Annotated in this window: 202 protein-coding genes, 6 pseudogenes and 1 riboswitch (2 of these 209 running past the window's edge); of the genes and pseudogenes, 94 read left to right on the forward strand and 114 right to left on the reverse strand. The window is 70.9% G+C overall.

Going from position 1 to position 228,857, the window contains the following annotated elements:
• Window positions 1-2,252, reverse strand: partial view of a transglycosylase domain-containing protein gene (locus OHS81_RS12350; RefSeq protein ID WP_328384834.1) — the 5' portion only. 28 nt of this gene lie to the left of the window's left edge; the window shows 2,252 of its 2,280 coding nt (coding positions 1-2,252); it begins with the start codon at window positions 2,250-2,252; the stop codon falls past the left edge of the window.
• A gap of 308 nt (window positions 2,253-2,560) precedes the next feature.
• On the opposite strand from OHS81_RS12350, the gene OHS81_RS12355 reads away from it, so the two are divergent.
• From OHS81_RS12355 to OHS81_RS12405, 11 genes and pseudogenes are all read left to right on the forward strand, one after another.
• Window positions 2,561-3,532 carry an SPFH domain-containing protein gene (locus OHS81_RS12355; RefSeq protein WP_328384835.1) on the forward strand — a complete coding sequence of 324 codons (972 nt, stop codon included), beginning with the start codon at window positions 2,561-2,563 and terminating at the stop codon, window positions 3,530-3,532.
• Window positions 3,533-3,596: 64 nt separating this feature from the next.
• Complete coding sequence (locus tag OHS81_RS12360) at window positions 3,597-3,863, forward strand: hypothetical protein (RefSeq protein WP_328384836.1); 267 nt, start codon at window positions 3,597-3,599, stop codon at window positions 3,861-3,863.
• Between the two features lie 87 nt (window positions 3,864-3,950).
• Window positions 3,951-4,118 (forward strand): annotated as a pseudogene (locus OHS81_RS12365) (IS5/IS1182 family transposase); the annotation flags it as partial.
• Entirely contained in the window at window positions 4,117-4,347 is a 231-nt protein-coding gene (locus tag OHS81_RS12370) for an aromatic-ring hydroxylase C-terminal domain-containing protein (protein ID WP_328384837.1), read from the forward strand. The pseudogene OHS81_RS12365 and the gene OHS81_RS12370, both read left to right, overlap by 2 nt.
• 108 nt (window positions 4,348-4,455) lie before the next feature.
• Window positions 4,456-5,955 carry an IPT/TIG domain-containing protein gene (locus OHS81_RS12375; protein WP_328384838.1) on the forward strand — a complete coding sequence of 500 codons (1,500 nt, stop codon included), beginning with the start codon at window positions 4,456-4,458 and terminating at the stop codon, window positions 5,953-5,955.
• Window positions 5,956-6,267: 312 nt separating this feature from the next.
• Window positions 6,268-6,792, forward strand: coding sequence for a PadR family transcriptional regulator (locus OHS81_RS12380; RefSeq protein WP_328384839.1), 525 nt, complete (start codon window positions 6,268-6,270; stop codon window positions 6,790-6,792).
• Complete coding sequence (locus tag OHS81_RS12385) at window positions 6,789-7,478, forward strand: ABC transporter ATP-binding protein (protein ID WP_328384840.1); 690 nt, start codon at window positions 6,789-6,791, stop codon at window positions 7,476-7,478. Before OHS81_RS12380 ends, OHS81_RS12385 begins: the two co-directional genes overlap by 4 nt.
• Entirely contained in the window at window positions 7,475-9,946 is a 2,472-nt protein-coding gene (locus OHS81_RS12390; RefSeq protein WP_328384841.1) for an FtsX-like permease family protein, read from the forward strand. The genes OHS81_RS12385 and OHS81_RS12390 overlap by 4 nt, the downstream gene beginning before the upstream one ends.
• Window positions 9,943-12,351, forward strand: a complete 2,409-nt coding sequence (locus OHS81_RS12395; RefSeq protein WP_328384842.1) for an FtsX-like permease family protein — start codon at window positions 9,943-9,945, stop codon at window positions 12,349-12,351. Before OHS81_RS12390 ends, OHS81_RS12395 begins: the two co-directional genes overlap by 4 nt.
• Before the next feature lie 58 nt (window positions 12,352-12,409).
• Window positions 12,410-13,009 carry a dihydrofolate reductase family protein gene (locus OHS81_RS12400; RefSeq protein ID WP_328384843.1) on the forward strand — a complete coding sequence of 200 codons (600 nt, stop codon included), beginning with the start codon at window positions 12,410-12,412 and terminating at the stop codon, window positions 13,007-13,009.
• Between the two features lie 157 nt (window positions 13,010-13,166).
• Window positions 13,167-13,765 (forward strand): annotated as a pseudogene (locus tag OHS81_RS12405) (Uma2 family endonuclease).
• Between the two features lie 3 nt (window positions 13,766-13,768).
• Here OHS81_RS12405 and OHS81_RS12410 read toward each other — a convergent pair.
• Window positions 13,769-14,728: a LysR substrate-binding domain-containing protein gene (locus tag OHS81_RS12410; RefSeq protein WP_328384844.1), complete on the reverse strand. Its 960-nt coding sequence runs from the start codon at window positions 14,726-14,728 to the stop codon at window positions 13,769-13,771.
• Between the two features lie 132 nt (window positions 14,729-14,860).
• Here OHS81_RS12410 and OHS81_RS12415 point away from each other — a divergent pair, with 132 nt between their 5' ends.
• Together OHS81_RS12415 and OHS81_RS12420 are read left to right on the forward strand one after the other, a co-directional pair.
• Window positions 14,861-15,415 (forward strand): peroxiredoxin, encoded by a 555-nt coding sequence (locus OHS81_RS12415; protein WP_006603399.1) that lies wholly within the window; start codon window positions 14,861-14,863, stop codon window positions 15,413-15,415.
• 32 nt (window positions 15,416-15,447) lie between these two features.
• Window positions 15,448-15,981 (forward strand): alkyl hydroperoxide reductase, encoded by a 534-nt coding sequence (locus OHS81_RS12420; RefSeq protein WP_088799700.1) that lies wholly within the window; start codon window positions 15,448-15,450, stop codon window positions 15,979-15,981.
• Between the two features lie 136 nt (window positions 15,982-16,117).
• Here OHS81_RS12420 and OHS81_RS12425 read toward each other — a convergent pair whose 3' ends face one another.
• From OHS81_RS12425 to OHS81_RS12440, 4 genes are all read right to left on the reverse strand, one after another.
• Window positions 16,118-17,656: an AI-2E family transporter gene (locus tag OHS81_RS12425; protein ID WP_328384845.1), complete on the reverse strand. Its 1,539-nt coding sequence runs from the start codon at window positions 17,654-17,656 to the stop codon at window positions 16,118-16,120.
• 127 nt (window positions 17,657-17,783) lie between these two features.
• Window positions 17,784-18,488, reverse strand: a complete 705-nt coding sequence (locus OHS81_RS12430; protein WP_328384846.1) for a transglycosylase SLT domain-containing protein — start codon at window positions 18,486-18,488, stop codon at window positions 17,784-17,786.
• A gap of 406 nt (window positions 18,489-18,894) precedes the next feature.
• Entirely contained in the window at window positions 18,895-20,217 is a 1,323-nt protein-coding gene (locus OHS81_RS12435) for a PhoH family protein (protein WP_328384847.1), read from the reverse strand.
• Between the two features lie 590 nt (window positions 20,218-20,807).
• On the reverse strand, window positions 20,808-21,587 hold the full coding sequence (locus tag OHS81_RS12440; RefSeq protein WP_328391097.1) for an isoprenyl transferase: 780 nt from the start codon (window positions 21,585-21,587) through the stop codon (window positions 20,808-20,810).
• 140 nt (window positions 21,588-21,727) lie between these two features.
• On the opposite strand from OHS81_RS12440, the gene mgrA reads away from it, so the two are divergent.
• On the forward strand, window positions 21,728-22,759 hold the full coding sequence (gene mgrA, locus OHS81_RS12445; RefSeq protein WP_328384848.1) for an L-glyceraldehyde 3-phosphate reductase: 1,032 nt from the start codon (window positions 21,728-21,730) through the stop codon (window positions 22,757-22,759).
• 311 nt (window positions 22,760-23,070) lie between these two features.
• Here mgrA and OHS81_RS12450 read toward each other — a convergent pair whose 3' ends face one another.
• Window positions 23,071-23,799, reverse strand: a complete 729-nt coding sequence (locus tag OHS81_RS12450; protein ID WP_443058844.1) for a prepilin peptidase — start codon at window positions 23,797-23,799, stop codon at window positions 23,071-23,073.
• Window positions 23,800-23,914: 115 nt separating this feature from the next.
• On the opposite strand from OHS81_RS12450, the gene OHS81_RS12455 reads away from it, so the two are divergent.
• Window positions 23,915-24,268 (forward strand): DUF192 domain-containing protein, encoded by a 354-nt coding sequence (locus tag OHS81_RS12455; RefSeq protein ID WP_328384850.1) that lies wholly within the window; start codon window positions 23,915-23,917, stop codon window positions 24,266-24,268.
• 49 nt (window positions 24,269-24,317) lie between these two features.
• Here the strand turns inward: OHS81_RS12455 and OHS81_RS12460 are convergent, their stop codons facing one another.
• From OHS81_RS12460 to OHS81_RS12520, 13 genes are all read right to left on the reverse strand, one after another.
• Window positions 24,318-24,953: an OmpA family protein gene (locus tag OHS81_RS12460; RefSeq protein WP_328391099.1), complete on the reverse strand. Its 636-nt coding sequence runs from the start codon at window positions 24,951-24,953 to the stop codon at window positions 24,318-24,320.
• A 55-nt stretch (window positions 24,954-25,008) separates the two neighbouring features.
• Window positions 25,009-25,593 carry a hypothetical protein gene (locus tag OHS81_RS12465; protein WP_328384851.1) on the reverse strand — a complete coding sequence of 195 codons (585 nt, stop codon included), beginning with the start codon at window positions 25,591-25,593 and terminating at the stop codon, window positions 25,009-25,011.
• Window positions 25,594-25,718: 125 nt separating this feature from the next.
• Entirely contained in the window at window positions 25,719-26,450 is a 732-nt protein-coding gene (locus OHS81_RS12470) for a pilus assembly protein TadG-related protein (RefSeq protein WP_328384852.1), read from the reverse strand.
• A gap of 23 nt (window positions 26,451-26,473) precedes the next feature.
• A complete protein-coding gene (locus OHS81_RS12475; protein WP_018089307.1) occupies window positions 26,474-26,638 on the reverse strand; it encodes a membrane protein in 165 nt (54 codons plus the stop codon).
• Window positions 26,639-27,255: 617 nt separating this feature from the next.
• A complete protein-coding gene (locus OHS81_RS12480; protein ID WP_129294416.1) occupies window positions 27,256-28,149 on the reverse strand; it encodes a DUF5936 domain-containing protein in 894 nt (297 codons plus the stop codon).
• 95 nt (window positions 28,150-28,244) lie between these two features.
• Window positions 28,245-29,192 (reverse strand): type II secretion system F family protein, encoded by a 948-nt coding sequence (locus OHS81_RS12485; RefSeq protein ID WP_328384853.1) that lies wholly within the window; start codon window positions 29,190-29,192, stop codon window positions 28,245-28,247.
• Entirely contained in the window at window positions 29,189-30,529 is a 1,341-nt protein-coding gene (locus OHS81_RS12490; protein WP_088799691.1) for a CpaF family protein, read from the reverse strand. The genes OHS81_RS12485 and OHS81_RS12490 overlap by 4 nt, the downstream gene beginning before the upstream one ends.
• Window positions 30,526-31,110: a TadE/TadG family type IV pilus assembly protein gene (locus OHS81_RS12495; protein WP_443058692.1), complete on the reverse strand. Its 585-nt coding sequence runs from the start codon at window positions 31,108-31,110 to the stop codon at window positions 30,526-30,528. Before OHS81_RS12495 ends, OHS81_RS12490 begins: the two co-directional genes overlap by 4 nt.
• The gene (locus tag OHS81_RS12500; RefSeq protein ID WP_328384854.1) at window positions 31,107-31,490 is read right to left on the reverse strand and encodes a TadE/TadG family type IV pilus assembly protein; all 384 of its coding nucleotides are present in this window, start codon (window positions 31,488-31,490) and stop codon (window positions 31,107-31,109) included. The genes OHS81_RS12495 and OHS81_RS12500 overlap by 4 nt, the downstream gene beginning before the upstream one ends.
• A gap of 3 nt (window positions 31,491-31,493) precedes the next feature.
• Window positions 31,494-32,957, reverse strand: a complete 1,464-nt coding sequence (locus OHS81_RS12505) for an AAA family ATPase (protein ID WP_328384855.1) — start codon at window positions 32,955-32,957, stop codon at window positions 31,494-31,496.
• Window positions 32,958-32,970: 13 nt separating this feature from the next.
• On the reverse strand, window positions 32,971-33,693 hold the full coding sequence (cpaB, locus tag OHS81_RS12510; protein WP_328384856.1) for a Flp pilus assembly protein CpaB: 723 nt from the start codon (window positions 33,691-33,693) through the stop codon (window positions 32,971-32,973).
• 239 nt (window positions 33,694-33,932) lie between these two features.
• The gene (locus tag OHS81_RS12515; protein WP_328384857.1) at window positions 33,933-35,603 is read right to left on the reverse strand and encodes a hypothetical protein; all 1,671 of its coding nucleotides are present in this window, start codon (window positions 35,601-35,603) and stop codon (window positions 33,933-33,935) included.
• 283 nt (window positions 35,604-35,886) lie between these two features.
• On the reverse strand, window positions 35,887-36,822 hold the full coding sequence (locus OHS81_RS12520) for a S1 family peptidase (protein ID WP_328384858.1): 936 nt from the start codon (window positions 36,820-36,822) through the stop codon (window positions 35,887-35,889).
• A 246-nt stretch (window positions 36,823-37,068) separates the two neighbouring features.
• On the opposite strand from OHS81_RS12520, the gene OHS81_RS12525 reads away from it, so the two are divergent.
• Window positions 37,069-38,424, forward strand: coding sequence for a M14 family metallopeptidase (locus OHS81_RS12525; RefSeq protein WP_328384859.1), 1,356 nt, complete (start codon window positions 37,069-37,071; stop codon window positions 38,422-38,424).
• An 82-nt stretch (window positions 38,425-38,506) separates the two neighbouring features.
• On the opposite strand, the gene OHS81_RS12530 is transcribed toward OHS81_RS12525, so the two are convergent.
• From OHS81_RS12530 to OHS81_RS12555, 6 genes are all read right to left on the reverse strand, one after another.
• Window positions 38,507-38,698, reverse strand: a complete 192-nt coding sequence (locus OHS81_RS12530; RefSeq protein WP_328384860.1) for a hypothetical protein — start codon at window positions 38,696-38,698, stop codon at window positions 38,507-38,509.
• A 10-nt stretch (window positions 38,699-38,708) separates the two neighbouring features.
• The gene (locus OHS81_RS12535; protein WP_328384861.1) at window positions 38,709-39,557 is read right to left on the reverse strand and encodes a helix-turn-helix domain-containing protein; all 849 of its coding nucleotides are present in this window, start codon (window positions 39,555-39,557) and stop codon (window positions 38,709-38,711) included.
• A gap of 866 nt (window positions 39,558-40,423) precedes the next feature.
• Window positions 40,424-41,899, reverse strand: a complete 1,476-nt coding sequence (locus tag OHS81_RS12540; protein WP_328384862.1) for a GntP family permease — start codon at window positions 41,897-41,899, stop codon at window positions 40,424-40,426.
• A gap of 179 nt (window positions 41,900-42,078) precedes the next feature.
• On the reverse strand, window positions 42,079-42,489 hold the full coding sequence (locus OHS81_RS12545) for a RidA family protein (RefSeq protein WP_129294426.1): 411 nt from the start codon (window positions 42,487-42,489) through the stop codon (window positions 42,079-42,081).
• 119 nt (window positions 42,490-42,608) lie between these two features.
• On the reverse strand, window positions 42,609-43,361 hold the full coding sequence (locus OHS81_RS12550; protein ID WP_328384863.1) for an IclR family transcriptional regulator: 753 nt from the start codon (window positions 43,359-43,361) through the stop codon (window positions 42,609-42,611).
• 76 nt (window positions 43,362-43,437) lie between these two features.
• Window positions 43,438-44,577, reverse strand: coding sequence for a sugar kinase (locus OHS81_RS12555; RefSeq protein ID WP_443058845.1), 1,140 nt, complete (start codon window positions 44,575-44,577; stop codon window positions 43,438-43,440).
• Between the two features lie 401 nt (window positions 44,578-44,978).
• Here OHS81_RS12555 and OHS81_RS12560 point away from each other — a divergent pair, with 401 nt between their 5' ends.
• Window positions 44,979-46,268, forward strand: a complete 1,290-nt coding sequence (locus tag OHS81_RS12560; RefSeq protein WP_328384864.1) for an amino acid deaminase — start codon at window positions 44,979-44,981, stop codon at window positions 46,266-46,268.
• Between the two features lie 297 nt (window positions 46,269-46,565).
• Window positions 46,566-48,200, forward strand: coding sequence for an N-acyl-D-amino-acid deacylase family protein (locus tag OHS81_RS12565; protein WP_328384865.1), 1,635 nt, complete (start codon window positions 46,566-46,568; stop codon window positions 48,198-48,200).
• A 132-nt stretch (window positions 48,201-48,332) separates the two neighbouring features.
• Here OHS81_RS12565 and OHS81_RS12570 read toward each other — a convergent pair whose 3' ends face one another.
• The gene (locus tag OHS81_RS12570; RefSeq protein ID WP_328384866.1) at window positions 48,333-49,778 is read right to left on the reverse strand and encodes a glyceraldehyde-3-phosphate dehydrogenase; all 1,446 of its coding nucleotides are present in this window, start codon (window positions 49,776-49,778) and stop codon (window positions 48,333-48,335) included.
• Window positions 49,779-50,202: 424 nt separating this feature from the next.
• Window positions 50,203-50,595, reverse strand: coding sequence for a nuclear transport factor 2 family protein (locus tag OHS81_RS12575; protein WP_328384867.1), 393 nt, complete (start codon window positions 50,593-50,595; stop codon window positions 50,203-50,205).
• Window positions 50,596-50,748: 153 nt separating this feature from the next.
• Between OHS81_RS12575 and OHS81_RS12580 the strand changes: the two genes are divergently transcribed.
• The 3 genes from OHS81_RS12580 to OHS81_RS12590 all read left to right on the forward strand — a co-directional run bounded on the left by OHS81_RS12580 (window position 50,749) and on the right by OHS81_RS12590 (window position 53,182).
• Window positions 50,749-51,201, forward strand: coding sequence for a MarR family winged helix-turn-helix transcriptional regulator (locus tag OHS81_RS12580; RefSeq protein ID WP_328391105.1), 453 nt, complete (start codon window positions 50,749-50,751; stop codon window positions 51,199-51,201).
• Window positions 51,202-51,410: 209 nt separating this feature from the next.
• Entirely contained in the window at window positions 51,411-52,622 is a 1,212-nt protein-coding gene (locus OHS81_RS12585; RefSeq protein ID WP_328384868.1) for a pyridoxal phosphate-dependent aminotransferase, read from the forward strand.
• Between the two features lie 104 nt (window positions 52,623-52,726).
• Complete coding sequence (locus OHS81_RS12590; protein WP_328384869.1) at window positions 52,727-53,182, forward strand: SCO4983 family protein; 456 nt, start codon at window positions 52,727-52,729, stop codon at window positions 53,180-53,182.
• A 243-nt stretch (window positions 53,183-53,425) separates the two neighbouring features.
• On the opposite strand, the gene OHS81_RS12595 is transcribed toward OHS81_RS12590, so the two are convergent.
• Window positions 53,426-55,270, reverse strand: a complete 1,845-nt coding sequence (locus OHS81_RS12595) for a phosphoenolpyruvate carboxykinase (GTP) (protein WP_328384870.1) — start codon at window positions 55,268-55,270, stop codon at window positions 53,426-53,428.
• Window positions 55,271-55,508: 238 nt separating this feature from the next.
• On the opposite strand from OHS81_RS12595, the gene trhA reads away from it, so the two are divergent.
• Both trhA and OHS81_RS12605 read left to right on the forward strand, forming a co-directional pair.
• Entirely contained in the window at window positions 55,509-56,225 is a 717-nt protein-coding gene (trhA, locus tag OHS81_RS12600) for a PAQR family membrane homeostasis protein TrhA (RefSeq protein ID WP_328384871.1), read from the forward strand.
• A gap of 270 nt (window positions 56,226-56,495) precedes the next feature.
• Window positions 56,496-57,128, forward strand: a complete 633-nt coding sequence (locus OHS81_RS12605) for a TetR/AcrR family transcriptional regulator (RefSeq protein ID WP_328384872.1) — start codon at window positions 56,496-56,498, stop codon at window positions 57,126-57,128.
• On the opposite strand, the gene OHS81_RS12610 is transcribed toward OHS81_RS12605, so the two are convergent.
• From OHS81_RS12610 to OHS81_RS12625, 4 genes are all read right to left on the reverse strand, one after another.
• Complete coding sequence (locus OHS81_RS12610) at window positions 57,118-57,702, reverse strand: MerR family transcriptional regulator (protein WP_328384873.1); 585 nt, start codon at window positions 57,700-57,702, stop codon at window positions 57,118-57,120. The two genes, OHS81_RS12605 and OHS81_RS12610, sit on opposite strands and share 11 nt — an antisense overlap.
• A gap of 95 nt (window positions 57,703-57,797) precedes the next feature.
• The gene (locus tag OHS81_RS12615; protein WP_328384874.1) at window positions 57,798-59,159 is read right to left on the reverse strand and encodes an amidase; all 1,362 of its coding nucleotides are present in this window, start codon (window positions 59,157-59,159) and stop codon (window positions 57,798-57,800) included.
• Window positions 59,160-59,233: 74 nt separating this feature from the next.
• Entirely contained in the window at window positions 59,234-60,241 is a 1,008-nt protein-coding gene (locus OHS81_RS12620; RefSeq protein ID WP_328384875.1) for an NADP-dependent oxidoreductase, read from the reverse strand.
• Window positions 60,242-60,310: 69 nt separating this feature from the next.
• Window positions 60,311-62,353: a thioredoxin domain-containing protein gene (locus OHS81_RS12625; RefSeq protein ID WP_328384876.1), complete on the reverse strand. Its 2,043-nt coding sequence runs from the start codon at window positions 62,351-62,353 to the stop codon at window positions 60,311-60,313.
• Window positions 62,354-62,508: 155 nt separating this feature from the next.
• Here OHS81_RS12625 and OHS81_RS12630 point away from each other — a divergent pair, with 155 nt between their 5' ends.
• The gene (locus tag OHS81_RS12630) at window positions 62,509-65,787 is read left to right on the forward strand and encodes a tetratricopeptide repeat protein (RefSeq protein ID WP_328391107.1); all 3,279 of its coding nucleotides are present in this window, start codon (window positions 62,509-62,511) and stop codon (window positions 65,785-65,787) included.
• A gap of 148 nt (window positions 65,788-65,935) precedes the next feature.
• Here OHS81_RS12630 and OHS81_RS12635 read toward each other — a convergent pair whose 3' ends face one another.
• On the reverse strand, window positions 65,936-66,187 hold the full coding sequence (locus OHS81_RS12635) for a hypothetical protein (protein WP_088799665.1): 252 nt from the start codon (window positions 66,185-66,187) through the stop codon (window positions 65,936-65,938).
• A 4-nt stretch (window positions 66,188-66,191) separates the two neighbouring features.
• Window positions 66,192-67,064, reverse strand: a complete 873-nt coding sequence (mca, locus tag OHS81_RS12640; RefSeq protein ID WP_328384877.1) for a mycothiol conjugate amidase Mca — start codon at window positions 67,062-67,064, stop codon at window positions 66,192-66,194.
• Window positions 67,065-67,194: 130 nt separating this feature from the next.
• Between mca and OHS81_RS12645 the strand changes: the two genes are divergently transcribed.
• Together OHS81_RS12645 and greA are read left to right on the forward strand one after the other, a co-directional pair.
• The gene (locus OHS81_RS12645; protein ID WP_328384878.1) at window positions 67,195-67,605 is read left to right on the forward strand and encodes a DUF4307 domain-containing protein; all 411 of its coding nucleotides are present in this window, start codon (window positions 67,195-67,197) and stop codon (window positions 67,603-67,605) included.
• A 356-nt stretch (window positions 67,606-67,961) separates the two neighbouring features.
• Complete coding sequence (greA, locus tag OHS81_RS12650; protein WP_328384879.1) at window positions 67,962-68,459, forward strand: transcription elongation factor GreA; 498 nt, start codon at window positions 67,962-67,964, stop codon at window positions 68,457-68,459.
• Window positions 68,460-68,631: 172 nt separating this feature from the next.
• Here greA and OHS81_RS12655 read toward each other — a convergent pair whose 3' ends face one another.
• The 3 genes from OHS81_RS12655 to ilvA all read right to left on the reverse strand — a co-directional run bounded on the left by OHS81_RS12655 (window position 68,632) and on the right by ilvA (window position 72,272).
• Window positions 68,632-69,501 (reverse strand): ABC transporter permease, encoded by an 870-nt coding sequence (locus OHS81_RS12655; protein WP_328391109.1) that lies wholly within the window; start codon window positions 69,499-69,501, stop codon window positions 68,632-68,634.
• Window positions 69,502-69,506: 5 nt separating this feature from the next.
• Window positions 69,507-70,613, reverse strand: coding sequence for an ATP-binding cassette domain-containing protein (locus OHS81_RS12660; protein WP_328384880.1), 1,107 nt, complete (start codon window positions 70,611-70,613; stop codon window positions 69,507-69,509).
• 378 nt (window positions 70,614-70,991) lie between these two features.
• Window positions 70,992-72,272, reverse strand: coding sequence for a threonine ammonia-lyase (ilvA, locus tag OHS81_RS12665; RefSeq protein WP_328384881.1), 1,281 nt, complete (start codon window positions 72,270-72,272; stop codon window positions 70,992-70,994).
• A gap of 206 nt (window positions 72,273-72,478) precedes the next feature.
• Between ilvA and OHS81_RS12670 the strand changes: the two genes are divergently transcribed.
• Together OHS81_RS12670 and OHS81_RS12680 are read left to right on the forward strand one after the other, a co-directional pair.
• A complete protein-coding gene (locus OHS81_RS12670; protein ID WP_328384882.1) occupies window positions 72,479-72,979 on the forward strand; it encodes a MarR family winged helix-turn-helix transcriptional regulator in 501 nt (166 codons plus the stop codon).
• 341 nt (window positions 72,980-73,320) lie between these two features.
• A complete protein-coding gene (locus tag OHS81_RS12680; protein WP_328384883.1) occupies window positions 73,321-73,446 on the forward strand; it encodes a hypothetical protein in 126 nt (41 codons plus the stop codon).
• A gap of 43 nt (window positions 73,447-73,489) precedes the next feature.
• On the opposite strand, the gene OHS81_RS12685 is transcribed toward OHS81_RS12680, so the two are convergent.
• Complete coding sequence (locus OHS81_RS12685) at window positions 73,490-74,650, reverse strand: cystathionine gamma-synthase (RefSeq protein ID WP_328384884.1); 1,161 nt, start codon at window positions 74,648-74,650, stop codon at window positions 73,490-73,492.
• A gap of 352 nt (window positions 74,651-75,002) precedes the next feature.
• Here OHS81_RS12685 and OHS81_RS12690 point away from each other — a divergent pair, with 352 nt between their 5' ends.
• The 5 genes from OHS81_RS12690 (at window position 75,003) to OHS81_RS12710 (ending at window position 78,952) form a co-directional block, all read left to right on the forward strand.
• Window positions 75,003-76,163: a hypothetical protein gene (locus tag OHS81_RS12690; RefSeq protein WP_328384885.1), complete on the forward strand. Its 1,161-nt coding sequence runs from the start codon at window positions 75,003-75,005 to the stop codon at window positions 76,161-76,163.
• Window positions 76,164-76,370: 207 nt separating this feature from the next.
• Window positions 76,371-77,225 carry a YwqG family protein gene (locus tag OHS81_RS12695; protein WP_328384886.1) on the forward strand — a complete coding sequence of 285 codons (855 nt, stop codon included), beginning with the start codon at window positions 76,371-76,373 and terminating at the stop codon, window positions 77,223-77,225.
• Between the two features lie 293 nt (window positions 77,226-77,518).
• Complete coding sequence (gene msrA / locus OHS81_RS12700; RefSeq protein ID WP_328384887.1) at window positions 77,519-78,235, forward strand: peptide-methionine (S)-S-oxide reductase MsrA; 717 nt, start codon at window positions 77,519-77,521, stop codon at window positions 78,233-78,235.
• 130 nt (window positions 78,236-78,365) lie between these two features.
• Window positions 78,366-78,719, forward strand: a complete 354-nt coding sequence (locus tag OHS81_RS12705; RefSeq protein WP_328391111.1) for a DUF6247 family protein — start codon at window positions 78,366-78,368, stop codon at window positions 78,717-78,719.
• Complete coding sequence (locus tag OHS81_RS12710) at window positions 78,716-78,952, forward strand: hypothetical protein (RefSeq protein ID WP_328384888.1); 237 nt, start codon at window positions 78,716-78,718, stop codon at window positions 78,950-78,952. The genes OHS81_RS12705 and OHS81_RS12710 overlap by 4 nt, the downstream gene beginning before the upstream one ends.
• A gap of 52 nt (window positions 78,953-79,004) precedes the next feature.
• Here OHS81_RS12710 and OHS81_RS12715 read toward each other — a convergent pair.
• Window positions 79,005-79,289, reverse strand: a pseudogene (locus tag OHS81_RS12715) (NUDIX hydrolase); the annotation flags it as partial.
• Between the two features lie 224 nt (window positions 79,290-79,513).
• Here OHS81_RS12715 and mgt point away from each other — a divergent pair.
• The 5 genes from mgt (at window position 79,514) to OHS81_RS12740 (ending at window position 84,400) form a co-directional block, all read left to right on the forward strand.
• Window positions 79,514-80,725 (forward strand): macrolide-inactivating glycosyltransferase, encoded by a 1,212-nt coding sequence (mgt, locus tag OHS81_RS12720; protein ID WP_328384889.1) that lies wholly within the window; start codon window positions 79,514-79,516, stop codon window positions 80,723-80,725.
• Window positions 80,726-80,862: 137 nt separating this feature from the next.
• Window positions 80,863-81,705 carry a hypothetical protein gene (locus OHS81_RS12725; RefSeq protein WP_328384890.1) on the forward strand — a complete coding sequence of 281 codons (843 nt, stop codon included), beginning with the start codon at window positions 80,863-80,865 and terminating at the stop codon, window positions 81,703-81,705.
• Complete coding sequence (locus OHS81_RS12730) at window positions 81,702-82,130, forward strand: winged helix-turn-helix domain-containing protein (protein WP_328384891.1); 429 nt, start codon at window positions 81,702-81,704, stop codon at window positions 82,128-82,130. Before OHS81_RS12725 ends, OHS81_RS12730 begins: the two co-directional genes overlap by 4 nt.
• Before the next feature lie 249 nt (window positions 82,131-82,379).
• A complete protein-coding gene (locus OHS81_RS12735) occupies window positions 82,380-83,417 on the forward strand; it encodes an alpha/beta fold hydrolase (protein WP_328384892.1) in 1,038 nt (345 codons plus the stop codon).
• A gap of 80 nt (window positions 83,418-83,497) precedes the next feature.
• Window positions 83,498-84,400: a phosphorothioated DNA-binding restriction endonuclease gene (locus OHS81_RS12740; protein WP_328384893.1), complete on the forward strand. Its 903-nt coding sequence runs from the start codon at window positions 83,498-83,500 to the stop codon at window positions 84,398-84,400.
• Between the two features lie 73 nt (window positions 84,401-84,473).
• Here the strand turns inward: OHS81_RS12740 and OHS81_RS12745 are convergent, their stop codons facing one another.
• Together OHS81_RS12745 and OHS81_RS12750 are read right to left on the reverse strand one after the other, a co-directional pair.
• Entirely contained in the window at window positions 84,474-86,420 is a 1,947-nt protein-coding gene (locus OHS81_RS12745; RefSeq protein WP_328384894.1) for a sulfatase, read from the reverse strand.
• Window positions 86,421-86,682: 262 nt separating this feature from the next.
• Window positions 86,683-87,234: a hypothetical protein gene (locus tag OHS81_RS12750; protein WP_328384895.1), complete on the reverse strand. Its 552-nt coding sequence runs from the start codon at window positions 87,232-87,234 to the stop codon at window positions 86,683-86,685.
• 383 nt (window positions 87,235-87,617) lie between these two features.
• Here OHS81_RS12750 and OHS81_RS12755 point away from each other — a divergent pair, with 383 nt between their 5' ends.
• Window positions 87,618-89,090 carry a sensor histidine kinase gene (locus tag OHS81_RS12755; protein ID WP_328384896.1) on the forward strand — a complete coding sequence of 491 codons (1,473 nt, stop codon included), beginning with the start codon at window positions 87,618-87,620 and terminating at the stop codon, window positions 89,088-89,090.
• On the forward strand, window positions 89,080-89,718 hold the full coding sequence (locus tag OHS81_RS12760; protein WP_443058693.1) for a response regulator: 639 nt from the start codon (window positions 89,080-89,082) through the stop codon (window positions 89,716-89,718). Before OHS81_RS12755 ends, OHS81_RS12760 begins: the two co-directional genes overlap by 11 nt.
• Before the next feature lie 62 nt (window positions 89,719-89,780).
• Here OHS81_RS12760 and OHS81_RS12765 read toward each other — a convergent pair whose 3' ends face one another.
• From OHS81_RS12765 to OHS81_RS12775, 3 genes are all read right to left on the reverse strand, one after another.
• Window positions 89,781-91,064: a DUF2786 domain-containing protein gene (locus tag OHS81_RS12765; protein ID WP_443058846.1), complete on the reverse strand. Its 1,284-nt coding sequence runs from the start codon at window positions 91,062-91,064 to the stop codon at window positions 89,781-89,783.
• A gap of 426 nt (window positions 91,065-91,490) precedes the next feature.
• A complete protein-coding gene (locus OHS81_RS12770) occupies window positions 91,491-92,759 on the reverse strand; it encodes a L,D-transpeptidase (RefSeq protein WP_328384899.1) in 1,269 nt (422 codons plus the stop codon).
• Between the two features lie 462 nt (window positions 92,760-93,221).
• Complete coding sequence (locus OHS81_RS12775) at window positions 93,222-93,560, reverse strand: hypothetical protein (protein ID WP_328384900.1); 339 nt, start codon at window positions 93,558-93,560, stop codon at window positions 93,222-93,224.
• A gap of 109 nt (window positions 93,561-93,669) precedes the next feature.
• Here OHS81_RS12775 and OHS81_RS12780 point away from each other — a divergent pair, with 109 nt between their 5' ends.
• Window positions 93,670-94,104 (forward strand): hypothetical protein, encoded by a 435-nt coding sequence (locus OHS81_RS12780; RefSeq protein ID WP_328384901.1) that lies wholly within the window; start codon window positions 93,670-93,672, stop codon window positions 94,102-94,104.
• Between the two features lie 172 nt (window positions 94,105-94,276).
• On the opposite strand, the gene hutH is transcribed toward OHS81_RS12780, so the two are convergent.
• The 5 genes from hutH to OHS81_RS12805 form a co-directional block, all read right to left on the reverse strand.
• A complete protein-coding gene (gene hutH / locus OHS81_RS12785) occupies window positions 94,277-95,821 on the reverse strand; it encodes a histidine ammonia-lyase (RefSeq protein ID WP_328384902.1) in 1,545 nt (514 codons plus the stop codon).
• A gap of 107 nt (window positions 95,822-95,928) precedes the next feature.
• Complete coding sequence (locus OHS81_RS12790) at window positions 95,929-97,065, reverse strand: GGDEF domain-containing protein (protein WP_328391113.1); 1,137 nt, start codon at window positions 97,063-97,065, stop codon at window positions 95,929-95,931.
• A 271-nt stretch (window positions 97,066-97,336) separates the two neighbouring features.
• Window positions 97,337-98,149, reverse strand: a complete 813-nt coding sequence (locus OHS81_RS12795; protein ID WP_328384903.1) for an enoyl-CoA hydratase/isomerase family protein — start codon at window positions 98,147-98,149, stop codon at window positions 97,337-97,339.
• A gap of 168 nt (window positions 98,150-98,317) precedes the next feature.
• Window positions 98,318-99,523 carry an adenylate/guanylate cyclase domain-containing protein gene (locus OHS81_RS12800; protein ID WP_328384904.1) on the reverse strand — a complete coding sequence of 402 codons (1,206 nt, stop codon included), beginning with the start codon at window positions 99,521-99,523 and terminating at the stop codon, window positions 98,318-98,320.
• 502 nt (window positions 99,524-100,025) lie between these two features.
• Window positions 100,026-100,928 (reverse strand): biotin--[acetyl-CoA-carboxylase] ligase, encoded by a 903-nt coding sequence (locus OHS81_RS12805; RefSeq protein WP_328384905.1) that lies wholly within the window; start codon window positions 100,926-100,928, stop codon window positions 100,026-100,028.
• A 131-nt stretch (window positions 100,929-101,059) separates the two neighbouring features.
• Between OHS81_RS12805 and OHS81_RS12810 the strand changes: the two genes are divergently transcribed.
• The 6 genes from OHS81_RS12810 to OHS81_RS12835 all read left to right on the forward strand — a co-directional run bounded on the left by OHS81_RS12810 (window position 101,060) and on the right by OHS81_RS12835 (window position 106,224).
• A complete protein-coding gene (locus OHS81_RS12810) occupies window positions 101,060-102,649 on the forward strand; it encodes an acyl-CoA carboxylase subunit beta (protein WP_328384906.1) in 1,590 nt (529 codons plus the stop codon).
• A 37-nt stretch (window positions 102,650-102,686) separates the two neighbouring features.
• On the forward strand, window positions 102,687-102,899 hold the full coding sequence (locus OHS81_RS12815) for an acyl-CoA carboxylase epsilon subunit (protein WP_129294468.1): 213 nt from the start codon (window positions 102,687-102,689) through the stop codon (window positions 102,897-102,899).
• 128 nt (window positions 102,900-103,027) lie between these two features.
• Complete coding sequence (gene mmpB, locus OHS81_RS12820) at window positions 103,028-103,156, forward strand: morphogenic membrane protein MmpB (RefSeq protein ID WP_328384907.1); 129 nt, start codon at window positions 103,028-103,030, stop codon at window positions 103,154-103,156.
• A 139-nt stretch (window positions 103,157-103,295) separates the two neighbouring features.
• A complete protein-coding gene (locus tag OHS81_RS12825) occupies window positions 103,296-104,780 on the forward strand; it encodes a peptidoglycan D,D-transpeptidase FtsI family protein (RefSeq protein WP_328384908.1) in 1,485 nt (494 codons plus the stop codon).
• Window positions 104,781-104,863: 83 nt separating this feature from the next.
• On the forward strand, window positions 104,864-105,478 hold the full coding sequence (locus OHS81_RS12830; RefSeq protein ID WP_328384909.1) for a nucleoside triphosphate pyrophosphatase: 615 nt from the start codon (window positions 104,864-104,866) through the stop codon (window positions 105,476-105,478).
• Window positions 105,479-105,657: 179 nt separating this feature from the next.
• Window positions 105,658-106,224 (forward strand): DJ-1/PfpI family protein, encoded by a 567-nt coding sequence (locus OHS81_RS12835; protein ID WP_328384910.1) that lies wholly within the window; start codon window positions 105,658-105,660, stop codon window positions 106,222-106,224.
• 106 nt (window positions 106,225-106,330) lie between these two features.
• Here OHS81_RS12835 and OHS81_RS12840 read toward each other — a convergent pair whose 3' ends face one another.
• The 4 genes from OHS81_RS12840 to OHS81_RS12855 all read right to left on the reverse strand — a co-directional run bounded on the left by OHS81_RS12840 (window position 106,331) and on the right by OHS81_RS12855 (window position 112,383).
• Window positions 106,331-108,430: a protein kinase domain-containing protein gene (locus OHS81_RS12840; RefSeq protein ID WP_328384911.1), complete on the reverse strand. Its 2,100-nt coding sequence runs from the start codon at window positions 108,428-108,430 to the stop codon at window positions 106,331-106,333.
• A gap of 81 nt (window positions 108,431-108,511) precedes the next feature.
• On the reverse strand, window positions 108,512-110,752 hold the full coding sequence (locus OHS81_RS12845; RefSeq protein ID WP_328384912.1) for a protein kinase domain-containing protein: 2,241 nt from the start codon (window positions 110,750-110,752) through the stop codon (window positions 108,512-108,514).
• Window positions 110,753-110,760: 8 nt separating this feature from the next.
• Entirely contained in the window at window positions 110,761-111,762 is a 1,002-nt protein-coding gene (locus OHS81_RS12850) for a serine/threonine protein kinase (RefSeq protein ID WP_328384913.1), read from the reverse strand.
• 129 nt (window positions 111,763-111,891) lie between these two features.
• A complete protein-coding gene (locus OHS81_RS12855) occupies window positions 111,892-112,383 on the reverse strand; it encodes a hypothetical protein (protein ID WP_328384914.1) in 492 nt (163 codons plus the stop codon).
• A 516-nt stretch (window positions 112,384-112,899) separates the two neighbouring features.
• On the opposite strand from OHS81_RS12855, the gene OHS81_RS12860 reads away from it, so the two are divergent.
• Window positions 112,900-114,669, forward strand: coding sequence for an acetyl/propionyl/methylcrotonyl-CoA carboxylase subunit alpha (locus OHS81_RS12860; RefSeq protein WP_328384915.1), 1,770 nt, complete (start codon window positions 112,900-112,902; stop codon window positions 114,667-114,669).
• 74 nt (window positions 114,670-114,743) lie between these two features.
• Here OHS81_RS12860 and OHS81_RS12865 read toward each other — a convergent pair whose 3' ends face one another.
• Entirely contained in the window at window positions 114,744-115,928 is a 1,185-nt protein-coding gene (locus OHS81_RS12865) for an alpha/beta hydrolase (protein WP_328384916.1), read from the reverse strand.
• A 433-nt stretch (window positions 115,929-116,361) separates the two neighbouring features.
• Between OHS81_RS12865 and OHS81_RS12870 the strand changes: the two genes are divergently transcribed.
• A complete protein-coding gene (locus OHS81_RS12870) occupies window positions 116,362-116,922 on the forward strand; it encodes a TetR/AcrR family transcriptional regulator (RefSeq protein ID WP_328391115.1) in 561 nt (186 codons plus the stop codon).
• Window positions 116,923-116,985: 63 nt separating this feature from the next.
• Here the strand turns inward: OHS81_RS12870 and OHS81_RS12875 are convergent, their stop codons facing one another.
• On the reverse strand, window positions 116,986-117,972 hold the full coding sequence (locus OHS81_RS12875) for a DeoR/GlpR family DNA-binding transcription regulator (protein ID WP_328384917.1): 987 nt from the start codon (window positions 117,970-117,972) through the stop codon (window positions 116,986-116,988).
• A gap of 311 nt (window positions 117,973-118,283) precedes the next feature.
• Window positions 118,284-119,729, reverse strand: coding sequence for an NAD(P)H-quinone dehydrogenase (locus OHS81_RS12880; RefSeq protein ID WP_328384918.1), 1,446 nt, complete (start codon window positions 119,727-119,729; stop codon window positions 118,284-118,286).
• 150 nt (window positions 119,730-119,879) lie between these two features.
• Here OHS81_RS12880 and OHS81_RS12885 point away from each other — a divergent pair, with 150 nt between their 5' ends.
• From OHS81_RS12885 to OHS81_RS12895, 3 genes are all read left to right on the forward strand, one after another.
• On the forward strand, window positions 119,880-120,317 hold the full coding sequence (locus tag OHS81_RS12885; RefSeq protein WP_328384919.1) for a gamma-glutamylcyclotransferase: 438 nt from the start codon (window positions 119,880-119,882) through the stop codon (window positions 120,315-120,317).
• Between the two features lie 192 nt (window positions 120,318-120,509).
• On the forward strand, window positions 120,510-121,331 hold the full coding sequence (locus OHS81_RS12890; protein WP_328384920.1) for a purine-nucleoside phosphorylase: 822 nt from the start codon (window positions 120,510-120,512) through the stop codon (window positions 121,329-121,331).
• 290 nt (window positions 121,332-121,621) lie between these two features.
• The gene (locus OHS81_RS12895; RefSeq protein WP_328384921.1) at window positions 121,622-123,316 is read left to right on the forward strand and encodes a phospho-sugar mutase; all 1,695 of its coding nucleotides are present in this window, start codon (window positions 121,622-121,624) and stop codon (window positions 123,314-123,316) included.
• Window positions 123,317-123,451: 135 nt separating this feature from the next.
• Here OHS81_RS12895 and OHS81_RS12900 read toward each other — a convergent pair whose 3' ends face one another.
• Complete coding sequence (locus tag OHS81_RS12900) at window positions 123,452-124,087, reverse strand: PH domain-containing protein (protein WP_328384922.1); 636 nt, start codon at window positions 124,085-124,087, stop codon at window positions 123,452-123,454.
• Window positions 124,088-124,332: 245 nt separating this feature from the next.
• Here OHS81_RS12900 and deoC point away from each other — a divergent pair, with 245 nt between their 5' ends.
• The 4 genes from deoC (at window position 124,333) to OHS81_RS12920 (ending at window position 128,088) form a co-directional block, all read left to right on the forward strand.
• On the forward strand, window positions 124,333-125,328 hold the full coding sequence (deoC, locus tag OHS81_RS12905; RefSeq protein WP_328391117.1) for a deoxyribose-phosphate aldolase: 996 nt from the start codon (window positions 124,333-124,335) through the stop codon (window positions 125,326-125,328).
• Window positions 125,329-125,335: 7 nt separating this feature from the next.
• The gene (locus tag OHS81_RS12910) at window positions 125,336-126,787 is read left to right on the forward strand and encodes an aldehyde dehydrogenase family protein (RefSeq protein ID WP_328384923.1); all 1,452 of its coding nucleotides are present in this window, start codon (window positions 125,336-125,338) and stop codon (window positions 126,785-126,787) included.
• Window positions 126,787-127,653: an aldehyde dehydrogenase family protein gene (locus OHS81_RS12915; protein ID WP_328384924.1), complete on the forward strand. Its 867-nt coding sequence runs from the start codon at window positions 126,787-126,789 to the stop codon at window positions 127,651-127,653. Before OHS81_RS12910 ends, OHS81_RS12915 begins: the two co-directional genes overlap by 1 nt.
• A gap of 132 nt (window positions 127,654-127,785) precedes the next feature.
• Window positions 127,786-128,088 (forward strand): hypothetical protein, encoded by a 303-nt coding sequence (locus OHS81_RS12920; RefSeq protein WP_328384925.1) that lies wholly within the window; start codon window positions 127,786-127,788, stop codon window positions 128,086-128,088.
• Between the two features lie 78 nt (window positions 128,089-128,166).
• Here the strand turns inward: OHS81_RS12920 and OHS81_RS12925 are convergent, their stop codons facing one another.
• A complete protein-coding gene (locus OHS81_RS12925) occupies window positions 128,167-128,565 on the reverse strand; it encodes a hypothetical protein (RefSeq protein WP_328384926.1) in 399 nt (132 codons plus the stop codon).
• A gap of 156 nt (window positions 128,566-128,721) precedes the next feature.
• Between OHS81_RS12925 and OHS81_RS12930 the strand changes: the two genes are divergently transcribed.
• The gene (locus OHS81_RS12930) at window positions 128,722-129,396 is read left to right on the forward strand and encodes a uridine kinase family protein (RefSeq protein WP_443058694.1); all 675 of its coding nucleotides are present in this window, start codon (window positions 128,722-128,724) and stop codon (window positions 129,394-129,396) included.
• A gap of 251 nt (window positions 129,397-129,647) precedes the next feature.
• Here OHS81_RS12930 and OHS81_RS12935 read toward each other — a convergent pair whose 3' ends face one another.
• Window positions 129,648-130,451, reverse strand: a complete 804-nt coding sequence (locus OHS81_RS12935; protein WP_328384927.1) for a SigE family RNA polymerase sigma factor — start codon at window positions 130,449-130,451, stop codon at window positions 129,648-129,650.
• Window positions 130,452-130,693: 242 nt separating this feature from the next.
• Here OHS81_RS12935 and afsQ1 point away from each other — a divergent pair, with 242 nt between their 5' ends.
• The 5 genes from afsQ1 to OHS81_RS12960 all read left to right on the forward strand — a co-directional run bounded on the left by afsQ1 (window position 130,694) and on the right by OHS81_RS12960 (window position 134,760).
• Complete coding sequence (gene afsQ1 / locus OHS81_RS12940) at window positions 130,694-131,371, forward strand: two-component system response regulator AfsQ1 (RefSeq protein WP_048830120.1); 678 nt, start codon at window positions 130,694-130,696, stop codon at window positions 131,369-131,371.
• Window positions 131,368-133,185 (forward strand): HAMP domain-containing sensor histidine kinase, encoded by a 1,818-nt coding sequence (locus OHS81_RS12945; protein WP_328384928.1) that lies wholly within the window; start codon window positions 131,368-131,370, stop codon window positions 133,183-133,185. The genes afsQ1 and OHS81_RS12945 overlap by 4 nt, the downstream gene beginning before the upstream one ends.
• Window positions 133,182-133,844, forward strand: a complete 663-nt coding sequence (locus tag OHS81_RS12950) for a hypothetical protein (protein ID WP_328384929.1) — start codon at window positions 133,182-133,184, stop codon at window positions 133,842-133,844. The genes OHS81_RS12945 and OHS81_RS12950 overlap by 4 nt, the downstream gene beginning before the upstream one ends.
• 106 nt (window positions 133,845-133,950) lie before the next feature.
• A complete protein-coding gene (locus OHS81_RS12955) occupies window positions 133,951-134,505 on the forward strand; it encodes a VanZ family protein (RefSeq protein ID WP_328384930.1) in 555 nt (184 codons plus the stop codon).
• 45 nt (window positions 134,506-134,550) lie between these two features.
• Entirely contained in the window at window positions 134,551-134,760 is a 210-nt protein-coding gene (locus OHS81_RS12960) for a PspC domain-containing protein (RefSeq protein ID WP_030087060.1), read from the forward strand.
• A gap of 210 nt (window positions 134,761-134,970) precedes the next feature.
• On the opposite strand, the gene OHS81_RS12965 is transcribed toward OHS81_RS12960, so the two are convergent.
• Together OHS81_RS12965 and OHS81_RS12970 are read right to left on the reverse strand one after the other, a co-directional pair.
• A complete protein-coding gene (locus tag OHS81_RS12965) occupies window positions 134,971-135,240 on the reverse strand; it encodes a hypothetical protein (RefSeq protein ID WP_328384931.1) in 270 nt (89 codons plus the stop codon).
• A gap of 142 nt (window positions 135,241-135,382) precedes the next feature.
• Entirely contained in the window at window positions 135,383-136,543 is a 1,161-nt protein-coding gene (locus tag OHS81_RS12970) for an adenosine deaminase (RefSeq protein ID WP_328384932.1), read from the reverse strand.
• Between the two features lie 103 nt (window positions 136,544-136,646).
• Between OHS81_RS12970 and OHS81_RS12975 the strand changes: the two genes are divergently transcribed.
• On the forward strand, window positions 136,647-137,465 hold the full coding sequence (locus OHS81_RS12975; protein ID WP_328384933.1) for an alpha/beta hydrolase: 819 nt from the start codon (window positions 136,647-136,649) through the stop codon (window positions 137,463-137,465).
• A 133-nt stretch (window positions 137,466-137,598) separates the two neighbouring features.
• Here the strand turns inward: OHS81_RS12975 and OHS81_RS12980 are convergent, their stop codons facing one another.
• Window positions 137,599-138,615, reverse strand: coding sequence for a LysR family transcriptional regulator (locus OHS81_RS12980; protein WP_328384934.1), 1,017 nt, complete (start codon window positions 138,613-138,615; stop codon window positions 137,599-137,601).
• Between the two features lie 62 nt (window positions 138,616-138,677).
• Between OHS81_RS12980 and OHS81_RS12985 the strand changes: the two genes are divergently transcribed.
• Window positions 138,678-139,994 (forward strand): MFS transporter, encoded by a 1,317-nt coding sequence (locus OHS81_RS12985; protein ID WP_328384935.1) that lies wholly within the window; start codon window positions 138,678-138,680, stop codon window positions 139,992-139,994.
• A gap of 69 nt (window positions 139,995-140,063) precedes the next feature.
• Here OHS81_RS12985 and OHS81_RS12990 read toward each other — a convergent pair.
• Window positions 140,064-140,273: pseudogene (locus OHS81_RS12990) on the reverse strand (Uma2 family endonuclease); the annotation flags it as partial.
• A 9-nt stretch (window positions 140,274-140,282) separates the two neighbouring features.
• Complete coding sequence (locus tag OHS81_RS12995; RefSeq protein ID WP_328384936.1) at window positions 140,283-140,459, reverse strand: hypothetical protein; 177 nt, start codon at window positions 140,457-140,459, stop codon at window positions 140,283-140,285.
• A 65-nt stretch (window positions 140,460-140,524) separates the two neighbouring features.
• Here OHS81_RS12995 and OHS81_RS13000 point away from each other — a divergent pair, with 65 nt between their 5' ends.
• A complete protein-coding gene (locus tag OHS81_RS13000) occupies window positions 140,525-141,091 on the forward strand; it encodes a TetR/AcrR family transcriptional regulator (RefSeq protein ID WP_328384937.1) in 567 nt (188 codons plus the stop codon).
• A 238-nt stretch (window positions 141,092-141,329) separates the two neighbouring features.
• Here the strand turns inward: OHS81_RS13000 and OHS81_RS13005 are convergent, their stop codons facing one another.
• The 5 genes from OHS81_RS13005 to OHS81_RS13025 form a co-directional block, all read right to left on the reverse strand.
• Window positions 141,330-142,607 (reverse strand): thymidine phosphorylase, encoded by a 1,278-nt coding sequence (locus OHS81_RS13005; RefSeq protein ID WP_328384938.1) that lies wholly within the window; start codon window positions 142,605-142,607, stop codon window positions 141,330-141,332.
• Window positions 142,608-142,748: 141 nt separating this feature from the next.
• A complete protein-coding gene (locus OHS81_RS13010) occupies window positions 142,749-143,924 on the reverse strand; it encodes a methyltransferase domain-containing protein (RefSeq protein WP_328384939.1) in 1,176 nt (391 codons plus the stop codon).
• On the reverse strand, window positions 143,921-144,889 hold the full coding sequence (gene tgmB / locus OHS81_RS13015) for an ATP-grasp ribosomal peptide maturase (RefSeq protein ID WP_328384940.1): 969 nt from the start codon (window positions 144,887-144,889) through the stop codon (window positions 143,921-143,923). Before tgmB ends, OHS81_RS13010 begins: the two co-directional genes overlap by 4 nt.
• The gene (gene tgmA / locus OHS81_RS13020) at window positions 144,889-145,224 is read right to left on the reverse strand and encodes a putative ATP-grasp-modified RiPP (protein WP_328384941.1); all 336 of its coding nucleotides are present in this window, start codon (window positions 145,222-145,224) and stop codon (window positions 144,889-144,891) included. Before tgmA ends, tgmB begins: the two co-directional genes overlap by 1 nt.
• A 166-nt stretch (window positions 145,225-145,390) precedes the next feature.
• Window positions 145,391-145,753 carry a hypothetical protein gene (locus OHS81_RS13025; protein ID WP_328384943.1) on the reverse strand — a complete coding sequence of 121 codons (363 nt, stop codon included), beginning with the start codon at window positions 145,751-145,753 and terminating at the stop codon, window positions 145,391-145,393.
• Window positions 145,754-146,087: 334 nt separating this feature from the next.
• Here OHS81_RS13025 and OHS81_RS13030 point away from each other — a divergent pair, with 334 nt between their 5' ends.
• The gene (locus OHS81_RS13030; RefSeq protein WP_328384944.1) at window positions 146,088-146,849 is read left to right on the forward strand and encodes a DUF5919 domain-containing protein; all 762 of its coding nucleotides are present in this window, start codon (window positions 146,088-146,090) and stop codon (window positions 146,847-146,849) included.
• Entirely contained in the window at window positions 146,836-147,303 is a 468-nt protein-coding gene (locus OHS81_RS13035; protein ID WP_328384945.1) for an NUDIX hydrolase, read from the forward strand. The genes OHS81_RS13030 and OHS81_RS13035 overlap by 14 nt, the downstream gene beginning before the upstream one ends.
• 87 nt (window positions 147,304-147,390) lie before the next feature.
• Here OHS81_RS13035 and OHS81_RS13040 read toward each other — a convergent pair.
• From OHS81_RS13040 to OHS81_RS13090, 11 genes and pseudogenes are all read right to left on the reverse strand, one after another.
• Window positions 147,391-147,501, reverse strand: a pseudogene (locus tag OHS81_RS13040) (divalent-cation tolerance protein CutA); the annotation flags it as partial.
• 109 nt (window positions 147,502-147,610) lie between these two features.
• Window positions 147,611-148,030 carry a cytidine deaminase gene (locus tag OHS81_RS13045; RefSeq protein WP_328384946.1) on the reverse strand — a complete coding sequence of 140 codons (420 nt, stop codon included), beginning with the start codon at window positions 148,028-148,030 and terminating at the stop codon, window positions 147,611-147,613.
• The gene (locus tag OHS81_RS13050; protein ID WP_328384947.1) at window positions 148,027-149,307 is read right to left on the reverse strand and encodes an ABC transporter permease; all 1,281 of its coding nucleotides are present in this window, start codon (window positions 149,305-149,307) and stop codon (window positions 148,027-148,029) included. The genes OHS81_RS13045 and OHS81_RS13050 overlap by 4 nt, the downstream gene beginning before the upstream one ends.
• Window positions 149,304-150,446, reverse strand: a complete 1,143-nt coding sequence (locus tag OHS81_RS13055) for an ABC transporter permease (RefSeq protein WP_328391121.1) — start codon at window positions 150,444-150,446, stop codon at window positions 149,304-149,306. The genes OHS81_RS13050 and OHS81_RS13055 overlap by 4 nt, the downstream gene beginning before the upstream one ends.
• 47 nt (window positions 150,447-150,493) lie before the next feature.
• Complete coding sequence (locus OHS81_RS13060; RefSeq protein WP_328384948.1) at window positions 150,494-152,065, reverse strand: ABC transporter ATP-binding protein; 1,572 nt, start codon at window positions 152,063-152,065, stop codon at window positions 150,494-150,496.
• Window positions 152,066-152,317: 252 nt separating this feature from the next.
• The gene (locus OHS81_RS13065) at window positions 152,318-153,349 is read right to left on the reverse strand and encodes a BMP family lipoprotein (RefSeq protein ID WP_129294524.1); all 1,032 of its coding nucleotides are present in this window, start codon (window positions 153,347-153,349) and stop codon (window positions 152,318-152,320) included.
• A gap of 267 nt (window positions 153,350-153,616) precedes the next feature.
• Window positions 153,617-154,888: an amidohydrolase gene (locus OHS81_RS13070; RefSeq protein WP_328384949.1), complete on the reverse strand. Its 1,272-nt coding sequence runs from the start codon at window positions 154,886-154,888 to the stop codon at window positions 153,617-153,619.
• A gap of 139 nt (window positions 154,889-155,027) precedes the next feature.
• Window positions 155,028-156,140 (reverse strand): hypothetical protein, encoded by a 1,113-nt coding sequence (locus OHS81_RS13075; protein ID WP_328384950.1) that lies wholly within the window; start codon window positions 156,138-156,140, stop codon window positions 155,028-155,030.
• 129 nt (window positions 156,141-156,269) lie between these two features.
• Window positions 156,270-157,199 (reverse strand): N-acetylneuraminate synthase family protein, encoded by a 930-nt coding sequence (locus OHS81_RS13080; RefSeq protein ID WP_328384951.1) that lies wholly within the window; start codon window positions 157,197-157,199, stop codon window positions 156,270-156,272.
• Window positions 157,200-157,296: 97 nt separating this feature from the next.
• The gene (locus OHS81_RS13085) at window positions 157,297-158,520 is read right to left on the reverse strand and encodes an acylneuraminate cytidylyltransferase (RefSeq protein ID WP_328384952.1); all 1,224 of its coding nucleotides are present in this window, start codon (window positions 158,518-158,520) and stop codon (window positions 157,297-157,299) included.
• A 56-nt stretch (window positions 158,521-158,576) separates the two neighbouring features.
• Window positions 158,577-159,911 (reverse strand): DUF6716 putative glycosyltransferase, encoded by a 1,335-nt coding sequence (locus OHS81_RS13090; protein WP_328384953.1) that lies wholly within the window; start codon window positions 159,909-159,911, stop codon window positions 158,577-158,579.
• 187 nt (window positions 159,912-160,098) lie between these two features.
• On the opposite strand from OHS81_RS13090, the gene OHS81_RS13095 reads away from it, so the two are divergent.
• From OHS81_RS13095 to OHS81_RS13105, 3 genes are read left to right on the forward strand one after another with little or no spacing between them, the layout of a single operon-like run.
• Entirely contained in the window at window positions 160,099-161,076 is a 978-nt protein-coding gene (locus OHS81_RS13095; RefSeq protein WP_328384954.1) for a glycosyltransferase family 2 protein, read from the forward strand.
• Window positions 161,076-162,431, forward strand: coding sequence for a polysialyltransferase family glycosyltransferase (locus OHS81_RS13100; protein WP_328384955.1), 1,356 nt, complete (start codon window positions 161,076-161,078; stop codon window positions 162,429-162,431). Before OHS81_RS13095 ends, OHS81_RS13100 begins: the two co-directional genes overlap by 1 nt.
• Window positions 162,428-163,582, forward strand: a complete 1,155-nt coding sequence (locus OHS81_RS13105) for an acyltransferase family protein (RefSeq protein WP_328384956.1) — start codon at window positions 162,428-162,430, stop codon at window positions 163,580-163,582. Before OHS81_RS13100 ends, OHS81_RS13105 begins: the two co-directional genes overlap by 4 nt.
• Window positions 163,583-163,669: 87 nt before the next feature.
• On the opposite strand, the gene OHS81_RS13110 is transcribed toward OHS81_RS13105, so the two are convergent.
• On the reverse strand, window positions 163,670-164,350 hold the full coding sequence (locus tag OHS81_RS13110) for a TetR/AcrR family transcriptional regulator C-terminal domain-containing protein (protein WP_328384957.1): 681 nt from the start codon (window positions 164,348-164,350) through the stop codon (window positions 163,670-163,672).
• 38 nt (window positions 164,351-164,388) lie between these two features.
• On the opposite strand from OHS81_RS13110, the gene OHS81_RS13115 reads away from it, so the two are divergent.
• Window positions 164,389-165,960 (forward strand): FAD-dependent oxidoreductase, encoded by a 1,572-nt coding sequence (locus tag OHS81_RS13115; RefSeq protein ID WP_328384958.1) that lies wholly within the window; start codon window positions 164,389-164,391, stop codon window positions 165,958-165,960.
• A 34-nt stretch (window positions 165,961-165,994) separates the two neighbouring features.
• On the opposite strand, the gene OHS81_RS13120 is transcribed toward OHS81_RS13115, so the two are convergent.
• The gene (locus OHS81_RS13120; protein ID WP_328384959.1) at window positions 165,995-166,597 is read right to left on the reverse strand and encodes a TetR/AcrR family transcriptional regulator; all 603 of its coding nucleotides are present in this window, start codon (window positions 166,595-166,597) and stop codon (window positions 165,995-165,997) included.
• 69 nt (window positions 166,598-166,666) lie between these two features.
• Between OHS81_RS13120 and OHS81_RS13125 the strand changes: the two genes are divergently transcribed.
• Window positions 166,667-167,656 (forward strand): DMT family transporter, encoded by a 990-nt coding sequence (locus OHS81_RS13125; RefSeq protein ID WP_328384960.1) that lies wholly within the window; start codon window positions 166,667-166,669, stop codon window positions 167,654-167,656.
• A 206-nt stretch (window positions 167,657-167,862) separates the two neighbouring features.
• Window positions 167,863-169,215, forward strand: a complete 1,353-nt coding sequence (locus OHS81_RS13130) for an IS4 family transposase (RefSeq protein WP_328384961.1) — start codon at window positions 167,863-167,865, stop codon at window positions 169,213-169,215.
• 36 nt (window positions 169,216-169,251) lie between these two features.
• Here the strand turns inward: OHS81_RS13130 and OHS81_RS13135 are convergent, their stop codons facing one another.
• Both OHS81_RS13135 and OHS81_RS13140 read right to left on the reverse strand, forming a co-directional pair.
• Window positions 169,252-170,649, reverse strand: a complete 1,398-nt coding sequence (locus OHS81_RS13135; protein WP_328384962.1) for a GntT/GntP/DsdX family permease — start codon at window positions 170,647-170,649, stop codon at window positions 169,252-169,254.
• 104 nt (window positions 170,650-170,753) lie between these two features.
• Window positions 170,754-171,272, reverse strand: coding sequence for a gluconokinase (locus OHS81_RS13140; RefSeq protein ID WP_328384963.1), 519 nt, complete (start codon window positions 171,270-171,272; stop codon window positions 170,754-170,756).
• Window positions 171,273-171,404: 132 nt separating this feature from the next.
• Between OHS81_RS13140 and OHS81_RS13145 the strand changes: the two genes are divergently transcribed.
• Window positions 171,405-172,106: a FadR/GntR family transcriptional regulator gene (locus OHS81_RS13145; protein WP_328384964.1), complete on the forward strand. Its 702-nt coding sequence runs from the start codon at window positions 171,405-171,407 to the stop codon at window positions 172,104-172,106.
• 134 nt (window positions 172,107-172,240) lie between these two features.
• Here OHS81_RS13145 and OHS81_RS13150 read toward each other — a convergent pair whose 3' ends face one another.
• A complete protein-coding gene (locus OHS81_RS13150) occupies window positions 172,241-172,453 on the reverse strand; it encodes a hypothetical protein (protein WP_129294538.1) in 213 nt (70 codons plus the stop codon).
• A 132-nt stretch (window positions 172,454-172,585) separates the two neighbouring features.
• The gene (locus tag OHS81_RS13155) at window positions 172,586-174,184 is read right to left on the reverse strand and encodes an acyl-CoA mutase large subunit family protein (RefSeq protein ID WP_328384965.1); all 1,599 of its coding nucleotides are present in this window, start codon (window positions 174,182-174,184) and stop codon (window positions 172,586-172,588) included.
• A gap of 137 nt (window positions 174,185-174,321) precedes the next feature.
• On the opposite strand from OHS81_RS13155, the gene OHS81_RS13160 reads away from it, so the two are divergent.
• Window positions 174,322-175,197 carry a L,D-transpeptidase family protein gene (locus tag OHS81_RS13160; protein WP_328384966.1) on the forward strand — a complete coding sequence of 292 codons (876 nt, stop codon included), beginning with the start codon at window positions 174,322-174,324 and terminating at the stop codon, window positions 175,195-175,197.
• Between the two features lie 279 nt (window positions 175,198-175,476).
• On the opposite strand, the gene OHS81_RS13165 is transcribed toward OHS81_RS13160, so the two are convergent.
• The 3 genes from OHS81_RS13165 to OHS81_RS13175 form a co-directional block, all read right to left on the reverse strand.
• A complete protein-coding gene (locus tag OHS81_RS13165) occupies window positions 175,477-176,532 on the reverse strand; it encodes a hypothetical protein (protein WP_328384967.1) in 1,056 nt (351 codons plus the stop codon).
• On the reverse strand, window positions 176,532-177,371 hold the full coding sequence (locus OHS81_RS13170; protein ID WP_328384968.1) for an RNA polymerase sigma factor: 840 nt from the start codon (window positions 177,369-177,371) through the stop codon (window positions 176,532-176,534). The genes OHS81_RS13165 and OHS81_RS13170 overlap by 1 nt, the downstream gene beginning before the upstream one ends.
• A gap of 818 nt (window positions 177,372-178,189) precedes the next feature.
• Window positions 178,190-179,902, reverse strand: coding sequence for a beta-N-acetylhexosaminidase (locus OHS81_RS13175; RefSeq protein WP_328384969.1), 1,713 nt, complete (start codon window positions 179,900-179,902; stop codon window positions 178,190-178,192).
• Window positions 179,903-180,283: 381 nt separating this feature from the next.
• On the opposite strand from OHS81_RS13175, the gene OHS81_RS13180 reads away from it, so the two are divergent.
• From OHS81_RS13180 to OHS81_RS13200, 5 genes are all read left to right on the forward strand, one after another.
• Window positions 180,284-180,832 (forward strand): 2-oxo-4-hydroxy-4-carboxy-5-ureidoimidazoline decarboxylase, encoded by a 549-nt coding sequence (locus OHS81_RS13180; protein ID WP_443058695.1) that lies wholly within the window; start codon window positions 180,284-180,286, stop codon window positions 180,830-180,832.
• A gap of 205 nt (window positions 180,833-181,037) precedes the next feature.
• A complete protein-coding gene (gene sdhC, locus OHS81_RS13185) occupies window positions 181,038-181,418 on the forward strand; it encodes a succinate dehydrogenase, cytochrome b556 subunit (protein ID WP_030066793.1) in 381 nt (126 codons plus the stop codon).
• A 6-nt stretch (window positions 181,419-181,424) separates the two neighbouring features.
• A complete protein-coding gene (locus OHS81_RS13190) occupies window positions 181,425-181,898 on the forward strand; it encodes a succinate dehydrogenase hydrophobic membrane anchor subunit (RefSeq protein WP_088799575.1) in 474 nt (157 codons plus the stop codon).
• Between the two features lie 20 nt (window positions 181,899-181,918).
• Window positions 181,919-183,673: a succinate dehydrogenase flavoprotein subunit gene (gene sdhA, locus OHS81_RS13195; protein WP_328384970.1), complete on the forward strand. Its 1,755-nt coding sequence runs from the start codon at window positions 181,919-181,921 to the stop codon at window positions 183,671-183,673.
• Window positions 183,673-184,446, forward strand: a complete 774-nt coding sequence (locus OHS81_RS13200) for a succinate dehydrogenase iron-sulfur subunit (protein WP_328384971.1) — start codon at window positions 183,673-183,675, stop codon at window positions 184,444-184,446. The genes sdhA and OHS81_RS13200 overlap by 1 nt, the downstream gene beginning before the upstream one ends.
• Before the next feature lie 76 nt (window positions 184,447-184,522).
• Here the strand turns inward: OHS81_RS13200 and OHS81_RS13205 are convergent, their stop codons facing one another.
• From OHS81_RS13205 to OHS81_RS13240, 8 genes are all read right to left on the reverse strand, one after another.
• Complete coding sequence (locus tag OHS81_RS13205) at window positions 184,523-185,347, reverse strand: hypothetical protein (protein WP_328384972.1); 825 nt, start codon at window positions 185,345-185,347, stop codon at window positions 184,523-184,525.
• 161 nt (window positions 185,348-185,508) lie between these two features.
• A complete protein-coding gene (locus OHS81_RS13210) occupies window positions 185,509-186,015 on the reverse strand; it encodes an FBP domain-containing protein (protein ID WP_328384973.1) in 507 nt (168 codons plus the stop codon).
• 247 nt (window positions 186,016-186,262) lie between these two features.
• The gene (locus OHS81_RS13215) at window positions 186,263-187,444 is read right to left on the reverse strand and encodes a S8 family peptidase (protein ID WP_328384974.1); all 1,182 of its coding nucleotides are present in this window, start codon (window positions 187,442-187,444) and stop codon (window positions 186,263-186,265) included.
• A gap of 134 nt (window positions 187,445-187,578) precedes the next feature.
• Window positions 187,579-188,769 carry a S8 family serine peptidase gene (locus OHS81_RS13220; protein WP_328384975.1) on the reverse strand — a complete coding sequence of 397 codons (1,191 nt, stop codon included), beginning with the start codon at window positions 188,767-188,769 and terminating at the stop codon, window positions 187,579-187,581.
• Window positions 188,770-188,885: 116 nt separating this feature from the next.
• The gene (locus OHS81_RS13225; RefSeq protein ID WP_328384976.1) at window positions 188,886-190,412 is read right to left on the reverse strand and encodes a WXG100 family type VII secretion target; all 1,527 of its coding nucleotides are present in this window, start codon (window positions 190,410-190,412) and stop codon (window positions 188,886-188,888) included.
• Window positions 190,413-190,456: 44 nt separating this feature from the next.
• A complete protein-coding gene (locus OHS81_RS13230) occupies window positions 190,457-190,774 on the reverse strand; it encodes a hypothetical protein (protein WP_328384977.1) in 318 nt (105 codons plus the stop codon).
• Between the two features lie 197 nt (window positions 190,775-190,971).
• Window positions 190,972-192,414, reverse strand: coding sequence for a metallophosphoesterase (locus tag OHS81_RS13235; RefSeq protein ID WP_328384978.1), 1,443 nt, complete (start codon window positions 192,412-192,414; stop codon window positions 190,972-190,974).
• A gap of 22 nt (window positions 192,415-192,436) precedes the next feature.
• Window positions 192,437-192,727, reverse strand: coding sequence for an SCO4848 family membrane protein (locus OHS81_RS13240; protein ID WP_328384979.1), 291 nt, complete (start codon window positions 192,725-192,727; stop codon window positions 192,437-192,439).
• Window positions 192,728-192,737: 10 nt separating this feature from the next.
• Between OHS81_RS13240 and OHS81_RS13245 the strand changes: the two genes are divergently transcribed.
• A complete protein-coding gene (locus OHS81_RS13245) occupies window positions 192,738-194,192 on the forward strand; it encodes a D-alanyl-D-alanine carboxypeptidase family protein (RefSeq protein WP_328384980.1) in 1,455 nt (484 codons plus the stop codon).
• Between the two features lie 42 nt (window positions 194,193-194,234).
• Here the strand turns inward: OHS81_RS13245 and OHS81_RS13250 are convergent, their stop codons facing one another.
• The 3 genes from OHS81_RS13250 to trpS form a co-directional block, all read right to left on the reverse strand.
• A complete protein-coding gene (locus OHS81_RS13250) occupies window positions 194,235-195,224 on the reverse strand; it encodes a YihY/virulence factor BrkB family protein (RefSeq protein ID WP_328384981.1) in 990 nt (329 codons plus the stop codon).
• 217 nt (window positions 195,225-195,441) lie between these two features.
• Window positions 195,442-196,026, reverse strand: coding sequence for a 2'-5' RNA ligase family protein (locus OHS81_RS13255; RefSeq protein WP_328384982.1), 585 nt, complete (start codon window positions 196,024-196,026; stop codon window positions 195,442-195,444).
• Window positions 196,027-196,230: 204 nt separating this feature from the next.
• Window positions 196,231-197,241: a tryptophan--tRNA ligase gene (gene trpS, locus OHS81_RS13260; RefSeq protein ID WP_328391125.1), complete on the reverse strand. Its 1,011-nt coding sequence runs from the start codon at window positions 197,239-197,241 to the stop codon at window positions 196,231-196,233.
• Between the two features lie 320 nt (window positions 197,242-197,561).
• Between trpS and OHS81_RS13265 the strand changes: the two genes are divergently transcribed.
• Window positions 197,562-198,908 carry a cytochrome P450 family protein gene (locus OHS81_RS13265; RefSeq protein ID WP_328384983.1) on the forward strand — a complete coding sequence of 449 codons (1,347 nt, stop codon included), beginning with the start codon at window positions 197,562-197,564 and terminating at the stop codon, window positions 198,906-198,908.
• A 60-nt stretch (window positions 198,909-198,968) separates the two neighbouring features.
• Here OHS81_RS13265 and glyA read toward each other — a convergent pair whose 3' ends face one another.
• The gene (gene glyA / locus OHS81_RS13270) at window positions 198,969-200,270 is read right to left on the reverse strand and encodes a serine hydroxymethyltransferase (protein ID WP_328391127.1); all 1,302 of its coding nucleotides are present in this window, start codon (window positions 200,268-200,270) and stop codon (window positions 198,969-198,971) included.
• Between the two features lie 56 nt (window positions 200,271-200,326).
• Window positions 200,327-200,418: riboswitch (ZMP/ZTP riboswitch) on the reverse strand.
• Window positions 200,419-200,617: 199 nt separating this feature from the next.
• Here glyA and rocD point away from each other — a divergent pair.
• A complete protein-coding gene (gene rocD / locus OHS81_RS13275; protein WP_328384984.1) occupies window positions 200,618-201,823 on the forward strand; it encodes an ornithine--oxo-acid transaminase in 1,206 nt (401 codons plus the stop codon).
• 40 nt (window positions 201,824-201,863) lie between these two features.
• Here the strand turns inward: rocD and OHS81_RS13280 are convergent, their stop codons facing one another.
• Window positions 201,864-203,204, reverse strand: coding sequence for a tetratricopeptide repeat protein (locus tag OHS81_RS13280; RefSeq protein WP_328384985.1), 1,341 nt, complete (start codon window positions 203,202-203,204; stop codon window positions 201,864-201,866).
• 162 nt (window positions 203,205-203,366) lie between these two features.
• Here OHS81_RS13280 and OHS81_RS13285 point away from each other — a divergent pair, with 162 nt between their 5' ends.
• The 4 genes and pseudogenes from OHS81_RS13285 (at window position 203,367) to OHS81_RS13300 (ending at window position 205,384) form a co-directional block, all read left to right on the forward strand.
• Window positions 203,367-203,711: a hypothetical protein gene (locus tag OHS81_RS13285; protein ID WP_328384986.1), complete on the forward strand. Its 345-nt coding sequence runs from the start codon at window positions 203,367-203,369 to the stop codon at window positions 203,709-203,711.
• Between the two features lie 85 nt (window positions 203,712-203,796).
• The gene (locus tag OHS81_RS13290) at window positions 203,797-204,027 is read left to right on the forward strand and encodes a hypothetical protein (protein WP_328391128.1); all 231 of its coding nucleotides are present in this window, start codon (window positions 203,797-203,799) and stop codon (window positions 204,025-204,027) included.
• Entirely contained in the window at window positions 204,002-204,514 is a 513-nt protein-coding gene (locus OHS81_RS13295; RefSeq protein WP_328384987.1) for a DUF6879 family protein, read from the forward strand. The genes OHS81_RS13290 and OHS81_RS13295 overlap by 26 nt, the downstream gene beginning before the upstream one ends.
• A 25-nt stretch (window positions 204,515-204,539) precedes the next feature.
• Window positions 204,540-205,384, forward strand: a pseudogene (locus OHS81_RS13300) (helix-turn-helix domain-containing protein).
• 1,166 nt (window positions 205,385-206,550) lie between these two features.
• Here the strand turns inward: OHS81_RS13300 and OHS81_RS13305 are convergent.
• The 4 genes from OHS81_RS13305 to OHS81_RS13320 form a co-directional block, all read right to left on the reverse strand.
• Complete coding sequence (locus tag OHS81_RS13305; protein WP_328384988.1) at window positions 206,551-207,069, reverse strand: Scr1 family TA system antitoxin-like transcriptional regulator; 519 nt, start codon at window positions 207,067-207,069, stop codon at window positions 206,551-206,553.
• A gap of 24 nt (window positions 207,070-207,093) precedes the next feature.
• A complete protein-coding gene (locus OHS81_RS13310) occupies window positions 207,094-207,621 on the reverse strand; it encodes a DUF6879 family protein (RefSeq protein WP_328384989.1) in 528 nt (175 codons plus the stop codon).
• Window positions 207,599-207,826, reverse strand: coding sequence for a hypothetical protein (locus OHS81_RS13315; protein WP_328384990.1), 228 nt, complete (start codon window positions 207,824-207,826; stop codon window positions 207,599-207,601). The genes OHS81_RS13310 and OHS81_RS13315 overlap by 23 nt, the downstream gene beginning before the upstream one ends.
• 398 nt (window positions 207,827-208,224) lie before the next feature.
• Entirely contained in the window at window positions 208,225-208,908 is a 684-nt protein-coding gene (locus tag OHS81_RS13320) for a PadR family transcriptional regulator (RefSeq protein WP_328384991.1), read from the reverse strand.
• A gap of 108 nt (window positions 208,909-209,016) precedes the next feature.
• Here OHS81_RS13320 and OHS81_RS13325 point away from each other — a divergent pair, with 108 nt between their 5' ends.
• The gene (locus OHS81_RS13325; protein ID WP_328384992.1) at window positions 209,017-210,357 is read left to right on the forward strand and encodes an FAD-dependent oxidoreductase; all 1,341 of its coding nucleotides are present in this window, start codon (window positions 209,017-209,019) and stop codon (window positions 210,355-210,357) included.
• A gap of 135 nt (window positions 210,358-210,492) precedes the next feature.
• Here the strand turns inward: OHS81_RS13325 and OHS81_RS13330 are convergent, their stop codons facing one another.
• The 3 genes from OHS81_RS13330 to OHS81_RS13340 form a co-directional block, all read right to left on the reverse strand.
• Window positions 210,493-211,683 carry a glutathionylspermidine synthase family protein gene (locus OHS81_RS13330; protein ID WP_328384993.1) on the reverse strand — a complete coding sequence of 397 codons (1,191 nt, stop codon included), beginning with the start codon at window positions 211,681-211,683 and terminating at the stop codon, window positions 210,493-210,495.
• 17 nt (window positions 211,684-211,700) lie between these two features.
• Window positions 211,701-212,120, reverse strand: coding sequence for a hypothetical protein (locus OHS81_RS13335; protein ID WP_328384994.1), 420 nt, complete (start codon window positions 212,118-212,120; stop codon window positions 211,701-211,703).
• A 248-nt stretch (window positions 212,121-212,368) separates the two neighbouring features.
• Entirely contained in the window at window positions 212,369-218,824 is a 6,456-nt protein-coding gene (locus OHS81_RS13340; RefSeq protein WP_328384995.1) for an Ig-like domain-containing protein, read from the reverse strand.
• A gap of 515 nt (window positions 218,825-219,339) precedes the next feature.
• Between OHS81_RS13340 and OHS81_RS13345 the strand changes: the two genes are divergently transcribed.
• Window positions 219,340-219,879, forward strand: coding sequence for a GNAT family N-acetyltransferase (locus OHS81_RS13345; RefSeq protein ID WP_328384996.1), 540 nt, complete (start codon window positions 219,340-219,342; stop codon window positions 219,877-219,879).
• Between the two features lie 69 nt (window positions 219,880-219,948).
• Here the strand turns inward: OHS81_RS13345 and pdxR (OHS81_RS13350) are convergent, their stop codons facing one another.
• Window positions 219,949-221,373 carry a MocR-like pyridoxine biosynthesis transcription factor PdxR gene (gene pdxR, locus OHS81_RS13350; protein ID WP_328384997.1) on the reverse strand — a complete coding sequence of 475 codons (1,425 nt, stop codon included), beginning with the start codon at window positions 221,371-221,373 and terminating at the stop codon, window positions 219,949-219,951.
• 47 nt (window positions 221,374-221,420) lie between these two features.
• Here pdxR (OHS81_RS13350) and OHS81_RS13355 point away from each other — a divergent pair, with 47 nt between their 5' ends.
• Window positions 221,421-221,954, forward strand: coding sequence for a carboxymuconolactone decarboxylase family protein (locus tag OHS81_RS13355; RefSeq protein ID WP_328384998.1), 534 nt, complete (start codon window positions 221,421-221,423; stop codon window positions 221,952-221,954).
• A 197-nt stretch (window positions 221,955-222,151) separates the two neighbouring features.
• A complete protein-coding gene (locus OHS81_RS13360) occupies window positions 222,152-222,883 on the forward strand; it encodes an isocitrate lyase/PEP mutase family protein (protein WP_328384999.1) in 732 nt (243 codons plus the stop codon).
• Between the two features lie 151 nt (window positions 222,884-223,034).
• Here OHS81_RS13360 and OHS81_RS13365 read toward each other — a convergent pair whose 3' ends face one another.
• Window positions 223,035-223,583: a carboxymuconolactone decarboxylase family protein gene (locus tag OHS81_RS13365; protein ID WP_328385000.1), complete on the reverse strand. Its 549-nt coding sequence runs from the start codon at window positions 223,581-223,583 to the stop codon at window positions 223,035-223,037.
• Between the two features lie 46 nt (window positions 223,584-223,629).
• Between OHS81_RS13365 and pdxR (OHS81_RS13370) the strand changes: the two genes are divergently transcribed.
• The gene (pdxR, locus tag OHS81_RS13370) at window positions 223,630-225,177 is read left to right on the forward strand and encodes a MocR-like pyridoxine biosynthesis transcription factor PdxR (protein WP_328385001.1); all 1,548 of its coding nucleotides are present in this window, start codon (window positions 223,630-223,632) and stop codon (window positions 225,175-225,177) included.
• Window positions 225,113-225,628, forward strand: a complete 516-nt coding sequence (locus tag OHS81_RS13375; RefSeq protein ID WP_328385002.1) for a putative immunity protein — start codon at window positions 225,113-225,115, stop codon at window positions 225,626-225,628. Before pdxR (OHS81_RS13370) ends, OHS81_RS13375 begins: the two co-directional genes overlap by 65 nt.
• A 128-nt stretch (window positions 225,629-225,756) precedes the next feature.
• Here OHS81_RS13375 and OHS81_RS13380 read toward each other — a convergent pair whose 3' ends face one another.
• The gene (locus tag OHS81_RS13380) at window positions 225,757-226,917 is read right to left on the reverse strand and encodes a trypsin-like serine peptidase (protein WP_328385003.1); all 1,161 of its coding nucleotides are present in this window, start codon (window positions 226,915-226,917) and stop codon (window positions 225,757-225,759) included.
• A gap of 243 nt (window positions 226,918-227,160) precedes the next feature.
• Between OHS81_RS13380 and OHS81_RS13385 the strand changes: the two genes are divergently transcribed.
• Window positions 227,161-228,408 (forward strand): MFS transporter, encoded by a 1,248-nt coding sequence (locus OHS81_RS13385; RefSeq protein WP_328385004.1) that lies wholly within the window; start codon window positions 227,161-227,163, stop codon window positions 228,406-228,408.
• On the opposite strand, the gene OHS81_RS13390 is transcribed toward OHS81_RS13385, so the two are convergent.
• Window positions 228,409-228,857: the 3' portion of an SRPBCC family protein gene (locus OHS81_RS13390; RefSeq protein WP_328385005.1), read on the reverse strand. 280 nt of this gene lie beyond the right edge of the window; the window shows 449 of its 729 coding nt (coding positions 281-729); the start codon falls outside the window, past its right edge; its stop codon occupies window positions 228,409-228,411.

The raw sequence follows: 228,857 nt of genomic DNA on the forward strand, positions 1-228,857 counted from the left end.
TGGTTGCCGCCGGTCTCGGTCCCGGTGCCGCCGGCGGGGTTGCCGTCGCCGCCGGCACCGCCGCCGCCGCCGTCCGCCCCGCCGTCCGGCGAGCCGGAGCCGGAGGGGACGGGCGGGCTCGGCCGCCCGCTGTGGGACGGCGAGGGAGGCCCGCTCGGCTTCGACGGGGTCGGCGAGGGCGAATCGCTCGGCGTCTTGGACGGGCTCGGGCTGGACGACGGCGTGTGGCTCGGCGTCGGGGTGGGGGTCGGGGGTACCCCGGCACCGAGGTCCGTCTCCAGGTCGAAGTCCGCGCCGGTGTTGCCGTTCAGCGCCGCCTGGGTGTAGTCCGCCCACACCCGGGCCGGGTAGCCGCCGCCGTTGACCCGGCCGTCGCCACCCGCGTTCTTGAGGGTGACCTGCCGGCCGCCGTTGGGCGACTCGCCGAACATGCCGACGGCGGTGACCAGCTTGGGCGTGTAGCCCACGAACCACGCCGACTTGTCGTCGTCGGAGGTGCCGGTCTTGCCCGCCGCCTTGTAGGCGGTGTTCTTCACGGCATCCGAGGCGGTGCCGTCGTTGACCACACCCGTCAGGACGGAGGTGACGGTGTCGGCGGTCTGGCGGCTGAGCACCTGCTCGCCGATCGGGTTCTTCAGCGGCACCTTGGTGTCGACGCCGTTGACGCTGTGCGAGGCCCGGGTGACCAGCGTCGGGGTGACCTTCTTGCCGTGGTTGTCGAGGGTGGCGTAGGCCCCGGCCATCTGGAGCGGGCTGGCGCCCATGGTGCCCAGGGTCATGGCGGGCTTGACGTCCATCCTGTCGTCCATGCCGAGGCTGACCGCGGTCTCCTTGACCTTCTCCAGGCCGGCGTCCGCACCCATCTGCGCGAAGACCGCGTTGACGGAGTTGTTGGTCGCCGTCTGGACGCTGATCTTCCCGTACGGCTGCTCGTCCTCGTTGGGCGGCGCGAAGGGGATGGTGCCGCCGACGACCGGACGGCGGTTACGGCCGTCGTAGATCGTGTTCGGGTTGATCGGGACACCGTCCTGGGTGACCGCGTTGTTCTCCATCGCGGAGGCCAGGATCAGCGGCTTGAAGGTGGAGGCGGCCTGGTAGTCGGTGCGGGTGGCGTTGTTCCGGTAGTGCTTGGGCGGGCCCTCGCCGCCGTACATCGCCACGATGTGGCCCGTCTTGGGGTCCACCGAGGTGGCACCGAGCTGGGCGTCCGCGTCGACCTTGCGCTTCTTGGGGTCGAGGTCGGCGAGCAGCTTGCGCTTGACGGACGCCTCCAGCGCCTTCTGCTTGTTCTTGTCGATGCCGAGGGTGACCGTCCAGCCGCCGGCCGCGAACTGCTTCTCGTCGACGCCCTGGGCGAAGAGCTCCTGCTTGGCCTGCTCGACGAGGTAGTTGGTCTGGCCGCTCACGCCGCTCAGCGGCTTGGGCTCCTTCGGCACCTGGAACCTCTGCTTGCGGCGGTCCTCCGCGGAGAGCCACTTCATCTCGACCATGTTGTCGAGGGTGTAGGCCCAGCGCTCCTGGACCCGCTTCCTGCCGGCCTCGGTCGCCAGGGACCAGTCGTACTGGCTCGGCGCCTGGAGCAGCGAGGCCAGGTAGGCGCCCTGCGAGACGGTGAGCTTCTCGACGTCCACGCCGTAGTAGGCCTGCGCGGCGGCCTGGATGCCGTAAGCGCCGCGGCCGTAGTAGCTGGTGTTGATGTAGCCGGCGAGGATGTTGTCCTTGGAGTACTTGTTGTCCACCTTGAGCGAGATGACGATCTCCTGGAGCTTGCGGGAAACCGTCTGCTCCTGGCTCAGGTAGTAGTTCTTGACGTACTGCTGGGTGATCGTCGAACCACCCTGCTTGCCGCGGCCCATCACCGTGTTGAAGATGCCACGCATGGTGCCCATCAGGTCGACACCGGAGTCGTGGAAGAAGTTCTTGTTCTCCGCGGCGACGAAGGTGCGCTGCACGTCCTTGGGTATCCGGCTGAGCGGGACGTTCTCCCGGTTGCGCAGCCCCGTACGCGCCATGACCTTGCCATTGGCGTACTTGTAGACGTTGCTCTGCAGCTTGGCGTCGTTGTTGCCCTTGGGTATGTCCACATACAGGTACAGGCCGATGAAGCCGAGGATGCCCAGCAGGCACACCCCGAGGAAGGCTCCTAGGAGCTTCTTCCAGGTGAAGAAGCGGCGTATGCCGGACTTCTTGTCCTTCGTTCTGGCCCGGCGGGCGCTTCCCTGTCGCGCCCGTCTCGCGTCCGCTCGGCCCATCGCTTCAGCAACTCCAGTCGTTCCGCCCCCAGCTAACTCAGCTGTTGAAGCTAACACCGCATCTGTCAACAAATACTCATCGATCAAGGCTTTTCCCGACGTGACAAACAGCACCCGGCACAGGGGAACCAAGAGGTGTGTTTTGTGCGTCGCCCAGGCCTCACCTGGGGTCTTGCCGCCGGAGGATCCTCCCACGATCACTGGACAGCCCGCACAGCACAGCATTAAAGTGATAGCACTTTGCTAGACCAGTGACATCATCCATTGCGGCGGACATCACGTGCCGCATGGGGAGAAACGGGGATTCCATGTCCGATCAGACACCTGCCGACCGCACCACCGGGCCCGGCGCCGACCTCCCTGCCGACGCTCCCGAGATGCCCCGCCCGCAGGTCCGCGAGGTCCCGGCGCACAGCATTCCGGGCGGCCTCGCCCTGCTGCTGACCGTGCTCGGCGTGGCGCTGGGCATCGCCATGATCATCGTTGGCGGGATTCTCGGCGACGGGGGCGACAAGGCGGTGGGAGCGCCGATGATCATCGTCGGCGTAGCCCTGCTGCTCGGCTCGTTCTTCTGCATGACCGGGGTGAAGATGGTCGCCCCCGGCGAGGCCCGGGTCATCCAGCTCTTCGGACGGTACGTCGGCACCATCCGCACGGACGGTCTGCGCTGGGTCAACCCGCTCACCACCGCGCAGAAGATCTCCACCCGGGTGCGCAACCACGAGACCGCGGTCCTCAAGGTCAACGACGCCTACGGCAACCCGATCGAGCTGGCCTCGATCGTGGTCTGGCAGGTCGAGGACACCGCCCAGGCGCTCTTCGAGGTCGACGACTTCCTGGAGTTCGTCGCCACCCAGACCGAGGCGGCCGTCCGGCACATCGCCATCGAGTACCCCTATGACGCACACGACGAGGACGCCCTGTCGCTGCGCGGCAACGCCGAGGAGATCACCGAGAAGCTCGCCCTGGAGCTGACCGCGCGGGTCCAGGCCGCCGGTGTACGGATCATCGAGTCCCGCTTCAGCCACCTCGCGTACGCTCCCGAGATCGCCTCCGCGATGCTCCAGCGGCAGCAGGCCGGTGCGGTGGTCGCGGCCCGCCAGCAGATCGTCGAGGGCGCGGTCGGCATGGTCGAGCAGGCGCTGGACCGGATCAGCGAACAGGGCATCGTCGAGCTGGACGAGGAGCGGAAGGCGGCCATGGTCAGCAATCTGATGGTGGTGCTGTGCGGCGACCGGGCCGCCCAGCCGGTCCTGAACACGGGTTCCCTCTACCAGTGAGCGGGCGAACCATGAAGGGGTGCTCGCCGGGCGAAGGCGAGGCCGGACGAGGCGAGGCTTCGGCATGAGCACCGACACCCCCGAGGGGCCCGGCGCCGGGAGCGGGCGGGGCCCCGCGCGACGGCCGCAGCAGCGCAAGCAGGTACTGCTGCGGCTGGACCCCTCGGTCCATGACGCGCTGGCGCGCTGGGCCGGCGACGAGCTGCGCAGCGCCAATGCCCAGATCGAGTTCCTGCTGCGCAAGGCGCTGTCGGAGGCGGGGCGGCTGCCCCGCGGGGCGGGGGACATTCCGCGGCGCGGGCGGCCGCCGAAGGAACGCAAGGACGAATAAGAGGTTGCGCGGATGGGCGCGGTGGGGGACGTCGGCAACAGTACGGGCACAGGTCCCGGTGATCATGGAGTTGCGACGCTCCGTGATCAACTGCTGCGCTTCGGCTGTTCTTACGAGGCGATCGCCGACACAACCTGCTCGGCCACCACGATCCGCAGCCGCCGCGACGCGTGGATACGACAGGGCGTCATCACCCGGCTCAAGCAGCTCGCGCTCGACGCCTACGGCCGGATGGCGGGACCGCCTGTCGACCGTGGCGGCCGCCCCTGCCGACCGCGGCGATCCGTCGGCCGCGTTCATCCGCCCCGACGGCATCGTCGCCTGGGCCGCCGCCCCGGGCCTGCCCGCGGACACCGCAGCTCCGGCGACCGCGCTGCGCACCTGGCTCGGCGAACCGCACCCGCGTATGACGAACGGCCAACAAGGTGAACCTGGTCAACCCGAAGGCAGGAAGAGCACCGGACAACGCAGAGGGGAGGTCTGATGGTGCGCGATCCGATCTGACGGCCGGTTCGGCACAGGTCTGCCCTGATGCTGCCGAAAGGCCGTCCCGCCTCCGCACCGGCACAACATCCGAGGAGCAGGAACGACGATGGCACCCGATCCGACAATCGCCCAGGTGACCATGACCCTGGCTGCCCTTGCAGCCACCGGGGCCACCCCGCGTCCCTCCGGGGAAACCCTGGAGCAGCAGACCGAACGAATCATCACCGGCATCGACACGCAACTGAGCGATCCCGGCCTTGCGACGCAGGGCGCGTGGGAGCTGGTGTGGCTCGCCCTGAGCGAGGCCAACGCCAATATGGCCTACCTCGCACGGAGCACCAACGGCTCGAACGAGTTCGTCGTGGTCGCCCGCGGAACGGACGCCGATCTGACCGACATCCTCGAGGACCTCGATGTCGGCACGGTCGTCCCGTTCCCCGAAAGCGGATCGCCCAAGCCCGTCGCCGTTTCCAAGGGGGCGATGGATGCGTTCCAACGGGTTGTCAACGCCCGCTCGATCGCCTCCCCCTCCCCGAATGCCACGCTCAATCAGGCGCTCTCCGTCGCGCTCAAGGCGGCGCCCTCCTCGCCGCAGCCGACCGTCTACCTGACCGGTCACAGCCTGGGCGGTTGCATCGCCACCATGCTTGCGCCGTACCTGCAGGCACACACCTGGACGAATCAGCCGAAGTTCGCGGTGATCACCTATGCCGCTCCCACCGCCGGCCTGCAGAGCTTCGTCGACTACTTCAACTCCGTGCCGTGGGTCATCGACGAGCGCCAGAACAACGCCTACGACCTGGTACCGCACGCGTGGGCCGATCTCGACACCACCGCCGGCTGGTACCCGAGCCCGGGACCGCAGGCGACCGAAGAAGTGAAGCTGCTCGTCGGGGCGATCGCCAAGCGCACCAAGGGCAACGTCTACGTCCAGCCCGGCACGCTCCGCCCGATGAACACCAGATACACCAGCCTCGCCAAGAACCTGGTCAACAAGACCACCCAGGACTTCCTCGGCCAGGTCGCCTTCCAGCACGCCAACTCCACGTACCTGGACCTGGTGGGGGCGCCTGCCGTCCCATCCGGGCCGGTGGTGACCGCCGTGACCCCCACCTTCGGCGCACCAGGCGCCACGGTGACCATCAACGGCTCCGGTTTCAGTCGGGACAGCATGGTCGACTTCGGCCACTTCGCCTGCACCGAGCGCGACATCGACCCCTCCGGCATGAGGATCACCGCTCAGGTCCCCACCGGAACCGGCGTCGTCCACGTCCGCGTCACCAACACCCTCGGCACCTCCCCGGCCGTCGCGATGGGGCAGTTCGCCTATGGCGGACCCGCACCTGTAGTGGTCAGTGCGGTCAGCCCGACCAGCGGAAAGGTCGGCACCCCGGTCACCATCAGCGGCTCGGGCTTCGCCGATGGCGCCACCGTGCACTTCAAGGACAAGGCATCCGATTCGGTCACGTTCGTCTCCACCGGCCAGATCACCGCAACCGCGCCCGGTCAGCTCGACGACCACCAGACGGTGAACATCACCGTGACGGTCGGCAAGGCCACCTCTCCCACCAGCCCGGCCGACGAGTTCACCTACACCGGACGGTAGTCCGCACACCCCGTTCCCGGGGTGGCCCTTCGAGCAGCCCCGGGCCTTTGCCGCCGACCGGTCGGACCGTGACCGGGCGAGGGATCGCCGCAGGACCGTTCGCCCTGCGGCGAGCAGGCCTGGGAGCTGTGCGGCACGGCCGGGCAGCTGCCGGGCGACCAGGTGTCCGAACCCCCCGGAGAGACCGGGGCCGGGATGAGTCGAGGCGCCGATGTGCCAGAGTCCGGGTACCGCGGACCTGGGGTCAGCCGCGCATCCCGCTGTACAGCACGCGTATACACCAGCGGTACACCCACGGGTAAAGTGGTCCGCATGTCAATCGGTCATACGCTGCTGGGCCTCCTGGAGTCCGGCCCCCGCCATGGCTACGACCTCAAGCGGGCCTTCGACGAACACTTCGGCCAGGACCGCCCGCTGCACTACGGGCAGGTCTACTCCACGATGTCCCGGCTGCTGAAGAACGGCCTGGTCGAGGTGGACGCCGTGGAGGCCGGCGCGGGCCCGGAGCGCAAGCGGTATGCGATCACGGACGCCGGGGTCACCGATGTCGCCCAGTGGCTGACCCGCCCGGAGAAGCCCGAGCCGTACCTCCAGTCGACGCTCTACACCAAGGTCGTGCTGGCCCTGATGACCGGTCGCAACGCCGCCGAGCTGCTGGACTCCCAGCGCGCCGAGCATCTGCGGCTGATGCGCGGACTGACCGAGCGCAAGCGCACCGGCGACCTCGCCGACCAGCTGATCTGCGACCACGCGCTGTTCCATCTCGAAGCCGATCTGCGCTGGCTGGAGCTGACCGCCGCCCGGCTCGACAAGCTGGCCGAAGCGGTCCGTGCATGACACCGGAGGGATCGCTGCTCGCGGCGGAGGGGCTGTGCAAGACCTACGGGGCGACACCGGCGCTGGACGGCGTGGAGTTCTCCATCCACCCGGGTGAAGTCGTTGCCGTCATGGGCCCGTCGGGCTCCGGCAAATCGACCCTGCTGCACTGCCTCGGCGGGATCATCAGCCCGGACTCCGGCACCGTCCGCTACGGCCCGCACACCTTGAACGCGCTGACCGACGCCCGGCGCAGCGCCCTGCGCCGTACCGACTTCGGTTTCGTCTTCCAGTTCGGCCAGCTGGTACCGGAGTTGACCGCGCTGGAGAATGTCGCGCTGCCCCTGCGGCTGAACGGCACCAAGCGCAAGGAGGCCGAACGGCAGGCCCGCGAGTGGCTGGAGCGGCTGGAGGTCGAGAAGGTGCACGGCCAACGGCCCGGCGAGATATCCGGCGGCCAGGGCCAGCGGATCGCGGTCGCCCGCGCCCTCGCCACCCGCCCGCGGGTCATCTTCGCGGACGAGCCCACCGGCGCCCTGGACTCGCTCAACGGCGAACGCGTCCTGACCCTGCTGACCGACGCCGCCCGGGAGACTCACGCCGCGGTCGTCCTGGTCACCCACGAGGCCCGGGTCGCCGCCTACTCCGACCGGGAGATCGTGGTCCGGGACGGCAAAGTGAAGGACATGCTGGCGGGCTTGATATGAGCCTGCTGCGCTCGTCCACCGGCGCCGGCAGCGACGGCGGCGGCGGCAGCGGCGGCAGCGGCAGCGGCAGCGGCCGGGGTGACGGCCGCCTACCCGAACCGCCCGCCCCCCGGGGCCCGTCCGCCGCCCCCCGCACCGGCCCCGCGACCTGGGCCCGTGACCTCGCGATGGGGATGCGGTTCGCGGCCGGCGGCGGCCGTGAGGGCTGGATCCGTGCGGCGCTGACCGGGCTCGGCGTCGGCCTGGGCGTGGCCGTCCTGCTGCTGTGCTCGTCCGTACCGCCCCTGCTGGATGCCTGGCACGGCCGGGAGAAGGCCCGCGAGAACCTGGGCCAGGTACACGCTCCCCCGCGCTCCGACCGCACCGTGCTCTACACCTCGGCCGACACCACCTTCCGCGGTGCGCCGATCCGCGGCCGCCTGCTGCGCCCGGACGGCGCGCATCCGACCGTACCGCCCGGCATCGGCCATCTCCCCGGCCCCGGACGGATGCTGGTCTCCCCGGCGCTCAAGGAGCTGCTGGACTCCCCCGAAGGCGCGCTGCTGCGCGACCGGCTGCCCTACGACGTGGCCGGCGTGATCGGCGACGAGGGGCTGCTCGGCCCGCGCGAGCTCACCTATGTCGCACAGAGCGCCACGCTCACCGCGCCCGACGGCTACCGCATCGACCACTTCGGCAAGAACTGGAGCCCGCCGCCGATGCGGGCGCCCGTCGTGGTCCTCGTGGTCATGACGTGTGTGACGCTGATGCTGCCGGTGCTGGCCTTCCTCGCCACGTCCATACGGTTCGGCAACGAGCGACGGGAGCGGCGGCTGGCCGCGCTCCGGCTGGTCGGCGCCGATGTCCGTACGACCCGCCGGATCTCCTCCGGTGAGGCGCTGTTCGGTGCGCTGCTGGGGCTGGCGGGCGGCGGCGCCCTGTTCCTGGCCGGCCGGCAGTGCGCCTCGGTGATCACGCTGTGGGGCGTCAATGTCTTCCCCTCGGACGTGGCGCCCGCCCCGCTCGCCGCCGTACTGATCGCCGTACTCGTACCGGCGGCGGCGGTCGTGGTGACGCTGTTCGCCCAGCGCGGCATCATCGTCGAGCCGCTGGGCATCGTCCGCAACCGCCCCGCGCTGCGCCGCCGGCTGTGGTGGCGGGTCGCGCTGCCTGCCGTGGGCGTCGCGCTGCTGGTGCCGCTGGCCCGGGCGCAGTCGTGGCGCGACACCCCGTTCGACGCCCTCCTTCTCGCGACCGGCGCGATGCTGCTGCTGCTCGGCGTCACCGTCCTGCTGCCCTGGCTGGTGGACGCGGTGGTCGGCCGGCTGCACGGCGGCCCGGTCGCCTGGCAACTCGCGGTCCGCCGCCTGCAGTTGAGCAGCGGCTCGGCCACCCGCGCGGTCAGCGGCATCACCCTCGCGGTGGCCGGTGCCATCGCGATCCATATGCTCATGACGGGTATGCAGGCCGGCTACGCCCAGGCGTACGCGGAGTCCGGCAAGCTCCCGCGGATCAGCCTGTGGGCCGACGCCGAGGGCTGGCCGCAGACCCAGCGGGCGCTCGGCGCGCTGCGCGCCACGCCCGGGGTGACGGCGGTCCGCGGCACGGTCGACGCGAACATCACCCGGCTGCCGGCCGCCGGGCGTCCCGCGTCCGGTGCACCGCTCTCGACGCTCGCCGTCGGCAGCTGCCCCGAGCTGCGCAAACTGGCCCGCCTGGGCTCCTGCCGGGACGGCGAGGTGTTCCTCACCGATATCACGGGCCGGGACGCCGCGCTCGCGCCCGGGGCGACGGTCAACCTCCGATCCCCGTTCGCCGACGAAGGTCCGCGGCCCCCGCGTCCCTGGACGGTCCCCGGAGCGGCCCGCGAGGTCCGGCTCCTCGACCGCGCACGCGGCCCCGACCACTTCTCGTACGACCTGCTGGCCACCCCGTCCGCCCTCGACACCGGCCGGCTCGACCACCCCATCGCGGAGTTCAAGGTCGACTTCGATCGCGGCACCCCGGACGCCGTGGAGTACATCCGCAACACCGTGGCCCGTGTCGATCCGATGATGAACGAGTACTCCGCCGTCGACAATCCGCATGACGCGCAGTACACCGGCGTCCGCAACAGCCTGTTCGCCGGTGCCGTCCTCACCCTGCTGCTGATCGGCTCGGGCCTGGTCATCTCCACCGTCGAACAGCTCCACGAGCGCCGCCGGCTGCTGTCCACCCTCGATGCGTACGGCACCCGCCGCGCCACCCTGGGCTGGTCGGTGCTGTGGCAGACCGCCCTCCCCGTGCTGCTCGGACTGGGCCTGGCGCTGGGCTGCGGGCTGGCGCTGGGGACGCTGCTGCTGACGATGATCGACAACCCGGTGACGGTCGACTGGCCGGTGGTGGCGGGCATCACCGCGGCCGGCGGCGGCATGATCTTCTTGGTGACGCTGCTGAGCCTGCCGCCGCTGTGGCGGATGATGCGGCCCGACGGGCTGCGGACGGAGTGAGCGCGGGACTGCCCGGTGCCTCCCGTCCGGGCCGGGGCGCGACGCTCCGCCGCTGGGGCACCGACCTCGCCATGGGCGCCCGGTTCGCCGTCACCGGTGGCCGCGAGGCCTGGATCCGTACGGCGCTGACCGCGCTCGGCGCCGGCCTGGGCGTCGCCGTCCTGCTGCTGGCGACCGCCGTCCCGAACGTGCTGGACGCCGCCACGGCGCGGCAGCGGGCCCGTACTGTCGTGCCCGCCGCGGTCGGGGCCGAAGCCTCGGACCGGACGCTGCTGACCGCCCCGGTGGGCGGTGCCTACCGTGATCTGCCGGTGCGCGGCCGGATCCTGACGGCCGAGGGGCCCCGCGCCCCCGTACCGCCGGGCCTGTCCCGGCTGCCGGGGCCCGGCGAAATGGCCGTCTCCCCCGCGCTGTCGGACCTGCTGTCCGCCCCCGGGGGCACACTGCTCAAGGAGCGCTTCCCCCATCTGCGGATCACCGCCACCATCGGCGATGCGGGGCTCCTGTTCCCCGGTGAACTCCTCTTCTACCAGGGCAGCGACGCTCTGCGGCGGCCCGGCGACGGCATCGAGCGGATCACCGCGTTCGGTGACCGCGGGGACCCGTTCCGGGCCGCCCCCCTGATGGTGCTGATCATCCTCGTGAGCTGTGTCGCGCTGCTGGCTCCCGTCGCCGTCTTCATCGCGACCGCGGTGCGGTTCGGCGGGGAGCGCCGCGACCGGCGGCTCGCCGCGCTGCGGCTGGTCGGCGCCGACCGGGCCACCACCGCGCGGATCGCCGCCGGCGAGGCGCTGGCCGGGGCGCTGTTCGGCCTGCTCACCGGCGCCGCACTCTTCCTGGCCGGCCGGATCCCGCTCACCGGCATCTCCTTCTCCGGCATCGGGTGTTTCCCGTCCGACGTGTTGCCGGATGCCGTACTCGCCGGATGCGTCGCGGTGGCCGTCCCGCTCTGTTCGGTCGGCGTCACGCTGACCGCCATGCGGCGGGTCGCCATCGAGCCGCTGGGCGTCACCCGCACGGCTCCGCCGCGCCGCCGCCAGCTGTGGTGGCGGCTGCTGCTGCCGGCCGCCGGAGCGGCGCTGCTGCTGCCGCAGGCGATCGGCGGGCTGGGCCGCGGCGACCTCGCCGACGCCCAGGTAGTCCTCGGAGTCGCGCTGGTCCTGCTGGGCGTGGCGGCCCTGCTGCCGTGGCTGGTGGAAAGCTCGGTGGCCCTCCTGGACGGCGCGGGCCTCGGCGGCCAGTCCTGGCACCTTGCGGTACGCCGCCTGCAGTTGAGCAGTTCCACGGCGAGCCGTTCGGTCAGCGGGATCACCGTCGCGGTGGCCGGTGCCCTCGCCGTACAGCTGCTGCTGACCGGCTCCCAGAGCCTCGACGAACAGCGCCGCGGCCCCGCGTGGACCGAGGCCGACGCGCACGGCGGCACGGTGCCCGCCGCCCGTGCCCCGCAGCTGTACGCCCGGCTGCGCGCGGCCACGGGCGTCCGCACGGCGCACGGCATGGTCTCCGGCTACGCGGACTCCGCCCGCCACCAGCGGGCCTTGGCGCACACCGCTCCCGGCGCGGGCGACGACCCCGAGCCGTACCAGGTGACCGTCGGCGACTGCGCCGCCCTGCGCCAACTGGCCCGCCTCGGCGCCTGTTCCGAGGGGGACGCCTTCCTCGTCGAGGGCGCCGACGGCAGCTCTTCCCTGCCGCGCCCGGGCGCGCGGCTGGCACTCGACCCGGTCGGCAGCCGCAGCGACCACCGGGCGCCCGCCCTCTGGTCGGTCCCGCGCACCGCCCGCCCCGCCACCGCCGTGCCCCGGGGCCTCCCGCCCCGCTTCAGCGGCTCCCGGCTGCTCGCCACCCCCGCCGCCCTGCCCCCGGCGCTGCTGCGCCACCCCCAGGTCACCGTCCTGCTGCGGCTCGACCCGCACACTCCTGACGCCATCGAACACGTCCGCAACACGGCCGCCGCGCTCTCGCCGCGGATCGATGTCAGCACCTCCGAGGACGGCAGCACCAGCGGCACCGTCACCGCCTTCCGCCACGCCCTGACCGCCTGCGCCGCCGCCGTACTGCTGCTGATCGGCTGCGGCCTGCTGATCAGCGCCCTGGAACAACTCCGCGACCGCGCACGGGCATTGTCCGCCCTGGACGCCCTCGGCACCCCGCGCGCCGTGCTGGGCCGGTCGGTCCTGTGGCAGACGGCCGTCCCGGTGGTCCTCGGCCTGGCGCCGGCGCTCGGCTGCGGACTGGCCCTCGGCCGGCTGCTCCTCCACATGGCGGGCCGCCCCTGGCAGGCCGACTGGTGGGCCATCCTCACCCTCACCGGCACCGCGGCGGCCGTCGTCCTCGGCGTCACCGCGCTCTCCCTGCCGCTGCTGTGGCGCCTGATGCGCCCGGATGGGCTGCGTACGGAATGAATCTGCGAGATCATTCCGCACGCAGCAGCGCCCGCCAACTGCCCCAGGGGGACCCTTTATGCGCCGGCTCGTCTATTGCATCGCCTCCACCCTCGACGGCTTCCTCGCCGGCCCGGACGGTGCGGACCCCACCGGCCCGGACGGCTTCTGGCCGGTCGCCGACGACTACCTCAAGCATCTGGCCGCCGAACTCCCCGAGATCCTGCCCGTCCAGGCCCGGTCGGCCCTCGGCATCACCGACGAGGGCACCCGCTTCGACACCGTCCTGGAGGGCCGGCGCACCTACGAGATCGGCCTCCGGGCGGGTCTCACCGACGCCTACCCCCACCTGCGCCACCTCGTCTTCTCCCGGACCATGGAGCTCAGCCCCGACCCGGCGGTGGAACTGGTGGCCACCGACCCGGTGGAAAAGGTCCGCGAGCTGAAGTCCGCCGACGGCAAGGACATCTGGCTGCTGGGCGGCAGCGAACTGGCCGGTGCCCTCTACCCGGAGATCGACCAGCTGATCGTCAAGCTCAGCCCCCTCACCCTCGGCTCCGGCCTCCCCCTCTTCTCCCCCACCACCCCCTTCGACCCCCGCACCTGGGAACTGACCGAGCACACGGTCCTCCAGAGCGGCGCGGCCTTCCTGACGTACGACCGGGGCGGCGCGGCCTGAGGGGGCGGGGGTGGACGGCGCCCCGACAGGGCCGTCCTGAGGGCGCCGGAGGGCCCGGGCGGGCGATCCACGAAAGGACGAACGTGGTCATACGAGACGGGTACGGGTGCCCTTGCCTACGATGATGCCCTCGATACCAGCCATCAGGAGGCACTACATGTCTGCCGCAGCAGTCGGGCCCCCTCATGACGGCAAGCTGCCCAGCCTGCTCGAGGTGGCCTCACAGCTCACCGAGAAGCTCCCTGGCTACCGCATCGAGATCATCGGGGGCGACCTCACCGTGACGCCGCCGGCCGACGGCCCGCACGCCGATTCACTGACCGACCTCACCTTCGCTTTCGCGCCGGCGCACGGAGCGGAGACACGAGTGGCCCAGGCCATGGGCGTATGGCTCCCCGACGGCCCCGAGGACTACGCCATCCCCGACCTCGCCGTCGTCGACGCCGACTACCGCGATCACCTCGTGGCGGACAACTGCTACGACCCGGTTGTCTTCCGGATGGTGCTGGAAGTGACCTCTTCCAACTACGCCACCGACCTCAAGACGAAGGTCCCGCGTACGCGATCGCCAAGATCCCGGTCTACGTCATCATCGACCGCAAGAAGGACCGCATCCACACCTTGACGGAACCGTTCGCCAACGAATACCGCAACCACAGCGTCCACGCCCCCGGCCAACGCGTCACGCTCCCCGCATCCCTCGGCGTCGAGATCACACTCGACGTCGAAGCGATCCTCTCGGTCGCCCGCCCCTGACCCTCACCCCCCGGCCATCCGCACCGGCAGCCCCCGCAGCGCGGCCCGCAGCGCCGCCGCGAACTCCTCGAACTCGCCCTGGCGCGCGGCGCCCGTCCGCATGGCGAGGGCGATCGTCCGCGCGGGTGCAGGGTCGGCGAAGTAGCCAGTCGTGAGCTGGTCGTTGCGGCCGGTTTCGACGCGGAGCGCGGTGCGGGGCAGCAGGGTCACGCCGAGGCCGCCGGCGACCAGTTGGACCAGGGTGGACAGGCCCGCAGCACTGGTGGTGACGGGGGTGTTCTCGTCCCGGCCGGCCTCCCGGCAGATGTCCAGGGCCTGGTCCCTCAGGCAGTGGCCCTCGTCGAGCAGCAGCAGGTCCAGTTCCTGGAGGGCCTGGCGCGGGATGTCGCCGCGGCCGCCGAGCCAGTGGTCCTTGGGTGCGACCAGGACGAAGTCCTCGTCGAAGAGCGGGAGTTCGGTGACCTGGGGGACGCCGAGCGGCACGGCGAGCAGGAGCAGGTCGAGGCGTCCGTGGGACAGGCCGTCCAGGAGGGAGGCGGTCTGCTCCTCGTGTACCTGGAGGTCCAGGTCGGGGTAGGTCTCATGGACCAGCCGCAGGACGGCCGGCAGCAGATACGGGGCGACGGTCGGGATGACGCCGAGCCGCAGCACGCCCGTGAACGGCGCGCGGGCCGCCTCCGCCTCCTCCATCAGATCGCCGACGGCTTCCAGGACCGTCCTGGCCCGCGCGGCCACCCGCTCCCCCGCGGGCGACAGCAGCACCTTGCGCGTCGTACGCTCCAGCAGTTGCACTCCCAAGGTCTCCTCCAGCGCGGAGACCGACCCGGACAGCGCGGGCTGGCTCATCCCGATCTCGGCCGCCGCCTCGCGGAAATGCAGATGCTCGGCCACCGCCACGAACGCCCGCAGCTGGGCCAGGCTGGGCTGGCGGGGCCGGCCGCCCTGACTCGCCGGTGAAGCCACTGATAACCACCTCCGATCAACATCAACCATTCTAGCTATTTCCCTGATCAATGCCTGCTGTGGCAGTGTGTAACCCGTCCAAGCCTCAAGGAAAGGCCCCAAAAGGGACTTTCTGCGCAACAAGGAGAGTACGTGCTCACTGTCGGTGACAAGTTCCCCGAGTTCGACCTGACCGCCTGCGTTTCGCTGGAAAAGGGCCAGGAGTTCGAGCAGATCAACCACAAGACCTACGAGGGCAAGTGGAAGATCGTCTTTGCGTGGCCCAAGGACTTCACCTTCGTGTGCCCCACCGAGATCGCCGCCTTCGGCAAGCTGAACGACGAGTTCGCCGACCGTGACGCCCAGGTCCTCGGCTTCTCCGGCGACTCCGAGTTCGTGCACCACGCCTGGCGCAAGGACCACCCGGACCTGACCGACCTGCCCTTCCCGATGCTCGCCGACTCCAAGCACGAGCTCATGCGCGACCTGGGCATCGAGGGCGAGGACGGCTTCGCGCAGCGCGCCGTCTTCATCGTCGACCAGAACAACGAGATCCAGTTCACCATGGTGACCGCCGGTTCCGTGGGCCGTAACCCCAAGGAGGTCCTGCGGGTCCTCGACGCCCTGCAGACCGACGAGCTGTGCCCCTGCAACTGGTCCAAGGGCGAGGACACCCTCGACCCGGTCGCGCTGCTCTCGGGCGAGTGACACTCCGCTAGCGAACTGGAGGCAGATCTGACATGGCTCTCGACGAACTGAAGTCCGCGGTACCGGACTACGCCAAGGACCTCAAGCTCAACCTCGGCTCGGTCATCGGCAACAGCGATCTCCCGCAGCAGCAGCTGTGGGGCACCGTGCTGGCCTGCGCGATCGCTTCGCGCTCGCCGAAGGTGCTGCGCGAGCTGGAGCCGGAGGCGAAGGCCAACCTCTCCGCCGAGGCCTACAGCGCCGCGAAGTCGGCCGCCGCCATCATGGCGATGAACAACGTCTTCTACCGGACCCGGCACCTGCTGTCGGACCCGGAGTACGGCACCCTGCGCGCCGGTCTGCGGATGAACGTCATCGGCAACCCGGGCGTGGACAAGGTCGACTTCGAGCTGTGGTCGCTGGCCGTCTCGGCCATCAACGGCTGCGGTATGTGCCTGGACTCGCACGAGCAGGTGCTCCGCAAGGCCGGTGTGGACCGCGAGACGATCCAGGAGGCCGTCAAGATCGCGTCCGTCCTGCAGGCCGTCGGCGCCACCCTCGACGCCGAGGCCGCGCTCGCCGAGTAATTCCGGCACGCGCACGCCCCCATACAGAACCCCGCAGACCTGGCGTCTGCGGGGTTCTGTGCGTCCGGTGCCCGGCACGGCCGGGAAGCGTCTTCCGGATCGCCCGGACCGGTCCCGGCGATCCGGAAGACGCGCCCTACGTCCCGGGCTCCTCGGGCCTGGCCCGCACCGGGGGCGGGGTCGGCGCCACCGAGATCGCGGTGGCACCGCGCGGGGCCACCGCCATCCGTACCGCCTGTTCCCTGGAGTACGAACGCAGGTAGCCGACCACCGTGTTGGTGACCGCCACCAGCGGCACCGCGACCACCGCACCGCCGATGCCCGCGATCAGGCCGCCCGCGGCGACCGACAGGATCACCGCGAGCGGATGGACCCGCACCGCCCGGCCCAGGATGAACGGCTGCAGGACGTGCCCCTCGATCTGCTGGACGGCCAGCACGACAGCCAGCACCATCAGCGCCGTGAACACCCCGTTGGCGACCAGCGCGATGACACACGCCAGCGCACCCGAGACCACCGCGCCGACCAGCGGAATGAAGGCGAACAGGAAGATGAAGACGGCGAGCGGCACGGCCAGCGGCACGTTGAGGAAGTAGAGGCCGATACCGATGAAGATGGCATCGATCAGGGCGACGACCACCGTGCCGCGCACATAGGCGGTCAGCGTCCGCCAGGCCCGCGGCCCGGCGCCCGCCACGCCCTCGCGGGCCGCGCTCGGGACCAGCTTGAGCACCCAGTCCCAGATCCGCCGGCCGTCGTAGAGCAGGAAGAGCGTGGTGAACATCGCCAGCAGGATGCCGGTGAGCACTTCGAGGACGACGGTGACGCCCTCCAGGCCGGCCGAGGTGATGGCCTCGGTGTTGGCGCCGACCGCGTCCTGCAGATTCTTGGCGATCTGGGTGATCTGAGACTCGGTCACATGGAACGGGCTCTTCAGCAGCCAGCCCTTGAGCTCGGTGATGCCCTCCTGGATACGGCTGGAGACCGAGTCGATGTTGTCCTGGACCTGCCAGACCACGAACCAGCCGACCAGGCCCATGACGACGAACCCGCTGATGAAGGTCAGCGCGGTGGCCGGCCCGCGCGGCAGCCCGCGCCGGCGCAGCCAGCCCACGGTGGGCTGCAGCAGCGCCGTGATCAGCGTCGCCGCGATGAAGGCGAGCACCACCAGTTCGATGGTGGTGATGACGCGCGCGAGGACCCACAGCGTGGCCGCCAGCACCAGCAGCCGCCAGCCCGCCTCGGCGGCGACCCGTACGCCCCACGGCACCGCGTCGACCGGATCGGGGCGGGCCGCGACGGCCGGGGCGTAGGACGGCGGCGGGGGGACGTTCTCCGGCGGGACGGCATCGGGGGACGGCGCGGCGAGCTCCGTCGCGGGGTGCGGCACCCCGTCCGTCGCTTCCGGCAGCTGGGTACGGGGCACCGTGAGCGTGGCCGGCGCACCACCGTGCGGCGGTGTGCCGTCTGCAAGACCGCCGGCCGCGGCGGCATCCGCATGGCCGGCACGCCTCAGCTCTTCCGAGTCGCCGGCCTCCACCGAGGAGTCCGGGAAACTCCCGCCAGGGGGGACCCCCACCGCGGCTTCCGCACGGCGGCGCTGATCCTCCATCCGCTGCGAGAGCCGGGTCAGACCGGCGCCGAGGCCGCCGACCCACTGAGGCAATCTGGACATGTGCCTTCCTCTTCCCCTCCCACGCGCCACAACCTGACGGGCACGACGTTACCTGTGCCGGACGCACGAAACCCCCGACGCTGCCGCGTTCGGGGGTTTCGGAAGTGCGGTGGTACTGCCGGCGGGCCTAGTACCAGCTGTTGGCCTGCCAGAACGACCAGGCACCACAGGGGCTGCCGTAGCGGTCGTTCATGTAGTTCAGCCCCCACTTGATCTGGGTGGCCGGGTTGGTCTGCCAGTCGGAACCCGCAGAGGACATCTTGGAGCCGGGCAGCGCCTGGACGAGGCCGTAGGCGCCCGAGCCGGCGTTGGTGGCCTTGTAGTTCCAGCCGGACTCGTGGTCCACGATGTTGCTGAAGCACTGGAACTGGTCGCCGGCCATCATCTGCTGCGCGATGGACTTCGTCTCGGCAATGGAGTACGAGCTCTTGCCGAGGAGGTCGCCCAGGTCGCCGCGCGCCGAGGAGCGGGACGCGGCCTGCTCCTTCTTGTCACGCGCTTCGGCTGCCTTCTTGGCCTTCGCCTCGTCCGCCGCGTCCTTCTTGCTCTGCGCGGTCTCAGCGGCAGCCTTGCGAGCCGACTCCTGAGCGGACTTCAGTGCTGCCGTGTCCGCCTGGGTGGACTGGTCGTCCGCCTGCTGCGTCAGGGAAGCCGTCTGCACCTGGGCCTGTGCGCCCGCGGGGATATCGGCGATCGTCGCGTCGGCAGCGGTGGCCTCGGTGTTGCCGACCGAGGCGGGCTCGTTGCCTGCAGCGACGCCGACCACGGCGCCGACGGTGGTGACCGCGGTGGCGGATGCCACGGCGAATCCCCGGACCGAGATCCGGCTCACACGATTTCCTTCCAGCATCGCCCGCATAGGTGACCTCGCGGGCGCAATCGTGCCCCTGACGCTGACCTCCCCTTGTTCCGGGCCCTGTTAAGCGGAGGGTCCGACTGGTCACGGGAGGCACTGGCCCGGTACGTCCCCCTCGGGGTCCGCGTGGTGCTCGGGCGGCATACGGCGCATCGCTATGAAGTTCGTTGGTTCTACTGCACCGCTGGGGGTGCTTGATGCCGTATGCGGGGCCTGACAGGACCCAGACTCTGCCCGACCGGGAGGCCGCGAGGCAATTCCCCGCTGGGTGTGAAAGCTCACACCTCGTTTACGGCAAACTATTTTCGGATATCCACTCGCAGCACTGCGCCGCCCGGCTAAGCTCCTTCGCTTTGCCGGGCGGCGCCGTGTTCACAACCGGTCAGATCCGGCCGTCCTCCAGCAATTCGGTCACCAGGGCCGCGATCGGCGAACGCTCCGAGCGGTTCAGCGTGACGTGGGCGAACAGTGGATGCCCCTTCAGCTTCTCGACGACGGCGACCACACCGTCGTACCGCCCGACCCGGAGGTTGTCGCGCTGTGCGACATCATGTGTCAGCACCACTCGGGAATTGGCGCCGATACGGGACAGAACCGTCAAAAGGACGTTCCGCTCCAGCGACTGGGCCTCGTCCACGATGACGAACGCGTCATGCAGCGAGCGCCCCCGGATATGGGTCAGCGGCAGCACCTCCAACATGCCGCGCCCCACCACCTCTTCGATGACGTCCTTGCTGGTCACCGCGGACAGCGTGTCGAAGACGGCCTGAGCCCAGGGGCTCATCTTCTCCGCCTCGCTGCCCGGCAGATAGCCCAGCTCCTGCCCGCCGACGGCGTACAGCGGGCGGAACACCATCACCTTGCGGTGCTGCCGGCGCTCCAATACGGCCTCCAGGCCCGCGCACAGCGCCAGCGCCGACTTACCGGTACCGGCCCGGCCGCCCATCGAGACGATGCCGACCTCCGGGTCGAGCAGAAGATCCAGCGCGATCCGCTGTTCGGCGCTGCGGCCGTGGATCCCGAATGCCTCCCGGTCGCCGCGCACCAGCCGGACCGCGCCCTCCGCGGTGACCCGGCCGAGCGCCTTGCCGCGGTCGGACTGCAGGACAAGTCCGGTATGCACCGGAAGTTCGGAGACCTCCGGTACATGAGCGGTCTCGGCGGCGAACAGGTCGTCGATCTGCTCGGCGGAGACGGTCAGCTCGGCCATCCCCGTCCAGCCGGAATCGGTGATCGCCAGCTCGGCGCGGTACTCCTCGGCCAGCAGCCCGACCGAGGACGCCTTGATGCGCAGCGGCAGATCCTTGGAGACGACCGTGACGTCGTACCCCTCGGCCTGCAGATTGCGCGCCACCGCGAGGATCCGCGAGTCGTTGTCGCCGAGCCGGAAGCCCGCGGGCAGTATTCCGGGGTCGGAGTGGTTCAGCTCGACCCGGAGCGACCCGCCGAGATCCCCGATGGGGATGGGCGAGTCCAGCCGCCCGAACTGCACCCGGTACTCGTCCAGCAGGCGCAGTGCCTGCCGGGCGAAGTAGCCGAGCTCGGGGTGGTGCCTTTTGGCCTCCAGTTCCGTGACCACCACGACCGGCAGCACGACCTCGTGCTCGTCGAAGCGGGCCATGGCTCCTGGATCCGCCAGCAGCACACTGGTGTCGAGGACATAAGTGCGCCGGTCGTGCTCACGGCGCTGCTTGATGTTCACCACGGGTGGACGAACCCCCTCGGATGAGGTTGGGGTGCGACGGCGTCGCGGGGCGGTGTACTCCCGGGGGCGCCGCTTGTCCAGCTGTCGCTGGGCAGCGTCTCCGGGACCCCCGGCCATCTGGTGACCGGACCGGGCTCGGACCACAATGCGCGGGCCGAACACCGGCCCTCCGCGTCGACCGTGCGGTAGGCACGGACCTCCGTGATGTGCAAAGGGCCTCCCGGGCGGACGACCCCATGCCGTCCGCTGAGATGCGGCGCCCGATGGCTTGTTCCGGACGCCGACCTGGAAGGGATATTCCCTCGAACCTGCGTAGCCATGCCACGGCATATGACGCACGGTCGATGAACCTTGGGTAACGCCTGCTCGCCGGGCGGCGGCGTCGCCAAGGTGGTACCCGAGAGGACGGTGTGTCAGAAGAGGCCCCGTCAGTGGCACATGGAGCCGACGGGGCCTGGTGACGCCCCGCAACGGAAGGGGCATCAAGGACTTCAGGGGTGAATCGGGCTTACGGGGCGTGAGTGACCCGCCTGGCCGAATGCGGCGGAGCGCGCCCGGGCGTCCCGGGCGCCTCCTGGAAGCCGTACCGCCTAGAAGCCGTACCGCCGGTGCCGGGCGGCGTAGTCGCGCAGGGCGCGCAGGAAGTCGACCTTCCGGAACGCCGGCCAGAAAACTTCGCAGAAGTAGTACTCCGAATGGGCGCTCTGCCACAGCATGAAGCCCGACAGCCGCTGCTCACCGCTCGTACGGATCACCAGATCCGGATCGGGCTGGCCGCGGGTGTAAAGGTGCTCGGAGATCAGGTCGATGTCGACGATCTCCGCCAGCTCCTCGAAGGAGGTGCCGCGCTCGGCGTGGTCCAGCAGCAGCGAGCGCACCGCATCGGCGATCTCCTGCCGGCCGCCGTAGCCGACCGCGACGTTCACCAGGACGCCGCGGTTGTCGCGGGTGGCCTGCTCGGACTCCTTGAGCACCTGCTGGGTGGCGGTCGGCAGCAGATCGCGGTTGCCGACGTGGTGCACCCGCCAGCGGCCGTCGGCCGCCAGATCGCGGACGGTGTTCTCGATGATCCCGAGCAGCGGCTTCAGCTCCTCCTCGGGCCGGTCGAGGTTGTCCGTCGACAGCAGCCAGAGCGTGACCACCTCGACATCGGTCTCCTCGCACCAGCCCAGCAGCTCACTGATCTTGGCCGCGCCGGCCTGGTGGCCCTGCTCGGCCGTCCGCCCGTCGGCCCGCGCCCAGCGCCGGTTGCCGTCCAGGATGACGCCGATGTGCTTGGGCACCTGGGTGTGATCCAGGCGGCCCTCCACCCTGCGCGCGTACAGCCGGTAGACCAGATTGCGCAATGCAGGCGGATAAGGGATGCGCATCCCGGAAGATCGCAGCATGTGTGGTCCAGCCCCTCCGTGCCAATGGCGGTCGCCCCGTCGCCTCAAGTGGGCAACTTTACTTCTCGGCTGTCTCGACAGCCCAATCAGGTAGGTCACAGGTACGTGATAGGGAGATGAGCATGACTGGCACCGACTACCGCGCAGCGGATTCCCGCTACGACTCGATGAAGTACCGGAGAACGGGTCACAGCGGACTCAAACTCCCCGCTATCTCCCTTGGACTGTGGCACAACTTCGGGGATGACCGCACCCTGAGCTCCCAGCGGGACATCCTGCGCCGCGCCTTCGATCTGGGCGTGACCCACTTCGATCTGGCCAACAACTACGGTCCGCCACCCGGGTCCGCCGAGCTGAACTTCGGGAAGATCTTCGCGCAGGACTTCCGCGGCTACCGCGACGAGATGATTCTGTCGACGAAGGCCGGATATCTGATGCACCCGGGCCCCTACGGTGAATGGGGTTCGCGGAAATATCTCCTCTCGTCGCTGGATGCCTCACTGAAGCGGATGGGCGTCGATTACGTCGATATCTTCTACTCGCACCGCTTCGATCCGGACACCCCACTGGAGGAGACGATGGGCGCGCTGGCGTCCGCCGTCCAGCAGGGCAAGGCCCTGTATGTCGGGGTTTCCTCCTACAACGCCGAGCAGACCCGTGAAGCGGCCGGAATCCTGCGGGAAATGGGCGTCCGCGCGCTGATCCACCAGCCCTCCTACTCAATGATCAACCGCTGGACCGAGGACGATCTGCTGCTGGACACCCTCGAAGCCGAGGGCATGGGGTGCATCTCTTTTGCGCCACTTGCGCAGGGGATGCTCACGGACAAGTACCTGCACGGCATCCCCGAGGGCTCGCGCGCCGCCCAGGGCAAGTCGCTGGACCCGGGCCTGCTGTCCGACGAGGTCGTCCGCCGCCTCCGCGGCCTCAACGACATCGCGGCCCGGCGCGGCCAGTCGCTGGCCCAGCTCGCGCTGTGCTGGGTGCTGCGCGACGACCGGATGACCTCCGCCCTGATCGGCGCCAGCAGCGTCACCCAGCTGGAGGCCAATATCGCCGCCCTCGACGCCCCCGGGATCACGGACGCCGAGCTGGCCGAGATCGACGAGTTCGCGAAGACGACGGACGGCGTGAACATCTGGGCGCGGCGGTAGCGGCGGTCCGGCGGTCGGGCTCACTGCGTCGCCCGCGCAGGGACCGGCCGGTGCACGGAACAAAAAGCGGGCCGGTCCGTGGGGGGGATACGGACCGGCCCGAGGGGGGGTTTCCACCATAACCCCGCGGGAGGGGTGCTTCGTGCACCGGCGCGCGCGGCGGCGTGGCTCGGTCTCCGGCGGGGCCGGGGCAGGCGGGCGCGCGGGCGGAGAAGGGGACGGGCCCGGCGGGCGGGATCCGTCCCCTCTGTGTCCGGGCGGGCGGGGTCCGTCCCCTTCTCCGTCCGGGTCGCGGGGTGCGGCCCACGCCGTCAGGCGGGCGCCGCGGCGGCGCCCAGCAGCAGCACGCCGAACGCCCCGAAGATCATGAAGGGCCCGAGGGGCATGGCCGCTCCCCGTGCACCGCGCCGGACGATCAGCAGCCCTGCCCCGTAGAGCGCACCGAGCAGCACGCCGGCCGCCCCACCGTGGACAAGGGTGCGCCAGCCGTACCACCCAAGGGCGATCCCCAGCCCGACCGCCAGCTTGACGTCGCCCAGCCCGATGCCCTGCGGGTTGACGGCATAGAGCAGGAGGTAGCACGCGCCCAGGACGAGTCCGCCCAGCAGCGCCCGCCGCCACGCCCCGGCCTCGTCGGTGAACCAGCCGCCGAGCCCCAGCAGCACCGCCGCCATCGCGGCGAGCGGCAGCGTCAGCGCGTCCGGGAGGCGCCGGACCCGCCAGTCGACGGCGACCAGCAGCACCGCGACCGGCGTCATCGCCAGCCAGGCGACGAGTTCCGGCCGTGGTCCGGTGGCGGCCGCCAGGGCCGCGCAGGCCAGTGCGGTGGCCGCCGCCATCGGCAGCGCCCCCGGTCCGTACGCCCCGCACTGCGGGCAGTGCCCCCGCCCCAGCCAGCCACGTGCCACCCCGGTGATCGCATGGCCCCGGGGGCAGACCGCGCACCACTCCTCCTCGGGCTCAACGGCCATCCGGTGGGCGGGCCGTGGCAGGAGCATCCCGGCGGCGGCCCCGTAGGCGGCGGCGAGAACCATCAGCATCACTGGCACGTGCCGACCTTAGGACGTCCGGCTTCGCGTCAGGGGGCGTATGCGGAAGGATCCGGCAGGCGGGAGCGGAAGGATCCGGCAGGCGGGAGCTGATAGAACGCTGGGCATGGTGCGTGGGGAGAACGGCCCGGGGGTCCTGTACGGCGCTGAGGACATTATTGCGGTGGAGATCGCGGCGTCCTGGCGCGCCCGCACCCGCGGGCTGCTGGGCCGCGACGGCATCGAGGGCGCGCTGCTGCTGACCCCGGCGAGCAGTGTGCACACCTTCCGGATGCGGTTTGCGATCGATGTCGCCTATCTGAACGGGGACTTCACCGTGCTGGCCGTACGCACCATGCGTCCGGGCCGGCTGGGACTCCCCCGCCTCCGTGCCCGGCACGTCCTGGAGGCGGAGGCCGGCGCGATGGCGCGCTGGGGCCTGCGCCCCGGCCTCCGGCTCGTTGTCCAGCCCGTCCGCTGACGGAGGCGGCCGGCGGCCCTGCTCCCGGTGGCGCTCGCTACGGCGCCGGTCACGAGGCGCGCGGGAAGCTGACCTCGACCCGGCGGTTCTTCTTACGGCCGGCCTCGGTGCCGTTGTCGGCGATCGGGTACTGCTCGCCGTAGCCGCGGATCTGGAAGCTGACGGAGGAGCCGAGGTCCTTGGCCAGCTCCTGCTGGACGGCGTTGGCCCGCTGTTTGGACAGGACCAGGCCGTGGCTCGCCGAGCCGAGATTGTCGGTGAAACCGAAGACCCGCAGGCGGGTGGCGTTCTGCTTCTTGATCTCCGCCGCGATGGTACCGATGCGCGACAGCGCGTCCGACGACAGCTTGGCGCTGTCCTTGTCGAACAGGACCTCCGCCTGAAGCGAGAAGGTCACATTGTCGTTGGTGTCCTGGCGGCGTTCGGAGCCGTCGTCGGTCTCGACGATGGACTTGATGTTGAGGACCTTGGACGGGGCGAGCTTGGCGCCCTGGACCATGCGCAGATCGGGGTCGTTGGGGTCGATGTGGACCGGGGGGCTGGAGTCCTCGGTCAGGCCCGGCGGGTCGGCGTGGGCGGCGGGGACCGTCAGCGCCGCGGTCAGCAGCAGGGCGACGGCGGCGGTGACGGCCGTACGGGGCGCTCGGTGCGGGCGGCGTCCTCGGGGCGTCCGGTTCGCGGGCATCGGGGTCGCGGCCATCTGGTTCGCGGGCATCGGGGTCGCGGTCATCGGTGCCCGCTCAGTCCGTGATCTGCACGCTGGCGGGGGGCAGGGTCGGCAGTTGGAAGTCGACCTGGGTCACCTTGGCCGGCGGCGCCGGGAACTGCGCGAAGATCGGGCGGCTGGCCCCCGGCATCAGACCGCTGAGGCCGGTCGTGCACAGGCATTCGCCATTGGTGTCCCGCAGCACCAAATACCTTTTCTTGCCCGCCTTGTCGACGAGGGTGGCTCCGGAGATGGAGGAACGGGACCGCAGTTCGGTCTCGTTGGAACGCCAGTCGATCGCGTTGAAGGCGCGGTTGCCGTGATTGGACACCGTGCCGTTGACGGTGACGAAGCCGCCGGAGTCACGGACGACGGAGTGCAGGGTGACCACCACGCCGTCCGGCCCCTTCATCTCACCGATCACCTTGTCGGAGTCGGCCGCCGGGCTGCCGGGGCCGCTGTCCTTGGGGGCGGTGCTGCGGGCCGGGGGCTTGTCGCCGTCCGTCTCCTTCGTACCGCCGTCGCCACCACCACAGCCGGCCACGACGAGAGCCAGGCCGACAGCGCTCGCCATGGCGACCGCTCCTCTGGCGGCCTTCGTGGTGCGCCGAATGCTCATGGGATGCGATTCCTTTGATCGTCGTCTGGTCGTCTCGGAGGTGCCGGAGTGCGGGTCGGGGCGGGGCGGGTGCGGATCGGGTCGGGTGCGGGTCGGGGTGCGAATCGGGGTACGGGGGTGGCCGGTCACCGGGCGAGGCGTACGGAGAAGAGGTCGGAGGCGTCGGGGAGATGCCGGAGGTTGTCGGGGTCGAGCGTCCAGCGCTTTCCGTCGCAGGTGATCTCCAGGGGCGTGGCCTTGGGGGCGTCCTTGCCCTTGCCGTCCTTGCCGCCCTTGCCGCCCTTGTCCCCCTCGTCGCTCTTGCCGTCGGGTCCGCCCGTGCCCCCCGTGCCGTCCGTGGCCGGATCGAGGGTGCAGCGGGGCTCGACGACGGACTTCGCCTCGGCCTTCCCGTGGGTGTCTTTGGTCATCGGGATGACCGAATTGCCGACGGGGTTCCGGGTTTTGACCACGACGGCGAAGGAGGTGGGCCAGGAGTCCGGAATGCAGCCGCCGGCCCCGGAGCCGGCGCCGGCGAGGTCCGCGCCGTTGCGCCCGGCGAACCAGCCCGCGCGCTCGCAGGCCGCGTCGGGCGAGACGCCGCGCCCGTTCAGCAGGTCTTTCCACACGGCCCGGTTGCTCTCGTAGCTCCCGTCGCGGAGGCCGTCGAGAAAGCTCTTGGTCAGCAGATCGCGGTACTGCTGGCCGGCGGCGAGCGCGGCCGCGTCGGCGGCGGTCTGGGCACCGTTGCGGGTGGCCGCGGCCTGCCCGACGGCGAAGAAAGCGAGCGCGAGAAAGAGCAGGCCCGCGACCGCAACGATGTAGAGCGGGAAGGCCTGCCCGGCGTCGCGCCGGCGGCGCGGGATGGTGGCCGGCACGACCGTGGCGGCAGTGACGGGGCCTAAATGCCGACGACGTCGGAGATCTTGTTGGCGATGGCGTTGGCGATCTGGCTGCCGAAGTCCGTGGTCGACAGGACCAGGACGATCGCCACGACCACCGCGATGATGCCGAGGTACTCGATCGAGGTCTGTCCCCGGTCGTTCCCCAAAATACGCTTCGCCATCGTCTTCCCCTCCATGGGCGGCCGTACCGCTCTGGTCCGGCTGGTCAGTCCCCGTGGTGCCGGCGCGGTCGACCGCGCTCACGACACGAGAAAAGTACGCCGGAACAGCGTGCCCCGAACAGGGAATCCGTGCCCAATCCTCATTTGGGATCACAGATGACGGGCACAACGGCGCATTTCGGCCAATCAGTCGCACCTCACCCACCCCCGCTCCCCCTCCGGCACCATGCCCCGTTCCCCTGCCCATGTGGACCGGACGCCCCCTCCGCGCCGTAGCGCGAATGAAATCGTCCGCCCACCCACTGTGACACAACTCGTTGCTCGTGCGAAGGAGTTGACGCGAAGCGGACGGTGAAGCGCACCCATCCGGCCGGATGCGGGCCGCTGCAACCGTCCGCGGGCGGAGCAGCGGCCCGCCGGCCGGCCGGCACAGCGGCCGGTTCCGCCACCGCCCGTCCGAAGATGTGCATCCGCAAGGGCGGGCCGGCGTCGTGACCGTCCCGGAAGGTGCCGGCACAGGAGACGGCGCGAAGGGCGGAAGGGGCCGCGCAGAGGTGAGCCGGCGCGGCGTGCCGAGCCCGGACCGGCGGGGCCGGGGCCGGGAGGTGTGGCACGATTCACTCCCCCATCAGCGAGCCGAAGCTGGTCCCCGAGCCCAGGAAGAACCCGGCGATGAGCAGGATCATCGTGGCCGGAACCATAAAAGTGGTGACGACCATGGTGGCCTTGGGGACCGCGCGGGCGGCGCGGCGCCGGGCGTTCTGGGCATCGGTGCGGCGCATGTCGTTGGCGATCTGGATCAGCGTCTCCACGATCGGCGAGCCGAGTTCCTCGCCCTGCTGAAGGGCGGTGACGAACTGGGCGACCTGTTCGGAGTCGTTGCGTTTGCGTAGCTCCTCGAAGGCCGCCCGGCGGCTGACGCCCATGTCCATCTGCCGCAGCGTGATGCGCAGTTCATCGGCCCACGGCCCCTCGTACTTCTCGGCGACCCGGTCCAGCGCCTGACGGAAGCTCAATCCGGCGCTGACCACCACCGCCAGCACGTCCAGAAAGTCCGGAAGGGTGCGTTCGATGGTGTCCCTGCGCTGGCGGATCGCGGCCCAGATGCCGACCTCGGTCCAGAAGAGGCCGAAGAGCACCATCAGGACGCCGAGCAGCGGCTGACCGCGCAGGAACATCACCAGCGCGCCGAAGAAGCCTAGGGCTCCGTAGACGGCGCGCCGGGCCGCGTACCGGTCGACGGTCAGCCCGCCGGGGTTGCCGGCCAGGTCGATCCGCCGGCGGACCCGGGCGGTGCGCTTGTCGCCCATCAGCCGCAGCACCAGCGGCGCGTAGCGCATCCCGGTGCGGTCCACGGCCGAACCGACCACCGTGGTGCGGGTCGCGCCGACCTCCAGGGACAGCGCCAGGTCGGGCGGCAGCCGGGCCTCTCGGCGGTAGAGCGCGATACCGCAGCAGATGCCAACGACCGAGAGGGCGAAGGCCGCGGCCAGCAGAATTCCGATTCCCATTCCTGTTCCCCTGGGGATTCCGATGCCGGTGTCGGTGCCGGTGCCGATGCCGGTGTCGGCTCGGTTTCGGTGTCGGCTCGGTGTCGGTTCGGTGTCTAGACGTCGATCTTGGACAGCCTGCGGATGAAGAAGAACCCGAGCCCGTAGAGGACAAAGGCCACCACGACCGCGAGCTGACCGAGGAAGGAGGAGGTCATCCGGTCGATGGCGCCCGGGGCGATCCGGTTCATCAGCAGCAGGGTGCCGATGCCGAGCAGCGGGACGACATAGGCGGTGACGACGACCTGGGAGAGCTGGGTGCGGACCTCGCGGCGGGTCTCCTTGCGCTCCTCCAGGGTCGTGGTGAGGTTGCGCAGCGAGCCGACGACGGTGCCGCCGGCGCGGTTGGAGAGCACCAGGGTGGTCACCAGGACGACGAGTTCGCGGGAGGGGAGGCGTTCGGCCAGCTCGCCCAGCGCCTCGTCGATGGAGTGGCCGACGGAGAGCTTGTCGGAGACCTTGGCCAGCTCCTCACCGGCCGGCGCCTCCAGCTCCTCGGCGGCCATGCCCAGCGCCGTCCGCAACGCCAGCCCGGCCTGGGTGGCGTTGGCGAGGATCCGGGAGAGCTCGGGCAGCTGGTTGATGAACTTCTCGATGCGCTTCTGGCGCTGCCAGTTGAGGAAGGCGAACGCCGCCCAGACAGCGACCAGCGCGGCGATCGGGCCGAAGAACGGGGCGAGGGCGGCCTGCGCGACCAGCCACAGCGCGAGCACCGCGCCGAGCATGTAGACGAAGAATTCGCCGGGGGTGACGTCCAGGCCGGTGGCGGCCAGCCGGAGTTCGAGGCGACGGCCGAAGCGGGTGCCGCGCAGGGCGCGGTCGACGGACGGGAAGCGGCGCCGGCGTCCGTCGGCCGGCAGCCTGCGCTCGTCGTCGAGCCGGTCGACGACGGCCTGCCGCTGGGCGTGCCCGGCGGCATAGGTCCGTACGCCGGCGATCGCGAGCACCCCGCACAGCAGGGCGGACCCGAGGGCGAGCAGGGCGAGGGGGTTCCCGCCGGTCATGAGAGGGCCTTCCGGGTGGCGAGTTGAGCGTCATCGGTGGCGACGCCGAAGGCGGGCGGGGTGGGCTCGCTCGCCATGAAGAGGCGTTCGGCGACCCGTCGCGGCAGCGGGAAGTAGCGGAACCGCCCGTGCACGATGCGGTCCGCGCCCATCGGCTCGGCGTCGAAGCGGCAGACCGTCGCGATGCGGTAGTCCTCGTGGCCGCGCGAGTCGAGGAGGGCGACCTCGCTGATCCGGCGGGAGCCGTCGGCGTGCCGGGTGAGCTGGACGATGCAGTCGACGGCGCTGTTGATCTGGTCCCGCAGCGCCTCGAAGGGGATCTTGACGTCCGACATGGAGGCCAGGGTCTGCAGCCGCATCAGGGCGTCCTCGGCGCTGTTGGCGTGGACGGTGGCGAGCGAACCGTCGTGGCCGGTGGACATCGCTTGGAGCATGTCGAGGGTCTCGCCGCCGCGCACCTCGCCGACGATGATCCGGTCGGGGCGCATCCGCAGGGAGTTGCGCACCAGGTCACGGATGGTGATCCGGCCCTTGCCCTCCACGTTGGGCGGCCGGGACTCCAGCCGGATGACATGGCTCTGCTGGAGCTGGAGTTCGGCGGCGTCCTCGACGGTGATGATCCGCTCGCCGTCCGGGATCAGTCCGGAGAGGGCGTTGAGGAGGGTGGTCTTGCCGGCGCCGGTGGCGCCGGAGACCACCACATTGAACTTGGCCCGCACCAGCCCCGCCAGCAGCATCAGCATCTGCTCGTCGAGCGTGCCCATGCCGATGAGTTCGGCGAGGGTGTAGGCGCGCGGGAAGCGGCGGATGGTGAGGGTGGCGCCGTTCAGGGCGAGCGGCGGGATGATGACGTTGACGCGTTCGCCGGACGGCAGGCGGGCGTCGACCATCGGATTGGACTCGTCGACCCGCCGGTTGACGGTGGAGACGATCCGCTCGATGGTCTGCATCAGCTGCTCGTGCGAGGCGAAGCGGACGGGCAGCAGCTCGACCCGGCCGGCCCGTTCGACATACACCTGGTCGGGGCCGTTGACCATGATCTCGGTGATCGAGGCGTCTTCGAGCAGCGGCTCCAGCACCCCGAGGCCCAGCGCCTCGTCCACCACCCGGCGGATGAGCTGGGCGCGTTCGGCGGTGGAGAGCACCGGGCCCTCACGGCTGATGATGTGGCCCAGCACGCGTTCCAGCCGCCCGCGGCGCTCGGCCGCGGCCAGCGAGGACATCTCGGCGAGGTCGATCTCTTCGAGCAGTTTGGCGCGGTAGACGGCGACCAAATTGCTGTCCTGGCGCGCCTCGCCGGCCGGCTCGGGTGCGACGATCCGGGCTTTCAGGCTCATCGCGGGGGTGCTCCTTCGTACGTGTCCACGGCGGGGCCGAGGCCCGGGGCACCGAGTCCCAGGGCGCCGGGTTTCTGCGGGCGGGGCATGGTGGCACTGCGGGAGGCGGTACCGAAGTCGGTGATGCCGGGCAGGAGCGAGGGGATGGTGACGCGCACGGTCGCACTGACCGCGTCGCCCCCGCCGCCGTCCACCGAGACCTTCGCGTCGCGCGCCACCCAGCCGGTCATCGCGGCCCGGCCGGCGGCCTCCGGGTCGGGCGGGCGGTCGGCCTCGTCCATCGAGGCGGTACGGGCCGCGGCACGCGCTCCCGTACCGGCCTGCTGGACGGCGAATGCGGCGAGCCCGAGCTGGACCACCGCCAGCCCGATGACCAGCAGGATCGGCAGGAAGCCGAGGAATTCGATGGACACCGTGCCCCGGTCGCGGCCGTGGCCGCGCAGCCGGGCGGGGAGCCGGTGCCGGGTGTGGCCCAGGAGCCGGGCGGGAAACTGGAGCCGGGCGGGCGGACCGAGCCGGGCGGGTTGCCGGGGCCGGTTGGGCTGCCGGGGCCGGTCGGGCTGACGTCGTACGGCGCTCATCGGGGGTCCTCCTTCGCGGCGCCGGCCGAGCCCTGCGCCGGCCAAGGGAAGCTCCCCGCACCGGGGAAGAGCACCGGGACCCTGATCTGGACCGTCGCCTTCCACACACCCGCTTCGGGGTGGCAGGAGATGCCGGCGCCGCCCCGCCAGGAACCGGGCAGTTCGTGCTCGGCGGCGGCCTGGCACGCGCCGGCGCCGCCGCCTTCCGTCGCCGTGCCGGCCCGCGCGCCCCGGTCAGCGGAGTGGGCGGCTAGCGAGAACGCATAGCCGACCAGCACCAGCTGCCACAGCAGGGCGAGGACCAGCAGGATCAGCGGGAGCATCCCCATGAACTCCACGGCGACCTGCCCCCGGTCGTTGCCGCCCAGTGGGCGCCGCACCGCTCAGCCCTCCTCGTAGGGACCGGCCGGATCGAACGGTCCCGAGCCGCCGGCCGCCGCCGCGGAGCCCCGCCGCGCGCCGAAGCGGATACCGGACCCCGACCCCGACCCGGAGGCCGGCCCCGGTGCCGGACCCTGACCTGTCCCGGAACCGGGAGCCGCCCCCGGCGTTATGGCCTTGCGCCGGCGCCCCGTCAGCGTCGGGCGCGCCCGGTGGCTGCCCCGGCCCTCCCGCCGCACGGCCGGTGACTCGACCAGGCCGAGCTCGCCCGCCAGCGCCCACAGCGCCTGCCGGACCGTCGACCGCCCGTCGAGGTCCTGCATCCGGCCCGCGTCGACACAGGGCTGAAGCTCCTTGAAGGCGGCCGGCACATGGGTCCTGGCGACCTGGGTGCCGGTGGCCTTGGCGACCAGCGGCGGCTGGATCTCGGTGTTACGGGTGAGGCGGTTGACCACGGTCGTGGTGTCCTCCGCCTGCCGGATCTGCAGCCGGTCCCACAGCCGCACCTGCCGCTTGGCGGCCCGTACGGCCACCACGTCCGGGGTGGTCACCAGCAGGGCCACATCGGCGAGTTCGACGGCCGCCGCGTTGGCGGACTGCATCTGGGAGCCGCAGTCGACCAGCACCACTTCGTAGCGGGAGCGCAGCGCGCCGATGATCTGGCGGGCCGCCCGGTCGTCGACCTCTTCGCCGCGCTCCCCCTCCTCGGGCGCCAGCAGCAGCCCCAGGCCGGTGTGGTGGTCGTGCACCGCGTCCTGGAGCACCCGTACGGAGATGTCCGCGATGCCTGCCAGATCGACGATCGAGCGGCGGAACTGGACGTCCAGATAGGAGGCCACATCGCCGGACTGCAGATCCAGGTCCACCAGCGCGACGCTCCGGCCCGCGGCCCGTGCGGCCAGCGCCAGCTGCACGGCGGTGACGGTGGTGCCGACCCCGCCCTTGGCCCCGGTCACGGTCACCAGGGTGCCGGCCGGCCCGGGTGCCGCCTCGGGGCTGCCCCCCAGGTGCACCCGTACCCCCGCCGACCACTGGGCGGCGGCCTGCACCCGGGCGGCCAACTCGTCATAGCCGAGCGGCAGTCCGACGATGCCGCGGGCACCGGCGTCCATCGCCGCGGAGAACAGCGCGGGCCCGGCATCCGTGGTGATCAGTACGACGCCGACGGCGGGGAAGCGCAGCGCCACCTCGCGGATCAGCTCCAGCGCCGGCGTCGGGCCGATCCGCTCATGGACGAGCACGACCTCGGGAAGCGCTTCGACTCCGGACGGCGGACCGGCCTCGGACGGGGCACCGGCGAGAGACCCGCCGGCCCCCTGGGCGGCGGCGCCGGCCAGCGCGTGGAGCAGCGCGGCGGAGTCGGCGACGGCGGGTGCGGGCTCGGCGTCCGGCAGCTGGTTGAGCAGCGAGGACACCGCACGCGCTGCGTCCGGGTCGCCGATTGCCGGGAGGATACGGATGGTCACCTGAGCCTCCGGGTCACTTGTCGCCGTCGAGGGTGTAGGTGCGCTGGCCCGGCGGGACGGTGGCCTCGCTGCCGGGGGCGAGCAGGGCGAGCCGTACGTGCGAGGCGAAGGACTCGGCGTACGCGACCCGTTGGGCGTCCTGGGTGTTCAGCGCGAAGGTGATCGGGACGGCGTCACCGGCCTGCCGCCCTGTGGTTGTGGTGGTGTCGCCGGGGTCCTTGGCCTCCAGCGGCGTCAGCTTGCCGACGTCGATCACCTGGGCGCCGGAGACGATGACCTTGGAGACCGGCTTGTCCTCGGGGCGCTTGCCCTCGAAGGTGGCGTAGATGTTCACCCGGGCACCGGGGTTGATCTTGCCCGCCACCCCGGTGGCCGCGTCGATCATGATGGCGATCTCCTGCTGTCCGGCCTTCAGCGCGGGCCGCTCGACGATCATGTCGTCCTGCAGCAGCGACCCCTTCTTCAGCGGCGTCACCGCGATCCGGCCGCTGACCTGGTCCAGATCGGTCACGGCGGTGGGCGGCAGCCACCGCTCGGGCATCTTCACCTTCTCGAACTGCCCAGGATCCAGCGCTTTATAGGCCGCGACATCCGTCTTCAGCCGGTACGCCGTCTTTTCGGGACCGACCTTGGACTCGACGTTCTGGATCACCGACAGTACGCCGACGAACGCGCCGACCGCACAGAGAACCGACAGGAGCAGCAGGATCACTCCGCGGCGCTGGCGTGAGTTCATGGGGGAGGGACCTCGATCGGGACGGGGAGGGGACGGGCGGGGAGGGGACGGACGGACGAGGGGGGCGGGCAGGTGGCGGGCGGTCGTCGCCGGACGGGGGCGGCCGGCGGCGGCTGACGGGGTCCGTCGGCCGCAGGGGCTGACGGGAGGCGGCGGAGGGGCTGACGGGTCGGCAGCAGACAGTAGGGCGCGGGCGGCCGTGCGGCCGGAGGCGGTAGGGCACGGGCGGCCCGGCTGGCTCAGCGCACTCGGGCCACCGTCCGTGGGGTACCGGGGGTCTCCGGCCGGCCGGACGGGTCCGGGTATCCGGGACCCTCCGGGTGGCCGGGATGCTGTGCGTGGCCGGGATGCAGCGGCTGGCCGGGCTGTGAGTGGCCCGGGTGCTGCGGGTGGTGCTGCTCGGAGTGGCCGGTGAAATCAGGGTGACCGGGCAGGTCCCAGTGGCCGGGGGCACGAGGGCCGGGGGCACGGGCGCCGTCGGACGCGTAGGGGTTGCCCGGCACCGGACGCCCCGACCCGTACGGGTTCCCTGACGCGTACGGGTTCCCTGACCCGTCAGGGCAGCCCGCCGTGAGATCCGGCCCGCGGACGTCCCACTGCCCCTGCCCCTGCCCCTGGTCTCCGGGCCGGCCACCACTTCGTACACCCACCGCGCCCGGCACACCGAGCACACCGGCCACACCGGCCACACCGGGAGGTGTCACCGGCGAGAGGCCGCGCTCGTCCCACGGCGAGAGAGGCCGACCGGCCGCCGGCTCCGAGGGAGCGGCAGACTCCCCCGGTCCCCCGGAGGCAGGAGCAGGACCCGGGGCCGGAGCAGCCGAAGCGTCCGACGGAGCCGCAGAGGCCCCAGCAGTCGAAGCCGACGAGGGACCGGGAGCAGACCCGGGAGGGGGAGCGGGAGCAGACGCAGGAGCCGCAGCCGCAGCCGCAGCCGAGGCGGAATCCGCAGCCGAACCCGAAGCCTCCGAGGAAGCCACCCCCAGAGCCTGCGCAGTGGCCGCCGCGCCCTCTCCCGGCCGGTGTTCGGGACCGCCTATGGCCGCCGGCCCCTGGCCCGAGCCGCCACCCCCCGCCGCCCGTCCCCGTGCCAGCGGTGCCGCGCAGAACGCACAGTGATCGCCGAGGAGTTCCAGGCCGCACCAGCCGCACTCCTCGCGCCGTACGGAGGCCACCAGCTGACGCAGGACCGACACATCCGGTATGGCCGCCGCGAATTCGATCAGCTTCTGGGTTCCCCACCACCGGGCGGACTCGGCGGGCAGCCGGGCCTCGTACACCCCCTGCACCCGCCAGGCCGGGGCGAGCGTCCCGGTCACCCACTCGGAGGTGAGCTGGCCGCGGGCCACCGTGAGCTCGGTGGCGAATCCGGGCGCGGGCAGCCCGGCCTCGGTACTGTGCCGGTCCACGTGAAGCAGCTGCGGCTCGGGATGGGCCAGCACCGCGAAGTGCGCACCGGGCAGCCAGGACTTCACATGGGACCGCAGATCGACCTCGATGCGGTCCAGGCCGCTGACGCTGCCCAGCAGGGCGCCGGTGTGAAGGTAATGGGTCAGCAGCCGCGCGGCGCCGGCCAGCACGCCGGGGCTGAAGTCGCACAGCGACAACTGCCGCAGCTGACGGGCCAGTAGCGCCACACCCAGCGGCGGCAGGGGCAGCGGCACGATGGCGATCCGGTCGCTCTCCAGGACGGCGCGCAGGGTGTGCATCCGGCGGATGTGCTCGGGCGGGCAGGCCGAGGAGTACAGCACGATGAGGTGGCCGTGGTGCTCCAGGACGGCGCTGGTTTCCGTCAGGGCGTCGTCCAACGGCTGGAGATGAGGGGCCTGGAGGACGACGGCGGCCGGGGTCTGCCGGTCGGTCGGGGGCAGCGCGAGGTCCGGGCTGGTGACTGCAATCGCGGTCGGCACGTCGCTCCCCCACTCCTTAACGGCCGCCGGGGGCCCCGGGACCGCGGATCGGCACAGCTCTGCGCCAGAGGCGCCATACGCTCAGCACTTTATCCACAGAGATACGCCCCAGAGAACACGTTCTGGGCTACTCGTCTTGACCATCACCCCGGAGTGAAATGGCGGATACCGGTCCAGCGGCCCTCAGCGGAACGCCTGCCTCCTCCCCCTCCCCCCATACAAAGCCGGGTCCCGCGCACCCCGTGCACGGGACCCGGCCTCTGGCGTCGCACTTCGCGTCACGTCACCTACGGATGGCCGCCGGCTTGGGCAGCGCACACCCGGCCGCGCTCAGGTCCAGCTTGTTGCCGGCGCCGAAGCACTTCGGTATCCCGTACGTCTCCTCGGCGTAGTTGATGCCCTGGTGCACCGTGACCTTGCCGTTCTCGTCAACCTCGCACGGGTTGTTGACGGTGCACTTCTCGCCGTCCTCATTGCCCGTGTTGTTGATGGCCGCGACCTTGCCGGTGGCGGTGTCGATCACCGGCGACCCGGACGTGCCGCCGATCGTCTTGCACTGCGGGGTGTAGCGGACCGAATCCTTCCAGGTCCAGTCACCCTCCTTGAGAGTGGGCACGAACCCGTCGATGTTGCAGGAGTAGATCTTCTTCCAGTAGCCGGAAACGACACTGATCGCCGCACCCTTGGCCGGGTGGTCGGTGGCCAGCTCCAGTGGCTTGATCCCGTACTTCTGCTCGATCTGCGCGTACGTCGACGAGGTCTGGTAGATCGTGACATCGGTGTCGGTCATCGTGGCGTAGGCGATCTTGGTGGCCCTGATCGTGCCCGCCCGGCCGGCCGACTTGTTGAGCAGGGTGAAGCTGCGGCTGGACGGCTGGTCGACGATGACCTCGCCGGGACCGGGCATACCGCTTTCCAGACAGTGGCCGTTGGACATCACCAGGGCCGGGTCGTTCGGCTGCGAGGTGGGCATCCGGACGACCGATCCGGAGCAGTTGCTCAGCGCGACCGTGCCGGCGAAGTCCACCGCCTTGGTCTTGTGCCGCTGGGAGAGCTGCTGCGTGAGGCTCTGCTGCTTGACGTGCTGCTGATCTGCGTTCTGCTGCTTGACGTGCTGCGCTCCGTACTGCGGCGCCGCGTGGGCCGTTCCGACGGTGCCCGCCAGGGCTGCGGCTCCCAGCACGGCCGTGGCCAGGGTGCCGACGAGAGGTCTGTTCATGTGGGGGTCCTCTCCGCTTATGTCACCGAAGCGCCCTCAGGCGCGTTCGGCTTTGTCGTGCGCATTGTTGGCGCCACCGCGGCATGAGGCAATGAATTTCCCGAAACCGATGGGCAGTTGCCGTTTTCCCCTCGAAACGCCCCGTCCGCCGACGGCCCCACATCTGGCCGTGCGACGCCTTGACCCGCTCATGCCAACGCGCCAAAACTGACGCCGTCGCTTCGCTCACACCCCACAGGAGACCGCATGCGACCACGTATCCGCGGCGGACGCAGAACCGTCCTCACCGCACTCCTCTCCCTCGCCCTCGCCGCCCCGGTCGCCGCCGCCCAGGCACAGGACGCCCCCTCGGCCCGGCCCGCCGCCGCATCCGTGGCGAGCACCGAACTCCCCCATCAGTACGAGGTGACGGGCCTCGCCACCCCCGCCCAGCGCACCGCCCTCACGGCGACCGGCGCCACCATCGACGAGGTCCACGCCGGGAAGGTCGTCATCACGGCGGACCGCGCCCAGGCCGCCGCCGCCCGCCAACTCGGCTACTCAATCCGCAGATTGCCGGATCCCCCGGCCACCAAGCCCGTGCCCCCTGCCGGCACCCGGGTCAAGGACTTCCCCGCCGGCTACACGAAGTACCACACCTACGACGAGGCCACGAAGGAGATCGACGCCCTCGTCGCCAAGTACCCGGCCATCCTGAGCAAGCAGGTCATCGGCACCTCCCACGAGGGCCGCGCCCTCCTCGCCCTCAAGCTCAGCAAGAACGTCGCCAAGGACGAGGCGGAGCCCGAAGTCCTCTTCACCGCCCACCAGCACGCCAGGGAACACCTCACCGTCGAGATGGCCCTGTACCTCCTGAACGAGTTCACCTCGAAGTACGGGACCGACCCCCGCATCACCAAAATGCTCGACTCCCGCGAAATCTGGATCATCCCGGACCTCAACCCGGACGGCGGCGCCTACGACATCGCCTCCGGCTCGTTCCGCAGCTGGCGCAAGAACCGCCAGCCCAACGGCGGGGCCGGCAGCGTCGGCACCGACCTCAACCGCAACTGGGACTTCAAGTGGGGCTGCTGCGGCGGCTCTTCCTCCAGCCCCTCCTCCGAGACCTACCGCGGCAAGTCCCCCGCTTCCACCCCCGAGGTCCAGGTCATCTCGAAATTCGTCCACAGCCGGATCATCGACGGCAAGCAGCAGATCAAGGCCGCCATCGACTTCCACACCTACAGCGAACTGGTCCTGTGGCCCTTCGGCTTCACCGACGACGACACCGGCCCCGGCATGACCCAGGACGACCACGACGCCTTCGCCACCATCGGCAAGGACATGGCCGCCACCAACGGCTACACCCCCGAGCAGTCCAGCGACCTGTACATCACCGACGGCGCGATCGACGACTGGCTGTGGGGCGACCAGAAGGTGTTCGCCTACACCTTTGAGATGTATCCGTCGTCCTTCGGCTCCGGCGGCTTCTACCCCCGCGACACCGTCATCCCGAAGGAAACCTCCCGCAACCGCGAGGCGGTCCTCCGACTGCTGGAGATCGCCGACTGTCCTTACCGTGCGATCGGCAAGGAGGCGCAGTACTGCAGCAGCGGCAGTTGACGCACCGCTGCCGGGACGAGAGGCGGGCCGCGTCCACTGCGACGCGGCCCGCCGCGCCTCAGACGGGTGCGGATGCGCACACCTAGAGCAGGTGATCGGCCTTGCCGGCCTTGATCTCATGAATGAGCGTGCGCAGGGCTTCGTGAGTGTCGGTCACGTAGACGTCCTCGGCGCCTGCTACGGCGATGTAGGCGTTGCCGTCTTCGTCAGTGCCGAAACGGAAGCACGCCGAGCCCTCGGCGCAGAACGGCTCTTCCCAGCGGATGTCGGCCATGGAGTGCCCCTCAGATTTGACGCGCGACGACCTGGATGAAGTCGCGCGAACGTTCGGGGGAGAGGCTAACCCGTTCCATACCGTCCACCTGGGACCGGTACCGGTTCAATTGCGCCTCCAGGTGGACGAACTCCGGCCCATGCGTGCTGTCTACCTGCACGGCATCCAGTTGCGGCACCACACCTTCCGCATAGATCACGGTCTGCCCGGCACCCGGAAACTCGCCGGCTTCGAATGGAATGACGCGCAAGGTCACGTTGTCGCGCTCGGACATGGCGAGGAGGTGCTTCAACTGGGCCAGGGCGATCGCCCGGCCCCCGAACTGCATCCGCAGGGCGGCCTCATGGATGATGCCGACGTATCCGCACGGGTCATCACCGTCCAGCACCTGCTGGCGTTCCATCCGGTGGGCAACCCGCAGCGCAATCTCGTGCTCCGGCATAGAGGGAACGCCGACGCGAAAGATCGTGCGGGCGTGGTCGCTGGTCTGCAGCAAGCCCGGAATGTGCACCGTGTGCGCCGTACGCATGCGTACGGCGTGCCACTCGAACTCGGCGATGTCCAGCAGCCCGACGGGGAGGCTGCCCCGGTACTTCTCCCACCAACCCCGGTTTGGCTGAGCCATGGCCACCAGGGCATCGATGTATGCCTCATCGCGACAGTCGCAGTTGCAGGCCAGAGTGCGGAGCCGCTCCGGGCTGATGGGGCGCAGACCTGCCTCCATGTTGGAGAGCCTGCTCCGGTCGATACCCAGCAGCCCGGCGGCAGACTCGGCGGACATGCCTGCTGCCGTCCGCAGTTTGCGGAGTTCGACGCCCAGTCTCTGCTGGCGTTCGGTCGGCGTTGTCCTCTGCGCCATGAAGTTCCTTCCGACTTCGAGATGTTGAGAAGTCTGCCGCCTGACGGACGAGTGGCACCACTAAAGGTCAGAAATCTCCTGACGCGGTGGCAAATTTAACCCCGACTGCTCTACAGTCAGTAACGCAACGCTCACGCTCCACGCAGTCGGAAGCGCATCGCGCGAGCCTGCCCGCTTTTCCTCCTGCCCTGGGAGGGGCGGGCCCGCGCCAGGGAGACAGGCCACCGGCTGCCGCACATCAACCACCCGTGTTCACAAGGGAGTTGTTATGCCCACAGCCATGTCCGTCTGCCCGCACCCCCTCGACATCCGCACACCCCGCGTGCCCGAGAACCTGGCCTACAGCCTCACGCTTCCCGCTGCGCTCGCCAGTCCGGCCGTCGCGCGGTCCGCCGCCCGTACGATCCTGGAAGCGCATGGCCTGCAGGACGTGACCGCCGCCGCGACCCAGGTGATCAGCGAACTCGCCATCTCTGCGTGCCTTTTCAAGCCGTCCGACAGTGTCTATCTGTCGCTGCGCTATCGCGATGACGCGCTGCGCGTCTGCCTCTACGACAGGCACCCGCGCCATACCCACCGCCGTCTCGCGGCGGCCTGTGACGGCAGGCGGCGGTCTCTGCTTCTGCTGCTGGCCTGCGTGATGCACGCTTGTGACGGTGAGTGGGGGTTCGGGGAGTCGTCTGAGCCCGGCGACGGAACGCGGTTGTGGGCCGTGCTGCCGCGCGAAGGGCGCGGGCATACGGGCACGCGGCGTGACGTAACAGGGGGCGCCGGATGCCCGATACCGGGCGCCCCCTGTACGTATCTGGTGTACGTATCTGGCACCCCCTGCGCCGTAAAGGGGGACGGGATGCCGCAACCGGCCCCTACACGACCACGCTCACCAACGCCGCCACCGCGAACCCGGCGACCGAGAGCACGGACTCCAGCACGGTCCAGGACTTGAGCGTGTCCCGCTCCGTGATCCCGAAGTACTTGCTGACCATCCAGAAACCCCCGTCGTTCACATGCGAGGCGAAGATCGACCCCGCCGAGATCGCCATGATGATCAGCGCCAGATGGGCCTGGGACATGCCCTGGCCCTCGACGAGGGGGACCACGATGCCGGCCGTGGTGACGATGGCGACCGTGGCGGAGCCCTGGGCGACGCGGAGGACGAGGGAGAGGAGGTAGGCGAGGACGATGACGGGGAGGCCGACGTGGTGGAAGGTGTCGGAGAGGGCGGTGGCCACACCGCTGCCCTTGAGGACGGCGCCGAAGATGCCACCCGCGCCGACGACCAGGATGATGTTGCCGACCGGCTTGAGCGAGGCGGTGGAGACCGTCTCCAGGGACTTGCGGGACCAGCCGCGGCGGATGCCCAGCAGGTAGTACGACATCAGCAGGGCGATCGTCAGGGCGACGAAGGGGTGGCCGAAGAACTCGATCACCGAGCGGCCGGACGAGGGGGTCAGGGCGATGGAGGAGAAGGTCGCCAGGAGGATGAGGAGCAGCGGGGTGCCGATGATGGTCAGGACGGTGGCCAGAGGGACCGGTGCCTCATCGGTCCTGACGCCGGCCGCCGCCTTCTCCGCGGTGACCGCGGCCTTGGCCTCGTCCGCCGCCTCGACCATGTCCTGCGGGACGGGGACGAAGAGCCGCTTGCCGATCCAGGCCGCGTAGCCCCAGGCGGCGAGCACCGCCGGGATGCCGCAGAGGACGCCCATGAGGATGATCCAGCCGAGGTCGACCTTGAAGAGGCCGGCGGCGGCGACCGGGCCGGGGTGCGGCGGCAGGAAGGCGTGGGTCATGGACAGGCCCGCGAGGAGCGGCATGCAGTAGAGGAGGATCGACTTGCCACTCCGCTTCGCCGCCGCGTAGACGATCGGGGCGAGGACGAAGATGCCGACGTCGAAGAAGACCGGGATACCGAAGATCAGGCCGGTGAGTCCCATGGCGAGCGGTTCGCGCTTCTCGCCGAAGAGGCGGAGCAGCCGGGAGCTCAACACCTCGGCGCCGCCGGAGACTTCGAGGATCGCGCCGAGCATGGTGCCCAGGCCGATGATGATGGCGACATGTCCGAGGATCCCGCCCATGCCGGTCTCGATCATCGAGACGGCGTCGGATTTCTGGACCGTGCCGAAGAGTTCGGTGACGGAGAGCCCGGCGGCCAGGCCCACCGCGATGGAGACCGTGAGCAGCGCGACGAACGGCTGCAGTCGGACCTTGATGATCAGGACGAGGAGCAGGGCGATGCCCAGGGCGGCGACCGTCAGAAGCCCCGCGGTGCCCGGTATCAGGGCGATCAGTCCACCGGTGTGGGGTGGTGGTGGCGGGGTGGCGGGCGTGGCGGCGAGGAACATGGGGTGACTCCGTTGTCAGGCAGGGGCGGTTCCCGGGCAGTCCGGGGTGTCCCCTGGAAGGCATCTCCAGGCAGGGGGGACCGCGGCACGGCGCCCCGTCGGTACGGGGCACCGTGCCGTGCGGCGAACGGTGCGCGTGCGGTGGTGCTAACGGCAGGCGGAGCAAGGGGTTCGGTGCCTCAGCTCAGGACCGCGAGGGCGTCGATCTCGATGAGCAGCCCCTTGGGCAGTCCGACGTAGACGGTCGTACGGGCCGCGGGGGCCTCCTTGAGGCCCTGCTCCTCGAAGTAGGCGTTGTAGATCTCGTTCATCTCGGCGAAGTGGTCGACGTCGGTGAGGTAGACGCGGATCATCATCGCGTCGTCCCAGCTCGCGCCGCCCTCTTCGAGGATGGCCTGGACGTTGGCGAGGGTCTGCAGGGTCTGCTCGCGCAGGGTGGGGCCGGCCGGGGTGGGGGCCTGGCCCTCGACGGCGGGGAGGAAACCGACCTGGCCCGCGACCTGGAGGATGTTGCCCTTCTTGACGCCGTGGGAGAACTTCGCGGGCGGAGTGGTGTGGGTGGCCGGGGTGAGCGCGGTCTTCTCGGTCATGGCATTCAGGCTTCCTGTACGGGGGCGGTGATTGCGGGGCGTGGTTACGGGGCCGGTGGTTACGGGACCAACGATTACCGGGCCGCTGGTTACGGGGCCGGTGGTTACTGGGCCCGTGGCTACTGGGGAATGGCGGTTCCGGAGTACTCCCGGCTGATGGTGTCGGCGGTGCGGCGTACCAGCGGGAGCAGTGTGAGGAGTTCTTCGGCGGTGACGACGACGTTCGGCGCGGAGACCGACATGGCGGCAACCAGGCGTCCGTCCGCACCGCGGATGGGCGCCGCGACGCAGTTGATGGACTCCTCGTGGCCACCGAGGTCGGTGGCCCAGCCCTGTTCGCCGACCTTGGCCAGTTCGGTCAGGAAGGCCGTGGCGTTCGGGGTCGAACGGGACGTGTAGAGGGGGTAGTCGAGCTTTTCCGCGAGGGCGCGGCGCTCGGGTTCGGGCAGGTCGGCGAGGAGCAGCTTGGCGACCGCGGCGACGGTGATCGCGACGGGTTTGCCGATCCGGGAGTACATCCGGACCGGATAGCGGCTCTCCACCTTGTCGATGTAAAGGACCTCGTTCTCCTCATGGACCGCGAGGTGGACGGTGTGCCCGCATTTCTCGTTGAGTTCGACGAGGTGGGGGTGGGCGATCTCGCGTACGTCGAGGTTTTCGGCGGCCTGCTGGGCGAGGGCGAAGAGCCGGGCGCCGAGGCGGTAGCGCTGGTCGGACTGGCGGTAGACGAGGCCGTGTTCGTGGAGGGTGCGCAGGAGCCGGAGGGCCGTGGACTTGTGGACACCGAGCCGGTCGGCGACCTGTCCCAGGTCGGCGGGTCCTTCGGCGAGCAGCGGCAGGATGCTCAGCGCTCGGTCGACGGTCTGGCTCATGTGCCTGCCTCGCTTCGCCCGTCCCCGCCGTCGCCGGGGGTGTGCCCCTCGTCGATGGCTGTCTCGCGTCTCTCGTTCACGGTGTCCGTACCTCCTCGTCGGCCCTGTGGCCGGATGCGTCGGCCCTGCGGCCGGATGCGTCGGCCCTGCGGCCGGATGCGTCGGCTTCGGTCCAGCCGGGACCGAGGTGCAGTCTCCCCCAGGCCGCGTCGTCGAGGTCCGCCAGGCGGTCGGCGTGCGCGCGGCCGGGTGGGGTCGCGAGATCGCCGGGGACGGTGAGGGCGGCGGCGGCCCACAGGTGGCCGTGACGGATGCGGGTGCGGACGGGAAGAGCGCGGAGGGTGGCGGAGAGGAATCCGGCGGCGAAGGCGTCTCCGGCACCGGTGGCCGCCACGAGGTCGACGTTCAGGGAGGGGACGAAGGTGGCGGTGGCTGTGGCGTCGTCGCGGCGCCCGCTGGTCGCGATACCGGTGGCGTCGCCGCGGCGCGCGCCCGTCGCAGTGCCGGTGGCGTCGCCGCGCCGCCCGCCCGTCTCGGTGGTGCGCTGGAAGACGGTGGCCCCGCGCTTGCCCTGCTTGACGACCAGGAGGTCCGGTTCCGGCAGCGCCTCGCTGATCGCCCGTGCCCCATGCAGCCCCCATGCGTCCCGGGCCTCGTCGTCGCCGACGAAGACCAGGTCGGCGCCCCGCGCCAGTTCGAGCAGCGCCTGCGCCTGTGACGGCTCACGCCACAGCCCCGGCCGGTAGTTGACGTCGAACGAGAGCAGCGGCCGCCCCGGACGGCGGGCGGTCAGCTCACGCATCAGGCCGAGGCAGCCCTCGGACAGCGCCGCCGTGATGCCGGACAGGTGCAGGATCCGGCCGGAGTGGACCGCGTCCCGGTCCAGGTGCGCGGCCGTCATGGCCGAGGCGGCGGAACCGGCACGGTAGTAGGCGACCTCGTGGGTGCCGGTTGCGCGGTCGCCCGCGGTGCGGAAATAGATGCCGGTGGGGCGCTGCGGGTCGCGCCGGACGTGGGTGACATCGACGCCGCAGTCGGCGATGGCGGCAAGCAGGTGGTCGCCGAAGCCGTCGGTGCCGACCCGGGAGATCCAGCGTGCGGTGTGGCCGGTGCGGGCGAGGGTGCAGGCGACGTTGGATTCGGCACCGCCGATGGCGCGGTCGAAGGAGGGTACGTCGGCGAGCCGGCCGGGCAGCCGCGGCAGGAAGGTGACCATGGACTCGCCGAGACAGACGACGTCGGCATCCGGGACGGAGGTGCTGCCGCCAGGAACAGGGGTGCCGCCCGGAACGGCGATGTCGCCGGCGTTCGAGGGCCTGGTCACGATCGGTTTCGCTCCTTCTCTGTGGTGCCTGCCCGAACCGGGTGCCGCACCGGGATCCGGGCGTATTCCGCACGGGGTTTTGGCCCTGTGCCGCACGGCGTGCGGACTCCGCGCCGCACGGGATGCGTGCGGGCCCATGTCGCGCGGTGTGCCGGCCGTTTCCCGCCGTTTCCCACCGCCTCCCGCCGCGTTTCCCACCGTTGACCGGGCGGTGGCTCGGATGTTAGACAGCGGTCAGCGATATGCGCAATGACTGTTGCAGACAGTGCAACGAGGACTTTTGGGGAGGCCCCATGGCCGGTGAACGGCTCGCGCAGGGACTCAAGGAACTCGCGGACGAGCGGGTCGATCACCGCTTCAAGGCGCTGCCCCCGGACGCCGAGGGCCGCACCGTCGGCGAGCTGGCCGCCGAGCGCCGCAACCTCTTCCGCGACGGGTTCACCACCCCTGTCCTCACCCTCTCCGCCGAGTCGGTCACCCACAACCTGGCCCTGATGGAGACCTACGCCGTCCGGCACGGCCTGGCCTTCGCCCCGCACGGCAAGACCTGCATGGCACCGCAACTCTTCGCCCGCCAGCTGGAACACGGCGCCTGGGGCATCACCGCCGCCGTCCCCCACCAGGTCCGCGTGTACCGCCACTACGGCATCCAGCGGATCTTCCTGGCCAATGAGCTCGTGGACGCGGCCGCGCTGCGCTGGCTCGCCGGTGAGCTCACCGCCGACCCCGGCTTCCGCTTCGTGTGCTACGTCGACTCGCTGCGCGGCATCGAGCTGATGGACACCGCGCTGCGCGAGGCCGGCGCCACCCGCCCCGTGGACGTCGTCGTCGAGCTCGGCGCCGGCGAGGGCGCGCGTACCGGCGTGCGGACCGAGACCGAATGCCTCGAACTCGCCGACGCCATCGCGGGCGTGGACACCCTCCGCCTGGTCGGCGTCGCCGGCTACGAGGGCGAGGTGCCCGGCGCCACCCCCGAGCGGGTGACCGCCTGGCTGCGCCGACTGGTCGCCCTGGCCGCGGAGTTCGACCGGGCGGGCCGGTTCGCCGACCTCGACCAGATCGTCATCAGCGCGGGCGGCAGCGCCTGGTTCGATGCGGTGGCCGAGGTCTTCGCCGAGATCCCCGAACTGACCGCCCCGCCTCTCAAGCTGCTGCGCTCGGGCGCGTACGTCTCGCACGACGACGGTCACTACCGCAAGGTCACCCCCTTCAACCGCATCCCGGAGGAGGGCGCCCTGCAGCCCGCCTTCCGCCTCTGGGCGCAGGTCGTCTCCCGCCCCACGCCCGAGCAGGCGTTCCTCAACGCGGGCAAGCGCGATGCGGCGTACGACCTGCATCTGCCGCAGGCCCAGGTCGTACGGTCCGGCCGGGACGGCACCCTGCGGCCGGCGGACGGCCTCACCGTCACCGGCCTGTCCGACCAGCACGCCTGGGTCCGCACCGAGCGGGCCGGCGACCTGGAGGTCGGCGACTGGGTCGGGCTGGGCCTGTCCCACCCCTGTACGTCCTTCGACAAGTGGCAACTGATCCCGCTGGTCGAGCAGGACGGCACGGTCACCGACTGCATCCGCACCTTCTTCTAGGAGCCATTGGGAGCCCTTAGGCGCCATTAGGGGCCATTAGGGGCTTAGGAGCCCTTAGGGGATTAAGGGGCCCTCAGGAGCCCTTAGGGGCTTCCCTAAGCCCCTGGAAGGCCTGGGGCCCGGCGATCATCTGTCCTCTCCCCGACCCCGGCGGTGCGCGCCGATCCCCCGCGGCGCGCGCCGCCGGCCCCCCGTCCCGGCACCGAGCCACGCCTCAGGCACCGAGGCACACCGCAGGCGCCGGGACACACCTCAAGCGCCGAGACCACGCCCAGGCAGCGAGAAAGGCGATCCCCCATGGACACCGTGCTCCGCGACGTCCGCGTCCTCGACGGGTCCGGCGGCCCGTCCTACCCCGCCGATGTCGCCCTCGCCGGCGGCCGGATCGCCGCAATCCACCGCGAGTCGGACGGCGGCCCGCGCCCGGGCGCCGCCCGCGTGGTGGACGGCCACGGCCTCGCCCTCTCCCCCGGCTTCATCGACATGCATGCGCACAGCGACCTCGCGCTGCTGCGTGACCCGGCGCACGAGGCGAAGGCCGCTCAGGGCGTCACCCTCGAAGTCATCGGCCAGGACGGCCTGTCGTACGCGCCGGTCGACGACCGGACCCTCGCCGAAGTCCGCACCCAGATCACCGGCTGGAACGGCGGGGGCGCCGGGGACACCTCCGTCGACTTCACCTGGCGCACGGTCGGCGGCTACCTCGACCGCCTCGACCACGGCTTCGACGGCCGCGGCATCGCCGTCAACGCCGCCTACCTCATCCCGCAGGGCACCGTCCGGATGCTCGCCCTCGGCTGGGACGACCGGCCTGCCACCGCCGACGAGCTGACGCGGATGAAGCAGCTGGTCGCCGAGGGCCTGGAGCAGGGCGCGGTGGGGCTGTCCTCCGGTCTGACCTACACCCCCGGCATGTACGCCTCCGACGCGGAACTCACCGAACTGTGCCGGGTGGTGGGCCGCTACGACGGCTACTACTGCCCGCACCACCGCTCCTACGGGGCGGGCGCCCTCCAGGCGTACGAGGAGATGGTGGCGCTCACCCGCGAGGCCGGCTGCGCGCTGCATCTGGCGCACGCCACCATGAACTTCGGCGTCAACGAGGGCCGCGCGCCCGAGCTGCTCGCGCTCCTGGACAGGGCGCTGGACGCGGGCGCGGACATCACCCTCGACACGTACCCCTACACCCCCGGCTGTACGACCCTGGTCGCGATGCTGCCGAGCTGGGCGAGCGAGGGCGGTCCCGAGGCGATCCTCGCCCGCCTCCGCGACGAGCCGACGGCCGAGCGGATCCGCCGGGTCATGGAGGTGGACGGGGCGGACGGCTGCCACGGGGTGCCCATCGACTGGGACACCATCGAGATCTCCGGGGTCGCGGACCCGGCGCTGTCCGGCTACGTCGGCAAGACCGTCGCCCGCAGCGCGGCGGAGCGCGGCGAGGAGCCGTGGGTGACCGCCCGGCGTCTGCTGACCGACGACCGCCTGGGCTCGACGATCCTGCAGCACATCGGCCACGAGGAGAACGTCCGCCAGATCATGCGCCACCGGGTGCACACCGGCGGCAGCGACGGCATCCTCCAGGGCCTCAAACCGCATCCGCGCGCCTACGGGACCTTCCCCCAGTACCTCGGCCGGTACGTCCGTGAGCTGGGTGTGCTGCCCCTGGAGGAGTGCGTCGCCCACCTGACCGGCCGCCCGGCCGCCCGCCTGCGGCTCCCCGATCGCGGCCTCGTCCGCGAGGGCTACCGCGCCGACCTCGTCCTCTTCGACCCCGAAACGGTCGCCGCCGGCTCCACCTTCGACGCCCCGCGCACCCTGCCCACCGGCATCCCGCATGTGCTCATCGACGGCCGGTTCGTGATCGAGGACGGCCGGCGGACGGATGTCCTGGCGGGACGGACCGTACGGCGCACGGCGGCGGGCCGGGGATAGGTGAGGACTCGGACCAAAACACCGCCATGCCGTGGCAGTTCATGAATACCGACTGGCCCTCCCGCCGCCTGCGAGCGGTGGAAGGGCCAGTGGACAGCGGACAGCGGCCGGCGAACCGGGCAGCCCCCCGGATCAGACCGCCGGGGCCGGGTAGGTCGGGTACTCCACCCCGGAGACGTGCTGGACGACGCGGATGACCTGGCAGGAGTAGCCGAACTCGTTGTCGTACCAGAGGTAGAGGATCGCGTTGTCGCCGTCGACCTTGGTGGCGCCGGCGTCGACGATCGAGGCGTGGCGCGAGCCCATGAAGTCGCTCGACACCGCGTCGGGCGCCGTGGTGAAGTCGATCTGGCGCTTGAGCGACGAGGTCAGCGACACGTCACGGAGGTAGTCAAGGACCTCCTCGCGGCTGGTCTCACGGCCGAGCCGCAGGCTGAGGATCGCGATCGAGACGTCCGGCACCGGGACCCGGATCGAGCTGCCGGTGATCGGAGCCGTGAGCTCGGGCAGCGCCTTGGCGACGGCCGAAGCGGCACCGGTCTCGGTGATCACCATGTTGAGCGGCGCCGAGCGGCCGCGACGGTCGGCCTTGTGGTAATTGTCCAGCAGGTTCTGGTCGTTGGTGAACGAGTGGACGGTCTCCACGTGGCCGCGCAGTACGCCGTACTCGTCCGCCATCGCCTTCAGCGGCGGGACGATCGCGTTGGTGGTGCAGGACGCACAGGACAGGATCTGCTCGTCCGGCTTGATCGTGTCGTGGTTGACGCCGTGCACGATGTTGGGGACGTCGCCCTTGCCCGGCGCGGTCAGGACGACCTTGTCGATGCCGGGGCGCAGGTGCTTCGACAGGCCCTCGCGGTCGCGCCACTTGCCGGTGTTGTCGATGAGGATGGCGCTCTTGATGCCGTACGCCGTGTAGTCGACCTCCGAGGGGTCGTTGGCGTAGATCACCTTGATCTCGTTGCCGTTGGCGATGATCGTGCTGTTCGCCTCGTCGACGGTGATCGTGCCCTGGAACTGCCCGTGGATGGAGTCGCGGCGCAGCAGCGAGGCACGCTTGACGATGTCCTGCTCGCCGCCCTGGCGGACGACGATGGCGCGCAGCCGCAGGCCGTTGCCGGAACCGGTCTTCTCGATCAGCAGACGGGCGACGAGGCGGCCGATGCGGCCGAAGCCGTAGAGGACGACATCGCGCGGCTCGCGGCGCTCGATCTTGTCGGTGCCGGTGGCGCCGGCGACGGCCTCGGCGGTGAACTCCTCCACCGACAGACCGCGGTCGTCGGTGCGGTACGCCTCGGCGAGCAGGGCGATGTCGATCTGGGACGGGCCGAGGTCGAGCGAGGTGAGAGCCTGCAGGAACGGCAGCGTCTCGGTGACCGAGAGTTCCACACCGGCGATCTGCCGGGCGAACCGGTGGGTCTTGAGGATGCTGACCACCGACTTGTTCACCAAGGAGCGGCTGTGCAGCAGGACCGTCACGTCCTGCTCGCGGTGCAGCTTCCCGATGATCGGGATCATCGACTCCGCGATCTCCTCGCGGTTTTTCCAGTTGGTGAACGAGTCGTCATTGACAGTCACAGGCTTAATCTTTCGAGCTAGGCGGCGCTCATATGCTACCGCCCCGCTCTTTTCCTCATACAAACGGTGCCGCCTGAGCGGGATGCCGCGGTCCGCCCTCGCCGCCGCACCCGCCCTCACCAGGCACGACAGGGGGCGGACCAAGGTTCGCGGGCCGGGGGCTAGAGCCTGTCTTCAAAGTCCCGTCGTTCGCCCGCAGGGCGGGCCTCGCGGTGTCTGGTGCACTTCACTCGCTCCGCTCGCTCCGTCTCGGCTCGTTATGAAGTCCGTGGATGCCGAGCGCGATCGCAAGGCGGAGGGTCTTCCCGGTACTGGGTGCACCGGGGAGATCCCGACAACGCGGATGGGGGTCCCCCCGCGCCGTTCAGGCGTGGGGGAGCGCGTGCCAGACACCGCGAGGCAGGCGGGACTTTGAAGACAGGCTCTAGCGGGCACTGCCGATGCCGCGATCGGCGTCGGAGCCCTGGAGCATCAGGGTGGTCTCCTCGATGCGGCTGAACCGGCCGTCGGGCGTGAGGTCGGCGAACACATAGACCTCCATGCGCACGGTCGAGCCGTCCTTCTTCGTGATGTGGGCGGTGTGCCGGTCGGCGTACTTGCTGCCGCTGTACAGCTCTTCGTGCACCTCGACATGGCCGCCGGCGACGAGGGTGCGCACGTGGGTGATGTGCTCAAGGAACTCGGCGCGGTCGGCCCACTGTCCGTCCGTGCGCTGGCGGTACTCCGGGGCGAAGTGGCGGTCGGCGGCCTCCTGCAGGGTGATCTCGCCGTTGAAGAGCAGGTCGTTCATGGCGGCCTCGATGCCGGTACGGGTCATGGGAGTTCCTTTCGAAGGAAAGAGAATATGCGTGCGTGGCGCACGCATCTCCTGCACTGTAGCAGCAAGTGCGTGCGCAGCGCACGCTATTCTGACGGCGTGGAGAGCACGGAGAACAGGAAGATCAGGAAGAACGTGGAGAACGTGGAGAACGTGGAGAACACGGAGAACGAGGTAGGGCATGAGATCGCCGATGCGCTGGGCCTCCTGCTTCGGCGCACCACTCGCGCGCAACTGCACAAGCAGCTCACCGAGGGCATGGGCGAGGCCGTGGACGAATTGACCTACCCGGTACTCAGCGCGCTGGCCCGGACCGGCCCCCGCAGCGCCGCCGACCTGGCGCCCGACGCCGGAGTCGACCGCTCCGGCGTCACCCGTCGCGCCTCCCGCCTGGAGGCCGCCGGCCTCATCCGCCGCGAGGCAGACCCCACCGACCGGCGCGCACATCTGCTCGTCCTCACCGAGCAGGGCCACTCCGCAGTGGCAGAGCTGCGCCGGCGCCTGGCCGCCCACATCATGACGAGCCTGTCCTCATGGCCGCCCGGCGAGGCCGAGACCTTCGCCCACCACCTGCGCCGCTTCACAGCCGAAGGCCCGTTCGCCTGACGGAGGGCGGGCGCCGGGACCGGCCGCCGCGCCGACCCCGCCCGACCGACCGACCGCCCGACCGACCGCCCGACCGCCCGACCAACCAGCCAACCGGCCGACCGACCGGCACAAACCGTCACTTTGCGTGACGCACCCCACACCATCCGCTGACCAACGTGGGGAAGAACACCGGGCAGGGGTCGTTACGCAGCCGTATGGTGGCGGACATGCAGGTGATCCAGTCAACGAAGCTCGCCAACGTCTGCTACGAAATCCGTGGCCCGGTGCTCGAGGAGGCCATGCGGCTGGAGGCGGCGGGTCACCGCATCCTCAAGCTCAACACCGGCAACCCGGCAGCGTTCGGCTTCGAGTGCCCGCCCGAGATCCTGGAGGACATCCTCCGCTCGGTCGGTACGGCACACGGCTACGGCGACGCGAAGGGCCTGCTCTCCGCCCGCCGCGCGGTGATGCAGCACTACCAGACCAAGGGCATCGAGCTCTCGGTCGACGACATCTACCTCGGCAACGGCGTCTCCGAGCTCATCCAGATGTCGATGCAGGCACTGCTCGACGACGGCGACGAGGTGCTGGTCCCGGCCCCGGACTACCCGCTGTGGACGGCGTCCGTGTCCCTCTCCGGCGGTACGGCTGTGCACTACCGCTGTGACGAGCAGGCCGACTGGATGCCGGACCTCGCCGACATCGAGCGCAAGGTCACCGACCGCACCAAGGCCATCGTCGTCATCAACCCCAACAACCCCACGGGTGCGGTGTACGACGATGAGCTGCTGCGAGGCATCGCGGAGATTGCCCGCCGGCACAACCTGATCGTCTGCGCCGACGAGATCTACGACAAGATCCTCTACGACGGCGTCACCCACACTCCTTTCGCCTCACTCGCCCCCGACCTGCTGACCCTGACCTTCAACGGGCTGTCGAAGTCGTACCGGGTGGCGGGCTACCGCAGCGGCTGGATGGCGGTCTGCGGCCCGAAGGCGCACGCCGCCTCGTACATCGAGGGGCTGACGATCCTCGCCAATATGCGGCTGTGCGCCAATATGCCGGCCCAGCACGCGGTCGCCACGGCCCTCGGCGGCCGTCAGTCGATCAACGAACTGGTACTGCCCGGTGGCCGGCTGCTGGAGCAGCGCGATACGGCGCACGAGCTGCTGACGCAGATCCCCGGCGTCAGCTGCGTCAAGCCGAAGGGCGCGCTGTACGCCTTCCCGCGTCTGGACCCCAAGGTCTACAAGGTCAAGGACGACCGGCAGATGGTGCTCGACCTGCTGCGCGCCGAGAAGATCATGATCGTGCACGGCACCGGCTTCAACTGGCCGGAGCCGGATCACTTCCGCCTGGTCACCCTGCCCAGCAAGGACGATCTGACGGATGCCGTCACCCGGATCGGCTCCTTCCTCGACGGTTACGGACAGTGCTGAGCCGGAGCGACTTCTCTACGGCTCCCCATGAATCGATACGGATCACAACTTTAGACACCGTCTAAGCTAGGATGGTCTCCTAGACGCTTTCAGGAGGCCGTCCCATGTACGAACCGATCCGCACCAAGTCGGTCCACACCATGGCCGCCGCCCCGGAGGTCCCGCACCGCTCCCGCGAGGAGGAGCTGGACATCCGGCTCGCCGGACAGCTGACCGCGCTGCTCACCGTCACCGACGAACTGCACGCCCTGGCGACACGGGCGGACGGCGGCGCGGCCCACGGGGCCACGCCGGACGGCGCCGCACTCGCCGCCGCCGCCGAGCGCATCGCCGAGCAGGTCGCGCGGCTGAGTGGCGGCCACTACCCGCTGCGCGCCGAACCCTCCGACGGCGGCAGCCCGTCCCGGACCGAGGCCCTGCGGCAGCGCGCCCACACCCTCGCCGGGAATGCCCTGGCGGTCGCCACCTCCCGCGGTGACGCCGCGGCGATGGCCCTGGCCGCGGAGCGGATGGAGGCACACGCCGCACCGCGTCGCGACCGGGATCTCGCCACGGCCTGAGCTGCGGCCCGACCATGGCCTGAACCACGGCCCGGCCACGGCCCGAGCCGCGGGCGAGACGGGCGGGGCCGCGCGCGGGACGGACGGGCCGGCGCCTCTTCGGCCGCCCCGGCTCCCTGCCGCGGGCCCCGGCGTCACTCCACCGGCCCATCCGGGCGGCCTTTGTGAACGCCCAACGGGCCGGGGCCCCGCACGCGACGTGCGGGGCCCCGGCCGGGCGTGGTGCGACGGCTGATGCGGCGGCTAGCCGAGCCGCTGGACCAGTGCGCGGTACTCGTCCCACAGCTCCTTCGGCGTGTGGTCACCGAAGGTGTTCAGGTGCTCGGGAATCAGCGCCGCCTCCTCGCGCCACACGTCCTTGTCGACGGTGAGCAGGAAGTCGAGGTCGGCGTCATCGAGGTCCAGGCCGTCGGTGTCCAGCGCGTCCTTCGTGGGCAGCACACCGATGGGCGTCTCGACGCCCTCGGCCTTGCCCTCCAGGCGCTCGACGATCCACTTGAGCACCCGGCTGTTCTCGCCGAAGCCGGGCCAGACGAAGCGGCCCTTGTCGTCCTTGCGGAACCAGTTGACGTAGTAGATCTTCGGCAGCTTGGACTGGTCCTTGTCAGCACCGACCTTGACCCAATGGCCCATGTAGTCGCCCATGTTGTAACCGCAGAACGGCAGCATGGCGAACGGGTCGCGGCGCAGCTCGCCGACCTTGCCCTCGGCCGCCGCGGTCTTCTCGCTGGCGACGTTGGCGCCGAGGAAGACGCCGTGCTGCCAGGTCAGCGACTCGGTCACCAGCGGCACGGCGCTGGCGCGGCGGCCGCCGAAGAGGATCGCCGAGATCGGCACGCCCTTGGGGTCTTCCCACTCGGGCGCAATGATCGGGCACTGGCCGGCCGGGACGGTGAAACGGGCATTGGGGTGGGCCGCCGGGGTCTCGGACTCCGGGGTCCAGTCGTTGCCCTTCCAGTCGGTCAGGTGGGCGGGCTTCTCCTCCGTCATGCCCTCCCACCAGACGTCGCCGTCGTCGGTGAGCGCGACGTTGGTGAAGACGGAGTTGCCCCACATCGTCTTCATGGCGTTGGCATTGGTGTGCTCGCCGGTGCCGGGCGCGACACCGAAGAATCCGGCCTCGGGGTTGATGGCGTAGAGGCGGCCGTCCTCGCCGAAGCGCATCCAGGCGATGTCGTCGCCGATGGTCTCGACCGTCCAGCCGGAGATCGTGGGCTCCAGCATCGCGAGGTTGGTCTTGCCGCAGGCGGACGGGAAGGCGGCCGCGACGTACTTGGGCTCGCCCTGCGGCGGGGTGAGTTTGAGGATCAGCATGTGCTCGGCGAGCCAGCCCTCGTCACGCGCCATGACGGAGGCGATCCGCAGCGCGTAACACTTCTTGCCGAGCAGGGCGTTGCCGCCGTAGCCCGAGCCGTAGGACCAGATCTCGCGGTCCTCGGGGAAGTGCGAGATGTACTTGGTGGAGTTGCACGGCCACGGCACGTCGGCCTCGCCCTCGGCCAGCGGGGCGCCGAGGGTGTGCACGGCCTTGACGAAGAAGCCGTCCTCGCCGAGCTCGTCGAGCACCGGCTGCCCCATGCGCGTCATGGTGCGCATCGAGACCGCGACGTAGGCGGAGTCGGTGATCTCCACCCCGATCGCGGAGAGCGGCGAGCCGAGCGGGCCCATGCAGAACGGGACGACGTACATCGTCCGGCCCTTCATCGAGCCGCGGAAGATGCCCTGCTCACCGGCGAAGCTGCTGTCTCCACCGGCAAAGATGGCCCGCATCTCGGCGGGGGCCTTCCAGTGGTTGGTCGGGCCGGCGTCCGCCTCCTTCTCGGAGCAGATGAAGGTGCGGTCCTCGACGCGCGCCACGTCCGAGGGGTCGGAGGCGGCGTAGTACGAGTTGGGGCGCTTGATCGGGTCGAGCTTCTTGAACGTGCCCTTGTCGACGAGCTCCTCGCACAGACGCTCGTACTCCGCCTCCGAGCCGTCACACCAGACGACCCGGTCGGGCTGGGTGAGCGCTGCGATCTCGTCGACCCAGGAGATGAGGTCCTGGTGACGGGTCGGATGGGCAGAGGGAGCCGCGTTGTCGCGCGCCACGATCGCTCCTAGATGAGGGTATGGACGGATCTATGCCCGCTTTGCGGGGAAATCCGCTTCTTTTGTTTGCCTGCCCCTTGGGGGCTGCGACCCGGATGCTTCGTGACCGCTCATCCGGTGCCGACCGCACTCATTTGATCATCCGACCCGGAGGGAGTTCTGTCCAGAGGGCACTTTGGTGACCGTCACCACTCCGCCACGAATCGGTAACTTACGGTCGCGTAGGTAGCATTGCGCCATGACTTCCGCGCCCGACGCCGCCGAGAGCCAACCCCCCTCCGCGCCGCCCGCGATCGCGGCGGTCGCCGCCGCGGCCGCGCCCCTGAAACCCAAACTGCGCGGCTGGCTGCATGCCGGAATGTTCCCCGCCGTCCTCCTCTCCGGGGTCATACTGACCGCCCTCGCCGACAGCCCCCGTGGCCGCCTGGCCTGCGCCGTCTACACCATGACCGCCTGCCTGCTCTTCGGGGTCAGCGCCCTTTACCACCGGGGCAATTGGGGGCCGCGGGCCGACGGCGTGCTGCGCCGGCTCGACCACGCCAACATCTTCCTGATCATCGCGGGCACCTATACGCCCCTGACGATGCTGCTCATGCCCGGATCCCGCGGGCAGGCGCTGCTCTGGGCGGTCTGGGCGGCCGCACTGGCCGGGATCATCTTCCGGGTCTTCTGGGTCGGCGCTCCACGCTGGCTCTACACCCCCTGCTACATCGCCATGGGCTGGGCCGCCGTCTTCTTCCTGCCCGACTTCCTGCGCACCGGCGGTGTCGCCGTGCTGGTACTGGTCATCGTCGGCGGGCTGCTCTACAGCGCCGGCGGCGTGATCTACGGGATCAAGCGCCCCAACCCCTCACCGCGGTGGTTCGGCTTCCACGAGGTCTTCCACTCCTTCACCCTGGCGGCGTTCGTCGTGCACTACGTCGGCATCTCCCTGGTGGCCTATTCGCACGCCTGAGGCGGCGGCACCCCGCGGCCCCGAGCCGCCGCCCCGCCCCCGCGATTCCCGAGCGTAATCCTTCACATCCACAGCGTGACATGCCCCACTGACACCGGGCCTTCCCGGTCGCTCAGCCGTTGCCCGGCCTTGCCCAGTGCTTGCCCGGTCATTGCCCGGTGATTGCCCAAAGCTTGCTCGGTGATTGCCCGGTGATTCCTCGGGGCCCGCGCGGCGCTTGCTCCGCGCAGGATGGCGGGCCGTGGCCTCCGGGCGGCCCGATGCCCGACAATGCTGCGCATGGCCGTACGCACCTCTGCCACCCCGCCGACCGGGACACCGCAGCCCGGCCGGCGGGAGCGGAAGAAGATCCAGACCCGGCAGGCAATCCGGCGGGCCGCCTACCGGCTCTTCGAGGAACAGGGGTACGACGCGACCCCCGTCGAGCAGATCGCCGCGGCCGCGGACGTCTCCCCGAGCACGGTCTTCCGCTACTTCCCCGCCAAGGAAGACATCGTGCTCACGGACGAGTACGACGCCGTACTGGAGAACGGGATCCGGGCCCGTCCCGCGGACGAGCCGGTGATCGAGTCGGTGCGGCAGGTCAGCATCGAGGCACTGCGCGCGATGGCCGCCGAGCAGCGTGGCGAGCTCGTCCAGCGCCTCCGGCTGATCCGTGAGGTGCCCGCCGTCCGGGGCCGTACGGCGGAGCACACCGCACGGGACGCCGCGATGCTCACCGTCGTGCTGGCGGAGCGTTCCGGCCGCCCGGCCGACGACCTGGAGCTGCGGGTGATCAGCGACGTGATCCTGGCCGCGCTCCAGGAGGCGCTGCTGCACTGGGGCGAGAGCAGCCGGACCACCGATCCCGAGGCGTCGGTCCACCGTGCCCTGGACGTACTGGAGCGGGGGCTCACGCTCTGAGGGCGGCGGCGCCCGGGGGCGGCGCGGCGTCCAGCCGGAAGATCGGGCCGCTGTCCGCCCCGGCGCGGACCGTGGTGCCCGGCCCGGCCGGCTTCCCCCGCTGCCCCGGCCCTGCCTGCTGCCCCGGTCCGGCCTGCTTTCCCCGCTCCCCCGGCTCCCCCGTTTCCGTCGGCTCCCCCGTTTCCGTCGGCCCGGCCACCGGTTCGCCCAGGCGTGCCGCGAGTCGTGCCCGTAGTTGCGACAGCCGCTCGATACGGGCGTCCAGGTCGGCGAGCCGGCGCCGGGCGACCGCTTCCATGGCCGGACAGCTGCCGGAGCCCGGGGCCCGGGGAATGAGATCCGGTATGTCGTCGGCCGGCATCGTGTGCAGCAGATGCGCGAACGCCCGCACGTCACCGACCGTCAGCCCCGCGTCCCGCAGCGCGCGCACCGCCCTCAGCCGGCGGATGTCCTCCGCGTCGTACACCCGGTGACCTGACGGGGTCCTCCGGGCCGTCACCAGCCCCTGCTGCTCGTAGTAGCGCAGCGCCCGCGGTGTCATACCGGCGGCCACCGCCGCGTCCCCGATACGCATCTGCCCTCCCTCTCCGGCGCGTTCAGCCCTCCGGCACGTTCATCCCCTCTCCGGCCGGTCAGCCGCCCCCCGGCGCGCTCTCCCCTCCGGCGTGGTCAGCCCCGCTGCGCCGGGTCCGGCCTGCCGTCCTCGCGTCGGGGGCCCGCGGCGTTCAGTACGCGCTCGATCCCCGCCGCCCCGTGCAGCAGGTCTTCGTCCGCGCCGCATCCGCCGACGAGTTGGAGCCCGAGCGGCAGCCCGTCGGCGGCGCGGCCGGCGGGCACGCTGACGGACGGCAGCCCGGCGTTGCTCCAGGGCAGGCACATGATCGAGCTGCCCGTGGTGGTGAGGCCGGCGGGCGCGGGGCCGGTGGCCGACGGGGCGATCCACAGATCGATGCCCGCCGCGGCGCGGTCCGCCGCGAGCCGGGCGCGGAAGGCCTGACGCCGTTCCCGGGCGGCTTCGTAGGCGGCCTCCCCGATGGTGTGTCCCTGCCGGATGGCCGAGGTGGTCTCCGGCCGGTAGCGGTCGCCGAAGCGTGCGAACCAGTCGGCGTGGGCCCGGGCGACCTCGTAGCGGTTCATCGTGAACAGCTGGTCCACGATCTGCTCGAAGTCGTCCATCACCGGCACCTCGTGGACCACGTACCCGGCGGCCCGCAGCAGCCGGCGCTGCTCCGCGAAGGCGCGCAGCGCCTCGTCGTCGGCGCGCTCCAGGTAGGGACCGGCCGGCACGCCCAGTACCGGGAGCTGTGTCCGGCCCGCACCGTCCCGCGCCCGCCAGCCGTCGACCAGCACCGACGCCGCCAGCGCGACACCGGCCACATCCGTGGCGTAGCAGCCGAGGGTGTCAAAACTCGCGGCGTTGGGGATCACCCCGTCGACCGGTATGCGCCCGTAGCTCGGCTTGAAGCCGACCACTCCGCAGTAGGCGGCGGGCCGGATCACCGAGCCGACGGTCTGCGTCCCGATGGCCAGCGGCACCATCCCGGCGGCGACCGCCGCCGCGGAGCCGCTGCTCGAACCGCCGGGCGTATGCGCCGGGTTGTGCGGATTGCGGGTCGGCCCCGGGGCGGTCACCGCGAACTCCGCGGTGACCGTCTTGCCCGCGATCAGCGCGCCGGCGGCACACAGCCGGCCGACGACCGTGGCCTGCGGGCCGGCGAGCACCTCGGGCGGCAGCTCCGAGCCCGCGCGGGTGGGCAGCCCGTCGGCGTGCACGATGTCCTTGATGCCTACGGGAACGCCGTACAGGAGGGGCCGGCCATCGGCCGGGCGGGGGCCGGCCGCCGCCTTCCGGCGCGCCGTCTCCAGGAGCCGCGTACGCCGCCCGGCCTCGGGCACGAAGGCCCGCACCTGCGGATCGATGGCGTCGATACGGTCACACGAACGCTTCGCCGCGTCGACGGGGTCGTCCGTGCCGGCCCGTAGCGCCGCGGCCTCCTGGACAAGGGATCGCTGCCCGAGCAAGGTCGTCACGCGTGCAGGCTACAACCGGGCACTGACAACGGCGGGGCAATCGCCCCGCCGCACGACGGCCTGGCGCCGCGACCTCACAACTCCACGATCACCGCGCCCAGATGACGCCCCTCGGTCAGCTCGCGCAGTGCCCGCGGCGCCTGTTCGATCCCCCGCAGCCGGGCGTGCGGGAAGGTGAAGGTGCCGTCGCGCAGCCCCTCGCCGAACCGCTGGTTCCACTCCGGGATCAGGTCCAAGTGGTCGTACAGGGCGACGCCGCGCAGGGTGATGCTGCGGGAGAGCAGCGAGAGGGGGTCGATCTCGACGGTGGTGGGATTGCCCTCCCCGCCGAGCTGGCTGGAGAGCGCCCCGACGATGGCGATCCGGGCGCCCCGGTTGGCGAGGGCGAGGGCGGCCTGCAGCTGTTCGCCGCCGACGTTGTCGAAGACCGCGTCGATGCCTTCCGGGGCGGCCGTGCGCAGTTGGTCCGCGATCGGGCCCGCACCGCGGATGACCACCGCGTCATACCCGAATTCCTTGATCAGCCGGTCCGCCTTCTCCTGCGATCCCGTACTGCCGATGATCCGGGCGGCGCCGCGCAGCCGGGCGACCTGGCCCGCCAGGGTGCCCACCCCGCCCGCCGCCCCGGTGACGAAGACGGTGTCGCCGGGGCGTACTTCGGCGCCGTGCACCACGCCCATCCAGGCGGTGGGGCCCTGGGAGAGGCAGGCGGCCGGGTCGGACAGCAGGCCGGGGTCGAGCGGCTGCACCTGCTCGGCATCCAGCACGGCGTACTCCCGCCAGCCGAGCTGGTGTTCCACCAGGTCGCCGGGCTTGAGGCCGGTCCCCGGGGCGGCGACCACTTCGCCGACGGCGGACCCGTACAGCGGTTCGCCGATCTTGTAGGGGGGCATCGGCACCACGCTGGTCTCGTCCATCAGCGTGCGCATCACAGCGGCGACACCCATCACGGTGTTGCGGACCAGCACCTGGCCGGGCCCGGGTTCCGGGACCGGCACCTCCACGATCTCGAAGAGATCGTCGGTGACGGGCCCCTGCGGGCGGGCGGCCAGGCGGACTTCACGGTGCGTTCGAGGAGTCATGCCCCGAGGCTAGAACCTGACGCGCGCGTCAAGGTCAAACCGGTCGCTGGGCCCAGGACTTCCGGGCCGCTACCCCCCGAGCCGTTCCGCCAGCTCCTGCGGATCCGTCGTCGGCCGCTCGCAGGTGAAATGACGGCAGACGTAGGCGGCCGGTTTGCCGTCGACCAGGGGGCGGCCCTGGAGGAGCGGCACCTCGTCCACCCCGGGTTCGCCCAGCGCGACGGCCGCCCCCGGGGCGGTGCCGAGCAGCGCGGCGCGGTGCAGCGCGACGGTGGCCGGATCGCCCTGCGGGCCGACGACGGCGACCTCGCGCGGACCGTCCAGCGCGGCCTCGGCGACGGCCAGCCCCCATCCGATGAAGCGCGGGGCCCGGCCGCCGAGCGCGGTGACGATGCCCAGGGCCCGCTCCGCGGCGCTCCGGTGGAGGTCGCTGCCGGTCAGTGCGGCATACGACAGCAGGGCACCGGCCGCCGCGGTCCACCCGGAGGGCGTCGCATTGTCGGTCGGGTCCTGGGGGCGGCGGATCAGGGCCTCGGCGTCGGCCGCGGTGTCGTAGAGCGCGCCGTCCTCGGTGGTGAACTGGAGCAGCACGGTGTCCAGGAAGAAGCCCGCGAACTCCACCCAGACGCCCTCCCCGGTGACGGAGGCCAGGGTGAGGAAGCCCTCCGCGACATCGGCGTAGTCCTCCAGGACGCCGGAGTTGGCGCCGGGCGCGCCGTCGCGGGAGGTGCGGTGCAGCCGGGCCTGCCAGTCCATGTGGACGCGTACCAGCAGGTCGGCGGCGTCGGTGGCGGCCTGGATCAGGTCCGGCCGGTCGAAGTAGGCGCCGGTCTCGGCGAGCGCGGCGATGGCCAGCCCGTTCCAGGAGGCGACGACCTTGTCGTCCCGGCCGGGGCGCGGCCGCTCCTCGCGCGCCGCGAGCAGCCGCTGCTTGACCGAGGCCACCCGGTCGGCGTCCACCGGTCCGTCGGCGTCCGGGAGCTGGAGGACCGAGGCGCCCTCCTCGAAGGTGCCTTCCTCGGTGACGCCGAAACGGTCGGCGGCGAACTCCGCGTCCTCCTCGCCCAGTACGGCGCGCAGCTGCTCGGGCGTCCAGACGTAGTAGGCGCCCTCGACGTGCCTGCCGGTGCCCGAGCCGTCGTCGCTGTCCGCGTCCAGCGCGGAGGCGAAACCGCCCTGTTCGGTGCGGAGTTCACGGACCATGAAGTCGGCGGTCTCGACCGCGATGCGGCGCGCCACGTCCGAGCCGGTGGACCGCCACAGATGGGCGTAGGTCCGGCACAGCAGGGCGTTGTCGTAGAGCATCTTCTCGAAGTGCGGCACGGTCCAGGCGGCGTCCACCGCATAGCGCGCGAAACCGCCGCCGAGCTGGTCGTAGATGCCACCGCGGGCCATCGCCGCACAGGTCGCCTGCACCATTTCCAGGGCTCCTTCGGAGCCGGTGCGGGCGTGGTGGCGGAGCAGGAACTCCAGCACCATGGACGGCGGGAACTTGGGCGCACCCCCGAACCCGCCCTGCACCGCGTCGAATTCGCGGGTCAGGCCCATCAGGGCGCCGTGCAGCTCCTCCGGCCGCGGGGGCCGCCGCTCCGCGGGCAGCGAGTCGGTCAGCGACCGGCCGGCCAGATCGGCGACGATCCGCCCGGCGACCTCGCCGACCTCGCCGCGCCGGTCGGTCCAGGCGCTGCGCACCCCCTCCAGGATCTGCCCGAAGGACGGCATGCCATGGCGGGGCTCGGGCGGGAAGTACGTACCGAAGTAGAAGGGCTCGGCGTCCGGGGTGAGGAAGACGGTCATGGGCCAGCCGCCCTGGCCGGTGGCGGCCTGCACGGCCTCCATGTAGACGGCGTCGACGTCGGGACGCTCCTCGCGGTCCACCTTGACGGCCACGAAGTGCTCGTTGAGCAGGTCCGCGGTGGCCGGGTCCTCGAAACTTTCGTGAGCCATTACGTGGCACCAGTGGCACGAGCTGTAGCCGACGCTGAGCAGGACCGGCACACCGCGCCGCCGCGCTTCCTCGAACGCGTCGGCCGACCACGGCCACCAGTCGACCGGGTTGTCGGCGTGCTGGAGCAGATAGGGGGAAGTCTCTTGAGCCAGGCGGTTCGGCATGGGGCCATCCTCTCCCAATGAGGCACGGGGAGCCGGGAGCGGAGGGAGTTATCCACAGGCCTGCCGGAAATCACGCGGACGCGGAACACTGTGCGTACGGCGACGATCACCGCTGGACACTGCTGGAACTGCTGGAACTGCTGGAGGGGGATGGCATGCCGGGCTTACTGGCTGTGCTGCGCGACGGCCACCGGGCGGAAGCGGAAGCGCTGTTGACCAGGGCGGTCGAGGAGGAGGTACGGCGCTCGGGCGGACGGCTCGACGGGGACACCCTGCTCGGCCGGGCGCGGGCGGCGCTGGAGGATCTGGCGGGCAGCGCCGCCGAGGAGTACACCGCGTATGTCAAGGCGCTGGACGAGGCCGCCGCCGGCCGGCCGTCGCTGTCCCGGCGGCTGTCGCGCAAGGAGCTGGGCACCCCGGCGGTGGCGACGGCCGTGGCGGCGGTGGCGGCGTTCGGTACGGACCTCGTGTACGGCACGGGCGCGGGGCCGGCGCTGGGCGTGGGGGCCGCCGTGGTGGTGGCGGGCGCGGCCGCCACGGTCCTGAAGCTGACCGCGGGCCACTGGCCGGCGGCGCACCGGGAGGCCGGGATGCGCGACCGGCCCGGCGGTGCGCAGCAGCTGCGGCTGCAGTGGCTGACGGCGCTGGAGGTACGCGGCATCCGGCCGTTCCTGGATCAGCAGCGGATGCTGACGGCGGCCGCCCGCGGCGGTACGGCCGCCAAGCCCGTCGCCTCGAAGAGCGGCCGCGGACCACAGCTGCGCGGTGCGGACCGCAGCGCCGCGGCCCGGCAGCGGTCCCTGCTGGAGCACTCCTTCTCCCAACTTCCGCATCCGGACGGCCCGTTCGCCGGGCGGCGGGCGGAGCTGACGCAGATCGCGCAGTGGGTGCACGCGGCCCGCGCGAGCACGGAGACCAAGCCGACGGTGGTGATACTCCACGGCGAGCCGGGCTCGGGGCGTACGGCGCTGGCGGTGCGGGCCGCACATCAGCTGCGCGATCAGTTCCGCGGCGCCTGTGTGGTGGACCTGCGCAGCGATACCCCTGGTGAGGTGCCGCTGCCGACCCGGGACGCGCTGCTGCATCTGCTCAACCGGCTGGGCGCGCCCCGCGAGCAACTGCTGTTCCGCGAGCGCCCGTCCCAGGAACAGCACGTCAAGCGGCTCACCGATCTCTACCACCAGCATCTGACGGGCCTTCCGGTGACGGTGCTGCTGGACGACGCCGCGGATCCCGAACAGGTGCGCACCCTGGTGCCGGAGCGGTCCGACAGCCTGGTGCTGGTCACCTCCCGTGCGCCGCTGGAGCTGCCCGAGGACATCGAGGCCTGGGTGCACCACCTGCCGGTGGGCGCACTGGACGCCGCGGGCACCGAAGAGCTGCTGCGCGCCTCCGCCACGGCCGGCGACGACGCCCCGGACGAGACCGGCCCCTACGACGCACAGGCCCTCGACGAGATCTCCGAACTGTGCGCGGGCCTCCCCCTGGCGCTGCGGGTGGCGGGCTCCGCACTGGACTCGCGCACCGCCACCGCACTGGCCACGGATCTGGCGGCCTACGGCCCGGAACCACCCGTGGAGCGTGCGTTGTGGCTGCGCTACGCCGACCAGTCGGAGACCGCCCGGCGGCTGCTGCGCCGGCTGGCGCTGGTGGGCCGGGCGAGCCTGGGGGCGGCGGCCTCGGCGGCGCTGCTCGGCGTCGAGCAGGCGGAGGCCGAGCGGGAACTGACGACGCTGGCCCGGGCCGGGCTGATCGAGCATGTGCGGGGCCGGCGCTACCGCCTGCACGCCCTGGTGCACCGCTTCGCCCACGACCGGCTGATGGACGAGGAGGAGCCGGGCGAGCGCGGCGCGGCCCAGGAACGGCTGATCCGCGGCTATGCGGAGCTGGCCGACTCGGTCATCCGGCTGGTCGACGGCCGGACCTCCACCCGCGCCGACCGCTTCGGCTCGCACGGCTTCACCTCCCTGGACGCGGCCCTGCAGTGGCTGGACGACGAGACCAGCTTCATCACGGCCGCACTGCGCCACGCCGATCAGGGCGTGGACCAGGCGGCGGTCTCGCATCTGCTGGGCGCCCTGGCCGACTACTGCCTGCTGCGCGGGGATCTCTACCGGCTCGGCGAGCTGAGCGAGCTGACCCGGGCCGTGGGGCAGGGGCTGCTGGTCCGCTCGGTGCAGTGGCGTACGGGTGTGGCGGCCCGGCAGCTCGGCGAGCTGGACAAGGCGCGGACCACGCTGTCGTCGGTGGTCGATCTGTACTTCGAGGCCCAGCATCCGGCCGGCGCCGCCCGTGCGCTGCGCGATCTGGGCATCACGCTTCAGCAGCAGGGCAATCTCGCGGAGGCCGCGGCCAAGCTCCGTGAGGCGCTTCAGCTGCAGTCCGGCGCGGATATGCACGGCGACCGGGCCTGGACGCTGCACGCCCTGGCGGCGGTGGAGCGGGACCGTGCCCAGCTCGCCGACGCCCTCGCCATGCTGCGGGAGGCACTGGAGCTGCACGAGGAGAGCGAGAGCATCCACGGCCAGGCATGGGCCCACTTCCAGCTCGGCCAGGTGCATCTGCGCAGGGGCGACGTACCGGCGGCGGAGAGTGCGCTGCAGGCGGCGCTGGGGCTCTACGGCCGTACGCACGACGAGCGCGGCGAGGCCTGGGCGATGACGCAGCTGGCGCGCGCCCGGCTGGTGGACGGCGAGCCGGGCCCCGCGGTGGACCAGCTCCGGCAGGCTCTGCCGCTGCACCACCAGCACGAGGACGCACGTGGCGAGGCCTGGACGATGTACTACCTGGGCCAGGCGCTGGAGGAGCGCGGTGAGCACGACGCGGCGCTGCGGCAGCTGGAGCGGTCGCGGACGATGTTCAGCCGGATGCAGGACGGCTACGGCCTGGCCTGCGCCCGGCATCACTCGGGGCGGGTCACCCGCGATCTGCGGGCGGAGCAGACCGGCTCGCTGCGCAACAGCGGCTTCGCCCGGCAGCTGCTGCAGGACGCCCGTAAGGACTTCCAGCGGATAGGGGTGCCGCACGGGGAGGCGTGGTCCTGCCTGGAGCTGCTGATCATCGACGCCGGCAACGGCCGGGCCGGGCAGGCGCTGGAGCTTGCCGACGAGGCGGCGGGCCTGTTCGCGGGCTACGGCGACCGGCGCGGTGAGGACTGGGCACGGTTCCTGCGCTGCACGCTGCTGCCGCTCGCCTCGCCGGGTGGCAGCGTGGTGGGCGCGGCCGTCGCCCAGGAGGAGCTGGCGCAGCTGATCCGTGAGAAGCACGCGGCCCGCGATTCCAAGCTGGAGGACTGCGCGGAGGCGTTCGCGCTGCTGCTGGACCGCGGGGTGGAGCCGGAGACGGGGTGGCAGGCATGGCGGCTCGGCATGGTGCCCAACCGCCATGCGCGCGAGGTCATGGGGGTGCCGGTCGCCCGGACCGGCACGGAGTGACGATCGGCCCCGGCTCGCCGGCCACTCGGGCCGACGAGCCGCCGGGCCGGTCAGCCGGCCGTGTCCATCGGCCGGCCCTCGACCGCCACCCGGTCTTCAGGGACCAGCGGCCCGCCCCCGGCCGTTCCTCAGCTGGTCTTCGCCGGCCTCAGCTGGTCTTCGGCTTGGGTGCCGGCGTGGCGGCGGAGGCGGTGCTGCCCGCCTCACCGTCCTCCGGCTGCTCCTCGAAGTCCACCTTCTTCATCTGCTTGTTCATGGACTTCATCAGCAGCCACACGGCGCCGCCGATGACCGCGAAGACGATGAAGCCGAGGACGCCGGGAGTCACTTTGTCCTTGTCGAAGGTGTCGGCAAGGGTGACGAAGTGCGTCAGGGCGAGGGTGCTTGTCGCGCTCATCATGGACTCAATTGTGGCGGATGCCCGCGAAGAGGTCGTCCTCGGGGAGGGAAGTGTCCACCCGCGACTTCGCGAGCTCGTACTCTTCCGTCGGCCAGACCTCGCGCTGGATGTCCATCGGCACCCGGAACCAACCGCCGTCGGGGTCGATCTGGGTGGCGTGGGCGATCAGCGCCTTGTCACGGATCTCGAAGAAGTCGGCGCACGGGACGTACGTGGTCAGCGTGCGCTCGCGCTGCTCGAACTGCTTCCAGCGCTCCAGCCACTCGCCGTAGGGCGAATCCATGCCGCGCTCCAGCAGCGCCTCGTGCAGCGCGATGGTGCGGGGCTTGTTGAAGCCCTGGTTGTAGTAGAGCTTCTGGGGCTGCCAGGGCTCGCCGGCCTCGGGGTACTTCTCCGGGTCGCCGGCCGCCTCGAAGGCCACCATCGTGATCTTGTGGGTCATGATGTGGTCCGGGTGCGGATAGCCGCCGTTCTCGTCGTAGGTCGTGATGACCTGCGGCTTGAACTCCCGGATCAGCTTGACCAGCCGCCCGGCCGCCTCGTCGACGTCCTGCAGCGCGAAGCAGCCGTCGGGCAGCGGCGGCAGCGGGTCGCCCTCGGGCAGCCCGGAGTCGACAAAGCCGAGCCACTCCTGCTTGACGCCCAGGATCTCCCGGGCCTCGTCCATTTCCTTCTTCCGTACTTCGTGGATGTGCTCCTCGATGTACGGGTCTCCCTGGAGTTTGGGGTTGAGGATGGAACCTCGCTCACCGCCTGTGCAGGTGGCGACCAGCACGTCCACCCCCTCGGACACGTACTTGGCCATCGTGGCCGCACCCTTGCTCGACTCGTCGTCGGGGTGGGCGTGGACCGCCATCAATCGCAGCTGCTCAGTCAAGACTCGATCCTCAGTAAAGGGCCGGAGAAGATGCCTCCTATAGTGACCGAAGCGAGGGGGCGCTGTATTCCCTGGGGCGGGGACCCCCCGGGGGTTCGTGGCTCAGGTCCCCCGACCAGGAGGATGGATCATGACCGCGGTGCGCGAAGGGCTCCCCGACGGACGCTACGGCCGCTCCGCGGATGCGCGTGCGGACCGTAACCTCAAGATCATTGGGGCGGTGCTCGGTGCCGTCCTGCTGGGTGTGATCGGCTGGTGCGGCATCTCGTACATCTCGGGGCAGGAGCTCAGCGCTCGCGTGATCACCTGGGACGCGGTCTCCGATCACGCCGTCAAGGTCCATCTCGAGGTCGTCAAGGACACGGACGACAAGGGCGTGTGCACGCTCCGCTCGCAGGCCGAGGACGGCTCCGAGGTCGGACGCAAGGACGTCACCGTCGACCAGCGCTCGGCCCAGGTGGACACCGAGGTCACGGTGCGGACGACGAAGCGGGCCACCAATGCCGTCCTCGTCGGCTGCACGGCCTCGGGCAACGGCTGACCGCCCCGGCCTCCCGGCAACGGCTGACCGCCCCGGCCTCCCGGCAACGGCTGACCGCCTCGGCCTCGGGACCACGGCTGCCCCCGGCCTCTGGGCGACGGCTCACCTGCGCGGCCTCGGGCACGGCTGACACCCCGCCCCGCCCGCCGCTGACCGCACTCCGCACCCCGCCCACCCGCAGGGCGTGTCGTCACCGCCTCTGATCAGGGATGATGCATCCCTGTGCGGCCGCTGTGAATTTTCCTCTTCCCCGTTTTGTGCCGGAATTGTTAGGCTCGTGGTTTCGCCCACCTGTGAAGGCGCAAACCTTCCTGGTAGGGCGTTTGATTTATCCCCAGTACCGACGAGGAGCACCTGTGACCCAGACCAGCGAAAACGTCACCTGGCTTACCCAGGAGGCGTATGACCAGCTCAAGGCAGAGCTGGAGCACCTGTCTGGTCCCGCACGCGCCGAGATCACCGAGAAGATCGCGGCGGCCCGCGAGGAAGGTGACCTGAAGGAGAACGCCGGGTACCACGCGGCCAAGGAAGAGCAGGGCAAGCAGGAACTGCGTGTCCGCCAGCTCACCCAGCTGCTGCAGACCGCCAAGGTCGGCGAAGCGCCTGCCGCCACCGGCGTCGTCGCTCCCGGCATGGTCGTCACCATCGCGTTCGACGGGGACCCGGACGACACGCTGTCGTTCCTTCTGGCCTCCCGGGAGTACGCGAGCTCGGACATCGAGACCTACTCCCCCCAGTCGCCGCTGGGCACCGGCGTGAACGGCAAGAAGGTCGGCGCCGCGGCGGAGTATGAGCTCCCCAACGGCAAGAAGGCGACCGTGAAGATCCTCGACGCGAAGCCGTACACCGGCTGACGCCCGAGACACCCCCGAGACGGCGAAGCGGCCCGGAGCAGCATGGATGCTCCGGGCCGCTTGCCCTGTCTGCGGCACCAAGCCGCTCGGGCCGTAACCCCTCGGGCGTAACCCGTCAGGCCACAACCGCTCCGGCCGTGGCCGGCCGGGCCGTACCGCTCAACGGCACCCCTCAGGCCGTGGCCGACCGGTATTTGCGGACGGCCAGCGTCCGGAAGACCGCGATGATCAGGACGGACCAGATCACCGAGGCCAGCACCGGGTGGTCCATCGGCCAGGCCCCGGTCACCGACGTGGGCGCCTTGTCGATGGTGTTGCCGAACAGCTGCCGGGCGGCGGCCACCGTCGCACTGAACGGGTTCCACTCCGCGACGTGCTGCAGGAACGCCGGCATGCCGTCGACCGGTACGAACGCGTTCGAGATGAAGGTCAGCGGGAAGAGCCAGATCAGCCCGCCCGAGGTGGCCGCCTCGGGCGTCCGCACCGTCAGCCCGATGAGCGCCCCGATCCAGGAGAAGGCGTAGCCGAGCAGGAGCAGCAGTGCGAAGCCGGCCAGCACCTCGACGATGTTCTCGTGGGAACGCCAGCCGATCAGCAGCGCGACGACCGCCAGCACCACCAGCGTCAGCGCGGTCTGCACGAGGTCGGCGAGGGTACGGCCGGTGAGCACCGCACCGCGCGACATCGGCAGCGACCGGAACCGGTCGATCAGGCCCTTGTGCATGTCATCCGCGATCCCCGCGCCGGCACCCGCCGTGGCGAAGGTGACGGTCTGCGCGAAGATCCCGGCCATCAGGAACTCGTGGTAGGCCTGGGCGTCGCCCGGCGGGGCGCCGGGGACGTTGATGGAACCGCCGAAGACGTAGGTGAACAGCACCACGAACATGATCGGCTGAATGAGGCCGAAGATCACTACTTCGGGGATCCGGATCATCCGGATCAGATTGCGCTTGGCGACGACCAGGGAGTCGCGTACCGACCGGCTGAAGCCGCCGCGCGGCTGCGGGGTACGGATACGGGCGTCGCCGGCCGCTTCGGTCATCGTGCTCACTTCACGCCCTCCTTGCCGGCCGGCACGCCCGCGTCCGCCTCGGCCACCCGGGCCGCCGGCCCCGCCTCGCCCGGACCGGCCGCCCCGGCGCCCTTGCCGCCCTTGGCGCCCTTCTTCTGCCGCCCCACGGAGCCCTTGCCGCCCGCGCCGTTCTCCTCCGCCGCCTCCGCGGTGTGCCCGGTCAGCGAGATGAACACATCGTCGAGGGTCGGACGGCGCAGCCCGATGTCGTCGATCTCCACCCCGCGCGCATCCAGTTCGCGGATGACCTCGGCGAGCAGCTTGGCGCCGCCCGTCACGGGGATGGTGAGCTTGCGGGTGTGCGGTTCGACCGTGCCCTCGCCCTTGCCGAAGCCGCGCAGGACCTCGTCGGCGACGGTGAGGTGTTCGGGGGCGTGCACCACGACCTCGACACGCTCGCCGCCGGTACGCGCCTTGAGCTGGTCGGAGGTACCGCGGGCGATGACCTTGCCGTGGTCCACGACGCAGATGTCGTGGGCGAGTCGGTCGGCCTCCTCCAGATACTGCGTGGTGAGCAGCAGGGTCGTGCCGCCCGCGACCAGTTCCTGGATGACGTCCCACAGCGCTTGGCGGTTACGGGGGTCCAGGCCGGTGGTCGGCTCGTCCATGAACATCACGGGCGGGCTGACGACCAGTGCGGCGGCCAGGTCGAGGCGGCGGCGCATACCGCCGGAGTAGGTCTTGGCGGTGCGGTCGGCGGCGTCACCGAGATGGAAGCGTTCCAGCAGTTCAGCGGCCCGGCGCTTCGCGTCACGTCCGCTCATCTGGTAGAGCTGGCCGACCATTGTCAGGTTCTCGCGGCCGGTCAAGTACTCGTCCACAGCGGCGAACTGACCGGACAGGCCTATCGAGCGCCGCACCTCGTCGGGCTGCGCGAGGACGTCGATCCCGGCGACCACCGCCTTGCCGCGGTCGGGCCGGAGCAGGGTCGTCAGGACACGTACGGCAGTGGTCTTGCCGGCACCGTTGGGGCCGAGCATTCCGAGGACGGTTCCTTCGGGAACGTCGAGATCGACGCCGTCCAGTGCCCTCACGTCGCCGAACGTCTTCACCAGACCTTCGGCGTAAATGGCGCCTGGCATATGGGCTCTCCCATGGCTTGGGTCAGTTCCAGGTCGAATATTACGATTGGCGGCCTATGCCTGCTCTATGGCATTTGTCCGCGACGGAACGCCACGACTGCCCGGCACCCCGTAACCACGACGGTACAACCAAACGCGATACATCGCGATACAAATTTCGATTTTCCGCGCACGAACGGAAGGGGAACAGACGTTCGTCGGCGCGTGTGGGGGCGCCACGCTATACCCACGGGACCCCCGCGCCCTATCCCCTTGCGACGATCCCTTTTGCGGTATCCCGGTGCCTCGTGCGGCATCTGCGCACTCCGCCGCACCGCGAGCCCGTACGCACTCCGCCGCACCGCGAGCCCGTACTGCCGCTGCGGGCCCGTGCCGCCACTACTCCGCGATGACGTACCCCGCCCGGTGCAGCGCCGTGCGCAGCTCGTCGCAGTGCGCCGGCCCCTGTGTCTCCAGATGCAGCTCCACCTCGACCTCGGTCAGCCCGAGCCGGGGATCCGTCCGCACATGGCCGACGTCGAGCACATTCGCATCGGCCTGGGACAGCACCCCGAGCAGGGTCGCCAGCGCCCCCGGCCGGTCCGTCAGCCGAAGCCGCAGCGAGAGGTAGCGCCCGCCGGCCGCCATACCGTGCCGCAGGATGCGCTGCATCAGCAGCGGGTCGACATTGCCGCCGGACAGCACCGCGACCACCGGCCCCTGGAAGGACTCCGGATCGGCGAGCAGCGCCGCCACCGGACTCGCCCCGGCCGGTTCCACCACCAGCTTCGCCCGCTCCAGGCACAGCAGCAGCGCGCTGGAGAGCTGGCCTTCGGTGACCGTACGGACCTCGTCCACCAGCGCCGCGACCATCCCGAAGGTCACCTCGCCGGGCCGCCCCACCTTGATGCCGTCCGCCATCGTCGAAAGTCCCTCGATCGCCACCGGGCGCCCGGCCGCCAGCGACGGTGGATAGCAGGCCGCCCCCGCCGCCTGCACCCCGACGACCTTCACATCGGGCCGCAGCGCCTTGACCGCGAGCGCGACCCCCGCGGCGAGACCGCCGCCGCCGACCCCGACGACGATGGTCCGCACCTCGGGGCACTGTTCCAGGATCTCCAGGCCGACGGTGCCCTGACCGGCGATGATGTCGGGGTGGTCGAAGGGGTGGATGAAGACCGCGCCGGTCTCGCGCGCATACTCCTGGGCGGCGGCCAGCGTGTCGTCCACGACCTGGCCGTGCAGCCGTACCTCGGCGCCGTATTCGCGGGTGGCGGCCACCTTCGGCAACGGGGCGCCGACCGGCATGAACACCGTCGACCGCACCCCCAGCAACGACGCCGCGAGCGCCACGCCCTGTGCATGGTTGCCGGCGCTGGCGGCCACCACACCGGCCGCCCGCTCCCGCGCCGAGAGCCCGGCGATCCGTACGTAGGCGCCACGGATCTTGAAGGAGCCGGTGCGCTGAAGGTTCTCGCACTTGAGGTGGACGGGCGCGCCGACCAGCCCGGACAGATAGCGGCTGCCCTCCATCGCGGTGGCCCGGGAGACACCCGAGAGCATCTTGTGCGCCTCGCGTACGTCATCGACCGTCAACGCGGCGACCGGATCCTCGGCAGGGTGCGCGGAGGCGGAGGTTCCGTGCGGCGTACGCGGCGTACGCGGCGTGTGGTCAGCCATATCGCCAGTCTTGCAGTTCGCCCTCCGTGGAGCGTTTTCTGCCCGAATGGCGATCAGGCGCGTGGCGAAACGTGCGGCACTGCCCCGTACGGCCGCCCGGGGTTACGGGGCGTTATCGGAATGGACAGCCCAGGGACGCCTCACGCCGGGTCCGCGTACGCTGTCCTCCCATCCATACGCACTTCCATCGAAGCGAGCTCCCGGCCATGCCCACCTCTTCGGACATGACGACCCACACCGACCCCGCTCTCCTCGACGCGCTGCAGCACCAAGTGGCCGTCTTCGCCCGCCGCGCAGAACAGAGCCGGCTCGGCGGCGTCGGGCAGGCGCGCAATTCCATGGACCGCGCCGCTTATCTGCTGCTCAACCGCCTCGACCAGGAGGGCCCGATGGGCGTGAAGGCCCTGGCCGCCGGTATGGGCATCGACTCCTCGACGGTCACCCGGCAGGTCGCCCCGCTGGTCGACTCCGGCCTGGTCAGCCGTGCCACCCATCCGGAGGACGGCCGGGCCGTGGTGCTTCAGCTCTCCGAGCGCGGCCTCGCCCGCCTGGAGGAGGTCCGCACGTCCCGGCGCGCGCTGATGGCGCTGGTGACGGAGCACTGGACCGAGGAGGAGCGCACGGCGTTCACCACACTCCTGACGCGCTTCAACGCCTCCCTCTCCGACATCACTGCGTCCTTGACGCCGGTGGGCCCGACGTCCTGACGTGATGTCCTGGGGTAGATCCCTGGCGTGACGGCGTGACGGCGTGACGTGAAGTCGTGACGCGAAGTCGTGACGTGCTGCGGCGTCCTGACCTCCTGCCTGCCTGACCGGCGAGCCCGCTTCCCGACCCGCCCCGGCCGCGGAGGAGTTGCTGACCTGCGCACTCGCGCGGACCTACGCCGTCCGGGACCGGCTGCGCGGCGACGACCCGTACGAGCGCACCCGCCGGGAGATGGCCGCCTTCCCGCAAGCTCTTGAGGAGCAGGACGGTACCCCCATCGCGCACGCCGCCTGGCGGCACCGCCGCCCGCGGCCGCCGCCTGCCGGCCCACCGCAGGGTGTTGCGCCGCCTCGGCCGGCTGTGCGCGCTGCTCGTGCCGGCGGCGCTGGTCTGGGCGGCCGCGGCCGTGGATCACGCCTGGCTGCCCCCGCCGGCCGGCACCACCCCTCCCGCGGAGGGGTGGTGAGCGACCGGCGGTGAGCGACCGGAGCGTCGGCCCAGCGCCTGCGTCAGCCCAGCGCCTGCGTGAGATCGGCCAGCAGGTCGTCGACCGACTCGATGCCGACCGAGAGCCGCACGAGGTCGTTGGGGACCTCCAGCAGCGACCCGGCCGTCGAGGCGTGCGTCATCAGCCCCGGGTGCTCGATCAGCGACTCGACACCGCCCAGCGACTCGCCGAGGGTGAACAGCTTGGCACGGTTGCAGACCTCCACCGCTGCCTGCTCACCGCCCGCGACCTGGAACGACACCATGCCGCCGAAGGACCGCATCTGCTTGGCGGCGACCTCGTGGCCCTGGTGCTCGGCCAGCCCCGGGTAGTAGACGCGGGTGACCTTGTTGTGCGAGGCCAGCAGGTCCGCGATGCGTGCCGCATTGGCGCTGTGGCGGTCCATACGGACGGCGAGCGTCTTGATGCCGCGCATCACGAGCCAGGCGTCGAACGGTCCGGCGACCGCGCCCATCGCGTTCTGGTGGTAGGCCAGTTCCTCGCCGAGGGCGTCGTCGTTGACGACCAGGGCGCCGCCGACCACGTCCGAATGCCCGCCCATGTACTTGGTCGTGGAGTAGACCACCACGTCCGCGCCGAGGGCGAGCGGCTGCTGGAGGTAGGGGCTGGCGAAGGTGTTGTCGACAACCAGCTTGACCCCGGCGTCATGGGCGACCCCGGCCAGCGCCGTGATGTCGCTGATGCCGAGCAGCGGGTTGCTGGGCGTCTCGACCCAGATCGCCTTCGTACGGGGCCGCAGCGCATCGCGTACGGCCTTCGGGTCGGAGGTGTCGGCCACCGACCATTCCACACCCCAGCGCTCGACGACCTTCGAGATGAGACGGAATGTCCCGCCGTAGGCGTCGTTGGGGATGACGACGTGGTCGCCGGGGCTCAGCAGGGTGCGCAGCAGGCAGTCCTCGGCGGCGAGGCCGGAGGCGAAGGCGAGGCCGCGGCGGCCGCCGTCGAGGGCCGCGAGGTTCTCCTCCAGGGCGGTACGGGTCGGGTTGGCGCTGCGGCTGTACTCGTAGCCGCCGCGGAGCCCGCCGACGCCGTCTTGCTTGTACGTGGATACCTGGTAGATGGGCGGTACCACCGCGCCGGTCGCCTCGTCGGGCTCCTGACCTGCGTGGATGGCAACGGTTTCAAAATGCTGGTGGCGTGGTTCGCGCTGATCGCTCATGCCAACCGAGGGTAGTCGGCCTCGCGACCTTACTTTTCGGAACTTTCTGGTTGCCTGGATAGTGGATACATACGAAGAACGAAGAACCGAAGAGCTGCGGGGCCGCGGGACCGCAGGACCGTTCTCCAGCCCCCACCGCACCACCCCAACCGCGCGTCACCACTCCACCACTCCCTGCCACTCCACCTGCCCTTGCTGCTCCACCCCGCACCTCCCGCCACTCCGGTCCCCCACCGCCCCGCACCGTTAGCGTTACACCGGCAGCCGTGACCACTACGGCCCACGGCCTACAGCCCCCGGGTACCGCTCCCGACACCGCTACCGACAGCCGTACAGGTACAGGACACCCCACATGGACGCTCTGCTCGTTCTCTTCGCCGCGCTCGCGCTCGGCGGTTTCGTCTTCCTGCCCTGGATGCGGCGCCGGCGGGCCGTGCAGCACACCCGGCAAGGCCTCGTGGTGGCCTCCGACCCGATGGCCGGCTACGGCTTCGTACCGCTGGACGAGCTCGACGTCCGGCTGCCCGGCCCCGACCAGGAACTGGCCGATGCGCTGGAGGAGATGCGCCGGACACACGACTGGCGCCCGGCCGCCGCGCTGCTGAAGTCCACCGGCGACAACTGGGAGCGGCGCTGGCAGCGGGTGCAGACGCTGGCCGGCGCCGCCGCGTTCGAGCTGGCCGCGGAGGAGGCGACGGAGCAGCAGCGGCGCGGTACGGCCCCGGGGTACGGCGACGGCGGGCGGACCGGCGGGATCTGGCTGCGCACGTGGCGTTCGGAGGCCCCCAAGGACCCGGGCGGCGCCCAGACGCACGCCCAGTTCCTGGTGGTCCAGGCCCTGCGCGACCCGGGCTCGCAGGACTTCCGCATGATCCTCGAAGAGGCCCGTACGGTCTGCCGGGAGGCGGCCCTGCTCGCGCCCGGCAGCCCGATCCCGTACATCACCGAGCTGGCCGTCGCCCGCGGCCTGGGCGACCGCCCCGCCGACTACGAAGAGCTGTGGACGAAGGTCGCCCAGCGCGCCCCGCAGCACATGGGCGCACACCTCGCCGCGCTCCCGTACTGGTCCGAGAAGTGGCACGGCTCCCGCAAGGAGGCCGAAGCCTTCGCCGAGCGCGCGGCGGCCGCCGCCCCCGCCAAGACCCTCCTCCCGGCCCTCCCCCTCTTCGCCGTCTACGACCACCTCCCCGAGGCCAACCTGGTCCGCGGCCTCTACCGGAGCGCGGTCGTCGAGCGCGCGATCGAGGGTGCCCACTTCGCCCTCCGCGAGGCCCCCGCCGACCATCCCATGGCACCGCACGTCCGCCACCTGCTGGTCTGGTTCCTGGTCCGCGCCGAGCGCTACGCCGAGGCCATGGAACAACTCCGCCTGGTCGACGGCCATGTGGGCGCCGTCCCGTGGTCGTACGGCCGCAGCCCCGCCGCCGAGTACGCCGCCTACCGCGCCCTGGCCATCACGGGCTGGGAACAACTGGGCGGCAACGCGGCGGGTTTTCCGCCCGCGGGGCAGTAGAGCGGCCGGGCGGGCAGCGCGGAGAGCAGCGGGCAGCGCGGAGTGGGCGGGACGCGCGCAGGCCGAGCCGCAAGCAGAGGACGAGCCGCATGCAGAGGACGAGCCGAACGGCTCCGACCGACTCCCAACGACTCCGAACCCCGACCCCGGCCTGCAGGCTCAACCCGCCCACGGCCGACTGTCAGTGGCCCCGTGCATCATGACCACATGACACAGAGCACCGTCGACCCGCTGCACACCCTCGCCCACACGCACCTGCCCGCCGGGATCGCCGAACGGTGGATCGGCCTGCTGCGGCCGGGACTGCGCCTGGAGAAGGCAACGGATCGCGGGACCACCCCGGTCGTCGGCCGGCTCGGCGGCGCCCCGGAGCTGCCCGAGGACACGGAATGGCCCGTCTGGGAGGGCCACGGCCCGCTCGCCTTCATCGCTTCGCTCGACTGCGCCCTGCTCCCCTCGGCCGCCCTCGACATCGCCATACCGGCGGACGGCACGCTGGCCTTCTTCTACTTCGACGGTCAGCTCGACGACGGCGACGCCTTGGTCGCGCCCCATGAACCGGACACCTGGGCGGGCGCACGCGTGCTGTACGTACCGGCGGACGTCCCCACCGCCGCACGCGCCACGCCGGAAGGAATCCAGCCCTACCCCGAGGTGCCTTTGACAGCACGCCCGGAGGCGACCGCCCCGTACACCTGGCACCCCCTGGTCCACCGGGAGTTCGCCTCACTGCCGGACGACCACCCGCTGTGGGGCGAAGACTTCCAGGAGGCCCTGTACGACCACTCCGAGGGCACCGAACACCGCCTCGGCGGCCACGCGAACCCCGTACAGGACGCGGTGGAGTCCGAGGTCGCCCACGGTGTCCTGGGCAGCCCGCCGTGGGACGACCCCCGCATCGAGGAGGAGGTGTCCCGCTGGCTCCTGCTCGCCCAGATCGACACGGACCACCACGCCGACATGATGTGGGGCGACTGCGGCGCCCTCTACTGGCTCATACGCCCCGAGGACCTGGCCGAACGCCGCTTCGACCGCGCCATGTTCACCTGGCAGTGCGGCTGACGGAACGGCGGAGCGGCTGCCGGAACGCCGGACGAGGGTTCACTTGCCGAAGCCATCCAGGCGGAAGTGGCGCTTGCCGAGCTCGTAGATCTTCCCGGCAAAGCCCCCGTCGGCGAGCAGCACCGTGCGGACATACCTGCCGTTGCCCACCGTCACCCCTGCTTATGGAAGCGTGCTCACGGAGGGTTGCCCCCCGAGCAACCTCCCCGAGCCGGAATACCCCTCGCCCCCCAGGCGTTACCACCCATGCAACGCCGTGTGCCGCTTCCCGTCCAGCCCAGGAGCCTGATCCCATGCTCTTCTCCCGCTTCAAGACCCACCTCCCCACGCCGGACGAAGCGCTCGAAGGGCGCCCCGAGCGGGCCTTCACCGTCCCCGACCGGCACACCGTCCTGGGCAACCCGCTGCTCGGCCCGTACCCGGACGGCCTGGAGACCGCCGACTTCGGCCTGGGCTGCTTCTGGGGCGCCGAGCGGAAGTTCTGGCAGACCGAGGGCGTCTGGACCACCCTCGTCGGCTACCAGGGCGGCCACACCCCGAACCCCACCTACGAAGAGGTCTGCAGCGGCCACACCGGCCACACCGAGGCCGTCCGCGTCGTCTTCGACCCCAAGACCGTCTCGTACGGCACCCTGCTGAAGCTCTTCTGGGAGTCCCACGACCCCACCCAGGGCTTCCGCCAGGGCAACGACGTCGGCACCCAGTACCGCTCCGCCATCTACACCCACTCCCCCGCCCAGCAACAGGCCGCCGAAGCCTCCCGCGACGCCTACCGCACCGTCCTCCGCAACTCCGGCCACTCCGACATCACCACCGAAATCCTCCCCGCCGACGCCTCCCGGCCCTTCTATCCGGCAGAGGGATACCACCAGCAGTACTTGGACAAAAACCCGGCGGGGTACTGCGGGATCGGCGGGACGGGCGTCAAGCTAAGCGCCCCGTCCGAGACGAACTGGGGCCGGTCCTGCCCGACGGGGATCGCATCCGCCCCGGAAGTCACGGAGCAGTAGAACGCTTCCGCCAAGCAGGTCCAGGCGCGGGTAGCCACACCGCCTCTCCCTCACTCGTTCGAGCGGAGGGAGAGCGCTTGTGCCCGATACGCTGACGCACGGGACCAGAATCACGCCCATGGGAGTAGCCATGGCCACCTCCGCCGCTGGGCAGCCACTCATTCCCCAGCCCCCTGCCACGGTTGCCGCGCTGCGGCAGGCGATCAGTCAGATCGCACCGGCAGCGCTGCCGGCCTTCACACGGGAGTTGGACCAAGCGGCCGACCAATCCCGGCAGGGCTCCGACCTGGCACCGCTCCAGCGGTTCATCGCCCAGTGGGCCGCCTATGTCCACATCCAGCGTCAGCCCGACGCGGCAGCGGACCTCCGCCGGTGGGAGAATGCTGCTGAATCGGGCGACGCGGCTCAGGCACGGCAGGCCGCCTCCGAGATCGGCCGGCTCCTGGACGAAGCCCACGCCGCCATCGGCCTCCCGGCCCGGTGAGCACTGACTGGCACTGGGAGTACGACCCCGACTACGACCATGTGGCGGGCGGCATCCCCGGTCACGTGGTGGCGGAAGTGGAACGTCTGACCGGCCAGCTCGTGGACCTTGCAAGGACGGGCATCGACGTCAGCGATTTCGGCAACGGTCCCCGGCCGGGAGGCCTGCGCCGCATGGACGCCGCCGGTGGCTGGTTCTACTTCCTCGTGGCACCGCGTGCCACGAACGACTGAAGTATCTTGCGTGCCGGGGTTACTTGGCACGCAAGACCCGTGGGGACGGGGGTCAAGCTAAGTGCTCCGTCGGAGACGAACTGGGGTCGTGCCCGACAGGCATCGCGCCGGCGCCGACTGCCGACTGCCGACTGCCGACTGCCGGCTGCCGACTGCTCCGCAGCTCCGTGGACTCGTCCGAGATGGCGAGCTGCCCGCCGGCGACCCGTGCCGTAAAGCACACGTTGAACTGCCGCCGCACCTCCCCGTCCGCATAAGCGATCACGTGACGAGGATCGGTGTACGCCCCCACCAGCCCGGTGATCTCCACATCAAGCCCGGTCTCCTCCTTGACCTCCTCGAAGCTCTGGGCGTAGGTGTCGAAGATTCCGCCACCTCCGTTGCGACGACTCCGACGCCTCCGTTGCGACGAAGGTGCCATACCGGCGCCCCATAGGCCGGTGGTGCATGAGGGCGGCCCCAGCACCCTGATTCGGCCCTTGCCGTGGATGTGCCTGCCGTGGATGCACTTGCCTGGAAAATACATTGAACGATACGTCTCGTCTCGCCTACTGTGGGGACATGATGACCACGAATCCCCCCAGGCATGCCCATATCGCCATGTTCTCCATCGCCGCGCACGGGCATGTGAATCCAAGTCTCGAAGTGATCCGCGAGCTCGTGGCCCGGGGGCACCGTGTCACGTACGCGATCCCGCACCTTTTCGAGGAGAAGGTTGCCGAGGCCGGCGCCGAGCCCGTCCTGTACCGCACCACGCTGCCCTCGCCCGACGACGACCCGTCGGCGTGGGGGAGCACGCTCCTCGACAACGTCGAGCCGTTCCTGGAGGACGCGATCCAGGCGCTGCCGCAGCTCGCCACGGCGTATCGAGGCGATGAGCCGGACCTCGTGCTGCACGACATCACCTCGTACCCGGCGCGCGTCCTCGCTCACCGCTGGGGCGTGCCCGCGATCTCCCTCTCGCCGAACCTGGTCGCGTGGGAGGGGTACGAGGAGGAGGTTGCCGAGCCGATGTGGGCGGAGCCCAAGGCGACCGAGCGCGGCAGGGCGTACTACGAGAAGTTCACCAATTGGCTTGCCGGGAACGGGATCACGCAGCATCCCGACCCGTTCGTCGGCCGCCCCGGCCGCTCGATCGTGCTCATCCCGAAGGCACTGCAGCCCAACGCCGGACGGGTCGATGAGAAGGTGCACTCGTTCGTCGGCGCCTGCCATGGTGACCGCGCCACGCAGGGCGACTGGGAGCGGCCCGCGGACGCCGAGCGGGTGCTGCTGGTCTCGCTCGGCTCGTCCTTCACCAAGCAGCCCGCTTTCTACGGCGAGTGTGTCAAGGCATTCGGTGATCTGCCGGGCTGGCATGTCGTGCTCCAGGTGGGCAAGCACGTCACGGCCGATGAGCTCGGGGAGGTCCCGGGGAACGTGGAAGTGCACCAATGGGTACCGCAGTTGGCGATCCTGCGGAAGGCGGACGCCTTCATCACGCACGCCGGGGCGGGTGGCAGCCAGGAGGGGCTGGCCACCGCCACGCCCATGGTCGCCGTTCCGCAGGCCGTCGACCAATTCGGCAACGCGGACGTGCTCCAGGGGCTCGGCGTGGCCCGTCACGTGCCGATGGACCAGGCCGACGCCGCCACCCTCCGTGCGGCAGTGCTCGCGCTCGTCGACGACCCCGACGTGCGGCACCGACTCGCGTCCATCCAGCGGGAGATGGCTGCCGAAGGCGGCACCCGGCGCGCGGCCGACCTCATCGAGGCCGAACTGCCCATTAGGTGAGGGCGCCTGACGGTGCAGCGACTTACTCTTGACTGCCATGTACTTTGCATTACAAAGTGAGTGCAGTAGCGGGCGGGCGGGCGGCCGGGACCGGCGGTCCGCCGGCCGGTGCTGCCGACGCGTGATCACAAGGGGGCATGGTGGGAACACCGTCATTGAGCAGTGCGGGGTCCGGACCGAGGGCAGACGCGGTCGGCCTGATAGCGGCGACGGAAGGCCTGCGGGCCCGGGCCCGCGCGCAGATGAACGGCGCGTGGGTCTCCCTTCTCGGTTTCGGCCTGCTGGCGCTGGCGGCCGCTCCGATTGCCAGGTACGCCTTCAATTTCGGAGCCCACGGCCGCTACATCGGGTCCTACCCGGCGTTCGCGTACGCCGAGCTGACCGGCCTGTGCGTCGTCCATGAACCGGGAACCCCCTGCTTGAAGGGCGAGTTCGACGGCGCCGTGCTGCGCTTCACCGCCTGGGGCGTGTGGTTCGCGCTCCTCCCCCTGGCATGGTTCGTCTTCGCCCGCTGGTACCGCCTGCGTGGCGAGACCCGGGGTATCGTCCCCCGCCGCGGCGTGTGGATCCGCACGACGGCCATAGCCACCGCAGCGATCACGACGGCCCTGATGGCCATGCTGTTCAGCAGGAACCAGTCGTGGGAGGCCGAGCTGCTGGAGAACAGCTACGCCTCCCCGTGGTACCTGGTCGGCATCGGGCTGCTCGCGCTCGGAATGGCCGAACGCAGCTGGATCGCCGCGGCCGCCGGCATCGCTCATGCCGTGCTGCTCACCGGCTACCTCGGTGCCTCCTGGGGCAGTGGATGGCTCCCCTGGCAGCACCCCGCCGAGTCCGCTCACCCCGGCTGGACCGACGGACCGCAGGCCAAGGCGTGCCTGCTCGCCGCCCTCCTGCTCCTCGCCGGGCTGGCCGAGTGGGCGGTGGCCCGTCGTCGAGCCGCTTCCCGCGACGCCGGTGCGGGTACGGCTGCCTCATGAGCGTCGAGGACTCGCCTGCCGCGTGCGAGGAAAAGGGCCAGGAAATGGGCCAGGAAATGGGCCAGGAAATGGGCCAGGAACGGGAACAGGAAAGACTCCACCCGACCCGGTCACTGGACGACACCGTCCACCAGCGCGTGCGGCTCGGCATTCTCGCCATTGCCCGAGAAGCCGACCGAGTCGAGTTCAGCTTCCTGAAGAAACAACTCGCCGTCACCGACGGAAATCTCTCCCGGCATCTGAAGGTGCTGGAGGAGTCGGACCTGATCACCGTGGAGAAGGGGTACGCCGGTCGGCGCCCCCGTACGTGGATCGCCCTCACCCGCGAAGGCGCGCAGGCACTGGACACCGAACTTCGCGCCCTGCGTGCCCTCGTCCTCCGCCTGGAATCTCCCCGCCCTGCGCTTGGGTCGCCCGACGTCTGATCGCCGCTGTGGCACATCATCGGCACCGGAGCGGGGCCAGGAGAAGGCTCACCGAGGGAGACGCGCCGAGGGCTGCATTGTTGTCGGTGTCCGGCAGATCGCATACGTTGCCCCCGGTGTTCTTTCTCGCCCAAGGCCCCTGTTCCCCGACGGGCTGCACCATGACAGTCCTGAGCTCGATGTGACCCATCACCGGATTCCGTGATCGGGATCCTCTGACGAACTGGCGCAGAATCACGACGGAGTGAGATGAGTCTTTCTGGCATGGTCCGGCGGGGCGGTTTCGGTGCGCGGAGGGGTTTTCTCGGGCGGGCCGGATTTCTGGTCGTATCGACGCTGTGCATGACGGCCTGTGGCGCATCCACCACGCATTCTTCCGTCTCGGCGAACGCCCGCGCGGAGAACGTGACGTCCTTTGCGCGGCTGGTCGATATCGGGCATGGCCGCATGATGTATCTGGAGTGCCATGGCAGTGGGTCTCCGACCGTCGTGCTCGTACCGGGACTCGTCGCGGCCGCGGATACCTGGAGCTATGTGGCCGGGCCGAACGGCGACAGAAAGCCCAGCAGCTCTGCCGTATATCCCGCGGTGGGGAGGTTCACCCGGGTCTGTTCCTACGATCGCCCGGGAACGGTCCGGGAGGACGGGAAGTTCACCACCTCGTCGACGGTCGCGCAGCCCACCACAGCACGTGGTGATGCCGCGGACCTGCACGCACTGCTGAAGGCGGCGAAGGTACCCGGCCCGTATGTGCTCGCGGGATGGTCGGCGGGCGGGCCGGTCGTCAGGATTTACGCCGGCGAGTACCCGCATGAGGTGTCCGGTCTCGTTCTCGTGGACGCCGAGTCGGAATTCCTGCAATCGCGGCTCACGCCACAGCAGTTCGCCACCTTTCTGGCGCTGATCCGCAACGACGACAAGAAGCGCATCGCTCAGTGGAAAGATGTGGAAAGGCAGAATCCTGCGATCGCCTTCGGGCAGGTGCGCGCCGCCCCGCCGGTGCCGAAGATCCCGGTGGTCGTGCTGAGCGGGGATGAATTCGACGCCGATGCTTTTCGTGCTCGGCTGCCGGCTCATGCTCCGGCGGATTTCCCGCAGGTCTTCTGGCGGGCCCAACGTGCCTCGCAGCGAGATCTCGCGCTGCAGTTTCCCGGTGCGCAACACATCACCAAGACGCAGAGCGACCACAACATCCAGAACAACCGGCCGCAGCTCGTCACCGATGCGGTGCGCGAGGTGGTGGAGAAGGCTCGTCGTCGGCCGGGTGGTACGCCGTCGTCTTCGTAGTCTGGCGCTGGGGTGGGCTGCTGCCGCGGCCCCCTCAGCCTGAAGTGAGTTGCCGCCGGTCCTCCGCCTAGAGTCCTGTCATGGACTGGGTGGAGCGGGTGGGGAATCTGCGGCAGTGGGCGCAGAACGGAGCGCGGGCGCCGCACAAACCGCTGCTCATGCTCTATGCGTTGGGGCGGTTTCAGCGGTTGCCGCAGCAGCCGATGCGCTACTCCGAGATCGAGCACGATCTGAGCGAGCTGCTGCGGGATTACGGACCCACGCGCCGGACGTCGCCCTCCTATCCGTTCCACCATCTCGTCAGTGACGGGGTGTGGGAGGTGCGTACCGACAGCGGGGACGGCAGTCCGGGGACAGGGGTGCGGGCGCTACGGGAGAGCGGGGCACGGGGGCAGCTGGCCGCCGGACTGCGCGGCGCGCTCTCGGATGATCCGACGCTGCTCGGACAGCTGGCCCAACTGCTCCTGGACCGGCACTTCCCGCCGTCGGCCCACCCGGACATCTCCGCGGCCGTCGGGCTCGACCTGGAGACGGCGGAGGGCATAGGGGTCGCCTCCGGGCCGGTCCCGGGGCGCCGGCGGGCGGCCGAGCTGCGCGGGCGGGTGCTCATCGCTTACGAATACCGGTGCGCCTTCTGCGGCTTCGACGGTTCGATCGGCCGGGTGCCGGTCGGGCTGGAAGCCGCCCACGTCCAATGGTGGGCCTTTCGCGGACCCGATGAACTCGCCAACTGTCTGTGCCTGTGCTCGCTGCACCACAAGCTGTTCGACAGAGGGGTGCTGGGCCTGGATTCCGGCCGGCGGATCACGGTCGCCCAGGAGTTCATCGGGCACAGCCGGGCGGCGCGCGAGCATGTGCTCGGCCTCTCCGGGCAGGCCGTCATCGGGCCGCAGCGGGGCAGTGCACAGGTCGCCCCCGCTTACATCACCTGGCATACCGCGCAGGTGTTCCGTGGTGAGCCCCGGGTGCCGGAGTGCGTTTGAGTGTGTTTGAGTGCGTTTGATTTGAGTGCGCCTGGGTCTGTCTGGGCGTGTCTGGGCGTGTGTGCATCGGCGGTCAGTGGGCGGCCGGAGGTGTGGCGGAGCCGGGGTGCGAGCCGTAGGCCTTCAGGAAGCGGTCGCGGAAGGTGTCCATCCGCCAGACCGGGGCTTTGTGGCCGGGGTTGAGGCTGGGTGTCCAGTGCCAGTCGGAGATGCGCTTCAGGACGTCGGGGTCGTGGGCGACGATCGCGACCGGGACGTCCCTGCTGGCGTGGTCGCCGGAGACCTTGGCGACCGGCTGGTGATCGCCGAGGAAGACGAGCACGGTGTTCTTGTTGCCGTACTTCTCGACGTACGAGATGAGGCTGTTCAGGGAGTACTGGATGGACTTGCCGTACTCGGTGCGCACCTTGTCGGTCTGCTGCCACACGTCCACGGGACGCTTGCCGGCCTCCTCGATGCTGTTGTAGACGGAGCCGTCGCCGACCTTGTCCCAGCCGATCGTCTTGGGGAGGGGCGCCCAGGGGTTGTGACTGGAGGTCAGGATGATCTCGGACATCAGGGGCTTGTCGTGCGGTTTGCCGTGCTCCAGGCGCTCGAAGGCGGCGAGGCTGTACTGGTCGGGCATGGTCGACCAGCTGAACTTGGGGCCCTTGTAGCCGAGTTCCCGGGAGTCGTAGACGTGGTCGAGGCCGTAGAACTTGGCCTCCGGCCAGCTCTTGGTGACGCCGGGCATGATGCCGACGGTGCGCCAGGCGCCGGTGCGCTTGAAGGCGCTGGTGAGGGTCAGGTGATCGCCCGCGGTCACGGTGCGGTAGCGCTGCTGGTTGTCGATCCACAGGCCGGACAGGAAGGTGGAGTGGCCCAGCCAGCTGCTGCCGCCGTACGTCGCCGAGGTGAGCCAGCCGCTGCGGGCGGAGTAGCCGGCCGCCCGCAGCCGTTCGGTCCCCTTTGCGAGCGTGGCGTCGACACCCGGAGCCATCAGCCTGTCTTGGACCGCGCTGCGTCCGTAGCTCTCGATGAAGGTGAAGATGACGTCCTTGCCGCGCAGTGCGGTCAGCAGCCGGTTTCCCGGTGTGTGGTGGTAGGGGTCGCTCGCGGCTTCCTTGGCGAATGCCCGCTCGTCCTTCAGGGTCGCGCTCACGCCGTCCATACGGGCCTGGACGAGGTCGGAGGTGCTGCGGGAGGCAACCGGCGCACCGTCGATCTGCAGGCCGAGGGCCGCGGAGAGGACCCAGACGGTACCGAGGACGAGGGTGGTGCCGGCCGCCCTGGTGGCGTGCCGGGCCATGAGGTTGCTGAGCCGGACGACCGCCAGTGCGGGGAGGACGAGCAGAGCGAGGACGAGGAGTACGGCCGCGATCTCGACTCCGATGGTGCCCGTCCGGCCTATGGAGTCCTGCAGGAAGGAGGCACCGTCGCCGAGCAGGACCCAGTCGAACACCACGTTGAACCCCCGGCCCAGCACCTCGACGAAGCCGATGTCGAGGAGGTCCAGGAGGGTCAGCAGGCCGAGCACGACTCCCGCGAGCACCGCGGCCGGCCGCCGCGCCTTCTGCGGCAGGAGGAGCAGCAGGGCGGCGCCGGCTATCCCTTCTACCGGTATACGGATGAATTCTGAGGGTGTCAGGCGGTTGGGGTCGTTCGGCAGGAGGAGGGTGACGAGCACCAGCGCGGCGGCCAGGGCGGTGGTGGTCCACGCCGCCGCCCGCGCCACGGCCGGGTGGCGGCCGCGCCAGCCGCGGTCCGGGGGGAGGGCGGCGCGGTCCGTGGGCTCGTCAGTGGCGGAATTCTGTTCCGGGGCGGACTTCTGTTCCGGGGCGGACTTCTGTTCCGCTGCTGTGGCCGAGGGGTCCGGCGTGGCCGCGGCATCATGCGTGGCCGCGGCATCGCGCGTGACCGCGGCATCCGGCGCGTGCTCCGGGGGGCCGTTGGGGTCGTTGGGATCGTCCTGGGGCAAGTCCCCGGTCGGGGGTGCCTGCTTCTCCTGCGGCAGCTGGTCAGAGCGCGTGAAGTGCGACAACCCGAAGGTCCTTCCGTGCGAGGCCCGGTGGTGGCGCGGCGGACCGGACTCGGGAGGTCGGCGCCGTCGCTATGTGTACGGGCGACCGGAAGCGTGCGTTCAATCGGGCGGCCATACAGCGCAGGAGGAGGCGGGAGGGGGCGAGGAGAGGAGAGGAGAGGAGAGGGCCGGGCCGTCCCCCGATCGGCCCGGACCTCCCCTCTCCGCCGCGACGCCGGTCCGTGGCGTAGGCCGATGGCCTCGGCCGGTGGACGGTGGACCGTCAGACCGCGGCCGGCTGCTCCGTGGCCGTCTGGTCGGCGGCCGCGTGACGGAGGCGGCGGCACTTTGTCACGAGGACCGCGGTCCGGGTGAGAACCATGGCGAGTGACATGAAGACAAAGGCATTGGCGTAGACGTCGGGGCCGCTGAGCTGGTTTTCGATGCTGAAGCGGATCAGGCCTTCGGTGAACCAGTGCTCGGCACCGTAGGCAAAAAGGACGCGGGCGGTGGAAAGGACGATCCAGACCAGGGCGTAACCGAATCCTCCGGTGGTGTAGATCTGGCCGTCGCTGCCGCGGTGGGCGGGGAGAAGTACGCCGGCGATCAGGCCGCAGATCACGCCCACGCCACAGCCTATGAGCTGAAACGAAGGCGCGTTCCCGGACGTCGGAAGGGAGTGCACAAAGAGCGCAATGATGAGGGCGACCGCTATCACGGAGCGCAGCATGCGCATGTTGGTGACCCGGCGGCGGCCCAGGTCAGTCGCCAGGATGATGGTGAGGATGGTGGCACTGGCGATGAGTGCGGTGGCGAACTGACTCAGGTGGTCCATGGGAATCCGGGCCTTTCTGCGGTGCTGCGAATTGTCTTGCTCGGTGGGCGCGCTGCGGTTCGGAGAGTTCCCCTCACGGGAATTCTGACGGTTGGCGAATTCTCTTTTCCGGGGTTTTTCCCGGGGTTTTTCCCGGGTCTTGTCCCGGGTATCTTCCGGGGTTTCGTCCGGGGTCTTCTTCGAGGTCCGCGAGGGGGCATCAACGACGTTATGGGGAAGGGAGGTTGACGGGGGACGACCGACCGGTGGATTCGGCTGTCCACCGGTCGGTGGACAGCGCGGCCCCGGGGAGGAGGGTGATAGGACTGGGCGCGCGGCCGCACCCGCTCTCAGGTGCGGGGCGCTCATATCCAGGGGGACACGGTGGTATCCAGGGGGACACGGTGACGGCTGAGGCGCGGCGCGCGCCCGAGGCGCGGGTGCGCTGGTTCGGGCTGTGGGACAGCTACTTCGTGATCTGCTATCTGGTCACCACGGGGCTGGTGTTCACCTCCGAGGCCTCCGCGGGCTCCGGGGCCTCCGGGGCCTCCGGGATCCCGCAGGGCGGTCGGTTGGTCGCCATCGCCGCGCTGACGCTGATCGTGCCCTGGTATGCGGGGATCGGGCGGCCGTTGATGCTGCGTCACGAGAGCGATCGGCGGAACGTCGTCTTTTCCGTGGGGCTCTTCGTGCTGTTCGGGGTCGCCACCGCCGTCGATCTGATGAGCTCGTTCGCCCTGTTCGCCCTCATCCCGATGCTGATGATGAGCCTGGCAACCAGGCCGGCGCTGGTGGCCGGCGTCCTCGGCAATCTCGTCCCGGTGACGGGGCTGTGGCTGCGCGGCGGCGCCGCGGGACCTGCCGTGCTGTTCGTGCTGCTGGCTTCGCTGCTCGGGATCGCCCTGTCGGCACTCCTCGGGCTGTGGATCAAGCGGGTGGTGCGGCAGAACAGGGAGCACGCCGAACTGATCGAGGAGTTGCGGCGGAACCGCGAGCAGGTGGCCCGCCTGTCGCACCAGGCCGGGGTCTTCGCCGAACGCGAGCGGCTGGCACGGGAGATCCATGACACCCTCGCGCAGAGCCTGACCAGCATCATCAGCCTGGTGCAGGCCGCGGATTCGGCGGTGGAGGGCGCCCCCGCCGTGGCCCGGAAGCACCTCGCACTGGTCGGGCGGGTGGCCAAGGAGAGCCTGGTCGAGGCGCGCGCTTTCGTGGCCGACCGGACGCCCGCGTCCCTGCAGGAGAGCTCCTTGGCGCAGGCGCTGCGGCGGCAGGCGGACGGGCTGACCGCGGAGAGCGGGCTGCTGGTGCGGTTCGCCGTCGAGGGCGATGAGCGGCCGCTGCCGATGGCGGTCAATGTCGTACTGCTGCGTGCCGCGCAGGAGGCCGGGGCGAATGTGCGCAAGCACGCCGATGCCCGCGCGGTGGAACTGATGCTCCGGTACGGCGCGGGGCAGGTCGTGCTCCGTGTCGCCGATGACGGCAAGGGGTTCGATGCGGGGGCGGGGGCGGGAACGGGAGTGGCAGCGGGAGCAGGAGCGGGAGCAGGAACGGGAGCGGGAGCAGGAACGGCCGGGCGGGAACAGGAGCGCGGTGCGGCGGGGCAAGGGCAGGGGGACGGCGGGGGCTTCGGGCTGCGGGGCATGGCGGCGCGGGTGGCACAGACCGGTGGGGTGCTGAGCGTGGTGAGCGAGCCGGGGGTGGGCACCACCGTCGAGGTGACGGTGCCCTTGGAGGAGACCGTGGACGGGACGGTGGGCGAGGCCGCGGACGGGACGGCGGACGAGACCGCGGACGGGACCGCGGGCAAGGCCGCGGACGGGACCGCGGCGCCGGCTACGAGGCACTGGGTGAAGGCGGCGGATGATGAGCGTTGAGGACACGGTCGCGGTGCGGGTGCTGCTCGCCGACGATCACCCCGTCGTACGCGAGGGCCTGTGCGCGATCCTGGAGTCCGATCCGGGCATCGACGTGGTGGGGCAGGCGGGCTCCGGCGAGGAAGCCGTGACGCTGGTGACCCGGCTGTTGCCGGACGTCGTGCTGCTCGATCTGCGGATGGGCGGGATGGACGGGGTCGCCGCCACGGGGCACATCCTGCGGCAGGCGCCGCACAGCAAGGTGGTCATCGTCACCACCTACGAGGACGACTCCGACATCCTGCGGGCCGTGGAGGCGGGCGCGGCCGGCTATCTCCTCAAGGGGAGTTCCCGGGCCGAGCTGATCGAGGCCGTCCACGGTGCGGCGCGTGGGGGGACCGTGCTGACCCCGTCGCTGGCGACCAAGCTGTTCCGGGCCCGGGCGGTGGAGCCGACGCCGCTGTCCGCCCGGGAGTGCGAGGTCCTGCGGCTGGTCAGCCAGGGACTGACCAATGCCGACATCGGCCGGGCGCTGTTCATCGGTGAGGCCACGGTGAAGACCCACCTCCTGCGTGCGTTCAAGAAGCTGGAGGTGTCGGACCGTACGGCGGCCGTGATCACGGCTCTGGAGCGCGGGTTGCTGTCGTAACACGGGTTCCTGGCGTAACACGGGTTGCTGTCGTAACAAGTGCGTGGGTCACGGCCGCGGGCTCATCCCTCTCCCCGCCCGGGCCCCTCGCCCAGTCGTGCCCGGTCCGCCGCCGCTCTGCCCTGGTGCCAGCCGTCCGCGTCGCGTACGCCGCGGAGGCGGACCGGGGCGGTATCGGGGAAGAGGGCGCCGGTGGTCTGTGCCACGGCGAGCTCACGCGCGGCGAGGACCGGGAGGAGGCCGGGGGCCGCTTCGGCGGACTCGGCGGTGGCGGCGGCCGTGGCGGCGGCGGTGGCCGCCCCGAGCCGGTCGCGGATGCGGTCGGCGTAGGCGACGAGGAAGGCCTGGCGGAAGTCCCGGGTGCGGCGGGAGCGGCCACGGGGCACGGGGGCCCCGCCCCGTTCCTTGAGCGCGCGGTCCTGCCCCTGCTGCTGGAGAGCTCGATGGTGGTCGTCGCCCGCGCGGTGCATCGCGGCGGTGGCCTGGAGCAGCAGCGAGGTGTAGAGCATCTCGGCCGCCTCCAGGTCGGGCGCAAAGCCGACGAGGGTGGAGAAGCCCACGTCGGCGGCCCAGACGGCCTGGCAGCGGTTGGCGGCCGCCACCGCGTCGAGCAGCAGCGCCTTGGCCTGTTCGTACGGGCCCTCGATGCCGATACGGACCGCGGAGGGGCCGCCGGTCTGCCCGCCCGGCGCGGCGGTGCTGTCGAGCAGTGCCTCGTCGATGCTGTGCCGGGCCATCAGCTCCTGCGCCTTGGCGGACAGCGCCTCCGCCTCCTCGGCGTAGTCGGTCGCCTCGGCCTTGGCGAGCAGCCCGCGGATCCGTCCGAGGGCACGTGAGGCGGCGGCACCGGCGGGGCCGTTTCCCCGGCCGGACTGCGGCGGGGCCGGCAGCGGGGTGATACGCGGCAGCCGGGCGAGCGCGCGCAGGGCCGCCAGTACGTCGTACGCGGTCTCGAAGCGGGAGGTGCGGCGGCGCTTGGCCAGTGCGTCGAGGTAGCCGGCATCGGAGGCCCACCAGACCTCGGCACCGAGCTGCCGCAGTTGCTCGGCCCAGCGGGTGTCCCGGACGGGCCGGGCGGCCGGCGGACGGGCCGCGTCGGCCGCGACGGCGTCGACGACCACGGCCACCAGGGAGGCGTCGGGTGCGTCACGCCGGACGATCCGTTCCAGGTCGGCGGGCTGCCAGCCGCCCGCCCAGCACTGCCGCACGCCCGCCACGGCGGCGGCGGCCACCGCCGCGCTCACCGCCTCCCAGCCGGCCTCGGCCGCGGCCAGCATCGAGGCGCCCGCCTCGATGGCGTCCTCGGCCTGTGCACCGTCCGGCGCGTAGCGGACGCTGCCGAGCACCTGCCCGACCAGTTCACCGGCCGCATCCGCCGCCGGCCCGCCGCGCCCGGCGCCTCCGCGCCCGTCGCTCCCGCGCCCTTTGCTTCCGCGCTCACTCACCCGCTCACTGTACGGAGGGCTTCTCGGAGCCCGCGTCCCGGTGGTCCGGGTCCGGCCCGCGTCCCGGTGGCGGTCGGCGGCCGGGCCGTACACCGCCACGACGCCCGGCGGCACCCTGATCGGGGCGCCACCGGGCGTCGGTCATGTCATGGCGGCAGTCACCACCGGCGGTCAGGCTGTACGACTGTCCGGCTCTCCGGCTCTCCGGCTGTCCGGCTGTCCGGCTGTCCGGCTGTCCGGCTGTCATACGCCGTAACGCACGGTCACATGCGGTCAGGCATGCGGACCGCTGCCCCGCCCCCGCGGCATCACTGCAGCGGCATCGCGCTACTGCACCGGCACCGCGCTGCCGGTCACCCACTGCGACCAGTCCATGTTCCAGCCGTTCAGGCCGTTGTCCGGCTTGACGGTCTGGTCAGGGGAGTTGACGACGTCCACCACATCGCCGATCTGCGAGTTGTTGAAGAACCAGGCGCCGGCCGTCTTCGCGTTCTTGGCGCCCTTGGTGTCCTCCAGGCCGATGCAGCCGTGGCTGGTGTTGGCCTTGCCGAAGACGCCCTTACCCCAGTAGTTGCCGTGGATGAAAGTGCCGGAGTCCGACAGGCGCTGGGCGTGCGGCACATCGGGGATGTCGTACTCGCCCTTGCCGTCCTTCTTCTTGAAGCCGACGGTCGAGCCGTCCATCCGGGTCTGCTCGAACCGCTCGGAGATGACCATCTGACCGTTGTAGGTCGCATGGCCGTCGCTGCCCGCCGAGACCGGGATGGTCTGGATGAGCTCGCCGTCCCGCACCACGTACATCACGTGTTCCGCGGCGTCGACGGTGCTGACCTGCGAGTGACCGACGTTGAAGCTGACGGTCTTGTTCTGGATGCCCTTGACGCCCGGCGACGCCTCGACACCATCGAGGCCGAGCTTCAGGGTGACCTTGGAGTGCGCCTTCCAGTATTCCTGGGGGCGGAAGTCCAGCCGCTTGTCACCGAACCAGTGGCCGACGATCTGCTGGTTGCTGTTCGAGGCGACCTTGATCGCGGACTGGACGGCCGCCTTGTTCTTGACCGGCTTGTCGAAGTTGATCGACACCGGCATACCGACGCCGACGGTCGAGCCGTTCTCCGGCGTGAAGTTCCCGACGAAGCTGTTCTCCGGGGCGACGGTGGTGAAACTGGAGTTCTCCACCGCCGTGCGCCCGTGGGAGTCCTCCGCATGCGCGGTGACCTTGTACTTCGTCGAGCGGTCCAGTGGCTTGTTCGGCTTCCAGGAGGTGCCGTCGGCGGAGAGGGTTCCGTCCACCTTCTGCTTGGACTCGACCGAGGTCATGGTGACGTCGGTGAGCTTTCCGGCACTGACCGTGACCTTGGCGTCATCGTTGACGCCCGCACCGGTCGCGCCGTCCTCCGGCAGTATTTTGATCTTGGCTTGCGAGGCGTCCTTCGCGGCCGCCTCGTCCACCTGCTGGGTGTTCTCGTGCCGGGTGCCGTCAGCACCGCCGCCTTGGTCGGCTGTTGCGCTGCCGCCACACGCCGCAAGCGTGAGTACGCCCCCGAGCAGCGTGGCGCTGGCTATCAGCCCCTTCCGGCGCTGGCTGTCCGTCATCACACGCATCTCCATTACTACGGATTTCGCATCGTTCCCCGAGCGAGCTGCCAACTGAACGCAGGCATATCTGGACGCAGGCATTCCGGCCGACGCCATATGAACGCCTTTTCCGTTTCGCCCGTTCCATGCATCCATGAAGTGTGGGGAAGGCCACTTATGCCCTTACATCGGTCACAAGGTGCACACGGTCCGAAGTCGGACCTGTCGCCCCATCGGCCTACCGACCTGCCGGACCGCCGTGCGGCCGGGCTGCCGGGCGGCCGGGCCACCGGGCTGCCGGACCGCCGTGCGGCCGGGCCACCGGGCTACCGGGCCGCGACCAGCCCCACCGGCCATGTCATGGCCCCCACGCCATGAGCCCCCACGTCATGAGCCCCCACGTCATGGGCCCCCGTGCAGCGCGCAGCCGTACGGGGGCCCTGGTTGGTCGATCGGGCGGGGGCGAGGTGCCGGCGGCGGTCAGCCCTCCCCGTCCGCGTCGTCCGCCAGATCCCACTCCGCCGCGTTCCACTCGGCGTCCGGGTCGTAGTCGGTCAGCTCCTCACTGCTCCACGAGGCCTGGGCCAGTTCGGTGCCCGGCACCGAGGCGACGAGGTCGAACGGGTCGATCAGGTGGGCCAGCGCCTCCGCCGGATCCCCCGTGACCGTCTCCTGGGACTGTCTGCGCTCCTCGTCCGGCAGCGACGGGTCGCCGTTGATGTGATCGAGGGCCGCGCCGGTCAGCTGCGGGGCGTCGGTGACCTCCATGATCAGTTCCACATGAAGGCGCACAAAACGTGATGTCTCACCATTGCTCATAGCACGGAGGTTAGGCATGGACGGGTCCTGACTTCCCCGCGACCCGCGGCGGTCACTAACATCTGAGGTCAACGGCCAATTCGCCGAACCCACAAGGGGGATCGCTTCCGTGACCGCACGACGTCCACTGCTGACCGCCGCAGCCGCGGGATCGGTACTGTTCGCCCTGTGGTTCGTCCCCTCCGCCAATGCGAGCGCGGGGCATGACGGAGCGACAGATTCCGGTCTGCGGGCGGCATCCGCCGCGGCGGGCCCCGGCCTGGCCGGCCGGCTGAACGGCGGGTCAGCGGGCCCCGGCAGCGGTTCCACGACGACCACCCCGCACCACAGCGGCACGGGCACCGGATCCGGGACGGGAACGGGGACGGGCGCCGGAACGGTCTCCGGCGTCGGCGGCGACTCCAGCGGCGCCCGGCCGCACCTCCTCGCCGACACCGGCAGCCCGGACACCACGCCGTACGTGATCGGCGGCGCCGCCTGTCTCGCGCTCGGCGCCGGGCTGGTCAGCTACTCCGTCCGCCGCACCAGCGACGACGCCGTCTGATCCACGCCGTCTGTTCCACGGGGTCGGGGGTCCCTGGGGACGGAGACCGGGGAGACGCCCCCAAGGAGCCGGTGCTCCTGGGGATCGCGCCCCTAAGGGCGCCCCCCCAGGCGGCGCACCCCGCCAAGGCCGGCGGGCACCCTGAGGACGGCGGGCGCCCCGCCCCCCGTCGTTACGCCAGTTCGCCGGTGACCGACTCCACGGCCGCCACCAGCTCCCCGGCCCGTACGAACGCATACGCGCCCTCCAGGTCCGGCGCCAGGAAACGGTCCTCGCCCGGGCCCTGGATGCCGGCCGCGCGCACCGCGTCCAGCACAGCACGGGTGGCGGGGGCGGGCGTCAGCCCCTCGCGCATCTCGATGGCACGGGTCGCCGCATAGAGCTCCACGGCGACGATCCGGGTCAGGTTGTCGACCGCGGTACGCAGCTTGCGCGCCGCCGACCAGCCCATCGAGACATGGTCCTCCTGCATGGCGGAGGACGGGATGGAGTCCACCGAGGCGGGCGCGGCCAGTCGCTTCAGCTCGCTGACCAGGGCGGCCTGGGTGTACTGGGCGATCATCAGCCCGGAGTCGACGCCCGGGTCCCCGGCCAGGAAGGCGGGCAGCCCGTGCGAACGGTTCTTGTCCAGCAGCCGGTCCGTGCGGCGCTCGGCGATCGAGCCGAGGTCGGCGGCGGCGATGGCCAGGAAGTCCAGGACGTAGGCGACCGGGGCGCCGTGGAAGTTGCCGTTGGACTCGACCCGGCCGTCCGGGAGGACGACGGGGTTGTCGACGGCCGCGGCGAGTTCGCGGTCGGCGACCAGGCGGGCGTGGTCGAGGGTGTCCCGGCCGGCGCCGGCGACCTGCGGGGCGCAGCGGATGGAGTAGGCGTCCTGGACGCGCGGGGCGTCGTCCTGGTGGTGGCCGGTGAAGCCCGAACCGGCCAGCACCTTGGACATGTTGCCGGCGGAGGCGGCCTGCCCGGGGTGCGGGCGGATGGCGTGCAGCTCGGGCGCGAGGACCTTGTCCGTGCCGAGCAGCGCCTCCAGGGAGAGGGCCGCGGTGATGTCGGCCGAGGTGAACAGCCGGGCGAGATCGGCGCAGGCCATCACGAGCATGCCGAGCATGCCGTCGGTGCCGTTGAGGAGGGCCAGGCCCTCCTTCTCGCGCAGTTCGACGGGCTCGATGCCGTGCGCGGCCAGCAGCTCGCCGGCCGGCCGGACGGTGCCGTCGGGGCCCTCCGCGTCGCCCTCGCCCATCAGCGCCAGCGCACAGTGCGACAGCGGCGCCAGGTCACCCGAGCAGCCGAGCGAGCCGTATTCGTGCACGACGGGCGTGATGCCGGCGTTGAGTATGGCGGCCATGGTCTCGACGACGAGCGGGCGGACGCCGGTGTGCCCGGAGGCGAGCGTCTTGAGCCGCAGGAACATCAGCGCGCGGACGACCTCACGCTCGACCCGCGGGCCCATGCCGGCCGCGTGCGAGCGCACGATGTTGCGCTGGAGCTGCACGCGCAGCTCGGGGCTGATGTGCCGTACGGCGAGGGCCCCGAAGCCGGTGGAGACGCCGTAGACGGGGTCGGGCTTGGCGGCGAGTTCGTCGATGAAGGCGCGGGAGGTGGCGACGGCCGCAAGGGCCTCCTCGGACAGCTCGATCCGGGCCGCGCCGCGGGCCACCGCGATGACGTCCTGTGCGGTCGTGCCGGACGTTCCCAGCACCACAGTGTGCATATCCATATTCAGGCACCCTAGAGACTGAATCGCCGGATGTCACCACCGGGTTTGGGGATCACCCCTTACGGGGCGTGAGCGAAGGACCCGGGGTCTGCGCAAGGAGGCGGCACTCACCTCCGGAAGCGGCGGCGCTCCGGCCCCGACCGCCGGTCCGGGGCGTCCGCGAGCCGGACGACGGGGTCGTCCTTGCCGCCGTGCCGCCCGGCGACCACCGGTTCACCCGACCGCGCCGCCTTGGCCTTGTACTGCGCGGCGTCCGCGAGCCGGAAGAGCCGGCGGGCACTGCGCACCGGCCCGATCGGATCACCGGTCGAGGCGACCCCGACCGCCACCCCTTCACCGAGATCCAACTCCCCCGCCCGGTCGCACAGTTCACCGGCCACCTTGACCACCTCGTCGGCCGGCGGGCCCACCGCGAGCAGGCAGAACTCATCACCGCCGAGCCGGGCGGCCAGCATGCCCGGCAGCATCGCCCCGCACAGGGACAGCACCGAGCCGAAGCGCTCCAGCAGCCGGTCCCCGACCGCATGGCCGCGTGAGTCGTTCACCCGCTTCAGCCCGTTGAGGTCACACACCACCAGACTGACCACCACCTCGTCCCTGCGGTGCAGCTCCAGCGCCTCGTCCAGCCGCATATCGACGGCACGACGGTTGGCCAGGCCGGTCAGGGAGTCCGTGAAGGCCAGCCGGCGGACCTCCGCCAGCCGCTCGGTCTGGGCGATCCCGGCCGCCGTCACCGCGGCGAGCACGCTCGCGAAATCGGCATCCGGCCGGCCGAAGACCGGCTCGCCCGTCCGCCGCGCGACATACAGCTCGCCCCACGCCCGGCCGTGCAGCACGATCGGCGCGACCACACAGCAGCCCCGGCCGCGACGGCGCAGTGCGGCCACCCGCTGCGGGTTGGCGCCCCCCTCACCCGCGACCTCGTCCCGCCGCTGCGCCGCGGCCGCGGACACCGGGCCGTCGTGCGGCTCCTCGGCGGTCTCCACCCAGGCGCTGGGCTCGCCGCCGCCCACCCACTGCTCGTGCAGGAAGCCGACGATCTCCGGGAATTCATGGACGGGGTAGCTCTCGTCGTCCGGGAACTCCTCCTCGTCGACGGCGAGTTCGCCGACGTTGACCAGCACCCGCAGCTTGCCCAGCTCGCGCTCCCACTTCGAGATCGCCGCGAAGGATCCCCCCAGGGCCTGGCGCACTCCCTGCGCCGCGGCGTGCGCCGAGTCGCGCGGTGTATGCGCGGCCGCCATCGCCTGCGCCAGCTCCACCACGGCCCGCAGCCTCGCATCGCCCTCGCCCGTCACCGGATCCTCGCATTCCGTCACCGTGAGCACGCTCTGTCATTACAGCGTAGGAATGTTTAACCCCTTTCGCCCCTTTCCGTAGGGGATTGACACCTAGGCGTTATTCGCGTCGCTATCGGCGTCGCCACTGGTGCCCTATTGGTGCCGTTCCTCGCTTGGTTCCCCGGGTCGCTCCTGGTCGGGCGCCTGCCCCTCGTCCCCCTCGCCCCGCTTCGCGTCATTCCCCGGGCCACTCCGGATCGCGCTTCTCGTTGAAGGCCGCCACGCCCTCCGCGCGGTCCCCGGAGAAGGCCACACTGCGCCAGGCGCCGTCCTCCAGTTCCAGGCCGGCCCGCAGGTCCATCCCGTGGCCGAGGCGCATGGCGCGCTTGGCGGCACGCAGGCCGACCGGCGAGTGACGGGCGATCGTGGCCGCCAGCTCCAGTGCCCCGGCCCGGTCCTGCCCGTCCGCCACCAGCCGGTCGACCAGGCCCAGCTCCGCGGCCTCGGCCGCCCGCACCCGGCGCGCGGTGAAGACCAGCTCGGCGGCCCGCGCCGCGCCCACCCGGCGCGGCAGCAGCTGGGTGCCCCCGCCACCGGGGATGACACCCACCGACACCTCCGGCAGCCCCACCTCCGCCGTACCGTCCGCGACGATCAGATCGCAGGCGAGCGCCAGCTCGAAGCCGCCGCCGAGCGCGAAGCCGTGCACCGCGGCGATGGTGGGCATCGGCAGTTCCAGTACGCCGGTGTACGCGGCGCGGGTGTGCGGACGCTGGCGCATCAGGTCCGCGTCGGTGAAGGAGTTGCGCTCCTTGAGGTCCGCGCCCACGCAGAACGCCCGCTCGTGGGTGGAGCTGAGGACCACCGCCCGTACGGAGCGGTCCGCGGCCAGCTCGGCGCAGGCCTGCGCCAGGCTGTCGGCCATGGCCGTCGAGACGGCATTCATGGCCTTCGGGCGGTCCATGATCAGCTCCGCCACGTGGCCGTGGCGCTCGACGGCCACCCAGCCCTCCGCGCCGAATTGCTGCCGTTGCCCCTGCCGTTCCATGCAACCCTCCCTGTTAACGGGCGTTGACCTGACGTGGGGATCATGCCAGGTGGGCGGCCGGGGGGACAGGGATGGGGGGCGGCAGGGGTGGGACGGCAGGGGTGGGGCGGCGGCTCGGGGGGCGAAGGCTCGGGCAGGTGAGGGGCGGACCCGCGGGTCCCCTGAAGCTCAGTCGCCGGTGCCCGGACCGGCGCGGCGGCTCAGCAGCCAGGGCTCGACCACGCCCAGGCCTCGCACGGGGCGCTGCCACATCGGCTGGAGGGCGAAGCGGTACGACGGCGGCGGGGCGCCGGTGCCCTCCGCGGCCGCCTTCTCCGCGGCCGCGGCGTCGGCCTCGGAGACCGGCGCGTCACCGATACGGCCCAGCTCCTCGGCGAATGCCTCGTCCACCAGCACGGTGTCCTTCGGCGCTATCGAAGTCAGGCGGCTGGCGAGGTTGACGGTCGTACCGAAGACATCGCCCATCCGGGTCGTGACCGTGCCGAAGGCGATGCCGACCCGCAGTTCCGGCATCGTCTCGTCATTGGTCATCGTCTCGATCAGCCGCAGCCCGATCTCGGCGGCGATACCCGCGTCGTCGGCGGAGAAAAGGACCTCGTCGCCGAGGGTCTTGATGAGCCGGCCGCCGTGTGCGGCCACCAGGTCGGAACAGGTCGTCTCGAACGCCTCCACCAGCTCGCCCAGCTCCTCCTCCTCCAGGCGACGGGTCAGCCGGGTGAAACCGACCAGGTCGGCGAAGCCGACGGCGAGCCGGCGGTCGACCATCTCCGCGTCGTCCTGGGCCCGGACGACACGGCCGGTGGCGGCGGCGAGCTGGCGCCGCCAGACGTAGACCAGGAACTCCTCCAGCTCGGGAAGCAGCAGCTCGACCAGCGGGTAGGTGATCTCCGTCCGGGTCAGGCCGGAGTCCTGCGGCTCGGTCAGGCCCTCCAGGAAGGAGTCGATCTGCCAGTCGGCCAGACGGGCGGTGGTCTGGCCCGTGGAGCGGGCGACCTGGATGGCCATGGCCTCGCTCAGCAGCCCGGCCTCGACGAGACCGGACAGCCGGCGCAGGGCCAGCACATCGGCCTCGGTGAGGGCCTTGACCTGGCCGATGTCGGCGAAGCCCATGGCCCGCCAGAAGCGGGCCGCGAGGTCCATGGAGACGCCGGCGCCGCGGGCCGCCTGGAACGGGGTGTAGCGGCGGTCGGCGCCGAGGATGAGCTGTTCGAGGCGGACGGCGATGTTGTTCTCGTCACCGTGGTCGGTGGCCTCGCTCCTGCCGGTGGCGGTGTCGCCCCAGCCCCGTGCGGGATCGTCGACGGGGACGTCGCGCACGGCGTCGTCCTCGGTGTCCATGTCGCGCGGGGTGGCGCCCGAGTCGTCGGCGGTCACCGGCCGCTCCCTGTCCGATCCCTGCGCACTGCCCTTCCGATCACTGCTCGCCGGTGGTCCGCTCCCTGGCGGACCGCCTCAACGATACGGCAGGTGTGCTCTGGCTCACTCTCACATGTTGGCTATGGACAAGGAAGTGGTGGGGGTGGGTCGGCGCGGCGGGTGGGTGCGGTTCAGCGCTGATCGGCCGCCGGTGTTGCAAACCCGCCGTAGGTGGGGGGCCGGAGGGGACGCCCGGTACCCCTCCCCCAGCCTTCGGCCGGGAGGTGCCCCCACGGCGCGGGCGGATCTGGTACGTGGCACAGACCGCCCCGGCGTTCGCTCCGGTCCTGCGGGCGGGGCACCGGACATCCCCTCCGGCCTACGTCGTCGGCGGCCGTCCCGCCGTACCCATTGCCGTCACGGACATGGGCGTCGGCGGGTGTCCCACCTCACTCCGACGGCTGCCGCCCCGCCGTACGGGTGCCGTCAGGCATACGGCCCCTGGTGGCCGCCCCGCCCCCTACGCCTCCGTCGCCGGGCGCAAATGGACGATGTCGCCGGCGCCCACGGGCTGCTGTACGCCGTTTGCGGTGGCCAGTACCAGGCGGCCGTCGGTGTCGATGGCCACGGCCTCGCCGGTGAGGGCGGTGTCACCGGGGAGCTCGGCGCGTACGGAGCGGCCGAGGGTGGCGCAGCCCGCGGCGTAGGCCTCGTGGAGGCCGCTGGTGGCGGGGTCGCCGTCGGCGGACTGCCACTGGGTGTACCAGTGCTCCAGGGAGCGGAGTACGGCGCGCAGCAGCGGGTCGCGGTCGGTGGTGGTGGCGCCTGCCAGAGCCAGTGAGCCCGCGGCGGGTACCGGGAGTTCGGCGGCGGTGAGGGAGACGTTGAGGCCGATACCGATGACGACGCCGGGGCCGGCGCGTTCGGCGAGGATGCCGCCTACCTTGCGTTCCGTGAGGGTTCCCCCGGGACGCAGGGCGTCGGAGTCCTCGGAAGTTACCAGCAGGTCGTTGGGCCACTTGAGGGCCGTGTCGACGCCGGCCGTCCGGGAGAGGGCGGCGGCCGTGGCGACTCCGGTGAGCAGGGGGAGCCAGCCCCAGCGCGCCACGGGGACTTGGGGGATGAGGTAGACGGAGAGGAAGAGGCCCGAGCGCGGGGGCGCCGACCAGGTGCGGTCGAGGCGGCCGCGGCCGGCCGACTGTTCCTCGGCGATGAGGACGGCGCCCGCTGCCTCCCCTTGTGCCGCACGGGCCGCCAGGTCGGTGTTGGTGGAGCCGGTGGCGGAGACGACGTCCAGGGCGGTCCAGAGCGAGTCGGGCCGTACGAGGGCGCGGCGCAGCGCCGTGGCGTTCAGCGGAGGGCGGCCCAGATCGCTCCAGCGACCGGCATCTTTGTCCCGGTTTTCCGGTGGTTGAGACGTCATGGGACCAGCCTAGGTGTGGTCAACGACGCAGTGCCGCTGAGCAGTCCCGCCGATACGCTACGGATCGGTAGCCAATCCCGTACCACCCTCAGTACGAGCACCAGTCCAGGACGAGCAGGAGCCGCATCCCGATGTCCGAGCCGGAAGCACACATCCACACCACCGCGGGCAAACTGGCGGACCTGCAGCGGCGGGTCGAAGAGGCCACGCACGCCGGTTCCGCCCGTGCAGTGGAAAAGCAGCACGCAAAGGGGAAGTTGACGGCGCGTGAGCGCATCGATCTGCTGCTGGACGAGGGCTCGTTCGTCGAGCTGGACGAGTTCGCGCGGCACCGGTCGACGAATTTCGGACTGGACCAGACCCGTCCCTACGGTGACGGTGTGGTGACCGGCTACGGCACGGTCGACGGCCGCCCGGTGGCCGTCTTCTCCCAGGACTTCACGGTCTTCGGCGGGGCGCTGGGCGAGGTCTTCGGCGAGAAGATCGTCAAGGTGATGGACTTCGCGCTCAAGACCGGCTGCCCGGTCATCGGCATCAACGACTCCGGCGGCGCGCGCATCCAGGAGGGCGTGGCCTCGCTGGGTATGTACGGCGAGATCTTCCGCCGCAACACCCATGCCTCCGGCGTGATCCCGCAGATCAGCCTGATCGTCGGCCCGTGTGCGGGCGGCGCGGTCTACTCCCCCGCCATCACCGACTTCACGGTCATGGTGGACCAGACCTCGCACATGTTCATCACCGGTCCCGACGTCATCAAGACGGTGACCGGTGAGGACGTCGGCTTCGAGGAGCTGGGCGGCGCCCGTACGCACAACGCCACCTCCGGTGTGGCGCACCACATGGCGGGTGACGAGAAGGACGCCATCGAGTACGTCAAGGGCCTGCTGTCCTACCTGCCGTCCAACAACCTCTCGGAGGCTCCGGCCTTCCCGGAGGAGGCGGATCTGGAGACCTCGGACACCGACCGCGAGCTGGACGTCCTGATCCCGGATTCGGCCAATCAGCCGTACGACATGCATGTCGCGATCGAGCACGTCCTGGACGACAACGAGTTCCTGGAGACCCAGGCGCTGTTCGCGCCGAACATCCTGACCGGCTTCGGGCGGGTCGAGGGCCATGCGGTCGGCGTGGTCGCCAACCAGCCGATGCAGTTCGCGGGCATCCTGGACATCAAGGCGTCGGAGAAGGCCGCGCGGTTCGTGCGGACCTGCGACGCGTTCAACGTCCCGGTGATCACCTTCGTGGACGTGCCCGGCTTCCTGCCCGGCACCGACCAGGAGTGGGACGGGATCATCCGGCGCGGCGCCAAGCTGATCTATGCGTACGCGGAGGCGACGGTCCCGCTGATCACGGTCATCACGCGTAAGGCGTTCGGTGGCGCGTATGACGTCATGGGCTCCAAGCACCTGGGGGCCGACCTCAACCTGGCCTGGCCGACCGCGCAGATCGCCGTCATGGGCGCCCAGGGTGCGGTCAACATCCTGCACCGCCGCACGCTGGCCGCGATCGAGGATCCGGCCGCGCAGGACGAGCGGCGCCAGGAGCTGATCCAGGAGTACGAGGACGCCCTGCTCAACCCGTACGTCGCGGCCGAGCGCGGCTACATCGACGCGGTGATCATGCCGTCCGAGACGCGCCGGCACATCGTCCGCGGGCTGCGCACGCTGCGCAACAAGCGCGAGGCGCTGCCGCCGAAGAAGCACGGCAACATTCCGCTCTGACCGGCAGAACCAGAATCTGCGAAGGAGGGCCGTTTCGATGATCAGGGTCGTACGGGGCAATCCCACACCCGAGGAGCTGGCCGCCGCACTGGCGGTGGTGCAGGTCCGCGCGGCGGCTGCCGCTTCCGCCGCGCCCGCGGGACCCGATCGCGGCACCGAGTGGTCCGATCCCGCGTCCACGGTTCCGGCGCGGGCACGGATGCCGCACCCGGGCCCGCGGGCCTGGCGGACGAGCTACTGGCCGCATTGACCGGCTGACGGTGTGCGATGACCGGCCGCGTCAGGTCGGTGCATAGTGCATTGACTAGTCCCTCACACCCGTGGCGCCTGAGTACGCGTACTCAGGCGCCACGGGCACATCGGGCTCAGGATCGGTACATGCTGTGGTCAGATCCGCCCGATGAGCCTCCTGAGGAGCTGCGCGACGTGCAGGCCAAGCTCCGCAGAATGGGCATCGTGCTGGCAGTGGTCGCGGTGGTGCTGATGGTCCTGATCTCGGGGAGGTAGCCGTTCCCGTCCGCGAGGAGGTAACCCTCACAGCTCCCGTCCGCAACCATCATCGCTGAAATCGACTCTTTCTCTCTCGACAGTGCAATTCGGGCGGCCGGCCGCGGGGCGGTGGCGCCCGGCCGGGAGTGGGAGAGCGATGAACAGGCCGCTGAGGCATATAGCCGTCTTCTGCGGGGTGCTGGTCCTGGCCCTGCTGGCCCGCGTGACATGGGTCCAGTTCGTCCAGGCGGACGAACTCGCCAATGATCCCCACAACCGGCGCGTCAAGATCGAGGCGTTCTCCTACCCGCGCGGCAACATCATCGTCGGCGGCAAGCCGATCACCGGCTCGGTGGCGACCTCCGGTGACTTCAAGTACAAGCGGACGTACACGGACGGCCCGATGTACGCGCCGGTCACCGGCTTCGCCTCGCAGGCCATGGGCACGACCTTCCTGGAGGGCATCTACAACAAGGTGCTCAGCGGCAAGGACGACCGGCTCGCCTTCAACCGCGCCCAGGACGTCCTGACCGGCAAGAAGCCGCGCGGCGGCGATGTCGTCACCACCATCGACCCCAAGGCGCAGAAGGCCGCGTACAAGGGGCTGACCGACCTCAACGCCAAGGGTGCGGTGGTCGCCCTCGACCCGCGCGACGGCCGGGTCCTCGCGCTCGCCTCCACCCCCTCCTACGACCCGTCGGTGTTCGCCGGCCTCTCCAACGCCGAGAGCCGGAAGTTCAAGGCGATGGACACCGACAAGAGCAAGCCGCTGAGCAACCGGGCGCTGCGGGAGACCTTTGCCCCCGGCTCCACCTTCAAGATCCTCACCGCGGCGGCCGCCCTGGAGAACGGTGTGGTGTCGGACATCGATGCCCCGTCGGACGCGGCCGCTCCGTACCAGCTCCCGCAGAGCACGACGAAGATCGGTAACGATGTCGCGGGCGCGCCCTGCGACAAGGCCTCGCTGAAGACCGGCATGCAGTGGTCGTGCAACAACGTCTTCCTCGACACCGCGCTGAAGGTCGGCAAGGAGAAGATGCGCGAGACCGCGGAGAAGTTCGGCTTCAACTCCGACGTCTACGACAAGGAGCTCGGGGACCTGCTGGCCAGCAAGAGCCTCTACCCGGACAAGCTCGACAAGCCGCAGACCGCGCTGACCGGTATGGGCCAGGGCAGCCTGACCAGCACACCGATGCAGATGGCGATGGTGGCCGCCGGCCTCGCCAATGACGGCAAGGTGATGATGCCGCACATCGTCGACGAGCTGCGCGGCCCCGACCTGTCGACGATCGAGAAGATCAAGCCGAAGCTGAAGTCCCAGGCCGTCTCCGCCGACACCGCGAAGAAGGTGCAGCAGATGATGGAGTACACGGTCAACGAAGGCACGGCCGAGAAGGCCAAGATCGACGGCGTGACGGTCGGCGGCAAGACCGGCACCGCCCAGCACGGCGCGAACGTCAACGACGAGCGCCCCTACGCCTGGTTCGTCTCCTACGCCAAGCAGAGCGACGGCTCCTCCCCGGTCGCGGTCGCCGTCTTCGTCGACCCCAAGGAGATGGACATTCCCCGGGAGCAGATCGCCGGCGGCAAGCTGGGCGGCCCGATCGCGAAGTCCGTGATGGAGGCCGTGCTCAACAAGTAGTCCGGGGTCCCACAAGTAGTCCGGATTCCCCACCAGCAGTCCGGGCGCCCTGGCGGCACCCGCGGCTCCGTACGATGGCGGACATGACCGAAGAGCCCCGCCCCCGCCGTCTCGTCCTCGCCTCCCAGTCCCCCGCCCGGCTGGCCCTGCTGCGCCAGGCCGGGCTGGCGCCCGAGGTCGTCGTCAGCGGCGTCGACGAGGATGCCCTCACCGCCACCACGCCCGGTGAGCTGGCCCGCGTCCTGGCCGAGGCCAAGGCCACCGCCGTCGCCGCCCGCCCGGAGGCCGCCGGTGCGCTGGTCGTCGGCTGCGACTCGGTCCTGGAGCTGGACGGGCGGGCGCTCGGCAAGCCCGCCGATGCCGAGGACGCCACCGCCCGCTGGAAGTCCATGCGCGGCCGCTCCGGCATCCTGCAGACCGGGCACTGCGTCATCGACACGGCGGCGGGCGGCCGCCAGGTCTCCGCCACCGCCTCGACCACGGTCCGCTTCGGCGAGCCCACCGACGCCGAGATCGCCGCCTACGTCGAGAGCGGCGAGCCGCTGTTCGTCGCGGGCGCCTTCACCCTCGACGGCCGCTCCGCCCCCTTCATCGACGGCATCGACGGCGACCCCGGCAATGTCATCGGCCTCTCCCTGCCGCTGCTGCGCCGTCTGCTGGGCGGCCTGGACGTGGCGATCACGGATCTGTGGACCTGAGCGTCATCGCTCCCCGGCTCCGGTGCGGGCCGGGACGCATTTGATGGCGCCGGGTGGGGAACCGATGGATCCGATACGGCCCGGCCGGCCGGATCGGTCCCGTCGGCCGGGCAGTCCGGTCGGCCGGGCAGTCCGGTTCACCGGACCGGTCCGGTCCATGTCCGTGAGGAGTCCGCACCATGCCCAAGATTCTGATCATCGCCGGTGACGCCACCGAGGACCTGGAGTTCTTCTACCCCTACCAGCGGATGCTGGAGGAGGGGTACGAGACGAAGGTCGCGGCCCCGTCGCGGAAGAAGCTGCAGTTCGTGGTGCACGACTTCGTCGAAGGCTTCGACACCTACATCGAGCGCGAGGGCCACTCCTGGCCGTCCGACCTCGCCCTGTCCGAGGTCGACCCGGAGGAGTACGCCGCGCTGGTCCTCCCGGGCGGCCGGGCACCGGAGTACCTGCGCAACGACTCCGACTACCGACGGGTGGTCACCCACTTCTTCGACGAGGACAAGCCCGTCGCCCACATCTGTCACGCGGCCCTCACCCTGGCCCCCCTCGGCGTCCTCAAGGGCCGCCGTACCGCCGCCTACCCTGCCTGCGCGCCGGATGTGGCGATGGGCGGCGGGATCTTCGTCGACGGTCCGGCGGTCGTCGACGGCAAGGTCGTCTCGGCGCGTGCGTGGAACGACCAGCCGGAGTGGATGCGGGCGTTCATGGAGGTGCTGCGGGAGCATGCGCCGGTGAAGGGCTGAGCGGGGCGCCGCGGTCCGCCGCGGTCCGGCCGTCGGCACCGGCCCCGGTCGGACCGCGGCCCCGGCCCCGGCCCCGACGCACCCGGGCGCCGGCACACCACGACGCTCAGGGCACCGGCAGCGCATAGAGCGACGTGCCGTGGAGGATGAACACCCGGTTGCCGTCCCCCACCAGCCAGGACCGCTCGGCCGCGGGGAGCTTGTACGTCAGGACGGGGACGCCGGTCGACAGATCCGCGGCGAACACCTTGTACCAGGGGTCGCCCTCGATGGACCAGAGGGCGCGCCCGTGGATGAGCACCGGGAGCCCGCGGACCGTCGTTCCGTTCCCGCCCTGGATCTCGCTGCCGTCGCTGGTCTTCCTGATGCTGGGCCACTCGTCGTGCGCGGCACAGACGGTGTGGTCGTCGAAGACCGTCGCCGGGCCCCAGTCCTCGTGCTTGTCCCACGGGTCCCGCTTGTCGATCGACCACAGCTTCTTGCCGTCGCTGATCCGGCGGGCGGTGAGCGTCTTGCCGTTGAGGTAGACGGTGGTGCCGTGGACGGCCGGGCGGATCAGGTCGTCCCCTTGGTCCGGCAGGTCCCACACCTGGTGGCCGTCGGCCGTGTCGACGGCGAACACATTCCCGTCGCTCGTGGCCAGGACCAGGCGGCCGTGGGCGACGGCGCCCGGCGGTTCGACCTTGGTGCGGTAGCCGGCGGCGATCTTCGCCGTCCAGCGGATCGTGGCGTCGGAGCGCCGGACGGCGCGGAGTCGGTGGTCCTTCGTCAGGACGTAGACCGCCTCGTCGTCGGCGGCCAGCAGGACGCTCGCCTCGGCGTCGACGGTCCAGCGGGGCTCGCCCGTCGAGGCGATGAAGGTGCGGATCGTGCCCTTGGCGTCGGCGGCGGCGATCAGCCGGTCCGAGAGGGAGAGGTAGCGGCTCGGCGCGCTGACGCCGCGGACGGCCCAGCGGCGTTTGCCGTCCACGACGTTGTGGGCGGCGATCCCGCCGCCGCGTGCGCCGAAGACGATGACGTCCCGTACGGGCAGGGGCGCGGGCGTGTCGTCGGCGAGGACGTCGACCGGGCCCCACAGCGGCTTCACCTCGCCGCCGCTGAGGTAGTCGCCGTTGTCGGCGTCGAGCACATGCGCCACCGGGGTCCTGGCGGCGGGCGGAAAGGCGAAGAGATCGGTCTTCGCGGCGGGTTGCCGCGGTTCACGGGGCCACCAGGCCGCCGCGGCGCCGCCGCCCGCGGCCAGGACCGCGCCGCCCGCCGCCAGGCCCGTCAGCAGCCTGCGCCGCGTCACCGGCCGAACGACGCCGCCGTCGGGCAGGGTCGGCGCGGTCAGCTCATGGATGCCGCGCTCGCGCTCCTTGATCGCCTCGGCCACCCGGCCGCGCCGCCAGGCCCGTTCGGCGCCGCGCGGCGCTGCGAAGGCGGCGGCGATCCGAGCGGGGCCGGGCCGGGCGGCCGGGTCCTTGGCGAGGCAGGGGGCGATGAGATGCCGCAGGGCTTCCGGGACGCCGGTCAGGTCGGGTTCGTCGTGGACGACCTTGTACTGGAGGGCGGCGATGTGGGAGGCGTCGTAGGCGCGATGCCCACTGGCCGCGTACACCAGGACCGCGCCCAGGGAGAAGACATCGGCCGCGGAGGACACGCGCCGGCCCAGGACCTGTTCGGGGGCGCCGTAGCCGGGGGTGACCGGGACCTGGCCGGTGGAGGTGAGGGTGAGGCCGTGCTCGGGGCGGGCGATACCGAAGTCGATGACGCGGGGGCCGGACGAGGTCAGGACGATGTTCGGGGGTTTGAGGTCACGGTGGATCAGGCCGGTGGCGTGAATGTCCGCCAGGGTGTCCGCGATCGACGCGGCGAGGGCGCGCACGGCCGGTTCGTCGAAGGGGCCGTACGCCTCTACGGCCTCATCGAGGGTCGGTCCGGCCAGGAACTCGGTGGCGATCCACGGGCGGCCGCCCTCGGTCTGCGCCCCCAGGACGCCCGCCACGCCCTTGCTCGTCACGGCCTGCGCCGCCTGTGCCTCGCGGACGAAGCGCTGGGCGAGCTGCGGTGCGTCGGCGAGTTCGGGCCGCAGCACCTTGACGGCGGCCACGGTGCCCCCGGCGTCCTGGCCGACGTAGACCTTGCCCATACCGCCTTCGCCGAGCACGCCGAGCAGGCGGTAGGGGCCGAGGCGGAGGGGATCGCCGGTGCCGAGGGGTTTCATGGGCGGTGTCCTTCAGGCGAGTTCAGGAAGGTTCAGCGACGTCAGGCGCGTGGTGGCGCGTGGTGGCGTGCGATGGCGCGTTCAGCGGAGCGGGAAGCCCGCGAGGAAGTCGGGGCCGGAGGCGATGATCATGCCGCTCTTCTCATGGGCGGTGAACCGGGTCCCGCTGGTCTTGTAGAACTGCTCGGTGGTGTGCGAGGTGAGGCCGACGGCCCGGAGGAGCTCGTCGGTGTGGCTGTAGGTGTAGGCGTACTCGGAACCGATCACCGGATGGACGACATGATCCGCCCTCGGGCCCTCCGCGCTCTTCTCCGCCCATCGCGGCTTTCCGCTTCCGGTGCCGAACGCGACCAGGCCGAGGCCCTTCTCCACCGCGTACAGCACCCCGCCCTTGAGGACCGGCGGCCCGTACGTCTTCCCGGGGCGGGTGGCGGCCGTGTCCCACGCCGGTCCGCCGTCGCTCAGCCGCAGCGCCCGCAACGGGCCGTAGCCCAGGTAGAGATGCTTGTCGTCGGCCGTGAGCGGATCCCGTACGAGGCGCCGGTCGGCGCCCTTCCACGGCTTGTCCCAGACCACCTTCCCGGTGCGGATGTCGCGGGCCGCGATCCGGACCGTGCCGTCGTTCATCTGCTGCAGAACCACCAGGAGGCGGCCTGCGACCTTGGCGGACAGGAAGTGGTTCTCGTCGCTCTCGGCGGAGTGGAACGGCAGCGGGTCGGTCCACTTCCGGCTCCCCGTGGCGAGGTTCACCGCCATCACGGACCAGGGCAGCTGGCGTTCGTACCGCTTGACCTTCCCGTGTGAGATCGCCAGATAGGCCGTGTCGTCGGCGACGGCCAGCAGCCGGCTGATGAGGCCGTTGTCCCGGTCGTCCGACACCGGGGCGAGGCGCTTGCCGGCCTTGCCCGAATCGAGGTCCACGCGGGCGAGGAACCATGTGACGGACCTCAGCGAGCCGTTCGCATCACGGTGCTCGTCCCTCGCGATCTGATAGACGCGGGTGCCGTCCGAGGCGACCTGCCACGAGTCGTCCGCGTACAGCGAGAACGTCCACCGGGACGCGCCGGACTTCGCGTCCACACCGCGCGCCCCGGCGTTGGCCACCAGGACGACCTGGTCACCAGCGAGCAGGGGGACTTCGGGGTTCTGGTCGTCGCCCGGGCCGCCGTACTGCTTCTGCCACACCGAGTCCAGCTTTTTCTTCTTCACCGGGCCGACGCTCGGCCCCGGCTTCGGCTCGGTGTACCCGGGCCCGGTGCCGGGGCCCGGCGCCGGCTCGCTCGCGCCCAGCCAGGCCCACACTCCCGCCCCGGCCCCCGCGACGCCGAGCACCGACCCCGCGCCAGCCGTCAGCAGCCCCCGGCGGGACAGGCGGCGGGCGGGGGCGTCGGCGGACGGCACGGTCGGCGGCGGGCCGGGCGGTGCGGGCAGCCGCTGCGGGACCACCTGCCACACCTCGCTCGCCCGCCGCCCGATCTCCGCGAGCACCGCGTCCGGCAGATGGCCGGCGAACTCCCCGGCACCGTCGTGCAGGTGGGCGGCGAGCTCGGCGGTCGTCGGACGCCCGTCGGCCTCCTTGGCCAGACAGCGGGACAGGACCGGGACCAGGGCGGCGGGCACGCCGGTGAGGTCCGGCTCGCCGTAGCGCACCCGGTAGAGGAGGTCGGCCGGCTGCCCGTTGCCGAACGGGCCGCGGCCGGTGGCGGCGAAGACCAGGACCCCGGCGAGCGCGAAGACGTCCCCGGCCGGGGCGTGTTCCTCTCCGGTGGCCTGCTCCGGCGACATGAAGGCCGGGGTGCCGACCGCGGCGCCGGCGTGGGTCAGCCGGTCATCGCCGAGGGCCCGGGCGATACCGAAGTCGATGACCTTCGGGCCGTGCGCCGTGATCATGATGTTGGACGGCTTGAGGTCACGGTGCACGACATCCGAGTGGTGCAGTTGCCCGAGCGCCCCGCACAGCGCCGCCCCGAGGGCACGCACCGTCGTCTCGGGCAGCGGACCGGCCTGCTCCACCGCCTCGTCGAGCGGTGGGCCGAGGACGTACTCGGTGGCCATCCACGGGGTTTCGGCGAGCGGATCGGCGTCGACGACCTGGGCGCCGTAGCGGCCGCCGATGACCCGGGCGGCATCCGCCTCCAGCCGGAAGCGGGTACGGAATGCGGTCTCGGTGGCGATCCGGGCGTGCATCGTCTTGAGTGCCAGCGTCCGGCCGCCCGGCGAGCGGGCCAGGTAGACGGTGCCCATGCCGCCGCTGCCCAGCCGGGCGATGAGGCGGTACGGGCCGAAGCCGTGCGGGTCGTCGTGGGCGAGGGGGAAGGGCATGGCGGGCGTCAGTCCTGGCGTGCGGCGGGCGGGAGCGGGAGGGTCGCGGCGAGTACATCGGCCGACTGGCGGGCGAGGGCCGCGATCAGCCGGCCGGGCAGCCAGCCGGGGCCGAGCACGGCGGCGGCGCGGCCCGCGGGAGTCCCGGCGGCGTCGAGCACGGTGGCGGGCGGCAGGGGACCGGCGGCGTCACCCGCGGCTCCCGGTACGGACGCTCGCGCACCGTCCCCGGCGAGCGGGCTGAGCGCGTCCAGCACCTCGGCGGGTCGCGGCCGCGCCGCCGGGTCCCGGGAGAGGCAGCCGGTGATGACGGTCCGCAGGGCGGCCGGGAGCTCTTCCCGCTCCGGGACGGTGTATCCGGTGGCGGCGTAGGCGAGGGTCGCGCCGAGTGCGTAGACATCGCCCATCGGCTGCGGCCGCCCGCCGGCGGCCTGCTCCGGCGGCAGGCTCCCCGACTCCAGGCCCGGCAGCCCGGAGCGCGGCGTGCCGTCCCCGGCCGCGGCCCGTACCGCCCCGAAGCAGGTGAGCCGGGGCCCGTCGGCGGCCAGCAGCACGGCGGCGGGCGACACACCGGCATGGGCCAGGCCCTGACCGTGCCCGATGATCAGGGTCTCCACCAGGGCCGCGCCGAGCGCCCGTACGGTGCGCTCGGGCAGCGGCCCGCCGTACAGGGCGAGCGCGGTGGGCAGCGGAATCGCGGGGAGGTAGGGGCGGGCGTGCCAGGGCGCGTCACCGGGCGCGGCGAGTTCGGCGGCCGGTGCGGCCCACGGCCCGAGCAGATAGCGCGAGGCCTCCGCCTCGGCGAGGAACCGCCCGGGGTCGGCCTCCGGCAGCGGAACACCGATCAGCACCGTACGGTCCCCGTCCGCGCTCCGCCCGATGAACCGCCGCTCCGGTACGGGTACCCGAGGCCGCTCGTCATCCAGAGGGCGGAGCACCACATACGGACCGATCAGCCCCCCGTCCCCGGCTCTCGCCCGGCCCTCTCCACCCGCAACTGGCGCATGCATGCGCACCATCCCCCGTCCGACGACACGCGCGAGAGCCTACCCGGGCGTGTCGCGCGGCCCCGGACGGCCTCGATCCGGCCCCGCTGCGGCCGGAGTTCGGGCCTGCTCGGCCGGTGGTGCCCGGGGCGGTCAGGCGGACGAGGGAGCCGCGGGCGACGCCCCGTTCGGGGTGTTCGGAGTGTTCGGGGAGTTCGTGCCGTTCTCCGGGGCCCCTCGCCCCTCACCCTCACGCCCCTCCCCGTACGCCACCAGGGTCAGCACCAGCAGCGCCAGCACCACCGTCATCGCGAGGAAGGCGACCCAGCCGACCAGGCCGACGGCGAAGGCACCCAGCACGCCGTGCACCACCGCGCAGCTGATGAGGGCGATACGGGTGAAGCCGCCGGGGGCGCGGTCGCGTATCGCGGTGCGGAACAGAACGGCGGCGCAGAACAGCAGGTAGAGGCCGAAGACGATGCCGCCGACCCAGGAGCCGGCGGACATCGCACGGGGCTGCAGCCCGGCCAGGGACATCTGCTGCCTGTCCACGACGATGCTCAGAATCCAGTTGAGCAGCACGATCCCGAACGCCTCCAGGACCAGTACCACCGCCGCGGCCAAGGCCACCGGCCGTCGTGCCACCACCACGTCCACCCACTTCCGCCATGTGCCGAGCCGAGGCGCCCTGCGGACGCCCGATGCCGCTGATGCTCCCGGTGCCCCTGTTACCGCGGGGTACAGGACATCGCGCACGCTACATGGGGGTCCCCCCTCCGGGGGAAGAGCTCTGCGGAAGGTAAAAGCTGGGCAAGGGTTGTGCGCGGGCGGACGCGGACGCCGGCGACCGGAAGGGTGACGGCACGCCGACGGACCGAGCCGCCCGCAAAGTTTCCTTCGCCCATTCGTAGGGACTCCACAAAGAATTGACGATCCGCTGGACGCCCGCGGCGCGAGACCTAAGCCACACCGGGGCACGACGTGACGCCCAGGAATCCGGGCCTACCCTGGGATACCAGGGGACTTAGGTTCCTCACTGGCGCCCCGAGCACACTCCGTGTGGGCAAGCTCACCCCAGGGAACGGGTCGGCACGCGGTGTCGCCAGTCCCTAAAATCGCCGCATCCATTTGTTACGGCGAAGCGCCAAGGAAGGACCCATCGTGCGCAAGGTGCTCATCGCCAACCGTGGCGAAATCGCTGTTCGCGTTGCCCGTGCATGCCGGGACGCGGGGATCGGAAGCGTGGCCGTCTACGCCGACCCCGACCGGGACGCCCTGCACGTACGCGCGGCAGACGAGGCGTACGCCTTGGGCGGTGACACTCCTGCCACCAGTTACCTGGACATCGCCAAGGTCCTGGCTGCCGCCGCCGATTCGGGTGCGGACGCCATCCACCCGGGGTACGGCTTCCTGTCGGAGAACGCCGAGTTCGCACAGGCCGTCCTGGACGCGGGGCTGACGTGGATCGGGCCGCCCCCGCAGGCCATCCGCGACCTCGGTGACAAGGTCGCAGCGAGGCACATCGCCCAGCGGGCCGGTGCCCCGCTGGTCGCCGGCACCCCCGACCCGGTCTCCGGTTCGGACGAGGTCGTGGCCTTCGCCAAGGAGCACGGGCTGCCGATCGCGATCAAGGCGGCCTTCGGTGGCGGCGGCCGTGGTCTGAAGGTCGCCCGCACCCTCGAAGAGGTCCCGGAGCTGTATGACTCCGCGGTGCGCGAGGCGGTCGCCGCGTTCGGCCGCGGCGAGTGCTTCGTCGAGCGGTACCTGGACCGTCCGCGGCACGTCGAGACCCAGTGCCTGGCCGACAAGCACGGCAACGTCGTCGTGGTCTCGACCCGTGACTGCTCGCTGCAGCGCCGCCACCAGAAGCTGGTGGAGGAGGCCCCGGCCCCGTTCCTGACCAAGGAGCAGAACGCCGAGCTGTACCGCGCCTCCAAGGCCATCCTCAAGGAGGCCGGCTACGAGGGCGCCGGCACCTGTGAATTCCTCGTCGGCCAGGACGGCACCATCTCCTTCCTGGAGGTCAACACCCGCCTCCAGGTCGAGCACCCGGTCACCGAAGAGGTCACCGGCCTCGACCTGGTCCGCGAGATGTTCCGGATCGCCGACGGCGAGGAGCTCGGCTACGACGACCCGGCCGTCCGCGGCCATTCGTTCGAGTTCCGCATCAACGGCGAGGACCCGGGCCGGGGCTTCCTCCCGGCCCCCGGCACGGTCACCGCCTTCGCCGCACCCGCCGGTCCGGGCGTGCGCCTGGACGCGGGCGTGGAGTCCGGTTCCGTCATCGGTCCGGCCTGGGACTCCCTCCTCGCCAAGCTGATCGTCACCGGCGCCAGCCGTGAGCAGGCCCTGCAGCGCGCCGCCCGTGCGCTGGCGGAGTTCACCGTCGAGGGCATGGCCACCGCCATCCCCTTCCACCGCACGGTCGTCACGGACCCGGCGTTCGCGCCCGAACTCACCGGCTCCAAGGAGCCGTTCACGGTCCACACCCGCTGGATCGAGACCGAGTTCGTCAACGAGATTCCCCCGTTCGCCGCACCGGGCGCGGACGAGGCCGAGGCCGACTCCCGCGAGACGGTCGTCGTCGAGGTCGGCGGCAAGCGCCTGGAGGTCTCGCTGCCGTCCTCGCTGGGCATGCCGCTGGCCCGGGCCGCGGTCGCCGGCGGTGCCAAGCCCAAGCGCAAGGCCGCCAAGAAGTCCGGCTCCGCCGCCTCCGGCGACGCGCTCGCCTCCCCGATGCAGGGCACCATCGTCAAGGTGGCCGTCGAGGAGGGCCAGCAGGTCACCGAGGGCGAGCTGGTCGTCGTCCTGGAGGCCATGAAGATGGAGCAGCCGCTCAACGCGCACCGCTCCGGCACCATCAAGGGCCTGACCGCCGAGGTCGGCGCCGCCCTCACGTCCGGCGCCGTGATCTGCGAGATCAAGGACTGACGCGACGGCATCCCGTATGCGCGCGAGGGGCTCCCGGCACCGGCCGGGAGCCCCTCGCGCGCGTTCCGACCCGGCTACGAGTTCCCGACCACGTCCTCCGGGAAGCTCAGCGACCGGCTCATCCACTCCAGCGCGGCGGGCAGTTCACGCCGCCAGGTGGCGAAGTTGTGGCTGCCGTGGGCGAGGACGATCGAGTCCGCCTTCATCGGGGGCCGGACCGCGGCGAGGAAGGCCCGGGCCGCCGGGTAGTTCTTCTCGCCGGTGCGGCTCGTGCCCACCAGGACGTCCACCCGGGGAGCGGGCAGATGCCGCAGCCGCCACATCAGGTCGTGCTCCTGACGGCGGCGGCCCCGGTCCCGTCCCTCGCCGAAGAGGTTGCCGGTCGTGGGGTCGTTGCTGACCTTGTAGTCGGGCGAGAGGGCGGCCGCCGAGGTGTACGTACGGTCGTGCCGCATGGCGAGCTGGAGGGCACAGCTGCCGCCCGAGGAGTAGCCCATGACGCCCCAGCCGCCGGGGTCGTGGCCGACGCGGTAGCGGGACTTGAGCGCGTCCGGCACATCCCGGGCGAAGAAGGTCTCGGCCTGCGGGCCGCCCGGCACATCGACGCACTGGGTGTCGCGCGGCGGCGCGATGGTGGGCCGCAGCATCACGATGACGGTCGGCTGCATCGTGCCTTCCCGGATCAGCCGGCCGGCGGTCTGCGGCAGCCGCAGGTGCTGGCCCAGCAGGAAGGTGCCCCCCGGATAGCCGCTGAGCGCGACGACGACGGGGAACCGCTGGCGGGCGTACTGGGGCTGGAAGTACTGCGGCGGCAGGTAGACGTACGCCGGGTCCACCGCCCGGGTCCGCTTGCCGACGATCCGTACGGACTCGACCTTGCCCACCAGGGACGGCTCCCCCTTCGGCAGACCGTGCACCTTGTCCAGCCCGTCCGCCCCCGAGGCCTGCACCAGGCCCTTCGACGGATCGCCGGCGGGCCCGGCCGTCCCCGCGTCGCCCCATTTGCCGACGGCGGCCGGCGCATCGTCGTACAGCCCGAGCAGTTCGCGCCAGGAGCCGTAGAACTGGAAGTTGGCGTTCACCGCGAGCCCGAGCGCCGCCACGACGGCCAGCTGCGTCGCGGCGATCACCCCCAGCCGCCCCAGCAGCGCCCGCGGCCCGCGCCCGGCGAACCGCGGCCACAGCCAGAGCGTGAGCCCCACACAGACCACGGCGACCGCGGCCACGGCATAAAACAGCGATCGGCTGGTCAGTCCCATGACTATTCCCCAGGTGTTCCGCGCCGCGCTCCGCTTCCCCGGCGGCCCGTCACGGCGTATTCCAGAGCCTCCGGAAACCCCCGGAAGACCTCGTTGCGCCTGGTTTGATGACCCCTCGCGGCGGCACGTTGCGGCCCCGGCACGGTGTTCGGCTGCGCGACCAGCGGGGGATGCCGGGGCTTCATGCCCGGTCCGCCGCCCGGTTACCTGCCGGGCGGGCAGGCCGGTTCAAGGAGCGCTCGGGCCGCTCCGCCACCTCACGTGCACACCGCACCGAGACACCCTCCGAGCGCGCAATGGCATCCTGGACCCACCGGGCCGCGACCGGCCCGGTCGAGGGAGGACGGCGATGGGGACCGAGACGGCAGGGCAGCGGCAGTCGGCGCGGGGTCCGGTGGTGGGCGGGCCGGCGCGGACAGCGGACGTGCGTCCCATGCGGGCCGATGCGCGCCGCAATTACGAGCGGCTGCTGACCGAGGCCCGTACGGCCTTCACCGAGCACGGCACGGACACCTCGCTGGAGGACATCGCGCGCCGCGCCGGCGTCGGCATCGGCACCCTCTACCGGCACTTCCCGAACCGGACCGCCCTGATGGGCGCGGTCTTCCAGGGCGAGGTGGACGCCCTGCTGGCGCACGCCAGAGAGCTCGCGGACGCGCCGCAGCCGTGCGCCGCGCTGGTCGAATGGCTGCGCGCGATCATCACCCACGCCAGTACCTACCGCGGGCTGTCCCGCGCGCTGATGACGGCATCGGCGGATGACAGTTCGGGGATGGCGCGGTGCAGCGTGCCGATGCGGGAGGCCGGCGACGCGCTGCTGACCCGCGCCCAGCGGGCCGGGGCCGTACGCGCCGATGTCAGCATCAGCGATCTGATGCAGCTGACCAACGGCATCTCGCTGGCCGTGGAGGAATCCCCGGACGACCCCCAGCTCGCCGACCGGCTGCTGACCCTCACCCTGAGCGGGCTGAAGGGCGGCGCGCGGAAGCCGTAGGGGGGTGACGACGCCCCCGAGCCGGGGCGGCGCGCCCGGGCGGCGCGCCTCCGGCTCCTGGGGTCAGCGCCGTCGCGGGGCCAGGTCGGCGACCCGGCCGCCCGAGGCCTCGGACAGGGGTGCGGCCGAGCGGAGCTGTGGTCCGCCGCCCCCGCCGCCCGGCGCATGGCTGCGCCGCTGGCCCGGCAGCGGGACGTCCCGCCGGGGGCCTCTTCGGTCCCCGGCACCCCCCTCCATCCCGGGCTGCCCCGGACCGCGGCCCGCGGCCGGGCCGCCGGCGACGGCGATCTGCACGCCCTGGTCGGCCAGCGCCTGCAGCTCCGTGGCGGCGCGGTCGTCGTGGCCCGGCGGCTCGTCCGTGACGAGCCGCGTGATCACATCCGTCGGCACGGTCTGGAACATCGTGTCGGACCCCAGCTTGGTGTGGTCGGCGAGCACCACCACCTCCCCCGCCGCCTGCACCAGCGCCCGGTCGACGCTGGCGGAGAGCATGTTGGAGGTGGACAGGCCGCGCTCGGCGGTCAGACCACTGCCCGACAGGAAGGCGCGGGACACCCGCAGGCCCTGGAGGGACTGCTCGGCACCACTGCCGACCAGCGCATAGTTGGAGCCGCGCAGGGTGCCGCCGGTCATCACGACCTCGACGCGGTTGGCATGGGCCAACGCCTGGGCGACCAGCAGGGAGTTGGTGACGACGGTCAGACCGGGGACCCGGGCGAGCCGGCGGGCCAGCTCCTGGGTGGTCGTTCCGGCGCCGACGACGATGGCCTCGCCCTCTTCGACGAAGCCGGCCGCGAGATCGGCGATGGCCGTCTTCTCCGCGGTCGCTAGATGGGATTTCTGTGGGAATCCGGATTCGCGAGTAAAGCCTCCCGGCAGGACCGCACCGCCGTGGCGGCGGTCGAGCAGCCCTTCTGCCTCCAGCGCCCGCACGTCCCGCCGTACGGTTACTTCGGAGGTCTGGACGACGCGGGCGAGCTCCCGGAGCGATACGGCTCCATTGGCGCGCACCATTTCAAGGATCAATTGGCGACGTTCTGCAGCGAACACGAAACTGACAGTAACGCCAACGACCGTCTGTTTTCAGCAGGTTGCACCAATTAACGGAAGTTCTGCGCACCGCGGAGCGTGACGTGGTATGCGGTGTGCATATGTCGTGCGGATGCCGAACAGCCGCGCGGCGGGACCCGCTTGGCGCCTGGTCAGCCGCCGTGCGGGGCCCCTGCGGCGACGGTCCGGCGGGCCGGACCGCTCCCCGGCCGCTGCCGGGACGTTTCATCCGCAGTGCTCAGCGGTGGCACAAACATTTCAATCGCCCGACCGCTGCCGTCCGTTTATCGCCCCGGTCGCCCCTTGCCGGTCTATTCGCCGGCCGTCTTGCGGCTGTGCAGCTGGCGGGCGACCTCGGCGAGCGAACCGGACAGTGACGGGTAGACCGTGAACGTGTTGGCGATCTGCTCGACGGTCAGATTGTTGTCGACCGCGATCGAGATGGGGTGGATCAGCTCACTGGCGCGCGGGGAGACGACCACACCGCCGACGACGATGCCGGTGCCGGGGCGGCAGATCAGCTTCACGAAGCCGTCGCGGATGCCCTGCATCTTGGCGCGCGGGTTGCGCAGCAGCGGGAGCTTCACGACCCGGGCGTCGATCTTGCCGCTGTCCACGTCGGCCTGGGAGTAGCCGACGGTGGCGATCTCCGGGTCGGTGAAGACGTTCGCGGAGACGGTCTTGAGGTTCAGCGGCGTGACCGCGTCGCCGAGGAAGTGGTACATCGCGATCCGGCCCTGCATCGCGGCGACGGACGCCAGCGCGAAGATGCCGGTGCAGTCGCCGGCCGCGTACACGCCGGGGGCGGTGGTGCGGGAGACCTTGTCGGTCCAGACGTGGCCGGACTCCTTGAGCTTGACGCCGGCCGCTTCCAGGCCGATGCCCTCGGTGTTGGGGATGGAGCCGACCGCCATCAGGCAGTGCGTACCGGAGATCGTGCGGCCGTCGGCCAGGGTGACCTCGACGCGGTCGCCGACCCGTTTGGCGGACTGGGCCCGGGAGCGCGACATGACGTTCATGCCGCGGCGGCGGAAGACGTCCTCCAGGACGGCGGCCGCGTCCGGGTCCTCGCCCGGCAGCACGCGGTCACGGGAGGAGACGAGGGTGACGCGGGAGCCGAGCGCCTGGTAGGCGCCGGCGAACTCGGCACCGGTGACACCGGAGCCGACCACGATCAGCTCTTCGGGCAGCTCGTCGAGGTCGTAGACCTGCGTCCAGTTCAGGATCCGCTCGCCGTCGGGGAGCGCGTCGGGGATCTCGCGGGGGTGCGCGCCGGTGGCGATCAGCACCGCGTCCGCGATCAGGCCCTCGGTCGTGCCGTCGGCGGCGGTGACCGTCACCTTGCGGGAGCCGTCCGGCGCCTGGCCCGGCTCCAGCCGGCCGCGGCCGCGCATGACCCGGCCGCCGGCCCGGGTGACGGACGCGGTGATGTCGTGCGACTGGGCGAGCGCGAGGCGCTTGACCCGTCGGTTGACCTTGCCGAGGTCGACGCCGACGACCCGGGCGGGCCGGTCGTTGTACGGGGTGTCGTCCTCGACGATGATGCCGAGTTCTTCATACGACGAATCGAAGGTGGTCATCACCTCGGCCGTGGCGATAAGAGTCTTCGACGGCACGCAGTCGGTCAGCACCGACGCCCCGCCCAGACCGTCGCAGTCGACGACGGTCACCTCCGCGCCGAGAGAGGCGGCCACCAGGGCCGCTTCGTATCCGCCGGGTCCGCCACCGATGATCACGATCCGAGTCACGTACTCCATTGTCCCGCACACCCGTGCGCGGCTCTCCCCCGGGGGCGGGCTGTGTCCTTCGCGGCCCTCCACGGGCAACCGGGGCGCGCCCGGCCAGGCCTCTTGTGCGAACCTCCGCCACCACGAGCCCGGCGGGCATCCTCCCGTACCCTCGGAACCATGTCGCTCTACGCCGCGTACGCCGGCAACCTCGACGCGCGGCTGATGTCCCGCCGCGCACCGCACTCGCCGCTGCGCGGCACGGGCTGGCTCAACGGCTGGCGGCTGACCTTCGGCGGCGAGCAGATGGGCTGGGAGGGCGCACTGGCGACGATCGTCGAGGCCCCCGTCTCGCAGGTCTTCGTCGCCCTCTACGACATCGCGCCCATGGACGAGGAGTCCATGGACCGCTGGGAGGGCGTCGGCATGGACATCTACCGCCGGATGCGGGTGCGGGTGCACACCCTCGACGGCGACGAGGCCGCATGGCTCTACGTCCTCAACGGCTATGAGGGCGGTCTGCCGTCCGCCCGCTATCTGGGCGAGATCGCGGATGCCGCGGAGTCGGCGGGCGCACCGCACGACTATGTGATGGAGCTGCGCAAGCGGCCCTGCTGACGGGCGGCCGCGACGGGCACACCGCCGGGCGCACCACCGGACGCGCGCCGGGCGCACCCCGGGACGCACCGCCGTACGGGTGTCGCGACGCGCCCGGGACGACATGTTCGGCAAAACCCACAAGACGACGATCCCAGGACCGTGAGCAGAGACATCTACGCGCGTAGGGGATTACCGGCTACCCTCGTCCGCGTGAACGCATCTGTTACCCCGGACATCGACCGTGACCCGCAGGGCGCCGCCGCCGACGCCGCCGCCCGTCTGCGCCGGCTGACCGGCGCCGAGACCCATGACGTCGCCCTGGTGATGGGCTCCGGCTGGGCGCCGGCCGCCGAGGCCCTGGGCGCGCCCGAGCACGAATTCCCCGTCACCGAGCTGCCCGGCTTCCCGCCGCCGGCCGTCGCCGGACACGGCGGCACGATCCGCTCGTACCGGGTCGGCGAGAAGCGGGCGCTGGTCTTCCTGGGCCGTACGCACTACTACGAGGGCCGTGGTGTCGCCGCGGTCGCGCACGGCGTCCGTACCGCCGCCGCGGCCGGCTGCAAGACCATCGTGCTCACCAACGGGTGCGGCGGTCTGCGCGACGGCATGCGCCCCGGCCAGCCGGTCCTCATCAGCGACCACCTCAACCTGACCGCCACCTCCCCGATCGCCGGCGCGAACTTCGTCGACCTGACGGACCTGTACTCGCCGCGGCTGCGCGCGCTGTGCAAGGAGGTCGACCCGAGCCTGGAGGAGGGCGTCTACGCCCAGTTCCCCGGCCCGCACTACGAGACCCCGGCCGAGATCAAGATGATCCGGACGCTGGGCGCCGACCTGGTCGGGATGTCCACGGTCCTGGAGGCCATCGCGGCACGTGAGGCCGGTGCCGAGGTGCTCGGCCTGTCGCTGGTGACGAACCTCGCCGCCGGCATGACGGGCGAACCGCTCAACCACGAAGAGGTGCTGCAGGCCGGCCGCGACTCCGCGACCCGGATGGGCAGCCTGCTCGCCCAGGTGCTCGGCAAGCTCTGAGGCGCCCCGGCTCTCCGGCGCCGGCCCCAGGACGATGGCGGGCGACGGCCGCGGCGGGTGCGCGACACCCGCCGGGCCGCCCCGCCGCCGTCACCACCGCACCGGCCGGGCGGCCGGCCCGCCCCGCCGTGCGCCGCCGCCGTCCCCCGCACGCTGCCATCCCAGCGGCATTGGCCGGTTCTGCGGCTCCCCTCATGCGCTGGGCGGGTATGCGTGACGAGCCGGGCGGGGTCCTCCCCCGGCAGCTGCCCCAGCGCGCCCCCACCCGTATTCACCGTCAGGAGCATCACGTGGCTACCGATCCCGCGGAGCTGATCAACCGGGCCCAGGCATGGCTGGCCGAGGACCCCGACCCGGAGACCCGCGAGGAGCTGTCCAAGCTCGTCGAGGCCGCCGCCGGCGACGACCGGATCGCGGCCGAGCTGGCCGCGCGGTTCGCCGGCACCCTCCAGTTCGGCACCGCCGGGCTGCGCGGGGAGCTGGGCGCGGGCCCGATGCGGATGAACCGCTCCGTGGTCATCCGGGCGGCGGCCGGTCTCGCCGCGTACCTCACGGCGCAGGGTGACGGCGCCGGGCTGGTCGTCATCGGCTACGACGCCCGCCACAAGAGCGCCGACTTCGCCCGCGACACGGCGGCCGTGATGGTCGGCGCGGGCCTGCGCGCCGCGGTGCTGCCGCGCCCGCTGCCCACCCCGGTCCTGGCCTTCGCGATAAGGCATCTGGGCGCGGTGGCCGGTGTCGAGGTCACCGCCAGCCACAACCCGCCGCGCGACAACGGCTACAAGGTCTACCTGGGCGACGGTTCGCAGATCGTGCCGCCCGCGGACGGCGAGATCGCCGACCGGATCGCCGCGGTCGGGCGCCTGGCCGGCGTACCGCGCCCCGAGGCCGGCTGGGAAACCCTCGACGAGGCGGTCCTGAACGCCTATCTGGCGCGTACGGACGCGGTGCTGACGCCCGGCTCCCCCCGGGACACCAAGGTCGTCTACACCCCGATGCACGGCGTCGGCCGGGACACCCTGGTCGCCGCCTTCGCCCGGGCCGGGTTCCCGGCCCCGGTGGTCGTTGCGGAACAGGCCGAGCCGGACCCGGACTTCCCGACGGTCGCCTTCCCCAACCCGGAGGAGCCGGGCGCGATGGACCTCGCGTTCGCCACCGCCCGCGACCGGGCCGCGGACGCCGACATCGTGATCGCCAACGACCCCGACGCGGACCGCTGCGCCGTCGCCGTCCCCGACCCCGCTGCGCCGGACGGCTGGCGGATGCTGCGCGGCGACGAGGTCGGCGCGCTGCTCGCCGCCCATCTGGTGAGCAAGCGCGCGTCCGGCACCTTCGCGACGACCATCGTCTCCTCCCAGCTGATGTCCCGTATCGCGGCCGCCTCGTCGCTCCCGTACGAGGAGACGCTGACCGGCTTCAAGTGGCTGGCGCGGGTGGACGGCCTGCGGTACGCCTTCGAGGAGGCCCTTGGCTACTGCGTCGACCCGGAGGGCGTGCGCGACAAGGACGGCATCACCGCCGCGCTGCTGATCACCGAGCTGGCCGCGGAACTCAAGCAGGCCGGGCGCACCCTCACCGACCTGCTCGACGACCTGGCGCTGGAATTCGGGCTGCACGCCACCGACCAGCTCTCGGTCCGCGTGGAGGACCTGTCGCTGATCGCCGATGCCATGGGCACGCTGCGCGCGCAGCCGCCCACCGCGCTCGCGGGCCTGGCCGTGACCCGGGCCGACGACCTCAACCGGGGTACGGAGACGCTGCCGCCGACCGACGGTCTGCGCTACTACCTGTCCGGCTCGCCACAGGCCGGTGTCGAGGCCGCCCGTGTGGTGGTCCGTCCCAGCGGCACCGAGCCCAAGCTCAAGTGCTACCTGGAGGTCGTGGTGCCGGTGGCCTCTCCCGAGGCGCTGCCCGAGGCCCGGACGAAGGCCGCCGCGGCGCTGGCGTCCCTCAAGCGGGACATGGCGGCGGCGGCCGGAATCTGAGGGGTTTTCCGGGAGGGCTCTCTCAGGGGGTTCCGGGAGGCTCCCGGGGTTTTCCGGGGGCCTCCCGGGGTTTTCCGGGGGGCCTTCCGGAGTTTTCTCAGGGTTGCCGAGGGGCGGGGCGACGGCGCGCCGCCCCTACAGCGCCGCCATCACGGCCAGCCCGGCCGCGCCCACCACGATCGGCGCGATGACCGCGTACGCCCAGCGCACCACCGGCTCGCCCTGGGCGCTCTCGCGGCCCGCGGCGCGCTCCTGGACCTCGCGGAGCTCCGCGAGGGCCTGGTCGGCCATCGCGAGCGGCACCGGGCCACCGTCGCCGGCATCGGCCTGCGGTCCGAACCGGGGGCCGGGCGTGGCGCCCCGCCGCGCCTGCCGGCCGGCCTTCTTGCGCTGCCGCAGCGAGACCGGGATCGCCCACAGCTGGTACGTCGTGCCGGAGCTGCTGACCGCCTCGGTCGAGAACGCCGCGCGCAGCGTCTCCACCGCGCCCCACGGCAGCGTGACCGTACGGAACGGATTGCGCACCGTCAGCCGGTCATCGCCCGCCCGCACCAGCGGCCGCAGGGTGTAGGCGACCACCAGCGGCACACCGAGGAGCAGCGCGAAGACCGCCATGAGCTTGGTGTGCGCAGCGCCCCGCAGCAGCGCGTCGCCGCCGAGCCAGCCGCCGAGCAGGAGGAGGAGTACGCCGCCCGCGAGGGCCGCGGGCGAGCGGTAGCTGCGCTCCGCGTACTGCTGCTGGGGCGGGGAGGACCGGTCCTGGCTCGTCATGCCGCCGATTCTGCCTGACCGTCCGGATGCCGGACATTGCGTTACGGCATCATTCACGCACGGGGCCGGGAGCTCCCTGGGCCCCGGGTACGGCCGCGTCCGGCGCCGGTGACCGGGCAGGCGGGGCCGCCGGCTTCCGCTCTCCCCCGGCCCCGCCCGGTCTCCCCCGGCCCCGCCCGGCCGGATTCGGACAGCCGAAGGGGATGACATGGCGCTACGCGCGTAGATATGCTCACCTCGTGACCATGCCCATCACTGTTCCCGCATACGGCAAGGAAGCCGCGGGGCGGCTGGCGTCAATGGCGGACGTGACCGCCGACGACGGTGCGCTGCGCCGCTTCCTCCACGGCCTCCCCGGCGTCGACGCGGTCGGCCTCGAAGCCCGCGCCGCCACCCTCGGCACCCGCTCGATCAAGACGACGGCGAAGGCGTACGCCATCGATCTCGCCATCTCGATGATCGACCTGACGACCCTCGAAGGCGCGGACACCCCGGGCAAGGTCCGGGCGCTGTGCGCCAAGGGCGTCCACCCGGACCCCACGGACCGCACCGCCCCCCGCGTCGCGGCGATCTGCGTCTACCCGGACATGGTCGCCACGGCCAAGGAAGCGCTCGGCGACTCCGGCGTCCACGTCGCGTCCGTCGCCACCGCCTTCCCGGCCGGCCGCGCCGCGCTGCCGGTCAAGCTCGCCGACACCCGTGACGCGGTCGCGGCCGGCGCCGACGAGATCGACATGGTGATCGACCGGGGCGCCTTCCTCTCCGGCCGCTACATGGACGTCTTCGAGGAGATCAAGGCCGTCAAGGAGGCGTGCGCCCGGCCCGATGGCAGCGCCGCGCACCTCAAGGTCATCTTCGAGACCGGCGAGCTCCAGACGTACGACAACGTCCGCCGGGTCTCCTGGCTGGCGATGCTCGCGGGCGCCGACTTCATCAAGACCTCCACCGGCAAGGTCGCCGTCAACGCCACCCCGCCGGTCACCCTCCTGATGCTGGAGGCGGTCCGTGACTTCCACGCCACGACCGGCGTCCAGGTCGGGGTGAAGCCGGCCGGCGGCATCCGGACGACCAAGGACGCGGTCAAGTACCTGGTCATGGTCAACGAAACCCTCGGCGAGCCCTGGCTGACCGCCGACTGGTTCCGCTTCGGTGCCTCCAGCCTCCTCAACGACCTGCTGATGCAGCGCCAGAAGCTCAGCACCGGCCGCTACTCCGGCCCCGACTACGTCACGGTGGACTGAGGCTCCCATGACCTTCGATTACGCACCCGCACCCGAGTCCCGCGCGGTCGTCGACATCGCGCCGTCCTACGGCCTGTTCATCGACGGCGAGTTCGCCCCGGCCTGTGACGGCAAGGTCTTCAAGACCGTCTCCCCGTCGTCCGAGGAAGTCCTCTCCGAGGTCGCCCAGGCGAGCGCCGAGGACGTCGACCGCGCCGTGAAGGCCGCCCGCAAGGCCTTCGAGAAGTGGTCCGCGCTGCCCGGCGCCGAGCGGGCCAAGTACCTCTTCCGGATCGCCCGGATCCTCCAGGAGCGCTCGCGCGAGCTGGCCGTGCTGGAGTCGCTGGACAACGGCAAGCCGATCCGCGAGTCCCGGGACGCCGACCTGCCGCTGGTCGCCGCGCACTTCTTCTACTACGCGGGCTGGGCCGACAAGCTCGACCACGCGGGGTACGGCGCGAACCCGCGCCCCCTGGGCGTCGCCGGCCAGGTCATCCCCTGGAACTTCCCCCTCCTCATGCTCGCGTGGAAGATCGCCCCGGCGCTGGCGACCGGCAACACCGTGGTCCTCAAGCCCGCCGAGACGACCCCGCTGTCCGCCCTGTTCTTCGCGGACATCTGCCGCCAGGCGGGCCTGCCCAAGGGCGTCGTCAACATCCTCACCGGCGACGGCTCCACGGGCGCCTCGCTGGTCGGGCACCCCGACATCAACAAGGTCGCCTTCACCGGCTCCACCGAGGTCGGCAAGGCCATCGCCCGTACGGTCGCCGGCACCGACAAGAAGGTCACCCTCGAACTGGGCGGCAAGGCGGCGAACATCGTCTTCGACGACGCACCGCTCGACCAGGCCGTCGAGGGCATCGTCAACGGCATCTTCTTCAACCAGGGCCACGTCTGCTGCGCGGGCTCGCGCCTGCTGGTCCAGGAGTCGGTGGCCGACGAGCTGCTGGACGCCCTCAAGCGCCGGATGCAGACCCTGCGCGTGGGCGACCCGCTCGACAAGAACACCGACATCGGCGCCATCAACTCCGCCGAGCAGCTGGCCCGGATCACCGCGCTGGCCGACGCGGGCGAGGCCGAGGGCGCCGAGCGCTGGTCGCCGTCCTGCGCACTTCCTTCCTCCGGCTACTGGTTCGCCCCGACGCTGTTCACCGGCGTCACCCAGGCGCACCGCATCGCCCGCGAGGAGATCTTCGGCCCGGTGCTGTCCGTGCTGACCTTCCGTACCCCCGCGGAAGCCGTGGAGAAGGCCAACAACACCCCGTACGGGCTCTCCGCCGGCATCTGGACGGAGAAGGGCTCGCGGATGCTGTGGATGGCGAACAAGCTGCGTGCGGGCATCGTCTGGTCCAACACGTTCAACAAGTTCGACCCGGCCTCGCCCTTCGGCGGCTACAAGGAGTCGGGCTACGGCCGCGAGGGCGGCCGGCACGGTCTGGAGGCGTACCTCGCCCCGTCGAGCCCGGAGGGCGCGCGCTGATGAACACTGTTGACCGCTTGAGTGTGCTCAAGACCTACAAGCTGTACATCGGGGGCAAGTTCCCCCGGTCCGAGAGCGGGCGGGTGTACGAGGTGACCGACTCCAAGGGCGCATGGCTCGCCAACGCGCCGCTGGCCTCCCGTAAGGACGCCCGGGACGCGGTGGTCGCCGCCCGCAAGGCGTTCGGCGGCTGGTCGGGCGCCACGGCCTACAACCGCGGGCAGATCCTCTACCGCGTCGCCGAGATGCTGGAGGGCCGCCGCGACCAGTTCATTGCCGAGGTGGCCGCCGCCGAGGGCCTGTCCAAGGCGAAGGCCACGGCACAGGTGGACGCCGCGATCGACCGCTGGGTCTGGTACGCGGGCTGGTCCGACAAGGTCGCCCAGATCGCCGGCGGCGCCAACCCGGTCGCCGGTCCGTACTTCAACCTCTCCTCCCCCGAGCCGACCGGTGTGGTCGCGGTCCTGGCCCCCCAGGACTCGTCCTTCCTCGGCCTGGTCTCGGTGATCGCCCCGGCGATCGTCACCGGCAACACGGTGGTCGTGGCGGCCGCCGAGGGCGCCCCGCTGCCCGCGCTCTCGCTGGCGGAGGTGCTCGCCACGTCCGATCTCCCGGGCGGTGTGGTCAACATCCTCTCGGGCCGTACGGCGGAGCTGGGCGCTCCGCTCGCCGCTCACCAGGACGTCAACGCCCTCGATCTCGCGGGCGCCGACGACGAGCTGGCGACGGAGCTGGAGAAGGCCGCGGCCGACAACCTCAAGCGGGTGCTCCGCCCGGGCACGGTGAACTGGACCGCCGACCCCGGCACCGGCCGCCTGCTGAGCTTCCTGGAGACGAAGACGGTGTGGCACCCGATGGGCGTTTAGGCCTGCTCGGGGGCTGCTCCGGGCCCGTTCCGGCGGTCTTACGGCGCACCGTCACCCATGTCCTTGTGGGGCCCCGCTTTTGTGCGGGGCCCCACACTGCTGTCCGCATCTTTAATTACTAGCTGGACCAGCATGGCCGGCCGGTTCCTCGTCCAGGTCACCAACGCGGGTGGCTCGCCCCGGCACCAGGCGCTCACCGACCAGCGGCTGTTCGTGCTGACGGACCAGGCCACCGGGTGGCGGGAGCGCGAGCCCGAGCTGGAAGTCGCCGCCCAGGTACAGCTCTCGAACATCGCGGAGCTGCGGCCCAGGCCGCGTACGACGTTCCCCCGTGGCCGCTTCGATCTGGTTTTCGTCGACGGCTCGTGGCTGGCGCTGTGTTGTTCGTTCCAGGAGGACATGCAGGCGATGGTCACGGCCTTCCACGGGCGCTGACCCGGGACCGGCACGACGGAGAACGCGACCGGCCCGGCGGCGGGCGCGACCGGCAGCGCCCGCCGCCCGTGCCGCCCCTCAGCCCGGCAGCACCTTCGTCAACGGCCCCACCAGCGGCAGGTCCTTGACCGCGCCGCCGTTCGAGAGGGCGCCGGTCAGCAGCGTCGTGCTCACCGGCTTGAAGTCGGCGATCTGGGTGCTGACGGCGTTGGCCAGCGGGTCGACGGGGGTGTTGGCCAGCGGATTCACCGGGAGATTCTTGATCGTGCCGAGGCCGGCCGCGGAGTTCAGCAGTGCGCCGCTCAGCGCCGAGGCGGTGGCGCCGGTGTCGGAGGGGCGTTCCGCGGCCGCGGGCGCGGCGGACGCCGTTGCCGCACCGCCCGCCGCGATCGCGGCACCGGCCGCGGAGATCACCAGCCCCGCCCGCAGCAACGTACGCGGAATGCGGCTGGACTTGAGACGTGCATGGGAGGGCATGGGCACCTGCCTGGGGATTCGGAGGGATCGAAGCGCTGCGCGAGCAAGAACAGTCGAGTAATCGATTGACTCCGTAGAGTAGTTGAGGCGGGCGGGTCAATCCACCTCGCGCGCCAGGGGTACCCCACACGGCCCCATACGCGACAATGGGTGCCCGTGAGCTCCCACTCCCGCACCCAGCCGCCGCCCTCCCCCGCGCTCTCGACCCTGTTCGAGCAGGGAGGCACCCGCACCCGGGTCATTCTGCTGACCGGCCCCTCGGGCTCCGGCAAGACGTCCCTGGCCGCACGCAGCGGACTGCCCGTCCTCCGCCTCGACGACTTCTACAAGGAGGGGACGGACCCGACGCTGCCGCAACTGCCCGACGGCGGCGGCGCCGACTGGGACGCGCCGCTGTCCTGGGACGCCGCCGCCGCGGTCGCGGCCATCGGCGCACTGTGCCGTTCGGGGCACACCGACGTTCCGGTCTACGACATCGCGGCCAGCGCCCGGGTCGGCGCGTCGGGACTCGACCTCGGCGGCGCCCCGTTGTTCATCGCGGAGGGCATTTTCGCCGCCGATGTCATCGCGGACTGCCGTGCGGCGGGGCTGCTGGCCGACGCGCTGTGCCTGCGCGGCCGCCCCACCACCACCTTCCGCCGCCGGCTGGCGCGGGATCTGCGCGAGGGCCGCAAGTCGGCCCCGTACCTCGTCCGCCGGGGCCTGCGCCTGCTGCGCAACGAGCGGTCCGTCGTCGCCCGGCACACCGCGCTGGGCGCGCACCCCTGCGCCAGGCCGGAGGCCCTGGCCCGCATAGCGGCGGCGCGGGCGGCGGACGTGGTGGACGCATAGGGCGAGGCCGGTCGCCGCCGGGCCCGCACCGGGGGCGGGCCCGCGCACACGAAGAAGCGGGCTCGGACAGACCCCCCGGCCGCCCGAACCCGCTTCCTCTTCCCCCGTACTTTCCCCCGTATCCCCTGCATTCCCCCGATACGCCCGGCCTGTTCGGATCTACTCCGTACCTGCCGGTTTCCCCCGTATCCCCTTTACCCCCTCGGGCGTTCCCCCCGGATCCCCCGATCCCCCTCGGGCTCCCCCGGTCCTCAGGCCACCAGCTCGCCGAAGGACTCTTCCTCGTCACGGCCGAAGCTGAGGACCTCGTCCTCGCGCAGCCGGCGCAGGGCGCGCCAGATGCTCGACTTCACCGTGCCGACACTGATGTCGAGAATGTCCGCGATCTCCGGGTCCGTACGGCCCTCGTAGTAGCGCAGCACCAGCATCGTGCGCTGCGTCTCGGGCAGCCGGACCAGCGCCTGCCACAGCACGGCGCGCAGCTCGGTGCCGCGCATCGCGTCCACGTCGGCCGCCGTCTCCGGCAGCTCCTCGGTCGGATACTCGTTGAGCTTGCGCCGGCGCCAGGCGCTGATGTGCAGATTCGTCATGGTGCGGCGCAGATAGCCGCCGAGCGCCGCCTTGTCGCTGATCCGGTCCCACGCCCGGTAGGTCGAGAACAGCGCGCTCTGCAGCAGGTCCTCGGCCTCGTAGCGGTCGCCGGTCAGGTGGTAGGCGGTGGCGTACAGGGAGGCGCGGCGCTCCTGGACGTAGGCGGTGAAGGCCGCTTCGGCCTCGGCCGTCTCCGACGCGGAACGCCGTTCCCCCGTGTCCTCCCTGTACCCCGCTCCCCCGTTGTCTCCCCCGTGGGCGGCGTTACCCCCGTGCCCCCGGTTTCCCCCGTCGGCCACGCCCGGCGTGACCGTCGTGGCGTCGATGGCCACCATGTACGGCGGCCGCTGGCGCCCGATGCTGCGGGTGCACACCCGTCCGGCACCGGACTTCTCGCCGGTCCTGACGACGTCATGGAGCCGCGTGATAACTGCGCTGGTAGTGGTGCCGTGCAGTGTGTTCATCTCGCGCCCCCCGTCGTAGAGCCAGCTCGTTCGGTTCGTTCGGTTCTTCGTGCTGTCCGGGTGTTGATCTCTCCCGATGCCCCAAAGACTGCCAACCCAGTTTCATCGCGTTGTCCGCCGACTGTCACAGGCCTGTCACAGGGGCCGGTGCGGCGCGTCGCGGACGCCGCACGGGTGCGGGCCTTGTGTACGAGAGCGCCACTGGTCGATCTCCCGGCGTCCCATGGGCCAGAATGGCTGACGTGCCTTTCCTGTTGCTGATCGAGGACGACGACGCCATCCGCACGGCCCTCGAACTCTCGCTGTCGCGCCAGGGTCACCGTGTGGTGACCGCGGCGACGGGCGAGGACGGCCTGAAACTGCTGCGCGAGCAGCGCCCGGACCTGATCGTGCTGGATGTGATGCTGCCGGGCATCGACGGTTTCGAGGTGTGCCGGCGGATCAGGCGTACGGACCAGCTGCCCATCATCCTGCTCACCGCGCGTAACGACGATATCGATGTCGTGGTGGGCCTGGAGTCCGGCGCCGACGACTATGTCGTCAAACCGGTGCAGGGAAGGGTGCTGGACGCCCGGATCCGGGCCGTACTGCGCCGTGGCGAGCGCGAGTCCAGTGACTCCGCGACGTTCGGCTCGCTGATGATCGACCGGTCGGCGATGACGGTGACCAAGAACGGCGAGGACCTGCAACTGACGCCGACCGAGCTGCGGTTGCTGCTGGAGCTGAGCCGCCGGCCCGGCCAGGCGCTGTCCCGGCAGCAGTTGTTGCGGCTGGTGTGGGAACACGACTACCTCGGCGACTCGCGCCTGGTGGACGCGTGTGTGCAGCGGCTGCGGGCGAAGGTGGAGGACGTCCCCTCCTCCCCGACCCTGATCCGTACGGTCCGCGGCGTCGGCTACCGGCTGGACTCGCCGCAGTGAGCAGGCGTTCCACGGGCGGTGCGACGACGGAGGACGGTGCGGGCGACGGGGCCGGCGGTGCCGGTGCGCCCCCGGCCGGCCGGGGGGTGCTGCGGATGCTGGGCCGCCCCTCGGGGCTGCTGCGCTGGACCAGTCTGCGGCTGCGGCTGGTCGTGGTCTTCGCGCTGGTGGCGTTGACCGCCGCGGTCTCCGCTTCGGGCATCGCGTACTGGCTCAACCGCAACACCGTTCTGGACCGCACGCAGAACGCCGTCCTCAAGGACTTCCGCAAGGCGCTGGAGGACAATACGCGGTCGCTGCCGCTGCACCCGCGGTGCGCCGAACTCCAGGATGCCGCCCGGCAGATGGCGGCGGGGCCGCAGAACTACGCGGTGCTGCTGATAGGCGTGGACCGTGAGGGCAAGGACTGCGCGGCCACCACGGACAAGGACCTGCTGACGCTCAAGAACGTGCCCGTGCAGCTGCGCAGCGCGGTCAACGAGGTGCGTCCGGTCGACGAGTCCAACCGGTACGCGCACCACCTCTACTGGCAGCGCAAGCAGGTCGAGGACACGCCCTACCTCGTCGCCGGAGCGAAGGTGATCGGCGGCGGGCCCACCGGCTACATGATGAAGTCCCTGGCCGCCGAGCGGCAGGACCTCACCTCACTGGCCTGGTCGCTGGGTATCGCCACGGCGCTCGCGCTGGTCGGGTCGGCCCTGCTGGCGCAGGCCGCGGCGACGACGGTGCTGCGGCCCGTACAGCGGCTGGGGCATGCCGCGCGGCAGCTCGGCGAGGGGCGGCTGGACACCCGGCTGCGGGTGACCGGCACGGATGAACTCGCCGACCTCTCCCGGACGTTCAACCGTACGGCCGAGCGTCTGGAGCACCGGGTCGAGGAGCTGAGCGGGCGTGAGGCGGCGTCCCGGCGGTTCGTCGCCGATATGTCGCACGAGCTGCGGACGCCGCTGACCGCGATCACCGCCGTCAGCGAGGTGCTGGAGGAGGAGGCCGACTCCCTCGATCCGATGATCGCGCCGGCCGTGCAGCTGGTGGTCAGCGAGACCCGGCGGCTCAACGACCTCGTGGAGAACCTGATGGAGGTCACCCGCTTCGACGCGGGCACGGCCCGTCTCGTGCTGGACGATGTCGATGTCGCGGACCAGGTGACCGCCTGTATCGACGCACGGGCCTGGCTGGACGCGGTCGAGCTGGACGCGGACCGCGGCATCGTGGCCCGGCTGGACCCGCGGCGGCTCGATGTGATCCTGGCGAATCTGATCGGCAACGCCCTCAAGCACGGTGGCTCGCCGGTGCGGGTCTCGGTCAGCACGGAAGGCCCGGCGAGCGACGGCGGGGGCCGGACGGGCAGCACGGCCGTCTCCGCCGGTGGCGGCCCGGGTGGTGCGGGCGGTTCAGACGGTTCAGGGGGTGCGGCCGAGGCCGATGCGGCCGGTGGGCCGGCAGCCGGTGTCGAGGGCGGCGGAACGGAGCGGTCCGGAAGGGCATCGGGCGAGGGGCGGCCCGGGAGCGGGAAGCTGGTGATCCGCGTGCGGGATCACGGCCCCGGCATCCCGGAGGAAGTCCTCCCGCACGTCTTCGACCGCTTCTACAAGGCGAGCGCATCCCGGCCGCGGTCGGAGGGCAGCGGTCTGGGCCTGTCGATCGCGCTGGAGAACGCGCATATCCACGGCGGAGAGATCACCGCGGCCAACCTCCCCGAGGGCGGCGCGGTCTTCACCCTGCGGCTGCCGATGGACGCCTCCCCTCTGGCGGACGGCGACCGGCAGAACGACGGCACTGCCGACGACGAGGACACGGAGGGCGGGCGATGAGGCCGGACAGGCGGACCGGACGGCGCACCGCCGCCGTGGTGGCGCTCACGCTCGCGGCCGCGGGCTGCGGGATCCGGGGCACGTCCGTACCGGTCGACGCGGGCGGGGCGCCGTCACGGGTGAGCTGCAAGGCCCCGGCGAGCCCGGCGCCCTCGGCCTCGGCCGGCACGGACACGGACGCGGACCCGGGCTCGCAGGCGATCGTGTATCTGGTGTGCGGCTCGGCGCTGGCGCAGGTCGAGCGGGCGGTGCCCCCGTCCAAGGCCGACGACCCGCGGCTGCCGACCGCCCGTGCACTGCTGCACGAGCTGCAGCGCGAGCCGTCGGCCGACGAGGAGAAGGCCGGCTTCAGCAGCGCGCTGCCCCGGGACGTCAAGGTCACGGGGCCGCGCGACGGCGACCCGGCGGATGCGCTGCGGCTGAGCATCCGGCCGGACGACCTGCCGTCGTTCGCGCTGGCGCAGCTGGTGTGCACCTACGGCGCGAGCCCGGCGCTGGGCCGCACCCATGCCGCCGTGCTGGGCGGGCCGGGCGACGATACGGCGCACCGTTACGACTGCTCCGCGGACGTGCTGGCCAACCCGGACATCGCGGAGAACGCCGGGTGGGGCGACCCCTTGTCGGAAGAGGCGGAAGGCGGGGCGCCACAGCAGGGCTGAGGCTGCCGGCAGGGCCGACGGGGCGGCTCAAGACGGGCGACGGGGCGGCTCAAGACGGGCGCAACTGGGCGGAACCGCAGCCCCCACTCCCGGCGTCCTGGCCTGTGTGCAGCCCCATGGCCCCGGCGCCACCGCCGCTCCCCGTATGCGCGTCACCGGACTTCTCCTCCTCGTGGCGCATCTGCTGACCGTCGCCTGGCTGACATTGCGTCCCCGCACGGTGCCGTGGGTGCCTGCCGCGAACCTCGAACCGCTGGCCACGATCCGGGCCGAGCTGGCGCGCGGCTGGTCGTGGGAAGTCGTCCAGCATCTGGGCGCCTCGGTGCTGCTGCTGGCGCCCCTGGGGGTGCTGCTGCCGCTCTCCGCTGGCCGCCTGAACGTTTCGCCACTGGTGTCCCTGACCCGAACCGCCTTCGCCGGAGCGATGATCGCGCTGGCCATCGAGCTGCTGCAGTCAGGGGTGCCCGGACGGGTCCCGGACATCGACTCGGTGCTGCTGGGCACCCTCGGGGTGGCCGTGGTGCACCTGGCGGTCGTGCCCGGGGCGCGCTGCCGGCTGCGCCGCCGGTACGGGCACCTCGGGGAGGCAACCCCGACAATCCCCAGGGTCGGACTGGCCCCGAAGGCTGATGCTCTCTCCGGCAGCCGGACCTACCTTTGAGACATCGGGGCGAACGCCCCACAGAGTCGAAAAGGAGCCGTCCTCATGGCCGCCGCACTGGTCCGCCCCCGCAACAACCGAATGATCGCCGGAGTGTGCGCGGGCCTGGCCCGTCGCTTCGGTACGACCCCGACAACGATGCGCGTGCTCTTCGTGGTGTCGTGTCTGCTTCCCGGCCCGCAGTTCCTGCTCTACCTGGCGCTGTGGATACTCCTCCCCTCGGAGGAGAAGGCCACCGGCGCCGCCGCCTGGTGACCCACCCCTCCGGCCCGCGGCCGCCCGGCGTGCACCGCTGACCCGATGCACCGCCCCGCGACCGGGTCCCGCGGCCGCACATCACAGTGCCCCGGCGACACATCACGGCGCCCCCGGCCGCACATGACGACGCCCCGGCCGTACGCACCAGGGCGTACGGCCGGGGCACGGCGCGGTACCCGCCCCCGGGGGGACGGGCCGCGTCCGGCGTCAGCCGCCGAGGAGGCTGCCGGGCTGCAGGCCGCCCAGCAGCTTGTTGCCCTGGGAGTTCATCTTGGTCTTGACGTTCTTGCCGGCCGGCTTGGCCTTGGTGAGACCGGAGACGGTCTTGGTGGCGTCCTTCACCGGCAGGCTCTTCAGCACCCCGGTGGTGTCGGAGGTGCCGATCGCCGGGGCGGCGCTGGCGACGCCCGCGGCGGTGACGGCGAAGGCGGCACCGAGCGCGACGGTACCGAGAGTCTTGATGGTTCCCTGCTTCATCGAATTACGTCCTCGTGATGGGGGCTTGACCGGCCAATCAACCTAGTGATGCGGCAACCGGCGCCGCAAACAGCCACGACAAAGGAAAAAACGGCCGGTGGACATTCCACCGGCCGTTGCGCTATAAGCTCGCGCTACCCACTCACGCAGAGTCAGAAGTACTGCTCACAGGGGCAGTTGAGTCCTGGGGACGGAACAGCCATTCGGCCCGCAATTCCGCGTAACCGGGCTTGATGACGTCATTGATCATGCCCAGACGTTCATCGAAAGGAATGAACGCTGATTTCATCGCATTGACTGTAAACCACTGCATGTCATCGAGCGTGTATCGGAAGGTCTTGACCAGGTGCTCGAATTCCCGGGACATGTTCGTGCCGCTCATCAGGCGGTTGTCGGTGTTGACCGTGAGCCGGAACTGCAGTCGGCGCAGCAGGCCGATGGGGTGCTCCGCGTAGGAGGGGGCGGCCCCGGTCTGCAGGTTGGAGCTCGGGCACATCTCCAGCGGGATGCGCTTGTCCCGTACATACGAGGCGAGCCGGCCGAGCTTGACCGAGCCGTCGTCGGCGACCTCGATGTCGTCGATGATCCGGACACCGTGGCCGAGGCGGTCGGCGCCGCACCACTGCAGGGCCTGCCAGATGGACGGCAGACCGAAGGCCTCACCGGCGTGGATGGTGAAGTGGTTGTTCTCCCGCTTGAGGTACTCGAACGCGTCGAGGTGGCGGGTGGGCGGGTAGCCGGCCTCCGCGCCCGCGATGTCGAAGCCGACGACGCCGGTGTCCCGGTAGCGGTTGGCGAGTTCGGCGATCTCCAGGGCGCGGGCGGCGTGCCGCATCGCGGTGAGCAGGGCACCGACGCGGATGCGGTGGCCGTTCTCGCGGGCCCGCCGCTCGCCCTCGCGGAAGCCCTCGTTGACCGCCTCGACGACCTCTTCGAGGGTCAGCCCCTGTTCGAGGTGCTGCTCGGGCGCGTACCTGACCTCGGCATAGACCACACCGTCCGCGGCAAGGTCCTCGGCGCACTCGGCGGCCACCCGGGCCAGTGCGTCACGGGTCTGCATGACGGCGCAGGTGTGCGCGAAGGTCTCCAGGTAGCGCTCGAGCGAACCGGAGTCGGCGGCCTCGCGGAACCAGACCCCGAGCTTCTCCGGGTCGGTCTCGGGCAGGCCCTCGTAGCCGTTCTCACGGGCCAGGTCGACGATCGTGGCCGGCCGGAGCCCGCCGTCGAGGTGGTCGTGGAGCAGCACCTTGGGGGCACGGCGGATCTGTTCACTGGTCGGGAGTGTGGTGGTCTCGCTCGTCATCTCGGCACTCTAGCCCCTACGCGCGTAGATCTCGCCGAACGATACGTAACAGTGACCCGTCCACGGGGTGGCGGGCACGCTTCCTTCTGCCATCGTTCTGCACATGGCTCAGCAAGCACTGCCGGTGCGCGAGGCCCGGCTGGGAAAACCGCTGGGAACGGCCGGCAAGGAAGGGGCGCGCGAGGCGTTCCGGTGGCGTGGTGGCGGCGGTCGGGGCACCGGCCGGGAGGTGAGCGGGGTCGCTCTTTTACTGCCCGGAGGCGGACCGACCGGGGTGCGGCGTCCGTCGCCGGTGGCGGCGCTGGCGGTGCGCCCACTGGCTGCCCGGCTGGCGAAGGCGGGGCGCCCCGAGGGCCTGACGGCCCATGTCGTGCGCTACCGCTGCAGCGGCTGGAACGGGCCCGACGCCCACCCGGCACGGGATGCCGCCTGGGCCCTGGACGAGGTGGTCCGCCGCTACGGCGACGTCCCGGTCTGCCTCGTCGGCACGGGCATGGGCGCCCGCGCCGCCCTGCACGCCGCGGGTCACCCCGCCGTCAACTCCGTACTGGCACTGGCTCCTTGGCTGCCCGACCCCGGCCAGAGCAACGAGCGGCCCGATCCGGTGAAACAGCTCATCGGCCGGCAGGTCCTACTGGTCCACGGCACCAACGACGAACGCACCGACCCCGATCTGTCCTACCGCTACGCCGAGCGCGCCAAGAAGGTCAACCGCGACACCTGCCGTTTCGAGGTGCACTCCGACGGCCACTCCCTGCACCAGCACCGCGCCGAAGTCCTCTCCCTGGCGGCCGATTTCATGCTCGGCTCCCTCTTCGCCCGCGACTACGCCCGCCCCGTGAAGGACGCCCTGGCCGCACCGCCGCCGCTGGGCCTGCGCATGCCCCTGGCCGCGGGCTTCGGGGTATCGCTGCGGCACTGAGGCAGCGAGGCACCGAGGAACTGCGAGCCCACGGCACCGAGGGAGAGGGAGCGAGGCAAGGAGGAAGTAAGGGAGTAAGCACTGAAACACCGAAGCACCGGCTGAACGCAGTGCTGCTGCGGAGCGGTTCCCCTCACCTGGGCAGCAGCCTCCCCCGTCGGCTCAGCAGGAACTTCTTGAATTCGGCGACCGGCGGGGTGTCGGGGTGGCCGTCCAGCCAGGCGACGCCGATCTCGCGGACCGCGCGTGGGGCCGTCACCGTCAGCTCGGCGACTCCGGGGCGCGGTACGGCAGGCGGCGGCAGCAGTGCCACGCCGAGGCCGGCCGCGACCAGGCCGCGCAGCGTCTCGGCCTCCTCGCCCTCAAAGGCGATCCGCGGGGTGAAGCCCGCCTCGGCGCACAGTGCGTCGGTGATCCGGCGCAGCCCGTAGCCGGGTTCGAGGGTGACGAACAGCTCGCCGGAGGCCTCGGCGAGCCGGACCCGCTTCCGGCGGGCCAGCGCATGATCGTCCGGGACGACCAGGCGCAGCTTCTGCTCGTCGAGCCGGCGGGCGACCAGGTCCGGGTAGTCCGGGACCGGCGAGGTCAGGCACAGATCGAGGTCGCCGGCGCGCATCCGCTCGATCATGGCCTCGCCGTAGTTCTGGACGAGCTGGAAGCGGACGCGCGGGTGGTCGGCACGGAAGCTGCGGATCAGGCCGGGCACGGTCTCCGGGCCGAGGGTGTGCAGAAAGCCGAAGGCCACCTTCCCGGCGGCGGGGTCGACATCGGCCCGTACGGACTCCGTTGCCCGCTCCAGATCCGTCAACGCGCGCTCGGTGGCGGCGAGAAAGGCCCGGCCGGCCGGGGTGAGGGAGAGGTTGCGGCCATGGCGGGCGAAGAGGGCGACGCCGAGGTCGTCCTCCAGGCGGACGAGGGCGCGGCTGAGCGTCGGCTGCGGCATGCCGAGCTCCAGCGCGGCGCGGGTGACGTGTTCGTGCCGGGCGACGGCGGTGAACTGGGCGAGCCGCGGGGCGAGGACCACGGCCCAGGAATCGCCCCCGAGCTCGGCCGCCTCCCCCGCCTCCGCACCGGCCCGCGGCGCTCCGGCAACATCTTTTCTGTTGCGACCTTGCAACAGCGGCCCTTGCGAGCTGGGATCATGTGTCACAGCATCGATTATGGCGTTTCTATGCATTGGACGCATGAAACGCGGCGGCCTACCTTCGAAGCATGCCTCCCGCTGATACCGGGGCGTCCGTCACCGACCGTGCGGCCGCCTCTCCCCCGTCGTCCACTGACACTTCTCCTTCCGCCGCCCCCGACCCCGAGTCGGACAAGCTGCGGCCGGGCGGCCCCGGCTACCACCGGATGAGCTTTGCCCTCTTCGCCGCCGGAGTGGCGACCTTCGCCCTCCTCTACTCCACGCAGGCGCTGCTGCCCGCGATCTCCGCCGACCTCCGGGTCAGCCCGGACCAGGCGAGCTGGACCGTGTCCGCGGCCACCTTCGGCCTGGCGCTCGGAGTGATCCCGCTGAGCGCGGTCTCCGAGCGCTTCGGCCGGCGCACGCTGATGACGGTGTCCCTCTCGGTCGCCGCGCTGATCGCGATGCTGGTGCCGTTCGCCCCGTCGCTCGGTGCGCTGATCGCGCTGCGCGGCATCCAGGGTGTGGCGCTGGCCGGACTGCCGGCATCGGCGATGGCCTTTCTGGCCGAGGAGGTGCGCGCCAAGGCGCTGGTGGCGGCCATCGGACTGTTCGTGGCGGGCAACAGCATCGGCGGGATGTCCGGCCGGATCGTGACCGGCTGGGTCGCCCAGGCGTGGGGCTGGCGGGCCGCGCTGGCCGCGGTGGGTGTGCTGGCCGTGGTGTGCGCAGTGACGTTCCGGCTGCTGGTTCCCAAGGCCCGGCATTTCGCGCCCCGTTCGGTGGGGCCGCGGGCGCTGGCCCGTACGCTCGGCGGCCACCTGGCCGACCCGCTGCTGCGCCGCCTCTACGCCATCGGCGGGCTGTTCATGACGGTCTTCGGCGCGGTCTACACGGTCATCGGCTACCGCCTGGTCGCCGAACCGTTCAACCTCCCGCAGGGCATCGTCGGTTCGATCTTCGTGATCTACCTGGTCGGTACGGTCTCCTCGGCCGCGGCCGGCAAGCTGGTCGCCCGGACGGGCCGCCGCGGCGCCCTCTACCTGGCCGTCGGCACGACCTCCACGGGTCTGCTGCTCTCCCTCGCGGACTCCGTCGCCGCGGTGCTGTCGGGCCTGGTCCTGATCACCGCGGGCTTCTTCGCGGGCCATGCGGTCGCCTCGTCCTCGGTCAGCCGCACCGCCAAGACGGCGCGCGCCCAGGCGTCGGCGCTGTACCAGTGCGCGTACTACGTCGGCAGCAGCCTGGGCGGTGCGCTCGGCGCCGCCGCCTTCCACGCCGTCGGCTGGGAGGGCACCGTCCTCCTGGGCCTGGCCGCGATGGTCGGCGCCGCCTCGATCACCCTCTACGCCACCCGCAAGGCCGTGGCCGAACGCCGGCTCCTCCACCTGGAGAAGGCCGCGTAACACCCCGCAGACCGAAGGGCCCGTCCCACCACCTGTCCTGGTGGGGCGGGCCCTTCGTCGTCAGCTCGCTCAGCCGGCGGGGAAGAGTGCCGTGTCGATGGTGACCTCGAAGGGCGCCGGGAGGTGCATCTCATCGCCGTACTTCACCGTCTCGAGCACACGGTACAAACCGCCTGCCGGCTCCCCGTACAGCGTTGCGGTCGGCTTTCCGGAGTGCCAGGGATCCAGCAGCAGGTACAGGGGGACGCCCGCCGCGGCATAGCCGTTCAGCTTCTCGATACCCGCAGGTCAGGCGATACGTTGCAGCATCACCGGAGTGGCGGGGAAGGCCGCTTCCGCGGGGCCTACGAGGACGCCGCCGTCCACCCCTCCAGGGCGCAAGGGAAGCCCGGCCACGGACTGGGTGTCCGCGGCCATCCGGGGCGCGAGCGCACGGGCCGGCATGACGGGGGCGCGCAGGTTCATGGTCAGCGCGCGGCGATCTGCTCGGGCGTGTCGTCGAGGAGATCGCCGGTGGCACAATGACCGTCATGTCCAAGCCCTCCGGAACCCGGCAGAGCATCATCGATGCCGTCCTGCGCATCATCGGTGAGGACGGCGTCGCCGGGGTCACCAACCGGCGGATCGCCAAGGAGGCCAGGGTCTCCCTCGGCTCGGTCACCTACCACTTCACGACCCAGCACGAGATGCTGCGGGAGAGCCTGCTGCACTTCGTCGCGGAGGAGACCCGGCGCTTCACCGAGCTCGCCGACCAGTGCGAGACCGACGGGATGGACATCGACCGGGCCTCCGCCACGTTCGGCCAGGTCGCCGGGTGCACGCAGACCGACAGCAGGTACATCGCACCCTTCGAGCTCTACGTCCAGGCCGGCCGCGACGAGCGGTTGCGCACCGCGGCCGCGCAGTGCTTCGCCGCATACGACCAGCTGGCGGCCCGGATCCTCACCGGTCTGGGCGTACCCGACGCCGAGCGGCTGGCGGGCACCGCCGTCGCGCTGGTCTTCGGCCTGCAACTGCGCAGCCTGGCCACCGGCGCGCCGGCCGAAGAACTCGTCGACGCCCTGCTCCTGCTGGCGCGCGGGGCGCAGCACGCCTGACCGGGTGCGGGCAGGCGCGCACGCTCTGGGGAGCCTGCTGGTTCAGCGACGGACACGGAGCGCGAGTGACTGACTGCCGCACAGGTCGCCGGGCCCCACATCGCCGGAGCGATCTCGTCACGGGAAGGGGCACGCGACCCGTCGGGCAGGCCCCGGAAGGCCCCTATCCACGGGCCCTTGACCAAGGCGGCGGATGACGGGACGCCCGGCCCTGCAGGACTCGGGCGCCCCGGCCGCCTCAGGCGATGCGCTCCAGCACCACCGGCGTGGCGGCGAAGGCCGCGTCCTCGGGGCCGACGAGCACGCCGCCGTCCAGGGCCTCCAGGGCGTAGGGGAACTTCTCGGGGGTGTCGGTGTGCAGGGTCAGCAGGGGCTGGCCGGCGGTGACCGTGTCGCCCGGCTTGGCGTGCAGTTCGATGCCCGCGCCTGCCTGGACCGGGTCCTCCTTGCGGGCGCGGCCGGCGCCCAGACGCCAGGCGGCGAGGCCGACGGCGTAGGCGTCGAGGGTGGTGAGGGTGCCGGAGGAGGCGGCGGTGACGACATGCTGTTCGCGGGCCACGGGGAGGGCCGCGTCGGGGTCGCCGCCCTGGGCGCTGATCATGCGGCGCCAGTGGTCCATGGCGGAGCCGTCGGCGAGCGCCTTGGCCGGGTCGGCGTCCTTGAGCCCCGCCGCGTCGAGCATTTCGCGGGCGAGGGCGAGGGTCAGCTCGACGACGTCCCGGGGGCCGCCGCCGGCCAGCACCTCGACGGACTCGCGGACTTCGAGGGCATTGCCGGCGGTCAGGCCGAGCGGGGTGGCCATGTCAGTCAGCAGCGCGACCGTCTTCACGCCGTGATCGGTGCCCAACTCGACCATGGTGGAGGCCAGTTCACGGGCGTTGTCGAGGTCCTTCATGAAGGCCCCGGAGCCGACCTTGACGTCCAGCACGAGGGAGCCGGTGCCCTCGGCGATCTTCTTGGACATGATCGAGGAGGCAATGAGCGGGATGGACTCGACGGTGCCGGTGACGTCGCGGAGCGCGTAGAGCTTCTTGTCGGCGGGGGCCAGGCCGTCGCCGGCGGCGCAGATGACGGAGCCGACGTCGCGCAGGACGTCCAGCATCCCGTCGTTGGAGAGCGTCGCGCGCCAGCCGGGGATGGACTCCAGCTTGTCGAGGGTGCCGCCGGTGTGGCCGAGGCCCCGGCCGGAGAGCTGCGGGACGGCCGCGCCACAGGCGGCGACGAGCGGGGCGAGCGGCAGCGTGATCTTGTCGCCGACGCCGCCGGTGGAGTGCTTGTCGGCGGTGGGGCGGGGCAGCGAGGAGAAGTCCATGCGCTCACCGGAGGCGATCATCGCGGCCGTCCAGCGGGCGATCTCCGTGCGGTTCATTCCGTTGAGGAAGATGGCCATCGCGAGGGACGACATCTGCTCATGGGCGACCTCGCCGCGGGTGTAGGCGTCGATGACCCAGTCGATCTGATCGGGGGTCAGCTCGCCGCGGTCGCGCTTGGTACGGATGACGGAGATGGCGTCCATGGACGGTTCCTTTCGAACGGGTAGGTACGTTCTACACGCATAGATGGCGGGGTGGCCAGGGAGGGGCGGGCGGTGGCCCGCCCCGGAGGCGGTGCGGGCTGCACGCTGTCTGCCTCTTGTCACCGGTGCCGCCGGTCTCGGCTACATCGTCCAGCGGTGGACCTGCCCGTCCGGCGCCGTGTAGGTCACCGCCTGCCGAACGGGGGTGGCTTCGATGCTGAACCACTCACGGCGTGGCCGATTGAGCTGCCGCCATCGCCGATGGGCTTCTTCGACTGGTCTCCACAGGTCGCGCGGTCCGGCGTTGGTCACCAACGGCGCCCCTTCGGGCATGTCCTCAACGCGGGCCGCCGAGCCGTCCGCAGGGTCGTACAGCGTCGTGACGTGCAGGCCGACGTCGTTCCGGCCGTACGTGCGGAGGAGGCCGCGAGGCATGTGGAGCTGAGCGAAGAACGAGAACGTCCAGTCATCCAGCGCACGCCCGGAGAGTCCAGCATCACGACATGGACCGTCAGGGATCTCGGGTACCTGCGCCTCGTCTTCGGTGCCGGTCTTGAGCGGCATGAAGGCGGCGGGTGTGTGCAGGATGCGGCCGGCGGCCGTGCCATCCGGCAGCTTCGTGAGCCGAGCGATCATTCCGCCGGCGAGCGTGCCCTTGAGGGGGATGACCAGGATGCCGCCGACGCGGCAACGTTCCAGCCAGGAGGGTGGGATGCGTCGTACAGAGGCCGTGGCGATGATGCGGTCGTACATCGCATCGGGCGGGACATCCCGTGCACCGTCGCCGTGGATCACGAGCGGGTCGAAGCCGAGGCCGTTGAGCCGTTCACGGGCCAAGGCCGTGAGGGTGTCGGAGCGGTCCACGGTGGTGACGTGCTTGTCGCCGGCGAGACGACAGAGCATCGCGGCGTGGTAGCCGCTGCCGGTGCCTGCCTCGTAGACGTCATTGCCTTCGTTCACGTCGAGGGCGTCGAGCATGTCCACCATGAGGCTCGGCGCGGTCGACGATGACGTGGGCACGCCGGTCACGCCGCCGGTACCGGCCTGCTCGGCGTGGACACCGTCCACTTCGGTGATGAGGGAGTCGTCGGTGTACACGGCGTCGAGCCATGCCTCCGCGTCGCCGTCGGTGATCCGCCAGGGGAGGAACCGTTCGCCCTCGCGCCGGTAGAAGACGGGGACGAACGGATGACGGGGGACATTGAGAAACGCTTCCGCCAGCGGTGACGACAGCACCACGCTTCCGCGGTCGATCTGCTGGGTGAGCAACATGCGCGCCCCGATCAAGCGTTGTTCATCGTCGAGGATGCTCGTCACTGGCCGGTCCCTTCCAAGTAGTCACACAACGCGGCCGTGATCGGTAGGCCGGTCGCCTGCTCGATGAACCCGTACTGTCCGCTCGGGTTCACTTCCAGGAATCGCCATTGCCCTTCCGGCGTCACCACGAAGTCGAACGCGCCGTACGGCAGCCCGAGCCGGTCCAGCATGTGCAGCACCCCGGTGGCCACCTCGGGCGGCGGGTCACAGATCTTGTAGGCGTGGCTTTCGTAATCGCTGCGCCAGTCGATATGGCCAGCGTCGGAGTCGGCGTGGATCTCGGCCGCGAAGATCTGGCCGTCCATGACCGTCAACCGCACCTCGTACGCCTTGGGTACCCACTCCTGGAACATGTGGGCGGTGGTCGCGATGTCCGCGTGAGGCAGGTCCTCGGGGTCGACGATGCTCGCGTACACGGCAGCAGTCTGCCCGCATACCGTGCCACGCACATGAAAGAAAGGCTTGTACACGAGCGGACCGCCAAGGGAGTCGGCGAAGTCCTTTGCCGCATCCGGGTCGTTGGTGATGAGGGTGCGGGGAACCCTTAGTCCCACGTCAGCCGCGATGCGCAGTTGCAGCGGCTTGTACTCGGCATCCGCCGCTCTTCCCGGTGGGGGCAGCCACCGGCACGGTAGAGCCGTCAGCAGTCCACCGAAGCCCCAACGGGCCTCCGTCTCGGCGACCTTGCGTGCTTCGACGGACATCTGCTCAGGAAACTTCGGACGGGTCGGGCGACGGTAGTAAACGGAGCGGACCGACGCGAGGTCAAGAGTGCGGCGGTCGTTGGTCAGCGTGCCGTGCCAGCGGTTCCCGCTGAGGCTCGCGGCAAGCGTGAGCCTCAGCGGGAACTCGGCCATATCGGCCCGGAAGACGGGCACGGCGCGCCGGTTCAGCTCCTCAACCACCAGATCGCAGGTCGGGTCGAAGCGACCCGCCAGGATGAGAACGTGCCCGGCGCCCGTCATCAGTCGTCGCTCGGTCCGGGGTCGTCCGGCGCGTCCATCTGGCCCGTGGGCGCTGTCGGCCCATAGGTCTTCGGCGGGTTCTTGGTCATGTAGACACCCGGCGGCAGGTCCTCGTAGACGCCGGTCTGCGACTCCTCGTCGTACTCGACATCGCTCGGCAGGATGCCGCCCGTGGCCGCGACGGGGGTGAGGAAGCGGAACGCGAACGGTGCCGGTCCTTCATGGTCCGACAGCTCCGGCAGGGACGCGGACCCGTCGGTGCTCAACGGGAGCCGCGGTTCCGGGGCGTCGAGTACCGGCCGGGCAGGCGGACTGTCCTCAATTGTGATGGGCATGGCTTCCCCTTTCTTGATTCTCGGTGGATGGATCGGTGATGGATTTCGGTGGGAGTGCGCACCCGCACATCAAGCAGCCCGGTACGAGCTCTGCCGACTCACCCACCGGCCCCGGGCTCCTCGCCTCCCGGCGCAGCCATGACCACACACCGCGCACGTGCCCGGATCATCCGAACGCCTCCGCGGGAAGCAGTGGCCTGGCACGGTCGCCGTCGTCCGGTGCGTCGTCTGCGTCAGGGCCGTCGTCCGGCGCCGACAGACGTGCACCTCTGCTCTCCGCCACCCGGTGCACGTCAGCGAGGGCACTGGTCAATTCCACGGTCAGCCAGTGCAGTTCGCCGGGCGTCCATGTCCGGAGCGCAAGAATGCGGCGTGCCTCATCGATGAGTTCGGCGGCGAAGTCGAGCTGTGCCGCCTCCACGTCGTCGGCGAGCTGAGACACATACCCGGTCCCGTCACCGGAGACAAAGCACGGCTTCCCGTCCGGGCTCGACCACGGCAGGAGCCGCGCGGTGCCGGTGGGGCTCATCAGCCCGCCACCTCCGCTCCGTGAGGCGAGCCCGGACGGGCGTTGGCTCCGTACGCCGCGGACAAGAAGCCGGCGGACCGATGGCGTCCTCGCGAGGGCCATGGCAGCCGCAACAGCGGCATGACCGCTCTCGCGGTGTTTCGGGGCATGTCGTTAACCTCCCAGCGGTTGGTGGCCACGGCCTCCGACGTTCGCCGTTCCCACAGCGTCACGGGCCCGTGCTCTCGCCCCTCACGCTTCCGCGCCTGGTGGCGCGTTCCTACTCCGCTCCCCGACCGTTAGACACGGAGAAGACCTACCGCGTGAAGCGTGCCTAACGTCCCAAGGGGTACTTGTGAACGAAGCACTACGCCGCGCCCTCCTTCGGGCGCACCTGACGGATCGCCAATTAGCCGAGAGGTGCGGCGTCGACATCAAGACCGTCGGCCGATGGATCACTGAAACCGGGAGAGTTCCCCACGCCCGGCACCGGTGGGCTGTCTGTGAAGCACTCGGAGAGGGCGAAGTGGTGTTGTGGCCAACAGCCGCAAAGAAAGCGATAAAGGTCGGTCCGGATCGCGAAATCATTTCCGCCTATCCGTATAGGTCCGCCTGCCCGGCCTCTCTGTGGCGGTCACTGATCACCAAGGCCGAGCGCGAGCTGACCTTCGCGGGATACACCAACTACTTCCTGTGGCTCGAACAAGCGCGATTCGGTGCAGCATTACAGCGAAAGGCCGCCCGGGGGTGCCGAGTTCGATTTCTGCTCGGCAACCCTGAAAGCGACCTCACGCGTTCGCGTGAGCGTGATGAAAACGTCGCACTCACCTTGTCGACGCGCATTCGCGTGACACTCGCCGAGCTGGACAAGATCAGAAATCAGTCAGGAATCGATGCGAGGTTCAGCGACGGTCACGCATATTTGTCCGTGTTCCGCTTCGATGACGACATGATCGTTACGCCGTTGCTGACGCACAGTGTTGGGCACGATGCACCCACTCTGCATCTACGTCGCCACCAGGACGACGGCATGTTTGACCGCTTCGCCGCGCACGTGGAAGAACTGTGGGGCAGGGGCACCCCGGTGTGGGGAGGCGACGGCCATGGGCAGGCGTGACTACGAGGACGACCCTGATGCCCCCGCCGCGAACAGCTTGGTTCCGGCGGCATCCGCCGTCGTTGTCGACGAATCCGGGCGCATTCTGCTTCAACGTCGGCGCGACAACGACATGTGGGCGCTTCCCGGCGGCACCATGAATATTGGCGAGTCGCTGCCGGACTGCGCGATTCGAGAGACCCGCGAAGAGACCGGGTTCCATGTCGAGGTCGTGGGAATCGTCGGCACCTACACCCATCCCGGGCACGTCTTCGCCTATGACGATGGCGAGGTACGCCAAGAGTTCTCCGTCTGCTTCCTGGCGAGACCGGTCAGCGGCCAACTCGCAGTGTCCGAAGAATCAACGGACGTCCGCTGGTTCGACCCCGGAGAAATCGACGCGCTCCCGATGGTTCCCAGCATCCGAAAGCGTGTGAACGACTGGCGCGACGGCAATATGCCTGCTGCCCGTTAGATGGCCATGCGGAGATATCGCTTCCCTCGCCAGGGCGGAACGCGAAGGTCACCTCCGACCGCCTCACCGTGTTCACAGAGGAGCCGATCAGCCCGATGCCGTGGTCGTCTCCAGCCAGTGAAGATGCGCGTGCGCCCCGGCAACGATCGGAACTGCGGAGACTTCCGGGTTCTGCCAGGGGTGGTGCTTGAGCAGATGCGCCTCGACCTCCGTTCACGGAACGGTGGGTGGGTGGCGAGGGTGGAGCCGCTTGCTTGACGCTCGCGACTCCCCGGGCACCCGTACCCGCGGAGGCGACCCGCCCCCGTCACCCCCTCAGATGCCCCGCCCCGAACGCATCCGGCAGCAGTTCCGACAGCGGGCGGATGCCGGACGCCGTGTCGCAGAGGAGCTCCGGGCCGCCGTGTTCCCACAGCAGCTGGCGGCAGCGGCCGCAGGGGACGAGGAGGGCGCCGGTGCCGTCGACGCAGGTGAAGGCGGTCAGGCGGGGAGCCGGGCCGGTGGGGTCGACCCGGCCCGCGAACAGGGCCGAGACCAGGCCGCATTCGGCGCAGAGGGCGAGGCCGTACGAGGCGTTCTCGACGTTGCAGGCGGCGATCGTGCGGCCGTCGTCCACGAGGGCGGCGGCGCCGACGGGGAAGCCGGAATAAGGGGCGTAGGCCCGGGACATCGCGTCCCGGGCCTGCGCGCGCAGTGCGGTCCAGTCGACCGGCACCGGTGGTGTCATATGCCTTGTCCTCGGCGGTAGGGCCTGCCGTTCGCCTTCGGGGGCCGCAGTCGCTGGGCGGAGAGGGCGAGGACGAGCAGGGTGGCGATGTACGGGCTCGCCTCGACCAGTTCCAGCGGAACGGTGTCGGCCAGGAAGTACCAGCCTATGAGGACGACGGCGGCCACCGCCGACAGCGCGGCCTGGGTGCGCTTGGCGGCGCGCAGCTTCAGCAGCGCGATCACCGCGAGCAGGGCCGCCAGGCCCAGCAGCAGGGCGTGGACGGTCGGGCCGCCGCTGCGCAGCTGCATGGCGTCCATGAAGCCGAACAGGCCCGCGCCCATCGCGACGCCGCCAGGACGCCAGTTGCCGAAGATCATCGTGGCGAGGCCGATGTAGCCGCGGCCGCCGGTCTGTCCGTCCTGGTAGAAGTGCACCCCGATGGAGAGGAAGGCACCGCCGAGGCCGGCCAGGGCGCCGGAGACCAGGACCGCCGCGTACTTGTACGAGTACACGTTGACGCCCAGGGACTCGGCCGAGATCGGGGCCTCGCCGCAGGAGCGCAGCCGCAGGCCGAACGAGGAGCGCCACAGCACGTAGAAGGTGCCGACGAACAGGCCGATGGTGAGCAGGGTCAGCCAGGAGACGTTGGTGACCGCCGCGCCGAGGATGCCGGCGACGTCGGAGACCAGGAACCAGTGGTGGCCCTCGAGGGAGTTGAGCCAGTCCGACAGGCCGGGGACGGTGAAGCTCGGCATGTCGGGCATCGGCGGGGACTGCTTGTCGTTGCCGCCGGCCAGCATGGCCGCGCTGCCCTCCTGGCCGAACCACAGGGTGGCCAGGTACTGGGTGGCGCCGAGCGCCAGGATGTTGACCGCGACACCGGAGACGATGTGGTCGACGCCGAAGGTGACGGTGGCGACGGCGTGGATCAGGCCGCCGAGCGCACCGCCGGCGATGCCGGCCAGCGCCGCCGCCCAGGGGCCGTGCTCCCAGCCGACCCAGCCGGCCGCGAACGAGCCGAGCATCATCATGCCTTCGAGGCCGATGTTGACCACGCCGGCCCGCTCGGACCACAGGCCGCCCAGACCCGCCAGGCCGATCGGCACGGCGGCGCTCAGCGCGGCGCCGAACTGGCCGGTGGAGGTGAGGTCCGCGGTGCCGGTGACGGCCCGCAGGACGGAGAGCGCGACCAGCGCGCCGGCGATGATCAGCAGGATCCAGGGGTAGGTCAGCTTGCGCCGCCCGCTCTTCCCGGGGACCGCGAGCTTCGTCGCGGTCTTGAGGTCCGTACTCACGCCGACACCTCCGGCTTGTCGCTCTTGTCAGACTTGTCGGCGTTGGTCGTGCGGGACAGGGCGGCCAGCTCCTCGCCGACCTTGCGCTGCTGCAGCCGCAGCCCGTAGCGGCGCACGATCTCGTAGGCGATGACCACGCAGAGCACGATGACGCCCTGGATGACGCCGACGATCTCCTGCGCGTAGCCCTCGAACTCCAGCCGGGAGCCGGTGCGGTCGAGGAACGCCCACAGCAGGGCGCCGAAGGCCATCCCGACCGGGTGGTTGCGGCCGAGCAGGGCGATGGCGATACCGGTGAAGCCGATGCCGGCCGGGAAGTCCGTGCCGTACTGGAAGGACTCGCCGAGCAGGGTGGGCATGCCGACCAGACCGGCCGCGGCACCCGACAGCAGCATGCTGCTGACGACCATGCGCTTGACGCTGACACCGCTGGCCTCGGCGGCCGACTCGGAGGCGCCCACGGCGCGCAGGTCGAAGCCGAAGCGGGTGCGGTTGATGCCGAACCAGTAGAGCGCGCCGGCCAGCACCGCGATCACCACGAAGCCGTAGACCGGCTTGGGGTGGGTCGGGAAGGAGAAGAAGTGGCTGGATTCCGGGAGGAACTTGGTGTGCAGGAGGTTGCCGTCCTTGATGGCGAGGCGGCCGTCCTGCAGGAAGTAGCCGATGACCGAGGCGGCGATGGCGTTCAGCATGATCGTGGTGATCACTTCGCTGACGCCGCGGGTGGTCTTCAGCAGACCGGCGATGCCCGACCAGATCGCGCCCACCAGCATCGCGATGACGATGAGCAGGATGATCTGGATCGCGCCGGGGAGGGCGATGGCCCCGCCGACCGCGGCGGCCGCGAAGGCCGCCAGGCGGTACTGGCCGTCGACGCCGATGTTGAAGAGGTTCATGCGGAAGCCGATGGCCACCGCCAGCGCCGAAAGGTAGTACGGCACCGCCTTGTTGATGATCCAGACCTGGCTGTCGCTGTAGTGGCCGTAGTCGGCCATGATCCCGTAGGCCCGGAAGGGGTTCTCGCCGGACGCGAGGAAGACCAGGGACGAGATCACTATCGCGGCGACGATGGCCAGGGCGGGCGCGGCGATCGCGAGGATCACCTTGTCGCGGGTGGCGCTCCTGGCGATGGCGTCCACGGCGGGGTTCTTGGCGGGGCCCTTGGCGGGGCTGTTCGTGGAGGTACTCACTTCTGCTCACCGCCCTGCTCGCCGGCGCCGTGCGGCGCACCGTCCTGGGACGCACCGTCTTCCGGCGCGCCGCCTTCCGAAGCGCCGTCCTCCGGCGCGGTGAGGTGGCCGCTGGCGGCACCGGTCATGGCGGAGCCCAACTCCTCCGGGGTGATGACGGCGGGGTCCGCGTCCGCGACCAGCCGGCCCCGGTACATCACCCGCAGGGTGTCGGACAGCCCGATCAGCTCGTCCAGGTCGGCAGAGATCAGCAGCACCGCCAGGCCCTCGCGCCGCGCCTCGCGGATCTGTTCCCAGATCTGCGCCTGCGCGCCGACGTCGACCCCGCGGGTGGGGTGAGCGGCGATCAGCAGCTTGGGGTGGTGGCTCATCTCGCGGCCGACGATCAGCTTCTGCTGGTTGCCGCCGGAGAGCGAGGAGGCGGTGACCTCGATGCCGGGGGTGCGCACGTCGTACTCGGCGACGATGCGCGCGGTGTCCTTGCGGGCACCGGCCAGGTCGAGCAGCTTGCCCTTGCTGTTGGGCCGCTCGGTGACATGGCCCAGGATGCGGTTCTCCCACAGCGGGGCTTCCAGCAGCAGGCCGTGGCGGTGGCGGTCCTCGGGGATGTAGCCGACGCCGCCCTCGCGCCGGGCGCGGGTGGAGGCCCCGGACAGGTCGTCGCCGTCCAGGACGACGGTGCCGTGGTCGGGGGTGCGGGTCCCCATGACGGCTTCGACGAGCTCGGCCTGGCCGTTGCCCTCGACACCGGCGACGCCCAGCACCTCGCCCTTGTGGATGGTGAAGGAGATGCCGTCCAGAACGGTGCGGACCACTCCGTCGGAGTCGGTCGCGGAGAGGTGGAGATCGCGTACCCGCAGCATCTCCTCGTCCGTGACGGTCGACTCGCGGGTCTCCGGGGACGGCAGTTCGCTGCCGACCATCAGCTCGGCGAGCTGCTTGGGCGTGGTCGCGGACGGCTCGACCGACGCCACGGTCGTGCCGCGGCGTATGACGGTGATGTCGTCGGCGACCGACAGCACCTCGCCCAGCTTGTGCGAGATGAAGATGACGGTCAGGCCCTCGGACTTGAGCTCGCGCAGGTTGTCGAAGAGCGCGTCGACCTCCTGCGGGACCAGGACGGCGGTCGGCTCGTCGAGGATGAGGGTGCGGGCGCCGCGGTAGAGGACCTTGAGGATCTCCACCCGCTGGCGGTCGGCGACACCCAGGTCCTCGACCAGCACGTCGGGCCGGATGTGGAGCCCGTAGGCGTCGGAGAGCTCCGCTATCTTCGCGCGGGCGCCGGCGCCGATGCCGTGCAGCTTCTCCGCGCCGAGGACGGTGTTCTCCAGGACGGTGAGGTTGTCGGCCAGCATGAAGTGCTGGTGGACCATGCCGATGCCGCGGGCGATGGCGTCGCCCGGAGTGTGCAGGGTGACCTGTTCGCCGTCCAGCGCGATGGTGCCCTCGTCCGGCTTCTGCATGCCGTAGAGGATCTTCATCAGGGTGGACTTGCCGGCACCGTTCTCGCCGCAGAGGGCGTGGACGGTACCGCGGCGCACGGTGAGGTGGATGTCGTGGTTGGCCACGACGCCGGGGAACCTTTTGGTGATTCCGCGGAGTTCTACAGCGGGGGCGTCCGGGACGGCCCGGCCACTGCTCGTGGATGCTGCGTTGATGGCGCACTCCCCTCGGGGATGACGGTGCGGAAAGGACGAGGAAGCAAGAAAGCGGGACCGGAAGGTCACAGGGGGACGCGGGGACCGCCCCCCGGGGCCGGCGCTGCGGCGCCCCGGGGCGGATCGTCGTCCCTGGCTACGGCGCCTGGCTGCGGCGTCTGACTACGGCGTCTCCTTGACCTTCACCTTGCCCTCGATGATCTTCTTCCGGGCCGCGTCGATCTGCGGCTGGATGTCCTTGATGAAGCCGCCCGAGGTGGCGAGCGAAACGCCCTGGTGCTTGAGGTCGTAGGCGTGGATGCCGGTCAGCGGCTTGTGGTCCTCGTAGCTCTTGATCAGGTCGAAGACGGCCACATCGACGTTCTTCACTACCGAGGTCAGGATGTGGTTCTTGTACTTCGCCAGACCGGGCTGCTGGTACTGGTCGGAGTCCACCCCGATCCCCCAGACGCCCTTGTGCTTGCTGATCTCCTCGATCGAGCCGGCGCCCGACTGTCCGGCCGCCGTGTAGATCACGTCGATCCCGCTGTCGGTCATGCCCGCGGCCTTGGCCTTGGCGGCGCCCGGGTCGTTGAAGCCCTTGTCGTTGTTCGGGTAGAGGTACTGCGAGACGACCTTGGCCTTCGGGTCGGTGTCGCGTACGCCCTGCTCGAAGCCGGCCTGGAACTTCTGGATCAGCGCGTTGTTCACGCCACCGATGAAGCCCACCTTGTGGGTCTTGCTCTTCAGCGCCGCGGCGACACCGGCCAGGTAGGAGCCCTCGTGCTCGGCGAAGACCATGGCATCGACGTTCTTGCCCTGCGGCACGGCGTCCACGACACCGAAGCTGGTGTCGGGGAAGTCCTTGGCGACGTTCTGCACGGACTGGCTGTACGCGAAGCCGACGCCGATGACCGGGTTGTAACCGGCCTCGGCGAAGGACGACAGCCGCTGCTCGCGGTCCGCCTCGGTCTCGCCGTTCTTGGCGGTGAGCATCTTGACGTTGACGCCCAGCTTCTTCCGGGCGTTCTCGGTACCGCGGGCGGCCGCCTCGTTGAACGAGTGGTCGTCCCGGCCGCCGATGTCGAAGGCCAGTCCGACGCCCGCGTGCTTGGCGCGATTGGCCTCGGCGAAGCTCTGTCCGCACGCGGTGGCGGTGAACGCGAGACACGTGGTGGCGGTAGCCGCGGCGGCAATCCTGATGACCCGACGCACGGGGCCTTCCCTTCGCTCTAAGCGCCCCCTTTGGCGCTGGCTTGTCGGAGATTAACGCGCGTAGACCTGGCGCAAAACCCTCCACTGCGCGGACGTTATCGATTCGAGGCGTAGGGCACCTCGGCGAAACATCTGCGGCCGATATGCGAAGCCCGTCCCGGCTCGCGGCCGGAACGGGGTGATATGCGCTCATTGCGGTCAGTGGCCGCTTATAGGGGACAGAGTTCGGCCGCACCGCACCACCGGCGGTCCCGGGCCGCGGTGCCGTCAGCCCGCGAGGCTCCCGTCGAGCAGCGCGCAAGCCGTGAAGAGTTCCACGCCCACCTTGATCGCCTGTTCGTCGACGTCGAAGTCGCCGCGGTGCAGGTCGCGGCGGGTGGTGTCGGCGGGTGGGTGGACGCCGAGGCGGGCCATCGCGCCGGGGACGTGTTCGAGGTACCAGGAGAAGTCCTCGCCGCCGAGGGACTGCTCGGTGTCCTCGATGGCGCCCTCGCCGCGGCGGGCGGCCATCGCGGAGTGCAGCAGCTGGACGGTGACCGGCTCGTTGACCACCGGCGGGACCCCGCGGACGTAGGTGATCTGGGACTTTGCGCCGTGCAGCGTGGCGACCTCGTCGATCGCGGCATGGACCAGGTCCGGGGCCTGCCGCCAGGCTTCGAGGTCGAGGCAGCGGACGGTGCCGGAGAGCTCGGCGTGCTGCGGGATCACATTGCAGGCGTGTCCGGAGGCCAGGCGGCCCCAGGTGACCGCGAGCCCGGCGCGGGCGTCGACCCGGCGGGACAGCAGCGCCGGGACGTCCAGGGCGACCCGGGAGGCGGCGGTGACCAGGTCGGTGGTCAGGTGCGGGCGGGCGGTGTGGCCGCCGGGGCCGTCGAGGCCGACCTCCAGCCGGTCGCAGGCGGAGGTGATCGCGCCCACCCGCAGTCCGATCCGGCCGGCGTCGACGCGCGGATCGCAGTGGACGGCGAGGATCCGGCCGACGCCCTCCAGGGCGCCGGATTCGATCGCGTCGGGGGCGCCGCCGGGCAGCACCTCCTCGGCGGGCTGGAAGATCAGGCGGACCGGGCGGGGCAGGGCGCCGGTGCGGGCCAGCTCGGCGAGGACCAGGCCGGCGCCGAGGACGACGGTGGTGTGGACGTCGTGGCCGCAGGCGTGGGCGCGGCCGGGGACCGTCGAGGCGTAGTCGACGGTCTTGGTGTCCGGGATGGGCAGGGCGTCGATGTCCGCGCGCAGGGCCAGCAGGGGGCGGGCGGGGTCGGCGGCGAGCGCGCGTCCGTCGGCCGTCGCGGCCGGTGTACCGATGTCACAGATCAGGCCGGTGCCGGTGGCCAGTACCCGGGGCCGCAGGCCGGCCCGCTCCAGCCGTTCCTTGAGCGCAGCGGTGGTCCGGAACTCCTGGTTGCCGAGCTCGGGGTGCATGTGCAAGTCGCGCCGGAAGCCGATGAGTTCGGCGCGCAACGCGTCGGGGAGCGCGCCGGGGAGCTGGTCCCCGGCGGGAGTACGGGCGGTGCCGGCATCGCGGGAGATCGAGTGGTTCACCCCTGGAAGGTTACGGCCCTGGAGGGGGCAACTGTCCCTCGATCAACAAAAGTTCAGCCCGTTAGGGGAAGAAAATCTAGGCCGCTCGGCGCATGGACGGTTTATGCGAAGGGTATGCAGTAAGGCTTCCCGCGCCCTGTCATCCGGCGGCCACCCGCTGGGTGAACGGCAGTCGCTGCACGTCGCGGGCGGTGCCGGTGACCCCGTCGAGAAAGCCCTGGGCGCGTGGTGAGGCGTGGGCCGTCAGCCACTCCGGGTCGATGTCGCAGACCGCGACCTTGACCTCGGTGCCCAGCAGGGCGAGCGGCAGGGTGTGCACGACGGTGGAGGGGAAGCTGACGATCAGCCGTCCGATGGGGCCGCGCCGGGCGATCAGTTCCAGTGGCAGGTCGGGGCGGACGATCTCCAGCCCCGTTTCCGTCACCAGCCGGCGCAGCTTGTCGGCGCTCTCCTTGCGGTGGGCGAAGTAGCGGGTGGCGCCGTGCGTACGGGCCAGGGCGGCGACGGCGGCCAGGTAGCGGTCGGCGTCCACGACCCCGGTCTCCACCAGCGAGGTGCCGACGATGTCGGCGGCGCGGGTGAGCCGGGGCGGGCCGAAGCGGTCGCGGGTCCAGGCGAACTCGTTGGTGGTGACCTCGACGCCCGGCGGTGCGTCGACGGGCATCGAACTGAACAGGCCGACGGTGCGCCGGCCGCCCTCCGGCGCCGGGGTGAGCCGACGCCGCGCTGTGGCCGAGAACGGCGCGAAGGCGAGGTCCCGCGGCCCGCGTCCACTGCCGTTGCGGTGCCAGCGCACCAGCCGTTCGCCGCGGGCGAGTTGGGAGATGAACTCCATGGTGGCGGTGCCGTCGTCGACCACGATCAGATCGCGTGCCCGGGTGAGGGTGAGCAGCAGCTGGACGTAGCGGGAGAACGGGTCGCCGATGACGATGCGGCGGGCGCGGCGCAGCAGCGGGGTGAGCCCGCCGATGGTGCGCATCGGCGCGGTCGGGCCGCCGCGAGCCTCCTCCCAGCGCACCGTATGGCCTTCGTCGCGGGCGAGTTCGGCCATCCGGCGCAGCTGTCCGCGGGTCATCGGGTCCTGCGGGGAGAGCACGACGACGGTGAGCGCGGTGGCCTGTGCCGTGTACGCCCATTCCAGGACGTTCAGCAGCTGCACCGGGCTCTCGACGAAGGCGAGGGTGCCGGCGTCCCGGGCGGCGGCGTCCGGTCCCGCGCCGGTGCGTGCGGGCCGGGGGCGCTGCCGCGGCACCCCCAGGAGACGACGGGCGGGAGAACCCGTCGTCTCCTGGGGCGGGGCCCCGGCGCCAGGTGTGACGGACCCGGCGCGGGCCCCTTCACGTGAGCTCACCATCGCTCCCGTCGGTTCGCCCGGTGACCGTCAGACCGCCGCCGGCTCGGCGCCGGCCTCGGCCTCGGCCACCACGCCGGTGACGCGGCGCAGCTTCTTCATCGGGCCGAGCTCGCTCTCGTAGACCTTCTTGACGCCGTCGCCCAGGGACTCCTCGATGGTGCGGATGTCACGGACCAGGCGGGACAGGCCGCCGGGCTCGACGGAGGCGGCCTGGTCGGAGCCCCACATCGCGCGGTCGAGGGTGATGTGGCGCTCGACGAAGGTGGCGCCGAGGGCGACCGCGGCGAGGGTGGTCTGCAGACCGGTCTCGTGGCCGCTGTAGCCGATCGGGACGTTGGGGTACTCGTCCTGCAGGGTGTTGATCATGCGCAGGTTGAGCTCTTCGGCCTTGGCCGGGTAGGTGCTGGTGGCGTGGCAGAGGAGGATGTTCTCGCTGCCCAGGACCTCGACGGCGTGCCGGATCTGCTTGGGGGTGGACATGCCCGTCGAGAGGATGACGGTGCGGCCGGTGGCGCGCATGGCGCGCAGCAGGTCGTCGTCGGTGAGCGAGGCGGAGGCGACCTTGTAGCAGGGCACGTCGAACTTCTCCAGGAAGGCGACCGACTCGACGTCCCACGGGGAGGCGAACCAGGCGATGCCGCGCTTCTTGCAGTACTCGTCGATGGCGCGGTAGCCGTCCTCGTCGAACTCCACGCGGTGGCGGTAGTCGATGTAGGTCATCCGGCCCCAGGGGGTGTCGCGCTCGATGTCCCACTGGTCGCGCGGGGTGCAGATCTCCGGGGTCCGCTTCTGGAACTTGACGGCGTCGCAGCCGGCGTCGGCGGCGGCGTCGATCAGCGCGAAGGCGTTCTCCAGGTCGCCGTTGTGGTTGATGCCGATCTCGCCGGTGACGTAGACGGGGCGGCCGGGGCCGGCCTCGCGGGAGCCGAGGGTGCGGAGGCGGGAGTTGCTGCTCATGGGGAGGATTCCTTCGTGTTGATCAGGGGTGTGCGGGTGGAACAGGTGAGCGGGTCGTTCAGGGGTTTTCAGGGGGTGTGCAGGGGGTCTTGGTGGGTTACAGGGACGGGCCCAGCAGCCAGGCGGCGATCTCGCGGATCGCGCCGCTGCCTCCGGGCGTCGCGGTGAGCGCGCGGGCCGCGCCGCGCACCACGTCGTGTGCGCCTGCGACCGCCACGGGCCAGCCGACGAGGTCGAAGCACGGCAGGTCGTTGACGTCGTTGCCGACGTAGAGCACGCGCTCGGGCGCGATGCCGGCTTCCTCGCACCACTGCTTGAGGGCGAGGTCCTTGCGGTCGATGCCGTGCAGGACGGGCACCTGCAGCTTGCGGGCCCGTGCGGCGACGACCGGGTTGGTCTCCGTGGACAGGATCAGCAGCTTGAGCTCCGCCTTGCGCAGGGCGGCGATGCCGAGGCCGTCGCCGCGGTGCACCGCGACGATCTCCCGTCCGTCGGCGTCGATCAGCACCCGGTCGTCGGTCTGGGTGCCGTCGAAGTCGAGGACGACGGCGTCGATGTCGTCGAGGGTCGGCAGCGCGCCGGGGCGCTCGGCGTCCAGCAGCGGGGCCAGCGCGCGGGCGCGGGCCAGGTCGTGCGGGTCGTCGATCTCCAGCACCCGGGCGGGGTCGGTGCGCACGAGCTCGGTGCGGCCGAAGAAGCGGTGGCCGCCGGCGCGGAAGCCGGCCGCTTCCATGGCGTAGGCGGCGCCGGTCTCCAGCAGGTCCTGGGGGCGGTCCTGGCGGCGCGGCCGGAAGGACTTGTCGTGGTTGACGCCGTGGCCGCCGTCGGTGGCGGTCGCGCCGCCCACCGCGGGTTCTGCGTCGCGCCAGACGAAGCCGTGGAACGGGGCCACGGTCAGCGCGCTGTCGGCGCCGCCCTCGACGACCGCCGCAGCCACGCCGTCGATGTCCTCGCGGATGATGAACGGGCTGGTGCACTGGACCAGCAGCACCGCGTCGACCCGGGCGCCGTGCTCGGCCTCGTAGGCGTCCATGGCGTGCAGGACGGCGGCCTCGCTGGTGGCGGTGTCGCCCGCGATGTCGCCGGGGCGCCGTACGACGACCGCGCCGGCGCCGCGGGCCGCGGCCGCTATCCCGGCGTCGTCGGTGGAGACCACGACATCGGTGACCAGGCGGGCGGCGCGGCACTCGCGGACCGCACGGGCCACCAGGGGCACTCCCCCGACGGCGGCGAGGTTCTTGGCGGGCACGCCCTTGGAACCGCCGCGGGCGGGGATGACGGCCACCACGGTCGGCGGGCTGCTCTGCGGGTTCGGCGGCATTTCGGGCTCCTTCCGGGGGCCGTGCGGGCTCCGGGGGCGGGCGGGCGGCGGGAGGGTCACAGCTGCCCCCAGCGGCGGATGGCGGGGGCGACGCGCTGGACGCCGTGGCGGTAGGCGCCGCGGGCGGCCTCGCGGACCGTCTCGCGGGCGACCCGGCGCAGTCCGCCGGTCTCCTCGGGGGCGTCCGCGTAGCCGGCGATCGGCTCGCCGTGTGCGTCCAGGCCGTGCCGGGCGAGGATGCCGGGGAGGTAGCCGGGGGCGGTGCGGGGTGTGTAGTACGGGGCGATCGGCGGCATCCGGTCGGCGGTGCGCAGCGCGGTGACCCGGGCGCGGGCGGCGTCGAAGGCCTGCTCGTAGTCGCCTTCGGCGGCGACGCCCTGCCGGGCGAGCCAGTCCGCTTTGGGCTCCGGGCGGTGCCCGGCGTCCAGCTCGTCCCAGGAGGCGAGGCAGCCGGAGCCGAGGAAGTGGTGGTTGCCCAGGACCTCGCGGATGCCGAGGTCGGTGAGGACGGCGGTGGGGATGCCGCGGTGCAGCGATTCCAGGGCGGCGGTCGAGCTGACCGTCACCATCAGGTCGGTGCGGTCCAGGACCTCGCCCATGTTGCCGTACACGAGGCGGCAGTTGGCCGGCAGACCGCCGGGGGCCTTGGCGGCGAGCTTCTGGTAGGGCAGTTCCTCGATGTGGGTGGTGTGCTCGCCCGGCTTGCTGCGGAGCTTGATCAGCACCTCGCGGTCCGGGTGCTTGCGGGCGTGCTCCACGGCCCGGCGCAGCAGGTACGTCCGGTCGGCGCGGCTCTCCGGGACGGAGGGCTGGGCGGCGAACACCACGGTGTACGGGTTCCGTGTGCCGGTTGTGCCCTCACCGCGGTAGCGGTCGCCGCCGAGGAACGGCAGGGCGCATTCGACGACGCTGCCGTCATCGGCGCCGACCCCGCGGTAGACCTCGCGGAACCGGTCGGCGTCGTGCCGGGAGTTGGCGAGGACGACATCCGCGCCGTGCCGCAGCAGCAGCCCGTCGGCAAGCTTCTCGTAGACCACACCGACATAGCCGGTGACGACGACGGGGCGGGTCTGCGCTCCTCGCCAGGCGCGGGCGAGGCCGTGCAGCATCGCCTGCACCGCACCGCCGACACAGGCCAGCACGACGACGTCGTAGCGCGTACGGTCGACGGACCGGACGAAGTCGACGCCCCTGATTTCGCGCAGCGCGTCCGCACGGGCGCCGACCTCGTCAAGCTGTCGGACCGTGGGAGTGGCGCGGCCGCGGAGAAGGTAGCCGTCGAGCCGGATGTCCGATTGGATTCGGTACGCTGTCAAAGCGCCCCATTTCCATCGGGTATCCGAGTCGGCGAGTACGGCGACCCGCGGCGAAGAGTGGGTACGTGATGGCACGTCGAAGACGCTAGGAAGCCATTCCGTTTGGCGGGCCAACTGGGTCGCAACAAAGGGTTAACAGCGGGTCGACGAATGGCTAACCAGCCCGATTGTCGACCTGGTTAACCATCCCGCCATTCTTCGTTCACCTTGAGGCCCGCGTCCGGTAAAGACGAATGCCGCCCGCGCACCTAACGTCACCCGGGTGGTTAAGCTCTCCGTCATCGTGCCGTTCTACAACGTGCAGACATACGCGCCCGACACCCTGAAAAGCCTGGCGGCCAACGCCCGCGAAGATTTTGAATTCCTGCTCGTCGACGACTGTTCCCGCGACGAGACCCCGGAGATTCTTGCGCGCGCCGGGCGCGAGCTGCCGGGCGCCAGAGTGCTGCGGCACGAACGCAACGGCGGCCTGGCCACCGCCCGGAACACCGGCCTGGACGCGGCCCGCGGCGAGTACCTCACCTTCCTGGACGGTGACGACTGGCTCGCGCCCGGTTACTATCCTCAACTCCTCGGCGCCATGGAGGAGTTGGGATGTGACTTCGTCCGTACCGACCACGTGCAGTGCACCGCGCGCGCACGCAGCGTCCACCGTGTTCCGCACGGCCGGCGCGGGGTGGTGCTGGACCCGCGCGAGGTGATCCTGCCCGCCGACCGCTCCACCTCCGTCGACTACGCCTTCGCCTGGGCCGGGATGTACCACCGCCGGCTGCTGGACGAGGGGGTACTGCATTTCCGGGACGGGCTGCGCACCGCGGAGGACCGCCCGTGGATCTGGCGGCTGCACCGCGAGGCGAAGTCCATGGCGGTGGTCGGGCTGCTCGGTGTTTTCTACCGGCGCGGAGTGGCGTCCTCACTGACCCAGATCGGAGATGTGCGGCAATTGGACTTCATTCGCGCCTTCGATCAGGTGATCGAGGAAACGGCGCAGGACCGCGATGCGGATCTTCTGCTGCCGAAGGCGGTGCGCACCTATTGCGCGATCATTTCCCACCACCTCGGTTCGATCGAACGTTTCGAACCGCAGGTCGCCCGTAAATTGCGCGCGATGAGCGCCGCGGCCCTGAAACGCATGCCGCAGGACGTACTGAAGGAAGCCCTGGATTCGATGGATGTGCAGCGTGCGTCCCGGCTGCGGCGGCTGCGCCGTCGCCCGGTCCCCGCGGAGGTGGCCGCCTGATGTCCACCCGCCCGCGTACCCAGATCTTCATGGCGTCCACGCTCTACGGTGCGGCGACGCTCGCCGCCGCGCTGGACGCCGACTGCTTCGCACCGGCCGACCGCCGTCTGCTGCTGCTCAGCAACAACGCCACGACCCCGGAGACCAGCGCGTCGCTGGACACCATGCCCGGCTTCGAGCCGCTGCGCGGCCGCTTCGACCGGGTGCTGTCGTGGAACGAGACGATCAGCCCGTTCCACCCCGGCGGCTGGTCGCCGCGCTCGGACGACGCCCCGTTGTGGGAGCGGCATCTGCGGCTGCTGTGGGGCCTGGGCGACGACCACATCGAGCTGGTCGTGGAGTCCATCCAGGTCAACCCGGCACTGGCGATCGCCCAGCTGTTCCCGGACGCGCCGATCGATGTCTACGCCGACGGCCTGATGAGCTACGGGCCCACCCGCAACAAGCTCGACCCGCTGATCGGCACCCGGATCAACCGGCTGCTGCACCTGGACCTGGTGCCGGGCCTGACGCCGCTGCTGCTCACCGAGTTCGACGTCGCGGCGCAGACCGTACCGACCGACGCCTTCACCAAGGTGCTGGCCGAACTCGGTGACGCCAGCGGCGAGGTGGCGGTCCCGGAGGGCGCCGCGCTACTGCTCGGCCAGTACCTCTCCGCGCTGGGCATCCTCACTCCGGAGGAGGAAGAGGAGCTGCATGTGCGGATGGTGCGCGGCGCCGCCGAGCGCGGCCACCGCGAGATCGTCTTCAAACCGCACCCGTCCGCGCCGGCCCGCTGGTCACGGCTGCTGGAGCGGGAGGCCGGGAAGCTGGACATCGCGCTGACCGTGCTGGACACCCCGGTGCTCGCCGAAGTGCTCTACCAGCGGATGCGGCCCGCGCTCGTCGTCGGCTGCTTCTCCACCGCGCTGCTGACGGCGGCCACGTTCTACGGTCTGCCGACCGCGCGGACCGGCACCGGCCTGCTGCTGGAACGGCTCACCCCGTACCAGAACAGCAACCGCGTCCCGGTCACGATCGTGGACGCGCTGGTGCCCGACCTGGGCGACCGCAGCGAGCGCCCGCGCGCCTTCGCCACCCCCGAGAGCATCGAGGGCCTGGTCGCCGCGGTCGGCTATGCGATGCAGCACCAGATCTATCCGCAGCTGCGGCCGGCCGCCGAGCGCTACCTCGCGGCGCATCTCGACCAGGTCACCTGGCGCTACTTCAAGCGCCGCCGGCTGACCGCGCTGGCGCTGCCCGGCGCGATCCCCTCCCAGCTGTCGTTCCTGCCGCGCAATCCCACCGTCCGCAAGGTCGCGCGCCGGGCGCGTGCGGTGCAGCGGCGGCTGAAGAAGCGGGCCGCTTTCGGATGACCACGTCCCCGCTGACGACCGGCGCGCCGCCCGCCGCGCCGGATGTCGTCACCACCGCCCCACAGCCCGCGATACGGGGGCGCAGCCGCACCGGACCCTCGCGGCTGCGCGCCCTGGACGGGCTGCGGCTGCTCGCCGCGCTGATGGTCGCCGCGTACCACTTCGGGGGCCGCAACGGCGAGATATCGCAGGCCTGGGGCGGTTCGCCCGCCCATCAATTCCCCACCGCCGCGCCGCTGTTCGCCTACGGCTGTCTGGGCGTGCAGATCTTCTTCGTGATCAGCGGCTTCGTGATCTGCCTCAGCGGCTGCGGCCGGACGCTGCGCGCGTTCACCGCCTCCCGCGTCTCCCGCCTCTATCCGGCGTACTGGGCCGCGATCCTGCTGGTCACCGCGGTCTTCGCGCTCCCCTGGGTCGCCTACAAAGCGCTGCCGCCCAGCGAGGTGCTGACCAATCTGACCATGCTGCAGCAGCCGTTGGGCGTGGACCGGGTGCTCGGGGTGTGCTGGACCCTCTGGGCGGAGATGCGCTTCTACGCCCTCTTCGCGCTCTGCGTCGTCCTGCCCGGTGCCACCCGCGGCCGGGTCGTGCTCTTCTGCGCGGGCTGGACCCTGGCGGCCGCGCTCGCGCAGGCCGCCCACGAGCCCTTCCTCGACACCGTGCTGATGCCCGAGTACGCCCCGTTCTTCATCGGCGGGGTGGGCCTGTACCTGCTGCACCGCTACGGCGCCCGCGATCCGGTCGCCTGGGCGATCGTGCTGGTCAGCTGGCTGATCGGCCAGCATTACGCGGTCGCCGGGCTGTGGCACGCACCGTCGGCCACCGCGTTCTCCTACCGCTCGACCGCCGTCATCATCGCCGTCGTCACCCTGGGGTTCGCCCTGGTCGCGGCGGTCGCCCTGGGCAAGCTGCAGTGGGCGAACTGGCGTTGGCTGACCGTGGCCGGCGCGCTGACCTACCCGTTCTACCTCGTGCACGAGCACCTGGGCTGGGTCGTGGTGCGGGCGCTGCACCACGGCCTCGGGCTGCCGTCGTACGCGACGCTGATACTGACCGTCGGGCTGATGCTGCTGCTCGCGTGGGTGCTGCACCGCTTCGTCGAGCGTCCGCTGACGCCCGTCCTGAGGCGGTCGATCGACCCACGGCGCTGAGGCCGGGCCCGGACGGGCGGACGAGGGAAGAGCGGGCGGACGGGCGGCGTCCGTGGCGCTACGGCCGCCCGCCCGCCCCCGCCGCACTCAGCCCCGCGCCTCCGGCCCCAACACGGCCTCGATGCCCGCGACGACGATCCGCAGCCCGGCCTCGAAGCTCCGCTCCAGATCGCCGAACATCACCTGGCCGGCCTGCGCCGCGAGCGGAAACTCCGGCCCGAGCTGCCGTTCGCGCTCAGGCAGGTCATAGGCCGGATCGCGGATCTCGCGCTGTCCGGGCACGGGGTGGACCGACTGCTCCTCGATCACCACGGCCACGGTGAAGTTGTACGCGGTCCACCAGGCCTGCGCGGCCGCATCCAGAGTGAAGCCCGCTCCCGTCAGGCAGGTCATCAGGAATTCGAGCGCCCCGGCGGCGGCGGTGCCGTCGGTCATCCGCGTACCGCTGAAGACCTTGGCGCCGTCGCGGTAGCCGAGCAGTTCGCGGCGCACCCTCCGGCAGCTGTCGAGCAGCGTTTCCTGCCAGGTGCCGTCGTGCGGGCCCGCGCCGAGCCCGCCGTCCTCCGGGCTCCCGGTCATCCGCCGGGTCATCTCGGTGGCCATCTCGTCCAGCAGTTCCTGCTTGTTCTTGAAGTGCCAGTACAGCGCGGGGGCCTGGACGTTCAGCTCCTTGGCGATGCCCCGCAGGGTGAGCCCGTCGAGGCCGACCTCGTTCAGCAGCCGCAGTGCGGTGTCCACGACCTGTTTCCGGTCGATGCGCGAAACCATGTTGACAACTTAACACCGTTAAAGCCATTCTCGTGAACATGGCACTTAACAACGTTAAGGAAACCTTTGGCGCCGCCCTGCCCCACGACGGCACGACGGTCGACGTACTGATCGCCGGCGCGGGCCCGACCGGCCTCGCCCTGGCCATCGACCTCACCCGCCGCGGCCTGCGCACCCTGCTCGTCGAGCGGCAGGACCGCCTCTCGCCCGGCGCCCGCGGCACCGGCGTGCAGCCGCGCACCCAGGAGGTCTACGACGACCTCGGACTGGTGGACGCGGCCTTCGCGGCCGGCAGCCTCTACCCGAGGACCGCCCTCTGGGAGAACGGCGAAATCGTCGACGTCACCGAGATGATCGAGCGGGTCGACCCGACGCCCGCCACGCCGTACTCCAACGGCCTGATGCTGCCGCAGTTCCGCAACCTGGAGCTGCTGTACGCGCGACTGCGAGAGCTCGGCGGAGACGTCCTCTTCCGCACCGAACTCACCACGTTCGAACAGGACTCGGCCGGCGTGACGGCCCGTCTGCGGCACGCCGACGGGGCGGAGCGCACCGTGCACGGGGCCTATCTGGTCGCCACCGACGGCGGGCGCAGCACCATACGCCGCGCGCTCGGCGTCAAGATGAGCGGTCCGGAGCTGGAACCGGTCGCCGTACTGCTCGCGGACCTCCGGGTGGACGGCCTGGACCGCGACCACTGGCACCGCTGGGAGCTGCCGACCGGCGGATTCGCGGGCCTTCTCCCGCTGGCCGGCACCGACTACTTCCAGACCATGATCGCGGGCTTCGACGGCACACCGGACACCTCACCCGAGTCGGTCCGTGCCGAGCTCGCGGCGCACACCCACCTCGACGCCGCGCAGATCGGCGAGGTCCTGTGGTCCTCCCTCTTCCGCCCCCGGGCGGGCCTGGTCGAGCGCTACCGCACCGGCCGGGTCTTCCTGGCCGGCGATGCCGCGCACATCCACTCCCCGGCGGGCGGCCAGGGCCTGAACACCAGCGTCCAGGACGCCTACAACCTCGGCTGGAAGCTCGGCCAGGTGCTGCGGCAGGGCGCGGACGACAGCCTCCTCGACACCTACGAGACCGAGCGCCGCCCGATCGCCGAGAGCATCCTCGACACCAGCACCCGGCTGCACCGCACCCGCGAGATGCGCCGCGGCCGCGATCTGCACCAGCTCGGCATCGGCTACCCCGGCAGCCCGCTCACCCGGGAGCTGCGCACGGACCTCGCCGAGGGCATCCCCGCCGCGGGCGACCGGGCCCCCGACGCCCCGTGCACCACGGCCGACGGCACGCCCGCCCGGCTCTTCGACGCCTTCCGCGGCCCGCACTTCACCCTGCTCGACCTGGGCGGCACCGGCATCGACGACAGCACCCTGCCCGCCGATCCGGCCCTGCTGCGCCTCGTCCGCGTCGGCGGCCCGGCCCCCGACCTGATCGACACCGACGGCCACATCCGCGACGCCTACGGCCCGGACCCCGCCGTCCTCCTCATCCGCCCCGACGGCTACCTCGCTCTCGCCGCCCCGCCCGAGGACGCGACGGCCCAGGTGGCGGCGGCCCTGGGGACGTACTTCGGCGCGGGCGCGGTGGCGGCGGCCCGCTGAGCGCCACCGGCCGGCGCGGGGGTCCGGCCCGCGGTCACGACCCCGCGCCCCCGGCCGCGAGCAGCGCCCCCGCCTCGTCCCGGGCCCGGCCGATCGGGTCGGGGAAGATGTCCAGGCCGTGAGCGACCAGGGCCCCTTCGTGCAGGAGCATCAGCGCCCGGCCCAGCCGCTCGGCCCGGCCGGGCGCCGCGGCCGCGGCCAGATCGGTGAACAGCGCGAGCATCCACTGCTTCTGCGCGGTGATGATCGCGTACGCGGGGTGGGCCGGATCGCTGATCTCGGCGTGGGCGTTGACCATGCTGCACCCCTTGGCGCTGTGCTCGGCCGACCAGTCCCGCGAGGCGTCGAAGACGGCCAGGATCCCCGCCGCGGGCGCCGGCCCCGCGGCGTCGAGATACGGCGCCAGAAAGGCCCGCCAGCGCTCGTCGCGGTCGGCCAGGTACTCCACGACGATCTGCTCCTTGGAGCCGAACCGGTCGTAGAGGGTCTTCTTCGTCACCCCGGCCTCGGCCGCGATCAGATCCACCCCGACCGCATGGATGCCGCGCTCGTAGAACAGCCGCTCGGCGGCCGCCAGGGCGCGGCGCGCGGCGGGCGTCATGGTGATCCGACGTGGTGTCTGCGAAGGAGTACCCATGGCAAAAAGTATACCGATCTGTATAGTGAAAGGAGAGGTATACAGATCGGTTTACCGAAGGGGGATGGCATGCACTTCCTGCTCTCGGCCGCCTTTGTGCTGTGCTGGAGCTCCGGCTTCATCGGGGCCAAGCTCGGCGCGGGCAGCGCGCCCGCGGCCACGCTCCTGATGTGGCGGTTCCTGCCGCTCGCCGCCGTCCTCGCCCTCGTGGCGGCCACCGCCGCCCGCGCCTCGTGGCGGGACCTGACGGCACGGGACCTGGCCCGGCAGGCCGCCATCGGCGCCCTGTCCCAGAGCGGCTATCTGTTCACCGTCTACTCCGCGATCCAGCTCGGGGTCTCCAGCGGCACCACGGCCCTGATCGACGGCACCCAGCCCCTGGTGGCCGGGGCGCTCGCCGGGCCGGTGCTGCACCAGTACGTCTCCCGCCGGCAGTGGCTCGGGCTGTGCCTGGGCCTGGCCGGCGTCGTCCTGGTCACCACGGCCGACGCGGCCGCCGGGGCGGGGGTGAGCCGGTGGGCGTATCTCGTCCCGTTCCTCGGCATGTCCTCGCTGGTGGCGGCCACCTTCCTGGAGGGCCGCTCGCGCACCCGGGTCGCGCCGTCGGTCGCGATGACCGTCCACTGCACCACCAGCGCCGTCCTCTTCACCGCCCTCGCCGCCGGCACCGGCGCCGTGCGGCCGCCCGCCGCGCTCTCCTTCTGGGTCGCGGTCGGCTGGCTGGTGGCACTGTCCACCTTCGGCGGGTACGGGCTGTACTGGCTGATCCTCAGGCGCTTCGGCGTCACCGAGGTGAACACGCTGATGTTCCTGATGGCGCCGGTCACGGCGCTGTGGGGAGCCGCCATGTTCGGCGAACCGTTCGGCCCGCAGACCGCCGCCGGGCTGGCGGTCGGCCTCGCGGCGGTCGCGCTCGTGCGCCGCGGAGCGACGCCCCCGGCCGCGGCCCCCGCCGCGCATCCGCCCCCACGCGCACGAGGCCGTACCAGCGGGCATCCGCTCGTACGGCCTCGTGCCGGGGACGGGCGCCTGAGGGGGGTGGGGCGCCCGGGACGGTGATCCGTCCGGAAAGAACAAAGGGACAGCGGTCCGGCGGACCAGGGGCTCTGGGGAACTCCTGAAGGACCGGGGAGAGCCAGGAGAGCTAGAGGCAACGCCGTTCAGTTAGGCGCGGAGGTCGTTCGTCAAGGCTGGTGAACGAGGCAGCGGAGCTGCTGTAGAAGAGGGCTGTCCTCCAAGACATCCTCACTACGGGAGCTCCGCTGTTGGAACAGGCTGCCATAACCAGGACGGCCCGGGTAGCGGCCGGGGTGTTCGCGCCGGGGCATATCGGTGAGCTGACCCGGATCGTGCCGTTCGAGATGGTCGATGCGGTGCTGGCGGAGACCGGTGCGGTGCAGCGCAGGGTCCGGCTGGTGCCGGCGCGGGTCACGGTGTACCTGCTGCCGGCCGCGGCACTCTTCAACGGGCTGGGCTACCAGCAGGTCTTCGACCGGCTGTGCGCCGGGCTGGCGGGCCTGCCGCTGCTCCGGCCCAGCGGCAGTGCTCTTCGCCAAGCCCGCCAGCGGCTGGGTCCGGCACCGATGAAGGCGCTGTTCAACCTGGTGAGCGGACCCGCGGCCACGACCGCTGCCGCCGGGCGGTGGCGGGGACTGAGGGTCGTCGCGGTTGACGGCACCCTGCTGCCGGTCCCGGACTGCCCGGCCAACCTCGCGGTGTTCACCCGGCAGCGGCTCGGCAACGGGACCTCGGGCTACCCGCAACTGCGTCTGGCCGCGCTGGTGGCCTGCGGCACCCGGTCGGTGATCGGGGCCGTGTTCGGCCCGGCCACGCATGGCGAGCTGGAATACGCCCGCTGCCTGGCAGACAGCCTGCGGCCCGGAATGCTGCTGCTGGGCGACCGGAACTTCTCCTCCGCCGCCCTGCTGAACCAACTGGCCGCCACCGGCACCCATCTGCTCGTCCGCTGCAAGGCCAACCGGAAACTGCCCGCGGTGGCCCGCTGCCACGACGGCTCGGTACTGACCCGGATCGGACCGCTGACCATGCGCGTCATCGACGCCGAGATCACCATCCGCACTGCCCAGGGCACCCGCACCGGCCACTACCGGCTGCTGACCACCCTTACCGACCCGGCCACCCACCCGGCTGGTGAACTCGTCCGGCTCTACCACGAGCGCTGGGAGATCGAGACCGCCTACGCCGAGCTGAAGTCGACGACTCTGGGCGGACGTGTCCTGCGGGCCCGCACTCCCGACGGCATCGAACAGGAAGTCTGGGCCCTGCTGACCGCCTACCAGGCATTACGCACTGCGATGACCGACGCCACCGACAGCGCCCCGGGCACCGACCCGGACCGGGCCGGCTTCACCACGGCCCTCGCCGCTGCCCGAGACCAACTTGTCCTGGCCGCGGGCGTCATCACCGGCACCGACATCGATCTCGTCGGCACCATCGGCCGTCACGTCCTGGCTCACCTCCTGCCGGCCAGGCGGGTCCGCACCAAAGACCGCATCGTCAAACGCGCAATCTCCAAATACAACGCACGCGGACCCGCCATCGACCGCACCACCTACAAGGCCACCATCAGCATCACCATGCTCACAAGCAGCCCTTGACACCACCGAGCCCGCCCTAACTGAACGGCGTTGGAGCTAGAGGACCAGCGAGAGCAGCAGGACGCACCCGATCCCGACGACCGAGATCAGCGTCTCCATCACCGACCAGGTCTTCAGCGTCTGGCCGACGCTCATCCCGAAGTACTCCTTGACCAGCCAGAATCCGGCGTCGTTGACATGGCTGAAGAACAGCGAGCCGCACCCGATGGCCAGCACCAGCAGCGCGGCGTGGGTGGTGCTCATGTCCGCGGCGAGCGGGCCGACCAGTCCGGCGGCGGAGATGGTGGCCACCGTCGCGGAGCCGGTCGCCAGCCGGATGGCGACCGCGATCAGCCAGGCCAGCAGCAGCGCGGAGATGTTCCAGCCCTTGGAGACGTCCAGGATCATCTGGCCGACACCGGCGTCCACCAGCGTCTGCTTGAAGCCGCCGCCCGCGCCCACGATCAGCACCACCCCGGCGATCGGGCCGAGCGACTTCTCGACGGTGGTGGCGATCCGGCCGCGGGTGAACCCGGCCGCCCGGCCCAGCGTGAACATCGCGACGAGCACCGCGGTGAGCAGCGCGATCAGCGGTGAGCCAACGACGTCGAAGACCCTCTGGACCGTGTGCTCCGGATCGTCGACGACGATGTCCACCAGCGCCTTGGCCAGCATCATCACCACCGGCAGCAGCACGGTGGCCACGGTGATCCCGAAGCCGGGCCGCTTCTCCAGGTCGTCAGAGGCGCGCTCGGGCACCATCTTCTCCGGCGGCTGGATGTCCACCCAGCGGGCCGCGTAACGGGAGAAGACCGGGCCGGCGATGATCGCGGTCGGAATGGCGACGACCACACCGAGCGCGAGGGTGATGCCGAGGTTCGCCTTGACGGCGTCGATCGCGGCGAGCGGGCCGGGGTGCGGCGGTATCAGCCCGTGCATGACGGACAGTCCGGCCAGCGCGGGGATGCCGATCCGCATCAGCGAGAAGTTGCCGCGCTTGGCGACCAGCAGCACCACCGGGATCAGCAGCACGATGCCGACCTCGAAGAAGATCGGCAGCCCCACGATCCCGGCGATCAGCACCATCGCCCAGGGCATCGCCGACCGGCCCGACTTCGCCAGGATCGTGTCGACGATCTGGTCCGCGCCGCCCGAATCGGCGAGCAGCCGCCCGAGGACGGCACCGAGCGCGATCAGCACACCCGTGCCCGCGACCGTCGTGCCCAGCCCCGTCGAGAAGCTGGTGATCGCCTTGTCGAGGGGCGCACCGGCCACCGCGCCGAGCACCAGCGAACCGATGATCAGCGACAGGAAGGCGTGCAGCTTGAACTTGGTGATGAGCAGGACGATGACGGCTATGCCGGCCAGGACGGCGATGCCCAGCTGTGCGTGACCGGCCGAGGTGATCGGCTCGGTCGCATCCGCTGCGAGCATCTCGACGCTGAGATGTGTCACGGCGATTCCCTTGGTTGGACGGGAGGGGGAGAGGGGTGCTGCTGGTGGGACGGCCCTGAGGAGGGGTGCGGGTGGGGGCAGGGGTAGGGGTGGGGCCGCCGGGCCTATCCAGCCGGCGCGGTCATCGCCCGCAGTGCGGCCACCGCGCGCCCGGCGATCTGCTCCGGGCTGCCGGACACATCCACGGCGACGCCCGCCTCCTCGCGCCCGAGCGGTTCGAGCGTGGCGAACTGGGAGTCCAGCAGCGCGGCCGGCATGAAGTGGCCCCGGCGCCCGGCCATCCGCTCCTCGATCAGCGCGCGGTCCCCGGTGAGATGCAGAAAGACGACTCCGGGGGCGGCGGCGCGCAGCCGGTCGCGGTAGGCACGCTTGAGCGCGGAGCTGCTGACCACTCCGCCGTGCCCGGCCCGCTCGTTGGCCCAGGCGCCGATGGCGTCCAGCCACGGGCCGCGGTCGGCGTCGTCCAGCGGGATACCGGCCGACATCTTGGCGATGTTGGCCGGCGGATGGAAGTCGTCACCCTCGGCATACGGGACGCCCAGTCCGGCGGCCACCAGCGGGCCGATGGTGGTCTTGCCGGTGCCGGCCACGCCCATCACGACGATCACGTCGGGGGTGCTCATCCCGTGGTACCTCGCTGTCTTCATCGACCTCGTGCGGCCCCCACTGAAACCCATTAGGTACGACGTATTCAAGAGCCTGTGATGCAAACGTCATACTTAATTGGCCGGGGTGCGGGAACGTAGGCTTGCCCCATGGAAAACGAGGGGAAGGGACTGCACGCCCGTGTACTGGAGTCCCTGGGGCCCGCGATCACCGCGGGCGACTACCCTCCGGGCACGGTCCTGCGCACGGACGAGCTGGAGCAGCGCTTCGACGTCTCCCGCACGGTCATCCGCGAGGCGATCCGGGTACTGGAGTCCATGCAACTGGTCGCCTCCCGGCGCCGGGTCGGGGTCACCGTCCGCCCGGCCGAGGAGTGGAACGTCTACGACCCACGGGTGATCGGCTGGCGACTGGCCGGCCGCGACCGTCCCCGGCAGCTGCGCTCGCTGACCGTGCTGCGCTCGGCGATCGAACCGGTCGCCGCGGGCCTCGCCGCCCGGCATGCCACCCCCGCGCAGTGCGCCGAACTCACCGAACAGGCCATGGGCATGGTCGCCACCTCACGCGGCCAGCAGCTCGACGCCTACCTCGTCCACGACACGGCCTTCCACCGCGTCGTCCTGACCGCCTCCGGCAACGAGATGTTCGCCCGGCTCGGCGATGTGGTCGCCGCCGTCCTGACCGGCCGCACCCAGCACCATGTGATGTTCACCGACCCCGACCCGGCCGCGGTCACCCTCCACGTCCAGGTCGCCGAGGCGGTACGCACCGGCGACGCGGCGCGGGCGGAGTCCCTGACCCGCGAGATCACCACGGGCGCCATGGCCGAACTGGACGTCCTGGCACCGTAGTTGCACACCGGCCCGGAGTCCCACCGCACCGCCACCGGCCGTCCCCCCGGCGGCACTCCGGCACCACCACCGGCCGTACACCCGGCGACCTCCCGGCTCAGACAACGGCTGCTGCTCAGAACAACGGCTCCTGCTCAGAACAACGGCTGCTGCCCCGGAAACGGCGGCTCCTCCGGGTCGAACAACTTCTCCGCCGGCGCCATCATCGGCGCGATCCGGCGCGACCCCGGACAGGAAATCAGCTCCAGCACCGTCCGCCGCCCGGGCGGGTCATGGCGGGCGAAGCGGCCGCCGACAACGGCGATCTCTCGGGTGCAGACGGGGCACGTGCGGCGGGGGGACGACATGACACCAGTCTGACTCACCCCAGTTCGACGCCCACAAGCTCCCGCACCCGCCCGGCCGGCGCCGCACCCCGGCCCCTCACCGGGCCGGTCCCGCACCCTGACCTTCCCTCTCAAATGCCTCCAACTGCCCCTTCAGAACACATCCGTCGGAACATAAGTCCCCCACACCCCCCGCAGCGCATCACACACCTCGCCCACCGTCGTTCTCGCCCGCAGTGCCTCGCGCAGGGGATAGAGGACATTGTCCGTGCCCTCGGCGGCCTTGCGCAGGTCATCGAGGGCTGCCGACACCGCCCGGGCGTTGCGGCGCTCCCGGAGCACGGCCAGCCGCTCGGTCTGCCGGGCCTCGATCGCCGGGTCGACGCGCAGCGGCTCGTACGGTTCCTCCTCGTCGAGCTGGAAGCGGTTGAGGCCGACCACGACCCGCTTGCCGGCGTCCGTCTCCTGCGCCAGGCGGTAGGCGTTGCGCTCGATCTCCTCCTTCTGGAAGCCCCGCTCGATGGCGGCCACCGCACCGCCCATGTCCTCGACCCGCCGCATCAGCGCCACGGCCGCTTCCTCGACGTCGTCCGTCATCGACTCGACGGCGTAGGAACCGGCGAACGGATCGACGGTGGCGGTCACATCGGTCTCGTAGGCGAGCACCTGCTGGGTGCGCAGCGCGAGGCGGGCGGACTTGTCAGTGGGCAGGGCGATGGCCTCGTCGAAGGAGTTGGTGTGCAGCGACTGGGTGCCGCCGAGCACGGCGGCGAGCCCCTGGAGGGTGACCCGGGCGAGGTTCACCTCCGGCTGCTGGGCGGTGAGCTGCACCCCCGCCGTCTGGGTGTGGAACCGCAGCATCAGCGACTTGGGGTTCTTCGCGCCGAACTCCTCCCGCATCACCCGGGCCCAGATCCTGCGCGCGGCCCGGAACTTGGCGACCTCCTCCAGCAGCGTCGTACGGGCGACGAAGAAGAAGGAGAGCCGCGGCGCGAAGTCGTCGACGTCCATCCCGGCGGCCACCGCGGTCCGCACATAGGCGATGCCGTTGGCGAGAGTGAAGGCGATCTCCTGCACGGGCGAGGCGCCCGCCTCGGCCATGTGGTAGCCGGAGATGGAGATGGAGTTCCACCGGGGGATCTCGGCCCGGCAGTACCGGAAGATGTCCGCGGTCAGCCGCAGCGACGGCTGCGGCGGGAAGATGTAGGTGCCCCGGGCGATGTACTCCTTGAGGACATCGTTCTGCACGGTCCCGTTCAGCCGGTCCGCCGTCACCCCTTCCTCCTCCCCCACCAGTTGGTAGAGGAGCAGCAGCAGTGCGGCGGGCGCGTTGATCGTCATCGACGTCGACACCTTGTCCAGCGGGATACCGCCGAACAGCACCCGCATGTCCTCGACCGAGTCGATGGCCACGCCGACCTTGCCCACCTCGCCCGAGGCGATCGGGGTGTCCGAGTCGTGGCCCATCTGCGTCGGCAGGTCGAAGGCGACCGACAGGCCCGTGGTGCCGTGGGCGATCAGCTGCCGGTAGCGGGCGTTGGACTCGCGCGCGGTGCCGAAGCCTGCGTACTGCCGCATGGTCCATGGCCGCCCGGTGTACATCGACGGATACACGCCACGGGTGAAGGGGTAGCTGCCGGGCGCGCCGAGGCTGCGCTCCGGGTCCCAGCCGTCCAGCGCCCCGGGCCCGTACACCGGCTCGATCGGCAGGCCGCTCTCGTTGTACCGCTCACTGCCCGACTCGTGCGCCATGGGTGCACGCCTCCCAATTGGTGACCGGTTCGACCGGGTTTACGCCGTGCTCACAGCATGCCCGCAGGTTCGCCGTCCCGCAGCGCTGGGAAGAGTCTCCGAGGGCCGGTCGGGCCGCCGAGATCCGGGGGTTGCGCATGCAGCGGAGCAGTGGAAGACGTACGGCGCCTGCGGTGGCCGCGGTGCTGGTGGTGGCGGCGCTGGCGATGGGCTGCCGCCCGGTGACGGTCACCGGAGCCGGTTCGCCCCACAGCGCGGGCGCCCGCTACGCCCCCACCTCCCCCGCTCCCCCGCCGCTCGGCCATCACGCACCCCCCGCCCCGGACCGGCACGCCACCCCGCCGCGCCCGCACCGCACCGCCCACCACGCGCCACCGGCCCGCCGTCCGCTCATGGCAACCGGTTCGCGCGGCGCGCAGGTCCGCGAACTCCAGGCGCGGCTGGCCCAGCTGAGCCTCTTCGACCACTCCCCGACGGGCTACTACGCCTCGGTGACCGCGACCTCGGTCCGCGCCTTCCAGCAGCGGCAGGGCCTGCCCCGTACGGGCACCGTGCAGCCCACGGCCTGGAGGGCGCTGCGGTCCCACACCCGCACGCCGTCGCACACCGAGCTCTACCCGCCCACCACGAGGCCGGTCGGCACCCCCGACCCGCGCTGTATGACGGGCAGGGTGATCTGCATCAGCAAGCGGAGCAACACCCTCACCTGGATGGTCGACGGCCGGGTCGTCTCGGCGATGGATGTCCGCTTCGGCTCGCAGTACACCCCCACCCGCGAGGGCGTCTTCGCGCTCACCTTCAAGAGCCGCCATCACGTCTCGACGCTCTTCCACACGGCCATGCCGTACGCGATGTTCTTCAGCGGCGGCCAGGCCGTCCACTACTCCGCGGACTTCGCCGCCCGCGGCTACCGCGGCGCCTCACACGGCTGCGTCAACGTCCGCGACAAGACCAAGATTGCCGCCCTGTTCAGCACAGCGAAGAAGGGCACCAAGGTGGTCGTCTTCCACTGAATCCCCGAGTTTCCCCACGGCCCGACCCAAAATCTCTGACCGAAGCGAAAATTGAGCAACCCCCACCCGCAGCAACCACATCCGCGAGAGCGGCGCCGGTTTAGGCGCAAAGAGGGGTGGCGCCGGCTTAGGCGCAAAGAGAGGGCGCGGGCAGGGCCGGGGGAACGTGCCCCGCCCGCGCCAGATGCGCTGAGCCGTAGGTACGGGGGGAACCCCGGCTCGTCGCGCAGCCGATGACCAGTCGGCTCACTCATTACTGCGCCACGGGTTCAAAAAACGTCACACCGGGCCGTCGGCGGTTCCGCTGGGCGTGGCGTCTCCGGGGGCCGGGGCGGTTGCCGAGGGCCCGGGGGCCGGGGTGGACGTGCCGGAGCCGGGGGTGGCGGCGGGAGGCTGGGCCGGGTGCCCTTCGTCGTCCTCGTCGCCGCCGGAGCCGCCGCTGCTCTGGCCGGATCCGCCGGTGTCGCCGCCGATGCCGCCGACGAGCCCGTCGCCGCCCGAGCCGCCGCCGGTCTGGTACCGCGCCAGGTAGGCACGGCAGAAGGCGTGCACCTTGTCCGGTCCGCCGGCCTTGCGTTCGAGGCGCCGCAGCGTGTCGCGGTCCATGGTGCCGCGCTTGCCGGACTCGTAGTTCTGGCAGAGGGCGAGCAGGAGATTCTTCGTGCCCCCGCGGCCGGGATCGGTGGCGGTGCCACCGGGTTTGCCGTGGTCGGGTCCCGTGCCGCCGCTCGGAGTGCCGCCGGGTCTCCCGCCGGCGCCGGGGCTGGTGCCGGGCGTGGGGGGCCCGGAGGGCCGGGTGTCCGGCCGGCCGGGGGTGGCATCGGGGGTCTGCGCCGTGGTGCCGTCGGTCTGGGCGCCGGGTTCGCCGGTGCGGAACGGCCGGGGGGTTTCCGCGGCGGAGACGCTGGAGGCGGGTGCCGGGTCGCCGCCCCGGAAGGGGCTGGGCAGGACGCCGGTACCGGCCGCGACGGCGACGCCGCCGATGGCGCAGGCCGCGAGGGCCACGGCGAAGCCGCGCCGGAAGGGGCGGCCGAGCCGGGTGCGTTCGGCGAGGTCTGCGGTGTGGGCGGTGCGCACGCCGTCCTGGAACGGGTCGGCGGCGGTGCGGTGGCGGGCGCCGGAGCCGCGGTGGGCGGCCTGACGGAATGCGGCGACGGCCGCGTCCTCACCGGGCAGCTGCGCGGCTTCGGGTGTCCTGGCGGCGACCGCAGCGGCGGCCTCCAGGAGCTGTTCGAGTTCACGCGCACCGTCGCCGTGCCGGGCACTGACCGGTTCACCGCGCAGCAGCTGCTCCGCGGTGTCCTTGTCGAGCCAGTTGTACCGGTCGTCGGCCATCACATGTCCTTCTGCGTTCGTGCGGCCGTTTCCGTCACACCCGGTACGTACGATTCCGCCACGCCGTCGCGGCGTCTTCTGCCCTGTACGGGCACTCCGTTCATTGTCCCGCCACCTCCGGGCGGGCCCGGTGCGGGCCGCCGCGAGGGGACTCCTTCCCCCTGGCCGGCGCCGTCTTCCCCGCCACCCCGGCCACTGCCCTGACGTCCGTCCCGAGGTCCGTCCCGCGGTCCGTCCGGGCGTCCGTCCCGAGGTCCGTCCTGGGTCCGGTCCGGCTCGTCGCCGATCAGTTCGGCGAGCCGCCGCAGTCCGCGGTGTGCGGCGGTGCGCACCGCGCCGGGCCGTTTGCCGAGCACCTGGGCGGCGTTCTTGGCATCGAGTCCGACCACCACCCGGAGCACCACCGCCTCGGCCTGGTCCTGCGGCAGCCCGGCTATCAGCCGCATGGCGCGGCCGGTGCCCAGCGCTTCGAGCGCCTCGCCCGCGGTGTCGGACGCGCCGGGGGTGTCGGCCAGCTCGCTCTCGTCGCCGCCGATCGCCGGCCGCCGGCCGCGCATCCTGATGTGGTCGAGGGCGCGGTTGCGGGCGATACGGGCGGCCCAGCCGCGGAACCGGTCGGCGTCACCGCTGAAGCGGGAGAGGTCGCGGGTGATCTGGAGCCAGGCCTCGGACGTGACGTCCTCCACGTCCGGTTCGCTCACCAAGGTCCGTACATATCCCAACAACCGGGGATGTACGGCGCGGTAGACGGTACGGAACGCCGCCTCGTCACCGCCCTGTGCCGCTTGCACGGCCACCGTCAGCCGACGGTCGTCCGGCTGAATGTCGTCCCCTCGCACGGGTCCATCCTGTCGCACGCGGAATGTCCGCCGCCCGGTCCTTGCTGCATTGCTGCTTCGCTCGCCGTACCACCGGCTTGCTTCCCCGTTCCGGCGCCGTTCGAGCGGGCGGCGCCCGTCCGTACGGTCCCGGAGCCCGGGCGGGCCACCGTGCGCCGCCGGCCGCGGCAGGCCGGAAACCGCCGGTAACCCGGATGTTCCCGCAGACCGTATCCCGTGTGGGTGAACGATCCGAACCCGGGACAGGTGCACCGGCCCCTACGACGGAGTCGAACAGCGCAGGACACCGAGCGACCGGCGCTCCGGCGACGTGCACGCACGAACCCCTCGAAAACCCCCGGAGCGGACCCCCGGGAACTCCCGGGACGGCCCCCCGGAAACTCCCGGGACGGAACCCTCGGGAACCCTGGGAATCCCCCGGGACGGACCCCTCGGGACTCCCCGGAAGGACGGCCTTTTCCAGCCATGCCCGACGGTTCGGCACCGTGCGCGACCGGCGCGGAACCGCACGTTACGGGCCTGTTCGGCCCCGCGTCCAGACCACCGCCGGCCCTGCCTCCAGACCACCGCCGGCCCTGCACCCACCCGCTGGCCACCCCCTGGCCACCCCCTCGCCGCCCCGGATCCGGACCACGAGCCGTACCTCTCCCCGTACCCCGTGTGACGCTTTCGCGCCGTCTGGCGCTGTACCGGATAGAGGGCCGTCACAGGCTCTTCGCGAACGACGGCCGGGGCCTCTCCTGTGGGGGGTGGCGGCCCCGGCCGTCCTCGTGTTCTCTCACCCGTTTCTTACCGGGTCCGCTCTCGTATCCGGTCTCTCACACCCGGCCCGCCAGCGCCTTGAACTCCGCCCAGGACAGGGCCGGCGTCCGCGGGTCCCAGGTCTTCTGCGCCAGTGCCGCCAGCGGCAGCCGGATCCCGGCCGCCACCTGCTGCACCGTCTGCGCCTGGGCCCGGTCGCACCAGATCGCGAAGCGCGCTCCGGGGATGCGGTCCGGGCCCGTCATGTTCGCGGGCACCGCCACCGGCCGGGTGCCGCGGAGGACCATCGGCGTCCAGCTCTGGTAGATCCGCTGACCGGTCGGATAGGTGAACTGGTTGGGCTCGCCGAGCACGTAGTAGAGGAACGCGTCGTTGAAGTTCAGGACGTTGCGGCCCTCGTGGAGGTATTCCGCGGGGTCGCGCTTGCCGGCCTCCGTGCCGGTCCAGTAGTCGACCATCCGGCTCTTGGGCGCGCTCACGACGCCGCCGGCGAAGAATCCGTCATTCCAGGCCTCGATGCGGTTCTTGCCCTTGGCTTCCACGGTCTTCTGCCGGTCGTTGAGCCAGCCGGTCGTCAGGTCCTCGATGGTGCCGCGGGACCCGTACTTCTGCCGCGCAGCCTTCGCGAGCTGCGGGTACTTGGTGGCGGGGGAGGACGACATCAGCGCCTGGTACTCGTCGCCGCCCAGATGCCAGTACGCCGGGGCACCCTTCGGGTTGGTGAAGAGCTCGCTCATCTCCTTCAGCAGCGAGTCGATCAGCGGGGCGGACTTGGGGTTGGAGATGTCGATCGCCCCGGGGATCACCCGGCCCTGGACGTTGCGCAGCTGCAGGGCGGGATAGTGGGCCAGCACGGCGCCCAGGTGGCCGGGCGAGTCCAGCTCCGGGACCACGGAGATGTGCAGGGTGCGCGCGAGCGCGATGATCTGGCGGACCTGGGCCTTGGTGAGATGGTCGGCGGAGACGATCTCGGGGTGGGTGTCGCTCTGGATGCGGAAGCCCTGGTCGTCGGAGAAGTGCAGCTGGAACTGGTTGAGCTTGAGGTCGGCGATCTCCCGCAGCCGGGCCTCGATCCAGTTCTGGCTGAACGGCTTGCGGGCGTTGTCCAGCGACATTCCGCGCTGCGGGCGGTCGGGCCGGTCCTCGATGGTGCCCTCGGGAAGTCCGCCGGCGGCGCGTACGGCCTGCTTGACGGTGCGGGTGCCGTAGAAAATTCCGGCGTCGGTGGGGGCCGTGAGAGTGAGCTTGGTCCCGGCGGCCTTGAGGGTGTAGGCCTCGTCGGCGGCGCTCTTCACGGGGACGTTGTTGTCGGTGTTCTTGCCCGTCAGCTTCACCTCGATGTCGCCGGGCCGTACCTCCTGGTCGCCGTAGACGATGCCGAGGCCGAGGTCGTTCGCCATCCGCTGGGCCTCGTCGGCGACATTGCTCTTCTCGCCGGCCGGTACCACCACCCGGGCGCCCTTGGACGGGCGCCAGCCGCGCCCGTCGGCTGACCGGAATTCCCGGACGGCGGGGATGACCTGCGGCTTTCCGGTGACCGGTGCCCATGTCGGAGTGCCGGCAGGCGAGGGGTTCATCTTGGCGCTGGTGCTCCCGGGCGGCTCGGTGTCGGCGGTGCCGGAGCAGCCGGAGAGGAGCAGCGCACCGGTGAGGGCCGCGGCCGACAGCGCGGGCCGGGCCGCCGGGCCCGTCCACGCCCTGGGCCTCGTCAGGGGGCGCAGCAAGGCCGAGGGCCGCGGGGCGCGCGGCGGCCGCATCGGATTCGACATCGTGCAATCCTCACTTTTCGGGGCGAAGGCATTGCCAGGTGTGTGGAGCCGGTCGTCCACCGAACGCGCGAAAGCTCTCTCATCCGGGTGAAATTCGCGCATCCTTCGGACAGCGAACGACAAGCGTCGTTAGCGTGGCGGTTCCAGTCGTCACCCCCTTCACAGGGCCCTCCCGGAACCACCGGATACCGCCGGGGTGCGGTGATCCACAGGCACCACCGTCACATCCGCCGCCGCTTCGCGTCCCGGCTTCGGTCCGCTTCCCCCCAGCTTCCGTCAGTCGTCCGTCCCGCACCCGTCGAAGAGATCCATTCGCATCCGTCCGAGGAGCCCACGCTGTCCGGTGACACCCCGGCCGCCCGGCCGACGACGCTGCGTCCTGTGCAGCCCCCGTGGTGCGGCATATCGTCGCGGGCCCCCGGCTCCGCCCTGCCCCGCCCCCGCCGTGAGGACATCGGGCTCGGCCGCTTCAACGCCCTCAGCCGTGACGACACCCTGACCGCGCTCCTGAGCTGCTGCGGCAGCCGCCGCTGGGCCGAGCGCGTGGCCGCGCACCGCCCGTACCCGGATACGGAGTCCCTGCTCGCCGCCTCCGACGAGGCCTGTTACGACCTGACGGCGGCGGAGCTGGACGAGGCGCTTGCCGAGGAGTCCCTTTCCCCGCAGCCGCTCGTCGGCGCCCGCGGGCCCGGCACCCTCGCCGCCCACACCGCGCTGCGCGCCGCCCACGCCGAGTACGAGCGCCGGTTCCGTCATGTCTTCGTCATCTGCCTGGACGGCTACCGCGACGAGGAACTGCTCGACCAGGTGCTGTCCGGCATCCGCACCCGGCTGGGCAATGAGCCGGACGAGGAGCGGACGATCGCCGCGGAGGAGCTGCGCCGGCTGGCCCGCGGCCGGCTGATCCGGCTGATGAGCTCCGAACGGTAACGAATCATGGCATTTGACCGGAAAGCCCCGGTCCGTTCTTGCGTGATAGCCCGTTGGTGCCTGTTTGATCACACCTAAGGACCCCCGCGCGAGGAACCGACAGCTCGTCGATACGATGACGAGCGGCCGGTGGACCATACCCGGCCGGGCCCGACCGACAGAGAAGCCGGCGCGGCCCTAATCCCCGCTCCCGGAGGGTTCTTCCGTGCCGGCTGGAACGCTGTACCGCGGCCGGGAAGGCATGTGGTCCTGGGTGGCTCATCGAGTCACCGGCGTCCTCATTTTCTTCTTCCTGTTCGTTCACGTCCTCGACACCGCTCTCGTACGCGTCTCCCCTGAGGCGTACGACAACGTCGTTGCGACATACAAGACGCCGATCGTCAACGTGATGGAGTACGGCCTGGTGGCCGCCATCCTCTTCCACGCGCTCAACGGCCTGCGGGTCATCGCCGTGGACTTCTGGTCGAAGGGCCCGAAGTACCAGAAGCAGATGCTGTGGACGGTCGTCGGTGTCTGGGTCGTACTGATGGCCGGTGCCTTCTACCCCGTGCTGCAGCACACCCTGCGCACGCTGTTCGGGAGCTGACGCGAGATGTCTGCTGAAACCACCTCCGCAGAGGCGACCGACGGCGCCTCGCTCTACGACGTGGATCACCCGGCGCCGGTCATCGAGGCGCCGCGCAAGCGCACCAAGAAGACCGGGAGCGCTTCCCGCGGCAACTTCGAGATGCAGGCCTGGCTGTTCATGCGGCTGTCCGGCATCGTGCTGGTCGTCCTGGTGCTGGGCCACCTGCTGATCCAGCTGGTCCTCGACGGCGGCGTCTCCAAGATCGGCTTCGCGTTCGTGGCCGGCCGCTGGGCCTCGCCCTTCTGGCAGGTCTGGGACCTGCTGATGCTGTGGCTCGCCATGCTGCACGGCGCCAACGGCCTGCGTACGGTCATCAACGACTACGCGCAGCGGGACAACACCCGCTTCTGGCTGAAGATGCTGCTGTACACCGCGACGGTCTTCACCGTCCTTCTGGGCACGCTGGTGATCTTCACCTTCGACCCGAACATCTCCTGAAGCCGGGGCTGACTGGAACCATGCAGATCCACAAGTACGACACCGTCATCGTCGGCGCCGGTGGCGCGGGCATGCGCGCGGCCATCGAGTCGACCAAGCGCAGCCGCACCGCGGTCCTGACGAAGCTCTACCCGACCCGCTCCCACACCGGCGCCGCCCAGGGCGGTATGGCTGCCGCCCTCGCCAACGTCGAGGAAGACAACTGGGAGTGGCACACCTTCGACACGATCAAGGGCGGCGACTACCTGGTCGACCAGGACGCCGCCGAGATCCTGGCGAAGGAGGCCATCGACTCGGTCCTCGACCTGGAGAAGATGGGCCTGCCGTTCAACCGCACGCCGGACGGCACGATCGACCAGCGCCGCTTCGGCGGTCACTCCCGTAACCACGGTGAGGCCCCGGTCCGCCGGTCCTGCTACGCCTCGGACCGCACCGGCCACATGATCCTCCAGACGCTGTACCAAAACTGCGTCAAGGAGGGCGTGGAGTTCTTCAACGAGTTCTACGTGCTCGACCTGCTGCTCCAGGACGTCGACGGCGTCAAGAAGTCCGCGGGCGTCGTGGCGTACGAGCTGGCCACCGGCGAGATCCACGTCTTCCAGGCGAAGTCGATCATCTTCGCTTCCGGCGGCACCGGCAAGTTCTTCAAGGTGACCTCCAACGCCCACACCCTGACCGGTGACGGCCAGGCCGCGGCCTACCGCCGCGGGCTGCCGCTGGAGGACATGGAGTTCTTCCAGTTCCACCCGACGGGCATCTGGCGCATGGGCATCCTGCTGACGGAGGGCGCCCGTGGTGAGGGCGGCATCCTCCGCAACAAGGACGGCGAGCGCTTCATGGAGAAGTACGCGCCCGTCATGAAGGACCTCGCCTCGCGTGACGTCGTCTCGCGCTCCATCTACACGGAGATCCGCGAGGGCCGCGGCTGCGGTCCGGAGGGCGACCACGTCTTCCTGGACCTGACCCACCTGCCGCCGGAGCAGCTGGACGCCAAGCTCCCGGACATCACCGAGTTCGCGCGGACCTACCTCGGCATCGAGCCCTACACGGACCCGATCCCGATCCAGCCGACCGCGCACTACGCCATGGGCGGCATCCCGACCAACGTCGAGGGTGAGGTCCTGGCGGACAACACCACCGTCGTGCCGGGCCTGTACGCGGCCGGCGAGGTGGCCTGTGTCTCGGTCCACGGCGCCAACCGCCTGGGCACCAACTCGCTCCTGGACATCAACGTCTTCGGGCGCCGGGCCGGTATCGCGGCGGCGGAGTACTCGGCCACGGCCGACTTCGTCGAGCTCCCCGAGGACCCGGCGCAGCAGGTCATCGACCAGGTCGAGCGGCTGCGCAACGCCAACGGCACCGAGCGGGTCACCGAGATCCGCAAGGAGCTGCAGGAGTGCATGGACGCCAATGTGATGGTGTTCCGCACCGAGCAGACGATCAAGACCGCGGTCGAGAAGATCGGCGAGCTGCGCGAGCGCTACCTGAACGTGTCCGTCCAGGACAAGGGCAAGCGGTTCAACACCGACCTGCTGGAGGCCATCGAGCTGGGCAACCTGCTCGACCTGGCCGAGGTCATGGCGGTGTCGGCGCTGGCCCGCAAGGAGTCCCGCGGCGGTCACTACCGCGAGGACTTCCCCAACCGCGACGACGTCAACTTCATGCGGCACACCATGGCGTACCGCGAGGTGGGCGCAGACGGCGCAGAGTCGATCCGCCTCGACTACAAGCCGGTCGTGCAGACCCGCTACCAGCCGATGGAGCGTAAGTACTGATGAGCACCCCGACTCTCGACAAGCACTCCGCGGCACTGGACGCGGCCGAGGACGGCGCTTCGCACCTGATCACGGTCACCTTCCGGATCCGCCGGTTCAACCCGGAGGTCTCGGAGGACGCCGGCTGGGAAGACTTCCAGCTGGAGATCGACCCCAAGGAGCGCGTCCTGGACGCCCTCCACAAGATCAAGTGGGAGCTCGACGGGACGCTGACCTTCCGTCGTTCCTGCGCCCACGGCATCTGCGGCTCGGACGCCATGCGCATCAACGGCCGCAACCGCCTCGCCTGCAAGACGCTGATCAAGGACATCAACCCGGAGAAGCCGATCACGGTCGAGGCCATCAAGGGCCTCACGGTGATGAAGGACCTTGTCGTCGACATGGAGCCCTTCTTCCAGGCGTACCGGGACGTGATGCCCTTCCTCATCACGACCGGCAACGAGCCGACCCGTGAGCGGCGCCAGTCCGCCGAGGACCGCGAGCGCTTCGACGACACCACCAAGTGCATCCTGTGCGCCGCCTGCACGTCCTCGTGCCCGGTGTTCTGGAACGACGGCCAGTACTTCGGCCCGGCGGCGATCGTCAACGCGCACCGCTTCATCTTCGACTCGCGTGACGAGGGCGGCGAGCAGCGGCTCGAAATCCTCAACGACAAGGACGGCGTCTGGCGCTGCCGGACGACCTTCAACTGCACGGACGCCTGCCCGCGCGGTATCGAGGTCACCAAGGCCATCCAGGAAGTCAAGCGCGCGCTGATCACCCGTCGCTTCTGACGGGCAGCGGGGAACCGCTGAGCGCTCAGCGCCTGGCGGGAGACCGCTCAGCGCCTGGCGGGAGACCGCTCAGCGCTCAGCGCCTGGCGGCGGTCCGGGTTCCGACCACCCGGCCGCCGAACAGCGCCGGTACGTCCCGAAGGGCCTCGCCTCCGTATCCCCGGGGGCGGGGCCCTTCGGCCTGTCCGTCCGCCGTCTCCCGTACCGGCGCCGGGTACACGAGCACCGGCGGCAGCGCCTCGTCCACCAGCGCCAGCGGGTGGTCACAGCAGAAGTACGAGGGGACGAAGACCAGGCCCCGCCCCCGCAGGTGCAGCTCCCGCTCCACCGGATAGCCGACCTCCAGCACCGGCGGCCGCCAGCGCATCGGCGCCCCGAACGTCCGCAGCATCGCCTCCACCCCGGACTGCACCCGCACCTGCTTGCGCACCTCCCGGTCCGCGCCGACCCGTTCGGCGATCCGCGGCCAGGCCGGCGCCACCGCCAGATGGTGGTACGTCCGCAGGCTGCGCGCGAGCTGCCGCAGTGCGGCCGGCTCCCCCTCGCCGATGCCGCGCGCCCATCCCGGCAGCGCCCGGTGCCCCGACAGCCGGGTCAGCTCGGTCCGCAGCCGCCGGCGCGGCGTGCTCATCACGGCCTCCAGACCGGACTCGATCCCGTACTGGGACGCGGCCGGCGTGAGGAAGTCCGGGAAGTACCCGAAGGGCGGGACCAGCGCGAACAGCGTCCGCAGCGGCCCCGGCCCGTGCCGTACGGCGTGCTGCCGCCAGGCCGCCAGCGCCGGATCGGTCCGGTCCTCCCGCAGGCTGTGCAGGCTCAGCACCGTCTCCCAGAGCGGGTCGGCACCGTCGGCCACTCGCGTACGCACCAGATCCTGCGCGGTGAAGTGCACTCGCAGCACATCGCCCCCCTGCCTCTGCGCCGCTCCCCTCACGGCGTGGACACGAGGATCTGTCCGACGGGTGGATTGCCGCAACCGAAACCCACGGGTAGCATCCCGGCGGCCGTCGAAACGCTGCAACTCAACTACTGTCGTGTCGAGTTGAGCTGTGGAGCTGTCCCCTATCGCTCGCCCTCAAGGACCTTGTCCAGGAAGGCGTCCAGGTTCCGTACGGTACGGGCGATCCGCTCCTCCAGCGGCAGCGTCTCCTCATGCCGCCCGGCGAGCTGGGACCGTTTGCGCCCCCGGACGTAGAGGGAGCAGGCAAGGTCGGCGCAGAGATACGTCCCGACGGTGTTGCCCTGCCGCCCCAGAGGACCGGCCCGGCGCGCGGCCAGCAGGCTGACGCCGGACCCCGGATGCCCGGTCACACAGACCGAGCACACCGTCGTCTTCGTAAAACTCCGCCGCACGCCCTGCGGCACCCGCAGCGTCACGCCGATGATCCCGTCGCCCCGCGGCGCGACCAGATAGCTCCGGTCCGGCGCCCCCGGATCACGCCATCCCAGGAAGTCCAGGTCACCCCAGGGGACTTCGGCCAGCCCGGCCGGCAGATGGATCCTGCTCGCCTCACCCTTAGAGCAGTTGACGAACGAGGCACGTATTGCTTTTTCACCTACGGGGTCCATGACCTGGGAAGCTAACAGGGCGCCCGGGGTGGCGTCGTCCGAATTTCCCCGGTCCCGCGTGGTCGATATCCGCGCCGCCCTGAGCTCGGCGGCCGCCTGCGTTCGGCGGCCTCCCTCGTTCGGCGCCAACGCGCATTCAGCGGCCGCCTGGGTTCGTCGCCAACCCGCATTCGGCGGCTGCCTGCGTTCGGCTGCTGCCCGCGTTCGACCGCCGCGGCGGCGCACCCCGGCGGTTGCGGCGGGCGCCTCAGCCCCAGCTCTGGCCGCCGGCGTTCTTGCGGCGACGGGTTGCCACGACGATGGCGACGACGCCACCGACGACCACCAGAACACCGAGGCCGACGCCGCCGTAGAGCAGGGCCCGGTTCAACGCCGCCTTGCCGCCCATCGGCGGGTCGGGGTCGGGCGCACCCACGTCCAACTGCGAGGACGCCTTGCCCTTCGGCATCGGCAGCGGGCCCTCCTTGGAGCCCTCGGGGATGTCCTTCCGCAGGGCGGGGCCGGGCTGGATGAAGCCGTAGCCGTAGTGCGCGTCCGGGAGCTTGAGGCCCTTCTGGTCCTTGGGCAGGCCGGCCGTCTTCACCAGCCGGTTGGCGATCTGGCCGGGAGTGAGGTCGGGGTACTTCTCCTTGAGGAGGGCGGCTGCGGCGGAAACGTAGGCGGTGGAACCCGAGTTGCCGTTCTCGGTGTGGTAGCTCGCGTCGCTCCTGCCCGTCGCGGCGGGGATCGCCACCCCGGGCGCGAGCAAGTCCATGTCGGAGTTGTAGTTGTTGAACTCGGCTGACTTGCCGTATTGGTCGACCGCACCGACACCCATCACACCTGGGCAGCCCACCGGATAGCTCTTCTCGGTCGCAGCGTCGTTACCCATACCGGCCACCACCACGGCGCCCTTTGAAATTGCGTAGTGGATGGATTCGCAGGTGTCAGCCGAACGACCCTCGCTATAGGACATATTGATGACATCGGCACCGTGGTCCACGGCCCAGCGCGTGGCCATCCCAGTGTTCTTGTACTCCGGCACCGGAAGGATCTTGGCTTCGGGCGCCAGCCCCTTGACGCCTTCAGAGCCCCCCGGGCCATGGCCGTGACCCGCGATGATCGCCGCCATGCCGGTACCGTGGTCGAGGACGTACTCCCCCGGCTTGAGGTTTTTGGCCCCCTCCGCCTGAGTCGCCTTCCCGAAATACGGCTCGGGAAGGAACTGCCCCTTCACATCTTGATGGGTCTCCCGAAAGCCCGTGTCGAGCACAGCCACCGTCACGCCCTTGCCGGTGGCGTCCTTCCACAGCTGCCCGGCCCCGAACGCCTCCAACGGCCACAGATCCTTGCGCGTTTGGTCTGCGGAGGCGGTACCGCCCGCGGTGATGAGCAGCGCGCTGGTCAGCACGGCACCCACCGTCGCACGCAGTGTTCGGGGGACCCTCATGCTTGGCTCCTTGTCGCTGTGCTGTCCGGGCGGCAGGGTTCCATCGGGGTCATGGTGCCGCCCGGACATGTGCCAGCGCCGCCCGGGGTCCGTTGAGCTCCTTTACACAGCCCTCAAAGGATTCGAGGATTGCCTCAGTAGCCCCAGCTCTGACTGCTGGCGCTCTTGCGGCGACGGGACACCACAATGGCGACGACGGCCCCGATGACGGCCAGCGCGCCGGCACCGATGCCACCGAAGATCAGGAGCTTGTCGCCACTGCCCATGGGCGCATTCGGGTTCGGTCCGTTTTCCACGCCGGCGGTGACGGGCGTCTTGGATGCCTTTCCCTTCGGCATGGGCAGGGGGCCCTGCGCGGAGCCCGCGGGGATGTTCTCGTTCAGGGCCGCCTCGGGAACGATGTAGCCATACCCGTAATGATCATCAGGAAGCTTGAGGTGCTTCTTTTTTACGGAAGGGGTCAGACTGGCCGTCTTCACAAGGCGGTTGGCGATTTGCCCCGGAGTGAGGTCGGGGTACTTTTCGCGGAGCAGGGCTACTGCGGCGGTGACGTAGGCGGTGGCAACGGAAGTACCCTCACTCTTGGTATAGCGAGAATCGCTCTTCCCGCTAAGGACCGGAACATCCACACCGGGCGCAAGGAGATCGACAGCAGAGTTGTAGTTACTCATCGACCAGACCTTCCCGTACTCATCAACGGCGCCGACGCCGATCGCACCGGGGCAGGCAGCCGGCAAGTGCTTCTCCGACGTCCCATCGTTGCCGACACCCGCCACCACCACGACGCCCTTTTCCACTGCGTAATGGATTGATTCACACACGTCTGGCGTATTGGGGTCCGCCCCGAAAGACATATTGATGACGTCGGCGCCGTGATCCACCGCATAGCGAGTTGCGCTCGGGCCCATCTTGTCCGCTGTCAAGGGCAAAATCTTCGCCCCGGGCGCCAGCCCCTTCATACCTGCAGAGCCACCCGGGCCATGCCCATGCCCGGCGATGAGACCGGCCATTCCGGTACCGTGATCACGACGGTCTTCGCCCGGCTTCAGATACGGACCGGCGTCACTCGACGAGTTGGGAAAGTCCTTGCCCGGGAGGAACTGGCCCGTGAGGTCCTGATGGGTGGTACGGAACGCCTTCTCAATGACAGCCACAGTGACACCCTTGCCAGTGGCCTTCTTCCAGATGTCCTGGGCGCCGAAGGCGGTCAACGGCCACTGAGCGTCCCTGTTTTGGTCCGCTACCGCCGAGCCGCCCGTGGCCAGAAACAGCGCTCCGGTCAGCGCAGCACCGATGGTCGCGCGCAGAGTTCGTGTGACCCTCATGCCTTGCTCCTCATTGCTTCCGTTCCGGGCGGATGATGACCGCCTGACGAGGTGCTCCGTTACGAGGACGCACGGAGCACCCCCTCACACCGACGGCGTCGTCGGCGTCCGTCGTCCTACTCGATGACTCGCGGCGCCACATTACGTTGCGGAGTCCACGTCTCTTCGTCCTCGATCAGGTAATCGGGGCGCTGCTTGGTGGTGCGCTCCTTCTCCCCCTTGCCGTTCCCCTTGGCTCCAGGGGCGCCTGCCATGCCCTGGCCGGCCTTCGTGCCCCCACGGCTGCGGTGCAGCCCGGAGCCGCCCTGCTTGGCGCCACCCGTGGGCGTGCCCGGCTTACCGGCCATACCGCCACGGGTACGGGCCTGCGCACCGCTGCGCCCAGCAGCACCACCGCGGCCGGCGCCGCCTCCGGCTCCGCCACCCATGCCGCCGCCGGGCATGCCCGCACGCCCCGCTCCGGATCCACCGGGCATACCCGCACGGCTCGCTCCGGATCCACCGGGCATACCCGCACGGCTCGCTCCGGATCGGCCACCCATGGCACCGCCGCGGCTACCGCCGACGGGCCCCACGGAACCGCCGCCCTTGCCAGGCAGAACGGGCATCATTCCGCCGGGCATGCCCGTCGAACCGCCGCCACCTCCACCGACACTGTGGCCTCCACCGCCGATGGGAGGGCCGCCGGGGGTAACCGGGTTGGCCGGCGTCAAGGTGCCGTTGTGCAGGCCATCGAGGCCCGTCCGCACGGGAGGAGACGACGGGCTGATGTGCCCCTTACCTGGATCGAACGGCGCGCTCGGGCCGCTCGGCGCGTGCGGGGAAAGTTTGGACGGCTTAACGCGCGGGCCGCCGGGAGTCGGCATATTGACGGGCGCCGGGTGCGCAGGCTCCCTCGGCTCGGTGGGCCAGTCATGGCCGGATCCGGGCGGGGGGCCTTCGCCGGAAAAATTCGGAGGGTGTGCCCGGTAGTTGTTCGCCAGCTCTTCCATGACGATGACCGCTTCGACCTGACGCTCTTTACTCAGGGAGAGACTGTCCCGGTTGAGCTCAAGCGCCATCTTGGCGTCCATCTTCGGGTTGGCCATGTCCTTATGGAACTGAGCGTCATCGCCGTCTTTGCCGTTGGTGTCGAAGAAGCCCTCGACGTCTCCGGCATCCTCGATCTTCGACATGGCCGTCTTGGCTTCACGCAGGCTGTGCGAAATGCTGCCCTTCGCCCCAGACCCGCGGCTTCCGATGAGGGAAGTCTCAACATTCCGCGCGTGGCCGTAGGTCCGGTCGATCCTGGACAGAACCTTTTGCGATTCTCGCCGGAAGGCATCCGCCGCGGCGCCGTGCCAGTGCGCCGAGGCATGGTCGACAGCGTCCATGAACGCCTTACGAACGCCGCCGCGTCCGTCTTCACCTGCAAGGAGGTCAGCCGACGCGCGCCAGTGATCGCCTGCACTCTCAATAGCGTCCGGGTTGGAATTCTTGACCATTGCCCGGAGCGCGTCGAGCCCGTGGTGATGGAAGTCTGAGTTGGACTTCGGAATAACCTTGTGCGAACCGAACTCTTCTTTGATCTGCTCTTTTCGGTTCTTTTCCTTGATCGTCTTCGCGTACTCTTCGTTGCCGGAAGTCGTGGGCGTGTCTGACATGGCCTCCCCCTGATCGTCAGCCTGGCGTTCGTTCTACTGTGGACCTAGCCGCTTTGCCGCATGGACGCCTTGGTCTCCTGCTCCTGGTCCTCGTACGCGCCCCGGCTGCGCTCGGTCTTGTCCCCGAACTCAGTGATGAGTTTGTGGAGCGCAGTGATCACCTGGGACATGTACTCCTGCATCTTGTCGTGCGACGCAGAAATCTCTTCGGCTTCGTTGAAGCTGGAGCCGAACGCCGACTTCGGGATGTGGGTGCTGTACTTCATCTTCTGACTGGGCTCGTCCATGTCGCCGCGCAGCTGCTTGAGTTTGCGCACGACACTGTCGAGCTCGTCGAGGTCGACCCTGAACTGCTCACCCACTGGTTCCACTCCCCCGTTGGCCCATCTCACAGGCCGACGAAGCCTGCAGTATGGGCAGCGTAAAGACTGACAAGACTAGGGAGTTGACGGCCTTCACTGCAAGATCGAATGTCGGAATGTGTACGATTTATTGCACGATGCGACCGAAGTTTGTCGACGGGTTGTTACCTGCGTAGCGCAACTCGTCCGGGGCCCAGTCACGCCCGCAGGGACGCGAGTTCGACGACCGTGACATCCGGTGGTGCCCCCACCCGGACCGGTGGTCCCCAGGCACCCGCGCCGCGGGTGACGTAGAGCTGGGTGTCACCGTAGCGCTCCAGGCCGGCGACGGTGGGGTTGGTGGCGGCGGCGACGTAGGTGAAGGGCCACATCTGGCCGCCGTGGGTGTGGCCGGAGAGCTGGAGGTCCACGCCGAACCGCACGGTGTCGTGGATGGTGACCGGCTGGTGGGCCATCAGGACGACGGCGCGGGAGGGATCTTGTCCGCTCAGGGCCAGGTCGTAGTCCGGGCCCGCGTGTTCGGTCCGGCCCGCGAGGTCGTTGACGCCTGCGAGATCGAAACCGGGCAATTCCGTACGTGCATTTTCCAGCGGATGTACGCCCAATTCACGTACGTGGTCGACCCATTGGGCGGCGCCCGAGTAATACTCGTGGTTTCCCGTGACGAAATATGCGCCGAATCGAGAGCGCAGGCCGCGCAGCGGTTCGGCGGCCGGGGCCAGGTCCGCGACGCTGCCGTCGACCAGGTCGCCGACGATGGCCACCAGGTCGGGGTCGGTGCGGTTGATGACCTCGACGATCCGTCGGGTGTGGGCGCGGCCGAGGATCGGGCCCAGGTGGATGTCGCTGACGACGGCGATCCGGAAACCGTGGGCGGCGCGGGGCAGTTTGGCCAGGGGGATGGTGACGCGCTTGATGGCCGGGCCGCGGAGGGTGGTCACGGTGCCGTAGCCGACGGCGGCCGTGGCGGCGAGGGTGGCACCGGCGGCGACCGCCCGGGCGAGGAAGAGCCGGCGGGGCGACACGGCGAGCGGCGGCAGGGCGGGGGTGCCGGGCGGCAGGAGCGTCGGCGCGGAGGAAGGGGAGGGAGAGGGGGAGGGAGAGGGGGAGGGGGAGGGCAAGGGGGACGGAGAGACATCCGATGGCGTCTCTGCGTCTGGCGATGTCCCGACATCTGGCGGAGTCCCGGCGTCTGGCGGAGTCCTTTCACCCGGCGGGGCCCCGGCGCCCGGCAGCATCCCGGCGTTCGGCGATGCCCCAAAGCCCGACGCCATCCCATCGCCCGACGCCATCGCACCCCCCGCCCCCGTCCCCCCGCCCGCCTCCTCCTCGCCGAGTACCCGGAGCCCCGCCGCCCGGACCGCCTCCCCCACCAGCAGGGCCAGTGTGAGATAGAGCACCATCGCCAGCCAGAGGAAGCCGGGCCAGGCGAGTGCCTGCTGGAGGGGGAAGGGGGCGCCGGCGCGGCCGGCCAGCAGGGCGGCGAGGGCGGTCAGGGGGAGGACGAAGGCTGCGGCGGTGCCCGCTCGGCGGGGGCGGCTGTGCGGTGTGGTGGTGTCGCGGACGAGCCGGCACCACAGGTAGCGGTGCACGCCGTAGAGCAGTCCGAGGACCGGGATCACGATCAGGGCGAAGATCACGGCGGCTGCCCGTTGCCGTGGGTCAGGAGGCGGACGAGGAGGGGGCGGCGGGCTGGTCGGACGTGCCCTGTGCGGCCTCGCGGCGCAGGGCCCGTACGCCGCGGAACCCGATCACGCCGATCGCCGTCCCCAAGAGAAAGGAAGCCACCGCGAGCAGCAGATGCACCCAGAAGTAGGCCGTCGGGTCACCCGCGGCGTCGAAGGCGAGACCGCTCCCGTCCTTCCAGAGGTTTTTGACGAAAGTGATCCAGATGAACCAGCTCCACACCCCGAAGGCGAGCAGGAACCAGGACACGGGGCGAGAGAGCTTCATACATCCCAGTATGGGCAGCGGCTCCATCCGGCGGTCGGCAGGGGCACTCTTCCGTGGGGTGCTGTCGGCGCCCCGGGCAAAGGCGGGTACGTTCACCGACGTGCCGACGACCTTCTGTGCCTCCACGGCTTCCCCGGCTTCCCCGGCTTCCCCGGCCGCCACCGATCCGACCGCCCCGTCCGCATCGCCTGCCCCGGCCGCATCAGCCGCTCCGACCGCATCGGCTGCCCTCGCCGCGGCCGGCACCGCCGGTCGCGCGGTGCGCAACGGCTTCCCCCTGCGCACCGCCGCCGCGCTGGCCGCCTCCGGACTGCTGGCCTCCCCGCTGCTGGCCGGCACCGCACACGCCGATCCCAAGGCCCCCGCGCCGCCGTCGACGATGTCGCAGATCGGCGGGGGCCGGCTGGGCACACCCGGCGTCCAGGTGGCGCTGAAGCCCGGCGCCCCGAAGCTGCCGGGCCCGGACACCCTGACGGCCCGCTCGTGGATCGTCTCCGACGCCGCGTCCGGCAAGGTGCTGGCCGCCAAGAACCCGCACTGGCGGCTCGCTCCCGCCAGCACGCTGAAGATGCTGTTCGCCGACACGGTGATGCCGAAGTTCCCCAAGAACCAGAAGCACACGGTCAAGCCCGCCGACCTGGCCGGGATGGGCGCCGGCAGCAGCCTCGTCGGGATAAAGGAGAACCTGAGCTATACGGTCCACGACCTGTGGCTGGGCGTCTTCCTGCGGTCCGGCAACGACGCGGTGCACACGCTCTCCGCGATGAACGGCGGCACGAAGGCCACCGTCGCGCAGATGCAGCAGCGTGCGAAGGACCTCAACGCCAACGACACGCATGTGGTGACCCCGGACGGCTATGACGCGCCGGGCCAGGTCTCCAGCGCGTACGACCTGAGCCTGTTCGCCCGGGAGGGGCTGCGGAACGCCGACTTCCGCGAGTACTGCTCGACGGCCAGTGCGCAGTTCCCCGGTGACGAGGGCAAGGGCGGCAAGCGGGCGACGTTCGGCATCCAGAACACCAACCGGCTGCTCAGCGGCGATTACGACATCAAGCCGTACCCCGGTATCGCGGGGGTGAAGAACGGCTCCACCACCAACGCGGGGTCGACCTTCACCGGCGTCGCCCATCGTGGCGACCGCAAGCTCCTCGTCACGGTCATGAACCCGGAGAAGAAGGAGCACAACGAGGCCTACAAGGAGGCCGCCAAGCTGCTCGACTGGGGCTTTGTGGCGGCGGACAAGGTGGACCCGGTCGGGCGGCTCGTCGGCCCCAGGAGCGAGGACGACGGCACCGGCGCCGTGAAGGCCAAGGGCAAGGGGAAGGGCGCGCACGAGAGCACCCAGGCCGCGCTGAACGGCGCCGGCGGTGCGAACGGCGCGTGGACCGCGGTGGGCATCGGCAGTGGTGTGCTGGCGCTGCTGGGCATCGTGGCGTTCGCCGTGCACCGGCGCGGGCGCGAGTGACCTGCGCGGGTGCGGAGGGAGGGCGGATGACGCGGATGATCGTCAGGCCGCCCGTGGGCGCTCCTGTCCCTCCGGCCGCGCCCGCCCCGCCGGCCCCTCCGGCGCCTCCCGCCGCTCGGGTCCGTCCGGCCTGCCCGGCTCCTCCGGCCCGTCCGGCATCTTGAGGTCTTCGTCCCCCGCGCGCCGCTCCCCCTCCGTGGCCGTCCAAGAAGCGCAGTACACCAGCAGCTTCGCGGTGAAGTTGATCCACAGCAGCAGCGCGACCGGGGTGCCGAAGGCGCCGTACATGCTCCGGGAGGCGACGCCCTGGAGATAGCCGCTGAGCAGCAGCTTCAGCAGTTCGAAGCCGATCGCGCCGAGGAGGCCGGCGACCACTACGGCGCGGCGCGGCGGATGGACGCCGGGGAGCCTGGTCAGTATGTAGGCCAGCAGCAGGAAGTCCGCGAGGACGGCGATGACGAAGCCGGCGGCCGAGAGCAGGACGCTGCCGATGCCGCCCTCCGTCAGGCCGATCGCGTCGGCCACCCTGCCCACCGCGGCGGACGCGAAGGTCGAGCAGGCGAGGGAGAGCACGGCGACGCCGCCGACCCCGAGCAGCAGGACGCCGTCCCGGAGCTTGCCGACGAAGAAGTTGGTCTTCTCGGTGTCCTTCTCCCATACGGCACGCAGGCAGTCGCGCAGCGACTCGACCCAGCCGATGCCGGTGAGCAGCAGCGCGGCACCGGCGACCAGGCCGATGGTGGCGGCGTGGTCGACGAGTGCGGCGATGTCGAGCTGTCCCGAGATGCCGGGCAGCTGCTCGGCGATCTTGCCCTCCAGCGTGTGCAGCCGGTCGTCGCTGAGCAGTGCGGCACCGATCGCGGCGGCGACGGTGAGCAGCGGGAAGAGTGCGACGAAGCTGGTGAAGGTGATCGCTGCGGCGAGCCGGGTCCAGTGCACCCGGAGCATCCGCTCGTAGGCACGCCAGAGGTGGGTGGTCATCAGCCAGGTGACGGCCGGTCCGATCACCGGCAGTTTGCTCAACCAGTCCATGGCGTTCCCCTCGTGCGGTCCCAGGCGTCCGTTGCCCTGGTGACCTTCTGCCCGCCGGTCTGTGCAGGATGTCAGGCACGCGCCCGGGGCGATCGGAAGGACGCGCCCTGACCTCCGGGTATCCCGGCAGCCGGACACTCGGCAGGGGAGCAGGGGCGGCGGCGCGGCAGACGCCGCGGGCGACGGGGACGACCGTTCCGGCGGCGGACCGCCGCAGTCAGCAGGAGGCCGCCGGCGGCCGGGAGAGATCGGCGGCCTGGCGCGGGACGGCGGCCGTCTGCGGCCCGAAGGGGTACTCCCGCTCCAGCCGCCACACCGCGTCCGGGCCCTGCTCGTAGAGCGCGAAGCCACCGATCGTCCAGGTGGCGCAGAAGTCCCTGAGCCCGGCCTGGGCGCGGTCCATGGCCGCTTCGTCGATGCCGTGGGCGACGGTCACATGCGGGTGGTACGGGAACTGCAGCTCGCGTGCGCAGGGGCCGGACGCGGCGCGGATCCGGGCCTGGAGGGCGGTGCAGCCCGTCACGCCCTCGGTGACCTTGACGTAGACGACCGGGGAGAGCGGCCGGAAGGTCCCGGTGCCTTCCAGGCGCAGCGGGAAGGGGCGGCAGCCGGCCGCGACCTCGGCGAGGTGGCGTTCGATGCCGGGCAGCGCGTCGGCGCTGACCTCCGTCGGCGGGAGGAGGGTGATGTGCGTGGGGATGCCGGGTGCGGCCAGGTCCCCGAAGCCCGCGCGCTTCCTCTGGAGGAAGCTGCCGTACGGCTCCGGGACCGCGATCGAAACGCCCAGCGTTACGGTCCCCACTGCGTTCTCCCTCCTGACGTGTGTGCGGCGCGCTCGCGCACCCTCTTAGTGTGCCGGGTGCGCGCCCTTCGCGGGGAGCGTCCTCGGCCGTCTTGTGCGCAGGCACAGGAGCCCCCACGGGTGGGGGCCCCGGGTCCGGTGCGGTCCGCGCGGCCGGTTGCGGCCCGCCGTGCGGACGCTCCCGGCCGTGCGCGGACGGTGCCGTCAGTGCTTGGCCGGCAGCAATCCGAGCCGGTCATAGGTGGTGGCGAGGGTCTCGGCGGCCACCGCACGAGCCTTCTCCGCACCCTTGGCCAGGATCGAGTCCAGCGTCTCGGGGTCGTCCAGATATTCCTGCGTACGGTCCCGGAACGGTGTGACGAATTCGACCATCACCTCGGCGAGATCGGTCTTGAGAGCGCCGTACATCTTGCCCTCGTACTTCTGCTCCAGCTCCGGGATCGTGGTGCCGGTGAGGGTGGAGTAGATGGTGAGGAGATTGGAGACACCGGGCTTGTTCTCCGCGTCGTAGCGGATCACGGTGTCGGTGTCGGTGACGGCGCTCTTGACCTTCTTCGCGGAGACCTTCGGCTCGTCGAGGAGGTTGATCAGGCCCTTGGCGCTGGCGGCCGACTTGCTCATCTTGGCCGACGGGTCCTGGAGGTCGTAGATCTTGGCCGTCTCCTTGAGGATGTACGGCGCCGGGATCGTGAACGTCTCGCCGTAGCGGCCGTTGAAGCGCTCGGCGAGATCGCGGGTCAGCTCGATGTGCTGGCGCTGGTCCTCGCCGACCGGGACCTGGTGGGCCTGGTAGAGCAGGATGTCGGCGATCTGCAGGATCGGGTACGTGAACAGGCCGACGGAGGTGCGGTCGGCGCCCTGCTTGGCGGCCTTGTCCTTGAACTGCGTCATCCGCGAGGCCTCGCCGAAGCCGGTGAGGCAGTTCATCACCCAGCCGAGCTGGGCGTGTTCGGGCACATGGCTCTGGACGAAAAGCGTGCAGCGCTCCGGGTCGAGGCCGGCGGCCAGCAGCTGGGCCGCCGCGATCCGGGTGTTGCGGCGCAGCTCGGCCGGGTCCTGCGGGACGGTGATCGCATGCAGGTCGACCACCATGTAGAAGGCGTCGTGGGACTCCTGCAGCGCCACCCACTGGCGCACGGCACCGAGGTAGTTGCCGAGGTGGAAGGAGCCGGCGGTGGGCTGGATACCGGAGAGCACACGCGGAGAACTCTGCATGGCGGAGCCATTCCCCTGAGGGTGGTCGTGGGCGACGGTCGGGCGATCGAGAGCCATGCCACCGATTGTCTCAGGTCCGCAAGGGGGGACCGGCGCAAGGTGGCGGGAGGTGGTGCGGGCCGCCGCCGGGGCGGAGGCGGCCTGTTCGGAGCGGCCGGGAGCTGGAATCGTGGCCCGGGGCTCCGTGCTCCGCGTCCCGTGCCCCGTGCTCCGTGCTCCGTGCTCCGCGCTCCGCGCTCCGTGCACCGCCCCGGGTCCCTCCCGGCTCTCCGTCCCGTACCTCCGCCCCGGATCTCCGACCCGATCTGCGAGGACCGCCGATGACCGACGCCCGTCCCGCACCGCCGGCCGGCACCCCCCGTCCCGTGTCCCCGGCCGGTACCCACAGGCCCGCGTCCCCGGCCGGCGCCCACCCTCCCGCGTCCCCGGCCGGCGCCACCCCTCCCCCATGCTCCGACGGGGCGCCGCATCCGCTCGCCCCCGGTGGCGCCGGCCGGGCCGCGGCCGATGCGCTGCTGCGGGCGGCCGGAGCGGTGGTCCCCGTCCTGCTGCCCGGGGAGGTGCCCGCCGTAGCCGTCACCCGCCACGAGGTGCTGCGCGAGGTCCTTGGGCACCCCGAAGTCGCCAAGAACGCCTGCCACTTCACCGCCCTGCACGACGGCACCGTGCCGCCCGGCTGGCCGCTGACCACCTTCGCCACCGTCGACGGGATGACCACGGCCGACGGGGCCGATCACCGGCGGCTGCGCGGTCTGGTGACCAAGGTGTTCACCGCGCGGCGGGTGGCGGCGCTGCGGCCCCGGGTGGTGGAGCTGACAGCCGGTCTGCTGGACGGGCTGCCGGGCGCCGCCGCGGCCGATGGCACGGTGGATCTGCGCCGGCACTTCGCCTATCCCCTGCCGATGAGCGTGATCTGTGAACTGCTGGGCGTGGACGTCGCGTTGCGCGACCGGCTGCACGAGCTGTCGAACCTGATCGTCAGCACGGCGGACGGGGCGCAGGCCGCCCACCGCGAGATCATCGCCATCCTCACCCGGGTCGCCGAGGCCCGGCGGGCGGACCCGGGCGACGATCTGACCAGCGCGCTGCTCGCCGCCCAGGAGGAGGACGGCGACCGGCTGAGCGCCCGGGAACTGGTCGGCACCCTGCTGCTGATGATCATTGCCGGGCACGAGACCACGCTCAACCTGATCACCAATGCGGTGCGGGCCCTGTGCACCGACCGCGGGCAGCTGGAGCTGGTGCGAGGCGGGCGGGCCACCTGGGACGACGTGGTCGAGGAGACGCTGCGCTACGACAGTCCGGTCGCCCACTTCCCGTTCCGTTACCCGGTGCGGGACCTGGAGATCGGCGGCACGGTCGTCCCCCGCGGCACGCCGATGCTGGCCTCCTACTCCGCGGCCGGCCGGGACCCGGACGCCTACGGCCCGGACGCGGACCGGTTCGACGTCACCCGGCGGCCCGCCGCCCGGCACCTCTCCTTCGGCCACGGGCCGCACTACTGTCTGGGCGCGCCGCTGGCCCGGCTGGAGGCGACCGTCGCGCTGGAGGCACTGTTCACCCGTTATCCGGCGCTGGACCTCGCCGTCCCGGACGCGGAGCTGCCGCCGCACCCGAGCTTCGTCGGCAACAGCACCCACGTCCTGCCGGTCCGGCTCACCGGCTGATTCACCGGCAGCCGGTGAGCCGCCGTACCGCGGGCCCCGGGCCCTCGCGCGCCCCCGCCCTCAGGCCGTCGCGAGCCCCGGCGCCGGGTAGGCCGCCATGAGCTCCGCGACCTCCGTACGGATCACCGCCAGCGCCTCCTCGTCGCCGTTCGCCGCGGCCTGGACGCTGCGGTCGATCCACTCGGCGACCAGCGGCATTCGGTCCGTACCCAGCCCGCGGGAGGTGAGGGACGGGGTGCCGATGCGGATGCCGGAGGGGTCGAAGGGCTTGCGGGGGTCGAAGGGGACGGTGTTGTAGTTGACGACGATGCCGGCCCGGTCCAGCGCCTTCGCGGCGACCTTGCCCGGCACGTCCTTCGAGGTGAGGTCGATGAGCACCAGGTGGTTGTCGGTGCCGCCGGAGACCAGGTCGTAGCCGCGGGCCAGCAGCGCCTCGGCGAGCGCCTGGGCATTGGCGACGACGGCACGGGCGTAGTCACGGAAGGACGGGGCGGCCGCCTCGCGCAGGGCGACCGCGATGGCGGCGGTGGTGTGGTTGTGCGGACCGCCCTGCAGACCGGGGAAGACGGCCTTGTCGACCGCCTTGGCATGGCTCGCCCGGGACATCAGCATGGCGCCGCGCGGGCCGCGCAGGGTCTTGTGGGTGGTGGTGGAGATGACGTCCGCGTGCGGTACGGGCGAGGGGTGGGCGCCGCCCGCGATCAGGCCGGCGATATGGGCGATATCGGCGACGAGGACGGCGTCGACCTCCCGGGCGATCTCCCCGAACGCGGCGAAGTCGATGGTGCGCGGGACGGCGGTACCGCCACAGAAGATGATCTTCGGGCGTTCCTTGCGGGCGAGGTCGCGCACCTCGTCGAAGTCGATGAGCGCGGTGTCGGGGCGTACGCCGTACTGGACGCCGCGGAACCAGGTGCCGGTGGCCGACACTCCCCAGCCGTGCGTGAGGTGGCCGCCCATCGGCAGCGCCATGCCCAGCACGGTGTCGCCGGGCTCGGCGAAGGCGAGGTAGGCGGCGAGGTTGGCGGGCGAGCCGGAGTACGGCTGGACGTTGGCGTGTTCCACGCCGAAGACGGCCTTGGCCCGCTCGACGGCCAGCGTCTCGACACGGTCGATGTTCTGCTGGCCTTCGTAGTAGCGACGGCCCGCGTACCCCTCGCTGTACTTGTTCTGCAGGACGGTGCCGGTGGCTTCCAGGACGGCGGCGGAGACGTAGTTCTCGCTGGGGATCAGCCGCAGCGTGTCGGCCTGCAGCTGCTCCTCGGCGCCGACCAGCGCGGCCAGTTCGGGGTCGGCGGCGCTCAGCGCGGGATGCGGAAGGGACTGCGGAGTGAGGGACTGCGGGGTGCGGGGCTGTGACATGGGGGCCTGCGACATGGCGTCCTCCGGGGCGGTCGATCGGTGATCCGGTCGTGGTCCCGGGGTGCCCAGGCGGGGCGGCACCTCGTGATGGTGGCCGCACACCGCTTCCTCGAGGTTGTTTCCCCGTACGCCAGTCGCGGTGCGCACCCAGAGTCTAAGCCCCCTGGGGCATCCCTCAGGGAATCCCCAGGGGTCCCCCGGAGTGTCCCCCAGGGGATTCCCCAAGGCATACCCCGAGGCCCCTGACCGGCGAATCTTCACGGGCCCGTCGCTCCTGGCCGGCGCAACAATGGAAGGGGACGCGGCAGCGCCCGCGCCCCGCACGGTTCTACCGAACGGAGTCACCGGTGACATCCACGGAACGCAGCATCGCCGCCGCCGAGGCCCACAGCGCGCACAACTACCATCCGCTGCCCGTCGTCGTGGCCACCGCCGAGGGCGCCTGGGTGACGGATGTGGCGGGCCGGCGCTACCTGGACATGCTCGCCGGGTACTCCGCGCTGAACTTCGGGCACGGCAACCGCCGGCTGCTCGACGCGGCCAAGGCCCAGCTGGAACGGGTCACGCTCACCTCCCGCGCCTTCCATCACGACCGGTTCGGCGACTTCTGTACGCAGCTGGCCGCGCTGTGCGGGATGGAGCTGGTGCTCCCGATGAACACCGGCGCCGAGGCGGTCGAGACGGCGGTGAAGACGGCCCGTAAGTGGGGCTACCAGGTCAAGGGCGTCCCGGACGGCCGGGCGAAGATCATCGTCGCGGACCACAACTTCCACGGCCGGACGACCACCCTCGTCTCCTTCTCCACCGACCCCGAGGCACGCGCCGGCTTCGGCCCGTACACCCCCGGCTTCGAGATCGTCCCGTACGGCGACCTGGCCGCGATGGAGGCCGCCCTCGACGACCACACGGTCGCGGTGCTGCTGGAGCCGATCCAGGGCGAGGCGGGGGTACTGGTCCCGCCGCCGGGCTATCTGGCGGGCGTACGGGAGCTGACCCGCAGCCGGAACGTGCTGTTCATCGCCGATGAGATCCAGTCGGGGCTGGGCCGCACCGGCCGGACCTTCGCCTGTGAGCACGAGGGCGTGGTCCCCGACATGTATGTGCTGGGCAAGGCGCTGGGCGGCGGTGTGGTGCCGGTGTCGGCGGTGGTGTCCTCCCGTGAGGTGCTGGGCGTGTTCGCACCCGGCGAGCACGGCTCGACGTTCGGCGGGAACCCGCTCGCCTGCGCGGTGGCGCTGGAGGTCCTGGCCATGCTGCGGACCGGTGAGTTCCAGCAGCGGGCCACGGAGCTCGGCGAGCATCTGCACAGCGAGCTGGGGTTGCTGGTGGGCGGCGGCGCGGTGGACGCGGTGCGTGGCCGCGGACTGTGGGCCGGAGTGGACATCAACCCGTCGCGCGGCACCGGACGGGAGGTCTCCGAACGGCTGATGGCGCGCGGGGTGCTGGCCAAGGACACCCATGGCGCCACCCTCCGGCTCGCCCCGCCGCTGGTGATCAGCAAGGAGGACCTGGACTGGGGGCTGGACCAGCTGCGCGGTGTGCTGGAGGGATGAGACGAGGGCCGGATACGGGCTTCCCTCGTGTGCCGTCCTCCTATGCGAGGAGCGAGGCCGGAGTGACGAGCCGGGCACGTTCGTGGAGTTCCCGGGCGGCGGGGGTCTTGAGGTGGGGGCGGATCAGTTGGACCATTTTCCCCATGCGCCGGTCGACCCTCCCGCTTTGCACCAGGGGATATTCGTCCAGCGCTTCATTCCATGTCGCACAAGCCGCTTCCAGGTGCCCCACCTCAAGCTGGAACTCGGCGAGTGTGGCACGTTCCTTCACCCGGGACCGGCGATAGATGTCGTAGCACAACCTGTCCGATTCCCGCATCGCCGCAACGGCTCCGGGAAGGTCTCCCAGCTCGTGGCGAACGTGGCTGACGTGGTAGTGCAGAGCTGAGGGATCATAGGATCCAAAGGCTTTCGCTCGCGCCTCGGCCTTTTCCATGGCAATTTCGGCCTCTTTGAGATGCGCCAGTGCCTTGTGGCGATCTCCTGTTTGCGCAGCGGCGTGTGCCTGCTGACCCGCAAGGAAGGCGTGCATACGCGGGCCCGCTTGCGGAGAGGCGGCGGCAGCAGCGTCGGCCAGTCGCATGGCTTCACGGCCGTGCCCCAGGTCAACTGCCTGCACACTCATACCCCGCAGTGTCGTGCAATACGTGAGGTGGTCCTCAGAGGCGCCTGCCAGCTCCAATGCCTTCAGGTAATACCTCTGCCCCAGCCCCTCCACCCCCTCATCCACAGCCATGTATCCGGTGAGATAGCACAGGTCGGCGGCTGCCGACAGCATTGCCTTGCGTACCGATTCTTGCGCATCAGCCCGTAGATATGGAGCCACCGTGTTGACGAGAAATGCCGCAGCCATGGGGCGGGCGTGGCGTCCACCGAATTGGTCGTCGAGTTCCGAGATCCGTTCGGTCATGGCGGTGACCGTGTCAACTTCCGGCATGCCAATGCGCCAAGTCCGGCCAGTTCGAACAGCTTCCATTCGCCCCACCACATCCGGCCAATTGGGCACGGCCAGCGCAACGGAGAAGAGACTCATACCGAGGATGCTGCGGCGTGAGGGATCCATATCTCCCCTACCGAGATCGACCAGCCCTTCCACCGTGCTCGGAGTGGCCGCCGAGCTACCGGCAGGGGGCGGGAATCCGGCCTCGGCATGCGTGACCGGACGTCCCAGCTTCCGCGCCAGGGCCTCCACGATCAGCGGTCTGGCCTGCTCCTTCGGCAGGTGCCCCTGACACCACTGATGAGCCGACGGCTCGCGGTACTTGAGCGGGGTTCCTCGCTCGGTGCCGATGCGGTTCACGGCCTGGACGAACTGCCGCAGCGTCCAGCCGGTCTGCCGGTAGAGCCGTTCAAGGTGCCGGTTCGGTTCCCGAGTGCCCACTAGCCCTCAACTCCCCGATGTGCGCGAGCGCTTAAAGCTCTTAAAAGCCGCTTCCACTGCCACCGTACCGCTGGGCGTAGCGGACCGGTTGCCCAGAGCGAGGAAGGCCCTCCTCGCGAGACAGAGAGGACCCCCGCGACCGTGGTGGAACGGCCCGGGGGCGTGGCCCTCAACTACAAGAGAGTTGACGACATGCCCAACGCTGCAGCGAGGGTCTTCGTCCGGCTGCTGCCATGGACCAGCGCGGAGGGGAAACCGTGCTTCCTGGCAGGTGACGGGACCGGATATGTCTCCCGCGTCGCCGACCGGATCGAGGAAGAGCAGCTCAGCTCGGCCGACGATCTCATCGACGAAGCCCGCCGCATGCTTGCCGGACGGGCGTGGACGCCCGGAGAACTGCACCTGTTGGCCGTTGAATTGACCGCAAGCCTTGCCGATGTGCGCCGGGTGGCCGAGAGCCGGGGCGGACGCTTGACCGCCTTCGGGCCGGCATCGGTCAATGCGTAGAAGTTCGTGCAAGTCGCTGGCGCGCTGCGGCGACACAGGGACAAGCTCGGACATGTTGATCGTCACCCGAGGCGACGAGGACACCATGACTTTGCACCGCCTGGGCAAGGATCCCGAAAGCCCGAACAACGGTTCCCCGACTGTGTACCTGGACGATGAGAGCGGAAACTACATCCTGCAAGGGTGGCGGGTCACGGACTCCGAGCGTCTGGCGCAGATGGACGTTCCCAGCCATGAGACCGTGATCGAGTTCCCGAAGCGCATGATGCAGTTCTTCCCGGAGGTGAACGGTGACGACGGCGGAGTCGACGTTTGAGGAGCGTTTCCGGTCGGCCCAGCACTGCGCGTGGCACTTCGAGGCCAGGGACGCATACGCGCTGGACGAGTCGTACCAGGAGTGGGCCGCCGGAAACCACTTCGACCCCGCCGAGCGATGGCCGTGGTGGATCGATCTTGTCTCGGCCTCGGTGACCCGTGGCGTGGATGTGCGCCGAGCGCGGGTCGTCTCGGAACCCGTGTCCGCCTACATCCGGTACGAACACGCGCTCACCGGCGGACACAACGTCAAGGCCGGAGAGTCGGTGCGCTGGCTCCCCCGTCGGCAAGCCTCTTCGTTGCTGTTGCCGGGCAACGACTGCTGGGTCTTCGACCGTTCGTCGGTGCTGTTCAACCACTTCAACGGTGACGGGGAGATGACCGGTGAAGAGCTGGTGACCGAACCAGGCGTGGTCCATGCCTGTGTATCCGCGTTCGAAGCGGTCTGGGAACGGGCGACTCCCCACGAGGAGTACCGGCCAGTCTGACGGTACGCACTCGGAAGATTCGATCGTGACGTCGTCGTCCAGCATCCAACAGGCCCGAGCGGCCCTTGGCACGCGCCTGCGCGAGATGCGCAAGGATTCGGGGCTGACAGCACGGGAGTTGGCCGCCCGGGCCGGCTGGCACGAGAGCAAGTGCAGCCGCATCGAGAACGGCCACACCGGGCCGTCCGACGATGACCTGCGGGTGTGGGCGCTGCACTGTGGAGCGGGGGGCAGACGGCCGACCTGATCGCCACCGCACGCAATATCGATGGTGCGTATGTCGAGTGGCGGCGCATGGAACGCTCCGGACTCCGTCGTGCACAGGAATCGGTTCTCCCGCTGTGGGAAAGAACGCGGCACTTCCGCGCCTACTCGTCGTGGCTGATCCCGGGGCCCTTCCAGACGCGTGCGTACATTGAGGCACTCCTCAGAGCGATTCGTGACCGGCGGGCGCTCCCCGACGACCTGGAGGAAGCTGTCCAGGTCCGCGTGGACAAGCAGCGCATCCTGCACGAAGGGCCGCGCCGCCTCGCTGTGATCTTGGAAGAGAGCACACTTCGCCACCGGATCGGCGGCACTGCGACGATGGCAGGCCAGCTTGGGCACCTGTTGTCTCTGGCTGCCCTGACCCAGGTCAGCCTCGGGGTGATCCCGCTGCAAGCGGACCGTACTGCGCTGTGGCCGGTGGAGGACTTCTGGATCTTCGATGAAGCCCAAGTCAGCGTTGAGCTGGTGTCTGCCTTTCTCACCGTCACGCAGCCGCACGAGATCAGCATGTACGCCCACACCTTCGCGGGCCTCGCCGAATTGGCCGTCTACGGGGCTCCGGCACGGACTCTGATCACAGCAGCGATCGATTCCCTCGAGTGAGCTCGCGCAAGTTCGTTGAGGCCAACTCATCAGCATTCGTAGCTTGTCACCATGAGGAACGGCCCGGCGTGTGGCCGTGCCATGTGTGTGCGGCGACAGCCGGTATCAGGCTCCCGCCCCGGCTGCGGACGCCCGATGCCGAAGGGTGGCACGGAGTCCCCTGCCGAGCCTCGCCGTCCTTGCCGGTGGCGCCAGCTGCGCCCTGTCACACGGCAACTCATCCGCTGAATGCACCGCGCCCCTGCTCCGGCCATGTGCCGGAGCAGGGGCGCTTTTGTCTTCACCAGCGTGGGGTACTTACCGTTCCCGCCCTGCGGCGACGGTTCACGCGGAGCCTCCGGGGGCATGGGGCCGCCATCGTGTTTGCCGCCGTCCTCCTCCATCTCCGCCTCGTGGCGGAAGGGCGCACCGCGCCAGCCTTCGGCATCGGGCGTGCGCGTCTCGTACGTATCGACGCTCACCACGCTCATTCACCAACCTCCTCTTTCGCGAGGAGCCATGCCGCCGTACCGTCGAGGGCATGACCCATAGGCCGCAAAGGGGTTTCCTTTGCGGTTGGTCACCCGCCCCGGCTGCTCGACTGTCCAGGTTTCCGCCGCCGGGGCGGGAGTCTTCAGGCTCCGACTGCCGCCGGTCGGATGCGGCAGGCCCACAGGCCGGCCTGTTCTTCAGTCATCGTGTGTCCGTGGCCGCAGAGCATTCACCGACGTCCCTTGGCACGACAGCTAAAGCACGGAAACGGACATGGGGGAACCTTCGACCCCTGCGGCACAAACACGGTGTTCGAGTGGCGATCCAGGGTTCCGCCGAGTGCTGCCCACCAGTCTTCGACGATCTTGATGCTCGGCCTGTCCTGGTCGGGGGTGGTCATCACGCCTCCGCGTGCCCACGGCCGTGGTCTCGGATCTCCCGGGCAGCAGTACATGCCGCAGCCTTGTCGTTTCGCTTCAACGCCTCACTCCGCTGGAGTCCCAAGGCGTCACACACTTTGCATCCGGGGACTGGTTCGCCCTCCAGTAGCCAGCCATCCAGCGGCAGTTCAACGGGCGGTTGGCTGTACCGAATGGGGTTCGTCATGACGTCTCCGCGGGGTGAACGGCTTGTCTTCCCGACGGTATGGAGAGCGAAAGACTCAGCTCAATGAACTTCTGCGAACTTGCACGCCGTCACCCGAGCGTGTCGATTGCCGAGGTAATGAGCTTCCTGGCTGCCGCCCCGTAAACAGCGATGCCTGCGAGTTCGGTGAACGTCTTGGCGTACTCGGCGATTTCACTCGGTTGCTTCACGGTGAGGCCGGCAGACACGAGCTCGCAGGAGGCCTGTTTCTCGTCGTACAGAGAGAAGGACTCGCACGGCCACGCATTGCCGCGCACGGCCCCCATGGGGATCACACCAAGACTCAAGGAGGGCGCGGCCGTCATTCCGATCAGGTGGCCCAATTGGCTCACCATCGTGGCGGAATCTCCGATGACCGTGCGAAGAACCCATTCCTCACAGATCCGGGTCCATATGCGAATGTCCTCATCGGAGGGGGGAGTTCGGCCGTTCTCAAGCCGGGAACTCTTCGACTCATGCCACCCTGCCGCCGCCACAGCTCGGGCGGTCAGACCGGAGTCCTTGCGAATCTCCCGGAGACGCTTCCCAAGCGCTTCCCGGGCCTGCTGGATGCTGGACGACGGGGACACGGAGAGTTCAGCCCTGTTCGTGGATCAGACCGGCCGGTAAACCTCGTGCGGGACTGCGCGTTCCCAGACCGCCTCGAAAGACGTGGAGCAGAGCTGCACGATGGCTGGTTCTGTCGTCCGCTCCTCGTCTCCCTCGGGTGACAGCTCGCCATCCCCGGTGAAGTGCAGGAACACGACCAGGCTGTCATCGAACAGCCAGAAGTCATTGCCTGGGAGCGCCAGATCCGACACCTTGCGACGTGGCAGCCAGCGCACCTGCTCGCCGGCCTCCACGTTGCTGGGCGTGAGGTGGTGCTCAAAGCGGAGGTAGTCACTCATGGGCTCGGAGAAGATCCGAGCACGACGGACTTCCACACCGCGTGTGGTGATCTCTTGCATCAGGGCGAGCCAGGGGCGGGAGGCCGGGTCGCTCTTGGCAGGAACACTTTGCGGGTCCTGCCGCCACGAGACGAATCGCGGGTCGGATCGTATGTACCCGTCCCTCATCTCCAGGTGAACGGCTGAACGCTTGGCCTGCTTGAACAGCTCGCTAAACGTCAGCTCGGCCGCCACCGCGTACCCCCGGAAAGAACTGTGTCATGTACTTGGGGATCTCCACGACCGTCTCATGGTCCGGGAGATCCAACTGGGAGAGTCGTTCGTCGTCCAGCACCTTCAGGCCCTGGACCAGGTACTTGTCAGTCACGTCGTCGTAATAGACGGTGGCGGACTTACCCTCGGGGGAGTTCGGGTCCTTGCCGAGCATGTGCAAAGCCATGGTGCCCTCCTCACTCGTCGAAGACGATCTCTGACTACGAGTTTGCGCTCAATTCACCTTGCTGCGCATCGAACTTGCATGAACTTGCACGGGTTCAGGGTTCCTGCGATCGCCGCCGCCTCAATGTGTGCCGGGGTGGCCGAGAGCCGGGGTGAGCGCATGGCCGCCCTCGGGCACGACCTCCCGGACGATGCCGACAGCGCAGGACCGGCTGCCAGCGGAGGCGTTCGGATGACGCGGCACCTGGTCACGCTGGGTGGCGCGCCTGGCTGCGGATCACATGCGGCAAGAACCGCGCGTACTCATCGATGACCGGCCCCGCCGACTCCCGGATGCCGAGCCCCGCCGAGGCCCACAGCGCGCACAACTGCCACCCGCTGCCCGCCGCCCGCCGCCCGTCAGGTGTTGTCGCGGGCGGTGGCGACGATCCGGTCGAGTTCTTCGCGGTTCCAGGTGAACGAACCGTCGTCCAGCGCGGCGAGGATGCCGTCCACCCATGCCAGTTCGGCCTGGGTGACCGCGCGCAGGTATTCACTTTCGATCAGGGCGACCCGCGGGAGGGCCTGGCCCTCGGTCTCCCCGGCGGCTTCACCGTCGCGTCCGGCACCGAGTTCGGCATCGCGTCCGGCACCGGCTCCGGCTCCGGCACCGAGTTCGGCATCGAGTTCGGTGAGGCGCCGGGCGAGGCGGTCGCGCCGCTGGTGCAGCAGGTCCCGGGTGGCCCGGGGGGTGAGCACCGGCAGGAAGGACAGCGCGGCGGGGAACTCCGGGTACTCGTTGCGGGGCGTCGACAGGATCTCGGCCATCCACTGGCGAGCGGCCGCCCGTCCCGCGTCGGTGAGGCGGTAGGTGGTGCGTTCGGGGTAGCGCTCGTCGCGCTCGGTGCTGCCGACGGCGATCAGCCCGGCGTCTTCCAGGCGGGCGATCGTGCGGTACAGGCCGGCGCGCTGGCCGACGTTGACGACCTGGTCCTTGCCCCACTGCTTGATCAGTCGCTGGATGCCGTAGGGGTGCAGCGGGCCGGCCTCCAGCAGGCCCAGGACCGCCAGGGCCAGGGGGGAACGGCGGAATGTCGAGGTCACGGGTCGACGGTACACCGAATACCGGCACCACAACTAGTTGCACTGCACCTAGGTGCCATGCAACTATCCGGTCCTCAGTCGCTCCTCGCGAGGAAGGAACCGGAAACCATGCACGTGATCATCATTGGCGCCGGCACCGGCGGACTGGCCCTGGCCCACGGCCTGAAGCGGGCCGGTATCAGCTGCGCCGTCCACGAGCGCGACCGCACGCGCGGCGGCGGGCTCCAGGGCTACCGGGTGGGCATCGACCCCGACGGCAGCCGGGCGCTCAGCCGTCTGCTGCCCCCCGGGCTCTTCGACACCTTCGTGGCGACCTGCGCGCGCAGCGGTGACCGCTTCACCATGTTCACCGAGAAGTACAAGGAAGTGATCTCGCTGACCGGGTTCGCCGAGCCGGGCGCGGACGGGGCCGGTGCGGAGCGTTCCGTTTCCCGGATGACCCTGCGCCAGGTTCTGCTGACCGGGCTGGAGGAGCTGGTCCACTTCGACAAGGTCTTCACCCGCTACGACCAACACCCCGACGGCACGGTCACCGCGCACTTCGAGGACGGCACCTCGGCCACCGGAGACGTACTGGTGGCCGCCGACGGATCCCACTCCCGGGTCCGCCGCCAGTACTTGCCCCACGCCCCCTTGGCGGACAGCGGCCTGATCGGGATCACCGGCAAGGTGCCGCTCACCGAGGCGACCCGCACGCTGCTGACCCCGCAGGTCGTCGACGGCGTCAACATGTTCCTCGCACCCGGCGGATACTCGCTGGTCATCCACGTCATGCAGTTCCCGTGGGACGAACGCGGCCGGCCCCGCCAGGGCATCGGCGCGAGTGACACCGAACTGCTCAACGCCTGGCCCGGCCTGCAGTTCGACAACACCCGCGACTACATCATGCTGGCGTTCGGCGGCGCGGCACGGAACCTGCCCGCCGACGTCCTGCGGATGAACGGCCGGCAGCTGCACGACCTCACGGTCGGTCTGACCCGCAACTGGGACGTCCGGCTGCGCACACTGGCCGAGCTGGCCGACCCGTCCACCTGCTTCCCCCTCAACATCCACACCTCGGCCCCGGTCGAGCAGTGGCCCACCAGCAACATCACCCTGATCGGCGATGCCATCCACACCATGACGCCGGGCCGCGGGGTGGGCGCGAACACCGCGTTGCGCGACGCCGAGCTGCTGTGCGCCAAGCTGGTCTCGGCCCGTGACCGCGAAGTGCCGCTGATACCGGCGATCCGCGACTACGAGACGCAGATGATCGACTACGGCTTCGAGGCGGTCAGGAAATCCCTGGCGCAGATGCGGGGAAGCGATCCGGTTCACAAGCCGGTCATCGGCCGCGCGGTGCTGGCCGGGATGCGTACCGGTATGCGGGTGGTCAACCACCTGCCCCCGCTCAAGCGCAGGATGGCCGCCGCCGCACAGCAGTACCGCGGCCATGACCGCGAGGCATAGCGGCGCGCGCCGGCCGCCGGACGCTTGCCCGTCCGGTGCCCCGCACCGTGCCGGCCGTCCGTCCGGTACCCCCACCGCGCCGGACCGCCCGTCCGGCGCCCCCACCGCGCCGGGCCACCGCGCCGGGCCGCCGCCTCAGCGGATCACATGCGGCAGGAAGCGGGCGTACTCATCGGTGACCGGCCCCGCCGACTCCCGGATGCCGAGACCCGCCGACTCGTCCTCGACAACCCAGGCGCCGAGGACGACCCGATTGCCGTCGAAGTCCGGCAGCGGCGCCAACTCCTGGTAGCAGCAGGGGTCTTCGGGCCCCCGCAGTACCGGCTCGGCGCCCGGCTCGTGCAGGGTGACACCGGCGCCCTCCCGGCCGAGCAGCGGCTTGGCGACGTAACCACGGGTGTGCGCCAGCTCGCGCGGCCCGTCCAGGTAGGCGGGCAGCAGATTCGGATGCCCCGGGTACAGCTCCCACAGAATCGCCAGCAGCGCCTTGTTGGAGAGCAGCATCTTCCAGGCGGGCTCGATCCAGAGAGTGGAGCCCGTCCCGCCGCCGTTGTCGAGGGTGTCCAGGACGAACGGGCCGAAGTCGTCGGTGGCCAGCCACTCCCACGGGTAGAGCTTGAAGCAGGCCCGCAGGAAGCGCAGCCGCTGGTCGACGAAGCGGCCCGACAGCCGGTCCCAGCCGATGTCCTCCATCGAGACGGCGACCGTCTCCAGGCCCGCCTGCTGCGCCGTCTCCTCCAGATAGGCGACGGTCATCAGATCCTCGCCCAGCTCGTCACCCGCCGAGTGCGCGAAGTGCACCGGCGCACCCGGCGGCAGCAGCGGCGCCTGCCGCTTCCAGGTCGCCACCAGCCGCTCGTGCAGCGAATTCCACTGGTCGGCGCCGGGGAAGCGTTCCTCCATCCAGAACCACTGCGGGCTGGCCGCCTCGACCAGCGAGGTCGGCGTATCGGCGTTGTACTCCAGCATCTTGGCCGGGCCGCTGCCGTCGTAGTGCAGATCGAACCGCCCGTAGAGCGACGGCAGTTCCTCGCGCCGGCGCCAGGACTCGGCGACCAGGCGCGCCAGCCGCGGGTCCTCGATGCCGAGGTCGGCGAGGCGGTCGTGCGCGACGAGGTGGTCGGCCGCGGCCAGGCACATGCCGTGCAGTTCCTCGACGACGTCCTCCAGGGCCTCGACCTCGGGGAGGGTGAAGGAGTAGTAGGCGCTCTCGTCCCAGTACGGGCGCAGCGAGTCGTCCGGGTAACGGGTCAGCGGGTAGATCAGGCCCTGCGCCTCGACGGTCTGCTGCCAGCCGGGGCGGGGCTCGATGGTGTGGCGCTTCATGGCGGTATCGCGTCCGCTCAGCCGCCGAAGGAACCGTGCCGGCCGCCGCCCGATCCGGAGCAGCCGAAGCCGCCCCGGTTGACGGCCGTGGTCTTGCTGAAGGTGCCCTCGTCGGCGTACTTGCCGCCGGCGTTGTTGGGGTCGTAGTACCACTGGCCGTCGACGGGCGTCTTGGCCGCGCCGCCGCCTCGGCCCTGCTTGCCGTATCCGCCGCTTCCGGTGCTTCCGGTACCGCTGCTCCCGGACGACGAACTGCCGCCTGCCGAGCAGTTCTTGGAGCCGACGATGCGGTAGCCCTTGAGGGTGTCGTAGCTGTTGCGGTCCACACAGCGCTTGTCGGGCTCGGAGCCGCAGGACGTCAGTGCGGCGGCCAGGGCCCCCATCCCGCCCAGTATCACCGTGCTCGACCGCAGCCGCCGACGTGCCTTCTCTGCCATGTTCTGCCTTCCCCCGTGAACATTTGGAACGTCCGGAACATCTGGACCATCTGGACCATCTGAAATATCTGGAACATCTGGATCTCCGGACCATCTGTTGGAGCGGAGCCAGCGTAGACGGCACTCGTGGGACCGCCGCAAGGCGGGAGGCCGGGTGCGGCGGCGGACACGCACACAGGCGGCCGGGCCGCCCTCGGGGAGGACGGCCCGGCACTGGTGGAGGTGGTGCGGTAGTAGGGGACGGAGGGTCAGGGGCCCGCGAGGACGGTCTGGGTGTCGGTGTCGCTGGAGCCGGTGAAGTTGGTGTCACCGGCGTAGACCGCCGTGATGATGTAGACGCCGGTGGTCAGCGGGGTGCTGACCGCGGCGACACCGGAGCCGTCGAGCGTGCCGGTGAGGTTGATGGTGGTCACACCGTCGGTGACGGTGAAGTTGACCGTCCCGGTCGGGACGCCGCTGCCCGGCGCCACCGCCGAGACGAACGCGAGGATCGCGACCGTGTCGCCGGAGTTGGAGGGGTCGGGGAACGAAGTGGCCGTGAGGGTCGTGGATGCCTGGCTGACGGTCTGGGTGTCCGTGCCGCTGGAGCCGGTGAAGTTGACGTCGCCGCTGTAGGTCGCGGTGACGTTGTGGACACCGGCGTCGAGCGTGCTGGTGGTGACGGTGGCTACGCCGCCGGCGACGGTGCCGGTCAGCGTGCCGCCCCCACCACCGTCGATGACGAAGACGACCGAGCCGGTCACCGTGCCGGCGCCGGGCGAGACCGGCGCCACCGTGGCGGTGAAGGTCACCGTCTGCCCGAAGACCGACGGGTCGGGCGCGGACGTGACCGTGGTGGTCGTCGACGCCTGAGCGACCGTCTGGGTGTCGGTGCCGCTCGACGCCGCGAAGTCGGCGTCACCGCTGTACGTCGCGGTGACGGGGAACGTGCCCGCGTTCAGCGCGCTGGTCGTGACGCTGGTCGTCCCCCCGGAGAGGGTGCCGGTCAGCGTCGGACCGCCGGTGATGACGAAGGTGACCGTGCCCGTCGGCGTTCCCGTACCCGGTGCGACCGGCGCCACGGTGGCCGTGAAGGTCACCGACTGACCGACCACGGACGGGTCGGGAGTCGAGGTCACCGTGGTGGTGGTCGACGCCTGGCCGACCGTCTGAGTGTCGGTGCCGCTGGAACCGGTGAAGTTGGCGTCGCCGCTGTAGGTCGCCGTGACCGTGTACGCGCCTGCGGTCACCAGGCCGCTGGTGCTGACGCTGGTGGTGCCACCGCTCAGGGTCCCGGTCAGCGTCACCGTGGTGACCCCGTCCGTGGCGACGAACACCACCGTGCCCGTCGGCGTACCCGCCCCCGGCGCCACCGGAGCCACCGTCGCCGTGAAGGTCACCGACTCACCCACCACCGACGGGTCGGGCGAGGACGTGACCGTGGTGGTGGTCGACGCCTGGGTCACCGTCTGGGTGTCCGTACCGACCGAACCGTTGAAGTTGGCGTCGCCGCCGTAGGTCGCCGTGACCACGTACGCGCCCGCGGTCACCAGGCCATTGGTGCTGACGCTGGTGGTGCCACCGCTGAGCGTGCCGGTCAGCGTCACCGTGGTGACCCCGTCCGTCGCCACGAACACCACCGTGCCCGTCGGCGTACCCGCCCCCGGCGCCACCGGAGCCACCGTCGCCGTAAAGGTCACCGACTGACCCACCACGGACGGGTCCGGAGCCGAGGTCACCGTGGTGGTGGTCGACGCCTGGGTCACCGTCTGGGTGTCGGCGCCGCTGGAGGAGGTGAAGTTGGCGTCGCCGCTGTAGGTCGCCGTGACCGTGTACGCGCCTGCGGTCACCAGGCCGCTGGTGCTGACGCTGGTGGTGCCACCGCTCAGGGTCCCGGTCAGCGTCACCGTGGTGACCCCGTCCGTCGCCACGAACACCACCGTGCCCGTCGGCGTCCCCGCACCCGGCGCCACCGGAGCCACCGTCGCCGTGAAGGTCACCGACTCACCCACCACCGACGGATCGGGCGAGGACGTGACCGTGGTCGTCGTCGACGCCTGGCCGACCGTCTGGGTGTCCGTACCGCTGGAGGTCGTGAAGTTGGCGTCGCCGCCGTAGGTCGCCGTGACCGTATAAACGCCCGCCGTCACCAGGCCATTGGTGCTGACGCTGGTGGTGCCACCGCTGAGCGTGCCGGTCAGCGTCACCGTGGTGACCCCGTCCGTCGCCACGAACACCACCGTGCCCGTCGGCGTACCCGCACCCGGCGCCACCGGAGCCACCGTCGCCGTAAAGGTCACCGACTGACCCACCACGGACGGGTCCGGAGCCGAGGTCACCGTAGTGGTCGTCGACGCCTGGCCGACGGTCTGCGTGTCCGTACCGACCGAGCCCGTGAAGTTCGCGTCACCGCTGTACGTCGCCGTGACCACGTAAACGCCCGCGGTCACCAGGCCATTGGTGGTCACGCTGGTGGTGCCACCGCTGAGCGTGCCGGTCAGCGTCACCGTGGTGACCCCGTCCGTCGCCACGAACACCACCGTGCCCGTCGGCGTACCCGCACCCGGCGCGACCGGAGCCACCGTCGCTGTGAACGTCACCGACTCACCCACCACCGACGGATCGGGCGAGGACGTGACCGTGGTCGTCGTCGCCGCCTGGCCGACCGTCTGCGTGTCCGTACCGCTGGACGTGGTGAAGTTGGCGTCACCGCTGTAGGTCGCCGTGACCGTATGCGTCCCGACGCTCAACGCGCTCGTCGTGACGCTCGCCGTGCCCCCGGACAACGTGCCGGTCAGCGTGGGGCCGCCACTGATCACGAAGGTGACCGTGCCCGTCGGCGTACCCGCACCCGGCGCCACCGGAGCCACCGTCGCCGTAAAGGTCACCGGCTGCCCGAAGACCGACGGGTCCGGAGCCGAGGTCACCGTGGTGGTCGTCGACGCCTGGTTGACGGTCTGGGTGTCCGTACCGACCGAACCGGCGAAGTTGGCGTCACCGCTGTACGTCGCCGTGACCACGTACGCGCCCGCGGTCACCAGCCCACTTGTGATCACGCTGGTCGTACCGCCGCTCAGCGTGCCGGTCAGCGTCACCGTGGTCACGCCGTCCGTCGCCACGAACGTGACCGTGCCCGTCGGCGTCCCCGCACCCGGCGCGACCGGAGCCACCGTCGCCGTAAACGTCACCGACTCACCCACCACCGACGGGTCCGGCGAGGACGAGACCGTGGTCGTCGTCGACGCCTGGGCCACCGTCTGGGTGTCCGTACCGCTGGACGTGGTGAAGTTGCCGTCACCGCTGTACGTCGCCGTGACCGTATGCGAACCCACGCTCAACGCGCTCGTCGTGACGCTCGCCGTGCCCCCGGACAACGTGCCGGTCAGCGTCGGACCACCACTGATCACGAACGTGACCGTGCCCGTCGGCGTACCCGCACCCGGCGCCACCGGAGCCACCGTCGCCGTAAAGGTCACCGCCTGCCCGAAGACCGACGGGTCCGGCGAGGACGTGACCGTGGTCGTGGTCGCCGCCTGGTTGACGGTCTGGGTGTCCGTACCGACCGAGCCCGTGAAGTTGGCGTCACCGCTGTACGTCGCCGTGACCGTATGCGTACCGGCCGACAGCGCGCTGGTGGTCACACTCGCCGTGCCCCCGGACAGGGTGCCGGTCAGCGTCGGACCACCACTGATCACGAACGTGACCGTGCCCGTCGGCGTACCCGCACCCGGCGCCACCGGAGCCACCGTCGCCGTGAACGTCACCGGCTGCCCGACAACCGACGGATCCGGCGACGACGTGACCGTGGTCGTGGTCGCCGCCTGGTTGACCGTCTGGGTGTCCGTACCGCTGGACGTGGTGAAGCTGGCGTCGCCGCTGTACGTCGCGGTGACCGTATGCGAACCCACGCTCAACGCACTCGTCGTGACGCTCGCCGTGCCCCCGGACAACGTGCCGGTCAGCGTCGGGCCACCACTGATCACGAACGTGACCGTGCCCGTCGGCGTCCCCGCACCCGGCGCAACCGGAGCCACCGTCGCCGTAAAGGTCACCGGCTGCCCGAAGACCGACGGGTCCGGCGACGAGGTCACCGTGGTGGTCGTCGACGCCTGGTTGACGGTCTGGGTGTCCGTACCGACCGAACCGGCGAAGTTGGCGTCGCCGCTGTAGGTCGCGGTAACCGTGTGGCTGCCGGCGCTCAGGGCGCTGGTGGTGACGCTCGCCGTGCCCCCGGAGAGCGTGCCGGTCAGCGTCGGACCACCACTGATCACGAACGTGACCGTGCCCGTCGGCGTCCCCGCACCCGGCGCCACCGGAGCCACCGTCGCCGTGAACGTCACCGGCTGCCCGACAACCGACGGATCCGGCGAGGACGAGACCGTGGTCGTGGTCGCCGCCTGGTTGACCGTCTGGGTGTCGGTGTCGCTGGAGCCGGTGTAGTTCGCGTCGCCGCTGTAGGTCGCCGTGACGGTGTAAACCCCCGCCGTGACCAGCCCGTTGGTGCTGACCGTGGCGACGCCGGCGCCGTCGAGGGTGCCGCTGAGGCTCACGGTCGTGACGCCGTTGGTGATGACGAAGGTGACCGTCCCGGTCGGCACCCCGCCGCCGGGGAACACCGGCCCGACGAAGGCGGTGAAGTTGACCGTCTGCCCCGTCACGGAGGGGTCGGGGAAGGAGGTGACCGTGGTGACCGTGGATGCCTGGTTGACGGTCTGGGTGTCCGTACCGCTGGAACCGGTGAAGTTGGCGTCACCGCCGTATGTCGCCGTGACCGTATGCGTACCGGCGGACAGGGCGCTGGTGGTGACGCTCGCCGTGCCCCCGGACAACGTGCCGGTCAGCGTCGGACCACCACTGATCACGAACGTGACCGTGCCCGTCGGCGTCCCCGCACCCGGCGCCACCGGAGCCACCGTCGCCGTGAACGTCACCGGCTGCCCGACAACCGACGGATCCGGCGACGACGTGACCGTGGTCGTGGTCGCCGCCTGGTTGACCGTCTGGGTGTCCGTACCGACCGAGCCCGTGAAGTTGGCGTCACCGCTGTACGTCGCCGTGACCGTATGCGTACCGGCGGACAGCGCGCTGGTGGTCACACTCGCCGTGCCCCCGGACAACGTGCCGGTCAGCGTCGGACCACCACTGATCACGAACGTGACCGTGCCCGTCGGCGTCCCCGCACCCGGCGCCACCGGAGCCACCGTCGCCGTAAACGTCACCGGCTGCCCGACAACCGACGGATCCGGCGACGACGTGACCGTGGTCGTGGTCGCCGCCTGGCCGACCGTCTGGGTGTCCGTACCGACCGAGCCCGTGAAGTTGGCGTCACCGCTGTACGTCGCCGTGACCGCATGCGTACCGGCGGACAGGGCGCTGGTGGTCACACTCGCCGTGCCCCCGGACAGGGTGCCGGTCAGCGTCGGGCCACCACTGATCACGAACGTGACGGTGCCGGTCGGGGTGCCCGCACCCGGCGCAACCGGAGCCACCGTCGCCGTGAACGTCACCGGCTGCCCGACGACCGACGGGTCGGGTGCCGAGGTCACCGTGGTCGTCGTGGACGCCTTGTTGACGGTCTGGGTGTCCGTGCCGCTGGAGGTGTTGAAGTTGCCGTCGCCGCTGTAGGTCGCGGTGACCGTGTGCGTACCGGGAGACAGTGCGCTGGTGGTGACGCTCGCCGTGCCCCCGGAGAGCGTGCCGGTCAGCGTCGGGCCACCACTGATCACGAAGGTGACGGTGCCGGTCGGGGTGCCCGCGCCGGGCGCGACCGGAGCCACCGTCGCCGTGAACGTCACCGGCTGCCCGACGACCGACGGGTCGGGTGCCGAGGTCACCGTGGTCGTCGTGGACGCCTTGTTGACGGTCTGGGTGTCCGTACCGCTCGACCCGGCGAAGGTGCCGCTGCCGCTGTAGGTCGCCGTGACGGTATGGGAGCCCACGCTGAGGCTGCTGGTGGTGACGCTCGCCGTGCCGCCCGAGAGCGTGCCGGTCAGCGTGGGACCGCCGGAGATCACAAAGGTCACCGTGCCGGTCGGGGTACCCGAACCGGGCGGCACGGGGGCGACGGTCGCGGTGAAGGTCACGGCCTGCCCGAAGACCGAGGGGTCGGGGGACGAGGTGACCGTGGTGGTCGTCGGCAGCAGGGTCGCCTGCACCGTTTGTGTGTCGGTACCGGAGGACGGATTGAATTGGGCATTGCCGTTGTAGGTCGCGGTGATGGCATGGGTGCCGACGCTGAGACTGCTGGTGGTGACGGTTGCGGTGCCGCCCGAGAGCGTGCCCGTCAGGGTGCCGCCCCCACCGCCGCCGATGACGAAGGTGACCGTGCCGGTCGGGGTGCCCGCCCCGGGCGCGACCGCCGCGACGGTGGCGGTGATGGACACCGGCTGCCCGAAGGTCGACGGGTCGGGGGACGAGGTGACGGTCGTCGTCGTCGACGCCTTGTTCACCGTTACGGAGGCCAGGCCGCTGGACGGCGAGAATTGAGCGCTGCCGTTGTAAGTCGCGGTGATGGTATGAAAGCCGACGCTGATTCCGCTGACGGTGACGGTCGCGGTGCCGCCCACGAGGGTGCCCGTCACGGTGGGCCCGCCGGTCACGACGAAGGTGACCGTGCCGGTGGGTGTCCCGAGCCCCAGCGGGATGACAGTGGCGGTCAGGGTGACCGGCTGTCCGAAAACTGCTGGATTGGGTGACGCGGATGCCAAGGTGAAGGTGGGTGCCATGGAATGGCCCTCCGGGTAGTGATGATGGCGGGCCGTTCAGCTCCCCGTAGTTGCCTGACGCTGTGCGGGAAGTGGGCATCAACCTGGGGCGCAGGCTCGGTAATCACTGCCGACGGAGATTCGCGTCTGCGTACCGATGTCCGCCGCCAGGTTGGCAACCCGCCGGTCGATAGCACCAGTAGGCGCGCGCATCAGGGCGCCGCGCCATAGCCGTCCCGCGCATTTGCCCTGAATGGCGCAGCGCTCAGCGGCTCGCACGGCGCCCCGCGGCGCGCGCTGCGGGGCGCGGCGGTGACGGGCGTCGGCAGGGGTGACGCGCGATCAGCGCGGGACATTTCCGTGAGCCGTTGCCGCACCACCTTCAACGGCGTTGCACAACAGCGCAGTTACGGACGGCGGCGGTGCGTGCCCCGGTGGGCAATTTCTGGCTTCGCCGCTCGGCGACGGCAATACTCTTGGGGTTTGCCCGTCCACCCGTTCACCCGTTCACCCGCCGTCGGCCGGAGGAAGTGACCATGACTGAGCATGCCCGGGTACCAGAGCAGCTGCCCGGTGAGCTGACACTGCGCCGCCCCACGCCTGCGGACCACCCACGGCTCCAGGTGGCGCTGGCCGAGTGGTGGGGCGGCCTGGGTGGTGAGGCGGGCGCACGGCAGCGTCAGTTGCTCGTACCGCGCCTCTTTCTGCAGCACTTCGCCGACACCAGCTTCCTCGTCAAGCGCCCGGACCGGACCCTGCACGCCTTCCTGATCGGCTTTCTGTCCCAGACGGACCCGGAAACCGCCTATATCCACTTCGTGGGCGTATGCCCGCAGGGCCGGCGGGAGGGCATCGGCAGCGCCCTCTACAACCGTTTCTTCACCACGGCCCGCACGGCCGGCCGCAGCCAGGTCCGCTGCATCACCAGCCCCGACAACCGCGACTCCATCGCGTACCACACCCGCATGGGCTTCCGGCTGGAACCGGGCGACCGGTTCGACGACCACGGCGTACCGGTCCACGAGGATTACGACGGGCCGGGGCTCGACCGGGTGTCGTTCGTACGGGAGTTGTGATCCGGGGCCCCGCCGGTGTGCGCCGGCCTGGGCGACCCGGGCGACCTGCTCTCCGGCGGCACACCCCCGCTACTCCCCCGGTGGCAACGCCCTGAGCAAGGCGTCCACGGCGCCCGCGAAGGAGTGGTCGGGCGGAGTGCCGTACGCCACTACCAGTGCGTCGCGGGCGGCCGGTGGGGCGGCCGGGTCGCGGAAGCGGCTCAGGCCCTCCAGGGCGAGGCCCTGCCGGCGGGCGGCCTGGAGGACGGCCTGTTCGGTGCCGGGCGGGAGTTCCAGTACGGCGTGCAGGCCGGCGGCGATGCCGGAGACCTGGACCTGGGGCGCGTGGTCGGCCAGGGCGGCCACCAGTTGATCGCGGCGGCGTCGGTAGCGCAGCCGCATACCGCGCAGATGGCGGTCGTAGGCGCCCGAGGACAGGAACTCGGCGAGAGTGAGCTGGTCCAGCGCCCCGGACTGCCATTCGCCGGTGCCCTTGAGGGCGAGCACCGGATCGACCAGGCGCTCCGGCAGCACCATCCAGGCGAGCCGCAGCGCGGGGGCGAGGCTCTTGCTCGCGGTACCCAGGTAGACGACGTGATCGGGGTCCAGGCCCTGGAGGGCGCCGACCGGCTTGCGGTCGTAGCGGAATTCGCCGTCGTAGTCGTCCTCCAGGATGAACCCGCCGGTGGCGCGCGCCCAGTTGATGGCGGCCGCCCGGCGGTCGGGGTGGAGCGGTACGCCGGTGGGGAACTGGTGGGCGGGGGTGAGGAGGGCCCCGCGTACGTCGTCGAGGGCGGTCAGCTCGCCGGTCCGGGCGCCGCGTTCGTCCACGGGGAGCGGGACGGTGCGCAGGCCCGCGCGGGTGATGACGGCGCGGTGGAAGTCGAGGCCGTACGACTCGACGGCCAGCCGCCCGGTGCCCAGGACGCGGCTGAGCAGGGCCAGCCCCTGCAGGAAACCGGCGCAGATGACGATGCGGTCGGGGTCGGCTCGTACGCCACGGGCGCGGGCGAGGTAGTCGGCGAGGACGGTCCGCAGCTCGGGGCGGCCGTAGGAGGTGTGGTAGCCGAAGGCCTCGCTGGGGGCGGCGGTCAGCGCACGGCGGGCGGCGGCGAGCCAGGCAGTGCGGGGGAAGGCGGAGACATCGGGGGTGCCCGGGGTGAGGGCGAAGCGCGGCCGGTCGGCGCGGCCGGCCGGGCCGGGGCCGGGACCGGGGGCGCGCCGGGCGGCGGGCGCGGCCCGCGGCAGCAGCCTCTCGGCGACGCGGGTGCCGGAGCCCTGGCGGGCGCTGAGCCAGCCCTCGGCGACCAGTTCGGTGTAGGCGTCGGCGACGGTGTTACGGGCGATACCGAGGTCGGCAGCGAGCGAGCGGGAGGAGGGCAGCCGGGTGCCGGGAGCCAGGCGGCCGGACCGTACCGCGTCCCGCAGCGCCCGCAGCAGCGCGGCACGCAGACCGCCGGGACCGGTGAGGTCCAGGTGCAGATCCCGCCCGAAAGTGGCCCAGGAATTCTCCATGGAAATGGACCATACAGCTACGCCAATGTCGTCGTAGCGTCGTAGGCATGACGACACGGACAGCTGAGCAGACAGCACAGACCACTCAGGCAGACCGCCCCGCACAGACAGCTCAGCCGGCGCAGCCGGCACACCGGCACGGCCCCCGCCTGCCCTGGGCGAAGCTCGCGCCGGAGGTCTACAAGGCCATGATCGCGCTGGAGGTGGCGGCGAAGAAGGACCTCGATCCGGCGTTGGTAGAGCTGGTGAAGATCCGTGCCTCGCAGCTCAATCACTGCGCGTTCTGCCTCGACATGCACGTCAAGGACGCCCGTGCGGCCGGCGAGACCGAGCAGCGGATCTACCTCCTCAACGCCTGGGAGGAGGCCGTCGGCTTCTACTCCCCCAAGGAGCAAGCCGCCCTCGCTCTCACCGAAGCCATCACCCTGCTCACCGAGGGCTTCGTTCCCGACGCCGTCTACGACCGCGCCACCGCCCACTTCGGCCAAGCCGAACTGGCCCATCTGATCGCGCTGATCACCACCATCAACGCCTGGAACCGCTTCGGCGTGTCCACCCGCATGGCCCCGGGCCAGGCATGACCGCCACGGACCGCCCCGTGACCACCACGGACCGCCCTGTGACCACTACGGAGGACCGCCCCGTGACCACTACGGACCGCCCTGTGACCGCCACGGAGGACCGCCCCGTGACCACTACGGACCGCCCTGTGACCGCCACGGAGGACCGCCCCGTGACCACTACGGACCGCCCTGTGACCGCCACGGAGGACCGCCCCGTGACTGCCGCTGCACTGCGCGCGCTGCACCACGGGCCCCGGCTGCCGCTGGTCCTCCCCGGCCCCTGGGACGCGGCCACCGCGCGGGTGTTCGCGGACGCCGGCTTCCCGGCGCTCGCCACCCCCAGTGCGGGCATCGCGGCCTCCCTCGGATACGAGGACGGGCAGACGCCGGCCGACGAGATGTTCGCGGCCGTCGCCCGGATCGTACGGTCCGTGGACATCCCGGTCTCGGCCGATCTGGAGGCCGGATACGGGCTGTCCGCAAAGGAGTTGGTGGGCCGCCTCATGGACGCCGGGGCGGTGGGCTGCAACCTGGAGGACACCGACCCTGTCACCGGCGCCCTGCGGGACCCGCAGGAACAGGCGGACTGGCTGGCCCGGGTACGGGCCGAGGCCGGCGAGGCGCTGGTGCTCAACGCCCGGATCGACACCTATCTGCACGGCGTCCAGGACACCGGGGAAGCGGTCCGGCGCGGCCGGATGTATGCGGCGGCGGGCGCCGACTGCGTCTATCCGATCCTTGCCCCGCCCACGGAGCTGGCCGCGCTGGCCGCCGGTATCGGCCTCCCCGTCAATGCCATAGTGACCCCGGACAGTCCCACTGCGCGCGAACTCGGTGCCCTCGGCGCGGCCCGGGTCACCTTCGGCGGCGGCCTCCAGCGCCGGACGATGGCAGCGGTGGCGGGGATGGCGGAGCAGCTGCGGGAAGAGCTGGCGGCGGAGGGGTGACGGGGCCGCCGGGGCCGCCGGGGCTGACGGGCCGCAGGGGCTGACGGGTGGCGGGGGCCGACGGCCCGCGGGGGCACACCCGGCCGGCGCCCCGCCCGTGAGTGCCGAGCCCGCGCGCGCCGAGCCCGTGGGTGCCGAGCCCACCGCGCCGCTACCGCTCGTCCGTCCCCGGCACCTTCCCCGTGCTGATGGCGATCCGGTTCCACGTATTGATCGTGAAGATCAGCGCCAGCAGCCGGGCCAGCTCCGCCTCCTCGAAGTGGCGGGCGGCACGCTCGTAGACCTCGTCCGGCACGCCTCCCCGGGCGACCAGCGTCACGGCCTCGGTGAGGGCCAGCGCCGCCCGCTCCTTCGCGGTGAAGAAGTGCGCCGCCTCCTCCCAGACGGCCACCATGTGCAGCCGCTCCGCGCTCTCGCCCGCCTTGTGGGCGTCGGAGGTGTGCATATGGAGGCAGTACGCACACTTGTTGAGCTGCGAGGAGCGGATCTGGACCAGTTCGACCAGGGCGGGGTCCAGGCCCTCACGCGCCGCGGCATCGAAACCGATCAGTGCTTTGAAGGCCTTCGGGGCGGCCTGAGCAAAATTCACCCTGGGCTTGCGGGCCGCCGAGCCACTGTCCTCCACCGCCGCGTCGCCCCCGCCGACCGCCGCGTCCTCGCCACGAACCACCACGTCATTGCCCTGCGTCTGATACGTCATGCCTTGAATCTAGAAGAGCAGGCGACCGGCTGTAGGGTGCATTTCCATGCCGGAATCATGGGTCAATCTCGCCGAGAGCCTGGGTGCCGATCTGCATCTGGAGCTGACCGGCCCCGGCAGCCGCCGGGCCGTCCTCATCAGGGCGCTGCGGGACGCCGTACGGTCCGGCCGCCTGTCCCCCGGCACCCGCCTGCCGCCCTACCGCTCGCTCGCCGCCGACCTCGGCATCGCCCGGAACACCGTCGCCGACGCCTACGCCGAACTGGTCGCCGAGGGCTGGCTCAGCGCCCGCCAGGGCTCCGGCACCCGCGTCGCCCGGTGGCACTTCCCGGACGGAGCCCGGGGGAGCACGGAGCCGCTGACGACCGGCCGCGCCCCGGCCCGCCGCTCACCGGCGAGCCGCCCCGCCCACAACCTCCTCCAGGGGCAACCGGACGCCGCGTCCTTCCCGCGCACCGCCTGGCTCGCCGCCGCCCGCCGCGCGCTGACCGCCGCCCCGCACGACGCCTTCGGCCCCGGCGACCCCCGTGGCCGCCCCGAACTGCGCCGCGCGCTCGCCGACTACCTGGCCCGCACCCGCGGCGTGCGCACCGACCCCGAACGCCTCGTCATCTGCTCCGGCTTCGCCCACGCCCTGCGCCTGCTGCTGCCCGCGGTCCTCCCCGGCCCCCTCGCCGTCGAGTCCTACGGCCTCCCCTTCCACCGCCACCTCCTGACCACCGCCGGCCTCCGCACCCACCCCCTCGGCCTCGACGAACACGGCGCCGACACCGCGCAGTTGGCCCGGCTCGACGGCATGGGCGCGGCCCTCCTCACCCCCGCCCACCAGTTCCCCACCGGCGTACCGCTCCACCCCGACCGCCGGGCGGCCGCCATCAACTGGGCGCGCGCCACCGGCGGGTTCATCCTGGAGGACGACTACGACGGCGAATTCCGCTACGACCGCAAGCCGGTCGGCGCCCTCCAGGGCCTCGATCCGGAGCACGTCCTGCACATCGGCTCGGTCAGCAAGAGCCTGTCCCCCGCGGTGCGCCTGGGCTGGATGGTGCTCCCCGACCGTCTCGTCGACGCCGTACTGGAGGCCAAGGGCGAGCGCGAGGCCTGGGCGGGCGTCACCGACCAGCTCACCCTCGCGGAATTCCTCACCCACGGCGCCTACGACCGGCACATCCGCCGGATGCGCCAGCGCTACCGCAGACGCCGCGACCAGCTGATCGACACGGTGACCGCCCACGCCCCGCACCTCACCGTCACCGGCATCGCCGCCGGCCTGCACGCCGTCCTCCAACTCCCCGACGGCGCAACCGAGTCGGACGAACACACGGCCCTGCGCGCCGCCCGCCGCCAGGGCCTGGCCCTCGACGGCCTCTCCGCCTACCGCCACCCCGCCGCCACCATGCCGCCCCGCCACGGCCTGGTCATCGGCTACGCCACACCCACCGACAGCGCCTTCCCCGGCGCCCTGGAGGCACTGCGCCGGGCCTTGCCGCAGAAGGGGCCGGAGGCTCATATTTCGGGGAGTGCCAACCATGATCCTCCCGAAGATCCGGGACCCTCGCTTCGTGACGATCCGCCGCGGTGGGACCCTCACTGATGCGGATCACCATCTCCTCGCTCTGTGGGCGGCATCCTGCGCGGAGCACGTCCTTGACCTCTTCGAGTCGGTTCAGCCCGAGGACCCACGGCCGCGCCAAGCGATCGAGCAGGCCCGCGCCCGGGTGCGTGGCGAGGTCAAGATGATGCAGACCCGCGCGGCGGGAGGCCATGCCATGGGCGCGGCCCGGGACCTGCGTGGCGCAGCACGGCCGGCCGCGTACGCCGCCGGCCAGGCCGGGGTCGTCGTGCACGTCGCCGCGCACGAGCTCGGTGCGGCCGCCCATGCGATCAAGGCCGTACGTGCTGCCGCAGGGGAAGGCGAGGGCGAGGCCGCAGGGCGACTCGAGTGCCGGTGGCAGCGTGACCAGCTCCCGGAGGAGATTCGCGGACTCGTGCTTGCCGACCGGCGATTGCGGAACGACCTCTGCTGGTCGGTGTTCGACTGCTGAGTGCGCGGCGGTTCCGGGGTGAGGGCCCGTCGTGCGCCCGGAAACCCCTCGGCCCCCGGCTCGAAGGCGAGCTGGGGGCCGAGGGTCTGGGGCCTGGGGCCTGGGGCCTGGGCCGGCTTCCTCGCGGACTACCGGTTCGCGAACTTCCGGCTGATGTCGTTGAAGACGCGCTCCGCCTCCGGGCCGAGGTGCGGGCCGGCCAGCCAGGTGTGGGCGCTGGAGCTGATCGAGGTGTTGGACACCAGCGTCAGCTTGCCGCCGTGGTTGACGAACCAGCCGCCACCGGAGGTACCGCCGGTCATGTTGCAGCCGATGCGGTTCATGGCGGGCGTGCCCTCCTGCATGACGAGGCGGCCGGGGCGGCCGGGGCAGTTCATCATGCGCGCACCGTCGAACGGCGGCGCTGCCGGATAGCCGAAGGCGTCCAGCGAGGCGATGCGGTCGGCGGCGGGGGTGTCGAACGCGACCCGGGCGGCGGCCCCCACGGTCTCCTGGAGCGACTTGCCGCCGCCGTTCTCCGGCTTCACGTGCAGCACCGCGAAGTCGTAGGCGGAGCCGCCGTTGCCGGTGTGCTGGCTGCCCATGTTGATCCACTCACCGGACGTGGTGATCCAGTCGGCCCAGAACCGGCCGTACGGGGTGACCTGCTGGGAGGGGGCGCCGCTGACCTGGTTCATCGCCGCGCCGTTGTCGTTGTAGGACGGCACGAAGACGATGTTGCGCATCCAGCCGCCTTGCTTGCCGGAGTGCACGCAGTGGCCCGCGGTCCACACCAGGTTGGACTTGCCGGGGTGCGCGGGGTCCTCGACGATCGTGCCGGAGCAGACCATCGGGCCCTTCGGGCTGTCGAAGAAGATCTTCCCGACCGGTGCCATGTGCTGGTGGTACGGGCGGGCGACCTGCTCGGCGGTGACCGGCTGCGGCTCGGGGTCCGTGGCGTCGAACTCGCTGCCCGCGCCGGTGGCCTTCACCCCGATCTCCGGCGAGTTCTTCGCCTTGGCCAGCCGGTCCGTCTTCCAGTGGTCCTTGATGACCGGGTTGGCGAAATCCGAGGCCTTGCGGGCCCACTTGTCCCAGTTCTGCCAGCCGCCGTCCTTCCACTTCTTCAGATCGTCCAGGCTGGTCGGCACGTCCTTGGGGATCTGGAACCCGCCGCCCCCCTGGCCCTTCTGGTCGGCGGCACCCGAAGCAGCGGCCTTGTCGTCACTGGGGCCGCAGGCGGTGACGGTGCCCGTGAGCAGCGCGACCAGTGCCGCGGCCGCGGCGGTGGAGCGGCGGATGGATGGCATGGAGCAAGTCCCCCTGATAAGCGGCGGCGCCGGCGAGCAGCACGCCGTAATTGTCATGTCCCTCATCGGGCTGCGCTCTACTATGCCGTGGCACCAGGACGGCCGGGCAGCCAGGTCCCGGCACCTCCGACGGACGACAGGACAGGACGTACGCGATACCACTTTCGTCGGAATCGAGCGGGACGGAGCGAAGGAATCGGGTGGGGACGGAGCGGGGGAATCGGGCATGGAACGGAGCCAGGGATGAGACACCGGCAGTCGCTGGGCCAGGAGTTCGGATGGCTGTGGGCGGCGTTCGCCGCCAGCGCCGCCGGGACCTGGCTCTCGCTCGATGCGTTCCCGCTCATCGCCGTCCTGGTGCTGCACAGCGGTACGGCGCAGGTGTCCGTGCTGTCCGCGGCGGGCCTGGCGGCGGGGGCGTTGATCGCGATGCCGCTGGGGCCGTGGGTGGAGTTCCGCCGTAAGCGGCCGGTCATGGTGGGCATGGACCTGCTCCGGTTCATGGCGTTGCTGACCGTGCCGGTCGCGTACGCGCTCGGCGGGCTGACCTTCGCCCAGCTCGTCGTCGTATCGGTGATCGTCGCGGCTGCCAACATCGTGTTCACCGCCGCGAGCGGCGCGTACCTGAAGGCCCTGGTGCGGCCCGACGACCTGTTGGTGGCCAACGGCAGGTTCGAAACCACGACATGGACGGCGACTGCGCTCGGTCCGCCCCTGGGAGGCGTCGCCATCGGGGTGTTCGGGCCGTTGACGACGGTGGTCGCGAACGCGGTCAGTTTCCTGCTCTCCGCGCTCGGGATCCGGGCGATCGGCGGCCGGGAAGCGCAGCCGCCGGACCGCCCCGCGCAACGCTTCACCCTCGCCGACGTCGTCGAGGGCTGGCGCTACATCCTGGGCCACCCCCACCTGCGGCCGCTGTTCTTCAACACCGGCCTGGTGAACGCGCTGATCATGGCGACCATGCCGCTGCTGACCGTGCTCCTCCTGCACGACCTGCGCTTTACGCCGTGGCAGTACGGCCTGGCCTTCGGCGTGTCGTGCATCGGCGGTCTCGTCGGCTCGCGGCTCGCCCGGCCCTTGGTCACGAGGTTCGGACAGCACCGGGTGCTGCTCACCGCCGGCACCCTGCGGGCGTGCTGGTCCCTGGGGCTGGGATTCATCGGTCCCGGCCCCTGGGGGCTCGCGCTCATCATCGTTACCGAGTTCGGTCTGATCCTGTGCATGGGGATCTTCACCCCGGTGTTCGCCACCTACCGGCTCGCCCATACCGCCACCGACCGCGTGACCCGGACCCTGTCGGCGTGGTCCATCACGAGCAGCACCACCACCGCGGCCATGACGGCGTGCTGGGGTCTGCTTGCCGGCCTCACCGGCACCCGCACCGCCATCCTCCTCGCCGGCGCGCTCCTCCTGGCCACTCCCCTCCTGCTGCCCCGCCGCGCACCCGCCCCGCAGGCCGCTCCTCGGGAGCCCGTCGGGGAGGGGGCGTGATCAGTGCGGCCGGTGAGGGGTGCGGGCTTCGGCGGCGGACTTCAGGTTGCGCAGCCACGATTCCAGCCCCTCGCGCAGGATCTTGGTCGCGGTGGGAACGTCCGCTTCGACCTGGGCGCCGGTGTGGGTCTCCTCGGTGCTCACGCGGACACCGCCCTCGACCTTGGTGAAGTTCCATACGTGGACACCGTCGATGCGCAGCCCTTCGCCGATCGCGGGGCCGGTCCAGCGCAGGCACGAATTGCGCTTGGCCTGCCGGACGGTCGAGGTGATCTCCAGGCTGGTAGCGGGAGTTGAGGGGTTGGGGGGCACCGGAGTCGTCCACCGGAATGCCGAACCCTTGCGGAAGGGGCCGTGGTCGAGGCGTTCCACGGTCGTGACGGGGGCCTGCCAGGACGGCCAGCGCTCCACGTCGGTCTGCAGCTTCCAGATGGTGCGCAGCGGGGCGT

It is taken from the genome of Streptomyces sp. NBC_00400 (genome assembly GCF_036048035.1).
Classification (GTDB): domain Bacteria; phylum Actinomycetota; class Actinomycetes; order Streptomycetales; family Streptomycetaceae; genus Streptomyces.

Bases quoted from the DNA above. Each gene is read 5' to 3' on its own strand.
- OHS81_RS12355 (WP_328384835.1), top strand. From the start codon at position 2,561: ATGTCCGATCAGACACCTGCCGACCGCACCACCGGGCCCGGCGCCGAC.
- OHS81_RS12360 (WP_328384836.1), top strand. From the start codon at position 3,597: ATGAGCACCGACACCCCCGAGGGGCCCGGCGCCGGGAGCGGGCGGGGC.
- OHS81_RS12375 (WP_328384838.1), top strand. From the start codon at position 4,456: ATGGCACCCGATCCGACAATCGCCCAGGTGACCATGACCCTGGCTGCC.
- OHS81_RS12380 (WP_328384839.1), top strand. From the start codon at position 6,268: ATGTCAATCGGTCATACGCTGCTGGGCCTCCTGGAGTCCGGCCCCCGC.
- OHS81_RS12385 (WP_328384840.1), top strand. From the start codon at position 6,789: ATGACACCGGAGGGATCGCTGCTCGCGGCGGAGGGGCTGTGCAAGACC.
- OHS81_RS12390 (WP_328384841.1), top strand. From the start codon at position 7,475: ATGAGCCTGCTGCGCTCGTCCACCGGCGCCGGCAGCGACGGCGGCGGC.
- OHS81_RS12400 (WP_328384843.1), top strand. From the start codon at position 12,410: ATGCGCCGGCTCGTCTATTGCATCGCCTCCACCCTCGACGGCTTCCTC.
- OHS81_RS12420 (WP_088799700.1), top strand. From the start codon at position 15,448: ATGGCTCTCGACGAACTGAAGTCCGCGGTACCGGACTACGCCAAGGAC.
- OHS81_RS12425 (WP_328384845.1), bottom strand. From the start codon at position 17,656: ATGTCCAGATTGCCTCAGTGGGTCGGCGGCCTCGGCGCCGGTCTGACC.
- OHS81_RS12440 (WP_328391097.1), bottom strand. From the start codon at position 21,587: ATGCGCATCCCTTATCCGCCTGCATTGCGCAATCTGGTCTACCGGCTG.
- mgrA (WP_328384848.1), top strand. From the start codon at position 21,728: ATGACTGGCACCGACTACCGCGCAGCGGATTCCCGCTACGACTCGATG.
- OHS81_RS12450 (WP_443058844.1), bottom strand. From the start codon at position 23,799: ATGCTGATGGTTCTCGCCGCCGCCTACGGGGCCGCCGCCGGGATGCTC.
- OHS81_RS12455 (WP_328384850.1), top strand. From the start codon at position 23,915: ATGGTGCGTGGGGAGAACGGCCCGGGGGTCCTGTACGGCGCTGAGGAC.
- OHS81_RS12460 (WP_328391099.1), bottom strand. From the start codon at position 24,953: ATGCCCGCGAACCGGACGCCCCGAGGACGCCGCCCGCACCGAGCGCCC.
- OHS81_RS12465 (WP_328384851.1), bottom strand. From the start codon at position 25,593: ATGAGCATTCGGCGCACCACGAAGGCCGCCAGAGGAGCGGTCGCCATG.
- OHS81_RS12475 (WP_018089307.1), bottom strand. From the start codon at position 26,638: ATGGCGAAGCGTATTTTGGGGAACGACCGGGGACAGACCTCGATCGAG.
- OHS81_RS12480 (WP_129294416.1), bottom strand. From the start codon at position 28,149: ATGGGAATCGGAATTCTGCTGGCCGCGGCCTTCGCCCTCTCGGTCGTT.
- OHS81_RS12485 (WP_328384853.1), bottom strand. From the start codon at position 29,192: ATGACCGGCGGGAACCCCCTCGCCCTGCTCGCCCTCGGGTCCGCCCTG.
- OHS81_RS12490 (WP_088799691.1), bottom strand. From the start codon at position 30,529: ATGAGCCTGAAAGCCCGGATCGTCGCACCCGAGCCGGCCGGCGAGGCG.
- OHS81_RS12495 (WP_443058692.1), bottom strand. From the start codon at position 31,110: ATGAGCGCCGTACGACGTCAGCCCGACCGGCCCCGGCAGCCCAACCGG.
- cpaB (WP_328384856.1), bottom strand. From the start codon at position 33,693: ATGAACTCACGCCAGCGCCGCGGAGTGATCCTGCTGCTCCTGTCGGTT.
- OHS81_RS12520 (WP_328384858.1), bottom strand. From the start codon at position 36,822: ATGAACAGACCTCTCGTCGGCACCCTGGCCACGGCCGTGCTGGGAGCC.
- OHS81_RS12525 (WP_328384859.1), top strand. From the start codon at position 37,069: ATGCGACCACGTATCCGCGGCGGACGCAGAACCGTCCTCACCGCACTC.
- OHS81_RS12530 (WP_328384860.1), bottom strand. From the start codon at position 38,698: ATGGCCGACATCCGCTGGGAAGAGCCGTTCTGCGCCGAGGGCTCGGCG.
- OHS81_RS12535 (WP_328384861.1), bottom strand. From the start codon at position 39,557: ATGGCGCAGAGGACAACGCCGACCGAACGCCAGCAGAGACTGGGCGTC.
- OHS81_RS12540 (WP_328384862.1), bottom strand. From the start codon at position 41,899: ATGTTCCTCGCCGCCACGCCCGCCACCCCGCCACCACCACCCCACACC.
- OHS81_RS12545 (WP_129294426.1), bottom strand. From the start codon at position 42,489: ATGACCGAGAAGACCGCGCTCACCCCGGCCACCCACACCACTCCGCCC.
- OHS81_RS12550 (WP_328384863.1), bottom strand. From the start codon at position 43,361: ATGAGCCAGACCGTCGACCGAGCGCTGAGCATCCTGCCGCTGCTCGCC.
- OHS81_RS12555 (WP_443058845.1), bottom strand. From the start codon at position 44,577: ATGGTCACCTTCCTGCCGCGGCTGCCCGGCCGGCTCGCCGACGTACCC.
- OHS81_RS12560 (WP_328384864.1), top strand. From the start codon at position 44,979: ATGGCCGGTGAACGGCTCGCGCAGGGACTCAAGGAACTCGCGGACGAG.
- OHS81_RS12565 (WP_328384865.1), top strand. From the start codon at position 46,566: ATGGACACCGTGCTCCGCGACGTCCGCGTCCTCGACGGGTCCGGCGGC.
- OHS81_RS12575 (WP_328384867.1), bottom strand. From the start codon at position 50,595: ATGACCCGTACCGGCATCGAGGCCGCCATGAACGACCTGCTCTTCAAC.
- OHS81_RS12585 (WP_328384868.1), top strand. From the start codon at position 51,411: ATGCAGGTGATCCAGTCAACGAAGCTCGCCAACGTCTGCTACGAAATC.
- OHS81_RS12590 (WP_328384869.1), top strand. From the start codon at position 52,727: ATGTACGAACCGATCCGCACCAAGTCGGTCCACACCATGGCCGCCGCC.
- trhA (WP_328384871.1), top strand. From the start codon at position 55,509: ATGACTTCCGCGCCCGACGCCGCCGAGAGCCAACCCCCCTCCGCGCCG.
- OHS81_RS12605 (WP_328384872.1), top strand. From the start codon at position 56,496: ATGCTGCGCATGGCCGTACGCACCTCTGCCACCCCGCCGACCGGGACA.
- OHS81_RS12610 (WP_328384873.1), bottom strand. From the start codon at position 57,702: ATGCGTATCGGGGACGCGGCGGTGGCCGCCGGTATGACACCGCGGGCG.
- OHS81_RS12620 (WP_328384875.1), bottom strand. From the start codon at position 60,241: ATGACTCCTCGAACGCACCGTGAAGTCCGCCTGGCCGCCCGCCCGCAG.
- OHS81_RS12625 (WP_328384876.1), bottom strand. From the start codon at position 62,353: ATGCCGAACCGCCTGGCTCAAGAGACTTCCCCCTATCTGCTCCAGCAC.
- OHS81_RS12630 (WP_328391107.1), top strand. From the start codon at position 62,509: ATGCCGGGCTTACTGGCTGTGCTGCGCGACGGCCACCGGGCGGAAGCG.
- OHS81_RS12635 (WP_088799665.1), bottom strand. From the start codon at position 66,187: ATGATGAGCGCGACAAGCACCCTCGCCCTGACGCACTTCGTCACCCTT.
- OHS81_RS12645 (WP_328384878.1), top strand. From the start codon at position 67,195: ATGACCGCGGTGCGCGAAGGGCTCCCCGACGGACGCTACGGCCGCTCC.
- OHS81_RS12655 (WP_328391109.1), bottom strand. From the start codon at position 69,501: ATGACCGAAGCGGCCGGCGACGCCCGTATCCGTACCCCGCAGCCGCGC.
- OHS81_RS12660 (WP_328384880.1), bottom strand. From the start codon at position 70,613: ATGCCAGGCGCCATTTACGCCGAAGGTCTGGTGAAGACGTTCGGCGAC.
- ilvA (WP_328384881.1), bottom strand. From the start codon at position 72,272: ATGGCTGACCACACGCCGCGTACGCCGCGTACGCCGCACGGAACCTCC.
- OHS81_RS12670 (WP_328384882.1), top strand. From the start codon at position 72,479: ATGCCCACCTCTTCGGACATGACGACCCACACCGACCCCGCTCTCCTC.
- OHS81_RS12685 (WP_328384884.1), bottom strand. From the start codon at position 74,650: ATGAGCGATCAGCGCGAACCACGCCACCAGCATTTTGAAACCGTTGCC.
- OHS81_RS12690 (WP_328384885.1), top strand. From the start codon at position 75,003: ATGGACGCTCTGCTCGTTCTCTTCGCCGCGCTCGCGCTCGGCGGTTTC.
- OHS81_RS12695 (WP_328384886.1), top strand. From the start codon at position 76,371: ATGACACAGAGCACCGTCGACCCGCTGCACACCCTCGCCCACACGCAC.
- msrA (WP_328384887.1), top strand. From the start codon at position 77,519: ATGCTCTTCTCCCGCTTCAAGACCCACCTCCCCACGCCGGACGAAGCG.
- OHS81_RS12705 (WP_328391111.1), top strand. From the start codon at position 78,366: ATGGCCACCTCCGCCGCTGGGCAGCCACTCATTCCCCAGCCCCCTGCC.
- mgt (WP_328384889.1), top strand. From the start codon at position 79,514: ATGATGACCACGAATCCCCCCAGGCATGCCCATATCGCCATGTTCTCC.
- OHS81_RS12725 (WP_328384890.1), top strand. From the start codon at position 80,863: ATGGTGGGAACACCGTCATTGAGCAGTGCGGGGTCCGGACCGAGGGCA.
- OHS81_RS12730 (WP_328384891.1), top strand. From the start codon at position 81,702: ATGAGCGTCGAGGACTCGCCTGCCGCGTGCGAGGAAAAGGGCCAGGAA.
- OHS81_RS12735 (WP_328384892.1), top strand. From the start codon at position 82,380: ATGAGTCTTTCTGGCATGGTCCGGCGGGGCGGTTTCGGTGCGCGGAGG.
- OHS81_RS12740 (WP_328384893.1), top strand. From the start codon at position 83,498: ATGGACTGGGTGGAGCGGGTGGGGAATCTGCGGCAGTGGGCGCAGAAC.
- OHS81_RS12750 (WP_328384895.1), bottom strand. From the start codon at position 87,234: ATGGACCACCTGAGTCAGTTCGCCACCGCACTCATCGCCAGTGCCACC.
- OHS81_RS12760 (WP_443058693.1), top strand. From the start codon at position 89,080: ATGAGCGTTGAGGACACGGTCGCGGTGCGGGTGCTGCTCGCCGACGAT.
- OHS81_RS12770 (WP_328384899.1), bottom strand. From the start codon at position 92,759: ATGACGGACAGCCAGCGCCGGAAGGGGCTGATAGCCAGCGCCACGCTG.
- OHS81_RS12775 (WP_328384900.1), bottom strand. From the start codon at position 93,560: ATGAGCAATGGTGAGACATCACGTTTTGTGCGCCTTCATGTGGAACTG.
- hutH (WP_328384902.1), bottom strand. From the start codon at position 95,821: ATGGATATGCACACTGTGGTGCTGGGAACGTCCGGCACGACCGCACAG.
- OHS81_RS12790 (WP_328391113.1), bottom strand. From the start codon at position 97,065: ATGGCGGCCGCGCATACACCGCGCGACTCGGCGCACGCCGCGGCGCAG.
- OHS81_RS12795 (WP_328384903.1), bottom strand. From the start codon at position 98,149: ATGGAACGGCAGGGGCAACGGCAGCAATTCGGCGCGGAGGGCTGGGTG.
- OHS81_RS12805 (WP_328384905.1), bottom strand. From the start codon at position 100,928: ATGACGTCTCAACCACCGGAAAACCGGGACAAAGATGCCGGTCGCTGG.
- OHS81_RS12810 (WP_328384906.1), top strand. From the start codon at position 101,060: ATGTCCGAGCCGGAAGCACACATCCACACCACCGCGGGCAAACTGGCG.
- OHS81_RS12815 (WP_129294468.1), top strand. From the start codon at position 102,687: ATGATCAGGGTCGTACGGGGCAATCCCACACCCGAGGAGCTGGCCGCC.
- mmpB (WP_328384907.1), top strand. From the start codon at position 103,028: ATGCTGTGGTCAGATCCGCCCGATGAGCCTCCTGAGGAGCTGCGCGAC.
- OHS81_RS12825 (WP_328384908.1), top strand. From the start codon at position 103,296: ATGAACAGGCCGCTGAGGCATATAGCCGTCTTCTGCGGGGTGCTGGTC.
- OHS81_RS12830 (WP_328384909.1), top strand. From the start codon at position 104,864: ATGACCGAAGAGCCCCGCCCCCGCCGTCTCGTCCTCGCCTCCCAGTCC.
- OHS81_RS12835 (WP_328384910.1), top strand. From the start codon at position 105,658: ATGCCCAAGATTCTGATCATCGCCGGTGACGCCACCGAGGACCTGGAG.
- OHS81_RS12840 (WP_328384911.1), bottom strand. From the start codon at position 108,430: ATGAAACCCCTCGGCACCGGCGATCCCCTCCGCCTCGGCCCCTACCGC.
- OHS81_RS12845 (WP_328384912.1), bottom strand. From the start codon at position 110,752: ATGCCCTTCCCCCTCGCCCACGACGACCCGCACGGCTTCGGCCCGTAC.
- OHS81_RS12850 (WP_328384913.1), bottom strand. From the start codon at position 111,762: ATGCATGCGCCAGTTGCGGGTGGAGAGGGCCGGGCGAGAGCCGGGGAC.
- OHS81_RS12865 (WP_328384916.1), bottom strand. From the start codon at position 115,928: ATGGGACTGACCAGCCGATCGCTGTTTTATGCCGTGGCCGCGGTCGCC.
- OHS81_RS12870 (WP_328391115.1), top strand. From the start codon at position 116,362: ATGCGGGCCGATGCGCGCCGCAATTACGAGCGGCTGCTGACCGAGGCC.
- OHS81_RS12880 (WP_328384918.1), bottom strand. From the start codon at position 119,729: ATGGAGTACGTGACTCGGATCGTGATCATCGGTGGCGGACCCGGCGGA.
- OHS81_RS12885 (WP_328384919.1), top strand. From the start codon at position 119,880: ATGTCGCTCTACGCCGCGTACGCCGGCAACCTCGACGCGCGGCTGATG.
- OHS81_RS12900 (WP_328384922.1), bottom strand. From the start codon at position 124,087: ATGACGAGCCAGGACCGGTCCTCCCCGCCCCAGCAGCAGTACGCGGAG.
- deoC (WP_328391117.1), top strand. From the start codon at position 124,333: ATGCCCATCACTGTTCCCGCATACGGCAAGGAAGCCGCGGGGCGGCTG.
- OHS81_RS12910 (WP_328384923.1), top strand. From the start codon at position 125,336: ATGACCTTCGATTACGCACCCGCACCCGAGTCCCGCGCGGTCGTCGAC.
- OHS81_RS12915 (WP_328384924.1), top strand. From the start codon at position 126,787: ATGAACACTGTTGACCGCTTGAGTGTGCTCAAGACCTACAAGCTGTAC.
- OHS81_RS12920 (WP_328384925.1), top strand. From the start codon at position 127,786: ATGGCCGGCCGGTTCCTCGTCCAGGTCACCAACGCGGGTGGCTCGCCC.
- OHS81_RS12925 (WP_328384926.1), bottom strand. From the start codon at position 128,565: ATGCCCTCCCATGCACGTCTCAAGTCCAGCCGCATTCCGCGTACGTTG.
- OHS81_RS12935 (WP_328384927.1), bottom strand. From the start codon at position 130,451: ATGAACACACTGCACGGCACCACTACCAGCGCAGTTATCACGCGGCTC.
- OHS81_RS12950 (WP_328384929.1), top strand. From the start codon at position 133,182: ATGAGGCCGGACAGGCGGACCGGACGGCGCACCGCCGCCGTGGTGGCG.
- OHS81_RS12960 (WP_030087060.1), top strand. From the start codon at position 134,551: ATGGCCGCCGCACTGGTCCGCCCCCGCAACAACCGAATGATCGCCGGA.
- OHS81_RS12965 (WP_328384931.1), bottom strand. From the start codon at position 135,240: ATGAAGCAGGGAACCATCAAGACTCTCGGTACCGTCGCGCTCGGTGCC.
- OHS81_RS12970 (WP_328384932.1), bottom strand. From the start codon at position 136,543: ATGACGAGCGAGACCACCACACTCCCGACCAGTGAACAGATCCGCCGT.
- OHS81_RS12975 (WP_328384933.1), top strand. From the start codon at position 136,647: ATGGCTCAGCAAGCACTGCCGGTGCGCGAGGCCCGGCTGGGAAAACCG.
- OHS81_RS12985 (WP_328384935.1), top strand. From the start codon at position 138,678: ATGCCTCCCGCTGATACCGGGGCGTCCGTCACCGACCGTGCGGCCGCC.
- OHS81_RS12995 (WP_328384936.1), bottom strand. From the start codon at position 140,459: ATGAACCTGCGCGCCCCCGTCATGCCGGCCCGTGCGCTCGCGCCCCGG.
- OHS81_RS13000 (WP_328384937.1), top strand. From the start codon at position 140,525: ATGTCCAAGCCCTCCGGAACCCGGCAGAGCATCATCGATGCCGTCCTG.
- OHS81_RS13005 (WP_328384938.1), bottom strand. From the start codon at position 142,607: ATGGACGCCATCTCCGTCATCCGTACCAAGCGCGACCGCGGCGAGCTG.
- tgmB (WP_328384940.1), bottom strand. From the start codon at position 144,889: ATGACGGGCGCCGGGCACGTTCTCATCCTGGCGGGTCGCTTCGACCCG.
- tgmA (WP_328384941.1), bottom strand. From the start codon at position 145,224: ATGCCCATCACAATTGAGGACAGTCCGCCTGCCCGGCCGGTACTCGAC.
- OHS81_RS13025 (WP_328384943.1), bottom strand. From the start codon at position 145,753: ATGAGCCCCACCGGCACCGCGCGGCTCCTGCCGTGGTCGAGCCCGGAC.
- OHS81_RS13035 (WP_328384945.1), top strand. From the start codon at position 146,836: ATGGGCAGGCGTGACTACGAGGACGACCCTGATGCCCCCGCCGCGAAC.
- OHS81_RS13045 (WP_328384946.1), bottom strand. From the start codon at position 148,030: ATGACACCACCGGTGCCGGTCGACTGGACCGCACTGCGCGCGCAGGCC.
- OHS81_RS13080 (WP_328384951.1), bottom strand. From the start codon at position 157,199: ATGAGCAGCAACTCCCGCCTCCGCACCCTCGGCTCCCGCGAGGCCGGC.
- OHS81_RS13085 (WP_328384952.1), bottom strand. From the start codon at position 158,520: ATGCCGCCGAACCCGCAGAGCAGCCCGCCGACCGTGGTGGCCGTCATC.
- OHS81_RS13100 (WP_328384955.1), top strand. From the start codon at position 161,076: ATGTCCACCCGCCCGCGTACCCAGATCTTCATGGCGTCCACGCTCTAC.
- OHS81_RS13105 (WP_328384956.1), top strand. From the start codon at position 162,428: ATGACCACGTCCCCGCTGACGACCGGCGCGCCGCCCGCCGCGCCGGAT.
- OHS81_RS13110 (WP_328384957.1), bottom strand. From the start codon at position 164,350: ATGGTTTCGCGCATCGACCGGAAACAGGTCGTGGACACCGCACTGCGG.
- OHS81_RS13115 (WP_328384958.1), top strand. From the start codon at position 164,389: ATGGCACTTAACAACGTTAAGGAAACCTTTGGCGCCGCCCTGCCCCAC.
- OHS81_RS13120 (WP_328384959.1), bottom strand. From the start codon at position 166,597: ATGGGTACTCCTTCGCAGACACCACGTCGGATCACCATGACGCCCGCC.
- OHS81_RS13125 (WP_328384960.1), top strand. From the start codon at position 166,667: ATGCACTTCCTGCTCTCGGCCGCCTTTGTGCTGTGCTGGAGCTCCGGC.
- OHS81_RS13140 (WP_328384963.1), bottom strand. From the start codon at position 171,272: ATGAGCACCCCCGACGTGATCGTCGTGATGGGCGTGGCCGGCACCGGC.
- OHS81_RS13145 (WP_328384964.1), top strand. From the start codon at position 171,405: ATGGAAAACGAGGGGAAGGGACTGCACGCCCGTGTACTGGAGTCCCTG.
- OHS81_RS13150 (WP_129294538.1), bottom strand. From the start codon at position 172,453: ATGTCGTCCCCCCGCCGCACGTGCCCCGTCTGCACCCGAGAGATCGCC.
- OHS81_RS13155 (WP_328384965.1), bottom strand. From the start codon at position 174,184: ATGGCGCACGAGTCGGGCAGTGAGCGGTACAACGAGAGCGGCCTGCCG.
- OHS81_RS13160 (WP_328384966.1), top strand. From the start codon at position 174,322: ATGCAGCGGAGCAGTGGAAGACGTACGGCGCCTGCGGTGGCCGCGGTG.
- OHS81_RS13165 (WP_328384967.1), bottom strand. From the start codon at position 176,532: ATGGCCGACGACCGGTACAACTGGCTCGACAAGGACACCGCGGAGCAG.
- OHS81_RS13175 (WP_328384969.1), bottom strand. From the start codon at position 179,902: ATGTCGAATCCGATGCGGCCGCCGCGCGCCCCGCGGCCCTCGGCCTTG.
- OHS81_RS13190 (WP_088799575.1), top strand. From the start codon at position 181,425: ATGTCTGCTGAAACCACCTCCGCAGAGGCGACCGACGGCGCCTCGCTC.
- sdhA (WP_328384970.1), top strand. From the start codon at position 181,919: ATGCAGATCCACAAGTACGACACCGTCATCGTCGGCGCCGGTGGCGCG.
- OHS81_RS13200 (WP_328384971.1), top strand. From the start codon at position 183,673: ATGAGCACCCCGACTCTCGACAAGCACTCCGCGGCACTGGACGCGGCC.
- OHS81_RS13210 (WP_328384973.1), bottom strand. From the start codon at position 186,015: ATGGACCCCGTAGGTGAAAAAGCAATACGTGCCTCGTTCGTCAACTGC.
- OHS81_RS13215 (WP_328384974.1), bottom strand. From the start codon at position 187,444: ATGAGGGTCCCCCGAACACTGCGTGCGACGGTGGGTGCCGTGCTGACC.
- OHS81_RS13220 (WP_328384975.1), bottom strand. From the start codon at position 188,769: ATGAGGGTCACACGAACTCTGCGCGCGACCATCGGTGCTGCGCTGACC.
- OHS81_RS13225 (WP_328384976.1), bottom strand. From the start codon at position 190,412: ATGTCAGACACGCCCACGACTTCCGGCAACGAAGAGTACGCGAAGACG.
- OHS81_RS13240 (WP_328384979.1), bottom strand. From the start codon at position 192,727: ATGAAGCTCTCTCGCCCCGTGTCCTGGTTCCTGCTCGCCTTCGGGGTG.
- OHS81_RS13245 (WP_328384980.1), top strand. From the start codon at position 192,738: ATGGGCAGCGGCTCCATCCGGCGGTCGGCAGGGGCACTCTTCCGTGGG.
- OHS81_RS13250 (WP_328384981.1), bottom strand. From the start codon at position 195,224: ATGGACTGGTTGAGCAAACTGCCGGTGATCGGACCGGCCGTCACCTGG.
- trpS (WP_328391125.1), bottom strand. From the start codon at position 197,241: ATGCAGAGTTCTCCGCGTGTGCTCTCCGGTATCCAGCCCACCGCCGGC.
- OHS81_RS13265 (WP_328384983.1), top strand. From the start codon at position 197,562: ATGACCGACGCCCGTCCCGCACCGCCGGCCGGCACCCCCCGTCCCGTG.
- glyA (WP_328391127.1), bottom strand. From the start codon at position 200,270: ATGTCACAGCCCCGCACCCCGCAGTCCCTCACTCCGCAGTCCCTTCCG.
- OHS81_RS13290 (WP_328391128.1), top strand. From the start codon at position 203,797: ATGACTTTGCACCGCCTGGGCAAGGATCCCGAAAGCCCGAACAACGGT.
- OHS81_RS13315 (WP_328384990.1), bottom strand. From the start codon at position 207,826: ATGGCTTTGCACATGCTCGGCAAGGACCCGAACTCCCCCGAGGGTAAG.
- OHS81_RS13325 (WP_328384992.1), top strand. From the start codon at position 209,017: ATGCACGTGATCATCATTGGCGCCGGCACCGGCGGACTGGCCCTGGCC.
- OHS81_RS13330 (WP_328384993.1), bottom strand. From the start codon at position 211,683: ATGAAGCGCCACACCATCGAGCCCCGCCCCGGCTGGCAGCAGACCGTC.
- OHS81_RS13335 (WP_328384994.1), bottom strand. From the start codon at position 212,120: ATGGCAGAGAAGGCACGTCGGCGGCTGCGGTCGAGCACGGTGATACTG.
- OHS81_RS13340 (WP_328384995.1), bottom strand. From the start codon at position 218,824: ATGGCACCCACCTTCACCTTGGCATCCGCGTCACCCAATCCAGCAGTT.
- OHS81_RS13345 (WP_328384996.1), top strand. From the start codon at position 219,340: ATGACTGAGCATGCCCGGGTACCAGAGCAGCTGCCCGGTGAGCTGACA.
- pdxR (WP_328384997.1), bottom strand. From the start codon at position 221,373: ATGGAGAATTCCTGGGCCACTTTCGGGCGGGATCTGCACCTGGACCTC.
- OHS81_RS13355 (WP_328384998.1), top strand. From the start codon at position 221,421: ATGACGACACGGACAGCTGAGCAGACAGCACAGACCACTCAGGCAGAC.
- OHS81_RS13365 (WP_328385000.1), bottom strand. From the start codon at position 223,583: ATGACGTATCAGACGCAGGGCAATGACGTGGTGGTTCGTGGCGAGGAC.
- pdxR (WP_328385001.1), top strand. From the start codon at position 223,630: ATGCCGGAATCATGGGTCAATCTCGCCGAGAGCCTGGGTGCCGATCTG.
- OHS81_RS13375 (WP_328385002.1), top strand. From the start codon at position 225,113: ATGATCCTCCCGAAGATCCGGGACCCTCGCTTCGTGACGATCCGCCGC.
- OHS81_RS13380 (WP_328385003.1), bottom strand. From the start codon at position 226,917: ATGCCATCCATCCGCCGCTCCACCGCCGCGGCCGCGGCACTGGTCGCG.
- OHS81_RS13385 (WP_328385004.1), top strand. From the start codon at position 227,161: ATGAGACACCGGCAGTCGCTGGGCCAGGAGTTCGGATGGCTGTGGGCG.